The organism is Gammaproteobacteria bacterium (assembly GCA_016195665.1).
Classification (GTDB): Bacteria; Pseudomonadota; Gammaproteobacteria; order SURF-13; family SURF-13; genus JACPZD01.
Genome location: JACPZD010000001.1, coordinates 1 through 229,827 on the forward strand (window position 1 = coordinate 1; position 229,827 = coordinate 229,827).

At 58.8% G+C, this 229,827-nt stretch carries 219 protein-coding genes, 3 tRNA genes, 1 rRNA gene and 8 pseudogenes (1 of these 231 only partly in view); 85 read left to right on the forward strand and 146 right to left on the reverse strand.

All coding sequences use genetic code 11. From position 1 onward, the window contains the following. Positions 1-481, reverse strand: a 16S ribosomal RNA gene (locus tag HY028_00005); the annotation flags it as partial. A gap of 314 nt (positions 482-795) precedes the next feature. After that, positions 796-1,995, reverse strand: a complete 1,200-nt coding sequence (locus HY028_00010) for a tyrosine--tRNA ligase (GenBank protein MBI3343264.1) — start codon at positions 1,993-1,995, stop codon at positions 796-798. A 199-nt stretch (positions 1,996-2,194) separates the two neighbouring features. On the opposite strand from HY028_00010, the gene HY028_00015 reads away from it, so the two are divergent. Together HY028_00015 and HY028_00020 are read left to right on the forward strand one after the other, a co-directional pair. Beyond that, on the forward strand, positions 2,195-3,607 hold the full coding sequence (locus HY028_00015) for a peptidoglycan DD-metalloendopeptidase family protein (protein MBI3343265.1): 1,413 nt from the start codon (positions 2,195-2,197) through the stop codon (positions 3,605-3,607). Between the two features lie 55 nt (positions 3,608-3,662). Then, positions 3,663-4,784 (forward strand): anhydro-N-acetylmuramic acid kinase, encoded by a 1,122-nt coding sequence (locus HY028_00020; GenBank protein ID MBI3343266.1) that lies wholly within the window; start codon positions 3,663-3,665, stop codon positions 4,782-4,784. Positions 4,785-4,921: 137 nt separating this feature from the next. Here the strand turns inward: HY028_00020 and HY028_00025 are convergent, their stop codons facing one another. The 3 genes from HY028_00025 to HY028_00035 form a co-directional block, all read right to left on the reverse strand. Beyond that, positions 4,922-6,082 (reverse strand): citrate synthase, encoded by a 1,161-nt coding sequence (locus HY028_00025; protein ID MBI3343267.1) that lies wholly within the window; start codon positions 6,080-6,082, stop codon positions 4,922-4,924. Between the two features lie 80 nt (positions 6,083-6,162). Then, a complete protein-coding gene (gene erpA, locus HY028_00030) occupies positions 6,163-6,528 on the reverse strand; it encodes an iron-sulfur cluster insertion protein ErpA (protein MBI3343268.1) in 366 nt (121 codons plus the stop codon). A gap of 113 nt (positions 6,529-6,641) precedes the next feature. Continuing rightward, positions 6,642-7,685 (reverse strand): N-acetyl-gamma-glutamyl-phosphate reductase, encoded by a 1,044-nt coding sequence (locus HY028_00035; protein MBI3343269.1) that lies wholly within the window; start codon positions 7,683-7,685, stop codon positions 6,642-6,644. Positions 7,686-7,801: 116 nt separating this feature from the next. Here HY028_00035 and HY028_00040 point away from each other — a divergent pair, with 116 nt between their 5' ends. Then, positions 7,802-8,419, forward strand: coding sequence for a lytic transglycosylase domain-containing protein (locus HY028_00040; GenBank protein MBI3343270.1), 618 nt, complete (start codon positions 7,802-7,804; stop codon positions 8,417-8,419). 146 nt (positions 8,420-8,565) lie between these two features. Here HY028_00040 and HY028_00045 read toward each other — a convergent pair whose 3' ends face one another. Together HY028_00045 and HY028_00050 are read right to left on the reverse strand one after the other, a co-directional pair. After that, the gene (locus HY028_00045) at positions 8,566-11,046 is read right to left on the reverse strand and encodes an FtsX-like permease family protein (GenBank protein ID MBI3343271.1); all 2,481 of its coding nucleotides are present in this window, start codon (positions 11,044-11,046) and stop codon (positions 8,566-8,568) included. A 5-nt stretch (positions 11,047-11,051) separates the two neighbouring features. Continuing rightward, complete coding sequence (locus tag HY028_00050; protein MBI3343272.1) at positions 11,052-11,666, reverse strand: ATP-binding cassette domain-containing protein; 615 nt, start codon at positions 11,664-11,666, stop codon at positions 11,052-11,054. Between the two features lie 56 nt (positions 11,667-11,722). Here HY028_00050 and HY028_00055 point away from each other — a divergent pair, with 56 nt between their 5' ends. Beyond that, complete coding sequence (locus HY028_00055; GenBank protein ID MBI3343273.1) at positions 11,723-12,352, forward strand: arylesterase; 630 nt, start codon at positions 11,723-11,725, stop codon at positions 12,350-12,352. On the opposite strand, the gene HY028_00060 is transcribed toward HY028_00055, so the two are convergent. Then, positions 12,335-12,859: an MOSC domain-containing protein gene (locus HY028_00060; protein ID MBI3343274.1), complete on the reverse strand. Its 525-nt coding sequence runs from the start codon at positions 12,857-12,859 to the stop codon at positions 12,335-12,337. The two genes, HY028_00055 and HY028_00060, sit on opposite strands and share 18 nt — an antisense overlap. Positions 12,860-12,921: 62 nt before the next feature. Here HY028_00060 and HY028_00065 point away from each other — a divergent pair, with 62 nt between their 5' ends. Next, positions 12,922-13,815 carry an aldose 1-epimerase family protein gene (locus HY028_00065; protein ID MBI3343275.1) on the forward strand — a complete coding sequence of 298 codons (894 nt, stop codon included), beginning with the start codon at positions 12,922-12,924 and terminating at the stop codon, positions 13,813-13,815. Positions 13,816-14,164: 349 nt separating this feature from the next. Here the strand turns inward: HY028_00065 and thiL are convergent, their stop codons facing one another. The 18 genes from thiL to HY028_00155 form a co-directional block, all read right to left on the reverse strand. Continuing rightward, positions 14,165-15,133: a thiamine-phosphate kinase gene (thiL, locus tag HY028_00070; protein MBI3343276.1), complete on the reverse strand. Its 969-nt coding sequence runs from the start codon at positions 15,131-15,133 to the stop codon at positions 14,165-14,167. Positions 15,134-15,137: 4 nt separating this feature from the next. Continuing rightward, positions 15,138-15,563, reverse strand: a complete 426-nt coding sequence (nusB, locus tag HY028_00075) for a transcription antitermination factor NusB (GenBank protein ID MBI3343277.1) — start codon at positions 15,561-15,563, stop codon at positions 15,138-15,140. Continuing rightward, on the reverse strand, positions 15,560-16,093 hold the full coding sequence (locus HY028_00080; protein ID MBI3343278.1) for a 6,7-dimethyl-8-ribityllumazine synthase: 534 nt from the start codon (positions 16,091-16,093) through the stop codon (positions 15,560-15,562). Before HY028_00080 ends, nusB begins: the two co-directional genes overlap by 4 nt. A gap of 343 nt (positions 16,094-16,436) precedes the next feature. Beyond that, on the reverse strand, positions 16,437-17,543 hold the full coding sequence (ribB, locus tag HY028_00085) for a 3,4-dihydroxy-2-butanone-4-phosphate synthase (GenBank protein ID MBI3343279.1): 1,107 nt from the start codon (positions 17,541-17,543) through the stop codon (positions 16,437-16,439). A gap of 3 nt (positions 17,544-17,546) precedes the next feature. Then, complete coding sequence (locus HY028_00090; protein ID MBI3343280.1) at positions 17,547-18,194, reverse strand: riboflavin synthase; 648 nt, start codon at positions 18,192-18,194, stop codon at positions 17,547-17,549. A gap of 132 nt (positions 18,195-18,326) precedes the next feature. Then, positions 18,327-18,683, reverse strand: a complete 357-nt coding sequence (locus HY028_00095) for a hypothetical protein (protein MBI3343281.1) — start codon at positions 18,681-18,683, stop codon at positions 18,327-18,329. A gap of 232 nt (positions 18,684-18,915) precedes the next feature. Beyond that, positions 18,916-19,446, reverse strand: a complete 531-nt coding sequence (locus HY028_00100) for a response regulator (GenBank protein MBI3343282.1) — start codon at positions 19,444-19,446, stop codon at positions 18,916-18,918. Positions 19,447-19,457: 11 nt separating this feature from the next. Then, positions 19,458-20,798: a response regulator gene (locus HY028_00105; protein ID MBI3343283.1), complete on the reverse strand. Its 1,341-nt coding sequence runs from the start codon at positions 20,796-20,798 to the stop codon at positions 19,458-19,460. A 19-nt stretch (positions 20,799-20,817) separates the two neighbouring features. Next, on the reverse strand, positions 20,818-22,155 hold the full coding sequence (locus tag HY028_00110) for a response regulator (protein ID MBI3343284.1): 1,338 nt from the start codon (positions 22,153-22,155) through the stop codon (positions 20,818-20,820). A gap of 106 nt (positions 22,156-22,261) precedes the next feature. Beyond that, on the reverse strand, positions 22,262-22,735 hold the full coding sequence (locus HY028_00115; protein ID MBI3343285.1) for a response regulator: 474 nt from the start codon (positions 22,733-22,735) through the stop codon (positions 22,262-22,264). Positions 22,736-22,858: 123 nt separating this feature from the next. After that, positions 22,859-23,305, reverse strand: coding sequence for a response regulator (locus HY028_00120; GenBank protein ID MBI3343286.1), 447 nt, complete (start codon positions 23,303-23,305; stop codon positions 22,859-22,861). 137 nt (positions 23,306-23,442) lie between these two features. Next, complete coding sequence (locus tag HY028_00125; protein ID MBI3343287.1) at positions 23,443-25,224, reverse strand: hypothetical protein; 1,782 nt, start codon at positions 25,222-25,224, stop codon at positions 23,443-23,445. Positions 25,225-25,271: 47 nt separating this feature from the next. After that, positions 25,272-26,216 (reverse strand): cytochrome B6, encoded by a 945-nt coding sequence (locus HY028_00130; GenBank protein ID MBI3343288.1) that lies wholly within the window; start codon positions 26,214-26,216, stop codon positions 25,272-25,274. A gap of 349 nt (positions 26,217-26,565) precedes the next feature. Next, positions 26,566-26,868 carry an EAL domain-containing protein gene (locus HY028_00135; protein ID MBI3343289.1) on the reverse strand — a complete coding sequence of 101 codons (303 nt, stop codon included), beginning with the start codon at positions 26,866-26,868 and terminating at the stop codon, positions 26,566-26,568. 54 nt (positions 26,869-26,922) lie between these two features. Continuing rightward, positions 26,923-27,123, reverse strand: a complete 201-nt coding sequence (locus tag HY028_00140) for a hypothetical protein (GenBank protein ID MBI3343290.1) — start codon at positions 27,121-27,123, stop codon at positions 26,923-26,925. A gap of 294 nt (positions 27,124-27,417) precedes the next feature. Beyond that, a complete protein-coding gene (ribD, locus tag HY028_00145) occupies positions 27,418-28,509 on the reverse strand; it encodes a bifunctional diaminohydroxyphosphoribosylaminopyrimidine deaminase/5-amino-6-(5-phosphoribosylamino)uracil reductase RibD (GenBank protein ID MBI3343291.1) in 1,092 nt (363 codons plus the stop codon). Between the two features lie 20 nt (positions 28,510-28,529). Continuing rightward, positions 28,530-29,042 (reverse strand): transcriptional repressor NrdR, encoded by a 513-nt coding sequence (gene nrdR / locus HY028_00150; protein MBI3343292.1) that lies wholly within the window; start codon positions 29,040-29,042, stop codon positions 28,530-28,532. A gap of 72 nt (positions 29,043-29,114) precedes the next feature. After that, positions 29,115-30,371 carry a serine hydroxymethyltransferase gene (locus tag HY028_00155; GenBank protein ID MBI3343293.1) on the reverse strand — a complete coding sequence of 419 codons (1,257 nt, stop codon included), beginning with the start codon at positions 30,369-30,371 and terminating at the stop codon, positions 29,115-29,117. A gap of 96 nt (positions 30,372-30,467) precedes the next feature. Here HY028_00155 and HY028_00160 point away from each other — a divergent pair, with 96 nt between their 5' ends. Beyond that, positions 30,468-30,674, forward strand: a complete 207-nt coding sequence (locus tag HY028_00160; GenBank protein ID MBI3343294.1) for a hypothetical protein — start codon at positions 30,468-30,470, stop codon at positions 30,672-30,674. Between the two features lie 47 nt (positions 30,675-30,721). Here the strand turns inward: HY028_00160 and dsbD are convergent, their stop codons facing one another. From dsbD to HY028_00200, 8 genes are all read right to left on the reverse strand, one after another. Next, positions 30,722-33,043, reverse strand: coding sequence for a protein-disulfide reductase DsbD (gene dsbD, locus HY028_00165; protein MBI3343295.1), 2,322 nt, complete (start codon positions 33,041-33,043; stop codon positions 30,722-30,724). Between the two features lie 145 nt (positions 33,044-33,188). Further along, on the reverse strand, positions 33,189-33,506 hold the full coding sequence (locus HY028_00170; GenBank protein MBI3343296.1) for a divalent-cation tolerance protein CutA: 318 nt from the start codon (positions 33,504-33,506) through the stop codon (positions 33,189-33,191). Continuing rightward, complete coding sequence (locus tag HY028_00175) at positions 33,503-34,318, reverse strand: DUF3530 family protein (protein MBI3343297.1); 816 nt, start codon at positions 34,316-34,318, stop codon at positions 33,503-33,505. The genes HY028_00170 and HY028_00175 overlap by 4 nt, the downstream gene beginning before the upstream one ends. Before the next feature lie 18 nt (positions 34,319-34,336). After that, on the reverse strand, positions 34,337-35,584 hold the full coding sequence (locus tag HY028_00180) for a malate dehydrogenase (protein MBI3343298.1): 1,248 nt from the start codon (positions 35,582-35,584) through the stop codon (positions 34,337-34,339). 110 nt (positions 35,585-35,694) lie between these two features. After that, positions 35,695-37,071, reverse strand: a complete 1,377-nt coding sequence (locus HY028_00185; protein MBI3343299.1) for a M48 family metalloprotease — start codon at positions 37,069-37,071, stop codon at positions 35,695-35,697. A 165-nt stretch (positions 37,072-37,236) separates the two neighbouring features. Continuing rightward, entirely contained in the window at positions 37,237-37,998 is a 762-nt protein-coding gene (locus tag HY028_00190) for a thermonuclease family protein (protein MBI3343300.1), read from the reverse strand. Positions 37,999-38,027: 29 nt separating this feature from the next. Further along, the gene (gene rpmE, locus HY028_00195; protein MBI3343301.1) at positions 38,028-38,234 is read right to left on the reverse strand and encodes a 50S ribosomal protein L31; all 207 of its coding nucleotides are present in this window, start codon (positions 38,232-38,234) and stop codon (positions 38,028-38,030) included. A gap of 218 nt (positions 38,235-38,452) precedes the next feature. After that, a complete protein-coding gene (locus HY028_00200) occupies positions 38,453-38,809 on the reverse strand; it encodes a DUF3135 domain-containing protein (protein ID MBI3343302.1) in 357 nt (118 codons plus the stop codon). 200 nt (positions 38,810-39,009) lie between these two features. On the opposite strand from HY028_00200, the gene HY028_00205 reads away from it, so the two are divergent. Next, positions 39,010-41,445 carry a glycogen/starch/alpha-glucan phosphorylase gene (locus tag HY028_00205; GenBank protein MBI3343303.1) on the forward strand — a complete coding sequence of 812 codons (2,436 nt, stop codon included), beginning with the start codon at positions 39,010-39,012 and terminating at the stop codon, positions 41,443-41,445. Positions 41,446-41,508: 63 nt separating this feature from the next. On the opposite strand, the gene rho is transcribed toward HY028_00205, so the two are convergent. Together rho and trxA are read right to left on the reverse strand one after the other, a co-directional pair. Further along, complete coding sequence (rho, locus tag HY028_00210) at positions 41,509-42,765, reverse strand: transcription termination factor Rho (GenBank protein ID MBI3343304.1); 1,257 nt, start codon at positions 42,763-42,765, stop codon at positions 41,509-41,511. Between the two features lie 222 nt (positions 42,766-42,987). Next, positions 42,988-43,314, reverse strand: a complete 327-nt coding sequence (gene trxA / locus HY028_00215) for a thioredoxin TrxA (GenBank protein MBI3343305.1) — start codon at positions 43,312-43,314, stop codon at positions 42,988-42,990. Positions 43,315-43,458: 144 nt separating this feature from the next. Between trxA and rhlB the strand changes: the two genes are divergently transcribed. The 6 genes from rhlB (at position 43,459) to ispH (ending at position 48,810) form a co-directional block, all read left to right on the forward strand. Next, positions 43,459-44,760, forward strand: a complete 1,302-nt coding sequence (gene rhlB, locus HY028_00220) for an ATP-dependent RNA helicase RhlB (protein MBI3343306.1) — start codon at positions 43,459-43,461, stop codon at positions 44,758-44,760. A 171-nt stretch (positions 44,761-44,931) separates the two neighbouring features. Further along, entirely contained in the window at positions 44,932-45,474 is a 543-nt protein-coding gene (locus tag HY028_00225; protein ID MBI3343307.1) for a cupin domain-containing protein, read from the forward strand. Between the two features lie 38 nt (positions 45,475-45,512). Beyond that, positions 45,513-46,631 carry a 2,3-diketo-5-methylthiopentyl-1-phosphate enolase gene (locus tag HY028_00230; protein MBI3343308.1) on the forward strand — a complete coding sequence of 373 codons (1,119 nt, stop codon included), beginning with the start codon at positions 45,513-45,515 and terminating at the stop codon, positions 46,629-46,631. Next, entirely contained in the window at positions 46,624-47,247 is a 624-nt protein-coding gene (gene mtnB, locus HY028_00235; protein MBI3343309.1) for a methylthioribulose 1-phosphate dehydratase, read from the forward strand. Before HY028_00230 ends, mtnB begins: the two co-directional genes overlap by 8 nt. A 114-nt stretch (positions 47,248-47,361) precedes the next feature. Next, entirely contained in the window at positions 47,362-47,811 is a 450-nt protein-coding gene (locus tag HY028_00240) for a transposase (GenBank protein ID MBI3343310.1), read from the forward strand. A gap of 57 nt (positions 47,812-47,868) precedes the next feature. Beyond that, positions 47,869-48,810: a 4-hydroxy-3-methylbut-2-enyl diphosphate reductase gene (ispH, locus tag HY028_00245; protein MBI3343311.1), complete on the forward strand. Its 942-nt coding sequence runs from the start codon at positions 47,869-47,871 to the stop codon at positions 48,808-48,810. Here the strand turns inward: ispH and HY028_00250 are convergent. From HY028_00250 to HY028_00275, 6 genes and pseudogenes are all read right to left on the reverse strand, one after another. After that, positions 48,804-48,965, reverse strand: a complete 162-nt coding sequence (locus tag HY028_00250; GenBank protein ID MBI3343312.1) for a prepilin-type N-terminal cleavage/methylation domain-containing protein — start codon at positions 48,963-48,965, stop codon at positions 48,804-48,806. The genes ispH and HY028_00250 overlap by 7 nt on opposite strands. Before the next feature lie 5 nt (positions 48,966-48,970). Continuing rightward, positions 48,971-49,117 (reverse strand): hypothetical protein, encoded by a 147-nt coding sequence (locus tag HY028_00255; protein MBI3343313.1) that lies wholly within the window; start codon positions 49,115-49,117, stop codon positions 48,971-48,973. 269 nt (positions 49,118-49,386) lie between these two features. Then, positions 49,387-49,959, reverse strand: coding sequence for a prepilin-type N-terminal cleavage/methylation domain-containing protein (locus HY028_00260; protein MBI3343314.1), 573 nt, complete (start codon positions 49,957-49,959; stop codon positions 49,387-49,389). Positions 49,960-49,969: 10 nt separating this feature from the next. After that, positions 49,970-51,742, reverse strand: a complete 1,773-nt coding sequence (locus HY028_00265) for a hypothetical protein (GenBank protein MBI3343315.1) — start codon at positions 51,740-51,742, stop codon at positions 49,970-49,972. Between the two features lie 19 nt (positions 51,743-51,761). Next, on the reverse strand, positions 51,762-52,496 hold the full coding sequence (locus tag HY028_00270) for a prepilin-type N-terminal cleavage/methylation domain-containing protein (GenBank protein MBI3343316.1): 735 nt from the start codon (positions 52,494-52,496) through the stop codon (positions 51,762-51,764). Between the two features lie 461 nt (positions 52,497-52,957). Further along, positions 52,958-53,056 (reverse strand): annotated as a pseudogene (locus HY028_00275) (prepilin-type N-terminal cleavage/methylation domain-containing protein). A gap of 181 nt (positions 53,057-53,237) precedes the next feature. Here HY028_00275 and HY028_00280 point away from each other — a divergent pair. The 4 genes from HY028_00280 to HY028_00295 all read left to right on the forward strand — a co-directional run bounded on the left by HY028_00280 (position 53,238) and on the right by HY028_00295 (position 55,695). Then, the gene (locus tag HY028_00280) at positions 53,238-53,666 is read left to right on the forward strand and encodes a type IV pilin protein (GenBank protein ID MBI3343317.1); all 429 of its coding nucleotides are present in this window, start codon (positions 53,238-53,240) and stop codon (positions 53,664-53,666) included. Positions 53,667-53,876: 210 nt separating this feature from the next. Beyond that, the gene (thiO, locus tag HY028_00285; GenBank protein ID MBI3343318.1) at positions 53,877-54,962 is read left to right on the forward strand and encodes a glycine oxidase ThiO; all 1,086 of its coding nucleotides are present in this window, start codon (positions 53,877-53,879) and stop codon (positions 54,960-54,962) included. Positions 54,963-55,017: 55 nt separating this feature from the next. Further along, entirely contained in the window at positions 55,018-55,449 is a 432-nt protein-coding gene (locus HY028_00290) for a transcriptional repressor (GenBank protein MBI3343319.1), read from the forward strand. A 170-nt stretch (positions 55,450-55,619) separates the two neighbouring features. After that, positions 55,620-55,695: transfer RNA gene (locus tag HY028_00295), tRNA-Thr, on the forward strand. A 73-nt stretch (positions 55,696-55,768) separates the two neighbouring features. On the opposite strand, the gene HY028_00300 is transcribed toward HY028_00295, so the two are convergent. From HY028_00300 to HY028_00310, 3 genes are read right to left on the reverse strand one after another with little or no spacing between them, the layout of a single operon-like run. Beyond that, the gene (locus tag HY028_00300; GenBank protein MBI3343320.1) at positions 55,769-56,146 is read right to left on the reverse strand and encodes a transcriptional regulator; all 378 of its coding nucleotides are present in this window, start codon (positions 56,144-56,146) and stop codon (positions 55,769-55,771) included. A gap of 11 nt (positions 56,147-56,157) precedes the next feature. Beyond that, the gene (locus tag HY028_00305; protein MBI3343321.1) at positions 56,158-56,451 is read right to left on the reverse strand and encodes a type II toxin-antitoxin system HigB family toxin; all 294 of its coding nucleotides are present in this window, start codon (positions 56,449-56,451) and stop codon (positions 56,158-56,160) included. Positions 56,452-56,511: 60 nt separating this feature from the next. Then, complete coding sequence (locus HY028_00310) at positions 56,512-56,874, reverse strand: peptide chain release factor-like protein (GenBank protein MBI3343322.1); 363 nt, start codon at positions 56,872-56,874, stop codon at positions 56,512-56,514. Between the two features lie 101 nt (positions 56,875-56,975). Between HY028_00310 and HY028_00315 the strand changes: the two genes are divergently transcribed. After that, positions 56,976-58,145, forward strand: coding sequence for a spore maturation protein (locus tag HY028_00315; GenBank protein ID MBI3343323.1), 1,170 nt, complete (start codon positions 56,976-56,978; stop codon positions 58,143-58,145). Here HY028_00315 and HY028_00320 read toward each other — a convergent pair whose 3' ends face one another. The 14 genes from HY028_00320 to HY028_00385 all read right to left on the reverse strand — a co-directional run bounded on the left by HY028_00320 (position 58,146) and on the right by HY028_00385 (position 72,527). Further along, complete coding sequence (locus HY028_00320) at positions 58,146-59,285, reverse strand: ABC transporter permease (protein MBI3343324.1); 1,140 nt, start codon at positions 59,283-59,285, stop codon at positions 58,146-58,148. Positions 59,286-59,290: 5 nt separating this feature from the next. Next, complete coding sequence (locus tag HY028_00325; protein MBI3343325.1) at positions 59,291-60,220, reverse strand: ABC transporter ATP-binding protein; 930 nt, start codon at positions 60,218-60,220, stop codon at positions 59,291-59,293. A gap of 2 nt (positions 60,221-60,222) precedes the next feature. Further along, positions 60,223-61,134 carry an HlyD family efflux transporter periplasmic adaptor subunit gene (locus HY028_00330; GenBank protein MBI3343326.1) on the reverse strand — a complete coding sequence of 304 codons (912 nt, stop codon included), beginning with the start codon at positions 61,132-61,134 and terminating at the stop codon, positions 60,223-60,225. Between the two features lie 122 nt (positions 61,135-61,256). Next, positions 61,257-62,216 (reverse strand): lipoyl synthase, encoded by a 960-nt coding sequence (gene lipA / locus HY028_00335; GenBank protein MBI3343327.1) that lies wholly within the window; start codon positions 62,214-62,216, stop codon positions 61,257-61,259. Between the two features lie 9 nt (positions 62,217-62,225). Continuing rightward, positions 62,226-62,942 (reverse strand): lipoyl(octanoyl) transferase LipB, encoded by a 717-nt coding sequence (gene lipB, locus HY028_00340; protein MBI3343328.1) that lies wholly within the window; start codon positions 62,940-62,942, stop codon positions 62,226-62,228. Further along, complete coding sequence (locus HY028_00345) at positions 62,935-63,813, reverse strand: D-amino acid aminotransferase (GenBank protein MBI3343329.1); 879 nt, start codon at positions 63,811-63,813, stop codon at positions 62,935-62,937. Before HY028_00345 ends, lipB begins: the two co-directional genes overlap by 8 nt. 115 nt (positions 63,814-63,928) lie before the next feature. Beyond that, the gene (locus tag HY028_00350) at positions 63,929-65,137 is read right to left on the reverse strand and encodes a D-alanyl-D-alanine carboxypeptidase (protein MBI3343330.1); all 1,209 of its coding nucleotides are present in this window, start codon (positions 65,135-65,137) and stop codon (positions 63,929-63,931) included. A 225-nt stretch (positions 65,138-65,362) separates the two neighbouring features. Next, complete coding sequence (locus tag HY028_00355; GenBank protein MBI3343331.1) at positions 65,363-66,385, reverse strand: septal ring lytic transglycosylase RlpA family protein; 1,023 nt, start codon at positions 66,383-66,385, stop codon at positions 65,363-65,365. Between the two features lie 7 nt (positions 66,386-66,392). After that, positions 66,393-67,370 (reverse strand): lytic murein transglycosylase B, encoded by a 978-nt coding sequence (gene mltB, locus HY028_00360; GenBank protein ID MBI3343332.1) that lies wholly within the window; start codon positions 67,368-67,370, stop codon positions 66,393-66,395. 14 nt (positions 67,371-67,384) lie between these two features. Continuing rightward, positions 67,385-68,479, reverse strand: coding sequence for a rod shape-determining protein RodA (gene rodA / locus HY028_00365; protein MBI3343333.1), 1,095 nt, complete (start codon positions 68,477-68,479; stop codon positions 67,385-67,387). A gap of 205 nt (positions 68,480-68,684) precedes the next feature. Beyond that, positions 68,685-69,098: a cytochrome C gene (locus tag HY028_00370; protein ID MBI3343334.1), complete on the reverse strand. Its 414-nt coding sequence runs from the start codon at positions 69,096-69,098 to the stop codon at positions 68,685-68,687. Between the two features lie 37 nt (positions 69,099-69,135). Then, positions 69,136-70,203, reverse strand: a complete 1,068-nt coding sequence (locus HY028_00375; protein ID MBI3343335.1) for a twin-arginine translocation signal domain-containing protein — start codon at positions 70,201-70,203, stop codon at positions 69,136-69,138. A gap of 189 nt (positions 70,204-70,392) precedes the next feature. Beyond that, on the reverse strand, positions 70,393-71,721 hold the full coding sequence (rimO, locus tag HY028_00380; GenBank protein ID MBI3343336.1) for a 30S ribosomal protein S12 methylthiotransferase RimO: 1,329 nt from the start codon (positions 71,719-71,721) through the stop codon (positions 70,393-70,395). Positions 71,722-71,729: 8 nt separating this feature from the next. Next, entirely contained in the window at positions 71,730-72,527 is a 798-nt protein-coding gene (locus HY028_00385) for a methyltransferase domain-containing protein (protein ID MBI3343337.1), read from the reverse strand. 621 nt (positions 72,528-73,148) lie between these two features. Here HY028_00385 and HY028_00390 point away from each other — a divergent pair. Both HY028_00390 and HY028_00395 read left to right on the forward strand, forming a co-directional pair. Beyond that, positions 73,149-73,739 (forward strand): restriction endonuclease, encoded by a 591-nt coding sequence (locus HY028_00390; GenBank protein ID MBI3343338.1) that lies wholly within the window; start codon positions 73,149-73,151, stop codon positions 73,737-73,739. A 3-nt stretch (positions 73,740-73,742) separates the two neighbouring features. Continuing rightward, positions 73,743-74,393, forward strand: coding sequence for an S-adenosylmethionine-binding protein (locus tag HY028_00395; GenBank protein ID MBI3343339.1), 651 nt, complete (start codon positions 73,743-73,745; stop codon positions 74,391-74,393). Positions 74,394-74,529: 136 nt separating this feature from the next. On the opposite strand, the gene rpoD is transcribed toward HY028_00395, so the two are convergent. From rpoD to rpsU, 4 genes are all read right to left on the reverse strand, one after another. After that, entirely contained in the window at positions 74,530-76,374 is a 1,845-nt protein-coding gene (rpoD, locus tag HY028_00400) for an RNA polymerase sigma factor RpoD (protein ID MBI3343340.1), read from the reverse strand. A 98-nt stretch (positions 76,375-76,472) separates the two neighbouring features. After that, a complete protein-coding gene (locus HY028_00405; GenBank protein MBI3343341.1) occupies positions 76,473-78,287 on the reverse strand; it encodes a DNA primase in 1,815 nt (604 codons plus the stop codon). 72 nt (positions 78,288-78,359) lie between these two features. Continuing rightward, complete coding sequence (locus tag HY028_00410; protein MBI3343342.1) at positions 78,360-78,827, reverse strand: GatB/YqeY domain-containing protein; 468 nt, start codon at positions 78,825-78,827, stop codon at positions 78,360-78,362. Positions 78,828-78,953: 126 nt separating this feature from the next. Further along, a complete protein-coding gene (gene rpsU / locus HY028_00415; GenBank protein MBI3343343.1) occupies positions 78,954-79,169 on the reverse strand; it encodes a 30S ribosomal protein S21 in 216 nt (71 codons plus the stop codon). Between the two features lie 84 nt (positions 79,170-79,253). Between rpsU and tsaD the strand changes: the two genes are divergently transcribed. Continuing rightward, complete coding sequence (gene tsaD / locus HY028_00420) at positions 79,254-80,285, forward strand: tRNA (adenosine(37)-N6)-threonylcarbamoyltransferase complex transferase subunit TsaD (protein MBI3343344.1); 1,032 nt, start codon at positions 79,254-79,256, stop codon at positions 80,283-80,285. 110 nt (positions 80,286-80,395) lie between these two features. Here tsaD and HY028_00425 read toward each other — a convergent pair whose 3' ends face one another. From HY028_00425 to glyQ, 4 genes are read right to left on the reverse strand one after another with little or no spacing between them, the layout of a single operon-like run. Beyond that, positions 80,396-81,043, reverse strand: coding sequence for a 1-acyl-sn-glycerol-3-phosphate acyltransferase (locus HY028_00425; GenBank protein ID MBI3343345.1), 648 nt, complete (start codon positions 81,041-81,043; stop codon positions 80,396-80,398). Continuing rightward, a complete protein-coding gene (gene gmhB, locus HY028_00430; protein MBI3343346.1) occupies positions 81,043-81,585 on the reverse strand; it encodes a D-glycero-beta-D-manno-heptose 1,7-bisphosphate 7-phosphatase in 543 nt (180 codons plus the stop codon). Before gmhB ends, HY028_00425 begins: the two co-directional genes overlap by 1 nt. Before the next feature lie 5 nt (positions 81,586-81,590). Beyond that, a complete protein-coding gene (locus tag HY028_00435) occupies positions 81,591-83,765 on the reverse strand; it encodes a glycine--tRNA ligase subunit beta (protein MBI3343347.1) in 2,175 nt (724 codons plus the stop codon). 4 nt (positions 83,766-83,769) lie between these two features. Next, the gene (gene glyQ, locus HY028_00440; protein MBI3343348.1) at positions 83,770-84,687 is read right to left on the reverse strand and encodes a glycine--tRNA ligase subunit alpha; all 918 of its coding nucleotides are present in this window, start codon (positions 84,685-84,687) and stop codon (positions 83,770-83,772) included. Between the two features lie 150 nt (positions 84,688-84,837). On the opposite strand from glyQ, the gene HY028_00445 reads away from it, so the two are divergent. From HY028_00445 to HY028_00485, 9 genes are all read left to right on the forward strand, one after another. Further along, positions 84,838-85,416, forward strand: coding sequence for a hypothetical protein (locus tag HY028_00445; GenBank protein ID MBI3343349.1), 579 nt, complete (start codon positions 84,838-84,840; stop codon positions 85,414-85,416). Between the two features lie 196 nt (positions 85,417-85,612). After that, positions 85,613-87,019: a glutamate--ammonia ligase gene (gene glnA / locus HY028_00450; GenBank protein ID MBI3343350.1), complete on the forward strand. Its 1,407-nt coding sequence runs from the start codon at positions 85,613-85,615 to the stop codon at positions 87,017-87,019. Positions 87,020-87,625: 606 nt separating this feature from the next. Further along, positions 87,626-88,786: a peptidoglycan DD-metalloendopeptidase family protein gene (locus HY028_00455; GenBank protein ID MBI3343351.1), complete on the forward strand. Its 1,161-nt coding sequence runs from the start codon at positions 87,626-87,628 to the stop codon at positions 88,784-88,786. Beyond that, complete coding sequence (locus tag HY028_00460) at positions 88,770-89,216, forward strand: polymer-forming cytoskeletal protein (protein MBI3343352.1); 447 nt, start codon at positions 88,770-88,772, stop codon at positions 89,214-89,216. The genes HY028_00455 and HY028_00460 overlap by 17 nt, the downstream gene beginning before the upstream one ends. A gap of 71 nt (positions 89,217-89,287) precedes the next feature. Further along, positions 89,288-89,914: a DUF4124 domain-containing protein gene (locus HY028_00465; GenBank protein MBI3343353.1), complete on the forward strand. Its 627-nt coding sequence runs from the start codon at positions 89,288-89,290 to the stop codon at positions 89,912-89,914. A gap of 166 nt (positions 89,915-90,080) precedes the next feature. Further along, positions 90,081-91,139 carry a nitrogen regulation protein NR(II) gene (gene glnL, locus HY028_00470; GenBank protein ID MBI3343354.1) on the forward strand — a complete coding sequence of 353 codons (1,059 nt, stop codon included), beginning with the start codon at positions 90,081-90,083 and terminating at the stop codon, positions 91,137-91,139. Beyond that, positions 91,132-92,538: a nitrogen regulation protein NR(I) gene (gene ntrC / locus HY028_00475; GenBank protein ID MBI3343355.1), complete on the forward strand. Its 1,407-nt coding sequence runs from the start codon at positions 91,132-91,134 to the stop codon at positions 92,536-92,538. Before glnL ends, ntrC begins: the two co-directional genes overlap by 8 nt. A 60-nt stretch (positions 92,539-92,598) precedes the next feature. Continuing rightward, a complete protein-coding gene (locus HY028_00480; GenBank protein MBI3343356.1) occupies positions 92,599-93,105 on the forward strand; it encodes a sel1 repeat family protein in 507 nt (168 codons plus the stop codon). After that, positions 93,095-93,832, forward strand: coding sequence for an SIMPL domain-containing protein (locus tag HY028_00485; GenBank protein MBI3343357.1), 738 nt, complete (start codon positions 93,095-93,097; stop codon positions 93,830-93,832). Before HY028_00480 ends, HY028_00485 begins: the two co-directional genes overlap by 11 nt. Before the next feature lie 16 nt (positions 93,833-93,848). Here HY028_00485 and HY028_00490 read toward each other — a convergent pair whose 3' ends face one another. After that, positions 93,849-94,793, reverse strand: a complete 945-nt coding sequence (locus HY028_00490) for a dihydroorotate dehydrogenase (GenBank protein MBI3343358.1) — start codon at positions 94,791-94,793, stop codon at positions 93,849-93,851. 28 nt (positions 94,794-94,821) lie between these two features. Here HY028_00490 and trmL point away from each other — a divergent pair, with 28 nt between their 5' ends. After that, positions 94,822-95,286: a tRNA (uridine(34)/cytosine(34)/5-carboxymethylaminomethyluridine(34)-2'-O)-methyltransferase TrmL gene (gene trmL / locus HY028_00495; GenBank protein MBI3343359.1), complete on the forward strand. Its 465-nt coding sequence runs from the start codon at positions 94,822-94,824 to the stop codon at positions 95,284-95,286. Between the two features lie 132 nt (positions 95,287-95,418). Next, on the forward strand, positions 95,419-95,853 hold the full coding sequence (locus HY028_00500; GenBank protein MBI3343360.1) for a hypothetical protein: 435 nt from the start codon (positions 95,419-95,421) through the stop codon (positions 95,851-95,853). Between the two features lie 269 nt (positions 95,854-96,122). On the opposite strand, the gene HY028_00505 is transcribed toward HY028_00500, so the two are convergent. The 3 genes from HY028_00505 to HY028_00515 form a co-directional block, all read right to left on the reverse strand. Then, positions 96,123-96,617 (reverse strand): hypothetical protein, encoded by a 495-nt coding sequence (locus HY028_00505; protein ID MBI3343361.1) that lies wholly within the window; start codon positions 96,615-96,617, stop codon positions 96,123-96,125. Between the two features lie 3 nt (positions 96,618-96,620). Continuing rightward, the gene (locus HY028_00510; GenBank protein ID MBI3343362.1) at positions 96,621-97,352 is read right to left on the reverse strand and encodes a class I tRNA ligase family protein; all 732 of its coding nucleotides are present in this window, start codon (positions 97,350-97,352) and stop codon (positions 96,621-96,623) included. An 86-nt stretch (positions 97,353-97,438) separates the two neighbouring features. Then, complete coding sequence (locus tag HY028_00515) at positions 97,439-99,292, reverse strand: leucine--tRNA ligase (protein ID MBI3343363.1); 1,854 nt, start codon at positions 99,290-99,292, stop codon at positions 97,439-97,441. A gap of 124 nt (positions 99,293-99,416) precedes the next feature. Between HY028_00515 and HY028_00520 the strand changes: the two genes are divergently transcribed. Further along, positions 99,417-99,962, forward strand: coding sequence for a zinc ribbon-containing protein (locus HY028_00520; protein MBI3343364.1), 546 nt, complete (start codon positions 99,417-99,419; stop codon positions 99,960-99,962). On the opposite strand, the gene lnt is transcribed toward HY028_00520, so the two are convergent. From lnt to HY028_00550, 6 genes are all read right to left on the reverse strand, one after another. Further along, the gene (lnt, locus tag HY028_00525) at positions 99,959-101,554 is read right to left on the reverse strand and encodes an apolipoprotein N-acyltransferase (protein ID MBI3343365.1); all 1,596 of its coding nucleotides are present in this window, start codon (positions 101,552-101,554) and stop codon (positions 99,959-99,961) included. The two genes, HY028_00520 and lnt, sit on opposite strands and share 4 nt — an antisense overlap. A 150-nt stretch (positions 101,555-101,704) precedes the next feature. Next, a complete protein-coding gene (locus tag HY028_00530; GenBank protein ID MBI3343366.1) occupies positions 101,705-102,565 on the reverse strand; it encodes a CBS domain-containing protein in 861 nt (286 codons plus the stop codon). After that, on the reverse strand, positions 102,562-103,104 hold the full coding sequence (gene ybeY, locus HY028_00535) for an rRNA maturation RNase YbeY (protein ID MBI3343367.1): 543 nt from the start codon (positions 103,102-103,104) through the stop codon (positions 102,562-102,564). Before ybeY ends, HY028_00530 begins: the two co-directional genes overlap by 4 nt. Continuing rightward, complete coding sequence (locus HY028_00540) at positions 103,101-104,132, reverse strand: PhoH family protein (protein ID MBI3343368.1); 1,032 nt, start codon at positions 104,130-104,132, stop codon at positions 103,101-103,103. The genes ybeY and HY028_00540 overlap by 4 nt, the downstream gene beginning before the upstream one ends. Before the next feature lie 42 nt (positions 104,133-104,174). Continuing rightward, on the reverse strand, positions 104,175-105,548 hold the full coding sequence (gene miaB, locus HY028_00545; GenBank protein ID MBI3343369.1) for a tRNA (N6-isopentenyl adenosine(37)-C2)-methylthiotransferase MiaB: 1,374 nt from the start codon (positions 105,546-105,548) through the stop codon (positions 104,175-104,177). Between the two features lie 41 nt (positions 105,549-105,589). After that, positions 105,590-106,786: an ammonium transporter gene (locus HY028_00550; protein ID MBI3343370.1), complete on the reverse strand. Its 1,197-nt coding sequence runs from the start codon at positions 106,784-106,786 to the stop codon at positions 105,590-105,592. 193 nt (positions 106,787-106,979) lie between these two features. Here HY028_00550 and HY028_00555 point away from each other — a divergent pair, with 193 nt between their 5' ends. The 3 genes from HY028_00555 to HY028_00565 all read left to right on the forward strand — a co-directional run bounded on the left by HY028_00555 (position 106,980) and on the right by HY028_00565 (position 108,154). Next, on the forward strand, positions 106,980-107,465 hold the full coding sequence (locus HY028_00555; GenBank protein ID MBI3343371.1) for a peptidylprolyl isomerase: 486 nt from the start codon (positions 106,980-106,982) through the stop codon (positions 107,463-107,465). 187 nt (positions 107,466-107,652) lie between these two features. Beyond that, on the forward strand, positions 107,653-107,919 hold the full coding sequence (locus HY028_00560) for a BrnT family toxin (GenBank protein MBI3343372.1): 267 nt from the start codon (positions 107,653-107,655) through the stop codon (positions 107,917-107,919). Beyond that, positions 107,909-108,154, forward strand: a complete 246-nt coding sequence (locus HY028_00565) for a BrnA antitoxin family protein (GenBank protein MBI3343373.1) — start codon at positions 107,909-107,911, stop codon at positions 108,152-108,154. The genes HY028_00560 and HY028_00565 overlap by 11 nt, the downstream gene beginning before the upstream one ends. A gap of 233 nt (positions 108,155-108,387) precedes the next feature. On the opposite strand, the gene HY028_00570 is transcribed toward HY028_00565, so the two are convergent. Continuing rightward, positions 108,388-109,302, reverse strand: coding sequence for a DNA adenine methylase (locus tag HY028_00570; GenBank protein MBI3343374.1), 915 nt, complete (start codon positions 109,300-109,302; stop codon positions 108,388-108,390). A gap of 80 nt (positions 109,303-109,382) precedes the next feature. Between HY028_00570 and HY028_00575 the strand changes: the two genes are divergently transcribed. Both HY028_00575 and HY028_00580 read left to right on the forward strand, forming a co-directional pair. Beyond that, positions 109,383-109,598 (forward strand): helix-turn-helix transcriptional regulator, encoded by a 216-nt coding sequence (locus HY028_00575; protein ID MBI3343375.1) that lies wholly within the window; start codon positions 109,383-109,385, stop codon positions 109,596-109,598. Beyond that, positions 109,588-110,362: pseudogene (locus HY028_00580) on the forward strand (hypothetical protein). Before HY028_00575 ends, HY028_00580 begins: the two are co-directional and overlap by 11 nt. Before the next feature lie 124 nt (positions 110,363-110,486). On the opposite strand, the gene HY028_00585 reads toward HY028_00580, so the two are convergent. The 11 genes from HY028_00585 to HY028_00635 form a co-directional block, all read right to left on the reverse strand. Next, positions 110,487-110,563, reverse strand: a tRNA-Met gene (locus tag HY028_00585). 209 nt (positions 110,564-110,772) lie between these two features. Then, positions 110,773-111,864, reverse strand: a complete 1,092-nt coding sequence (ychF, locus tag HY028_00590) for a redox-regulated ATPase YchF (protein MBI3343376.1) — start codon at positions 111,862-111,864, stop codon at positions 110,773-110,775. Between the two features lie 2 nt (positions 111,865-111,866). After that, positions 111,867-112,211, reverse strand: a complete 345-nt coding sequence (locus tag HY028_00595) for a type II toxin-antitoxin system PemK/MazF family toxin (protein MBI3343377.1) — start codon at positions 112,209-112,211, stop codon at positions 111,867-111,869. Beyond that, the gene (locus HY028_00600) at positions 112,204-112,440 is read right to left on the reverse strand and encodes a ribbon-helix-helix protein, CopG family (protein MBI3343378.1); all 237 of its coding nucleotides are present in this window, start codon (positions 112,438-112,440) and stop codon (positions 112,204-112,206) included. Before HY028_00600 ends, HY028_00595 begins: the two co-directional genes overlap by 8 nt. Positions 112,441-112,530: 90 nt before the next feature. Next, entirely contained in the window at positions 112,531-113,097 is a 567-nt protein-coding gene (pth, locus tag HY028_00605) for an aminoacyl-tRNA hydrolase (GenBank protein MBI3343379.1), read from the reverse strand. A gap of 18 nt (positions 113,098-113,115) precedes the next feature. Then, on the reverse strand, positions 113,116-113,823 hold the full coding sequence (locus tag HY028_00610) for a 50S ribosomal protein L25/general stress protein Ctc (protein MBI3343380.1): 708 nt from the start codon (positions 113,821-113,823) through the stop codon (positions 113,116-113,118). Positions 113,824-113,909: 86 nt separating this feature from the next. Beyond that, entirely contained in the window at positions 113,910-114,863 is a 954-nt protein-coding gene (locus tag HY028_00615; protein MBI3343381.1) for a ribose-phosphate diphosphokinase, read from the reverse strand. 279 nt (positions 114,864-115,142) lie between these two features. Then, a tRNA-Gln gene (locus tag HY028_00620) sits at positions 115,143-115,217 on the reverse strand. 62 nt (positions 115,218-115,279) lie between these two features. Then, positions 115,280-116,143 carry a 4-(cytidine 5'-diphospho)-2-C-methyl-D-erythritol kinase gene (gene ispE, locus HY028_00625; GenBank protein MBI3343382.1) on the reverse strand — a complete coding sequence of 288 codons (864 nt, stop codon included), beginning with the start codon at positions 116,141-116,143 and terminating at the stop codon, positions 115,280-115,282. A gap of 145 nt (positions 116,144-116,288) precedes the next feature. Further along, positions 116,289-116,900 carry an outer membrane lipoprotein LolB gene (lolB, locus tag HY028_00630; GenBank protein MBI3343383.1) on the reverse strand — a complete coding sequence of 204 codons (612 nt, stop codon included), beginning with the start codon at positions 116,898-116,900 and terminating at the stop codon, positions 116,289-116,291. Between the two features lie 88 nt (positions 116,901-116,988). Next, entirely contained in the window at positions 116,989-118,782 is a 1,794-nt protein-coding gene (locus HY028_00635; protein MBI3343384.1) for a tetratricopeptide repeat protein, read from the reverse strand. A gap of 485 nt (positions 118,783-119,267) precedes the next feature. Between HY028_00635 and HY028_00640 the strand changes: the two genes are divergently transcribed. The 8 genes from HY028_00640 (at position 119,268) to tldD (ending at position 129,418) form a co-directional block, all read left to right on the forward strand. Beyond that, complete coding sequence (locus HY028_00640) at positions 119,268-120,530, forward strand: glutamyl-tRNA reductase (GenBank protein ID MBI3343385.1); 1,263 nt, start codon at positions 119,268-119,270, stop codon at positions 120,528-120,530. 169 nt (positions 120,531-120,699) lie between these two features. Next, positions 120,700-121,782, forward strand: coding sequence for a peptide chain release factor 1 (gene prfA / locus HY028_00645; protein MBI3343386.1), 1,083 nt, complete (start codon positions 120,700-120,702; stop codon positions 121,780-121,782). Beyond that, positions 121,783-122,724 (forward strand): peptide chain release factor N(5)-glutamine methyltransferase, encoded by a 942-nt coding sequence (gene prmC, locus HY028_00650; protein MBI3343387.1) that lies wholly within the window; start codon positions 121,783-121,785, stop codon positions 122,722-122,724. Next, complete coding sequence (gene moeB / locus HY028_00655) at positions 122,717-123,469, forward strand: molybdopterin-synthase adenylyltransferase MoeB (GenBank protein MBI3343388.1); 753 nt, start codon at positions 122,717-122,719, stop codon at positions 123,467-123,469. The genes prmC and moeB overlap by 8 nt, the downstream gene beginning before the upstream one ends. Positions 123,470-123,595: 126 nt before the next feature. Next, positions 123,596-126,604, forward strand: coding sequence for an EAL domain-containing protein (locus tag HY028_00660; protein MBI3343389.1), 3,009 nt, complete (start codon positions 123,596-123,598; stop codon positions 126,602-126,604). A 220-nt stretch (positions 126,605-126,824) separates the two neighbouring features. Further along, a complete protein-coding gene (locus tag HY028_00665; protein ID MBI3343390.1) occupies positions 126,825-127,373 on the forward strand; it encodes a Slp family lipoprotein in 549 nt (182 codons plus the stop codon). Next, positions 127,370-127,873, forward strand: a complete 504-nt coding sequence (locus tag HY028_00670; GenBank protein ID MBI3343391.1) for a Slp family lipoprotein — start codon at positions 127,370-127,372, stop codon at positions 127,871-127,873. Before HY028_00665 ends, HY028_00670 begins: the two co-directional genes overlap by 4 nt. A 105-nt stretch (positions 127,874-127,978) precedes the next feature. Next, positions 127,979-129,418, forward strand: coding sequence for a metalloprotease TldD (gene tldD / locus HY028_00675; GenBank protein MBI3343392.1), 1,440 nt, complete (start codon positions 127,979-127,981; stop codon positions 129,416-129,418). A gap of 143 nt (positions 129,419-129,561) precedes the next feature. On the opposite strand, the gene HY028_00680 is transcribed toward tldD, so the two are convergent. Then, positions 129,562-130,326, reverse strand: a complete 765-nt coding sequence (locus HY028_00680; protein MBI3343393.1) for a molybdopterin-dependent oxidoreductase — start codon at positions 130,324-130,326, stop codon at positions 129,562-129,564. Then, positions 130,323-131,132 (reverse strand): cytochrome b/b6 domain-containing protein, encoded by an 810-nt coding sequence (locus HY028_00685; protein MBI3343394.1) that lies wholly within the window; start codon positions 131,130-131,132, stop codon positions 130,323-130,325. Before HY028_00685 ends, HY028_00680 begins: the two co-directional genes overlap by 4 nt. A gap of 97 nt (positions 131,133-131,229) precedes the next feature. Here HY028_00685 and HY028_00690 point away from each other — a divergent pair, with 97 nt between their 5' ends. After that, a complete protein-coding gene (locus HY028_00690) occupies positions 131,230-132,765 on the forward strand; it encodes a hypothetical protein (protein ID MBI3343395.1) in 1,536 nt (511 codons plus the stop codon). Here the strand turns inward: HY028_00690 and HY028_00695 are convergent. The 6 genes from HY028_00695 to HY028_00720 form a co-directional block, all read right to left on the reverse strand. Then, on the reverse strand, positions 132,733-133,017 hold the full coding sequence (locus tag HY028_00695) for a hypothetical protein (protein MBI3343396.1): 285 nt from the start codon (positions 133,015-133,017) through the stop codon (positions 132,733-132,735). The two genes, HY028_00690 and HY028_00695, sit on opposite strands and share 33 nt — an antisense overlap. Then, positions 133,004-133,330, reverse strand: a complete 327-nt coding sequence (locus tag HY028_00700; protein ID MBI3343397.1) for a hypothetical protein — start codon at positions 133,328-133,330, stop codon at positions 133,004-133,006. Before HY028_00700 ends, HY028_00695 begins: the two co-directional genes overlap by 14 nt. Positions 133,331-133,490: 160 nt before the next feature. Beyond that, positions 133,491-133,640: a hypothetical protein gene (locus HY028_00705; GenBank protein MBI3343398.1), complete on the reverse strand. Its 150-nt coding sequence runs from the start codon at positions 133,638-133,640 to the stop codon at positions 133,491-133,493. Between the two features lie 29 nt (positions 133,641-133,669). Next, positions 133,670-134,575: an ornithine carbamoyltransferase gene (argF, locus tag HY028_00710; protein ID MBI3343399.1), complete on the reverse strand. Its 906-nt coding sequence runs from the start codon at positions 134,573-134,575 to the stop codon at positions 133,670-133,672. A gap of 13 nt (positions 134,576-134,588) precedes the next feature. Further along, complete coding sequence (locus HY028_00715) at positions 134,589-135,767, reverse strand: aspartate aminotransferase family protein (GenBank protein MBI3343400.1); 1,179 nt, start codon at positions 135,765-135,767, stop codon at positions 134,589-134,591. A 113-nt stretch (positions 135,768-135,880) separates the two neighbouring features. Beyond that, entirely contained in the window at positions 135,881-136,378 is a 498-nt protein-coding gene (locus HY028_00720; protein MBI3343401.1) for a urate hydroxylase PuuD, read from the reverse strand. A 258-nt stretch (positions 136,379-136,636) separates the two neighbouring features. On the opposite strand from HY028_00720, the gene HY028_00725 reads away from it, so the two are divergent. Beyond that, on the forward strand, positions 136,637-138,412 hold the full coding sequence (locus HY028_00725) for an N-acetylglutaminylglutamine amidotransferase (protein ID MBI3343402.1): 1,776 nt from the start codon (positions 136,637-136,639) through the stop codon (positions 138,410-138,412). Between the two features lie 72 nt (positions 138,413-138,484). Continuing rightward, complete coding sequence (locus HY028_00730; protein MBI3343403.1) at positions 138,485-138,784, forward strand: hypothetical protein; 300 nt, start codon at positions 138,485-138,487, stop codon at positions 138,782-138,784. A 159-nt stretch (positions 138,785-138,943) separates the two neighbouring features. Here HY028_00730 and HY028_00735 read toward each other — a convergent pair whose 3' ends face one another. After that, positions 138,944-139,234, reverse strand: a complete 291-nt coding sequence (locus HY028_00735) for a hypothetical protein (protein ID MBI3343404.1) — start codon at positions 139,232-139,234, stop codon at positions 138,944-138,946. Between the two features lie 261 nt (positions 139,235-139,495). Here HY028_00735 and HY028_00740 point away from each other — a divergent pair. The 6 genes and pseudogenes from HY028_00740 (at position 139,496) to HY028_00765 (ending at position 144,363) form a co-directional block, all read left to right on the forward strand. After that, positions 139,496-140,554, forward strand: a pseudogene (locus tag HY028_00740) (UbiD family decarboxylase). A gap of 218 nt (positions 140,555-140,772) precedes the next feature. Continuing rightward, positions 140,773-141,552, forward strand: coding sequence for a carbonic anhydrase family protein (locus HY028_00745; protein MBI3343405.1), 780 nt, complete (start codon positions 140,773-140,775; stop codon positions 141,550-141,552). A gap of 355 nt (positions 141,553-141,907) precedes the next feature. Beyond that, positions 141,908-142,953 (forward strand): annotated as a pseudogene (locus HY028_00750) (DMT family transporter). A gap of 86 nt (positions 142,954-143,039) precedes the next feature. Beyond that, positions 143,040-143,279 carry an SHOCT domain-containing protein gene (locus HY028_00755; protein ID MBI3343406.1) on the forward strand — a complete coding sequence of 80 codons (240 nt, stop codon included), beginning with the start codon at positions 143,040-143,042 and terminating at the stop codon, positions 143,277-143,279. Positions 143,280-143,514: 235 nt separating this feature from the next. After that, the gene (locus HY028_00760; GenBank protein MBI3343407.1) at positions 143,515-143,733 is read left to right on the forward strand and encodes a hypothetical protein; all 219 of its coding nucleotides are present in this window, start codon (positions 143,515-143,517) and stop codon (positions 143,731-143,733) included. A 33-nt stretch (positions 143,734-143,766) separates the two neighbouring features. Continuing rightward, a pseudogene (locus tag HY028_00765) lies at positions 143,767-144,363 on the forward strand (class I SAM-dependent methyltransferase). 95 nt (positions 144,364-144,458) lie between these two features. Here the strand turns inward: HY028_00765 and cadA are convergent. The 13 genes and pseudogenes from cadA to HY028_00830 all read right to left on the reverse strand — a co-directional run bounded on the left by cadA (position 144,459) and on the right by HY028_00830 (position 157,955). Then, positions 144,459-146,777, reverse strand: coding sequence for a cadmium-translocating P-type ATPase (gene cadA, locus HY028_00770; protein ID MBI3343408.1), 2,319 nt, complete (start codon positions 146,775-146,777; stop codon positions 144,459-144,461). Between the two features lie 99 nt (positions 146,778-146,876). Beyond that, complete coding sequence (locus tag HY028_00775) at positions 146,877-147,185, reverse strand: zinc-ribbon domain-containing protein (GenBank protein ID MBI3343409.1); 309 nt, start codon at positions 147,183-147,185, stop codon at positions 146,877-146,879. 65 nt (positions 147,186-147,250) lie between these two features. Beyond that, positions 147,251-147,690, reverse strand: a pseudogene (locus HY028_00780) (MgtC/SapB family protein). Between the two features lie 172 nt (positions 147,691-147,862). Continuing rightward, entirely contained in the window at positions 147,863-148,420 is a 558-nt protein-coding gene (locus HY028_00785; protein MBI3343410.1) for a hypothetical protein, read from the reverse strand. Between the two features lie 9 nt (positions 148,421-148,429). Further along, positions 148,430-148,681 carry a zf-TFIIB domain-containing protein gene (locus tag HY028_00790; protein MBI3343411.1) on the reverse strand — a complete coding sequence of 84 codons (252 nt, stop codon included), beginning with the start codon at positions 148,679-148,681 and terminating at the stop codon, positions 148,430-148,432. 83 nt (positions 148,682-148,764) lie between these two features. After that, positions 148,765-149,187, reverse strand: coding sequence for a hypothetical protein (locus HY028_00795; protein MBI3343412.1), 423 nt, complete (start codon positions 149,185-149,187; stop codon positions 148,765-148,767). Between the two features lie 56 nt (positions 149,188-149,243). Next, positions 149,244-149,489: an SHOCT domain-containing protein gene (locus HY028_00800; protein ID MBI3343413.1), complete on the reverse strand. Its 246-nt coding sequence runs from the start codon at positions 149,487-149,489 to the stop codon at positions 149,244-149,246. Between the two features lie 583 nt (positions 149,490-150,072). Next, positions 150,073-150,963 (reverse strand): cation transporter, encoded by an 891-nt coding sequence (locus HY028_00805; GenBank protein ID MBI3343414.1) that lies wholly within the window; start codon positions 150,961-150,963, stop codon positions 150,073-150,075. After that, a pseudogene (locus HY028_00810) lies at positions 150,956-151,332 on the reverse strand (P-II family nitrogen regulator). The gene HY028_00805 and the pseudogene HY028_00810 overlap by 8 nt, the downstream one beginning before the upstream one ends. A gap of 176 nt (positions 151,333-151,508) precedes the next feature. Next, positions 151,509-154,598, reverse strand: coding sequence for an efflux RND transporter permease subunit (locus HY028_00815; GenBank protein ID MBI3343415.1), 3,090 nt, complete (start codon positions 154,596-154,598; stop codon positions 151,509-151,511). Positions 154,599-154,609: 11 nt separating this feature from the next. Continuing rightward, positions 154,610-155,869 (reverse strand): efflux RND transporter periplasmic adaptor subunit, encoded by a 1,260-nt coding sequence (locus HY028_00820; GenBank protein ID MBI3343416.1) that lies wholly within the window; start codon positions 155,867-155,869, stop codon positions 154,610-154,612. 73 nt (positions 155,870-155,942) lie between these two features. Further along, positions 155,943-157,271: a TolC family protein gene (locus HY028_00825; GenBank protein ID MBI3343417.1), complete on the reverse strand. Its 1,329-nt coding sequence runs from the start codon at positions 157,269-157,271 to the stop codon at positions 155,943-155,945. A gap of 507 nt (positions 157,272-157,778) precedes the next feature. Continuing rightward, entirely contained in the window at positions 157,779-157,955 is a 177-nt protein-coding gene (locus tag HY028_00830) for a hypothetical protein (protein MBI3343418.1), read from the reverse strand. A 32-nt stretch (positions 157,956-157,987) separates the two neighbouring features. Between HY028_00830 and HY028_00835 the strand changes: the two genes are divergently transcribed. Both HY028_00835 and HY028_00840 read left to right on the forward strand, forming a co-directional pair. Beyond that, the gene (locus HY028_00835) at positions 157,988-159,601 is read left to right on the forward strand and encodes an alkaline phosphatase (protein MBI3343419.1); all 1,614 of its coding nucleotides are present in this window, start codon (positions 157,988-157,990) and stop codon (positions 159,599-159,601) included. Beyond that, positions 159,588-160,343, forward strand: coding sequence for a hypothetical protein (locus HY028_00840; protein MBI3343420.1), 756 nt, complete (start codon positions 159,588-159,590; stop codon positions 160,341-160,343). Before HY028_00835 ends, HY028_00840 begins: the two co-directional genes overlap by 14 nt. A gap of 82 nt (positions 160,344-160,425) precedes the next feature. Here HY028_00840 and HY028_00845 read toward each other — a convergent pair. The 7 genes and pseudogenes from HY028_00845 to HY028_00875 form a co-directional block, all read right to left on the reverse strand. Beyond that, a pseudogene (locus HY028_00845) lies at positions 160,426-161,009 on the reverse strand (TolC family protein). Positions 161,010-161,066: 57 nt separating this feature from the next. Then, positions 161,067-161,294 (reverse strand): hypothetical protein, encoded by a 228-nt coding sequence (locus HY028_00850; GenBank protein ID MBI3343421.1) that lies wholly within the window; start codon positions 161,292-161,294, stop codon positions 161,067-161,069. Positions 161,295-161,830: 536 nt separating this feature from the next. Beyond that, entirely contained in the window at positions 161,831-163,096 is a 1,266-nt protein-coding gene (locus tag HY028_00855) for a TolC family protein (GenBank protein ID MBI3343422.1), read from the reverse strand. Beyond that, complete coding sequence (locus HY028_00860) at positions 163,096-163,407, reverse strand: DUF3240 family protein (GenBank protein ID MBI3343423.1); 312 nt, start codon at positions 163,405-163,407, stop codon at positions 163,096-163,098. Before HY028_00860 ends, HY028_00855 begins: the two co-directional genes overlap by 1 nt. Positions 163,408-163,409: 2 nt before the next feature. Then, positions 163,410-166,484, reverse strand: a complete 3,075-nt coding sequence (locus tag HY028_00865) for an efflux RND transporter permease subunit (protein MBI3343424.1) — start codon at positions 166,482-166,484, stop codon at positions 163,410-163,412. Next, positions 166,484-167,587 carry an efflux RND transporter periplasmic adaptor subunit gene (locus HY028_00870; protein MBI3343425.1) on the reverse strand — a complete coding sequence of 368 codons (1,104 nt, stop codon included), beginning with the start codon at positions 167,585-167,587 and terminating at the stop codon, positions 166,484-166,486. The genes HY028_00865 and HY028_00870 overlap by 1 nt, the downstream gene beginning before the upstream one ends. Before the next feature lie 106 nt (positions 167,588-167,693). Then, complete coding sequence (locus HY028_00875; GenBank protein MBI3343426.1) at positions 167,694-168,074, reverse strand: hypothetical protein; 381 nt, start codon at positions 168,072-168,074, stop codon at positions 167,694-167,696. 712 nt (positions 168,075-168,786) lie between these two features. Here HY028_00875 and HY028_00880 point away from each other — a divergent pair. The 6 genes from HY028_00880 (at position 168,787) to HY028_00905 (ending at position 175,437) form a co-directional block, all read left to right on the forward strand. Then, positions 168,787-171,102, forward strand: a complete 2,316-nt coding sequence (locus HY028_00880; protein ID MBI3343427.1) for a cation-translocating P-type ATPase — start codon at positions 168,787-168,789, stop codon at positions 171,100-171,102. Between the two features lie 27 nt (positions 171,103-171,129). Then, entirely contained in the window at positions 171,130-171,594 is a 465-nt protein-coding gene (locus HY028_00885; GenBank protein MBI3343428.1) for a hypothetical protein, read from the forward strand. Between the two features lie 7 nt (positions 171,595-171,601). Further along, positions 171,602-172,762, forward strand: a complete 1,161-nt coding sequence (locus HY028_00890; GenBank protein ID MBI3343429.1) for an ABC transporter permease — start codon at positions 171,602-171,604, stop codon at positions 172,760-172,762. After that, complete coding sequence (locus tag HY028_00895) at positions 172,755-173,429, forward strand: ABC transporter ATP-binding protein (GenBank protein ID MBI3343430.1); 675 nt, start codon at positions 172,755-172,757, stop codon at positions 173,427-173,429. Before HY028_00890 ends, HY028_00895 begins: the two co-directional genes overlap by 8 nt. Further along, positions 173,422-173,937, forward strand: coding sequence for a TlpA family protein disulfide reductase (locus HY028_00900; protein MBI3343431.1), 516 nt, complete (start codon positions 173,422-173,424; stop codon positions 173,935-173,937). The genes HY028_00895 and HY028_00900 overlap by 8 nt, the downstream gene beginning before the upstream one ends. A gap of 450 nt (positions 173,938-174,387) precedes the next feature. Further along, complete coding sequence (locus HY028_00905) at positions 174,388-175,437, forward strand: ABC transporter ATP-binding protein (GenBank protein ID MBI3343432.1); 1,050 nt, start codon at positions 174,388-174,390, stop codon at positions 175,435-175,437. Positions 175,438-175,543: 106 nt separating this feature from the next. Here the strand turns inward: HY028_00905 and hflD are convergent, their stop codons facing one another. The 4 genes from hflD to HY028_00925 form a co-directional block, all read right to left on the reverse strand. Continuing rightward, positions 175,544-176,170 (reverse strand): high frequency lysogenization protein HflD, encoded by a 627-nt coding sequence (gene hflD / locus HY028_00910; GenBank protein ID MBI3343433.1) that lies wholly within the window; start codon positions 176,168-176,170, stop codon positions 175,544-175,546. A 174-nt stretch (positions 176,171-176,344) separates the two neighbouring features. Continuing rightward, on the reverse strand, positions 176,345-177,451 hold the full coding sequence (mnmA, locus tag HY028_00915; protein MBI3343434.1) for a tRNA 2-thiouridine(34) synthase MnmA: 1,107 nt from the start codon (positions 177,449-177,451) through the stop codon (positions 176,345-176,347). Positions 177,452-177,491: 40 nt separating this feature from the next. Further along, positions 177,492-178,160: a hypothetical protein gene (locus HY028_00920; GenBank protein ID MBI3343435.1), complete on the reverse strand. Its 669-nt coding sequence runs from the start codon at positions 178,158-178,160 to the stop codon at positions 177,492-177,494. Continuing rightward, the gene (locus HY028_00925; protein ID MBI3343436.1) at positions 178,105-178,551 is read right to left on the reverse strand and encodes an NUDIX hydrolase; all 447 of its coding nucleotides are present in this window, start codon (positions 178,549-178,551) and stop codon (positions 178,105-178,107) included. The genes HY028_00920 and HY028_00925 overlap by 56 nt, the downstream gene beginning before the upstream one ends. Before the next feature lie 284 nt (positions 178,552-178,835). On the opposite strand from HY028_00925, the gene ccsA reads away from it, so the two are divergent. The 7 genes from ccsA to HY028_00960 all read left to right on the forward strand — a co-directional run bounded on the left by ccsA (position 178,836) and on the right by HY028_00960 (position 185,163). Beyond that, positions 178,836-179,648 (forward strand): cytochrome c biogenesis protein CcsA, encoded by an 813-nt coding sequence (ccsA, locus tag HY028_00930; GenBank protein MBI3343437.1) that lies wholly within the window; start codon positions 178,836-178,838, stop codon positions 179,646-179,648. Between the two features lie 33 nt (positions 179,649-179,681). After that, positions 179,682-180,965: an HlyC/CorC family transporter gene (locus HY028_00935; GenBank protein ID MBI3343438.1), complete on the forward strand. Its 1,284-nt coding sequence runs from the start codon at positions 179,682-179,684 to the stop codon at positions 180,963-180,965. Positions 180,966-180,988: 23 nt separating this feature from the next. Continuing rightward, positions 180,989-181,348, forward strand: a complete 360-nt coding sequence (locus HY028_00940) for a hypothetical protein (GenBank protein MBI3343439.1) — start codon at positions 180,989-180,991, stop codon at positions 181,346-181,348. Positions 181,349-181,693: 345 nt separating this feature from the next. Further along, positions 181,694-182,188, forward strand: coding sequence for a polymer-forming cytoskeletal protein (locus HY028_00945; GenBank protein ID MBI3343440.1), 495 nt, complete (start codon positions 181,694-181,696; stop codon positions 182,186-182,188). A 25-nt stretch (positions 182,189-182,213) separates the two neighbouring features. Then, on the forward strand, positions 182,214-182,849 hold the full coding sequence (locus HY028_00950; GenBank protein MBI3343441.1) for a class I SAM-dependent methyltransferase: 636 nt from the start codon (positions 182,214-182,216) through the stop codon (positions 182,847-182,849). A gap of 60 nt (positions 182,850-182,909) precedes the next feature. After that, on the forward strand, positions 182,910-184,253 hold the full coding sequence (locus HY028_00955) for a nodulation protein NfeD (GenBank protein ID MBI3343442.1): 1,344 nt from the start codon (positions 182,910-182,912) through the stop codon (positions 184,251-184,253). Positions 184,254-184,404: 151 nt separating this feature from the next. Then, the gene (locus HY028_00960; GenBank protein ID MBI3343443.1) at positions 184,405-185,163 is read left to right on the forward strand and encodes a slipin family protein; all 759 of its coding nucleotides are present in this window, start codon (positions 184,405-184,407) and stop codon (positions 185,161-185,163) included. A 612-nt stretch (positions 185,164-185,775) separates the two neighbouring features. On the opposite strand, the gene HY028_00965 is transcribed toward HY028_00960, so the two are convergent. From HY028_00965 to secA, 3 genes are all read right to left on the reverse strand, one after another. Beyond that, complete coding sequence (locus tag HY028_00965; GenBank protein ID MBI3343444.1) at positions 185,776-186,924, reverse strand: ribonucleotide-diphosphate reductase subunit beta; 1,149 nt, start codon at positions 186,922-186,924, stop codon at positions 185,776-185,778. Between the two features lie 95 nt (positions 186,925-187,019). Then, positions 187,020-189,923 (reverse strand): ribonucleoside-diphosphate reductase subunit alpha, encoded by a 2,904-nt coding sequence (locus HY028_00970; GenBank protein MBI3343445.1) that lies wholly within the window; start codon positions 189,921-189,923, stop codon positions 187,020-187,022. A 580-nt stretch (positions 189,924-190,503) separates the two neighbouring features. Beyond that, positions 190,504-193,221, reverse strand: coding sequence for a preprotein translocase subunit SecA (secA, locus tag HY028_00975; GenBank protein ID MBI3343446.1), 2,718 nt, complete (start codon positions 193,219-193,221; stop codon positions 190,504-190,506). Between the two features lie 102 nt (positions 193,222-193,323). Here secA and HY028_00980 point away from each other — a divergent pair, with 102 nt between their 5' ends. Then, positions 193,324-193,761 (forward strand): DUF721 domain-containing protein, encoded by a 438-nt coding sequence (locus HY028_00980; GenBank protein MBI3343447.1) that lies wholly within the window; start codon positions 193,324-193,326, stop codon positions 193,759-193,761. Between the two features lie 8 nt (positions 193,762-193,769). On the opposite strand, the gene HY028_00985 is transcribed toward HY028_00980, so the two are convergent. Beyond that, on the reverse strand, positions 193,770-194,681 hold the full coding sequence (locus HY028_00985) for a UDP-3-O-acyl-N-acetylglucosamine deacetylase (protein MBI3343448.1): 912 nt from the start codon (positions 194,679-194,681) through the stop codon (positions 193,770-193,772). A 303-nt stretch (positions 194,682-194,984) separates the two neighbouring features. Here HY028_00985 and HY028_00990 point away from each other — a divergent pair, with 303 nt between their 5' ends. Together HY028_00990 and HY028_00995 are read left to right on the forward strand one after the other, a co-directional pair. Further along, positions 194,985-195,350 carry a DUF202 domain-containing protein gene (locus tag HY028_00990; protein MBI3343449.1) on the forward strand — a complete coding sequence of 122 codons (366 nt, stop codon included), beginning with the start codon at positions 194,985-194,987 and terminating at the stop codon, positions 195,348-195,350. Positions 195,351-195,472: 122 nt separating this feature from the next. Further along, positions 195,473-196,219: a ferredoxin--NADP reductase gene (locus tag HY028_00995; protein ID MBI3343450.1), complete on the forward strand. Its 747-nt coding sequence runs from the start codon at positions 195,473-195,475 to the stop codon at positions 196,217-196,219. A 29-nt stretch (positions 196,220-196,248) separates the two neighbouring features. On the opposite strand, the gene ftsZ is transcribed toward HY028_00995, so the two are convergent. The 20 genes from ftsZ to HY028_01095 form a co-directional block, all read right to left on the reverse strand. Then, entirely contained in the window at positions 196,249-197,391 is a 1,143-nt protein-coding gene (gene ftsZ, locus HY028_01000; protein MBI3343451.1) for a cell division protein FtsZ, read from the reverse strand. Between the two features lie 103 nt (positions 197,392-197,494). Further along, positions 197,495-198,730, reverse strand: a complete 1,236-nt coding sequence (gene ftsA, locus HY028_01005) for a cell division protein FtsA (GenBank protein ID MBI3343452.1) — start codon at positions 198,728-198,730, stop codon at positions 197,495-197,497. A 74-nt stretch (positions 198,731-198,804) separates the two neighbouring features. Further along, the gene (locus HY028_01010; protein MBI3343453.1) at positions 198,805-199,905 is read right to left on the reverse strand and encodes a cell division protein FtsQ/DivIB; all 1,101 of its coding nucleotides are present in this window, start codon (positions 199,903-199,905) and stop codon (positions 198,805-198,807) included. A 31-nt stretch (positions 199,906-199,936) separates the two neighbouring features. Next, the gene (locus tag HY028_01015; GenBank protein ID MBI3343454.1) at positions 199,937-200,905 is read right to left on the reverse strand and encodes a D-alanine--D-alanine ligase; all 969 of its coding nucleotides are present in this window, start codon (positions 200,903-200,905) and stop codon (positions 199,937-199,939) included. Positions 200,906-201,002: 97 nt separating this feature from the next. Then, positions 201,003-202,022: a UDP-N-acetylmuramate dehydrogenase gene (gene murB / locus HY028_01020; GenBank protein ID MBI3343455.1), complete on the reverse strand. Its 1,020-nt coding sequence runs from the start codon at positions 202,020-202,022 to the stop codon at positions 201,003-201,005. 23 nt (positions 202,023-202,045) lie between these two features. Next, positions 202,046-203,497 carry a UDP-N-acetylmuramate--L-alanine ligase gene (gene murC, locus HY028_01025; protein MBI3343456.1) on the reverse strand — a complete coding sequence of 484 codons (1,452 nt, stop codon included), beginning with the start codon at positions 203,495-203,497 and terminating at the stop codon, positions 202,046-202,048. Beyond that, entirely contained in the window at positions 203,490-204,569 is a 1,080-nt protein-coding gene (gene murG, locus HY028_01030; protein ID MBI3343457.1) for an undecaprenyldiphospho-muramoylpentapeptide beta-N-acetylglucosaminyltransferase, read from the reverse strand. The genes murC and murG overlap by 8 nt, the downstream gene beginning before the upstream one ends. Further along, the gene (gene ftsW / locus HY028_01035) at positions 204,566-205,807 is read right to left on the reverse strand and encodes a putative lipid II flippase FtsW (protein ID MBI3343458.1); all 1,242 of its coding nucleotides are present in this window, start codon (positions 205,805-205,807) and stop codon (positions 204,566-204,568) included. The genes murG and ftsW overlap by 4 nt, the downstream gene beginning before the upstream one ends. 1 nt (position 205,808) lies before the next feature. Further along, positions 205,809-207,227, reverse strand: coding sequence for a UDP-N-acetylmuramoyl-L-alanine--D-glutamate ligase (locus tag HY028_01040; GenBank protein ID MBI3343459.1), 1,419 nt, complete (start codon positions 207,225-207,227; stop codon positions 205,809-205,811). A 5-nt stretch (positions 207,228-207,232) separates the two neighbouring features. After that, complete coding sequence (locus tag HY028_01045; protein MBI3343460.1) at positions 207,233-208,318, reverse strand: phospho-N-acetylmuramoyl-pentapeptide-transferase; 1,086 nt, start codon at positions 208,316-208,318, stop codon at positions 207,233-207,235. After that, positions 208,318-209,673 (reverse strand): UDP-N-acetylmuramoyl-tripeptide--D-alanyl-D-alanine ligase, encoded by a 1,356-nt coding sequence (locus HY028_01050; GenBank protein MBI3343461.1) that lies wholly within the window; start codon positions 209,671-209,673, stop codon positions 208,318-208,320. The genes HY028_01045 and HY028_01050 overlap by 1 nt, the downstream gene beginning before the upstream one ends. Before the next feature lie 5 nt (positions 209,674-209,678). Continuing rightward, positions 209,679-210,800 (reverse strand): UDP-N-acetylmuramoyl-L-alanyl-D-glutamate--2,6-diaminopimelate ligase, encoded by a 1,122-nt coding sequence (locus tag HY028_01055; protein MBI3343462.1) that lies wholly within the window; start codon positions 210,798-210,800, stop codon positions 209,679-209,681. Continuing rightward, complete coding sequence (locus HY028_01060; protein ID MBI3343463.1) at positions 210,686-211,375, reverse strand: hypothetical protein; 690 nt, start codon at positions 211,373-211,375, stop codon at positions 210,686-210,688. Before HY028_01060 ends, HY028_01055 begins: the two co-directional genes overlap by 115 nt. Continuing rightward, entirely contained in the window at positions 211,372-213,168 is a 1,797-nt protein-coding gene (locus HY028_01065; GenBank protein MBI3343464.1) for a penicillin-binding protein 2, read from the reverse strand. Before HY028_01065 ends, HY028_01060 begins: the two co-directional genes overlap by 4 nt. Continuing rightward, positions 213,165-213,482, reverse strand: coding sequence for a cell division protein FtsL (gene ftsL, locus HY028_01070; GenBank protein MBI3343465.1), 318 nt, complete (start codon positions 213,480-213,482; stop codon positions 213,165-213,167). Before ftsL ends, HY028_01065 begins: the two co-directional genes overlap by 4 nt. A gap of 2 nt (positions 213,483-213,484) precedes the next feature. Continuing rightward, positions 213,485-214,414 carry a 16S rRNA (cytosine(1402)-N(4))-methyltransferase RsmH gene (gene rsmH / locus HY028_01075; protein MBI3343466.1) on the reverse strand — a complete coding sequence of 310 codons (930 nt, stop codon included), beginning with the start codon at positions 214,412-214,414 and terminating at the stop codon, positions 213,485-213,487. Positions 214,415-214,554: 140 nt separating this feature from the next. Then, positions 214,555-215,013 carry a division/cell wall cluster transcriptional repressor MraZ gene (mraZ, locus tag HY028_01080; protein ID MBI3343467.1) on the reverse strand — a complete coding sequence of 153 codons (459 nt, stop codon included), beginning with the start codon at positions 215,011-215,013 and terminating at the stop codon, positions 214,555-214,557. 300 nt (positions 215,014-215,313) lie between these two features. Continuing rightward, entirely contained in the window at positions 215,314-215,490 is a 177-nt protein-coding gene (locus HY028_01085; protein MBI3343468.1) for a hypothetical protein, read from the reverse strand. A 158-nt stretch (positions 215,491-215,648) separates the two neighbouring features. Next, complete coding sequence (locus tag HY028_01090; GenBank protein MBI3343469.1) at positions 215,649-217,055, reverse strand: sigma-54-dependent Fis family transcriptional regulator; 1,407 nt, start codon at positions 217,053-217,055, stop codon at positions 215,649-215,651. Then, on the reverse strand, positions 217,019-218,200 hold the full coding sequence (locus tag HY028_01095; GenBank protein ID MBI3343470.1) for a HAMP domain-containing histidine kinase: 1,182 nt from the start codon (positions 218,198-218,200) through the stop codon (positions 217,019-217,021). Before HY028_01095 ends, HY028_01090 begins: the two co-directional genes overlap by 37 nt. A gap of 270 nt (positions 218,201-218,470) precedes the next feature. Between HY028_01095 and speD the strand changes: the two genes are divergently transcribed. The 12 genes from speD to HY028_01155 all read left to right on the forward strand — a co-directional run. Further along, entirely contained in the window at positions 218,471-218,953 is a 483-nt protein-coding gene (gene speD, locus HY028_01100) for an adenosylmethionine decarboxylase (GenBank protein MBI3343471.1), read from the forward strand. A 3-nt stretch (positions 218,954-218,956) separates the two neighbouring features. Continuing rightward, entirely contained in the window at positions 218,957-220,018 is a 1,062-nt protein-coding gene (locus HY028_01105) for a fused MFS/spermidine synthase (protein ID MBI3343472.1), read from the forward strand. Positions 220,019-220,275: 257 nt separating this feature from the next. Next, the gene (locus tag HY028_01110; protein MBI3343473.1) at positions 220,276-220,866 is read left to right on the forward strand and encodes a GNAT family N-acetyltransferase; all 591 of its coding nucleotides are present in this window, start codon (positions 220,276-220,278) and stop codon (positions 220,864-220,866) included. Then, positions 220,859-221,416, forward strand: coding sequence for a GNAT family N-acetyltransferase (locus tag HY028_01115; protein ID MBI3343474.1), 558 nt, complete (start codon positions 220,859-220,861; stop codon positions 221,414-221,416). The genes HY028_01110 and HY028_01115 overlap by 8 nt, the downstream gene beginning before the upstream one ends. Then, positions 221,416-223,236, forward strand: coding sequence for an ABC transporter ATP-binding protein (locus tag HY028_01120; protein MBI3343475.1), 1,821 nt, complete (start codon positions 221,416-221,418; stop codon positions 223,234-223,236). The genes HY028_01115 and HY028_01120 overlap by 1 nt, the downstream gene beginning before the upstream one ends. 39 nt (positions 223,237-223,275) lie before the next feature. Further along, positions 223,276-224,145, forward strand: coding sequence for a hypothetical protein (locus HY028_01125; GenBank protein MBI3343476.1), 870 nt, complete (start codon positions 223,276-223,278; stop codon positions 224,143-224,145). Positions 224,146-224,193: 48 nt separating this feature from the next. After that, complete coding sequence (fabF, locus tag HY028_01130; protein MBI3343477.1) at positions 224,194-225,414, forward strand: beta-ketoacyl-ACP synthase II; 1,221 nt, start codon at positions 224,194-224,196, stop codon at positions 225,412-225,414. A gap of 19 nt (positions 225,415-225,433) precedes the next feature. Beyond that, positions 225,434-225,688: an acyl carrier protein gene (locus HY028_01135; GenBank protein ID MBI3343478.1), complete on the forward strand. Its 255-nt coding sequence runs from the start codon at positions 225,434-225,436 to the stop codon at positions 225,686-225,688. A gap of 292 nt (positions 225,689-225,980) precedes the next feature. Beyond that, on the forward strand, positions 225,981-227,381 hold the full coding sequence (locus HY028_01140; protein MBI3343479.1) for an efflux transporter outer membrane subunit: 1,401 nt from the start codon (positions 225,981-225,983) through the stop codon (positions 227,379-227,381). Then, the gene (locus HY028_01145) at positions 227,381-228,520 is read left to right on the forward strand and encodes an ABC transporter permease (protein ID MBI3343480.1); all 1,140 of its coding nucleotides are present in this window, start codon (positions 227,381-227,383) and stop codon (positions 228,518-228,520) included. The genes HY028_01140 and HY028_01145 overlap by 1 nt, the downstream gene beginning before the upstream one ends. A gap of 6 nt (positions 228,521-228,526) precedes the next feature. Continuing rightward, complete coding sequence (locus HY028_01150; protein MBI3343481.1) at positions 228,527-229,243, forward strand: ABC transporter ATP-binding protein; 717 nt, start codon at positions 228,527-228,529, stop codon at positions 229,241-229,243. Continuing rightward, positions 229,240-229,827: the 5' portion of an HlyD family efflux transporter periplasmic adaptor subunit gene (locus tag HY028_01155; protein ID MBI3343482.1), read on the forward strand. Its footprint extends 312 nt past the window's final position; the window shows 588 of its 900 coding nt (coding positions 1-588); its start codon is at positions 229,240-229,242; its stop codon lies off the right edge, out of view. The genes HY028_01150 and HY028_01155 overlap by 4 nt, the downstream gene beginning before the upstream one ends.

The window sequence follows — 229,827 nt, forward strand, 5'->3', positions numbered from 1 at the left end:
TCAAGACTCAAGGATATTAGCCTTGAGCTTTTCCTCCCCGCCGAAAGTGCTTTACAACCCGCAGGCCTTCTTCACACACGCGGCATTGCTGGATCAGGGTTGCCCCCATTGTCCAATATTCCCCACTGCTGCCTCCCGTAGGAGTCTGGGCCGTGTCTCAGTCCCAGTGTGGCTGGTCGTTCTCTCAAACCAGCTACCGATCGTCGCCTTGGTAGGCCGTTACCCTACCAACAAGCTAATCGGACGTAGGCTCATCCAATAGCGCAAGGTCTTGCGATCCCCTGCTTTCCACCGTAGTGCGTATGCGGTATTAGCTTAAGTTTCCCTAAGTTGTCCCCCACTACTGGGTAGATTCCTACGTATTACTCACCCGTCCGCCACTCTACTCGGGGGTTGCCCCCCTTTCGCGTTCGACTTGCATGTGTTAGGCATGCCGCCAGCGTTCAATCTGAGCCAGGATCAAACTCTTCAGTTCAAACTTCTCGGCTGCTTGAGGCAACCAATCTTTTTGCGATGAAAAGCGACCCTTTGAATCAACTCAATTGACTCTAAGGTTGCTTACATCGACAGTCTTTGGTGAAACCGACCATCAACGCAAGCACCCACACAAATTACTTGATCTATATTGTTAAAGAGCGAACCGAGGACTTAAGTCTCGGCGAGAGGGTCATTATTACAGAGTCGGCGAGCAGCGTCAACTCCTACCCTCTTGGACATCTTCTAAACCCGCCCCGGCAACTCACCCGGGCAGGCGGCGCATTATACGCGGCGTTGGGAAGGCGTCAATAGGGCTCGTCAGCGCACGGTTACCCGGACGAATTTACGTTTGCCGACCTGCACCACTACCGGCTCACCGGGTGAGAGTGTCAAAGTCTTATCACTCACCCTCTCGCCATTCAAGCGCACCCCGCCCTGCTCAATCATGCGGAGGGCCTCGGAGGTGCTGGCGGTCAGGCCGGCCTGTTTGAGCAGTTGGGCGATGGGGAGCGGGGTGACGCCTGCCTGGAGTTGTACTTCCGGCATTTCATCGGGGATGGCGTGCTGCTTAAAGCGCATCTCAAAGTCGTCGAGGGCTGCGTCGGCAGCCTGTTGGCTATGAAAGCGCGCGACGATCTCCTTGGCAAACTGCACCTTGATGTCACGCGGGTTGCGCCCTTGCGCGGCCTCTTCCTTCCAGTGCGCGATCATGGCGCCGGATTCGAACGAGAGCAGATCAATATAGCTCCACATCAGTTCGTCGGAAGCGGACATGAGCTTACCGAACATGTCGTTGGGCGGCTCGGCGATGCCGATGGCGTTGCCGAGCGACTTGGACATCTTGTTTATGCCGTCGAGACCCACTAACAGCGGCATGGTGATGACCACCTGCGGCGGCTGGCCGTAGTGCTTTTGCAGTTCGCGGCCGACCAGCAGGTTGAATTTCTGATCGGTGCCGCCGAGTTCGACATCGGCCTTGAGGGCGACCGAGTCATAGCCCTGCACCAAGGGATACAAGAATTCGTGGATGGCGATAGGCTGGCCGCCGGTGTAGCGCTTATGGAAGTCGTCACGTTCCAGCATGCGGGCGACGGTGTGTTTGGCGGCGAGGCCGATGAGATCGGCCGCGGACATCTCGCCCATCCAACTGGAATTGAACATGACCAGGGTCTTTTCCGGGTCGAGTATCTTGAAGATCTGCTGTTCATACGTGCGGGCGTTTTCGATTACTTCATCGCGCGACAAGGGCTTGCGCGTCACGTTTTTGCCGGTAGGGTCACCTATCATGCCGGTGAAGTCGCCGATCAGAAACAGAACTTCGTGACCCAAGTCCTGGAATTGACGCAGTTTGTTGATGAGCACGGTGTGGCCGAGGTGCAGGTCGGGCGCGGTGGGGTCGAAACCGGCCTTGATGCGCAGAGGCCGGCCTGACCGGAGGCGTTCGCGCAATTCACTTTCTACTAATATGTCCTGGGCCCCGCGCTTGATGATCTCCAGGGTCTCGGCGGCGGATGTCATGGTGTTTCCTTAGAAATTTGCGACAAGATTAGCATATTTTGGGGCTCTCTCCGGCCTGACAGCCGAGCAATCCGCCGGAACAATGAAGATTGTGGCACGAAATTTGAGAACGGCAGTAGATTAAGTCTGGGTAAAGAGCATTGACCGGAGCGGCCAATCCGATTATGGTAGCGGTTGTTTTTTATTAAGGGGGTTGCCCATGCACTACATGACCTTTCTGAAGCGTCTATTAGAGTTGCCCATGCTCCCGGAACCCCAGAAACCCGCATTTTCACACCTGCATTGGGCGGTGCTGCTGGCCAGCCTGGTCATCATAAGCAGCTTCTTGGTACTGATATCCGGTAAGGCCGAGGCGACCCGTGACGAGGGATCGGTACTGGCCAAGCGAGCGGCCGATCCCGGCCTCGCCAACAAAGCCACCGGAACCGTCACTCTTCCCCTCACTCTCCCTCCCTCGCCGCAAACTACTCAGATACCTCCACCGCAATCCATTGCTCCTCAACAGGCATGGCAGACCCTTACGGTAGGGCGCGGCGACAATCTTTCGGTTCTGTTCAACCGGCTGGGACTAAGCGGGCAACAGGTGCAGGACGTCATGGACCTTGGGGACGTAACCAAGCCGTTGACCCGCCTCAATCCCGGTCAACATATCAAGCTCCGGCTGGATGATAACAAGCAGCTTCAAGAGCTGGTGTACGAGGTGCAGGAGAAATCGCTGCGCGTGTTCCGCGAGCAAGGCAAGCTTCAGGCCAGCAGTATGAGCCAGGAGGTAGAGAAGCGGGTACGTTATGCCACGGGCGTGATCAAAAGCTCGCTGTTCGAGGCCGCTCAGTTGGCGGGGATGAAGGACACCTTGACCTTGCAGATGGCCAAGATCTTCGGCTGGGATATAGATTTTGCGCAAGACCTGCGTGAGGGCGACAGCTTCACGGTGGTCTACGAGGAGCACTACATGAACGGCGAGCGGCTACGCGATGGCGACGTCCTTTCCGCCGAGTTTACCAATCAGGGTAAGACCTATAGCGCGCTACGCTTCAAGGACGGCGACAGGAGCCCCGGTTATTTCACCCCCGAGGGCCTGAGCATGCGCAAGGCCTTTTTGCGCACGCCGGTGGACTTCACCCGGATCAGTTCCGGCTTTTCGGTGGCCCGCTATCACCCTATTTTGCACCGGATGCGCGCTCACATGGGGGTGGATTACGCCGCGCCCAACGGCACGCCGATCCGTGCGGCGAGTAATGGTAAGGTGGCGTTCAAGGGCGTGAAGGGCGGGTATGGCAATACCCTCATCCTGCAACACGCCGGCACGTACAGCACCCTCTATGGACACATGTCGGGGTTCGCACGCGGGATTCGTCAGGGCAGCCCGGTGCAGCAGGACCAGGTGATCGGCTATGTGGGGCACAGCGGCCTCGCCACCGGCCCGCACCTGCATTACGAGTTCCGCATTGCCGGCGCGCACCGTGATCCCTTAAAAGTCGCGCTACCCAAGGCTGAGCCGATTCAGCCCAAATACAAGGCCGAGTTTTCCAAGCAGGCGCGCAGCCTGGTTGCGCAGATGGATCTGTTCAAGAACGGTTCGAGAATCGCAGCCGCCGCCAACTCGCCGTGACGGCCTTGGCCGGATGAGGTTGGCCGAATGAATTCGGCCCTACAGTCTTCAATGCATGTCTAGCCTTTTTATCGGGCTGATGTCCGGCACCAGCATGGACGCGGCGGATGCCGCGCTGGTGGATTTCAGCGCCGGCGAACCCAAGCTCATCGCCACCCACCGCACTCCGCTCACAGCGGAGCTGCGCGCCGCCCTGCTCGCGCTGTGCATCCCCGGCCCGAACGAGATCGAGCGCATGGCGGAACTCGATGCGCGGCTGGGCGAACTCTTTGCCGAGGCCGCGCTTGCGCTGTTAAAAAAATCCGGCGTTAACGCCACTGAGGTACTGGCCATCGGCAGCCACGGCCAGACCGTCCGTCATCAACCCACCGGCCCCTATCCGTTCAGTCTGCAGATCGGCAATCCCGCATTGATCGCACAACGCACCGGCATCACCACCATCGCCGATTTCCGCCGCGCGGACATCGCGGCGGGCGGCCAAGGCGCGCCGCTGGCGCCCGCGTTTCACAACGCGGTGTTGCGCTCCTCCGGGCATGATCGCGTCATCGTCAACATCGGCGGCATGGCCAACATCACTATCCTTCCCAAGGACGCAAAGCAACCCGTCACGGGTTTTGATACCGGGCCGGGCAACGTGTTGCTCGATGCGTGGGCCGAACGCCACCTCGGAAAATGCATGGACGAAGACGGCCGTTTTGCGGCGACTGGCAAGATGCACGAGGGATTACTTGCCGGCCTTTTGAGCGACAGCTATTTTGCACTCGCCCCGCCCAAGAGCACGGGGCGCGAGCATTTCAATAACGCGTGGCTCGATGCCGCGCTGAAAAGTTACAGCAAGGTCTCAGCACAAGACGTGCAAGCGACACTGTGTGAACTGACCGCCGCCTCAATTGCTGTCGCCATTCAAAAACATGCTCCCGCAACTAAAGAAGTGTTGATCTGCGGCGGCGGCACGCATAACGTGCATTTGATGCAGCGCTTACGCGCGCGCTTAAGCCGGTGTTCAGTCGAATCTATTGAGAAATACGACATCAGCCCGGACTGGGTCGAGGCGATGGCCTTCGCCTGGCTGGCGAAGCAAACGCTGGAAGGAAAACCGGGGAATCTGCCGAGCGTCACCGGCGCGAGGCGTGCGGTAGTGTTAGGCGCGATTTACTCAAGCAAGATAGAAGTGTAGGGTGGGTTAGCGAAGCGTAGCCCACCGGAACAGGAACCAGCCCACAGAGTGGGTACGGCTTACCCCCCGCCCTGACCCTCTCCCAGAGGGAGAGGGAAGGCTCTCGTTTTTATCTTGTATCTTTTCTCTTGTATCTTTTATCTGTCTTTAAGAGACACATACTCCCGCAGCGCTTCGCCGGTATAGACCTGCGTCGGTCTAAAAATGCGGTTGTCGGCGATCTGTTCGCTCCAATGCGCGAGCCAGCCGGCGGTGCGGGCGACGGCGAAGATGGCGGTGAACTGGTCGGCGGGGATGCCGAGTTCGGTGTAGAGGATGCCGGAGTAGAAATCCACGTTGGGATATACGCCCTTGGCGGCCAGGCGGTCTTTCGCCGCTTCTTCGAGCGCGTGGGCTATGGCGTAATAATGGCTGACTTCACCGCCGCGGTGCTGTACCAGTTTTTCGATCAGGTCATGCAGCACCACGGCGCGAGGGTCTTTGACCTTGTATTCGCGGTGGCCCATGCCCCAGATGATTTCCTTCTGGCTGAGTTTTTTATCCAGCCAGCCTTCCACCTTGGCGGGCGAGCCGATCTCATCCAGCATGTGCAGCACGCGCTGGTTGGCGCCGCCGTGCAGCGGGCCTGAGAGCGCACCGATAGCCGCGGAGATCACGCTGTAGGGGTTGGCGAGCGTCGAGCCGGTGACCATGGCGGCGAAAGTCGAAGCGTTGATGGTGTGCTCGGCATGCAGGATGAGGCAGGCATCCATCAGCCGCGCTATGAACGGTTCGGGCTCCTTCCCGGTAAACATATAAAGGAAATTGGCGGCGAAGCCGAGATCGGCGCGCGGCTCGATCAGCTTTTCGTCGCGGCGCAGGCGCTCCCAATAGGCGACCAGCAGCGACATGCGCGCGGCGATCTTGACCGACATGGTGCGCACATAGTCCGGATCGGCGTAGGAACGCGCGCTGGCAGGCTGCGATATTTCGTCGGGATAGAACATGCCGAGGCTCGCCACAACGCTCTGCAGCATGTGCATAGGGTGGCCTTTACGCGGCAGGTGGCGCATCATGCCGATCACTTCGGGCTTGAGCACACGCTGGTTGCGCAGCTCGGTGTCGAACGCCTTGAGCCGTGCGGCATCCGGCAGCGCGCCGTCCAGCAACAGCAGCGCGGTTTCTTCGTAGCGGCTGTGCTCGGTGAGCACATCTATCGGGTAGCCGCGGTAGGCGAGTATCCCCTGCTCGCCGTCTATGGAGGAAATGCTGGACTGCGTGGCGGGGACGCCCGCAAGCCCGCGTGCGTGAGCACTCATCGTTTGATTCCTGACCTATCTAAAAAAGCTAAAAGGAGGCCTCGGCCTCCTTCTTAGGGTAACCTCAAAGCAGGCCGATTTCACACGGAGAAGGAGGAACCGCAGCCGCAGGTGGTGGTGGCGTTGGGGTTGCGGATCACAAACTGGGCGCCCTCTACGCCCTCGGTGTAGTCAATCTCGGCGCCGACCAGGTATTGGTAGCTCATCGGATCTATCAACAGGGCGACATCGTGATTGACGATCTTGGTGTCGTCCTCGTTGATCTTTTCGTCAAAGGTAAAGCCGTACTGGAAGCCGCTGCAGCCGCCGCCGGTGATGAACACACGCAGTTTGAGGGCGTCATTGCCTTCTTCGGCGATCAGTTCGCGCACCTTGGCCGCGGCGCTGTCGGTAAAGACCAGCGGGCTCGGCATTTCGTTGGACAATACGTTTGCGGTTGTGCTCATCATTCATCTCCACTGCCGGATACTATTCACTGGTAAAAAACCATTATCCCCTCTCCACCGGGGGCCGTCAATGAGACGGAAAGCCGCATTGCAGCCGTATTTCCAGCAGGCTGTTAAGGCATCAGCGCGGCGCCGCCAAGACCCGCACGTTCATCCAACCCGAACTGGATATTCATGTTCTGCACGGCTTGTCCCGCCGCGCCCTTCACCAGGTTGTCTATCACGGACAGCACGACCGCCGTGTCGCCGCCTTGCGGGCGGTGGACGGCGATGCGGCAGACGTTGGCGCCGCGCACGCTCTTGGTCTCCGGGTGGGCGCCTTGGGGAAGCACGTCTACAAACGGTTCGTCACGGTAGCGCCGTTCATAAAGCGCCTGTAGATCGGTCTTGGCGTCCTTGAGCTTCGCGTAGAGCGTTGCATGGATGCCGCGTATCATCGGCGCCAGATGCGGCACGAAGGTGAGCGCGACCGGCTGGCCGGCGGCCTGCGCGAGACTTTGCACGATCTCCGGCAAGTGGCGATGGCCGGGCACGGCATAGGCCTTGAAATTCTCACCCGCCTCGCCGAGCATGAGATTCATTTCCGCCTTGCGGCCGGCCCCGCTGACGCCGGATTTGGCGTCGGCGATGAGCTGTTGTATGTCCACCAAGCCTTGTTCAACGAGCGGCAATAAACCGAGCGTTACCGAGGTGGGATAGCAGCCTGGGTTGGCGACCAGCCGCGCCGTTTTAATGGCCGCGCGGTTCAATTCCGGCAGGCCGTACACGGCCTCGCTCAAGAGCTCAGGACAGGCGTGCGGCATACCGTACCAATGCTGCCAGAGCCTGGCGTCCTTGAGTCTGAAGTCGGCGGCCAAATCAATGACCCGCACGCCCGCGTGCAGCAATTCCGGCACCTGGGTCATGGCGGTGCCGTTGGGGGTGGCGAAAAATACGACGTCACACTGCGCGAGCGTCTTGGGATCGGGCGCTGAAAATTTCAGCGCGACGTGGCCGCGGAGGTTGGGAAAGATGTCCGCGACCGCAGTGCCCGCCTCGGCGCGCGAGGTGATGACCGTAAGTTCAACGTTCGGATGTTGACTGAGCAGGCGCAGCAGTTCGACGCCGGTATACCCGGTGCCGCCTACAATGCCTGCCTTGATTAAATCCTGTGCCATGCCGTTCCCTTTACGCTCTAGCATTCATTATCAACACGCTTATTATACAACTACTTATGGACGCAATCCGGCCCGAGTTTTGCACTTTTTTTGATTTTGGGCTATTTTGAAGGACTATGAAGAACAACAGTATCAAGCGATCGGTGTTGGCGGGCGTGACTTTATGTTGCGCATGGGCGACCGCCGAGGCCGATATTTACAAATTCGTGGATGAGAATAACGTGGTGCACTTCAGCAACGTGCCGGACGACCCGCGGTATACCGTGTTCATGAAGGAGCCCCGCTACAAGACACGGATTAATGGAGCACAGAGCGCGGCGGCCGCAGCCGCCAACCGCGAGCGCTTCAGCCCGCTGATCGCCGGCATGGCGAAGTATTACAAGGTGGATGAGGCGTTGCTGCATGCGCTGATCCTGGCGGAGTCCGGCTATAACCCGAACGCGGTTTCTCCCAAGGGGGCGACGGGCTTGATGCAACTGATGCCTGACACCGCTAAACGCTACGGCGTCACGAATATCGCCGACCCCACCGCCAATCTGCATGGCGGCACGCGCTATCTGCGCGATCTGCTGCTGATGTTCAAGAATAACGTCCACCTGGCGCTGGCGGCCTACAACGCCGGTGAAAATGCGGTCATCAATAACGGCAACCAGATCCCGCCCTACGCAGAGACGCAAAACTACGTCACCAAGGTCATCGGGTCATACTACAGCTCTAAAGTCAGTACGCAGTAATCACGGGTCAGTAAGTAAGATACACTTCCCACTGCGTTCCCGCCCCCTATGTAGGGGGCGGGATAGGGTGGGGGTAGGTAAAACAGGGTATTTACTCAGGAGTCACATCATAAGCAGTGTTGCCTTACTTTGTGACTCCTGAGTAATCACGCCTCACGCAAGCTGTGCAAGGGTGGATGCCGAAGGACGGACAGCAGCCCCAATGTGCCGGCGATTCCTACACCGATTCCACCAGCGGTGATCCCCATCAGCCACACCCCAGGATTGAATATGTAGGGCAGGTGTAAAACATACTGCGCCAGCACGTACCCCAGGACGCTCGCTGCCAGCGCGGCCACCAGACCGGCCAACACACCCAGAGTAATAAATTCAGCGAGTAGACCCGACACGATCTGGCGGCGGCTGGCGCCCAATGTCCGCAGCATGGCGCTATCGTGCAGGCGTTCGTCCTGAGTCGCTTGAATCGCGGCATACAAGACCGTCAGGCCCGCCAGCAGGGTAAAAGCGAAAACGTACTCCACGGCAAGCGTGACCCGCTCGATGATATTGCGCACCTGCGCCATGATCGCGGCGACATCAATCACGGTAATATTGGGGAAGGTTTTGACCAGCCTGTTCAATACCTCATAGCGCTCCGCGGACAAATAAAAGCTGGTGATATAGCTGGTCGGATACGGACTCAAAGAACCGGGCGTTGCGATAACGAAAAAGTTGACGCGAAAGCTGTCCCAATCCACCTTGCGCAGACTCGCCACCTTGCCGGCAAACTCTTCCCCGGCGATGAGGTAAGTGAGGCGATCGCCCAACTTGATGCCCAGGGTTTCGGCGATGCCCTGTTCCACCGAGTAAAGATTTTTCCCACTATCATCAGGCCGCCACCAGCGTCCGGAAGTGATTTGATTGTCATCGGGCAACGCCTCGATCGAGGATAAATTGAATTCACGCTCGACCAAACTTGCCGCGCGTTGATCCTGATAATCGTTTGGGGAGATGGCCTTGTCATTGATCTTCACGAGCCGCCCCCGCACCATCGGGTAAAGTTGGATTGCAGGCATGCCTTCGTCCGCAAAAAACCTGCGCAATGCGGAGAGCTGTTCCGGTTGAATGTTGATAATGAAACGATTGGGCGCATCGCGCGGCAAACTCCCCTGCCAGCTCGCCAGCAGATCCGCGCGCACTAGGGTAAGCAGCAGCAAGGCCATCAGGCCGATGCCGAAGGCGAGGATTTGCGTCACGCTGTTTGCAGGACGCCGGGCGATGTTGGCGAGGCCGAAGCGCCATGCCACGCCCACCCTCTCCCGCAGTTGGCCAAGCAGCCGCACCAGCAGCCAGGCCACGGCGCCCAGGAACGCGAGCGTGGCGACGGTGCCCAGCACGAGATAGAGACCCAGCTTCACGTCGCCCGCCTGCCACACCATGAGCGCCGCGAACACGACCCACCCGATGCCATATACCGACGCACCGCGGACAGGCAGGCCGATTTCACGACGCAGCACACGGAGGGTGGGGACGTTTTTTAATGCCAGCAACGGCGGCGCGGCGAAACCCAACAGTGCGACCATCCCTGTCAGCAGGCCGAATCCCACGGGACGCCAGGACGGCGGCGGCAATTCCGCGGCAACTATGCCGCCTAACAGATCGGTCAGCGCGCTGTGCGCGGCGTACCCTGCGGCACACCCTACACTGCCGGCGACCAGGCCCAGGGTGAGGAGTTGGGTCAAATAGATCCAGGTAATGAATGACTGACGCGCGCCGAGGCAGCGCAATAGTGCGCAGGCGTCCAAGTGGCGCTGACTGAAACGGCGCGCAGCGGTGGCGATGGCCGCGCCCGCCAGCAACACGCTGACCAGCGCCGCCAGGCCCAAAAAGCGCTTGGCGCGCTCCAACGCCGCGCGTACCTCGGGCCGTGCGTCACTAACCCCTTCCAATTTCTCTCCGGGAGCGAGGCTAGGACTTATTCTTTCGCGATAGCGGGTTATGCCGTCCACCTCGCCGGACAGTAACAGACGATAGCGCACCCGGCTGCCGGTTTGTATGAGCTTGGTCGCCGGGACATCGTGGAGATTCATCAGCAGGCGCGGCGCGATGCTGAACAAATCGCCGCCCCGGTCGGGTTCGTGAACCAGCAGCGCGCTGATTTTTAATTGAGATTCGCCCAGCTTGATCGTGTCGCCGGGCTTGACCGCAAGTTGCGAGAGCAGCCTGCTATCCCCCCATGCCGTACCGGGCGCCGGAATGCCGGTGACCGGCGCCTCCGGGCCGAACTGTTGTTCAGCAATCCGCAGTTGGCCGCGCAGCGGATAACCCGCGCTCACCGCCTTGACCTCGGCAAGCTGGTTTTTATCGCCAGCCAGCAACATGCTCACGAAGCTCGTGGTCTCGGCGCTGCGCAATTTATATTCATCGGCAAGCTGTCTGAATTGATGATCGACGGGATGATCCGAGACGATCAGCAAATCAGCGCCCAGCAGTTCATTGGCCTGATACTGAAGGGCCAGCTCCACGCGGTCTGTGGCGAAACCGACGGCGCTGATGCTCGCCACCGCAATGACCAGCGCAAGACCCAACACGCGCAGCTCCCCCGCCCGCCATTCCCGGCGCAGCAAGCGGAACGAAAACAAGAATATTTGCCTCACGCGACGAGTCTCCCCGCCTCGAGTTTGAGACGCCGGTGGCAGCGTTGCGCAAGCGCCTCATCGTGGGTGACCAGGATCAGTGTCGAGCCCTGCTCTCGATTGAGATCAAACAGCAGATTGATAATGCGCTCGCCGGTCGCCTGATCGAGATTTCCGGTCGGTTCGTCGGCGAATAATAACTTGGGCCTAGGCGCAAATGCGCGGGCGATGGCAACCCGCTGCTGTTCGCCGCCGGAGAGTTGTTTCGGATAGTGATGCAGGCGATGAGAGAGGTCAACGCGCGCCAGCACCTCGCTTGCCGCGATGCGCGCCTCACGGCCGCGACCGGCAAGTTCGAGGGGCAGCATGACGTTCTCCAGCGCGGTGAGGCTGGGTAATAACTGAAAGGCTTGAAAGACGAAGCCCGTCAACCGGCCTCGCAACTCGGCGCGGCCGTCTTCGTCCAGCGCGAAAAGATCGCGTCCGTTGAGCGTCACTCGTCCAGCGGTAGGCGTATCGAGCCCCGCAAGCAGGCCGAGCAGCGTGGTCTTGCCCGATCCGGAGGCGCCGAGGATGGCCACCGCTTCTCCTACCGCCACCTGGAGATTGATATCTTCCAGTATAACGAGCATGCCCTCAGGGCCGGCGACTTGCTTCCCCAGGCCTTCTGTCTGCACAATGGGCGGCGATGAAACGTCTGGCACTACACTATTTCCTTTTTGTCTTTGCTCTTGTATTGCCCGCGGCGACCAACGCCGGCAATGCAACGATTCTGGTGTTTGGCGACAGTTTAAGCGCGGCCTACGGCATCGAGCAAAACGCCGGTTGGGTGAATCTGTTACAACGCCGTTTACAGCTAACCGCGCCACGTTATCAAGTCATCAATGCCAGCATCAGCGGGGACACCACCAGCGGAGGGCTTGCCCGTCTCTCGCGCGCACTCGATAAACATCAACCGGAGATTGTGATCGTCGAGCTGGGCGCTAACGATGGTTTGCGCGGCCTCTCGCTCGAGGAGACCCAAAAAAATCTGGCTGCCATCATCGAACAAATCCTGAGCCGCAAGGCGCGGGTGCTGCTCGTCGGGCTACGCCTGCCTCCCAACTATGGCCCCGATTACACGCGAAAGTTCCACGAGATCTATTCCAGCCTCGCCAAGCGTTACCGCGTACCGCTGGCGCCCTTTTTGTTAGAAGGCGTGGCCGGCAACCCGGAATTGATGCAGCAGGATGGGCTACATCCGCGCGCCGTGGCGCAACCCAAAGTGCTGGAGAATGTCTGGCCCGTACTGAAACCGATGCTAACCGAACGGCGTTGATTCGTGGAGTTGCAGGCCGTATTGTTCCGGCGCGGCCAGCCCTACGACATCGCCCAAGCGTATCTCGCCATCGCGCAATACTCGCGCCGTGATACCCCCGTGGCCGCGCATCGCGTGATGGCCTCCCGCACCGAGAGTATCCTCCATGCGGCTGCACGGTTCGCACAAACCTGTTCCCTCCAGGAGTGCGTCGCCGATATAAAACTGCTGAGTCTTGAGCGCCAGGAGATTGATGCCCGAGATCACCAGGTTGCGGCGTAATAATTCGGGTTGCACCGTCTCGCAGCCGCACAGCGCACCAATGACGGCCAGGTGTTCAAATTGGATCAGGGTGACTTGGCGATTGCCGCCCTGTTTGGAGTAATGATCACCGGACAGGCCCGACGCTCTTTCCAGCTTCGCCGACGACACGGCGACGAGCGGCCCGCGGTGAGCGGGTCTCAGGCCTATCCACTCGACACGGCCGATTTGCGGGTAGACGTTCAGCAATTCAGAGAAATTCCGCATGCGTCTTGACAGAATGTGCAGCGATTGGCAAGGTTAGGTACTTTGAACTCAAGGGGAACACTGTGACTCATCATATCCTGCGCTCGCCCGCTTTATCTGTAAAGGTCGCCGACCAGGGCGCTGAACTGCAATCGCTCAAACTGACCGACGGCCTGGAACTGTTGTGGCAGGCCGATCCCAGGGTATGGCCACGCCATGCGCCACACCTGTTTCCCATCGTTGGACGTTTGCCCAATGATACCCTGCGCCATAAGGGCAAGGCCTACACTCTAACTCAACACGGCTTCGCCCGCGATCTGGAATTTATCTGCGAAAATAAATCGGATCGCCATTGCACGCATCTGCTCACCGACTCTGAACAAACCCGCGTCCGCTACCCGTTTGCCTTCGAGCTGCGCATTACCCATGCGCTGGAAGGCAATACCCTGACCATTAGCTATGCGCTGCGCAATCCGGCGAATACTGAACTGCTGGCCAGTGTCGGCACCCATCCGGCGTTTAGCTGGCCGCTCAAGCCCGGCATCGAGCGTACCGCGCACAGCATGACCTTCGAGCGCGACGAACCCGCGGCCATCCGCCGTGTGGCGGGCGGCTTGTTGAAAACAGAGACCTATCCCACGCCGGTGAAAAATCGCGTACTACATCTCGCGGACGATCTGTTCGTGGATGATGTAGTGATCTTCGATAAACTGAACAGCCGCGCGCTCACCTGCACAGCACCGGGCGCGCCCAAGATTCAGGTCAAATTTCCTGACTTTCCACATCTCGGCATCTGGACCAAACCCGGCGCTGGATTTGTCTGCATTGAGCCTTGGCAGGGGCATGCGACGCCGGGAGACTTCGACGGTGAGTTCCGCGACAAGCCGGGGGTGGTTGACGTCGCCCCCCAGTCTGAACGCACATGGCAATACACGATAGCGGTCATTGAAGGAGAACAGGAAGCGAGGAGGCGATAGCGGACGAGCGGTGTGCGACGCCCCCCGCGTAGCCGTAGGACCGGATGTTTTGTCGGAGTCCGCGCGGTAGCGCGGGTGGAGACAAAAAGGGTTATCTGTTCTCAAGACCGGCGCCAGCCGAGGAGTTCGAGAGGTTGCTGGACAGACAATCCAGGTGAGACCGTTATTTCCCAGTGCCTGGATTTATCCTCCGGGCGCACCAGTTCTTGAAGAAGCGCCATACTCGGCCCTCGATCTCCAGATAGATGCGCGTGTCCGAGCAGGACAGATGCGCACTCGCCACCGGGGACGGGTCGTACCACCCCGATTGCTCCCTACTTTGAGATAGCTTCTAGTAATCTCACGCCCTTTAGACGAAGTGCTGATAGCCAGTGCGTATAGGCTCGAATAGTTCGCCATTGACCAACCGGCAACGCAGGCCCAGTGTTTCCTCTATCATACCGATGCAGGTGCAACGGCACGGGAACTGTTCCATCGCCTCCAATAATTTAGCCTGATTTTCCCGTGGCACGGTAAAACAAAGCTCATAGTCATCGCCTGCGCTGAGCGGCAAATTCCAGCCGCCTGCTTTGTCTAGCACAGAGGACACCGCAGGCGAGAGCGGCAAGCTTTCTAAGTGCAGCGTGGCACCCACTCCGCTGGCATCGAGGATATGACCAAGATCGGCGGTGAGACCATCGGAGAGGTCAATTGCCGCATGGGCGATGCCGCGCAAGGCAAGGCCTTCCTTGACGCGCGGCTCAGGCCGGTTGAGTCGCGCCATGACGCGTGCGGCCTGTTCAGCGGATAAGCTGATCTTTTCCTGCAGCAGTAACAACGCAAGGCCCGCATCACCCAACTCGCCGGTGACATAGATCAAATCGCCGGAGCGCGCCGCAGAGCGGCGGAGGGCGGTACCTGCGGGCACTAAACCGTGAATCTGTACAGTGATGGCGAGCGGCCCGCGCGTGGTGTCACCGCCAATCAGTTGCACGCCGTAACGTTCGGCGAGATTAAAAAACCCTTTACTAAAGCTTTCCAGCCAGGGCTCATCTGACTCCGGCAGTGTGAGCGCCAGCGTCGTCCAACGCGGTTCTGCGCCCATCGCCGCCATGTCGCTGAGACTGACCGCAAGTGCTTTATAGCCGATATCGGCGGGATGCGTCGCGGCGGGAAAATGCACGCCCTTGACCAGTGTGTCCACCGAGACCGCCAGTTCCATGCCCTCAGGCACATGAAGTATAGCGGCATCGTCGCCAATGCCGAGAACTATCGCAGGATCTGTCTTTTGCTGGCGGGTAAAGTATTGCTCAATGATGTCGAACTCGGAGAGCGCCATCAGGCTAGGTTGCCTTCATTTCAGTTACGCGCAAATTGCGCGCAACTTTGTCGAGCACGCTGTTGACATATTTATAACCCTGCTCGCCGCCAAACACCTTGGCCAACTCCACGGCCTCGTTGATGACCACGCGATAAGGAACGTCAGGGCGGAACTGCAACTCATAGGCACCGATGCGTAAGATAGCACGCTCGACCGGGTCCACCTCGGCCAAGGGGCGATCGAGGGCGGGGGCGATCTGAGCATCGAGTTCCTCGAGGCGCTTGGGGACCTGGCGCAACAATTCCTGGAAGTAGGCGATGTCCACCTTACGCATGTCCTGCTCTTCAGAGAATTGCGCGTCAATTTCGTTCATGTCTTGCCGCGATACCTGCCACTGATAAAGCGCCTGCACGGCCTTGTGCCGCGCCAGGCTGCGCGCCCTGCTCACGTGCCCGCCTCTTGTTTTGATTGCGCTGCGCCGGATGTTGCGGCGTGCTCGTGCTCCTGCTCAAGATCGCGCAGGAGTTGCACCATCTGCAACATGGCCAACGCTGCCTCAACGCCCTTGTTTCCTGCATCGGGTCCGGAACGTTCGATGGCCTGTTGCTCGGTGTTGACGGTCAGCACGCCAAAGCCGATGGGGGTATTGTACTCGAGACCTAGCTGCGCAATGCCTTGTGCGCAGCTCCCCGCCACATAGTCGAAGTGGGGGGTTTCACCGCGGATGACAACTCCGAGCGCGATGAGTCCTGCATAGTGCCCCGTCGCGGCAAGTTGCTGGGCGGCGAGCGGAATTTCAAAAGCGCCCGGCACCTGAACGATTTTTACCTGATCGCGCATGACGCCATGGCGCTCAAGCGCATCCAGCGCACCGCGCAGCAGACCGCCTACGATGGCATTGTTATAACGCGCGGCGATGATGCCGAAGCGCAGACCCGTGAGGGTGAATTGAATGTGCGTGGAGTGATTAGGCTTCATATCTATTAGGGAAACTCTGAAAAATTCATCTCTGAATTTTTCAGAGACGGCCGCTCCTGCGCATCCCTGCGCCCGCGGTATTGGGGCTTCCTGCCCGGCAAAAAGCAAAAATGTGATTTTTTCTTTTCTTCATTTTTCAATCACTCATTGTGATTGAAAAATGGCGGCACGTCCATATGCCGCGGAACCCCTGAATAAATCAGGGATTCCTTAGAACTTATCCATAAATAATTTACCGCAGAGGGCGCAGAGGAATCAAGAAGGATTTGTTTCTCCTCCGCGTCCTCCGCGGTGAAGCTTTTTCACCGCAAGGGACACAGGGGAACTATTTATGGATATGCTCTTAGTCTTTCGTGACGTATTCCACAACCTCAAGATCAAAACCGGATAGGGCATGGATCTTCATGGGCGTGCCGAGTACGCGCATCTTGCACACGCCCAGATCTTTGAGAATTTGCGCGCCGATGCCGTAGGTGCGCAGATCGCCGGCTTCCGGCCGCACCCAGTGTAACCCTTTCTGCTGCGACTGATACTGTCCAATTTCCTGAAGCAGGGATTGATCGCTGTCGGGCCGGCGCAGGATGACCACCACACCGCTTTCTTGAGCGGCAATATAGCGCAGTGCGCGCGCGAGCGACCACCCGCCTTCTTCGCGCAGCAGGGCGAGGGAGTCCAGGCCTTGCTGTAGATGCACGCGCACCGGCGTGGCTGTATCAGGCCGCAGCGCGCCACGTACCAAGGCGAGGTGTACGTGATTGGACAGGGTGTCGCGAAATACTACCAATCGGAATTCGCCATACTCGGTTTTCACGGGCTGCTCGCTGAGTTGCTCCACTGTCTTTTCATATTGGATGCGATAGTGAATGAGATCGGCGATGGTGCCTATCTTGAGATGATGTTGTTCCGCAAACATCTCCAGATCGGGACGGCGCGCCATGCTGCCGTCTTCGTTGAGTATCTCGACGATCACCCCGGCGGGCTCCAATCCGGCGAGGCGTGCGAGATCGCAGCCGGCCTCGGTGTGTCCGGCGCGCGTGAGCACCCCGCCCTGTTGAGCCATGAGGGGAAAGACGTGTCCCGGCTGCACGAGGTCGCTAGGTTCGGCATGTGGAGCGACGGCAGTGCGTATGGTGTGGGCGCGGTCGGCGGCGGAGATGCCGGTGGTAACGCCTCGGGCAGCCTCGATGGAGATGGTGAAATTGGTACCGTGCTGAGTAAAGTTGTCGGTGACCATCAGCGGCAGACGCAATTGCTCGCAACGCTCCCGTGTAACGGTAAGACAAATCAACCCGCGCCCGTAACGCGCCATGAAATTGATGTCTTCCTGCCGCACCTCTGCCGCGGCCATGATCAGATCGCCTTCGTTCTCACGGCCTTCGTCATCCATGAGGATGACCATCCTGCCGCTGCGGATGTCGGCGATGATGTCTTCGATGCTACTGAGCGCCATGCGTTATGACCTTTCCGACGCACCAGGATGTGCTAGTGTCGCGGGAGGCAGGATGCCGGAAGCGACCGATATCAAGCGCTCGAGGTATCGGGCAATCATGTCCACCTCCAGGTTGACGGCGTCACCGGCTTGCAGCGCGCCTAGCGTGGTCTCTTGCAGGGTGTGCGGCACGAGATTGACCTCGAATCCCGGCCCATTAACGGCGTTTACGGTAAGGCTCACGCCATCCGCACAGATCGCGCCTTTGGCGGCGATATATTTGGCCAGTTCGCGTGGGGCTTCGATGTGCAAACGTACCGAGCGGCCCTCTTCAGTGCGCGCCACAACCCGGCCTACGCCGTCCACATGACCACTGACCAGATGCCCCCCCAGCCGAGTCGCAGGGGTAACCGAACGTTCCAAATTTACCGGACTGCCCGCTTTGAGCAGATCCAGCGCGGTGCAGCGCAAGGTCTCGGCGGAAACGTCCGCATAAAAATGACGGCCGTCGAGTTCCGCCACCGTGAGACAGACTCCTTGCACCGCGATGCTGTCGCCCAGGCGAATCTCCGCCAAGTCTAATTTGCCGGGATGAATGCCGAGACGCACATCAGAATCCTTGTTTTCAAAAAGCGCGATCTTGCCTATAGCCTCGATGATACCGGTAAACATGTGGGAGTATGGAACTGCTCAAAAGGGGTTTTTCAATCACTAAGGAGAGTACCAGTTGCGGAGCGCGCCCACAACCGGGGAGAGATGAAAATCTCCCAAGCCCGAAACGTATCGGACTTGGGAGCACTAGCGCTACATTTTGCTTGCGGTGACCTTTAGCTGGTCAATTGCGTCGCCCCTGACTCCAATGGACGGCGCTGGCGGTGGGATATGAAAGGCCGCTGCCCGGGATTCCACATAATCTTGGATTTGCTCGTCCGTGACATTGAGTAGCCTGTCTCTCTGGTCCAACCAGTCGCCCCGTACCTGGCCCATAATCTTATCGTAGAGATCGGGATCCCAATGCGGCTCCGTCCCCATGATGAGGACCGGGCAGATGCGCAGATCCAGTGCATGATAAATACGATTGAGGTTATCTGCAGCCAGCTGGTCTTGGCCATCCCAATTACATACAGTACTGGCGTTCACGAGATATCTATTCAGGTCCATAGTTGGCCTCCTAACGATGATGGAGCTAGGGACCCCGACGGTAAGCCCCTAGCCGGTTGGATTACCACTCTATCCGGATGAGTGACCGGGTATCTACAGTATTAGACTACGCCCCAGGAGAGTTCGTTGCAAGCGCTTGGACGGGCAGCAAGAAAAATATCTAACTATTTGAAAAATAAATAAAAAATATATTGGCTCACAGTGCCCCATGTTGCTTTCGGCCAGCCAGCCTTTATTCATCATCATCTTCCAAGATGATGACGCCGTCCGCGCTGCGCCGCACGTGGGTGATACCCGGATGCTGCACCTCCAGCTCTTGGATAAGCCGGTTTTGACGCTGGATCTTATCTTCCTGGGCGCGCACCTGATCGGCCAAACGGCGGTTCTCGGCCAGTGTGGCGCGATGCGCCAGCGCATGCGCCACCGTCGCGCGCAAATCATAGTCACTCCAGGGTTTGGCGATGAAATGGAAGATCTGTGCCTCATTGATGGCGCCTAACAAGGCATCGAGATCGGTATAGCCGCTCACAAGCAGGCGCATTGCGTGCGGCTGGATTTGCTTAAGCGCCATGAGGAAAAAGACGCCGTCCATGCCGGGCATACGGTAATCCGACATCACCAGATCGAATTCGGCGGCGCGAGCCCGCTTGAGCGCCTCCGTGGCGTTGGTGTAGCTTTCGACCTCATAGCCGTCGCTCTTGAACAGGCGCTGCAAGGCGTGCAGGATATTTTCTTCGTCGTCTACCAGCAGGATATGTGGCATAGACTATCCCTCTACGGGTGGTTTTGAACGTAGATCGTGAACCCGCGATCCGCCTCCCGTTCGAAGGCCTTGATCTTTTTGATCAGGTCGGCATTGAGTGCACGGGCCTTGGTCAATAACAGCCTTCCTTCCGGATCAATCAGGTCGCGGGACAGTATCTGTCCCTCGCACACGTCCTCCGACGACAACGGAACCTCTCTCTGCGGCAGCAAGCCATAGGATTGAGTCTCAATGGTCTTAAGAAAGGTATCCACCACGACGGAGTCGTAGCGCGTGCCGCGATTGCCGACCAGAAAGGCGCGCGCCTCGGCCGGGCTCAATTTGACGTCCAGCAGGGAGCCGATCTGCAGGGCATCGTAATCGTTAACCACGGCGAGGATGCGGGCGCCCATCGGTATGTGTGATCTCGCGAGCCCATCGGGAAAACCCTTGCCGTCGTAGCGCTCATGATGCCCGCGGATAAATACCGCCGCCTTCTGCAACTGATCCAGCCCTGTCAGGGCGGCCTGCCCGACCTCGCAATGCCGCTCGATGCGTTCACGATCCTGGCGGGAAAGGGCGATGTAGGGCTTATGAATGAGATGATCGGGCAAGCCGATCTTGCCGACATCATGCAACAGCGCGGCAAAATAGACGTCCTGGATCTCTTCGTCCATCAACTGCAACTGTTGCGCGGTCACACGTGCATGCTCCGCCACCCGCCGCGCATGGCCGGCGGTGGCGCCGTCGCGCAGTTCGACGAGATTGGCGAACACGGAGATGGTTGCGATGTAGCCCTTTTTTAATTCGTTAAAGGCCAGATCCAGCATATCGGCGGTCTGTTTTATTTCCTGGGTCCTCGCCTCCACCCTTTTTTCGAGGTTGGCGTTAAGCTCCTGCAACTCCTCATTTTGCGTGAGTACGATCTGCTCCAGACGTTTCTTCTCGCGCTCCAGGTGCTGGCCCTGCAAGGCATGTTGAACCACCAGGCGGATGTCGTTATCTTCCCAGGGTTTGCTGATGTAGCGGTAAATTTTGCCCTTGTTGATCGCGTTGATGGTGGAAGTAATATCGGCGTAGCCCGTCAATAAAATGCGTAACGTATCCGGCCATCTCTTTTCAACCTGTTCCAAAAACGCGGCGCCATCCATATTCGGCATGCGCATGTCCGAAATGATGAGGTCAACCGCCTCCTTCTCCATGATTGCCAAGCCTTCGGCGCCGCTCAATGCCGTCAGGATACGGTAACCCACCGGCCGGAACAGCCTTTGCAAGGACGACAGAATATTCGCCTCATCATCCACGAACAGCAAAGTGACAAGATCCTTGGCCTCCGCCGCCGAACCATTTTGCGTTGCTTGCGCTGTACTCATCTCATACCTCTCTTAAACTTCAAGCGCTCGCCGCAGCGAGCGGCTGCTCGACCCTAGCCACCTCTTGGCGTACCGGTAACCATATCTTGAAACAAGTACCCTTACCCACTTCGCTTGCCACCTCGATTCTGCCCTTGTGCTTATTCACTATGCCGTAGGCCAAGGACAGTCCCAGGCCCGTGCCTTTTCCCACCGGTTTGGTGGTGAAGAACGGATCGAAGATGCGTTTCAGGTTTTCCGGCGCGATGCCCTTGCCGCTATCGGCCACCTCAACGCATACCCAATCATCCTGGGTAAGGGTACGCAGTGTAATTTTGCCGCGTTCCTCGATGGCGTGCGCGGAATTGACCAGCAGATTCATAAACACCTGGTTGATCTGCGAATACAGACATTCCACCAGCGGAATGTCGCCATATTCCTTAACGACATCGGCCTTGTACTTGATCTCGTTGTTCACGATATTCAAGGTGCTGTCCAGGCCCTTGTGCAGATCGGCCCACTGCCACTCGGCCTTATCCACGTGCGAGAAGTCCTTCAGGTCCTGAACGATTTGCTTGACGCGATTGATGCCCTCCCTGGATTCGCTCATCAGGTTGGCGACATCCTTGCGCAAAAAATCCACGTCAATACGTTTCTTCAGCGCGGCGATGTCGGCGATAACCTGGGCGCCGCCAGGTTGCCGGCTGAATAAAGGCTCGGCCTGCTCGTAGCTATCCAGCACCTTCAGCAAATCGGCAAGATACGTTTGCAAGGCGCCTATATTGGAAGAAATGTAGCCGACGGGGTTGTTGATCTCATGCGCGACACCCGCCGCCAGCTGTCCCACCGAGGCCATCTTTTCCGATTGCAATAATTGATTATGCGCCTCTTCCAGCTTGTAGTTCATCTTCTGCATTTGCTCGTTCATCGCGGATAGTTCCTCGATGCGTTGTTGCTGCTCCTCGCGCAACTGCGTCTCATATTGGGCCAGCCGCTTCTTGTTATTGACCTGGCCGAGCACGCGATTCACCGCCTCGGGCAGATAGCCGATGGATTCGGTCGATTTGATGATGAAGTCATGCACGCCGGCGCGTAACGCCGCAATCACCGTGCTCTCGTCGCTCAAACCCGTGGCCATAATCACGGGCATATCGTAACCTTCGGCCTTGAGTTGTTCGAGAAATTCGAGGCCGGTCACCCCGCCCGGCAACATGTAATCCAGCACCATCAGATCCACATCGCCCTGTTTGACGACCGGGTAGGCATCCTCGGCGCCGGCGGCCACAACAACCTTGTAGCCCGCCTTTTCCAGACTGCGCCGCTCCAGCGTGGCGATGCCGAGATCGTCTTCAACGACCAGTATCTTGCCAGTTTCCATACATCTCGCTCCTGATGCTTAAAATTTATTCCCCGCGGTCTTGCAGCGGGCTCCTCGGCGATGGGGTTTCCAAAAGGGAGAGGCCCTTTGGGTCGCCTACGCGATTTCACATCACGCTGTGCGAAATGAAATTACTGTTATTGGTTTCGGGTACGCGTACAATTTGCAAGAACAGTCCGAGCCGCCGTATCACCTCGCAGAAGGCGTCATATTCAACCGGCTTGGTAATGTACAAGCTGCATCCCGCCTCATAGCAACGTTCGATCTCGCGTGGATCATCCGTGGTGGTGAGTATCACAATGGGGATAGATTGGCTATGCTTATCCGCCTTGATATGCTGCAACGCCTGTATGCCGTCCATGCGCGGCATATTGATATCGAGCAGCATAAATAATGTACTGGGGCGGGGCCGTCCCGTATAAGCGCCCTGCGACAGCACATACTCCACAGCCTCTTGCCCATCTTTGACCCTGACGATTTCGTTCATGATGCCGGCGCGGCGTAGATTGCGCTGCACCAGCGTCGCGTGGCCGTCGTCATCTTCTGCCAACAGTACGGTCGCCGCGTGTGCCTCTGTCATACTATTTTCCTTCTTGCTTTCTCAACATACTCTTATAATTAGCGGATAGCGCGCGCTGTGCGCAAGCTGTAGCTACCTGACATTTATGTCGATACCGCTGACGCCAGTGTTCATATCTTTCCTCTAGGCTAAATGCTCAGCGGGTACTTTTACGACTTGTAAAAACAATCCCAGCCGGCCCACGGCTTCGGAAAATTTTTCGCTATCAATCGGTTTGGTGATATAGATGCCGCAACCCAGCTGGTAACAATGTGCGATCTCGTTCGGGTCATCCGTAGTGGTCAACATCACCACCGGTATGGTTCGGGTCGCCTCTTTCGCCTTGATCTGGCGCAGTGCCTCGACGCCGTCCATGCGCGGCATGTTAATGTCCAACAAAATCAGCAGGCGATTCATGTGGATACGACCGGTATATGTGCCTTGCGCGTGCACAAAATCCAGGGCCTCCTGACCGTCCTTCACGCGCACGATCTCGTTAACGAAGCCTGCCCGCTTCAGGCTGCGCTGTATCAACATGGCATGCCCGTCGTCATCTTCCGCCAAGACGATGGTGATTGGTTGTATTGTCATTTCGCTTTATCCTTATCTCTAACCGTGATAAGCCATTGCTGTGGAGCACGCGGAGGAGAAACAAAAATATTTTGATCTTATTACTCTGCGCCCTCTGCGGTTTTACTGCCTATCCCCTGGGAAGCCCCTCACGCGTCTCAGGAAAACAGAACGTCTTCCGCTGCCGGGGTATCACTAAAAATAGGCGCCTGCTTTATTTCTTGTGAAGGCAGCGCCACGAAAAAGGTCGTGCCCGCACCCTCGGTGGATTCCACCGTGATCCTGCCGCCATGCCGCTCCACCATGCGCCGCACAATGGCGAGCCCAATACCCTCACCCTTCGCCGAATCGGGGTGAAAGCGCTGAAAAATCCGGAACAACTTGGTCTTCGCCTGTTCAGATATCCCCAAGCCGTTGTCCTTCACGTAATAGATATTCAATACCGCGTTGTGCGTGGTTTCCTTATCGGCGCAACAACCCACTTCTATAAGGCCTGGCTGCTTTGGATCCAAATAATTGAGCGCATTGCCAATCAGGTTGGCGAAGATTTGCTCGACCGCGCCGGAGTCTACCCACGCGGCGGGCAGCTTATGCACCGTCACCGTGGCACAGCGTTGGCTGATGATGGTTTGCATAGAGTCAATAATGCGCTTTACGATAGAATTCAGATCCACATGCTGCATTTGATACTCCACCCGCCCAACGCGCGATAGCTGTAGCAGGCCATCCATGATGTTGGACAGGCGCACCACGCCGGCCTGGATGAAGTGCAGCGAACTCGACATGTCCTCGTCAATCAATGCCATGCCGCGTTTTTGCGCCTCCGGCGTGCAGTTACCTTCGACCAATACTGCGCGCAGGTCCTGGGCCACCATCTCCAGCTCGCGACTAAAACCTTGCAGATTGACCAGCGGCGAGCGCAAATCATGCGAGACGCTGTATACGAACATGTCGTTTTCTTCATTCTTGCGTGTTAAATCAGTGAGGTAGTACTCAAGCTGTTTCTGGTTGGACTCCAGGTCGGCGGTACGATCCTGCACACGGCTTTCGAGCTCATGATTAAAGGTGGCGAGTTTTTCATAACTTTCGTCGAGCGCCCGTTTCTGCTGCTTGAGATCGGCTACCGCCCCTCTTAAGGTGATCGCATTACGCTGCAGTTTGATGAGCACATAGGCGATGTAGCCCAGAAGCAGCATGGGCAGCACATACAAGCCAATGCGATATCTGTTCGATTCCTCTATCCTTGCGGTGTAGTGGGCGTCGTACGCCCCATCAAGGGCCTGGTAATTTTGCGGGCTGGGCAGCCCCATTAGCTCGGTAACCAGGGCGTCTACGGCGGGTTTTTGTTGCAGTATGATGTTGGCGTGAACAAGAATCAGTCTGATATTATCACGCACCCCTTCAGGGACGCTATCCAGCCTCTTCGCAACCGCATCGCTGTGCTCATTGATATGCGCCTTGACCTCTTCATTTCCGGTTACCGTATAATTCAGTACATCCACGGCCAAATCGCTAAGCTCATGTTTCATCTCTTCATCCAGCTTATCCAGATCTTTCGCCTCATCGCCGACCGTGATGACGACCTGCGTTGGAAAGTAACGTAGCGAGTTTTGCAGGATGGCGTTTTTTGACTTGAACAACTCCAGCAGACGGTCTTTCCTCAAGAATAATTGCAAGGCCTGATCGGTGAATCCGTCTATGTCTTTATGGCCTTTATGGTAGAGCGTGGCAGGGTCTTTCTTGAGACTCGTCTGTAACAACCTGGATTTTTCAACGGCGCTTACAAGGGGATCGTAGTTGGCGAGCCTGCCGTAGCGCGACATCAAGACATTGCTGTTCACCGCCGCGTCCAGTTGCGCAAGATCATGAAGGGTGTCAATCATGCCGTCATGCCCCTTGCTGTCCACTGCTTGCGTCTTTACGTATAAAAATAAGAACATCGCAACGCATACCGATCCCAGCAGAACGTGTTGTAGCCAAGCTCGCTTCATAACAACGGCTTTCCTTTATATTCGCCGGGCAGGGTGTGTAAAAATTTAATAATCAGTTGCTTGTGCTCGGGGGTAATGTGCCTGCCCAACTGATACCTGGCCATATAATCAATGGCGGTGCTTAAATCCGCTACCCGGCCATCGTGAAAATAGGGCGGCGTAAGCACCACCAGCCTGAGGCTGGGTACTCGAAACTTGTGCAGATCCTCCTTGTCTTTAGTGACGTTGTAGCGCCCCAGATCGGCCTGGACCTCGTCGCCGCGGTCCTTGAAATAGTCGGCCATGATTCCCAGGGTCTGGAACATGTTTCCCCCCACATTTGTCCCCTGGTGACAGGCCACGCAGCCATAGGTCTTGAATAACACATAGCCCGCCCGCTCTTCAGCGGTTATGGCGTTTTTGTCGCCGCGCAGGTATTTATCGAAGCGCGAATTAGGCGTGCTGAGGGAACATTCAAAGGTCGCGATGGCGTCCTTGATGCTGCGTTCGTGTATGCCGAGACCCGGGTATAGCTTGGAAAAGGCCAGCACATAGTCCGGGTCCTTGTTCAGCTTGCCCAGCAACTCCGGCCAGTCGGACGCCATCTCTTTGGGGTGATGTACAGGGCCGTCTATCTGATCTTCCAGCGTAGCGGCGCGACCGTCCCAGAACTGCTTATAGTTGAGGCCGCTGTTAAATACCGTCGGCGAGTTGACGTCACCGGAGCTGCCGCCGCTACCCAGTGAATGCACCTTCCGATCGGTACCGCCCAAGCTTAAGTCGTGACAATAGGCGCACGAAATGGTGTCATCGTGTGACAGCCTGGGCTCGTTAAACAGTTTTTCGCCCAGCGCCACCTTTTCCTTATTCAGCGGCAGTGACAATGGAATGGGGCGAATAGGCTCATTGGCGTAGTCTGGCCCGCTTAAACCCGTCAGACATTGGGTCAACTCCGGCGTCATCGTCAACGCTTCGGCGGGTTTATGCAATGCCATGAATACAGCGCCGACGCCTGCTGCACCAAGTAGTATGGCTAACGGCAAAACAACCTTCGGATTCATGATGGCCTTCCCTACTATAGGGGTATCAACCCTACGAAGTGCAAGTTGTATGCCACTAATGGAGATGATGCCGGGAGGCTCATGATCTCTTGGGATGTAAAAACACCACTGCGGAGGGCGCGGGGGAGAAAGACGAACCGTTTCGATTCATCTGCGTCCTCCGCGGTAAATCGTATCTATCTTTATACGTCTCTGTGGTCAAAAAACCTTTGACCCCGATGGGCGCAGTCACGATTATTCAGTTATGAATCTACCCCTGCGAATGCAAGCGCCTGCCGTCGCGCAACAGGGCTGCGACGTCCGCCGCCGGCATGGGCGGGCTGAACAAATAGCCCTGCATTTCGTCACATTTTAGCTCTCTCAAAAATTTTAGCTGCTCCAGGGTTTCCACACCTTCGGCAATGACGTTCAGCTTCAGGCTGTGACCTAACGCGATAATGGCGGCGACTATCGCGGCGTCTTCCGGATTGATCGAGAGGTCACACACGAACGATTGATCTATCTTCAAACCGTATAACGGAAAGTGCTTGAGATAATTTAAGGGATCTCTGATTTATTCATACTGAACCGCCAAGATGCCAAGAACGCCAAGATTTTTCCTTACAATTCAAGCTCTTTTCTTGGCGGCCTTGGCGCCTTGGCGGTTGGCGATATATTTTTCAGAGCTTCCTTTATTATTCGCCAATAGCGCCAGCGCTGCAGCAGCGCTGTTCGCCGTCAGCACCCGGTAACCGTCCTGATGGAGCAGTCGCACCAACGACGCAGTGATGTTTTCCTCGTCATCGACAAGCAGAATTGTTTTATTCATAGATGTACGTGACTCACTCAACCCAACATTAAGCAGCATATGGCATGCCAATGTATGGGCAGGCTTTTCACCATGGAGGACGCAGGGGAAAACAAACTATATTTAATCTTAGAACTTATCCATAAATAATTTACCGCAGAGGGCGCAGAGGAATCAAGAAGGATTTGTTTCTCCTCCGCGTCCTCCGCGGTGAAGCTTTTTCACCGCAAGGGACACAGGGGAACTATTTATGGATATGCTCTTATTCTTCTGCGCCCTCTGCGTTGACAGTTTTATCGGGCTCTAACGCGTACATCAGGCACGCGGCGCAGCGCTCTTGGCGGTGATACGCCAATCACGGCCTACCGCGCGGATTTCTGTAATCTCGAGCTCGATACGCTCCATCAACTTCTCGATGTCAGGTTGCAAATGAACAAGCCCGCGCGCGCTGTCGCCGAGCAGCGTGGGCGCCATGTAAATGACGATCTCATCAATCAGGCCGGCTTGGAGCAGGGCGCCGCTTAGGATGGGACCGGCTTCGACCAAAACCTCATTGATCTCGCGCTGCGCCGCTAAGTAGCTCAATACCGCAGCCAAGTCCACGTGGCTGCCCGCAGCGGGCAAGGTTACGAGCTTTGCACCCGCTTGCTGCAAGGGTTCCATTAGTTCGCGTTCCCGGCTGGCGGTAAACACCAAGGTCTCTCCGGGCTCCTTAAACAAACGAGCCTTAGGCGTGATGCGCAGGCGCGAGTCCAGCACTACGCGCAAGGGGTGGGTGGGGATCTCGACACCTAGCACTTCCGGTCTTACCGTAAGACGTGGATCGTCGGCCAGCACGGTGTTAATCCCCGTCATGATCGCGCCGCTCCGTGCGCGCCAACGCTGTACGTCGGCGCGCGCGGCCTCACCCGTGATCCACCTGCTTTCGCCTGTGGCGGTGGCGGTGCGGCCATCGAGCGTCATCGCAAGTTTGCAGCGCACATAAGGACGCTGTTTCCGCATGCGCATGATAAAACCGGGGTTTAATTTTTCGGCCTCGGATTCGAGCATGCCGGTTTCTACCCGTATTCCCGCACGCTTAAGTTGCTCCAAGCCCAGGCCCGCGATCCTGGGATTGGGATCTATCATCGCCACTACCACGCGGGCGACGCCGGCCTGAACCAGGGCATCCGTGCAGGGCGGCGTACGGCCGTGATGACAGCAAGGCTCCAGTGTCACATAAGCAGTCGCGCCGCGGGCGCCTTCACCGGCTTGTTGCAGAGCGTGGATCTCGGCGTGCGGTTCCCCGGCGCGCTCGTGCCAACCTTCGCCGACGATTTTGCCGTCACGCACCAGCACGCAACCGACACGCGGGTTGGGGTGAGTAGTATAAAGGCCGCGCGCCGCGAGTTGTAAGGCACGAGCCATGTACTCGTAATCCGCGCGGCTCATGCGTCCTTCTTGGGGGGGTCTACAGGCAGGGTCAGTTGTTTCTTGGCCTCGGGCGAGGGCTCACGCTCCAAGCGTTCGATCTCCTCGCGGAAGGCGTGCACATCTTCAAAGCTGCGGTACACCGAGGCGAAGCGCACATAGGCGACGTGATCGAGGGCGCGCAGCTCCTCCATCACCCACTCCCCCAGCAAGCGCGAAGGAATCTCCCGTTCCCCGCTGGCGCGCAGTTTGTGTTCGATGTGCTGAATAGCGGCTTCGATCTTGGCCATCGGCACCGGCCGCTTTTGCAAGGCGAGCAGCATACCTGCACGCAGTTTCTCCTCATCGAACGCCACCCGTTCACCGCCGCGCTTGATGATGTGTGGCATCGTCAATTGCGCGGACTCGAAGGTAGTGAAGCGCTCCCCGCAACTCAGACACTCGCGCCGTCTGCGTACCTGCTCGCCCTCATTAGCGAGGCGGGAATCTATGACCTTGGTGTCTTCAGCCCCGCAGAATGGACAGCGCATGACTTTCTCAGGGATTAGGGGCTAGGAGTTAAGGGTAGGGGCTAGGGAAAAGAAAAGCCTGCCCCCCAGTCCCTAGTTAGCATAAACAGGCAAGCGCCGGCAGATATCCAGTGCCTTTTGCTTCACCGCGGCAATGGTGGCGGCATTGTTCAGATCATCCAACACATCGCAAATCCAGCCCGCCAGGTTACGCGCGTCGTCTTCGTTGAAGCCGCGTGTAGTCATCGCCGGCGTGCCGATGCGGATGCCGCTGGTGACAAACGGCGATTGCGGATCATTCGGCACGGCGTTTTTATTGACCGTGATGTTGGCGGAACCCAGTGCCGCCTCGGCGTCTTTGCCGGTGAGACCCTTGTTCACCAGATCCACCAGGAACAGGTGATTGTCGGTGCCGCCGGAGACGACGTTATATCCGCGCTGCATCATCACCGCCGCCATGGCACGGGCGTTGGTCAGCACCTGTTGCTGATAGGTCTTGAACTCCGGGTCTAGCGCCTCCTTGAAGGCCACCGCCTTGGCGGCGATCACGTGCATCAGCGGTCCGCCCTGGATGCCGGGGAACACGATGGAGTTGAGCTTTTTTTCGATCTCGGGGTTGGCGCGCGCGAGGATCACGCCGCCGCGCGGCCCGCGCAGGGTTTTATGCGTCGTGGAGGTCGTCACATCCGCGATATTGACCGGGCTTGGGTAAATGCCCGCGGCAATCAAGCCTGCCGGATGCGCGATGTCTACAAATAGATACGCGCCGATCTTGTCGGCGATGGCGCGAAAACGCTGCCAGTCCACCACGCGCGAGTAGGCGCTGAACCCGGCCACCACCATTTTAGGCTTGTGTTCGAGCGCGAGCCTTTCGACCTGTTCGTAATCAATTTCGCCGGTTGCCGGATCAAGGCCGTATTGCACGGCGTTATAAATCTTGCCGGAAAAATTCACCTTGGCGCCGTGGGTGAGGTGGCCGCCGTGCGCGAGGCTCATACCGAGTATCGTGTCGCCGGGCTGGAGCAGCGCCATGTAGACCGCGGCGTTGGCCTGCGAGCCCGAGTGCGGCTGCACGTTGGCGTAATCCGCGCCGAACAATTGCTTGACGCGCTCGATCGCCAGACGCTCGGCCACATCCACATACTCGCAACCGCCGTAATAACGCTTGCCGGGGTAACCTTCGGCATATTTATTAGTCAATACCGAGCCCTGCGCCTCCAGCACCCGGGGGCTGGCGTAATTCTCCGAGGCGATCAGTTCGATGTGGTCTTCCTGACGCTTACTCTCCGCCTGCATCGCCGTCCATAACTCGTCATCGAAACCGGCGATCTTCATACTTTTTGCAAACATTTTTTCTCCCTGGACTGCGTGAATGGGCGTAGTGTATAAAAGGAGTGGTATTTTACACTGTATTGTTGCGCTTGACCGTGATACCCGGAGGACGCCATGAAAAAGCATCTAACTGATTGTTTTAACAACAGGATCCCTCTTTGGATATACACTACCATCATCATCCTGATACTCACCTGGTTTACCATGAGTCCCGAGATCATGCTGATGGCGGCGGTGGTCTGGTCGGTGTTGTATTGGCTGGTCGCCTATACCTGGTGCTTCCTCACGGCCAAACCGCCGGCCGATCAGCAACCAGACTAAGATATCCATAAATAATTTACCGCAGAGGACGCAGAGAAATACTCTTCTCAAGAAGAGTTTATTTCTCCTCCCCGCCCTCCGTGGTGAAGCCTTTTTATAGCAAGGGACACAGGGGAACTATTTATGGATATGTTATAAGAGAGAGCCCGGCGTATATGGGCCAGAAATTTTTCCGCATTGAGAAAACCGATTAGCCGGTATTCCGCGCGTTCCTTGCCGTCGGCGCCAAAAAACAAAATGGAGGGCGGGCCGATCAGGCCGAGCTGTTTAAGCAGCGCCTTATCTTGCTCGTCGTTGGCGGTCACATCGGCCCGCAGCAATGCCACGCCGCTCAGGGCCTGCTGCACCGCCGGGTCGGAGAAGGTAAATTTCTCCATTTCCTTACAGGCGACGCACCAGTCCGCGTAGAAATCGAGCATCACCGAGCGGCCCTGCTCGCCCGCGAGCGTAATCTCCCGTTGCAGTTGCTCCACCCCCTTAACGGGCTTGAAGGCCAGGGAGGCGTGCGGAGCGGCCTCTCCACTGCGCGCGGCCGTGAGGCCCTCCAGGGGCTGGAAGACATCCTTGCCGCCGCTCGCCGCGCCCACAATCAGCGCCGCACCATACACCAATAGCACAAACCCTGCGCCCTTCCACAGCCTGCGCCAGCCGGTGGCGTCGGGCGACATTCTGTCGAGCGCGCCCATAAAGATCGCACTCACGGTAAGCAAGCCACCCCATAACAACAAGGTCACGGCGGCGGGCAGAATGCGCTCCAGCATCCAGATCGCGACCGCCAGCAGCAGTACGCCGAACACGGCCTTGATGGTATTCATCCAGCCGCCCGCGGCGGGCAGCCACCGGCCGAGCGAGGTGCCGATCACTAACAGCGGGACACCCATACCCAGGCTCATGCTAAACAGCGCCATGCCGCCCAGCAGGGCGTCGCCCGATTGGCCAATGACAATCAGGGCGGCGGCAAGCGGCGCGGCCACGCACGGTCCCACAATCAACGCCGACAACAGACCCATCACCGCGACACCGATAAGCGTGCCGCCCTGCTGCCGGTTGCTGTGATGGCTAAGCCAGGTCTGCCAGCTCGCGGGAATCTGTATGTGATAAAGGCCGAACATCGAGAACGCCAGCACCACGAACACCGCGCTGAAGCTGCCCAGAATCCACGGATTTTGCGAGGCGGCCTGAAGGTTTTCTCCGAACCGCCCCGCGATCACGCCGAGCACGGTGTAGGTGAACGCCATCGCCAGCACATAGACCAGCGACAACACAAAGGCCTTGCGCGGGCTCTGCTCCGCGTGCTGACCGACGATGATGCCGGAGAGGATAGGAATCATCGGAAATACGCACGGCGTGAAGGCCAGCAAAAGGCCCAGCCCAAAGAAGGTGAGTAACGCCCACCCGATATGACCGCTCGTCAGCACCCGCGCCAGCCGGTCCTGCTCGGCCACGGCGGGCGGAGCGGCGGACGATAGCGCGGCAGCCGCAGCGGCGGGCAGATCCAGGGACACGGTCTTGGTCATGGGCGGATAACAAAAACCGGTCTCGGCGCAACCTTGATATTTGGCCTCGAGATGAATCTCCGCCGATGCTCCGGTGGTGCGCTGCAACGGAATAGCCACGGCCACCTGGTCGTGATACACCCAGGTCTTGCCCATAGTCTCATCGGTCTTGGGCTCGGCGGCCGGAAACTGCGGCGCGCCCAACTGCACATCGCCCATGTCGTTCACCAAACGAAAGGCGAATTTGTCGCGGTAGAGATAATAATCCTTGGCGATCTGCCAGCGTGCGACCAGCGTGTGGCCGTCCACCGCCTCGACGGTGAGCGCATAGGCCCGGTCGGGTTCGAGGAATGTATTTGCCGGGTTATTGAACCCGAGGCCCGCGCCGAGCTTGGCGCCGAGATTGTTCAGAAATTGGGATACCGGATGAGCGTCCGCAGCACCTTGCGACTGCACCGCCGGCAAGGTCAGCGTGAGCTTTTGCGTCTGCGGCGGATAACATACGCCCACATCGGCGCAGCCCTGCGAGACCGTCGCCAGCGCAATCTCCGTGACACCCGGATCGCTGCGGGTGATGGGAATATCCACGCTCACTTGATGACGGTAGATTTCCATCTCGCCGAAGAACTCATCGGTCTTTTTCTTGCCACGCGGAAAATTCGGCGCCCCCAGCGTCACGCCGGGTGTATCGGTCGTAAATTTGAAACGTTCACGGTAGAGGTAATAGCCGTCGGCGATGTCCCACTGCACGCGCAGCATCTGCGCGTCTTTCGTCTCGGCGCTGAGCTTAAAGGCCTGCTCAACAGGCAGCAACTCATCGGGATTCACGGCCGCTGCCAGACCGCCCCAGCCTGCAAGCACCACCCACAGCATGCCTATCCATGAACCTGCGGCCGAAGGCCGCACCGACTTCCCCTCTCCCCTTGGGAGAGGGTGGCCCGAAGGGCCGGGTGAAGAAGAGATCGCCCGGTTCATGGGCTCAATTCGCGGCAGCAGCATGGCCGGGCGGTCTTTCACTTTACGACTGAGTTTCACTACCGATCCACTCCAGGTAAGCAGTCAATCCGGCGCTGATAGGCACAGCGATAATTTCCGGCAGTTCATACGGGTGCATACCGCGCAGCACGGTTTCCAGCTCCGCATAGACCGCCACCGGCGATTTAATCATCAGCAACACTTCCGTGCCGTTCTCGCGCTTTCCCTTCCAATTATAAATCGACCGCAGACCGGGGACGATGTTGATGCAGGCGGCCAGGCGCTGGTCCAGCAGCGCATTGGCGATACGCTCCGCCGTCTCTTCATCCGGGCAGGTATTGAGCACGATGTGATAGGTCATTGGGTTTTTTCAGGGCGCCCTTCAAACCTTTCCAGCCACTTCGCCACCCGTTCCACCAGCGCCTGGTCGTGATTCATGAAATAGTGATTGGCCTCCGGGATTTGTTCCTGTTCATAATCCTTGTTGCCCGCCTTCTCCGCCGCCGCCAGCCGCTCGGGCGCCGAACCGGTCACGGTCTTTGCGTCCTGGCCGCCGTAAATATCCAATATCGGCAAGGTTAATTTGGCCAGCGCATTAGGCGTATACAGGCGCGGGTCGAGGGTATTGAGGGTGCCGCTCAACACCGGCGCATTCATGGCGATGCCGACAAAACCCGCGACGCCGTGCTTAGGCTCGCTCGCCAGGAAGACCGTGCCCATCGCGGCGCCCATGTCGTGACCGATCAGCACGATGCGACGGATGCCCTTGCCGCGCAAAAACTCGATACCGGCGCGGATGCGCTGCGGCGTTTCATCCATGATGGGACCGAAGGCCGTGAGCGGCGCATTCTGCGGCAGCAGCGGCATCTGCAACGAGAGCGTCGTCCAGCCGTGTTCGGGCAACACCCGTCGCAGCGGCGAGATCACATCCGGCCAGTCGGGATTGAGGCCCGCGTCGTGCATGAGTATCACACCGCCTTTGGGTTTCGCCGCCGGATTGTAGAGCGCGAGAAACTTGTCCGCTTTCACCTTCAGCCACACCGCCTCGCCTATCATCTGGCTATCGAGAATTTGATTCGCCCAGCGTTGTTCGCGCTGTTTGAAACTTGCTGCGCTATACGCCGCATACGCGAGCAGCGTGGCCGTCAAAGCGATCTGTACGATTCTATTCACGGGGCATATTCCTGTTAATCATCCCTTCGGATAGTGACTGGGATAAGGCGCTCGGGAGGCGCCCGAAGCGATGGCGGCGCGGGCTATGGCGGGAGGAAGCTGGGCAATCAGACGCATATCCAGAGGTTTCGGAATAATGTACTCGGGCCCGAACTCGAGCTTGTCGAGACGATAAGCGGCCAGCACCTCGGCGGGCGCCGGTGCGTGCGCAAGCGCCGCAAGCGCATGCACCGCCGCGATTTCCATCTCTTGGGTGATGCGCCGCGCCCGCACATCGAGCGCACCGCGGAAGATAAAGGGAAAACCCAACACGTTATTCACCTGATTGGGATAATCCGAGCGCCCGGTCGCCATGATTAAATCCGCGCGGGTTTTATGCGCCAACGCGGGGCTGATTTCCGGGTCGGGATTGGAAAGCGCGAACACGATGGGCCTCGGCGCCATCGCGGCGAGCATTTCCGGACTCACCAGATCAGGGCCGGAGACGCCGATAAACACATCCGCGCCGCGCATCGCATCGGCGAGCGAGCGTTCCGGGCAGACGCGTGCGAACTCGCGTTTATAGGGATTGAGATCACCGCGCCCGGCATGGATCACACCCTGACGATCCACCAGCAGCATCCGCGCAGGGTCAGCGCCCAGCGCCTGCAACAGGCGCATGGAAGAAATCCCCGCCGCACCCGCGCCGAGGCACACGATACGCGACTCGCCGAGAGTCTTGCCTTGCAACTCCAGGGCGTTCAGTAAACCCGCTGCGACGATGATGGCGGTGCCGTGCTGATCGTCGTGAAATACCGGAATGGCCAGGCGTTCGATCAGCGCCCGCTCGATCTCGAAACACTGCGGCGCCGCAATGTCTTCGAGATTGATCCCGCCGAACCCCGGCGCGATGCGTGTCACGGTGTCAATAAATTCTTGCGCTGTGGCCGCGTCCACCTCGATATCGAAGACATCAATATCGGCGAACTTTTTGAACAGCACCGCCTTGCCCTCCATCACCGGCTTACCGGCCAGGGCGCCGACCTTGCCGAGACCCAACACGGCGCTGCCGTCGGTGATCACCGCGACCAGATTACCCTTGGCGGTGTAACGGTAGGCGGCCTCGGGGTCGCGCGCGATCTCGCGCACCGGCTCGGCCACACCCGGCGTGTAGGCCAGCGCCAGATCATCCTGCGTGGCGCAAGGTTTGGTGATGGCGAGCGCGATTTTGCCGGGCGTCGGCCCGGCGTGATAATCCAACGCGGCTTTTTTTAAATCCAAAGACATGCTCAATCCTTAAAAATCCTCTCCGCAGAGGGCGCAGAGAATTCAAAGAACTTGATTCTCCTCCGCGTCCTCTGCGGTGAATTGTTTTTGTTATGACCCGCTAGTTTATCCTATTCCACTATCTTAATCAGGTCGCCGGATTGAGGTTCGCCGTCGGGATAGAGATGGTTGAGAAGTTGCAATTGTTCCAGGGCATGGCTGGGAATACGGCTGCGCTCGGAAAGATTCAGCAGCGGGAGATCGCCGTGCGCGCGGATCACCTTGAGGTGCAGCGGCTCGGCCAGGCGGCGCTCCTTGTCCGTCAAGGCGCGAAAGCTTTGCGCGGTCTTGATAAATTCTCCGTCGTAACGGTAGGGATCATTGGCGTCCTTGGTCACACCCGCGAACACATAGGCCTTGTCGCGGAAATACAGCACCGTGAAGCGCGCCAATCGCGGCCCCACTTGGGTGCGCGTCGTGGCGAGCGCGGTATAGCCCTCACCCCAGGGATACTCGAAGGTCTCGCCTTGTTGCAGGCGGCCGAGCTTGAGTTTGCGGAGCATGAATTGCCGCGGCGAGAGATCCTGGATAAGTTCCTCCGTCCCCATTTGCAGCACGGCATCGCCGCCCGGCGGCTGCGCGACCAACTGATTGGGCAGATTCTCCACCCTCCAACCCTCGGGGAAGGTGAGCGCAAAACCCAGTTCGCCGTGATAAAACTCATTGCCGCGGCGCACCCCTTCGCGGGCACTGTCGCCGAAGGTCAGTCCGTCCAAGTGCCGGATAAACTCCGCGCGATTGACGGTGCGGTCGCCTGAATTCTCCAGTTCGCCGGCCTGAGCGACCACCTGTTGCAAACGGGTGTCGTTATCGGGGTGGCTGGCGAACAGGCCGTGATACACGCGCGGTTGACGCCCCTGTTCCTGCGCCAACTGTCTTTCAAAAGTCTCCTGATTCTTGAGCACCGTCAGCACATCAATCACAGCCTGCGGATCATAACCGCTGCGCGCGATAAACCGCGCGCCCAACCGATCGGCCTCCAATTCGTGTTCGCGCCCGTAGCCGCTCAACACCGCGCCGCCCACTACATTAAAGAGCTGTTGCGCACCCTGGTTGCGCAACTGCGGGACAAAGATCGAACCCAGCAGATAGCCGAGGTTGGCCGCGGCCGATGCGGTTTGCTGGCGGGAGATATGGCGCGCGGTGACGTGGCCGATCTCATGACCCAGCACACCGGCGAGCTCCGCCTCGGAGTTGAGATAGGCGAGCAGACCGCGGGTGATAAAGATGTCGCCGCTCGGCAGGGTAAAGGCATTGACATCAGCCGAATCGAGTACGGTGAAACGGTAATCACGATTCGGCTCATCGCTGTGCTGCGCCACCCGCTCACCCACCTTCTGCACATAGGCTTGCAGTTGGCTGTCGTCGTAGTAGCCGAAGTGCTTGATGACCTCATCGGTGTCGTCGGCGCGGGCTGTGCCGGCGACGACACTGGCCAAGCCTATCATCAGCCATATCAGCAACAGGCGGGGAGAATGAGAGATTCGTGTCATAGTGCGTTGGACACTGGCCTCATAGAATAGTGCGGCGAAGAGGTTAAGAGTGAGGGGTAAGGAGTGAGGGGAAACAGTTTTTCCGCCCTCCTTACACCTCACGCCTCACAGCCTCAGCCCCTAATCCCCAGGCAGTCGTTGCAGGGCTACAGGGTGACGCACATGCAGCATCCAGCCGGACGACCTAGCCACCAGCCGCCCGCGCACCAGTACCTGTCCATGAAGCAAACTGCGGGGATCGCTTGCTCCGAAGTAAACAAGGTCGCGCCGGTCCACACGCACGCTGACATTACCGGCAAGCTTGAGCCATAGCGACTTGGCGCTCTCTTCCACCTCGATCACGCGGCCCCTGACGAGACGCACCCCTTCGGCGCCGGGCACGAGTTCCGTCGTGTCAGTCACCCGGTATTCGGCCCGCGCCCACAACCCGCGGCCCGCGTCACGCGCGTGTTGCTCCGCCGCGATGTAGCAACTCATGTTCCACACATTGGGAGGCACAATAAACAGCGTCGCCAAGCCGCGTTCCAACAACCAAACCTCCACGCTGCGGCCGTCTTGCAAAAAGAGATGGGCGAGCGAGCGTTGATAATGATCCCGGGGTTCCGCGTCGAGGCGCAAACCGATGGTTGTCTGATCGGCAAGCAGTTTACGCAGAGCCGCCGCCGCCTCTTCGGCGAGCGGCTCGGCGGGCCGGCCATCGCGGCTGAGTTCAGGGGTGTCTATGCCGATCAGCCGGAGTTTACGCCCGTCACTGAGCATGACGGTGTCGCCGTCATGGACATGCGCGACGTGGACGCGCTCATTGATCCGGTCGGCGCTACAGCTTGCCGCCTGCGCGAGCAGCGGCAGGACAGCGAGCAGGGCGGCGAAAAGCCACCGCAACGTGGAAAAAAAGTGTGTGCTGTTGGAAACTATTTTTTGAGGCCGTACTTCTGGCGGAACTTGTCCACCCGGCCACCGGTATCCAGGGTTTTGTGCTTGCCGGTATAAAAAGGATGACAACTGGAGCACACGTCGAGGTGCAGGTCTTTCTCGGCCGTAGAATGAGTTTTAAAGGTATTTCCGCAGCTACACGTGACGGTGATCTCGTTATAGGCGGGGTGAATGTCCGGCTTCATGATGAACCTCTCGACTAGCAAATCATATATTTTACCGGAGTGCGGGGGTTGCCCGCAAGCAAGAAACGGCTTAGAGCATATCCCATAAATGGTTCCCCTGTGTCCCTTGCGGTGAAAAGGCTTCACCGCAGAGGGCGCGGAGGGCGCGGAGGAGAAACAAACCCTTTTTGAGGGTATTCCTCTGCGTCCTCTGCGGTAACTTATTTATGGATAAATTCTTATCTACCTACGGACGGGCCGCGAAACTGGAGCACCGTGGCCTTGCGACGCAGATCCGCCTTTGGCTTGGCGTAGCGCAAGGTTTGGAGCGCCTCATGCAGGCCGCCTTCGCCCATCACCGAGTCCCACATCATGCTGGACAAACGGATACATGCCGCCAATGGGGTGGGCGCCCGTTCCCGCACCTGGTCTATGCGCCACTGCAAGCGGCGCAGCCTAGGTTGACGCTCTTTAATAGAGCACTCGATCACCCTGTCCACCAAATCGGAGCGTTGCCTTTCAAAGGCATGCGGGTCGGTATTGGCCAACTCGGACCAGGCGTCGAAATCAATGTCCCAATCGAATGCGGATTGCATAGAGTGCACGCTTATGTAGATGTACTATAATGCATACGATACTAGAAGAAGCGGCGCGTAGCCATTGTACTTTTGTCCAATATTTGCGGAAGATACTCCCTGGCACGATTGCTGCCAGTAAACCGCTATATATTTATCCCTTGGGAATTTCTATGGCAGTAAAACCCCCTATCCGCTCATTCAAGTACGACACGCTGGACATGGACGTCGAGTCCATAAAGCGTTCGCTCGCCAACCGGCTGGAATACTCCGCCGGCAAGGACCTCTACACCGCGACCCAGCGTGACTGGTTCAACGTGCTGGCCTATGCGGTGCGCGACCGCCTCATCGAACGCTGGATGGCGACCATGCGCACCTACTATGGCAAGGACGCCAAGCGCGTGTATTACCTGTCTCTGGAATTTCTCACCGGCCGCATGCTGGTCAACAGTCTGCTCAACCTGGGGATACTCGAAGAGTGTGAGCAGGCCCTGCACGATGTCGGCCTTAACCTGCACGACATCATTGATCTCGAACCGGAGCCCGCGCTCGGCAACGGCGGCCTCGGCCGTCTCGCCGCCTGCTTTCTCGATTCCATGGCGACGCTGGGTTTGCCGGGTTACGGCTACGGCATCCGTTATGAATACGGCATGTTCACCCAGCGCATCGAGAACGGCCAGCAGGTGGAGCACCCGGACAACTGGCTGCGTTACGGCAACCCCTGGGAGTTCGCCCGGCCGGAGATTCTCTATCCGGTCAACTTTTACGGACGGGTGATCGAATACGCCGACGACCACGGCCGCCTGCACCACCACTGGGTGGACGCCGAAGAGGTGCTGGCGATGGCCTACGACATGCCGGTGCCGGGCTATGGCGTCAACACCGTGAATAACCTACGCCTGTGGGCCAGCAAGGCTTCGCGCGACTTCGACCTCAAGTATTTCAACGACGGCAACTACATCAAGGCGGTCGAGGACAAAAACGCCTCGGAGATGCTCTCCAAGGTCCTCTATCCGGACGACACCACCTCGATGGGCCGCGAGCTGCGCCTCAAACAGGAATACTTTTTTGTATCCGCCGCATTGCAGGACATCGTATCGCGCTTCCACAAGACCCACGAGTCCATTGAAGATTTACCGGACCATGTAGCCATTCAGCTCAACGACACGCACCCCGCCATCGCCATTCCCGAATTGATGCGGCTGTTGATGGACAAGCACCACCTGGAGTGGAAACCCGCCTGGGACATCACGCAGCGCGTTTTCTCTTACACCAACCACACCCTGCTGCCGGAGGCGATGGAAAGCTGGCCGGTGCGCTTGATCGGAGCGGTGCTGCCGCGCCACCTGCAGATCATCTACGAGATCAACCAGCGCTTCATGAAGGACGTCGTACACCAATATCCCGGCGACTTCGATCTCATGCGGCGCATGTCCATCATTGATGAAGACAACGGCAGGCGCGTGCGCATGGCGCATCTCGCCATCGTCGGCAGCCACAAGGTCAACGGCGTGGCGGCCTTGCACACGCATCTGCTCAAGACCACGACCTTCGCCGATTTCGAGCGCTTTTTCCCCGGGCGCATCGTGAACAAGACCAACGGCATCACCCCGCGCCTGTGGCTTAATCAGGCCAATCGCGGGCTGGCGAGCCTGATTTCATCGCGCATCGGCAGCGGCTGGATCACCCGGCTTGATGAGCTGAAAAAACTGCAGCCGCTGGCGGAGGATGAGGACTTTAAAAATCAATTTCTGGCGGTAAAACGCACCAACAAACTGCATCTCATCGAGATCGTCAAGCATTACATGGGCATTAATCTCAACGTGGACTCGCTGTTCGACGTGCAGGTCAAACGCATCCATGAATATAAACGCCAGTTGCTCAACGTCCTGCATGTGGTGACGCTTTACAACCGCATCCGCAGCGGCGCCCACCCCGACGCCGTGCCGCGTACGGTTATGTTCGGCGGCAAGGCGGCGCCCGCCTATTTGACGGCCAAGCTCATTATCAAACTTATCAACGACGTGGCCGACGTCATCAACAACGACCCCACCGTGGAAGGCCGGCTCAAGGTGGTGTTCATCCCCAACTACAATGTCTCCACCGCGATGGACATCTTTCCCGCCGCGGAACTCTCACAGCAGATCTCCACGGCGGGCACCGAGGCCTCCGGCACCGGCAACATGAAATTCGCCCTCAACGGAGCGATCATCCTCGGCACCCTGGACGGCGCCAACGTGGAGATCCGCGAAGAGGTCGGGGAAAACAACATCTTTATCTTCGGCCACACCGCCGATGAAGTGAGAACAATCCGTTCCGAGGGTTACCGTCCGCGCGATTACTACGAAGCCAATGAAGAATTACGGCAGGTGCTGGATATGATCGGCTCGGGCTTTTTCTCGCCCGACCACGCCGATCTGTATAAGCCCATTATTGATAACCTGCTGCAGTACGATCACTATTTACTGCTGGCCGATTACGCCTCTTATATCGCCTGTCAGGGACGGGTGGATGCACTCTATCGGGATCAAGCGGAGTGGACGCGGCGGGCGATTCTCAATGTCGCGGGGATGGGAAAATTTTCCAGCGACCGCACCATCCGCGAATACGCCGAGGAGATCTGGGATGTGCAGCCGGTGGAAGTGAAGATAGAATAAAAAATGCAGGGCCGAATTCATTCGGCCTGCGTGCGAATGAATTCGCACCTACAGCGGATTTTTTTAACGCTTCATCGAATCGAAAAATTCGGCATTGGTCTTGGTCGCCTTCAGCCGTTCCAGCAGAAACTCCATCGCCGCGAGCTCGTCCATCGGATGCAGCAGCTTGCGGATGATCCACATCTTCTGCAACTCATCGGGTTTGGTAAGCAACTCCTCGCGGCGCGTGCCGGAGCGGTTGATGTTGATGGCGGGGTAGATACGTTTCTCGGCGATCTTGCGGTCGAGATGAACCTCCATATTGCCGGTGCCCTTGAATTCTTCATAGATCACGTCGTCCATGCGTGAACCGGTGTCAATCAGCGCGGTGGCGATGATGGTGAGCGAGCCGCCCTCCTCGATGTTGCGCGCCGCGCCGAAGAAGCGTTTGGGCCGCTGCAGGGCGTTGGCGTCCACACCGCCGGTCAACACCTTGCCGGAGGCCGGCACCACGGTATTGTAGGCGCGCGCCAGGCGGGTGACGGAATCGAGCAGAATGACAACGTCACGCTTGTGCTCCACCAGCCGCTTGGCCTTTTCGATCACCATCTCGGCGACCTGCACGTGACGGGTGGCGGGTTCATCGAAGGTGCTGGATACGACCTCGGCACGTACCGAACGCTGCATCTCGGTTACCTCTTCCGGCCGCTCGTCTATCAGCAGTACAATCAAATAGCACTCTGGATGGCTCGCGGCGATGGACTGGGCGATGTTTTGCAGCATCATGGTCTTGCCCGCCTTGGGGGGGGACACTACCAGTCCGCGCTGGCCTTTGCCGATGGGGGCGATCAGATCGATAACGCGCGCGGTGATATCCTCGGTGCTGCCGTTACCCTGCTCCAGGGTGAGGCGTTCATTGGCGAACAACGGGGTGAGATTTTCGAACAGTACCTTGTTCTTGGCGTTTTCCGGCGCCTCGAAATTGATCTCGCTCACCTTGAGCAGGGCGAAGTAGCGCTCCCCTTCCTTCGGCGGACGTATCTTGCCGGACACGGTGTCGCCGGTGCGCAGGTTGAAGCGCCGCACCTGGCTCGGGGAGACGTAGATGTCATCGGGTCCGGCGAGATAGGAGCTGTCGGCGGAGCGCAGGAAACCAAAACCGTCTTGCAGAATTTCCAGTACCCCATCGCCGAAAATATCCTCGCCCTTTTGGGCGTGGGCCTTGAGGACGGCGAAGATGACATCTTGCTTGCGCGAGCGGGCCATGCCCTCGACGCCCATGGACAGTGCGAGGTCTATGAGGTCGGCGGCGCTTTTTTGTTTGAGTTCAGTCAGGTTCATGTATGTGCAGTTTCCGAAGGTGAAGAAGTTGCTGTGTAAGGTAGGATTGTCCAGGCGGCTGCCTGGGATGAAGCGTATGCGTATCGGGGGAGCTGCCGACAAGGGCAGGATGTCACTTACGTTTTCGTATTATTGCCGTTACTTTATCACTCGCCGATTAAGGGGTCTAGTCTTTTGCTCACCTCAAAACCTATTTTGTGCATCGGCCAAAGACATATCATCTTACAAATTGGTATCAATAAAAGCAGTCAACTGGGATTTGGATAAGGCGCCCACCTTGGTCGCCTCGACGTTGCCGTCCTTAAACAGCATGAGGGTGGGTATGCCGCGAATACCGTAGCGCGGAGGGGTAGTCGGATTCTGGTCTATGTTGAGCTTGGCGACCTTGATTTTGCCCGCATATTCATCGGCGATCTCGTCCAATATCGGAGCAATCATCTTGCACGGCGCGCACCAATCCGCCCAGTAATCCACCAGCACCGGCTGGGGGGACTTCAACACGTCCGTCTCGAAGGTGGCATCGCTCACATGCAGGATGTTTTCACTCACACTATCTGCCTCAGTAGGGGTATTTGGATCTGTACTATGGAGGTTGCCGGGCTGTAATTCAAGTTTTGGACAGCACCCAGCAGTTACATTGTGACCTGATTTGACTACGTTTTTCAAGCCTATTTCTGTTATCCTGTTTATTCGATGAGCGAAACACATCTCACAGATATCGCCTTCAGCACCTTCGATTTGCCTCATTCCATAGCGCAAGGCATTGAAGACGCAGGCTTTTTGTACTGTACGCCGATCCAGGCCCAGACCCTGCCTTTGCTGCTTGCAGGCAAGGACGTCGCGGGGCGGGCGCAGACCGGCACCGGCAAGACCGCGGCCTTTTTAGTGGCCTTGCTCAATCACCTGCTTAAACACCCCGCCCATCCGCAACGTAAACCGAATCAGCCGCGCGCCCTGATTCTGGCGCCGACCCGGGAACTCGCCATCCAGATTCACAAAGACGCGCAAGTCCTGGTCTCTCACACGGGGCTCAGTCTGGGACTGATCTACGGCGGCACCGGCTACGAGACACAGCGCGCCTCGCTGGAACAAGGCGTAGACATCCTGATCGGAACGCCCGGCCGCATCATTGATTATTTCAAGCAGGGCGTGTTTGATCTCAAGGCCATCCAGGTCATGATACTGGACGAAGCGGACCGCATGTTCGATCTCGGCTTTATCAAGGACATACGCTTTCTGCTGCGCCGCATGCCGCCGCCTTCGAGCCGCCTGAGCATGCTGTTCTCGGCCACCTTGTCGCATCGCGTGAACGAGCTGGCTTATGAGCACATGAACAACCCGCAACTGGTCGAGGTCGAGACGGACACCGTCACCGCGGACAAGGTTACCCAGACAATTTATCACGTCGGCAAGGACGAGAAGATCGCCCTGCTGATCGGCCTGCTGCGCCACATGGACCCGAAACGCACCATCCTGTTCGTCAACACCAAGGCCGTCGCCCAGCGGGTGTGGAGTTATCTGGAGGGCAACGGCTTCAGCGCTGCGGTGTTGTCCGGCGACGTGCCGCAGAGCAAACGTCAGCGGCTGCTCGCAGACTTTCAACGCGGCGACCTGGCGATTCTGGTCGCCACCGATGTGGCGGCGCGCGGCTTGCACATCCCGGCGGTCAGCCATGTATTTAACTACGATCTGCCGCAGGACGGCGAAGACTACGTGCACCGCATCGGGCGCACCGCCCGCGCCGGGGCGAGCGGCGATGCGATCAGCTTCGCCTGCGAGGAGTACGCCTTTTCCCTGCCCGACATCGAGGAATACACCGGCCACAAGATCCGCGTCGCCCGCGTGACCGACGAGATGCTCGCCAAGCCCCTGCCGCCGGTCAAAATCGAGCGCAGCGAGTTTGTCCAGAACAGAAAGCCGACTAAACCCTCACGCCCGCGGCGCGGCGCAGGCGACCAAAAAGGCCGCAGTCACGGTTCCAGCCGCGGACGGTGATAAAATACCGTAGCGCTTTGTCCCCTGGGGTGAAAAAGCTTCACCGCAGAGGAGTAACAAATCTTTTTAAGAGTACCACTCTGCGCCCTCTGCGGTAAATTATTTGCGGATAAGTCCTTAGTAACTATAATACTCGCTACTCGCAACCAGCCACTCGTTACTGGAGTCAGTATGGCCTGCATCATTTCCCCCGACGGTAAAGAAACGCGCGAGCTTCCCGCCATACAAGCACGCCTGTCTGACATCGGCATCACCCTGAGAAGCTGGCCGGCGCCCGCCGACGCACGCGCGCAGTCCCTGTTGAACAAGCCCGCGCTCGATGACGCCGAAAAGGAAGAGCTGCTCGCCGCCGTGGATCATCGCTTTCAGGAACTGAAACGGGAAGCCGGCTATACCACGCGTGACATGATTGTGCTGCACGAGGACATTCCGGGTCTCGCCGAGATGCTCGGCAAGTTCGACAAGGTGCATTATCACACCGATGATGAGGTGCGCTACATCCTGGCAGGCAAGGGTTATTTCGGATTCGTGGACAGCGACGGCGGACAATTCATGCTGGAGGTCAGCGCCGGCGACTACATCGCCGTCCCGGCCAACACCGAACACTGGTTCACCCTGGGCGATTCACCGCGCATCAAGGCAGTACGCTACTTCATAGACACCAGCGGCTGGACACCGGTGTATACGCAAAGACCCGTAGCAAGTTTCGAGTAGCAGGGCCGAATTCATTCGGCCTTGTGTACTTTTTGTAAATGATCCAGGTCACCTACCGTTTCCCTGCCTCTGTGGACGCCGCCAAGCAGGCGCAGGTCATCGCCATCGGCCAGACCGTGGGGACATGGGGTGCGTCATTCTCCCACCGTGAGCAACAACTGCACAGTCACCTCGCCGAAGTGGTCGAGGTCATCGCGCAGACCGACGGTTCATCGCTCGCGCGCATCGCCTTCCCGGCCGCCAACACCGAAGGCGACATCGGCACCCTGCTCACCATGATCTTCGGCAAATACAGTTTGAGCGGCCCCGCGCGCGTCGTGCATGTAAAATTACCCAATGACTATGGCACACGCCCGAAATTCGGCCTACAGGGTTTACGCAAGCGCACTCAAATCTTTGACCGCCCGCTGGTCATGGCCATCTTCAAACCCGCGTTAGGACTTACCGCAGGAGATCATGCCGCATTGCTGCGTGAAGTCGCATTGGCCGGTCTCGATCTCATCAAGGACGATGAAATATTGGGCAACCTTCCCGGCTGTCCTACTCTCGAACGGGTGCGCGCATGCCGCGCCGTGATAGATGAGGTAAAACAAACCACCGGCCGTGAAATTCTTTACGCCGTCAACGTCACCGGCCGCGCAGATCGGCTCAACGGGTTCGCCCGGCAACTCGTGCAGCAAGGCGCCAACGCCTTGCTGTTTAACGTCCTGAGTTACGGTTATTCCTCGCTGGAGGCGCTTGCTGCGGACCCCGAACTCAACGTGCCGATCTTCGCCCACCCCGCGCTGTCCGGCGCCCTGGGCGGACCTAGCGACGGCAGCGGCGATTACGGTATAGACTACAGCGTCACGCTGGGCACGCTGATGCGCCACGCCGGCGCCGATGCAGTATTGTATCCCGCGCATTACGGTTCTCTGCCCTTCAGCGCTGCCGCCGAATTCCGTATCCGCGATATTTTACGCAGCGAAGCTGGCCGTCCTGCCCTGATGCCCGTGCCCTCGGCGGGTGTCAACGCGAACGTCGTGCCGCGCATCCTGCAAGACTACGGCAACGACGTGGTGCTCAACGCCGGTTCGGCCATCTTCGATCATCCGCAAGGTCCGGCGGAGGGGGTGCGTGCGATGTTCGCGGCCATGCACAGCGCAGGTTATGGCTAGTACACTGGATGACCTCACCCCGCGCGCGGCGCTCATCGAGATCGCACGCGACTTTCATGCGCGCGGCTGGATGGCGGGCACCGCGGGCAACCTCAGCGCACGCGAAGACGATGGCGGCTTTTGGATCACCGCCAGCGGCAAACCCAAAGGCCGCTTGGAGGAAAACGACTTCCTGTTAGTGAGTATCGCCGACGGCAAGGTCATCGAGCACAGCGGCAACGTCAAACCGTCCGCGGAGACCGCCATACACCGCAGCCTGTATCAGTGTTTTCCGGAGGCGCGCGTCTGTCTGCATGTCCACAGCGTGGACGCCTGTCTCGCTGCAGCGCGTTCTCCCGCCAATGCCGACTCATTGCCCTTGCCGCCCCTGGAAATGCTCAAGGGTCTGGGTGTTTGGGACGAGCATCCGCAGGTGAGTCTGCCGCTGTTTGAAAATTTTCTCGATGTCGGCAGGATCGCCGATGCGATAACGGCGCGCTTCCAGCAATCGTCGCCGCAATTACCCGCCCTGATGGTGCGCGGCCACGGCATCACCGTGTGGGGCGGCAACTTGCAGGAGGCGTACAATAAGGTCGAGGTCATGGAATTCATCATGAGTTATCTGGCACGAGGTTAACCGTGCGAATGAATTCGCACCTACAACAGAATATATTCGCCCGCATTCTTGTAGGGCCGAATTCATTCGGCCGTTTTTGCGGGTGCGCCGAATTTATTCGGCGCGATCATAAATATGCCCTATGACGATTTGCGTAAAGGCCGGTTTTCCGGTGCGGGTTTGGCCTATTGCATCACCACCGTAACAATGGACCGCGCCAAGCTGTTCAGCGATATGCCATGCGGCAGACTCGTAGTAACTGAAATGCGACGCTTGCACGATGACGGTCTTCTGCAATCTCTTGCATGGGTGCTCATGCCAGACCATCTACATTGGCTATTTCAATTGGGAGATGTTGCAGACCTCTCAGCCGCCATGAAACTGTTTAAGGCACGCTCGGCCCGGTCACTAAACCACCATTTGCACAGAACGGCCTCGATTTGGCAGAAAGCGTATTATGATCATGCACTGCGCCGCGATGAAGACTTGCCTAAGCTTGCACGTTATATTATCGAGAACCCTTTACGCGCCGGTCTAGTTTCAGATATCGGTGAATATTCGCTTTGGGACACGGCTTGGCTGTAGGGCTGAATTCAGCCGGTCGTGTTTGGGAATAATGCGAATGAATTCGCACCTACTATTATGAACATCCTACTCGCCAACCCCAGAGGCTTCTGCGCCGGCGTCAGCCGCGCGATAGACATCGTCGAGCGCGCCCTTGATATATTCGGTGCGCCGATCTATGTGCGCCATGAAGTCGTGCACAACAAATTCGTGGTCGAGGGGCTGCGCGCGCGCGGCGCGGTTTTTGTGGATGAACTGCACGAGGTCCCCGACGACGGCCGAGTCATCTTCAGCGCCCACGGCATCTCGCGCGCGGTGCGTGAAGAGGCGACGCGGCGCGGCCTCAAGGTGTTCGACGCCACCTGCCCGCTGGTCACCAAGGTGCACATGGAGGTGCTGGGCCATTACCGCGAAGGGCGCGAATGTATTTTAATCGGCCACGCCGGCCATCCCGAAGTGGAAGGCACGCTCGGACAATACAACAAGCCCGAAGAATTGGGCCGGATGCACCTGGTGGAGACGGTTGAGGATGTCGAAAAACTTCAGGTCAAAAACCCCGATGCGCTCGCCTTCGTCACCCAGACCACACTCTCCATGGACGACACCGCGCGGGTAATAGACGCCCTGCGTGCACGCTTCCCCACTATCCTCGGCCCCAAGAAAGACGACATCTGCTACGCCACCCAAAACCGCCAGGACGCGGTCAAGGAACTCGCCCAACGCTGCGACGTGGTGCTGGTGGTCGGCTCGCCCAACAGCTCCAACTCCAACCGCCTCAAGGAACTCTCCGACAAACTCGGCACACCCGCCTATCTGATAGACAGCGCGGACGACATCCGCCGCGAGTGGTTAAATGGTAAAACGTCGGTAGGTGTAACGGCAGGCGCCTCGGCGCCGGAAGAACTGGTCGCCGAGGTCATCACCCGGCTTAAAGAATGGGGCGGCTCAACCGCCGAAGAGATGTCGGGCAGGCGCGAGAACGTGGTGTTTCCGTTGCCGAAGGAATTACAGAGTTACTGAGGAACGGCGACGGTGCGTTCCTTGCCCATGCCGTTGTCCTTAATCACCGTTCCCTGAAACTTGGCGAGTGACATCAAGCCCATGCCCAGCACAATGAGGGTGATAAGCACCTCGATCAGGCTGACTCCTCTTTGATAGTTTTTTGAAAGGCGCATGACGATCACTTTAGCTGGTCTATCCAGCCTCCCGACAAACGACTGAAACCGCCGGTCTGCTGACCAGCCCTTAACAGGACATCGGCGTCATAGACCGAGTTGAAAGTTCCGTTGACCTGCTCGATGTTATGGTCCGAAATCAACGATCCCAAAGACAGGGGTGGGCTTGGTCTGCCCGCCATTAGGGTTACGGGTGGTGCTAAAGTCCGTATCAGTGTATGACACGCCTTGCGGGGGAGGTGGGTTGTCATAACCAGCCTCTGAAAAACGGCATATCGCTGGTTATGTTATCGGGCTGGCAGGAGCGGCCTGAATGCCGTTCGTCGGCGATAAGCTACCGCCAGTCGGGTGGTGAAACGGCCGATGAAAGCCACTGGGAAGGGGGTAACAGGCCGCCGGGGAGGCGCCCGTGGCGTGTGTATTAGCGACTAGGGTCGGATGCGCTGATGAAGGTTGTGAGGCAGACTCGTGTGTCATATGTTGATGATGTTAAGGGTAGGGTACAGTCTGGAGGGGTAATGCCATCCCGGTCGGGCCAGGTGACGCTAACGACGACCTCCTTAAGGTCTGGAATTGGCGACGGGAAGCCCGGCGGTGTCGATGGGGCTGTTGTTGTAGGTAAGGAATTGTGGGTCAGGGGATAATACAAATTCCTGACACCCCAACTCCGAGTGTATTGCACGTTGGAATTAAGTACAGCAACCGTTCCTGTTACCGTTCGTGCTACTAGTCCGCCCTGATTGTTCCCTATCGCCGTATAGTCAACAAGTGAAAGCGGGTTCGGGCTAGGCGGCTCAAGCGCGGCGTAGTTGCGCAAATCTTCAATCTTTTGTTGAGCCAAATAAACGGCTATAGAGCGCTCTTTGGCCAGGCTGCTGTCCTTTGTAACGGCGCCTTGAAACATGGCCAGGGAAATAAGACCCATACCCAAAACGATTAAGGTGATGAGCACTTCCAGCAGGCTGAATCCCTTATTTTTGCGCAGGCCAGGCATAATCTCTTGGCTAGTCGAGACTGTCGAGCCAGCCATTGCCAAGCTTGCCGAAGCCGCCGGTTTGATGACTTACATTATTGAGTACGTTGGCGTCATAGATCGCCTGGAAGTTTCCGGTGATATTCAAAGTACCCCCATCAGCGACTAATGCCCCAAACAGGGTGTTACTACCATTCAGCGATATGCTCCCTCCTCTGACATAGATCAGGCCATAAAACTCAGCGCCGCCATTCATCTGCAAGGTATTGCCGTCCACCACGACCAGATAAGGGCTAGTGGGACTGCCAACCACCGTGTTTGAGTTGATCGTGCATCCCCCTGTTACCCAATACAGCCCGGGCGGATTCGCGGGCGTCCCAAGATCCCCACAATTGGAGACAATGTTGGCCCTGCGTCTGATTGTATTGAACTGGTTATCCGGCATGCCAAAAACATAGTCAAACATGTCATCATCTGGGTCTGTATGGGAGCTACAGAGACCTGTAGGTGAACCGGGATAGCTGGGGGGGTTCCCGGTGGACGTCGTACCGGGGAAGGGCGTGCAGACGGTTGTGGCAGTGTAGACAGTTGTGCCAGTGGGAGAGGTGTAAGTTGATACGTTGTAGCTCGACACACGCGAGCCAACCAGGACGTCACGCCACGTCATGTTACGATTATTGTAGGAATAAGAATACGGGGGCGGTCTTACTGTGTTACTTAAAGTTGTTGGAAAGTTACTTGAAGTAGACAACTCATAACCGCTACAGGCATTGTTGGGCACGTGAGGGATGTTCCGACAAGTTGCGGCGCTACCTCCCATCGGCACTTCGTCAGGTAGTCCACCAGCGGTATTTTCACGCACCCAAATAGATAATGGCGTACCGGTCGTAACTGTGGTAGTGGTGGTGTTGCCCGTAGTAAGCCGTTGTGTGACTGTGGCCGTGAAAGATGCCGTAGTGGTACCAGCAGGGTAGTTATTTCCACTATTCCGAGTGGCATTAAAAGCCGTGCCCGGTGGCGTGAGGGTGAAGCCTTCCGGTAAGCTTGGATCATAGGTGCCAATAGCCACTAAGGGATTGTTGGGGGGTGTTGGTAGTGCTGGAAGGCTTAGAACCCCAACCGGGTTTCCCCATATATTCATACTGCCAGTGTTCCCAATTGTACCCGCCGTCGTGATAGTCGCATCTGGTATATGTGCCAACACTGGATAAGATCGCACGATTTGACGTGCCACGGCCCGTCCCGCGAAGGGGTCAGCGGCGCCGCCTGGCGGGACAACGGGAGTGGCTTGCGCGACCACAATTACAGTAGGGTTCACGGCCGGCGCCGGCGTGGCGGTTGTGCACCCGCCAAAACAGGGCGTCAAATAGTGGAGCGTATAGGTATAGGCAGAGTTGGTTTGTTGAATCAGGTTAGCGGGGGGCACGGTGTATCTTAACCAACTGCCGGGGGCTGGTGCTGTTGCATTGTAGATATTAGTGCCATTTCCACAAGGCAACATCGTATCGGCGGGGGTACAAGCTGTCCATATGGCTGGGGAACCTGCATTCACCCAGCCGCCAGGGGCTGTCGAAATGATCTCGGAAATATTGGACTCCAGATAACTAATCCCATACTCCACCCCGGCTTGGGCCACCTCAAATGCGGTATTAGAGCGCATGTGGTTCGCCGAAGTCCTTTGCTCATCAACGCCTATCCGGGCGGCGCTGAAAACCGTAATGGTGATGGCCAACAATAGAATGATCGCTACAATTAAGGTAGCGGCTCCCGTTTGTTTGAACAACTTTTTATTACTAGAATACATTGCGTTCAATACAGGGCTTCTATGGGAAATAATAAGCGTCATTCTGCACCCTTACCATTTCTGTAATCGTGCGTTTAATGTTCGGATCGTTTACCAACTCACCAGTAAGGGTAATCGTCACGCCACGTATATAACGAAAGGCACCGGATATGGTTGTGTTCCGGATCCCTGGAGGGGGATAGGGCACGAAGCTAAAGTTAAGGGCAGTAATATTTACTGTGTTTCCATCTGTGATTGATTTCCAGTTACCAGTGGTGGAAGAACATACAGTAGATGGGCTACTAGCACCGTAGCGCCACTGGATAGCACCAGACAGTAGCCGGAAACCAGACCTGTCCTCAGTTTCCACGAGTGCTACTTTACCTGGGGGGGGAGGACTAGCACTAGAGTAGTTGCCATTTTTATCATAGGAGAAGGTAATGCAGCTCCCAGTAATAGACAGATTATCTTGATCCTGAGGAGACTGCTTTGAAGCATAGGGATTCTGGTCTGAGGCAGATATCAACGCCACGTTGGCGTCCCCTCTATATCCCGCCCGGCGAATATCACGCACCATGAGATCCATCGCTACGCGCAACTCCTGGTTGAGGCGAGTCATCCTTAAATTGTCGGTGTAACTTTTAATGGTGCTGGAAAATATGCTGATGACACCCGCTACAACTATCAGCCCGACCACGATCGAGATCATCAACTCGACGAGGCTAAAACCGGTGAGCTTGCCAAATCTTCCTGGTAGGCGCTTCATGGTGGGCATGCGGGATAACCTGATAAAGGAGGTGAGCTTGGGGAACACAATATGATGCGCCCTTGCGGGCTGAGCTTTACGTCAATCCCGCCACTTGTTGAACTAAAGCTGACAGTGCCTCCTGCCAACGTGCTCCCAATTGCCCTCATAGGCAGACCGCGACGTGGCTCAAAGCCTGTTTCATTCGCTGGGCCTGTTCCTCCAAAGCCGAGAGGACTAGCTAAACTAACCCCCCGAAATCCGTCACTTTTGAACGCCTTCTCAACCGTGTTGACCGTACAGTTAGTTACAGTTGCGGTGCAATTGCAAGCGCTAGTCGTATCATCATCTATCCCGTAACACCAACTAGTAGTGCCAAAACTAAAATACACCCCTACCCGTTGATCTCCATTAATCGCCTCCGAGCGAGCATACTGCAAATCGCCGTAGAGCTGTTCGGCGGCGCCGATGAGGCGGCGTTTATCAATCGTGCTTTGGAAGGAAGGAACCGCTATCGCCGCCAGGATGGCGAGCACGGCGACCGTGATGACCATTTCTGGTAGCGTGAAGCCGTGCTGGGGGGTGACTATCCGCATGGCGCCTCGGTTTGGGGCTTACAATCAGGGTAAGACCAGTTTATCTATTTACTGCCGGGTATTATAGTAAGCGTACTACCGTTCGTCGGCCGGATGCTACCGTTCGTCGGAACCGGCTCAAGATGAGCGGTTGTTGGCCGATAATGGTACGCTAACCTTATAACGAGGACATCCTATGCGTCAACGTAAAACAGGTTTCACGCTGATCGAACTGATGATCACCGTCGCCGTGGTCGGCATCCTGGCGGCGATTGCTTATCCGTCTTATATGGACTCAGTGCGCAAGAGCCGGCGTTCGGACGCTATTAACGATCTCAGCGCTATTGCCCTGGCCCAGGAAAAGTGGCGAGCGAATTATCCTACCTACGCGACTAACTTGACCGCAGCTCCGCCGACAGGTTTAGGATTTAACTCGACTACTAGCGGTGGTTATTACAATCTATCCTTTGTAGGAACTCCCAACGCGATTACTTTTACTATAAAAGCGGATGCGGTTACCACTAAAAGCCAGTACAACGATACTACTTGTAGAGATCTCCAGATCAACCAAAATGGACCTGTCATTGATGGAACCCATCCCGCCGAGTGCTGGAAGCGCAACTGATTTTTCCTTCACCCAGACTTCTTCTTCCCCTCCCTAAGGGTCATTGGCTTATAATTCCCTTTCGTGCGAATGAATTCGCACCTACACGTGTAGGGCCGAATTCATTCGGCCTTTAGCGCGTCAGACAGCTTGCGCAGCCTGACCTACTACAGCACCACCGCTCCACATGTTACAGTCCCCTAGCCCCTAATCCCTAGCCCCTGCTTCTAAATGTCCGACTGTCTCATCATCGGCGGCGGCGTCATCGGTCTGATGACCGCCCGCGAACTGGCCCAGGCTGGCCTGAAGGTCACCCTGCTGGAGCGCGGCAAGACAGGCCGGGAGGCGTCTTGGGCGGCGGGGGGGATTCTTTCCCCTTTGTATCCCTGGCACTACCCCGAGGCGGTCAACACGCTGGCCTTCTGGGGTCAACGGCGTTACGCCGCGCTCGCACGCGAACTGCTGGACGAAACCGGGATAGACCCGGAATATATCCGCAGCGGCCTGTTGATTCTGGACGAAACGGAACAATCCGCCGCTCAGGATTGGGCCGGTGAGCACAACGCCTCCCTGGAGATCCTCGACACCGGCACCCTGCGTACACTCGAGCCGGAACTGGCTCCGCGTCCAGGTTCTGCGCTGCTGTTTCCCGAGGTGGCCCAAATCCGCAATCCGCGCCTGTTGCAGGCCTTGAAACAGAGCGTGTTGCAGCAGGGTGTGGTGATTGAGGAAAACACCGAGGTCGGGCGTTTGCTGGTTCAAGCGGGGCATATAAACGGGGTCGAGACGGGACGCGGGCATTATCAGGCCAGCCGGGTCATCATTGCGGGCGGGGCATGGAGCGGGACGTTGCTCGCGGGCCTGGGGCTGGGAGTACAAGTCACCCCCATGCGCGGCCAGATGCTGCTGATGCAGGCGCCGGTGGGGCTGGTCAGGCACATCCTGTCTTCCCAACAGCGTTATGTCATCCCGCGCCGCGATGGGCGCTTGCTGATAGGAAGTACTCTGGAACAGGCGGGCTTTGATAAATCCGTCACGGAAGAGGGCCTGCTTCAGCTCAAACAATTCGCCGCTATGCTCGTGCCCAGCCTGAAGGATTACCGGGTTGAGCGGCACTGGGCAGGCCTACGCCCCGGGTCCCCTAACGGCGTGCCTTATATCGGGGAGCATCCGCGAATCAAGGGCTTATACATCTCCACCGGGCACTTCCGCAACGGCATCGTCATGGCCCCCGGTTCGGCGCACCTGCTTGCGGATATCTTATTGAACAGACAGCCTATTGTTGATCCTTCCCCCTACCGGCCGATGATGCAGTAACAAATCCGTCATGGGGGATAGACTACTGTTTAGCCCATGCTTATACTGTGACCCTATGTTGGATTACTCCGCCCCCCAAACGATAAGTCCCGACAGGGTGACCGAACTGCTGCGCAGCCACGGCGTCAGCCTTACCCAGCAGCGCGTGGAGATTGCCCAGCAGTTGTTCGCCCAGCCGCAGCACCTCTCGGCCGAGCAGATCCTGACCCTGGTGAACCGCAAGCATAAGCGGGTCTCCAAGGCGACGGTCTATAACACCCTGGCGCTATTTGTGGAGCACGGCCTGCTGCGCGAAGTCATCGTGGATCCCTCCAGGATTGTTTACGACTCGAACCTCAGCGCCCATCATCACTTTTATAATATGGATACGGGCCTGTTGCAGGACATCCCCTCCGAGCAAGTCACCGTCACAAACCTGCCGACCCTGCCTGAGGGAACGGCCGCGGCGGGCGTAGAGGTCATCATCCGCGTGCGGAACAACGCTTAACCCCCTCCAAGTCTCAAAAACTCCTTACTTTTAACCTGCACAACCTGACGTCCCGCGTTGTTTCACGTTAGAATGCACAGCCCTCACCCTCATCCCCTCACCCGAAGGGAGAGGGAAGAGCGGAGCGAAGGGTGTCGAGCCGAAGCGCTGTGCGTGTTTTATATGAATTGGCCGGTGTAGCTCAGTTGGTAGAGCAACTGATTCGTAATCAGTAGGTCAGAGGTTCGATTCCCCTCACCGGCACCATAAAACCAACGACTTACAAGCCTCACTGAAATCACGCGGTGTACGCCCGTCGGGCCGGACTTTGGCAGAAGGATTAAGCGGCTATGCGGCGCAGCGGGTACTTCTGTATCAGCACGTCGGATGGAATGCTCAACCCTTCCGACAGGCGGCGCACCATCTCCAGGGTAAGCGGGCGGGTGCGATTCAGTATTTCCGCGACCCGTCCACGGCTACCGATGTAGGGCTCCAGGTCTTTGCGGGTCAGTCCCCGCGTTTCTATCACGTAGTGCAGGAAGTCAATCGGATCGGGGTCTGAGATCGGATAGTGTTTGGCTTCGTAATCAGCAATCAGCAGCGTCAGTACTTCCAGCCGGTCGGCTTGTGAAGTGCCAGTCTTCGCCGCCCACAGCGCTTCGGCTTCTTCGAGAGCGGCCTTATAGTCACGTTTGCTTTTAATCGGTTTCAGTTCCATTTTGCACCTCGTTAAATCGTAGTGGCATCTATCCTTGCATACTGCTGGTGTGTGCCGACAAAGCGGATAAACATCAAGCCGCGGTTGTAATGCACGGCCATCACCAACCGGTAGTCGTTACCCTTAATGTTGAATACCACCCGGTTATCGGCCAGGAAACTTGCATTGCGATAGGCGGCTTTAATATCGGCCGGACTTTTCCAATGGGCACGACTCGCATCGGCATACCAGCTACGCAAGGGGATTTCCGCCTGCGGGTGCTTTTCCCAGAACTCGCGCAACCTCGACAAGGCGATAATCCGCATAGGTTAATTTACCATGTTCCCGCAATGGGAGCAATAGGCCTGATTATTGTTACACCCCGGTCAATCCAGTTCTTCTACCCTGCCCCGCATACCCTTGGTCTTGGAACGCACCTTTTTGCTTGCCACCCGGCGATTTTTTGAGGCCTGAGTCGGCTTGGTGGGCCGGCGTTTTTTCGGCACGGTGTTGAGTGCGCGCAGCCTCTTGATGAGACGCTCGAAGGCCAGGGTGCGATTGCGAAGCTGTGACGGAGAATCCTGTGCGATCACGACTACGCCGGAAGGAAGATGGGTAATCCGCACCGCGGAGCTGGTTTTTTGCACGTGCTGACCGCCGGGCCCGCTGGCGCGAAAGGTATCAATCCGCACCTCGCGTTGCAGGGTAGCGCGATCCAGCGCATAGGGAGGTTGTGTTCTGCCGGACATGCCGGTAGTTTACTGTCTCACCAGTGTGGGGGGAACACCTTTAGCTTAACGCCATTTGGGTTGGTTTCTTTCTCATCGCCTTCGGCTTCGGGATTTTCAAGATGGTGTTTCTCGGCCAGGCCGAGATCTTCGTCGGGATGATGAGGGCGGTATTTGATACCTCCAAGACGGCCTTTGAAATCGCGTTAGGGCTCACCGGGGTGATGACCTTGTGGCTTGGCGTCATGCGCATTGGAGAAAAGGGCGGATTTTTGCGGCTCTTGACCCGCCTCATGACGCCGTTGTTCCGCCGCCTGTTTCCCGAGATTCCGCCGCAGCATCCCGCGTTGGGCTCCATCCTCATGAACATGTCGGCCAACATGATGGGGCTGGACAACGCCGCGACGCCGATGGGCCTCAAGGCGATGCGCGAGCTGCAGGAGTTGAACCCTGCAAAGGATACCGCCAGCAACGCACAGATCCTGTTTCTGGTCATCAACGCCTCGTCGGTGACGATATTCCCCGTTACGATTTTCACCTATCGCGCGCAGCAAGGCGCGGCCGACCCCACCGATGTGTTCATTCCCATACTGATTGCCACTTATGCCTCGACGATGGCGGGCTTGTTCGCAACGGCGCTGGTACAGAAAATAAATCTCCTGGATCGCGTGGTGCTGGGCTATTTGGGGGCGATCACGGTATGCGTGGCGGGTCTAGTATTTTATTTCACGCAGTTGCCGGCCGAGGCGATGGTGCACCAGTCGGCGGTTGCCAGTAATTTTTTGCTGTTTACCCTCATCATCGTTTTTTTACTCGGTGCAATGCGTAACAAGGTTAACGTCTATGACGCCTTCATCGAGGGCGCGAAGGACGGCTTCCATATCGCCGTCGGCATCATTCCTTATCTCGTCGCCATGCTGGTCGCCATCGCCGTGTTCCGCGCCAGCGGCGCACTGGACCTGCTGCTCGGCGCGGTGCGCTGGCTGGTGAATGCGCTGGGTATGGATAATCGTTTTGTGGAGGGTTTGCCGACTGCGCTGATGAAGCCGCTCTCCGGCAGCGGTGCGCGTGCGGTGATGGTGGAGACGATGCAGACCTATGGCGCTGATTCCTTCGCGGGACGGCTCGCCTCGGTAATCCAGGGGAGTACGGAGACGACGTTTTATGTGCTGGCGGTGTACTTTGGTTCAGTGGGCATCCGCTATGCCCGCCACGCCGTAGCATGCGCGCTGCTCGCCGATCTCGGCGGAATTGTTACCGCGATCTTGGTCAGCTATGTGTTCTTTGGCTAATCAATCCAGTGTGGCGCGGTAGCGGCTGACGCCCACCAGCGCCACTACGAACATGAATAAGGCTACCGGCCAGAGGTGAGGAACGGTTTCAAAGAGACCATTGCCCTTCAGCAATATACCGCGCACCGCGCGTAGGAAGTGCGTAAGCGGCAAGGCGCTGCCGATGGTTTGCGCCCATCCCGGCATGCCGCGAAACGGAAACATAAACCCTGATAACAGAATCGAGGGCAGAAAAAAGAAAAACGTCATCTGCACCGCCTGCAATTGATTCTTGGCGAGTGTGGAGAAGGTGATGCCCAGCATCAGATTGGCAGCAATGAATAACAGCACCATGCCGTACAACAACCACAGACTGCCGAGCAGCGGCACCTCGAACAGAAAGCGCGCCACCCCCAGAATTAGCGTGACCTGAATCAGCCCAACCAGGATATAGGGCACAATTTTGCCTACCATGACCTCGATGGGACGCACCGGCGTGGCAAGCAGATTTTCCATGGTGCCGCGTTCGTTTTCGCGCGTCACAGCGAGCGCGGTCATCATCACCAGGGTCATGGTGAGCACCACACCCATCAGCCCCGGCACAATGTTGTATTGCGTGACGCCCTCGGGGTTGTAGCGGCGTTGCACGCGCATCTCAAACGGGCCGCTGCGCCCTTGCAGGCCTTGCAACACGCCTTGCAGCTCTCGATTCAACACCGTGGCGCCGAGGGTGGTGAGCGCGGCAAGAGCGTTGCTGGTCGCGGCGGGATCGCTCGCATCGGCCTCCAGCAGCAACACAGGGCGTTCGCCGCGTTGCAGCTTGCGTGAAAAATTTTCCGGGATGGTCAGCACAAACTGGACCTCGCCCCGGTCGAGTAACACGCCGGCCTCCTGCTCGCTTTGGATGTGCGCGACGAAGCGGAAATAGCCGCTGTTTTCCATGCCGCGTACGAAGCTGCGCGCAAACACGCTGTTGTCGGCCGACAACAGCGCGCTCGGCAGGTGCTTCGGATCGGAGTTGATCGCGTAACCGAACAGGATGAGCTGCAGCAGAGGAATACACACCATCATGCCGAAGGTGACCCGGTCGCGGCGCATCTGAATAAATTCCTTGTAGACCATCGCCCAGAAACGCGCCCAGGAAAAATAGCGGGCCGTCATGGCCGTCATGAAAATCTATCCTGGGTAGCGCCCATCAGGCCGATGAACACGTCTTCCAGACTGGGCTTAGCCAGCGTCCAGTTATACCCCGGCGACACCCGGAGCGGAGTGAGGCTGTTTTGCAACTGCTCCGCATCGGTCCCCGAAACATGCAAGGTATTGCCGAATGCCACGACCTGCTCGACACCGGGCAGGCCATGTAATTGCCGGGCAAGCTCCGCCACCCCAGCGCCACTGACCACCCAGGTGGTGAGCCGCGCGCCCTCCATGACTTCGCTGACGGTGCCGTGCGTGAGCAGTTTGCCATAGGCAATATAGGCCAGCTTGTGACAACGCTCGGCCTCATCCATGTAATGGGTGCTGACGAGGGTGGCGATGCCCTGCGCGGCGAGCTGGTGGATCTCTTCCCAAAACGCGCGGCGCGCCTTGGGATCCACGCCCGCGGTCGGCTCATCCAGCAACAGCAACCGGGGCTCATGCAGCATGCACGCGGCGAGCGCCAGGCGTTGCTTCCAGCCGCCCGACAAAGCGCCGGCAAGCTGCTTGCGCCGTTCGGTGAGCTTGAGACGCTCCAGACTTCCGGAGACAGCGGCCTTGCGGTTTTTCAGGCCGTACATGCGCGCAATGAAGTCGAGGTTTTCCTCTATGCTGAGGTCTTCGTAGAGACTGAAACGCTGGGTCATGTAACCGACGTGACGTTTGATCTCCAAGGTCTCGCGGATGATGTCATAACCGAGACAGGCGCCGCTGCCACCATCCGGCGTCAACAGGCCGCACAGCATGCGCATGGCCGTGGTCTTGCCGCTCCCGTTGGGGCCGAGGAAACCGAAGATTTCACCTGCCTGCACGCGTAGATCGAAGTCCTTAACGGCGACCTTGTCGCCGAAACGTTTCGATAAACCCCGAACGTCAATAACATTTGCGCTGGCGTCCATAATCAATGCAGGCGGACGTCGAGCGGCTGCCCGGGATGCAGCTTGGCGGCGTCTTGCGCACCAGGCCTGGCCTCCACCAGAAACACCAGCTTCGCGCGACTCTCCTTGCTGTAGATGACCGGCGGTGTGTACTCGGCCTGTGAGGAGATGAAACTTATCTGCGCGCCGAGACCCGCGCCGCAGGCGTCGCAGTTCACGTGTATCGTTTGACCGATGCGCAGCGTGGCGAGTTGAGGTTCCGGCACAAAGAAACGTATCTTGATATTCTGCGGCGGAAGCAACGATACGACCGGGCTGCCTGCCGGCACCCATTCGCCCTGAGTGTAGAGTGTGTCATCCACGCGACCGGAGAGCGGTGCGCTGACGGTCTTCTGTGCAAGTCTCCACTCCGCCTGAGCCAGCGTCGCCTGCGCTGCGGCTGCTTCCGCGCGTGCGGCGCTGATTTCGTCCTCGCGCGCGGCGAGCCGCGCCGTGGTGATCTGCGCGGTCAGTTCCTGCACCCTCGCCTTGTCGCGCTGGCGCGCGGCGCTGGTCTGGTCAAGTTGTTCCTTGCCGGCTGCGCCGGATTTGAAGAGCTGTTCAAAACGCTTGAGTTGCACCTCGGAGAGCTTGAGCGCCGCCTCGGCCTGGGCGAGTTGGGCATTCAAGGCATCAATCTCGGAGGGACGTTTGCCCTTCTTCAGGTTTTCCAATTGCGCCTCGGCGCGCCGCAAACGCTCCTCCGCCTCACGGCGCGCCGCCGCTTCGTTGGCTTGTTCGAGGCCGAACAGGAGAGTGTTAGCGTCAACCTCTGCGCCGCGCTGCACATGGAGCTTGTCCAGCGTACCCGCAAAAGGGGAGGCAACCCGCACATACTCGCCTTCGGCGTAGCCCTGTAGTGTATCTTGGGAACTTTCTACACAACCGTACAGCATGAGGGTGCACACGGCGGTTACGAACAATGACACCGAATGATGGAGAGACCTGAACATCACAGCCACCTCATGCAACGCCGCTTGAGAACACGCCGCGACTGGGGATAGCGGCGAAGGAATTGTTACAGCGCCGTTGCCCGAGCGGCTTGCTGATCGGCGTGATACGAGGAGCGCACCATCGGGCCGCTCGCGACATTGCTGAAGCCCATCGCGACGCCGATCGCGGCGAGCCGGTCGAATTCGTCGGGATGAACGAAGCGCGCCACCGGCAGGTGATGGCGGCTGGGCTGCAAATACTGGCCGAGGGTCAGCATCTCACAGTCGTGTGCGCGAAGGTCGCGCATCACCTGTTCGATCTCGCTGATCTCTTCGCCCAAACCCAGCATGAGACCCGATTTTGCTGGAATATGCGGGTGCAGCGCCTTGAAGCGTTTAATCAAGGTGAGCGACCACTGATAATCCGAACCCGGGCGCGCTTGCTTGTAGAGTCGCGGCACGGTCTCCAGATTGTGATTGAAGACATCGGGCGGGGCTTGCGTAAGGATTTCCAGAGCGACGTCCATGCGGCCGCGGAAATCGGGGGTGAGGATTTCGATCCGGGTCTGCGGTGAGTGTTGCCGCACGGCCTTTATACACTCGATAAAATGCCGCGCGCCGCCGTCGCGCAGGTCGTCACGGTCCACCGAGGTGATGACGACGTAATTCAATCGCATGTCCTTGATCACGCGCGCCAGATGCTCCGGCTCGTTGACATCGAGCGGATCGGGTTTCCCGTGGGCGACGTCGCAAAACGGGCAGCGCCGCGTGCAGATCGCCCCCATAATCATGAACGTGGCCGTGCCGTGCCCGAAACACTCGCCGAGATTGGGACAAGAGGCCTCTTCGCATACGGTGTGCAGGTTGTTTTCGCGCAAGATTCCCTTGAGGCGCATCACCTCCGGAGTGTTGGGCGATTTGGCGCGTATCCAGGCCGGTTTGCGCAGCAGCTCTGTCGTCGGTGCGATTTTGATGGGTATGCGCGCCATCTTGGCGGCGCCTTTCAGTGCGCTCAGGTCTTTGCTTTGGTTGTTTTTCATATCCATATCAAACTCTCAAGCGCAGGCGACACTCTTGACGTATAGAGATGTACTAATGTCGTGGGACGTAAGATGCCGGAAGCGACCTTCCGTCAGTAATTGTGCATCCACAATAGTGGATTCCAGTTGTTGCGCGATCAGTGCAGCCAACATCTGTTCCAACTCGGCCGTCCCGGCAACAATGCCGAGACTACGCAGGTCGGTGACCGGCATATCCGGGTAGCCGCAGGGGTTGATCCTGCTGAACGGCGCCAGGTCCATCGCCACGTTGAGACTGATCCCATGATAACTACAGCCGCGTCGCACACGCAGGCCGAGCGCTGCGATCTTGGCGCCCGCGACATAGACACCCGGCGCATCACGCCGGGTGCCGGCGTTGACGCCGTGCTCGTTCAACAACGCGATCACCGCCTGCTCCAGCGCCGTCACCAACTGCCGCACGCCCCAACCGCGCCGGCGCAAATCAAACAACACATACGCGACCATCTGGCCGGGGCCGTGATACGTCACCTGTCCGCCGCGATCGGTGTGAATCACGGGGATAGCGCCGGGCGCAATGAGATGTTGCGTCTTACCGTTATAGCCCAGCGTAAACACCGGCGGGTGTTCCACCAGCCATAGCTCATCCGGAGTAGCATCATTGCGCGCATCGGTAAAACCACGCATCGCCTCCCACAGAGGCCTGTATTCACGAAGCCCAAGCCGGCGTACCCTGAGCACGTTGTCAGGCACGGTCTACATCCCGCAAGGCGCGCTTGTAGTCCTGATAAAGCGAGATCACGCGCGCCCACAACTGCCCCGGCTTGCCGCCGCTCACGGCCTTTCCGTCCAGGCGGGTCACCGGCAGGATCTCCTTGGCCGAGCTGGTGAGCCACACCTCATCGGCTTCGCGCAGTTCGTTCTCGCGGATGGCGCCCTCACGGCAGGCGATGCCGTGCGTCTCCGCCAGTTCGAGTATCAAATCGCGGGTGATCCCCGGCAGCAAACGCGGCCCCTTGGGTGGGGTGATAAGGATATTGTCCTTTACGATAAACAGATTGCTCGCCGCGCCCTCGGTCACCTCGCCGTTGCTGATGAGTATCGCCTCGGCGGCGTTCGCATCGAGGGCCTGTTGGCGCAGCAGAATATTCGGCAGCAAGGTGATCGCCTTGATATTGCAATAACGCCAGCGGATGTCGTCCAGCGTGATGGCGGCGACGCCTTCCGACGCCAGACTTGCAGGCAACGGCGCCAACGGATTGCTCATCGCAAACACCGTGGGCGCTACCCCCTTGGGAAAGGCATGATCGCGCTTGGCGACCCCGCGTGTCACCTGCAGGTAAACAGATTGATCGCCGTATACCTCGGTGGCGTTACGCTCAACCAGCTCCTCCAGAATACTGTTCCATTGGTCATACGCAAGTGGATTGTCGAGTCGTATCCCGGCAAGGCTGTGGTCCAGGCGCTGCAGGTGCTGATTCAAGCGAAACAACTGACCCCCATAGACGGGAATCACTTCGTAGACTCCGTCGCCGAAGATAAATCCGCGATCCAGGACGGAAACCTTGGCCTGATCCAGGGGCAGAAATTCTCCATTAAGGTAAACAGTAGGCTGAGCCGTCATCGTAATCCTTACCCCGCAGCTTGCTGCGGACGCAATGCAATGGGGTTTCCAAAGGGAGAGAGATGCAATTCTCCCCTTTGGTCGCCTGCGCGGGTTCACCCCGCGGAGTGCGAAATCAAATTGGCTTAGCAAACCAAAGTTTCACGGTATCCACCCAACGGCGCCACCAACCACCCTGCGCGATATCCTGCAAAGCGACCAGCGGCCGCGTGGCGAGCACCTTGTCGCCCAGGCTCACCTTCACTGCGCCGTGTCTCTCACCCTTGCCGGCAGGGGCGATGATGCGCATGTCAGCCTCCAACGCTGCGGTGAGGTTCTTGTACTGGCCGCGCGGCGCCGTGACATACAAATCCTCGCTCAGACCCAGAGGCAGATCGCGGCTGACGCCCTTCCAGACGCGCGCCGTGCCGAGAGGTTTGCCGGCCGCATACAGTGCATGGGTTTCGTAAAAGCGGAAACCGTAATTGAGCAATTGCTCGCTCTCCTTGGCGCGGCTGTTCTCGCTCTCGGTGCCGAGCACGACGGAGATCAGCCGCATGTCATCATGCTTCGCGGAGGCGATGAGGCAGTAGCCAGCCGCGTCGGTATGGCCCGTCTTGACGCCGTCCACGCCGATGTCTCGCCACAGAAGTTTGTTGCGGTTGTATTGGGTGATGCCGTTGTAGGTGAACTCCTTGACCGAATACCACTTGTAATATTCCGGGAAATCACGGATAAGCGCGCGCGCAAGCTTGGCCATGTCAGCAGCAGTAACATACAACTCCGGATCGGGCAGGCCGGTGCTGTTGGTAAAGTGACTGTGCTCCATGCCGATCTCTTTGGCGTGTTGATTCATCAGCGCGACAAAACTCTCCTCGCTCCCCGCCGCGTGTTCGGCGAGGGCCACGGTGGCGTCGTTGCCCGACTGAACGATCATGCCCTTCAGCAGATCTTCGAGCGCCACCTTGGTATTCACCTTCACAAAGGTGCGTGACCCCTCCGTGCGCCACGCCTTCTCGCTGATGGACGCCTGATCGGTGAGCTTGATCTTGCCCGTCGCCAACTCCTTGAACACGGCATAGGCCGTCATCAGCTTGGTGAGGCTGGCGGGTTCCATGCGCTGGTCGGCATTGTTCTGCGCCAGAATGTCGCCGCTGTGAAAATCCATGAGCGCATAGGCGCGCGCCGCGACACTGGGCGGCGCGGGTATCGGTTGAGCGGCGGTTTGCGCCTCGGTCTGAGTCGTGGCGGGCGGAGTTTTAGCCGGCGTTTCGGCTGCAAACAGGGGCTGAGAGAGACACAACCACAGCAGGGTGAAAAAAAAGAGTCTTGGCTGAAGTATCATGAATGTTGAAACCAGGAAGATTGGCTGCTTAGGATAGCAGTTTTTACAGCCGCTGAGAAAGGGCACAGCCTGAACGGCTGTCTAGGGAACCTCTGATGTGTCCTGTTGAACCGCCAAGACGCCAAGAACGCCAAGATTTTTTCTTACAATTCAAACCTTTTTTCTTGGTGACCTTGGCGCCTTGGGGTTGGCTATATGTTTTTCAGAGTTTCTCTAACAAACCCGCTATTGATTCACTCTTTGAGGAGTCCCCAAGCCCAGCTTAGAAAGCGAGGTAGTCGCCTCGGCGGCCTCTGCGCTGTTCAGCATCGGCCCCAGCCGCACACGGTACCACGTGGCCGTATTGATGATCTCCACCGCCGTGCGTACCCGTGTCGCGATCCGATTCCGCAACTGCTCTGCGTTGGCGCGGCTCTTGAATGCGCCGACCTGCAAATAGATCCGGTCCGCAGGTTTCGATACAGGGACCGGCATAGGCGCAGGAGGGGAAATTTCCTTGACCTCCTCTTTGATGGGAGAAGCTTCCGCCTCGATCCCCACCGGCGGCTGGCTATCGGCGCTTGCGACCAGCGGCACGGGCGCCTGATCGGGCTCGACCGGAATTTCGTAAGGGGGCGATTCGCCCACTCTCGCAACCAGGGTGGGCAACGGCTCGCCGGGCTGAATCGCGCGCACCTCGACCAAGGCCGTGCCGGTGGGCAGAACGCCCAGCTTGCCGGCGGCGGCGTAAGAAAGATCTATGAGGCGCTCCTCGTGAAAAGGCCCGCGGTCATTGACGCGCACGACCAGATTGCGGCCGTTGTTCAGATTGGTCACCAGGACATAGCTCGGCAGCGGCAACGTCTTGTGCGCCGCCGTGACGCCATAAAGATCGTAGGGCTCGCCGCTCGAGGTGCGCCTGCCGTGGAATTTAGTGCCGTACCAGGAAGCGATCCCGCGCTCCACATAACCCGCACTGTTGCTCAAGGTATGGTAGAGGCGGCCATTAACCTCATAGTAAGGTGGATTCCCATATTTGCTGTAAGGCTCCATCTGCGGCTCAGGTTCCGGGATGGAATCAAAATCAACCTGTTGCAGCGGCGCTCCATCTGTTTCGCCCCCTGCAGGCGGCGCTGGCAGGCGTCCCGTCTGGCGCGGCGTGGTGCCGCAGCCGGACACTACAACAGTAACAAGCAGCAAGGAGCAAGCAACAACAAAAAGGTTGCACGTTGCACGTTGCACGTTGCACGTTGAAAAAATACTAATCATCCCCTTCTCACTTGTCACTTGTCACTCGCAACTGTCTCTTCGCACTAATCTGCTGACTGAGTTGATAAACCGCCATCGCGTACAGGGCGCTGTGATTGTAGCGTGTGATCACATAAAAATTTTGGAGGCCGACCCAGTATTCCATGCCGGATTCCGTTTCAAATTGCAGCAGACTGCCGAGTGCGTCCATAGGCACCGCGTCGGACGCGCGCACGCCCTGCTCCCGCAATTGCGCCATACTCAACGCAGGCTTCAGGTCGTTTTCCAGTAAGCTCGGATAACGTTCGCCGCTGACCTCGGCGCGGCTTGCCACGGCCTTGCCCGCCTGCCAGCCATGCTCGTTGAAGTAATGCGCCACGCTGCCTATGGCGTCGCTGGTATTGCTCCACAGGTCGCGCCTTCCATCACCATCAAAATCCACGGCGTAACTTCTGAAGCTGCTGGGGATGAACTGCGGCAACCCCATGGCGCCCGCATAGGAACCCGTCAACGACAGGGGGGGGATCTTTTCCTCACGGGTAAGTAACAAGTACTGCTCGAGTTCCTTGCGAAAAAAATCGCTGCGCGGCGGATAATCGAAGGCAAGTGTCGCGAGCGCATCCAGAACCCGGTAAGAACCGGTGTTCTTTCCGTAGCGGGTTTCCACGCCGATAATCGCCACGATGATCTCCGCCGGCACGCCATAGGTCTTCTCGGCACGGGCCAGATCCGCGGCGTGCTCATTCCAAAACTCCACACCGCCCTCGATACGCGCGCGGGTGAGGAAAATGTCGCGGTATTCGTACCAGGGTTTCGCCTCGGCGGGGCGCGAGATGGCCTCGATGATATCCGGCTTAAGCTCCGCCTGACTAAACAGCGCGGCCAGTTCGGTGCGTTGAAAGTTGTGGCGGCTGACCATCTCATCCAGAAAGCCGCGCAACTCCGGCTTGCTCATTACGCTGAGTGTCTCCGCGGACACGGCGCCGCAGAGAGCGAACAGCAACATTCCCAGTCTAATTTTCAATATAGCCCTCGGGCATGCAGCGATTTCCTATGAGTGTGGATAGACATCAGGATACCGAAACCCGCCATCAGTGTCACCAGCGAGGTACCCCCATAGCTTATCAGCGGCAGCGGCACGCCGACGACCGGCATCAACCCAATCACCATGCCGACGTTCACGAACACATACACAAAAAGCGTCAGCGACAGGCTCGCCGCCAGCAGCCGTGCATAGACATCCTGAGCACGCACGGCAATATATACCCCGCGTAAAATTATGAACAGATACAGCGCCAACAGCAACAGGATGCCGGTCAAGCCAAATTCTTCGCCATATACCGCGAAGATGAAGTCGGTGGTGCGCTCCGGTAAAAAGTCGAGATAAGCCTGCGTGCCGTTCAACCAGCCTTTGCCATACATCCCGCCTGAGCCTATGGCGATCGTTGATTGAATGGTGTGATAGCCCGTGCCAAGCGGATCGTTTTCAGGATGAAGAAAGGTGAGAATGCGTTGCCGCTGGTAGTCGTGCAGGAAGTACCACAAAATCGGCGCCATGACGGCCACCCCCAACCCAAATGCCCCGACCAGCCGCCAACTCATCCCCGCCCACAGCAAGACGAATACCCCGGCGCAGGCCACCAGCAGCGCCGTACCCAAATCGGGCTGCTTGGCGATCAGCGCCGCCGGCACAATCGCCATCAGACCGGCCAGGGTGATTTGCCGAACAGTAGGAGGCAATGGCCTGTCCTTGAGATACCAAGCCACCATCATGGGCGCCGCGAGCTTCATGATCTCCGCAGGCTGAAAGCGGAACAGCTTGAGATCCAGCCAGCGCTGAGCACCCTTGCTGGTATCGCCAAAAACCAACACTGCGGTCAACAGGATCAGTCCTATCCCGAATAACCAGGGCGCCAGCCGTTGCAGTTGATATGGGGGTAATTGCGCCAGCAGCAGCAGCACCGCGAAGCCGAGCATCAAACGTTGCCCATGGCGGATAAGAAGCTGGGTATCCTGCCCCCCCGCGCTATACAAAATCACAAAACCCAGCGCGGCAACCAACAACAGGCCAACCAACAGCGGGATATCCAGGTGAAGTTTGCGGGGGAGGTTCATGATGATGTGCTTTTGGACTGATTAAAGAAACCGATTTACCGCAGGGGACGCGGAGAATATGTTTTCATCCTAAAAAAGCTCTGCGGTGAATCATTATACCGTGGAGGTTGTTCCCGCTGTTAAATCAAAAAAAAACGGCATCGTGTTTCCACGATGCCGTTCCATGTACTATTTTGTTGCGTGTATGCTTATACTACGACCTGGTTTAGTGCTTGCCAGGAGCCAGCGGAACGCCACGGCGCTCCCAGACATTGTAGGCGATGAGGTCAATCATAGCCGGATCGTCAGCCTTCAACGGCTTGCCTTCCAACAGGTTCTCGATACACCAGTTCACCATCTCATAGAACTGAGAGACTTTGCCCAACTGCTTCTGGTACTTCGGGTAGGTCTCCGGGTGCATGTTGGCGCCGTTCGGGTGGCACTGGGCACAGGCTACATTGTTGCCCTTGATACCACCGTGCGAAAGGTCATCACCTCTTTTTACCGAGGCGTCAAACTCTTCTTGATACTTCTTGAGGTCGGCATCAGTGAAGACTTCGGCGTTGACCGGTACCGTGAAGGCAAGACCAAATGCCAAAGCTACGCCCGCAGCGACCAAACTATTCTTACGTATTTTCATCTTTATGCTCCTTAATATTTGGTTAGTGCTATTGGGCTTAGTAGTGTTGCGCGGCCGGGCCGGCGGTGTAGCCGACGTCCTGGAACTTGCCTTCCCAGGCGACCTTACGCTCAGGATTGTCGAAGCCCTTGAGGTCCACTTCGAACTTGTCACCACCGTTGGTGTTAACAAAGTACCAACCCGTGGCGTCGCGGAAGTTCGAGATGTCCGAGCGATTCATGGGCAGAATCAGCGTGGGCAGCGCGTTCGGGGCCTGGGTGTAGGTGGTCGGATACGGCCACGGCCATGCAGTCGAGAAGTTCGACAGGAAGGCGATATTGCCGATCTGGTTGGCTTGCGGCTGATGCACGTGGTTGTACAGAACGGTGGAACGCTTGAAGGGCTGCAACAGGGCCTGGATCTCTTCAGCATCCTCGGTCCAGAAGTTCCAGCCGGCGAAGATCTTTTGGATCGGGGAGTGCGAGAGCACGATAATAGGCGTGCCCTTGTCAACCTTATCCAGATCGCCCTTCAACCAAGCCAAGCCTTCAGCGCCGAGACGGAAGGGAGAACCCTTTGGGTTATCCAGACGCTCCATCATGACCATGCGGCCCTTCGGGTCTTTGGCCCACTCGGCTTCCCACTCCGTCGATGCGCGGATGGTGGTCAAGGCGACGAAATGCACGCCCTTGTGGTCGAAGCTGTAGTTGTCGGCGGGGATCCCGTAGGTCTTGCGAGAGGCGGCGCCCATGTCGAGGAAGTAGTCATGCTCACCGTTGATGGCCTTCATTGGAATGCCGGCCTTGGAGTACATCTCCATACCGTGATCCAACTCGGCGGCGATACCCTGCTGGGCCATGTCGCCACCGAAGTAGCAGAAGTCCGGCTTCGGCTTCATGTTGGCCAGCTCGGAGACAGCGCGCTTGAAGCCGTTATCCCAGTTGGAGACGAACTTGGTGCCTTTGATCTGCTGGATGTGAGCGTCGGTGATCCAGGCGAAGGTAAACGTCTCGGCAGCGTTAGCCTGCTCGACCGTTACCAGACTCATCGGCACGATGCCTGTAGCGCCAGCGGCGGCCAGTGCACCCGCGCCTTTGAGGAAACTGCGGCGACTAGTGTTTATCATCATTTCTCTCCTGATTAATGAAATGTGGAAGTTTTTTTAGAATGATTTTTTAGGTTAATCAATTACTTAAATCAATCCTAATGGTTTGGACTAAACCATGATCGAATCTTATAGCGGCGCCGTTTAGTTTGTCAAGCGGTTGTAAGTCAAAACAAAAAGATATTTTTTAGAAACCGTCCAAACCCTAAATTACCCCTTATAGACCACTTCGCCGTATAAATCATGGGGGCCTGCGGCCCCGATCCTAACCTGGGCAAAATCGCCTGAACGTAGTCCTGATGCGGGTTTCAGCCGTACTACCCCATCCACTTCCGGGGCATCGGAGGTGCTGCGCGCCACCGCCTCGCCGTCCCGGATTTCATCCACCAGCACGGTCCGGACGGCGCCCACCTGGCGCTGTAACTTGGCCCTGGAGATCTCCGCCTGGGTCTCCATAAAACGTTCCAGGCGCTCTTGCTTGACTTCTTCCGGCACTGCGCCGGGGAGCTGATTGGCCGCGGCGCCTGCAACCGGCGAGTAGGCAAAACATCCTACACGATCGAGTTGCGCCGCGTGCAAAAATTCGAGCAGCTCTTCAAATTCCGTTTCGGTCTCGCCGGGAAATCCGACGATGAAGGTGCTGCGCAACGTGATCTCCGGACAGACCTCGCGCCACCGCTTGATACTCGCGAGCGTGTTCTCGCTGCTGGCAGGCCGCTTCATAAGCTTGAGGATGCGCGGGCTCGCGTGTTGCAGAGGCACATCGAGATAGGGCAACAGTTTCCCCTGCGCCATCAGCGGAATCAGTTTATCCACATGCGGATAGGGGTAGACATAATGCAGCCGCACCCACACGCCCAGTTCACCCAAGGCGCCGGCCAGCTCGGTGATGTGCGTCTTCATCGGCCTGCCTTGCCAGAAACCCGTGCGGTAGCGGACATCCACACCGTAGGCGCTGGTGTCTTGCGAGATGATGAGCAGTTCCTTCACGCCCGCCTTGACGAGATTTTCCGCCTCTTGCATGACCTCTCCCAGCGGGCGGCTGACCAGATCGCCGCGCATCGAGGGGATGATGCAGAAACTGCAACGATGATTGCAGCCTTCGGAGATTTTGAGGTAGGCGTAATGTTTCGGCGTGAGTTTGATGCCTTGCGGCGGGATCAAACTGGTATACGGATCGTGCGGGGCGGGCAGGTGTTCGTGCACCGCGCTCATCACCTCTTGCAGGGCGTGCGGGCCGGTGACGGCCAACACCTGCGGGTGCGCCTGGCGCACCAAGCCCCCGCCCTCCTTCGCGCCGAGACAGCCCGTGACGATCACCTTGCCGTTTTCCGCCAGCGCCTCGCCGATCGCATCGAGGGATTCCTCCACTGCGGCGTCAATGAAGCCGCAGGTATTCACCACTACCAGGTCGGCGTCTTGATAGGTCGGCGAGACCGCGTAACCCTCGGCGCGCAACTGCGTGAGGATTTGCTCGGAATCCACCAGCGCCTTGGGGCAGCCGAGGCTCACGAATCCGACCTTTGGGATAGTGACCATGGATTCGCTCACGCCGCTAGCAGCGCCCGCCGCATGGCCTGATATTTTGCCTCGACATCTATCACAGCACGCCGCTCGGGCAGCTTACCTGCCTCGATGATGGGATAAGCGTCGGGCTCGCCCAGCGCGGAGAACAGGACAACATCGAGCGCATAAGTATAAAACCCGCTCAGGGACAACAATTCGAGATAGGCAGAGATTTTTTCCACGGTGCGAACCGGGGGTATGGTGACCAGAATCCCCTCTTCGTCGAGCAGCGTGTAAAGATGCTTCAATGTCTGCTTCTTTTTATGCACGGTATAAAGAGTCTGAGTATCCACAATGGCGTCAAATCCGGCATCGCGCAGAATCTTTCTGGCGTCCCCGCAGCGGAAATTCACGTTATCACAACCCAGTACCTCGGCCATCTTGTGCGCCTCGGCGATGCTGCGTTCCGATATATCTATCCCGGTCACCTGATTACCACCGTGTTGCGCGTACCAGGTGCTGAGATAGCCGATGTTGCAGCCGAAATCGAGTATCTTTTTTCTGCCCTTGATACGCTCCCACACCGCCGCACCGCTCGCCCGGATCGCGTCGAGCTTTAGCGAGTGCACCACCACAGCGACATCGGGGGCGGCGATAAAATCGTAAAAGCGCAGCACATCGTCGGGCCGTGCGTCGTCCTTCTCCAACGGCTTGCGCAGGCGGTCGAATATTTTCGCCTTCTTGTCGCCGAGCTGCCGCCCGCCCCAATAGCGGTACAACTCAGCGGACTCAAACTCCCTGAATCCGTAACGCGCCAGATGCTCGCTCAGGCTGTGCATAGATTTCGCGTTCGGATCGGATGGGAATCTTAGGATAAACAATGGTGGGCCCGGTAGGACTCGAACCTACGACCAAGGGATTCACTGACCCCACTATTTCTAGTGGGAGCGGACTATCTCATCACCCATGGAGTTACCATTACTTCGGGGTGCGGGACGCTCTATGCCTGTTATTAAGAGCACTCCAGCTCTCAGGTAGTCTCTGCACCTTTCGGAGGTGTACCTCCGACTTGGCTCAGGGTTGCCATCAGCCTTTAACTGGAAGGTTTCCCTGAATTCATCCCGTTCATTTCATATCTTTCAATATGAACGCACCATTTTGATGAGTCCCCTGCTCTAACCAACTGAGCTACAGGCCCGACTATCCCAGTTTATCAGCTTTTAACACAGAGGGGGGTGTCTAATTATTAAAGAAACCATTTAGGCATTGAGTCCCCGGATTGTATTGACTATGATACCGTGCATTAAGCGGGTATTCATCCGCTTAGCCAGAAACGCTGTCTCAACTGCATAGCACTGCTGGGTGGCCTCCATAAGGACTTTTTGCACCCGCAACCGTAAGAACAATATAACTAATGACTACTATCAGAGCTACCAAGCTCAGCAAAAACAGAGAGAACCATGGGAGTCGAGCTCTTACCAAAGCAAATCCTCGATAGCTACGAAGTCCATGAATGGAAACATGCCTGCGCCATTCTGGCGAATGATTTCCCAAAAGAATGGAAAGACATTATCGAACTGCCGAAAAAGTTCCAACTCTGTAAAAGCTGGGTTACTGTTGGCGGGGGTAGAAAATCAGCCGTTGCGGTGGCCATTGACGAATTCCTGTTCAAGCGAGGTTGGGTCGAGAAAGAGTTTTCAACCTCGGTGAAGGTTGACGAAAAAGTCATGAGCTCACCGACCCATAAGGTTGATTGCTACAAGAACCGAGTCGCGCTCGAAATCGAGTGGAACAATAAGGATCCATTTTTTGACCGAGATCTTAACAACTTCCGCCTTCTGTTTGATCTACGCGCAATCAGCGTTGGGGTTATCATCACACGGTGCGACGACTTACAGGATATTTTCAATGATTTGGGACGCGGGGCTTCGTATGGGGCTTCAACAACACATATGTCAAAGCTACTCCCGAGAATCCAAGGTGGTAGCGGTGCGGGCTGTCCGTTGTTGGTCTTTGGAATAACTGGCAAGTTATACGACGAGGATTGCTAACTTATGGTAAACCAATACAAAACAGCCGCCGAAGATTTCTTGGCTCAGATCAGAAACCGCCATTACGGAACAATCTTGGCCGACCCCCCGTGGCAGTTTACAAACCGCACCGGAAAGATGGCGCCGGAGCATAAGCGATTGTCGCGCTATTCCACCCTCACCCTACAAGAGATAAAAGAAATTCCAGTGTCTGTGGCGGCTGGGGAACAGAGTCATTTGTATCTGTGGGTTCCAAACGCCCTTTTAAAGGAAGGCATGGAGGTCATGGAAGCATGGGGGTTCCAATATAAGACAAACATCATCTGGCATAAGATTCGGAAAGATGGTGGCCCAGACGGGCGCGGGGTGGGTTTCTACTTCCGCAACACAACAGAAATCTTGCTCTTTGGAATCCGGGGCAGACTACGAACACTCGCTCCAGGGAGACGGCAAGTAAATATCATCAAATCCCAGAAGAGAGAACATTCTCGGAAACCAGATGAACAGTACGACATAATCGAAGCCTGTAGCCCTGGACCTTATTTAGAGTTATTTGCCCGCGGGAAACGGCCTGATTGGAATCAATGGGGCTACGAAGCAGAAGATTACAAACTTTCTTGGCCTACCTATTCAAATCACAGCCAGAAGGGTGTGCTCTTAGACGTTACGGGGTGAGATACGGATGACAACGTGTTCAACAATCTACTCATACACCCCGCTGTCATGCGCCCTCAGCGCACCCCCCACGACGTGACGTGATTTGCTCTAGCTAACCGTTAATCATACCCAGTTTAGCTTTCCGTTCGACGGCTCACCCCTCTAAATCGAGAAAGGCGCGCAGTTGCTCGGAGCGGCTCGGGTGACGCAGCTTGCGCAGGGCCTTGGCCTCGATCTGACGGATGCGTTCGCGCGTGACATCGAACTGTTTGCCGACTTCTTCGAGGGTGTGGTCGGTGTTCATGTCTATGCCGAAACGCATGCGCAGCACCTTGGCCTCGCGCTGGGTGAGCCCGTCCAGCATCTCCTGCGTCACCTCGCGCAGACCCTCGAACACCGCTGCATCGCCGGGCGAGAGGACGCTCGCATCTTCGATAAAATCGCCGAGGTGCGAATCTTCGTCGTCGCCGATCGGAGTCTCCATGGAGATCGGTTCCTTGGCGATCTTGAGCACCTTGCGCACCTTGTCTTCCGGCATCTCCATGCGGACCGCCAGCTCTTCCGGCGTGGGTTCGCGCCCGACCTCTTGCAGCATCTGCCGCGAGATGCGGTTGAGCTTGTTGATGGTCTCGATCATGTGCACCGGGATACGGATGGTGCGCGCCTGATCGGCGATCGAACGGGTGATGGCCTGGCGTATCCACCATGTGGCATAAGTGGAAAACTTGTAACCGCGCCGGTACTCGAATTTATCCACCGCCTTCATCAGGCCGATGTTGCCTTCCTGGATGAGATCCAGGAATTGCAGGCCGCGGTTGGTGTATTTCTTGGCGATCGAGATCACCAGACGCAGGTTGGCCTCGACCATCTCTTTCTTGGCGCGCCGCGCCTTGGCCTCGCCGATGGACATCTGGCGGTTGATGTCCTTGATCTCGCTGATGCCCATACCGCAGCTCTGCTCCAACTGGATCAACCTGTTCTGGGCGCGGATGATGTCGTCGCTGTATTGTTCGAGCGCAGCGGAGTAGTCGCGATTGGCCTTGATGTGCTTCCTCAGCCAGCCGAGGTCGGTCTCGTTGTCCGGAAAGGTGGTGATGAATTCCTTGCGGGGCATGCGCGCCTTGTTGACGCAGATGTCCATAATCACCCGTTCCTGGGTACGGATGCGCTCCACCATCTGCCGCAGCCCGCTGACCAGCCGTTCCACCGCCCGGGGGACGAGCTTGAATTCCATGAAATAATTGACCAACTCCGTACGCGCCTTGAGGGCCTTGGGATGCCCCTTGCCATGTTTGGTCAGGGCGGCGATGGATTTCTGATAAAGCTTACGCAACTGGGAAAACCGTGCGCGCGCCTCTTCCGGGTCGGGGCCGGTCTCCAGAATTTCTTCATCCTCGGCGGCGACCACCACCTCGTCCAGAATCTCGTCATCAAGATCCTTCTTCAGGTTCACCACCGGAGGCGGCTCCTGCTCCAGGGCGTTGGGATCGAGATAGCCGCTGATGATATCGGCGAGACGAAGCTCGCCCTTTTCGGCCCGTTCGTATTCACGCAACAGATCGGCGATGGTCTCAGGGTAAGTGGCCAGCGCGGACAGCACCTGACCCAGCCCGTCCTCGATGCGCTTGGCGATGACGATCTCGCCCTCGCGGGTAAGCAGTTCGACGGCGCCCATCTCACGCATGTACATGCGTACCGGATCGGTGGTGCGGCCGAACTCGCTGTCCACGGTCGCCAGGGTGGCGGCGGCCTCTTCGGTGACATCCTCGTCCGCCGCCGTGACCGCCGTATCGCTCAGCAGCAGACTATCGGTATCGGGCGCAATCTCATGCACCGCGATACCCATATCGTTGATCATGCTGATGATGTCTTCGATCTGCTCCGGGTCTACGATCTCATCGGGCAGATGATCGTTGACCTCGCGGTAGGTCAGGAAGCCTTGCTCCTTGCCCATGGCGATCAATAACTTAAGTTGTGATTCCTGCTGCTCCTGCTTCATACTCATGGCGGTGTGTGGTCGGTCGGCTAAAAAGCGGTCTATTATACCTGAAAAACGACTCTTTGATACGGATGATATCGGTCCACAACTCCTTAATTTCAATGCCGATTCGCAGCAAATAATGCTTGCAGCTCGCCCCTTTCCTGGGCGCTCAACTCGCCGGCGCTGGACTTATCCAGCAGGCGTTGCTTGCGCTGCTCTATGCCTTGCGCCGCAATCCGCTCAAGGGCGCCGTTAAATTCCGCTTCCCACTCCTGCTCGGGCAGGGGGTGTTGCCAGCGCGCCAGTTTGAACAGGTAAGGGGCCTGGGGACTCTCGCGCCAGCGCTCCAGCAGGGCGCCGGTGCTGAGTTCGGGATGGGCCTGTATCAGACTCAGCATTTCTTTGAGCATCTCCACGCCGGGGAGTTCAATACCGCCGAGGCGTTCGGGGTCGCCCGCTTGCAGGGCCAGCGAGGGCCGCTGTAATAAGAGGGCGATCGCCAGCCGCACCGGCGGCATCCGCGCCGGACTTTGCGGTCGCTCCCGGCTTCCTGCCTCCCGCGACATTAGCACTTCCTGGTGCGTCAGAGGGGTCGCCTTGGTCAATAGGGGTTTGATCGCCGTTTTTTGCGCCAGCTGTTCAATCAGCCGGATGAGATCGGCCGCTTGCATGCGGGCGATCTCCGCCAGCCGGGCGATCATCATCTGGCGAAACGCGCCGGAGGGAAGCTGCGACAGGTGCGGCCGGGCCAGCTCCACCAGACGCGCCCGTCCATCCATGCTGGTGACATCGGCCTGTTTGAGCAGGCTTTCGTAGAAAAAGCTGGAGCAGGGCATGGCGCCGGCCAGCCGGGACTCGAAGGCCTCACGACCCTCCTTGCGCACCAGACTGTCGGGGTCTTCGCCGTCGGGCAAAAACAGAAAGCTCGCCTGACGGCCGTCTTGCAGCACGGGCAGGGTATTTTCCAGGGCGCGCCAGGCGGCCTCGCGGCCGGCACGGTCACCGTCGAAACAGAATATCAGCGTGGGGACGACGCGAAACAGACGTTCCAGGTGTTCGCGGGTGGTGGCCGTCCCAAGGGTCGCCACGGCATAGCGGATGTCGTATTGCGCCAGCGCCACCACATCCATGTAGCCCTCGACGACCAGCAGCCGGTCGAGGTCGCGCACCGCCTTGCGGGCCTCATAGAGACCATATAGTTCGCGGCCCTTGTGAAACAGCGGCGTCTCGGGCGAGTTGAGGTACTTGGGGGTTTCTTCATTACTAATCACCCGGCCGCCGAAGCCGATAGCGCGGCCGCGCGCGTCGCGGATCGGGAACATGACGCGATCCCGGAAGCGGTCGTAGTAGCCGCCGCCTTCCTTCGTTATCAGCATCCCGGCCTTGGCGAGTTGCGCCTGCAGCGCCGCGTCACCCTTGCCCAGCGCGCGCAGCAGATTGTCCCAACCGGGCGGCGCGTAACCGATGCCGTAGTGCGCCGCGATCTCGCCGCTCAGGCCGCGCTCCTTGAGGTAGGCGACGGCGCGCGGGGCTTCGGGATGTTCGCGCAACTGGCGGGAATAAAAGTCCGCGGCCTGTCCGAGCAGCGCGTAGAGATCCTGGCCGTCTGAAGCGACGGCGCGCGGCGCCGCCTGCTCCGGCATCGGCAAACCCACCCGGCCGGCCAGCTCGCGCACCGCTTCGACGAAGTCCAGGTGCTCGTACTCCATGAGGAAGCCGAGGGCCGTGCCGTGGGCGCCGCAACCGAAGCAGTGATAAAACTGCTTCTGCTGGCTGACGGTGAACGAGGGGGTTTTTTCGTCGTGAAACGGGCAACAGGCGACGTAATCGCGCCCGGCCTTGCGCAATGGGACGTGCGCGTCTATGACCTCGACGATGTCCGTGCGGGTGAGAAGTCCGTCAATGAAATCTTGGGGGATGCGGCCGGTCATTTACCAGGAGCTAGGGACTAGGGATTAGGGGAATCATAGTCTAGCTGCCGCTCAAGTCCTAGCCCCCAGTCCCTAGCTCCCAGCCCCCAATCTAGCTTTGATCTTCGCACTCACCTTGCCCATATCCGCCCGGCCTTGTACCTGGGCTTTAAGGGCGGCTATTATCTTACCCATGTCCTTGGCGGACACGGCTCCAGTATTGGTAATGGCGGCCTCGATCAGGGTATCAACCTCGGCCTCGGAGAGTGCGGCAGGCATATAGGTCTGGAGCACTTCGATTTCATAGATCTCTTGATCCGCCAGTTCCTGACGGCCCGCCGCCTGGTACTGGCTGATGGAGTCGCGCCGCTGCTTGATCATCTTTTCAATGACGGCGATGACCTGGGCGTCATCCAATGCGATGCGGTCATCCACCTCGCGCTGTTTGATGGCCGCCATCAGCAGACGGATCGTCCCCAGGCGGCGCTTGTCGGCGGCGCGCATGGCGGACTTCATATCCTCGTTAATACGCTGCTTTAATGCGGATTCAGGCTGACTCATGGTTATCACACGAAGGCGAAGGCAATGAAAATACCCGGATTGGCGAACGCCGTGATCCGGGATTTGAAAGAGGTTAACAGGGGTTTCCCGAATTATCCCACAAGCGGTAATGCGGGCCAGGCCAGTCTAGTAAAGCCTGACCCGGCGTGTCACGTCACGCGAAGACCGCTTCAACTGGCGCTTGACCGCGGCGGCGGCTTTGCGCTTACGCACCGAGGTGGGCTTTTCATAAAACTCGCGGCGTCTTACTTCGGAAAGCACACCGGCCTTCTCGCAAGAGCGCTTGAATCGCCGCAGGGCGATCTCGAAGGGTTCGTTTTCTTTTAAGCGTACGGACGGCATCTATTCGTTAACCTCAGACAACATGAATTGTCAAACATGTAATAATACCGGTCTTCTTTCTAAATTGCAAAATATGCGGTGGCTATGCGCATCCTGGGCATTGAAACCTCCTGCGACGAGACCGGGGTGGCGATCTACGACTCTGAGCGAGGCCTGCTGGCCCACCGCCTGCACAGCCAGGTCGCCCTGCACGCCGAATATGCGGGCGTGGTGCCCGAACTGGCCTCGCGCGATCACGTACAGAGAACCCTGCCGCTGATCCGCGAGACTCTAACTGAAGCACAGTGTGAAGCCAAGGCTATCACCGCCGTGGCCTATACCGCGGGGCCGGGCCTGGTCGGGGCGTTACTGGTCGGCGCCGCCATTGGACGCAGTCTCGCCTACGCATGGGGTATCCCGGCGGTTCCCATCCATCACATGGAGGCGCACCTGCTCGCCCCCCTGCTAGAGGCCGATCCGCCCGCGTTTCCATTTGTCGCGTTACTGGTGTCGGGCGGCCATACTCTGCTGGTTGAGGTGTCAGGGATAGGCCAGTATCGAATCCTGGGCGAAACCCTGGACGACGCCGTCGGCGAGGCCTTCGACAAGATCGCCAAGCTGCTCGGCCTCGGCTATCCCGGCGGCCCTGCCTTGGAACGCTTGGCCTTGCAAGGCCGGCCGGACCGCTTTCATCTTCCCCGACCCATGACCGACCGGCCAGGGCTGGATTTCAGCTTCAGCGGCCTGAAGACCGCCGTCGTGACGCTATTTCATGGTCAGGACATGACCGCCGAGACCCGCGCCGATCTCGCCCACGCCTTCCAGGACGCAGTCACGGAAACGCTGGCCATCAAATGTCAACGGGCCTTACAGGAGACGGGGCTTACCCGCCTGGTCGTGGCCGGCGGAGTGAGCGCCAACCAGGCCTTGCGCCGCCGCCTCACCCAAATGGCAAACGAACAGGACGCGCAGGTCTATTATCCACGCCTGGAATTTTGCAGCGACAACGGTGCAATGATCGCCTTCGCCGGTTACCAGCGGCTGGCAGCAGGTCTGGACTCTGACCTCAACACGCTTGCCTTCGACGTGCGGGCGCGCTGGCCGCTGGGTGCTACTTACTCAGGAGTCAGAAAATAAGGCTACAACGTTATAATGTGACTCCTGAGTAAAAACCCTGTTTACTCTACCCCCACCCTGTCCCGCCCCCTCAATAGGGGGCGGAGACGTAGCATGAAGTGTAGTCTTAATTACTGACGCCCACCGCTTTCAATCAGCGGTCCGATCACCACACGTATCTTGCCGGGATGCTTGATAAAGCCCCGCTTCGGCCAAAACTCACCGGCATTGTGCGCGATCGGCAGCACCGGGTAACCGCTCTTTTCCGCCAGCATCGCACCACCGATACCGTAACGGCCCTTCCTGCCGGGCGCCACGCGCGTGCCCTCCGGGAAAATCACCACCGAGCGGCCGTCGTTCAGCCGCGCCGTACCTTGCTCAACCAGTTGCTCCAACGCGCGGCGGCCCGCCTTGCGATCAATGGCGATGGGCTGCATCATCGCCAAGCCCCAGCCGAAAAATGGAATCCACAATAACTCGCGCTTGCACACCCAGGACAACATCTGCGGAAAAATGCACGGCAGCGCGTAGGTCTCCCAGGCCGATTGATGTTTGCACAGGATCACGCACGGCTGCGTGGGGATGTGCTCGCGTCCCTCGACGGTATAACGCAGACCGCAGATTTTTTCCGCGCACCACAGATTGAAACAACTCCACTGCGTGATAAAGCGATAGCGAAAGCGAAACGGCAGCACCCCGCTCAGCACGCTGAGCGGGGCAAACACCAGCGTGGAGGAGACCTGGCACAGGGCGAACACTAACGAGCGCAGAAACAACATCAGGCTTGAGGCGCGGCAAGCAAAGCGTCTACAAATGCGGCGAGGTCGTCGTAGACGGGAACGTACTCAGGCACATCCTGTTGAGAGATGCGCGATCCTTTGCCGGTGCGCACTAATACGGGCAATGCGCCGACCGCGCGCGCCGCCTCGACGTCGCGCAGCGAATCGCCCGCCGCATACACGCCGCGTAGATCACAATGGAATTGTTGCGCGATTTGCCTGAATAAGCCGGGTTTGGGTTTACGGCAGTCGCAGTGGTCGTCCGGCGTGTGCGGGCAGAAAAATATCGCGGCGATGTTTCCACCCGCCTGCGCCGCTTCTTGCTGCATTTTTTCGTGGATGCGCCGCAAGGTCTGGAGATCAAACAGCCCGCGGCCCACACCGGATTGGTTGCTGGCCACGACTATTGTGTAGCCAGCACGATTCAAGCGCGCGATGGCCTCTAAACTACCGGGTATCGGAACCCACTCTTCGGGCGATTTAATATACTCGTCGGAGTCGTAGTTAATTACCCCGTCGCGGTCGAGAATGATGAGCTTCAAGTTATTCAGGATTGTTGAACGCCATACTGTAGTTTGGAAATGTCCGCCACGCGCATGAACAGGCCTTCCAGCTTGGTGAGCAGCGCGAGGCGATTATCGCGCAGGGCCGCATCCTCCGCCATCACCATTACCTTGTCGAAAAACGCATCTACTGCGGGACGCAGTGAGGCGAGGTGCTTGAGCGCCTGGGTGTATTCTCCGTGATGGATGAGCGGCATGACTTCCGCTTCGAGCAGCGCCAAATGCTGGGCGAGATGCTTCTCTTCATCTTGCTTTAGCAAGCTCGCATTGACTATCTCCATCGGTTCGCGCTGCGCCTGTTTGAGGATATTGCGGATGCGTTTGTTGGCGGCGGCGAGACTTTCCGCCTCCGGCATTTTGCGGAATTCCTGTATGGCCTTGAGACGCGGCACGATCCAATCCATGCGGGTCGGCCGCAGGCTCAGGACCGCCTCAATTTCATCGTGCCTGTATTCCTGTTCGCGCAAGTAGGGTTTGAGACGTTCCAGCATGAAATCGTACAGCTTGGACACAGTATCTTTTTCGATTAAATCCGATGGGAACTGCCCCTCGGCGATTTCCAAAAGCTGCATGAGGTTAAGCGCCAACTTATTTTCCACGAGTGTGCGTAACACACCCAGCGCAGCGCGCCTCAGCCCGAACGGGTCTTTGTCACCGGTTGGAATCAGGCCTATGCCGTAGATGCCAACCAGCGTATCTAATTTATCCGCAAGCCCGACACAAATTCCCACGGCACTGACGGACACACGCTCATAGTGTTCTCGAATCGCCTCAGCCACCTGCGGGGCTTCACCGTCATGCAAGGCATAGTAATATCCCATGACGCCTTGCAACTCCGGAAACTCCCCCACCATGTCGGTGAGCAAGTCAGCCTTGCACAAATACGCCGCACGCTCGACGTGCTTGATGTCCGCCGCGAATTTAATTTCCTTGAGCCGCTCGGCGATGGCTACCGCGAGCTTCCGGATACGCTCCACACGCTGCAACTGACTGCCGAGCTTGTTGTGATAGACCACGTTGGCGAGCTTGGGCACACGTTCTTCGAGCTTGGTTTTTTTGTCCTGCTCAAAAAAGAACTTGGCGTCCGATAAGCGCGCTCGCAGCACACGTTCATTGCCGTGAATGATATTTTCAGGTTGGTCAGTTTTTTGATTGCTGATAAATAAAAACCTGGCCTGCAATTCTGCATCTCGCCCAAAGATAGGGAAATATCTTTGATGCTGACGCATGCTTAGAATTAGACACTCAGCTGGTACAACAAGAAATTCTTCGCTGAAACCACCCACATAGGCGGTAGGATATTCAATCAGCGCAGTCACTTCCTCGCAGAGGGCATCACGAGCAGTCATTATTTCGTGAATCACCTTCATCTTATCGTCTATGACGGATTCTTTGAATTCCGCGATATTGTCGTGAGTTATAACACAAGCCTCAAGCTCGCGTTCTTTCTCTTTGATTTGCTCCGCAACCGCCTGCTTGCGCTTTTCAAACGAGGCTACAACATTGCCCTGTTCTTCCAGCATTCGCTCATAATCATCCGCCTTTGCAATAACAATATCACCACCGGAAAGAAATCGGTGACCTGATGTAGTGTTACTACTTTTCTGCCCCAGCACTTCTCCATGCACGATCTTTTTCCCGTGCAGCATCATCAGGCCGTGTACAGGCCTCACGAATTCAACCTCACTACCCCCCCAGCGCATCAGCTTGGCGACGGGAAGTTTTTTGATGACGCTGGCGACGATCCCGGCCAGATGTTTTTCCAGCATTTCACCGGGCTGTTTGGCGCGGAATACAAAGTGCTCGCCTTTTTTATCGCTCTGTTTTTGCAACGCGGAGATTTCCACACCGCAGGATTTAGCGAAGCCAATGAGCGCGGGCGTGGGTTTTTCATTTTGATCGTAGGCGCTTGCCAGCGCCGGGCCTTTGCGCTCGATGATGCGTTCCGATTGCTTGTGGGCTACGTCTTTCACCAGCACGCCAAGGCGGCGCGGCGTGGCGAACTCGCTGACGAACCCGGCGTAATCCGCATCCGCCGCGACAAAACCCTGCCCCTTCAGCCCTTCAAATATTCCTTGGCAGAAGGCCTGAGAAAGTTTAATCAGCGATTTGGGCGGCAGCTCTTCGGTGAGAAGTTCGATGAGTAGGCTGTCTTGCATGGTTTTACTTTTTATTCAGGATGGGGAAACCCAAGGCCTCCCTCGAATCGTAGTAGCTCTGCGCCACCGCGCGGCTCAGGTTACGTACACGTCCAATATAGGCGGCGCGCTCCGTGGTGGAGATTGCGCCGCGCGCGTCGAGCAGGTTAAACGTGTGTGAGCACTTCATCACCATTTCAAACGCGGGCAGGGTCAGTTTGGCTTCCATAAGCCGCTTGGCCTCGGACTCAAATTCGCCGAACAATTTGAACAGCCACTCGACGTTGCTGTACTCAAAATTGTATTTCGATTGCTCGACTTCGTTTTGGTGATACACGTCGCCATAACTCACGCTGTCCGTCCACTTCAGATCGAACACGCTTTCCACGCCTTGCAGATACATGGCGAGCCGCTCCAAACCATAGGTGATCTCGCCCAGCACCGGCGCGCATTTCAAGCCGCCGACTTCCTGAAAATAGGTGAACTGCGTGACCTCCATGCCGTCGAGCCACACCTCCCAACCCAAACCCCAGGCGCCGAGCGTAGGCGACTCCCAGTCGTCCTCGACAAAACGCACGTCGTGCTCGCTCATGTTGACGCCGAGCGCGCGCAATGAATCCAGGTACAGATCTTGTATGTCCAGGGGCGAGGGCTTCAGCACGACCTGGTACTGATAATAGTGTTGCAGCCGGTTCGGATTTTCTCCGTAACGTCCGTCCTTGGGACGGCGCGAGGGCTGCACGTAGGCTGCTTTCCACGGTTCCGGGCCTATGGCGCGCAGAAAGGTGGCGGGATGAAACGTGCCCGCGCCGACTTCCAGGTCGTACGGTTGGAGAAGCACGCAACCCTGCGCAGACCAATAACTCTGCAAATTCAGAATCAGGTCCTGAAAGGTTAAAATTTTTGCCGCCTGTGGCGCTGTTCTGGGCTGCGCGCTCACCATGAGCCCTCAAGTGTCTGAAAATATAAGTATAACGTGACCGGCGGCTCTTCTGCAGGATTCTGGAGTAATAAGCCGGCGGCGGTGTCCAACAAGACTCAAGATATGGCCGGATATGCCGATGATAAAGCTAGACAACACAAGGAATCTTTTATGAAAGATCTCGTTACCCTACCGACCGCCACCGCTCAATGGTATGAGCTGGTCAATGAAGCAGAGAATGTGGCCGCCTGCCGGTTGGTGGAGGAATTGGAAAGCTATCTGGTCTTTCTGTTGATGCGCTTCAGTCGTCAGCCGGATCTGGCCGCAAGCGTGCTGGCGCTGGATTATCTCAACGGAGTTCTGACGGCGGGCAGCCTGCAACAGGAACGCCTGCGCGACGTGGGCGATCATTGCCTGCTCTATTCCGGCCTGTTCCCGCATCAGGCGGAGCGCCGCCATGTGCGCATCAGTTATTTTGTGGACATGGGCCGCAACGCCTACCAACAGCTCTCGCATACCCTGGCCAATACCTCGGCGGACCTCTATGCGCATTTGTCGCAGGACTTCATCAGCCTGATGGATGTGTTATTGGCGGTGCGCAAGCTGGGTAGCGCCGGGCCTTGCCTTGATCCGCTGCCGGCCTATGAATTATGGGCGGACACCGGCAGCCGAGTAGCCTATAGCACCCTGCGCGAAGGCAGTTCCGGGTATCCGGTCATTCTGCAGAAAGAGCCCCAAATAAAGCATTAACCGTTTTCTTTAATGCACTATTTTAGTGCATTACTGCCCCTTCTGCGCCCCATAGTTGGGCGCCAATAACCTTTCTGGGTATGTAATTCTTTGAATACAGGGAATTTCTAAATGGCATGTTTCATGCTAAATTCCCTACTTTGAGTTTTCCAAGACCCCCACACCGCATTGTACTAATTCACTCAGGAGAGTTTTAATGTCTGCAAAAGTATTAAAGATGATTAAAGACAACGACGTCAAGTTTATTGACTTCCGTTTCTGCGACACCAAGGGGAAGGAACAGCACGTCTCGGTTCCCGCGCATACCATAGACGCCGCGCTGTTCAAGGACGGCAAGATGTTTGACGGCTCGTCTATCGCCGGCTGGAAGCATATCAACGAATCCGACATGATTCTGATGCCTGACGCAGACAGCGCCGTGATGGACCCCTTCATGGAGGAATCCACCCTGTTGTTGCGCTGCAACATCATCGAGCCTACCACCATGAAGGGCTACGAGCGCGACCCGCGGTCGCTGGCCCAGCGTTGCGAGGCCTACATGAAGTCCACCGGCATCGCCGACACCGCCTACTTCGGCCCGGAACCGGAATTTTTCATCTTCGACGACGTACGCTGGGGCTCGGACATGAGCGGCTCGTTCATCAAGATTGACTCCGAGGAAGCCGCCTGGAACTCGGAAAAAGTCTTTGAAGGCGGCAATATCGGCCATCGCCCCTCCGTGAAAGGCGGCTACTTCCCCGTCCCGCCGGTGGATTCCGCACAGGACATCCGCTCCGCCATGTCGCTCGCTCTGGAAGAGATGGGGCTGGTGGTAGAAGCCCATCATCACGAAGTCGCCACCGCCAACCAGAACGAAATCGCCACCCAATTCAACACCCTGGTGAGGAAGGCCGACGAGCTGTTGATCTTGAAGTACGTGGTGCTGAATGTCGCCCATGCCTATGGCAAGACCGCGACCTTCATGCCTAAACCCCTGGTCGGCGACAACGGTTCCGGCATGCACTGCCATCAGTCGCTCGCCAAGGCCGGCAAGAACCTGTTTACCGGCAACAAGTACGGCGGCCTGTCCGACCTCGCGCTCTACTACATCGGCGGCATCATCAAGCACGCGCGCGCGCTGAACGCGTTCTGCAATCCCGGCACCAACAGCTACAAGCGCCTGGTGCCCGGCTTCGAGGCCCCGGTCATGCTCGCTTACTCGGCGCGCAACCGCTCCGCCTCGATCCGCATCCCCTACGTCGCCAACCCCAAGGGGCGCCGCATCGAGGTGCGCTTTCCCGACCCGACCGCCAACCCCTATCTCGCCTTCAGTGCGATGGTGATGGCGGGCCTGGACGGCATCCAGAACAAGATCAATCCGGGCGAGGCCATGGACAAGGACCTCTACGACCTGCCGCCGGAAGAGGAAAAGAAGATCCCGAAGGTGTGCCACTCTCTCGATATGGCGCTCGAACATCTGGACAAGGATCGCAAGTTCCTGACCGCGGGCGGGGTGTTCACCAACGACGTGATTGACTCGTATATAGACCTCAAGATGCAGGAAGTCACGCGCCTGCGCATGACCTCGCATCCGGTCGAGTACGACATGTATTACAGCTTGTAAGGTCTCTACTCGTCCATATAAAAATAAAACACCCCCCGCAACGGGGGTGTTTGTTTTTTGGGAATTACCTTTAGATTTCTCCAATAACTCATTGAGAACCTGATGCAATCACGTGCGAAATCCGCAGTCCGCCGTCGTTTCCAGGGGGCTCGGCGGGGAAAACCGTCAAATATCCGAGGTTGCAATTGGCTGGCGAATGTACTCTAATTTTGCCTGCCCTGAGTTTTGGGGCGATTGAAAAAGGCCATGGAGGCCTTTTTCAATCGCGCGTAGCCAGACTTGGTTAAGGCTCCCAACGGTGAGGGTGTGGTCTTGTAAAGGGAGTACTCTGTAGGGGTGTGTACGCCTCTGCGGCAAGCAGCAACACACCTTGCTCGCTAAGGAATCTCTGATTTATTCAGAGATTCCTGTGGCACATGGATGTGCCACCATTTTTCAATCACGAAGCGATTGAAAAATGAAGAAAAGCAAAAATCGCATTTTTGCTTTTTGCCGGGCAGGAAGCCCCAATGCCGCGGGCGCAGGGATGCGCAGGAGCGGCCGTCTCTGAAAATTCCATGGATGGAATTTTTCAGAGTTTCCCTAATAATTAAAGAGTCTGTGCGCATGATAGTACAACTACGTAAAACCATTGCGGTCTTCGTACAGCGTTGGTACCCGGAACGACAATTTTTTTATCGCAGCCGCGGCCAGGTGCGTTTCGTCTCGCTGTCGCAGCCTGTACAAACCGTGTTGAGTCTGCTGTTAGTGGCGGGCCTTGGCGGGGGTGTATTTGCCTGGGTCACCGCCCCCAGTTACGCCGAACTGGCGGCAGGCGTCGCCGAACTGAGGGAGGAACGCAATACCCTGCAGGCACAGACAAAATCCCTGACCACTCAGGTCGCCGCATTGCAGGACAAACTTGGCGACGCCCTCAAACAAGTCGCCAGCATTCCCGCTAAAGACACTCGCATCGCCGAACTGACCTCGCAGCAAACCAGCTCACAAACCCGCCTACTAGCCCTCAACTCCCAGGTATCTACACTGCAAACCAATCTGGACGACGCCCTCAAACGGGTCGCCGAGATCAAGCGCTCGCAGGAAACCCTGGTCGCGCACATTCAGGAACGCACCGAGAGCAACGCCGAACGCCTCGAACAGGCAATCGCCATGACGCGGCTCGATCTCAATAAATTGATGGCCGACAGCAGTCGTAACAGTAACAGCAAGCTGGGACGCGGCGGTCCGTTTATTCCGCCGTCGGCGGCCGCCCCGAAAAGCCCGTTTGCCGACATGCAGGACCTGTTCGAGAGCAGCATGGTGCAGCTGGAGGCGCAATTAGACCGCTGGGCTAGCCTGGAAAGCATCTTTGAACGCTTGCCGGTGGCGCCGCCGGTGAACACGGGCCACGTCTCCAGCCGCTTCGGCAAACGCAGCGACCCATTCACCGAGCAGCAGGCCTTTCACAGCGGCATAGATTTTTCCGCGGAGCTGAATACACCCGTCTACGCCACCGCGCCGGGTTTGGTGACCTTCGCCGGCCGCGATGGCCCTTACGGCTACGTTGTGGAGGTAGACCACGGGCTAGGCATCAAGACCCGCCACGGTCATCTGAGCAAGGTGCTGGTAAAACAGGGTGAGCGTGTCGTATTGCGCCAGAAGATCGGGCTGATAGGCTCCACCGGACGCAGCACCGGCCCACATGTGCATTTTGAGGTGTTGTACCGCGGAACGCCCCGCGATCCGGCCAATTTCATGGAGGCGGGCAGACATGTTTTCAAAGAATGATAAATCGGATCGCCCCGCCGCGAAGCCGGGCGCACCCTCCATCCTGAGCGCCGGTTTGCAGGTGACCGGCAAGCTGGTCACCGCCGGCGAGCTGCAGATTGACGGTGAAGTTGAGGGCGATGTCGCGGCCGGACGGCTCACCATCGGGGAGCACGCGAAGGTTACCGGCGATATCCGTGCCGAGCAGATCATCGTGCAGGGCGAGGTCTGTGGGAGCATCCGGGCGCGCAGCGTACAACTTGCAAAAACGGCCAGGATCACCGGCGATATCACGCACGAATCGCTGTCGGTCGAGACCGGAGCCTACATCGAAGGGCACTGCAAGCATCCCGATCAGCGCGAGGTCGGGGGCAACACGAGACTCTACTTGGCCGGCGAACCGGGCAAAACACCTCCCCCGCGCGCCTTCGGCGACAAAACCCTTTCCTAGCCCCGGCATCTCAGCGGGGCCGGTATGGCCTAGCGTTGTATTCAAACAAGTTGTTGTCTATGCTAGGTGCCATGAACCGTTATCTTTTTGCATCTCTAGCGATTCTGCTCGGCCTGAGCCTGCATGGACAGGCCGTTGCGGCCATTTATAAGTGGGTGGGGCCGGACGGAAAGATCGTGTATACCGACCAGCCGAGACCGGGGGCAAAGGAGGTCGAGCTGCCCAAATTCCCCCCTCCCCCTCCGGCTAAGCCCGCCCAAGCGGACAAGGCCACACCGGATAAAAAAGCAGACACGACAGCCGAGCCGGCCTTCCCGGGTTACAAGAAGGTGGTGCTGGTCAAGCCGGAAGAAGATGCCACGGTGCGGGAAAATAGCGGTGTCGTGGAGGTGGCGCTGGAGTTGGAGCCGGCCTGGGACCCTAAGCTGGGACACAAGATCACGGTCTCGCTGGATGGTAAAAATCTTCCCGAGACTTACACTGCCCCGCAATTTCAACTGCAAAACATTGACCGCGGCAGCCACAGCCTGCAAGTCACGGTCAACGACGCAAAAGACGTACCCCTATCCACCTCAAACAGCGTGACCTTTCACATGAAGCGCCAGTCGGTGAATTTTGTACAGAAAAACCCCATGATGGCCCCTAGAGTTGACCCACCCGATACCCTGCTTCAGCCCTTCTTATCTGCACCAAAATAGTGCATTAAATCCTGTTTTGTTTTATTCTGTATCCAGGGCACTGATCCTGTCCATTCCACGGTCTCGTAGCAAGTCTCTGATTTAGCTCTGCTAATTAACGATCTTTGGGCGACTCTCCAGCGCCAGCGTACGACTGGTTTGGTTCTTGCTATAGCTCACTCAGATCATGCATTACGCCAAACTTTACCAAGCGGTTACCGAGAATCTGAATACCGCCGTATTCACCTTTGATCGCGGCTTGCGCCTCACCTATATCAATCCCGCAGGCGAAATGATGTTGGCCATCAGCGCCCGTCAGGCGCGGGGGATGCGGGCCTCCGATCTTTTTCAGCACGCAGCGGCCTTTATGGCGTCGCTGAAGCGCGCCCTGAACACCCAGCACCCCTTTAGCGAGCGCGAGTTGCAGCTGCGGTTGCTCGATGACACCCCCATCACTGTGGACTGTATGGTCACACCCTTGAGCGAGGAACGTCTGCTGGTCGAGATGCTGCGGGTGGACCGGCAGTTGCGCATCACCCGCGACGAAAATCGCCTCAGCCACTATCAGGCCAACCAAATGATGTTGCGGGGCCTGGCGCACGAGATCAACAACCCGCTGGGCGGCCTGCGCGGCGCGGCGCAACTGCTGGAGCGCAAACTGAACGATGCCAGCCTGCAGGAATACACCCGCGTCATCATCGGCGAGGCCGACCGGCTGCGCACGCTGCTGAGCCGCATGCTGGCGCCGACCGCCTTGCCGCAACGCAGGCTGGTGAATATCCATGAAGTCCTGGAGCGGGTGCGCAGCCTGGTGCTGGCGGAAACTTCCGAGGGAATAACTATCTCACGCGACTACGATCCCAGCATTCCGGAGTTTATGGCGGACAGCGATCAGCTCATCCAGGCGGTGCTCAACATTGTGCGCAATGCGGTGCAGGCGCTGGATAGTAAAGGCAAAATCACCCTGCGCACCCGTGTCCAGCGGCAATTTACCATCGGCCAGAAGTGTCACAAGCTGGTGGCCGGCGTGGAGATCAGCGATAACGGGCCGGGCATACCCGAAGACTTGATCGAGAATATCTTTTATCCGCTGGTGACGGGCCGCGCGGACGGCAGCGGCCTGGGGCTTTCTATCGCGCAGTCCCTGGTCAACCAGCACGGCGGGCTGATCGAGTGCGCCAGCCGGCCCGGAAAAACGACGTTTACCTTATGGCTACCCTTGGAAAATGGAGCGCAGCATGACTAACAAGCCGCAGGTCTGGGTGATAGACGACGACCGCTCGATCCGCTGGGTGCTGGAAAAGGCCTTGCAGCAGGCGGAGATGAAGGTCACCAGCTTCGAAAACGCGGGATCGGCCCTGAAGGTGTTGCCGAGGACGCTGCCCGACGCGGTGATCACCGATATCCGCATGCCGGGCATGGACGGCCTGAAGTTATTGGAGATGCTGAAGACGCATTATCCCGATCTGCCGGTCATCATCATGACCGCCCACTCCGATCTGGACAGCACAGTGGCGGCTTATCAGGGCGGCGCCTTCGAGTACCTGCCCAAGCCTTTCGATGTGGACGAGGTCGTTGATCTGGTGCGGCGCGCCCTGGAACGCAGCCGCCGCCAGTCTCTGCAAGTGCTGCAAGACGATCAACGGGCGGCGGAGATCATCGGCGAGGCGCCTTCGATGCAGGAGGTGTTTCGCGCCATCGGCCGTTTGTCGCGCTCGCACATCACCGTGCTCATCAACGGCGAGTCCGGTACCGGCAAGGAGCTGGTCGCCCGGGCATTGCATCGCCACAGCCCGCGCGCCGCCAAGCCTTTCATCGCGCTCAATATGGCGGCGATCCCGCGCGATCTGCTGGAGTCGGAACTGTTCGGTCACGAACGCGGGGCCTTCACCGGCGCGCAGGAACGGCGGGTGGGACGCTTCGAACAGGCCGATGGCGGGACCTTGTTTCTCGACGAGATCGGCGACATGCCTTCCGAACTCCAGACCCGGCTGTTGCGCGTGCTGGCCGACGGCGAGTTTTATCGCGTCGGCGGCCATAATCCCGTCAAGGTGGACGTGCGCATTATCGCCGCCACGCATCAAAACCTTGAACAGCGGGTGCGCGACGGCCAGTTTCGGGAAGATCTGTTCCACCGTCTCAATGTGATCCGCATCCACATCCCGCCCTTGCGTCAGCGCCGCGAGGACATTCCCCTGTTGCTGCGCCACTTCCTGGGCTCCGCCGCCAAGGAACTCGGCGTTAAACCCAAGCAGTTGCGCAACGACGCCGAGGAGTATCTGACCCGTCTGGATTGGCCCGGCAATGTGCGGCAGCTTGAAAACACTTGCCGCTGGCTCACCGTCATGACCATCGGCGACGTGATCACGGTAGCGGATCTGCCGCCTGAATTGCGGCAGCAACAATCCCCCGCCGGCGACGATGCGGATTGGGAAGCGGCATTACGGCGCTGGGCGGATCAGCGCCTCAGCCACGGCGAGACGGGCTTGCTCTCCGTCGCCACCCCCGGCTTCGAGCGCATCATGATTGAAACCGCGCTCAAACACAGCGGCGGGCGCCGTCAGGACGCGGCCAAATTGCTGGGCTGGGGGCGCAATACGCTGACCCGCAAGATCCAGGAGCTGGGCATGGAGGCCGCCGAGTGAGGCGCTGCGTTGACTTCCCCGGCTGGAAACTCAATACTTGAGATCAGCGTGGGGAATCTTATGGCGCATTACATACGGCTGTTGCTCACCTGCATCACACTGGCCGGGTGCGCCGCGGCGGCCGTGGCGCAAGATCAAATACCTCGACCCCAGCGTGATGAGCAGAACCAGATCACCGTATCACCCGCGACTGCTGCGCTGATTGAACAGGCCGAGGCGGGTGACGCCGACGCCGCCAACACGGTCGGATTCCAGTATGGCAACGGCCTGAGCGTGATGCAGAATGACGCCGAGGCCTTGAAATGGTATCGCAAGGCGGCGGAGTTAGGCAGCGAGGAAGGCATGTATCATCTCGCCGGCGTTCACGAAAACGGCTATGGCGTAAAGCAAGACTACCAAGAGGCCGCCAAGTGGTACCGCAAGGCTGCGGAACGAGGGCATGCCGGGGCGCACTACTCCTTGGCGAGGCTTTATGAACAGGGACAGGGCGTACCCAAAGACCTCAAACAATCCGCCGAGTGGCGGCGTAAGGGCGAAGCATTGGATCTTAACCCGCGTGACAAATAAACTTACATCACTCACTACTGCTGCGGCCGCAGCCCGAATTTTTGTGGCGGCCTTGGCCCTTCTGCCTGTTTTGGCGTCCGCCGAGCCGGCCTCCACACCCGCCGCCGAGACCCTTAGCGTCAGCGGACTTGCCAAGGTAAAGCTCACCCCTGATCGCGTGGTGTTCACGATCTCCGTGGAGACCAGCGCCAAGACCGTGGGTGAAGCTGTCCAGCAGAACAACGGCAAGATTGAGCAGGTGATCGCCGCGCTGAAGAAGGCGGGCGCGACAGAACAGGAAATTCAGACCACGAATTTTTCCATCTTCCCGCAACAGGAGTTTACGGAAAACCGGCGGCCGCGGGTGGTCGGCTACCAAGTGAACAACAGCCTGACCGTGACGCGAGCGACGGTGAGCGATGCGGGGAAACTCCTGCAAGCGGCGGTGGACGCAGGCGCCAACCAGGCGGGCGGTTTAAGCCTGGTGGTTTCTGATCTCAGCCGCGGGCGCGAGGAAGGGCTGCAACGCGCCTTTCAGGACGCCAAGGCCAAGGCCGAGATCCTGGCCAAGGCCGCCGGCAGAACAGTCGGCCGGGCGCTTTCCATCAGCGAGGGCATCATGTCGGCGCCGCCCTCGCCCCTACTCGGCCGCACTATGGCCGCCGAGGCCAAGTTCGCGGAGGTGCCCGTGTCCCCAGGAACCGAAGAGATCAGCTTCACGGTCTCGGTAACATTTGAATTGCGTTGAGCAGGCCGTGCTAGACTCAGCCGCCGCAGTCGGGACCTTCGCGCTCCGCGTTGAGGGTCCCCACCAGTTGCGAGACGTTGCTAAACGAGTGACGTTGCAGATAGGCCGCGATGCCTGAATTGATTTTCGCGCACACCAGCGGATCGTAAAACAGCGCGGTGCCGACGCCCGCCGCAGAGGCCCCGGCGATAATGAATTCCAGCGCATCCTGCGCGGTAGTAATGCCGCCTTGGCCGATGATGGGAATATTATGCTTGCTGGCCACCTGATAGACCTGATGCACCTTTAACAGCGCAATGGGCTTGATGGCCGGGCCCGACAGCCCACCCTGACCGTTGCCGAGCACGGGCACGCGCCGCTCGATGTCCACCGCCATGCCCATCATGGTGTTGATGACGGCAAAAGCGTCGGTCCCGGCCTCGATGCAGCGGCGGGCGTTTTCCGCGATGTCGGTCTGATTGGGTGAGAGTTTGGTGATGAGCGGTTTCCTGGTCTGCGCGCGGCAGGCCGCGACGACCCGCGCCGACATGTCGGGATCATTGCCGAACGCCACGCCGCCTTCCTTCACGTTGGGGCAGGAGATGTTGATCTCCATCGCGTCTATCGGCGAATCGTCGAACAGGCGGGTGATCTCGGCGTATTCCTCCACCGTGGAGCCGGACAAATTGGCGATGAACCGCGTCTCGCTGAAATCGAGCGCGGGCAAAATGTTTTTTATCACGTATTCCGTGCCGGGATTCTGCAAACCGATGGCGTTCAACATCCCCATCGGGGTTTCCCACACACGGTGCGGCGCATTGCCGAGACGCGGGGCGAGAGTAGTTCCTTTCAAACACACCGCGCCCGCATCGCGATTGGAAAATCCGCTCACGCGCGTGTATTCTTCACCGAACCCCACGCAACCGGAGAGCAGCACGAGCGGCGTATTGAAGCGCATGCCGCAGAACTCCATTGCCAGCATGGCCTGATCGCTTAGGTTACCGTCCTTCATGTTTCACGTCGTGCTCTATCAACCGGAGATTCCTCCCAACACCGGCAACATTATACGCCTGTGCGCGAACAGCGGCGCGCAATTGCACCTGATCAAACCGCTGGGTTTCAGCCCCACGGACAGCAAGCTCAAGCGCGCTGGGCTGGACTACCATGACTGGGCCAGCGTGCACCAGCACGAAAACTTCGATGCCTTCAAAGAAACCGTGCGACCCGCGCGCCTGTTCGCCATCTCCACGCGAGGCACGCGCAATTACGCGGAAGTTTCCTACCAACCGGATGACGCATTGCTATTCGGCCCCGAGACGCGCGGCCTGCCGCAAACGGTGCTCGACACCCTGCCCAAAGACCACATCTTGCGCATCCCCCTGCGCCCCCACAACCGCAGCCTCAACCTCTCTAATGCAGTGGCGGTTGTACTGTATGAGGCCTGGCGGCAACAGGGCTTTGCAGGGGCGGGTTAAACGATTTGTGGCTTTGCGGAAGGGATGAATTCGAGGTACATTACAGTACAGCAAGCTTGACGATAAGGGTACATGCAAGCAAGAATTTTAATGCGTTATTGCAAAACAGGGTCCTGATATTTTTAGAAGACAATGGACAAGGACATTCAAATGTTAAATGCGGAGTTCGGCGCGGCGGTTTATGATGCGCAAGTACTGGAGTTGTCGATTGAGCTTATCCTGTCCCTTCTTGATAAAACTATCCGCCCTAATGAAAGCGTACCAGGTATTGAGGGTTTCTTCTCGGTATATGCCGACAAACCTCTGGGGCAACTAGTTGGACTGTTAAAACAACGAATCTCCGTTAAGGACTCTGATGCAGAGTTACTTAAACAGGCGTTGAATGCCCGTAACCATCTCGTCCACGGCTTCTTCAAGCGGGACGATCGACTTAAGGCAGCATTCACTTTTGACGGAATCACGACACTTATCAATGGAATCAAGAATGTAAGAAAACAAAAGACAAAAGGGTCAAGTTCATGGTATGACTATATGAACTACACAATCCTGCAGCAACCAATACGATAGTCATACAATGAACTGACTCTTTTGTCTTTGCCTGGCGTCGCCGTTTCACTTGACTGCTTCGAGAATCGCAATTTCCTCTTTAAGCAGATCGTTCGCCAAGTTGGATACAAGTTGGATAATGGCACGCCCTTCTTGGACGCGATCACAGTCAAATACGCTTGCACCTCGGCATCGAGATACAAGGGTGGGCACGCCGTCTGTGCCCACATGCCAACTGCATGCGATTCCGTGTGGGCACAAACGGCGTGCCCACCCTACCAACTCCTGATTTAAGGCGCGTTCAAGGCCTGCAAACGCCGCAGGATTTGCTGGGCTGCGTCGCGCACCATATCCTGACGCAGCACGGCCTCTTCCGCATCCTTGCCCAGCAACTGCGTTTCATCGAAGCGGTAATCACGCACCAGACTGATTTCCGTCTTCGGGAGCAATTCTTTCCCGGCTTGATCGCGCACCTCAAAGTTGACGGTGTAATACAGCTCAAACTCGCGCGCCTTGCCGGTCGCGCCCACCGACAGCAAGCGGCGTTCGAAACCGTCCGTGAGGATGGTCAATAACAGCTCGGCCTGCTGCCGATCCTGGACGATGTAACTCCCGCCGCGGCGCAACTCGTCCGTTAAACCGGTCTGGGGGTTGCCGCCCTGCACATGGGTCATGGGCAGCACGCGGGGGGCAACACCCTTCTCTTCCTGCCCGCGCAGGTGAAAGCCGCAGCCTGCCAGCGAGGCAGCCAACGTGAATACTGCGATGCGTACATAGATTTTCATAGTCTAAGCCACCACAATGTTAACCAGCTTACCCGGCACAATCACAACTTTTTTGATCTCTTTGCCTTCGGTGTAGCGTTTGACGTTGCCGTCTGCAAGCGCCGCCGCCTGTACGTCGGCTTGATGGGCGCCGCTCGCCGCCGTGATGTGCCCCCGCAATTTGCCGTTGACCTGCACCACCAGCTCGACCTCGTCTTGCACCAGGGCGGACTCGTCTACCTCCGGCCATGCTGCCTGAGTGATGTCGCCGGCAAAGCCCAATTCATGCCACAGGGCATGGCTGATATGCGGGGTGATTGGCGCGAGCAGTCTCAGCAGTATACTCATCCCTTCGCGCAGCAGTTCATCGTAAGCACGGGCTCCAGTCCCAGCGGGGGTCCTCTCCAATGTATTAAGTAATTTCATCGCGGCCGAGACCACGGTATTGAACTGATGTTTGCGGAAGTCATAATTGGCCTGCTTGAGAATCTGGTGGATGTCTCTCCGCAGGGCGAGAGCTTCCGGGCCTGCCATTGATCCGTTCACACCGGCCTGTTTCTCAAACCGATCACCCTGCTCATGGGCAAACACCCATAGCCGCTTCAAAAAGCGATAGGCGCCTTCCACGCCGGCGTCGGACCACTCCAGCGATTGTTCAGGCGGCGCGGCGAACATGGTAAACAGGCGCGCGGTGTCGGCGCCGTATTTGGCGATCAGTTCCTGCGGGTCCACGCCATTATTTTTTGATTTCGACATGGTTTCGATGCCGCCCACGTTCACCGGTTGACCGTCGCTCTTGAGCGTTGCAGTGACGGTGCGGCCTTTGGCGTCGCGTTCAATGGCTACATCGTGCGGAAAAAAATAATCCTTCTTGCCGTTAGTGTGTGTCCGATAAAAGGTCTCGGCAGCACCATGCCTTGCGTAAGCAACTTCGTGAACGGTTCGTCGCCTGTAACCAATCCCTCATCGCGTATGAGTTTGTGAAAGAAGCGCGCATAGAGCAGATGTAAAATAGCATGCTCGATGCCGCCGATGTATTGATCCACCGGCAGCCAATAGCGCGCACGCTCATCCACCATGCCAGTGGTACAATCGGGCGAGCAGTAACGTACATAGTACCAGGACGACTCCACGAAGGTGTCCATCGTGTCGGTCTCACGCTTCGCTTTCTTGCCGCACTGCGGGCAGGTCGTTTCGTAAAACTTGGGCAGCTTGGCAAGCGGATTACCGCTGCCGTCCGGCACGATGTCTTCCGGCAACACTACGGGCAGTTCTTTGTCCGGCACCGGCACGTCGCCGCACGCCGCGCAATGAATAATCGGAATCGGGCAGCCCCAGTAACGCTGGCGCGAGACGCCCCAGTCGCGCAGGCGGAACTGTATCTTCGGCCCGCCGAGTTTTTTGGTCTGCAATACCACAGCCATTTTGTCGAAGGCTTGCTCGAAATCAAGGCCATCGAATCCGCCGGAGTTAAATAAAATACCGTAGTCAGTAAACGGTAAGTGAGGCGTGAGGCGTGAGGGGCCTTCGGCTGGCGTTGTACAGGGTCGAATCACCGCCTTGACGGGCAAGCCATACTTGGTTGCAAACTCAAAATCGCGTTCGTCGTGCGCCGGCACCGCCATCACCGCGCCTTCGCCGTAGCCCATCAGCACGTAGTTTGCCGCCCACACCGGCAGTTTTTCTCCGGTGAACGGATGCGTGACGAACTCGCCGGTCGCCATGCCTTTCTTCTCTTGCGTGGCAATCTCGGCCTCGGTCACGCCGCCCTTTTTGCATTCTTCAATAAAGGCATGCAGCGCGGCATTCCTCGCCGCCGCCTTCGCGGCCAGCGGATGCTCGGCAGCGACCGCCACATAGGTCACGCCCATCAACGTGTCGGGCCGCGTGGTGAAGACGGTGAGGAGTGAGGGGTGAGAGGTGAGGGGTGTTTCCTCCTTACTCCTTACTCCTAACTCCTCACTGGCTAAGTTGTGTTGTTGAGCCACAATACCGAACTGCACCTCCATTCCGCGACTCTTGCCGATCCAGTTGCGCTGCATGGCCTTCACCTGCTCCGGCCAACCCGGCAGATGATCGAGCCCGGAGAGCAGCTCTTCGGCGTAGGCGGTGATTCGGAAATAGTACATCGGTATCTCGCGCTTCTCGACCGGCGCGCCGCTGCGCCAGCCGCGCCCTTCAATCACCTGCTCGTTGGCGAGCACGGTCTGATCCACCGGATCCCAGTTCACGACCCCGCTCTTTTTGTAGATGAGACCCTTCTTGAACAAGCGCGTGAACAGCCACTGCTCCCAGCGGTAATAGTTCGGATCGCAGGTGGCAAGTTCACGCGACCAGTCGTATCCGAAACCGAGGCTCTTCAACTGGTTGCGCATATAGGCAATGTTGTCGTAGGTCCACTTGGCGGGCGAGGCCTTGTTTTGCATCGCCGCGTTCTCGGCGGGGAGACCAAACGCATCCCAACCTATCGGCTGCAACACGTTTTTGCCCTGCATGCGCTGATAACGCGCGATCACGTCGCCGATGGTGTAATTGCGCACATGCCCCATGTGCAGCCGCCCGCTGGGGTAGGGGAACATCGAGAGGCAGTAATAGGGTTCGCGCGGATCGTGGTCGTGGGCCTTAAATACCTGGTTTTGCTCCCAGTATTGTTGGGCCGCCTGCTCAATCTCCGCGGGGGTATAGCGCTCTTGCATCCGAGACCTGATGAAATCCAAAACTGGAATTATATACCAGCGCCGCTTGCAATGCCGCCTTGCAGGCGCTGGCCAATGGGTTCACACTGAATGTCACCGGAATGACTTGAAGGAGGGTGTTACGATGAGCCAAGCGCAGCCGCCTCACGGTGTCAACGAAAGGCTGGTTCAGGCCTATAACCACATGCTGGAGCGGATTAAGACCGCCACCCAGCAGGCCGGGCACGAGACCCTATCCACCCTGCAACAGCACATCGAAAACGCAAAACACAAGGCCGTGGAATTGGGCGAACTGACGCGCGAAGAGGCCGACAAGATTGCCACCTATCTGAAACGCGATCTGCACGATGCCGCCCGGCATTTGAAGGAAACGGGCAAAGAGTTCGGCGACTGGCTGCGTTTTGATCTGGAGTTGATCGAGGAAAGGGTGGCCGAGATGTTCTCTCTGCTGGTAGACCGCACCCGCGTAGAACTCGACCGGCTCGCGCTTTATGCCAAACAGCCAAGCGACCAAAAAACGGAGCAGTGGCATACCGGCGAAGTGACCGGGATCGGCACGCTGCGCTGCACCACTTGTGGCCAATTGATGCACTTTCATGCCACCGGCCACATTCCGCCTTGCCCGAAGTGCCGCGGCACTGAGTTTCGCCGCGCCCGCGCGACGGACTAATTTGCGGCTACTCTCTCGCTTCGTTTCTTGAAACGAATTCTCGTCGTGGTCAATACCAAAATCAGACCCAGCAACACAGGTAAGTTACCCCACCGTACATAGGGTGTTACACCCTGCATTGGCTGCATCGTACCGCTCAGCACATAGGTCTTAAACTGCGGCGAGGCGGCGGTGATCTTGCCTTTGTGATCTATGATCGCCGAGATGCCGTTGGTAGTGGCGCGCAGCAGCGGGCGGCCGGTTTCCAGCGCGCGCATGCGGGACATTTGCAGGTGCTGCGGCGGGGCGAAGGAGTCACCGTACCAGGCGTTGTTGGTGAGGTTTACCAACACACTCGCCTCGGGCAGTTGGCGGATCACTTCCTCGCCAAACGCATCTTCATAGCAGATGGTGCCGGCGATCTTATGACCGGCGGCCTGCAACAAGGGCTGATTAGGCGGGCCCGGGCTGTAGCCCGACATGGGCAAATCGAAAAATTTAATGAGCCCGCGCAGCCAGTCGGCGAAAGGGACGTAATCGCCGAACGGCACCAGATGTTGTTTGAAATAAAAACCTTCGCTACGCCCCAGGCTCATCATACTGTTGTAGTAACGGCCGGTGTCCGGGTCCTCGACTGAAAGTCCAAGAATCAGATCGGTGTTGTGCCGGCGCGCTGTGGCGGCCAATTGAGCAAGATAATTATCGGCGACCTCATGATAAAACATCGTGATAGCCGCCTCCGGCCAGACAATGAGATCGTCGCCCCAGCGTTGCGCGGTAAGCTGCGCATAAAGATCGAGCGTGCGCCGGCGCTGCTCCGGTTGCCATTTTATCTCTTGCGGGATATTGCCCTGGATGAGACTCACGCGCAGCGGTTTACCATGCGGCTGGGTCCACGCGATGGGTGTGAGCAACGCGGAACCGCCCCACAGCAAAACAAGCACTGCCAGCGCACGCCCAAGGCGGGGTTTCGGTGCGGTAATCATGTAGAGCAGCAGACCTGCGCTCAGCGCCACGGCCCAGGATACGCCGTATACACCCAGGATGGGTGCGAGACCCGCCAGCGGGGCGCTGATCTGGCTATAGCCCAGATTCAACCATGGGAAGCCGCTCAGCACCCAGCCACGCAACCATTCAAACAACACCCATGCAGCGGGAAAGATCAGCAACAGTTTTACAGCGAGTGTACGCTGTGCGTAGAACCGCGTCACTGTGTAACCCAACAGCGCGGGAAACAGACTCAGCAGAGCGACGAACAGGCCGGTGAGAAATCCCGCGAGGAGGATGCTGGCCTCGCCAAAGACATGGATGGCCACGTACACCCACGACACGCCGACGCCGAACATCCCCAACCCGAACAGCCAGCCGCGCCGGAAACCGCGCTTGGGAGTCGCTCCCGGCGTCCTGCCTCCCGCGACATTAGTAGAACCCTTCGCTGTCGCTCTTCCCTGTACATCAGAAGTGTCCAGCCAGGTCAGATACAGCAACGCCGGGGCAATAACGGCGAGCGGAAAGAGGTGAAACGGGGCGAAGGCGAGCGGCAACAGAGCGCCGGCGAACAGGGCCAGCAGGTCGCCTCTCCAACCCGCCGTCAGGGTGCCGAGCAGGCGCACGGAGCTAATTCCATTTTACAATCAAAAATTGAAATATTGTTCTGATAAAGCTTTACCACGGAGGGCGCGGAGGAGAAGTAAACCATTTTGATCTTATTTCTCTGCGTCCTCCGCGGTGTACATTCATTTCGTTTTTGACTTCGAAAGGCTTTAAGCCTGAGTCTCGCTTTCCTTGGAGGCGGGCAAAGTCACACGCAATAGATGCAGTCGGCGATTGTCGGCGCGCAGCACCCTGAGCCGCAGGCGCCCGAGCTCCATGCCCTCGCCGCGTTTGGGCAAGCGCCCAAAATCGTGCACCACCAACCCGCCTATGGTGTCGAACTCCTCGTCGCTGAAATCGGTGCCGAACTGTTTATTAAATTCTTCAATCGGCGTGATGGCCTTTACCGTATAGCTGATGTCGCTGTGCTTGACGATATAGTTTTCTTCCTCGACGTCGTGTTCGTCCTCGATCTCGCCGACGATCTGCTCGAGCACGTCTTCAATCGTCACCAGACCCGACACGCCGCCGTATTCGTCCACGACAATGGCCATATGATTACGGCTGGCGCGGAATTCCTTGAGCAGCACGTTCAGGCGTTTACTCTCCGGGATAAACACGGCGGGGCGTAACACGTCGCGCACCTGAAAGGCGCCCTTGCGTCCGGCGCTGAAATAGGTCAACAAATCCTTGGCGAGCAGGATGCCTATCACTTCGTCGCGGCTCTCTCCGACCACAGGGAAACGCGAGTGCGCCGACTCAATGATGACCGGCAGGAATTCCTCGGGAGGCACATCACGCTCAACCACCACCATCTGCGAGCGCGGCACCATGATGTCGCGCACCTGCATCTCGGAAACTTGCAGCACGCCCTCGATCATCGCCAGCGCGTCTATATCGAGGAGGTTGCGCCTTTGCGCATCGCGTAACAGTTCAACGAGTTGCTCGCGATCTTGCGGCTCGCCTGAAAACGCCTGGCCCAGACGTTCCAGCCAGGAACGTTGAGCAGACTCACTAGGTCGGTCGTTCATAGATTTGGCAGTTCATGTTCAAGATAGGGATCGGGGTAACTCAATTTATCCATTATTCGCGTTTCGAGCGCTTCCATCGTACGGGCCTCTGCCTCGCGCTGGTGGTCATGACCTACAAGATGCAGACAGCCGTGCACCACCATATGCGCCCAGTGCGCCTCGCCCGGTTTGTGTTGTTCCTGCGCCTCGCGCGCCACCACCGGGGCGCAAATCACTATGTCGCCCAGATAGTCCTGCACCGAAGGCGCAACTCCTTCCGGAGGCTCGAACGGAAAGGAGAGCACGTTGGTCGCCCCGCGTTTGTGACGATATGAACGATTCAGCGCTGCACCTTCCTGCTCATCCACTATTCTCACCGTGATTGAGCCACGCCGGTCCGTGAGCGCCGCCCGCGCCCAGCGGATAATCTCGGCCTCGCCGGGCAAACCTGCGGCAGGACAGGCATATTGGACAGCGACTTTAGCGGGTGAGGCGTGAGGCGTGAGGCGTGAGGTGTTGCTCCTTACCCCTAACCCCTCACTCCTTACTGTTCTTTTCACACCGCACCGGCTTGCTCAAAAGCTTCATACGCCGTGACGATGCGCTGCACCAGCGGGTGGCGCACCACGTCCTCCGCGCGGAAAAAACTGAAGCTGATACCCTCCACACCCTTCAATACCTCCACCGCGTGACGCAGACCGGACTTGCGCTCGCGCGGCAGATCAACCTGGGTCACGTCGCCGGTGATGACCACCGTGGAGCCGAAACCGATGCGCGTCAAAAACATCTTCATCTGTTCGACGGTGGTATTTTGCGCCTCGTCGAGGATGATAAAGGCTTCGTTCAGCGTCCGCCCGCGCATGTAAGCGAGCGGCGCGACCTCGATGACGTTGCGTTCGATCAGTTTCGCCACGCGCTCAAAACCGAGCATCTCATAGAGCGCGTCGTACAAGGGGCGCAGATACGGATCTATTTTTTGGGCCAGATCGCCGGGCAAAAATCCCAGCCGCTCGCCCGCCTCGACCGCCGGGCGCACCAGCAGCATGCGCCGTACCTGCTCACGCTCCAGCGCCTCCACCGCGCAGGCCACGGCGAGATAGGTCTTCCCCGTCCCGGCCGGGCCGATGGCGAAATTGATATCGTGGGTCTGAATATTTTTGAGATAGCGTTGCTGGCTGGGGCTGTGGCCCTTGATCGTGCCGCGCGGTGTGCGGATGGAGACCTCCGCTTCAGCAGCGCGCGGCGCTTCCGCTTCCGGGCGCGCCAGGTCCTCGATGTGCGCCTTATTGAGCGAGAGATGCACCTGCGCCGGGGTGAGCGATCCGCCGGCCGCCTGCGAGTAAAGATCTTTCAGCACCTCGCTCGCCGCCTGCACCGAGCCTTTCCCGCCGATGACGCGGAACACATTGCCGCGATTGGCGATCTCGACACCCAGACGGCCTTCAACCTGGCGCAGGTGTTCATCAAACTGGCCACACAGGCTTGCCAGCCGCTGATTATCGGCGGGTTCAAGGGTGAGGTCGCAGGTTTCGGGTGATTCTTCGGTAGCGCGGACAGGACGTACGCCACGCTTAAGCTGGGTTTTCACAGTACTAGTATACGAGAGCTGTAAAAAGATTCAAGGAAGGGGCTAACCGGTTGCTTTATAAGCGATGCTTTCACGATTCAGTAACATTTCCGTTTCTACCAGCCTGCCGCGCAGCGAATTGGGCATCGCCTCCGTGATTAACACCTCGGCAAATTGTCCGATCAACCCGGCTGTGGCGGGAAAATTGACCACACGGTTGTTTTCGGTGCGGCCGGCCATTTGCTTCGGATCTTTGCGCGAGGGCCGCTCCACTAAAATGCGCTGACGGGTGCCGACCATCCGGCGGCTAAGCTGGTTCGCCAGTTGGGCGATGCGCGCCTGCAAGATGTTCAAGCGCTCCTGCTTTCTCTCGTGAGATACATCGTCCGGCCGGCTCGCCGCGGGTGTGCCGGGGCGCGGGCTGTAAATAAAACTGAAGGACTGATCGAAACCCACCTCTTCAATCAAATTCATCGTGGCCTGGAAATCGGCGTCGGTCTCACCCGGAAATCCCACAATAAAATCGGAAGTGAGGCTGATCCCTGGCCGCACCTCACGCAGACGCTGAATCTTGTCTTTATATTCATGTACCGTGTAGTGACGATTCATCAAGCGCAAAATACGGTCCGAACCGCTCTGCACCGGCAGATGCAGATGATTGACCAGCTCCGGCACGTCGGCATACGTCTCAATCAAATTATCGGAAAATTCCACCGGATGCGAGGTGGTGTAGCGTATGCGCGCTATTCCCTCGATGGCGGCGACATAGCGGATGAGCAGCGCAAGATCGGCGACACCCCCGTCCTCCATCTCGCCACGATAGGCATTCACGTTCTGACCCAGCAAGGTCACCTCGCGCACGCCTTGCGCGGCAAGCTGACGAATCTCCTTCAGTACATCCGCCAGCGGCCGGCTCATCTCCTTGCCACGCGTGTAGGGCACCACGCAGAACGTGCAATATTTGCTGCACCCTTCGATGATAGAGACCAGCGCGGCCGGCCCTTCGGCTCGCGGCATGGGCAGGTGATCGAATTTTTCGATTTCAGGGAAGGAAACATCCACCACCGGCCTGCGCAGTTTAAGCGTGTTCTCCAGCATCTCCGGCAGGCGGTGCAGGGTCTGCGGGCCGAACACCATGTCTACATACGGCGCGCGTCTGAGGATGTTATCGCCCTCCTGGCTCGCCACGCAGCCGCCCACGCCGATCACCCTCTCCGGCCGTTGCTCCTTCAATTCATGCCAGCGGCCGAGATCCGAAAACAGTTTCTCGGAGGCCTTTTCGCGTATCGAACAACTGTTGAGCAGAAGCACGTCGGCCTCTTCAGGCGTGGCGGCCAACTCCAACCCGTGCGAGCGCGCGAGCAAGTCCGCCATCTTGGCGGAGTCGTACTCGTTCATCTGGCATCCAAAGGTTTTGATGTAAAGTGTGCGTAACATTTTTACCAAGCACGTAGGGCCGAATTCATTCGGCCTACAGCCTAATCCTCGAATTTCGGCGTCGAGCCGATCTTGTGGATACTCAAATCCGCGCCGGCGTATTCTTCTTCTGGACTGAGGCGAATGCCGACTATCGCTTTGATCGCGCCATAGACCACAAAGCCACCGGCCAAGGCGATCACGACACCCAATCCCGTCCCCAAAATTTGTGAGGTGAGACTCACCCCTCCCAAACCGCCCAGCGCCTGACTGCCGAAGATGCCGCAGGCGATGCCGCCCCATACCCCGCACAGGCCATGCAGCGGCCATACGCCGAGCACGTCATCAATCTTCCACTTATTTTGGGTGAGCGTAAACGTCCAGACAAACAAGGCGCTCGCCACGATGCCGGTGAACAAGGCCCCAATCGGGTGCATCACATCCGAGCCTGCGCAGATCGCCACCAGGCCCGCGAGCGGCCCGTTGTGCACGAAGCCGGGATCGTTGCGGCCCATGAACAGCGCCGCGAGAATGCCGCCCGCCATCGCCATCAGCGAGTTGAGCGCGACCAGTCCGCTCACCGCTTCCACGGTTTGCGCCGACATCACATTAAATCCAAACCAGCCCACCGACAGGACCCAAGCGCCCGCGGCCAGAAACGGGATATTGGACGGAGGATGCGCCGTTATCCCGCCATCGCTGGAGTAACGTCCACGCCGCGCGCCCAATAACAACACCGCCGCAAACGCGATCCAGCCGCCCATGGCATGCACCACTATGGAGCCGGCGAAATCGTGAAATTTGGCGCCGAACTGCGCCAACAGCCAGTCCTGGATGCCGTAGTGACCGTTCCACGCGATGCCCTCATAAAACGGATAGACCAACCCCACCAACAGAAACGAGGCCGCAAGCTGCGGGTTGAATCTGGCCCGCTCAGCGATGCCGCCGGAAACGATGGCCGGGATCGCCGCGGCGAAGGTCAGCAGAAAGAAAAACTTGACCAGCTCGTAGCCGTTCTTGGCGGCCAGGTGCTCCGCCCCCTGGAAAAAATACACCCCATACGCGACGCCATAGCCGATAAAGAAATACGCAATAGTGGATGCCGCAAAGTCAGACAAAATTTTAACCAGCGCATTGACCTGATTTTTCTTGCGTACCGTGCCGACTTCCAAAAAGGCAAACCCCGCGTGCATGGCAAGCACCATCACCGCGCCGATCAAAATGAACAATACATCGCTACCGGATTTCAAGGTCTCCACAGAACCCCCTTATGATTATCAATCAGTCCTTAATTCTAGGGTGTTCCGGCCCCAAAGTCGAACGCCTTGACCGGCTATGCAAAACCCGGAAAAGGCATAAAATCGCCGCTTGCCGCCGCCAATCGCGCCGCATAGTCGTGCTATGATGGGCGTATCCGGGGGATAGCCCCCCTGCTACCCAAAGGACAGCGTTATGAAAATCGCCGGCGACATGGCCGTCAGTATGCACTACACCCTCACCGATGACAGCGGCGCGGTACTGGACAGCAGCAAAGGGGCGGGGCCGCTGGTGTATTTACACGGTCATGGCAACATCATCCCGGGCCTGGAAAAGGCACTGGAAGGGGCAACGGTGGGATTCAAATCCAAGGTCACCGTGGCGCCCGCCGAGGCCTACGGCGAGGTCAATTCCGACGCGATCTTCGAGGCCCCGCGCAAACACTTCCCCGATGACATGAAACTCAAGCCTGGCGTAAAGGTGCAAGCCGACGGCGAGCATGGCCCCGTGACGCTCACCGTGGTCAGGCTCACCGACACCGGCGTGATTCTGGACGCCAACCACCCTCTGGCCGGCAAGACCCTGCATTTCGATGTCGAAGTAACGGAGGTCCGCCCGGCGACCAGCGAAGAGATCGAACACGGCCATGCCCACTCAGGCGACGGCCATCACCATCATTAAAAAACGCGATAGCTCCGTAGCTTGGATTGGCCGCCGCCAGATGCGGCCAGCGGCATCTCGTTTGAGGACGAGGGTCAATCAAGATATTGAATCCCGGATTTCATTCCATTCTATCCAATCCAGGCTACACTCGCTGGATTCCTTTCTCCCCGCTTGACATATATGTATATTATACATATCATAAATCATGCGCTTTCAGTTTGATCCCAGGAAGGCTGCGACCAGCCTCAAAAAACACGGTGTGTCGTTTGTTGACGTGGAGGGTGTATTTAGCGATCCCCTTGCGATACATCGTGAAGACCCAGATACCGAAGACGAAGAAAGATTCATCGCTGTTGGAATGGGAAGCGCTGGGGGAATTTTGGTGGTTATTTATACGCTTCGTGGTGATGAAATCCCGCTGATTTCGGCTCGCCGCGCAACACGTAATGAGGTAAAAGATTATGAGAGATGAATACGATTTTTCCAAGGGAAAGCGTCGCGCGCTAATCCCCACAAAGGGCAAGACGCGCATCACCATTTATTTTGATGATGCAGTGCTCGATGAGTTCCGCGCCCGCGCTGAAAAGGCAGGTACCGGCTATCAAACCATGATGAACGATGCGCTCAAAGCTTACCTGGCTGGAAGCAGGGAAGAACCGATCACCGAGTCGGTCTTGCGACGAATAATCCGGGAAGAGCTTGCGTAGTCAGCAAGGGGGAGACACATTGTGCCCACACGGGTTCAAAACAGCGTGGGCAGACAAAAGGCCTGTCTGCGCACGCTACCTGGCTTTTCCTGACAGTCATACAATGAACATGACCCCTCTTTTGACCCCTCTTCCTTGACAGTCATACAATGAACATGACCCCTCTTCCTTCATGACCCCTCTTCCTTCCCCCAGCGGACGCTAGCCGCGCCGCTGATTTGCATCGTTGGGCGTCAGAACGTCAGTAGCAAGCGGTCGTGCACTTCATGACCTTCCAAGCTGCGGCCATCCATTTGGAAGCGTTTCAGCATTGAGCGACCTACATTGACGAACTCTTCACGCTCAAACAGCCCATCAGGAATCGCAATATCACATATCTTCCGTCCCGAATATTTAGTGCCGTCGATGCTCAATGCAACATACGCGCCCCGCGCTTTGCAAACGGCGATGGAATCAAAGAGACGTTGTAACGAGAACGCCTGCGCGCCGTAGAGAATAGCTTGGCTATCGGCGTATGGGGGGTCACAGTAAACTAAATCCCCCTGTTTCGCTTGATCCATAGCCTCGGAGAAGTCCAGATGTAAAAAGCGTGCACCCTGAGTTCGTGCGTGCCAAATGTCTGCCCGCCTCCCAAAACTCTCCGGCGACACTGGATCGTGAACACCAACGGGTGTGCTCATATAACCATCGTGCTTACGGAAGCGAACGACGCCGCCATAACACGCACGACAGAGAAAGAGAAGGTCGGCTCCATTTGGCGTCATGTTGTAGCTGGCGAGCACTTTGTCATAGGCCGCCTTCTTGCCTAGCTGCGCTATCAGCGCATGCCGTTCAGCGTACTGCCGCTTTAATTCCTCTCTATCGTCGTGAAGGGTCTGCCATATCTGAACTAACGGCGCAAACGTGTCACTCGCCACTGCCTTCTTTGGAGCGAGCACACCCAATACACCGCCACTACCAAGGAACGGCTCAAAGTAGGTGCCGAACTGCTTTGGAAAAAATCCGATTATCGAGTCCGCCTGTTTCTGCTTGTTGCCGACCCACTTCAAGAGCTGGGTGCGAAACGGCTTTGTTCCGCCTGAGGTAGGTAGTGGTACCTCTTCGGGTGCAAACAATTCTGGTTGACGTTGAATGGCTGGTGCGAGCATTCGTAGATTTAGATAGTTAAGATGACCGATTGTAGCATTCTAATTTTGAATATTCCAACATTGAATTTACAGTGTCAGGCATGAAAAAAACGCGCCTCGCCGCCCTGCTGCGACAAGTCCGTCTGGATGCCAACCTCACTCAGCTTCAGCTTGCCGAGAAAATCGGGCAGACACAGTCTTATGTGTCCAAGTACGAGAATGGCGAACAAAGGCTCGACCTGATCGAACTGGAAGCCGTATGCAAAGTAATAGGCATTTCATTAACTGACTTTGTGGGACGGTATCTTGAAAGCTAACCCTCGATTTCTCACCCAACCCAAGGAATTTTGGGCAAACGTCCGCACGATTAGCCAAGAAGTAGGCTATACCGATCGCGGGACAAAATCCATAAAGATTCCTTCGCTGAAAACTATCCGCCAGAAATACGCTGTGCTCAACCTTAGCATGGCGCACACTGCGCGCGAGGACAATACGTTAACCAAGTTCGGACAACTTTTGTTCGACTATTTTACATACCGTGCCACTGTGCTGAATAACACGGTGCAGGGTCATTTCATGAAAAAGGTTGCGGCTAAATCTGAGTTCAACCGGCTAAAAAAGCAATTGAAACCAAAATGCCCATTGCCAATGAACAAGCAAAAAGCCGAGAAGAAGAACTATGCCTTCTTAACAGGCATGGTCAACATGCAGGTAGAGGCGAACATTGGCAGCGCGCCGTGCGACTATGATCCACGCAGGTTGACTACAATGACTCACGACGCGATGCCACTACGCACGCTCTCGCGGCGCGTGGACGGTGCGTTCCCTTCAGTTGTGAACCCCATCGCAATTTGGGAGATCAAAAAATATTATTACACCACGACATTCGGTAGCCGCGTCCCAACATGTCTTATTCATCGACGACTACTTTACATGGTGGGAGTGCGGGCGCTCGTACCTATGCCGCATGATCGACATGCTTCACATGGGCTATGTCGATGAGGTTGTGTTCGGTCGCGAAGTGCTCACGCGCCTCCCTGAGTTGGCTCGGGGATGGAAGGCGAGCTACGACGCCACTTGAAAAGCGCGGCCCGTGCAGCGGGTGATGGCCATCATAACCCCGACCTCAGCATTTCAAATGGCGAGGTGGCTGGTTGCCAAATACACAACAAACCCTTGGAGAAGAAATTGAAACGTATGAAGACTGGTGGCTATGGGTGGACTCGAACCACCGACCTCAGCATTATGAGTGCCGCGCTCTAACCAGCTGAGCTACATAGCCTCTACAAACAGTTTCTTTGCCTTCCCTGGCGGGACTTCAGTAAAACCTTTCAACACCAGCCCAGCCATCCATGGCTGGGCGTTCGCTGCTACGCAGCTCACCCAGCTGAGCTACATAGCCCTAACGACAGAGAAAAGATACAAGAGCAGAGAATAAGGAAGTATTTTAGTATAGTTTTTCTCTTGTATCTTTGCTCTTTTCTCTATTTTTCAAACATTAAACCTGAAGTGCATCACGTCACCATCTTTCACGACGTAGTCCTTACCCTCTAAGCGCCACTTGCCGGCTTCTTTTGCGCCGGGCTCGCCCCGGTACTTGATATAGTCCTCGTAGGCGATCACCTCGGCGCGGATGAAACCGTGTTCGAAATCGGTGTGGATCACGCCGGCGGCCTGCGGGGCGGTGGCGCCGACCTGGACCGTCCAGGCCCGCACTTCTTTGGGGCCTACCGTAAAATAGGTTTGCAGCCCTAGCAGCGCATAACCGGCGCGAATGACACGGTTTAGGCCGGGCTCTTCCAGGCCTAACTCGTTCAAAAACTCGGCCTTGTCTTCATCGGGCAACTCGGCGATCTCGGCCTCAATCGCGGCGCACACCGGCACGACGGCGGCACCCTCGGCGGCGGCGTGAGCGCGCACCTGGTCGAGGTAGGGGTTGTCGCTGAAGCCATCTTCGGCGACATTGGCGATGTAGAGCGTGGGTTTGATGGTCAGCAGATGCAGCTCGCGCAGCGCTGTACGTTCCTCCGCAGTAAGGGCCATGGAGCGCACCGGTTTGCCTTCGTTCAGGTGCGCGTGGACACGTTCCAGCAGGGCCTTCTGCGCGAGCAGCGCCTTGTCGCCGGTCTTGCTCGCCTTGGTGGCGCGCTGCAAGGCTTTATCTATGCTCTCAAGATCGGCCAGTGCAAGTTCGGTGTTGATAACTTCGATATCGGAGAGTGGCGAAATTTTTCCCGCGACATGCACCACGTTGGGGTCTTCAAAACAGCGCACCACGTGGGCGATGGCGTCGGTCTCGCGGATGTGGGCGAGAAATTTATTACCCAACCCTTCGCCCTGCGCCGCGCCGGCGACCAGGCCGGCGATGTCCACGAATTCCATGGTGGTCGGAAGAATCTTTTGCGGCTTGGCGATAGCGGCCAAGGCGTCGAGCCGCGGGTCAGGCATGGGCACGATGCCCACGTTGGGCTCAATGGTGCAGAACGGATAGTTTTCCGCCGCAATGCCCGCCTTGGTGAGCGCATTGAATAAGGTGGACTTGCCCACGTTGGGCAGGCCGACGATGCCGCATTTGAATCCCATGATTAGCCGATATCCAATACAATCCGCAATGCGCCACGCACCTTGTCAAGCAACTCGGGTGAACAGGTCATTAACGGGCCTTCCGTGAAGCGCCGATTGTCAATCGCGCGCAGTTGGTCAATGAGTAAATCGGAGGTTTCGCGCAGGCGGTCGCCTGCCGCTACGCGCACCCGTAACGGCTCGGCGTCGTCTATCAGGCGAGTCGTGAGTGGAATGACCAGCGTGGAGGGATGCCCCGCCTCCAATAACGCGGCGGTTTGTACGATCAACACGGGACGCAACTTACCCGGTTCTGTGCCGTGAGACGGGCTTAAATCCGCCAGCCAGATTTGGCCGTATTCAGGCATCCGGTGCAGTTTCAATGCGCGCGAACTCGGCATTGACGCGCATACTTTCTTCACGCACGCGCTTGGACACTTCCTTTAATCGCGCATTGCGCTCTCTGCGCAGCACCTCGGTGTTCATCGCTTCTAGCGCCTTGCGGATGTAATCGGTTCGGGAAACGTGCAGTTCCTCCGCCCGCCGGTCCGTTTCCTTAAGCAGATGATCCGGCAGCCTTACGGAAATAGTGCTCATAGTTCACCAAAATCTGTACTCCAATATGGGATGCTTAGTGTAACACAAATTGTAAACGTAACAAATATATTACATTCATTAACTTACACCTTAAGTGTGGAGCTGCTGCATTGCCTTTTCGATCTCGCCGCTCAGGATCAACGGTAGGGCGGCATGCGCCTCAACCATCGCGGCATCTATCAACTCTTGTTCAGCCGCAGGCGCGCGCTTGAGCACATAGCCCACTACGTCGCCACCCTTGCCCGGGTGGCCGATGCCGATGCGCAGCCGCAAAAAATCATCGCCGAGGTGGGCGATGATGTCGCGCAGGCCGTTGTGTCCGCCATGTCCACCGCCCTGCTTGAGGCGCACTGTGCCGGGCGGCAGATCGAGATCGTCATGCACCACCAGGATATTTTCGACAGGGATTTTATAAAACCCGGCGAAGCCGGCGATGGGTTGGCCGCTCTTGTTCATGAAGGTGTGCGGCTTGAGCAGCCAGCAGTCGCGTCCCGGTGCAGGGTACTTGACGACCGCACCCTGAAATTTAGTCTCGAACTTAAAGTTCAGATTGGCCCGGCGCGCGAGTTCGTCCACAAACCAGAAGCCGGCATTGTGGCGCATGAACTCATAGTCGGGGCCTGGATTGCCCAGGCCCACAATGAGATCAGTGGACATCTAAGACTTTGCGGCAGATTAACCCTTCTCGCCCTTACCGCCCTTGGTCTCCGCCTTGGCTTCAGGCTTGGCTTCGGGCTTACCTTCCGCAGGGACTGCCGCGCCTTCCACTGCCGCGGCCTCTTCAACGGGCTTAACCTCTTCAACCACAGCGCGCGGCAGATGAATGCTCGCCACCGGCTGGTCATGAGCATGAGTCAACGCGACCAGTTCCACGCCCTTGGGTAGTTTGAGGTCGGACAAATGAACGGTTTCGTTCAATTTGACCTGGCTCATATCTACCTCAATGTACTCGGGCAGATCGGCGGCGAGACACAACACCTCGACGTCGTTCAACAGGTGCGAGATGATGCCACCGCTCTGTTTAACGCCCGGCGCGATATCGGAGCCGGTAAAGTGCAAGGGGATGCGCATACGCATTTTTTTGGTGGCGCTGATGCGTTGCAAATCCAGGTGCATGATGCGCGGCTTGCTGGGGTGGCGTTGCACGTCGCGCAGCACTACTTTTTCATCGCGGCCGTTGACCTTCAAGGTCAAAATATGCGAATAAAAGGCCTCGTGCGCCAGGTGCAACGACACGGCGTTGTGGTCCAGGGTAAGCGATAGCGGTGCTTGCTCCGCGCCATACACGATGGCCGGGATCTTGTTGCTGTGACGCAGGCGGCGGCTCGCACCCTTACCCTTGTCACTGCGTTCTTCTGCGATCAATTCAAAGGTTTCTCTCATGATATTTCTCCAATAACAACAACACACAAAAACCCGCACCGCGACCAGTGCGGGTTACACATTACGTGCGAATGAATTCGCACCTACTAATCCATATACAGAGAACTGATAGACTCTTCTTTACTGATGCGCCGCATGGTCTCGGCCAACATCTCGGCGATACTGATCTGACGGATGCGCGGACAGCCCTTTGCCTCGGCGCGCAGCGGGATGGTGTCGGTCACCACCAGTTCGTCCAGCTCCGAGGCATTGATATTTTCCACCGCCGGGCCCGACAGCACCGGGTGTGTGCAATAGGCGACCACTCGTACCGCGCCGTGCTCCTTGAGAGCGCGCGCCGCCTCGCACAAGGTGCCGGCGGTATCCACCAGATCGTCCACCAGCACGCAGGTGCGGCCTTCCACGTCGCCGATCACGTTCATCACCTTCGCCTCATTCGGCTGCGGCCGGCGTTTGTCTATGATGGCGAGTTCGGCGTCGTCCAGATTTTTGGCGATCGCGCGGGCCCGCACCACGCCGCCGACATCCGGCGAGACCACGATCAGGTTGTCGTACTTGTGCTTCCAAATGTTGCCCAGCAGGATCGGCGAGGCATACACGTTATCCACCGGCACATCGAAAAATCCCTGGATCTGGTCGGCGTGCAGATCCACCGTCAACACCCGGTTGGCGCCCACGCTCTCGATCATGTTCGCCACCACCTTGGCGGTGATGGGCACGCGCGCCGAGCGGGGGCGGCGATCCTGGCGCGAATAACCGAAATACGGAATCACCGCCGTGATCCGGTACGCCGAGGCGCGCCGCATCGCGTCCACCATCACCAGCAACTCCATCAGGTTGTCGTTGGTTGGCGCGCAGGTCGGCTGCACGATGAAAACGTCCTTGCCGCGGACGTTTTCCATGATCTCGACCATTACCTCGCCGTCGCTGAAGCGGCCCACCGTGGCCTTGCCCAGCGACATATTGAGGTAACTGACCACATTCTCGGCCAACGGCCGGTTGGCGTTGCCCGAGAAGACGACCATTCTGCTATCTAACATAACCAACCCCTAATCCCCAACCCCTTGGTGAGGCGTGAGGCGCGAAGCCCTTCATTCATCACTTTTCATTTTTAGCTTTTCACTCTTCACGCCTCACCCCTCACCCCTTACTTTTCACGGCATTAAGTGGCTGGGGCGCCAGTCCTGCTCCGGGCTTCCTGCCCTCGCCCCTGCGGGGCCAGCGTCGCTATGCTCCGCTGTTCAAATTCGCTCCCGGCGAATTTGTCGAACCCAAGGGTTCTCATCCTGGCACTCCTAAACCGCTTATGTAATACCATTTGGCTGGGGTGCCAGGATTCGAACCTGGGAATGCTGGAATCAAAATCCAGTGCCTTACCACTTGGCGACACCCCAATAATCTAAATAAGTGAGGCGTGAAGAGTGAGGCGCGCCTAACCCCTAGTCTCTAGCCCCTATTATTTGCGTATTTTACTATGGATAAGGCGATGCAGGGGGGATAGATTCAAACCCTGGGCCACGAACGCTTGCCCGCCGTCCGGCCGTTCGGCGATAAATTGCCCCGCCACCCGGCGGGCGGACATCTCATCGGGAAACGCGGCGAACACGCAGCTCCCCGTCCCGGTCATCCTGGCGGAGGCGTGGCCGCCCAGCCAGCGCAAGGCTTGCGCCACTTCGGGATAACGCTGGCACACCAGCACCTCGCAGTCGTTGCCCCCCTTCCCCGCGAGAAAGCCGCGTATTGTGATGGGCTTAGCGTCGCGTGTCAAATCGGGCGAGGCGAAAATCTCCCCGGTCGAGACCCGGCAGGGCGGCGCGATGACCACGTACCACGGCTCCTCCAACTGCATCGGGGTGAGGCGCTCACCCACCCCCTCGGCCCATGCCGCCCGGCCGTGTATGAACACCGGCACGTCAGCGCCGAGTCTTAAGCCCAGCTTGGCCAGCTCGTCCACGGACAGCCCGAGCTTCCATAAATGATTCAGGGCAACCAGGGTGGTGGCGGCGTCGGAGCTGCCGCCGCCCAAACCGCCACCGATAGGCAGGCGCTTGGCGAGTTCGATATCGGCGCCGAGCGAAGTGCCCGTGTTCTCCTTCAGCAGCCGCGCGGCACGTACTGTGAGGTCTTGCTCGGATGCGACACCCGGCAGGTTGTGCAGCGCACGGATCACGCCATCATCGCGCACCGTAAACCGCAGCTCATCGCCGTAGTCGAGGAATTGAAATACGGTTTGCAACTCATGGTAGCCGTCGGCGCGGCGGCCGGTGATGTGCAGAAACAGATTGAGCTTGGCCGGCGCGGGCCAGGCTAGACTAGGCATAGGATTTTAGAGCATATCCACAAATAGTTCCCCTGTGTCCCTTGCAGGGGAAAAGGCTTCACGGCGGAGGGCGCGGAGGAGAAGCAAACCCTTCTTGAGGGTATTTCTCTGCGTCCTCTGCGGTAAATTATTTATGGATAAGTTCTTAATGGTTGAGTTCCCAGTGTTCCACCGCGAGGCGTACCTCCAGATGCGGCTCTGCGCTTGAATTGTTCAAGAACAGTTTGTCGGGCAAATCCACACTACCGGCGGATACGTAACGCCGGAACTCGATATCCCAGCCGGATTGCCGGATACGGGCAAGCCGGCCCAGGCCGTCGAGATCTTTGTGTTCCAAGGGCATGTTGGGATCGGGCAGGCCCAAGACCCAATAACGCAGGCCCGAGACCGGCAGTCGCCAGCCCAGTTGTCTTTCCAGCAGGGCCTCGGGGTCCTGCGCACTATCCTCACCTTCGGAGGTCCGCAGGATGACGTGAGAAGGATCGCCGTTCAATTGCAATGCGCCCTGGCCGAGGGGTGAGCTTAACTGAATAGCGTAGGCTTCACCTTGCTGCTCCCAGGTCAAGGAGGCGTGCCAGCCCTCGGTCGGGGTCTGGATGGCGATGCGTCCACTTAAGCCCCAGGCGCTGAGCGCAGACAAGGCCTGTTGCCGCGCGCGCCATGATTGTTCGGTGTCAATGGTTTGAGGCGGTTGAGTGGGAATAACCTCACAGGCGCAGAGCACCAGCGCCAGACTCACCAACAGTAGATTTTTCACGTTAGGGCGCTTCACCGCAGAGGACGCAGAGGAGTATATACAATTGATTTTTCCTCTGCGTCCTCTGCGGTGAATTTCAAGCCCTTCTTTACGGGGTGAAACGTTTGAGCGTGTCCAACAAAACCTCATCGTTGGGAGAGGTCTTCATCGCGTCTTGCCAGATCTTGCGTGCCTGATCCTGTTCGCCCGTCACCCATAACACCTCGCCCAGGTGGGCGGCGATCTCCGCTTCCGGCGTCAGCTCCAGGGCTTGCTTCAGGTAGCGCAGGGCCTCCTCTTTGTTGCCAAGCCGGAACTGTACCCAGCCCATGCTGTCGAGGACGGCGCCATCCTGCGGGCTGAGTTCCAGGGCGCGCTTGATGTAATCCAGGGCCTCCTGGTAACGGGTGGTCCTGTCGGCCAGCGTGTAGCCGAGGGCGTTCAGGGCGCGGGCGTTTTTTGGTTCGCGCGCGAGGATATTGCCCAGGTCTTGTTCCAGGATGTCGAGCCGGTCCATCTTTTCGGCCAGCATGGCGCGGCCGTAGAGCAGATCGTTGTCGGCGGGGGCTTGCAGGAGGGCGATGTTGTAGATCTCGATGGCCTGAGTGTATTGCCTTTCCTCGCGGAGCAGATCAGCCTCCGCCATGGTGATGAGCTTGGCCTGTTCCGGGGACTGGAGCTTGATCCTGCGCAGGTAAGTGCGGGCGCCCGCCGTGTCGCCCTGCTTGGCCATGAGCCCGACCACGCGCAACTGAGCGTCCAGATAGGCCTCGCCCCGATCCACCGTCTTGTAGAAACCGATGGCGGCGCCATAGTCCTTGCGCGTCTCGGCAATCTGGCCCAGATAGTAACTGGTCTCCCGTTCATACTTGCCGAGTTGCCGCGCCAGTTTCAAATAGCGTTCCGCATCGTCCGGTTGTTTGATCTGTAAGGATAAAATACCGAGGCTGAGCGCGACGTCGGGGTTGTCGGGCATTTGCTGCGCGATCGTTGCAAATTGCTCGCGCGCCTGCTCGAGGCGTTTGGCGTCCACCAGCAGGCGGGCATAGCTGAGGCGCAGGGACAGATCCTTGGGGTGGTCTTTGACCACTTCTTGCAGGTAACTCAATGCGCCGTCGCTGTCACCCTGCATTTGCAGCATGCGCGCCCGTAGCGCGGCGGCGTTGCCCCAGCCCGGTTTGAGTTGCAGGGCCTGATCGAGCGCCGCGCGCGCCGCTTGAAAGTCGGCCAGGCCGAGGGCCAGCGTGGCGTGAGCAAGCTGTGCATCCGGGTTATCCCGATGGCCTTCGGTGAACTTCTTCATCAACCGCAGCGCGGCCTGTTTGTCCTGTTCCCGGCTGAGCAGAGAGGCGACGAACATAAAGGCATAGCCCTGGCCGGTGATAAACTCGGGACCGTTGGGCACGGCCGATGCCTGCGCAGAGGGAGGCAGGGGCAGCAGGGTAATCAGCTTCTCCAGGTGGGGGAGCGCCGCATCGGCCTGGCCGTCGCGCACCAAAAAGGCCACCAGTCCCTGGCGCGCCTCGATATTGTTCGGGGTGATGTCCACCCACAGCCTTAACGCCGCCAGCGCCATTTTTTGATCTTTCAGGAAAAAGGCGATTTGCGCGGCGCGCTGGGCGATTCTCGGATCGCGGGTGGCCTGGGCGAGTTCCAGATAACGCTCTCCGGCCAGTTTGCTCTCGCCGCGTTGTCCGGCGATCTCGGCGACCAGGAGCTTATAGAGCAGATCTTCGGTGAGGGGGACATTCGGCAGCGGCGGCGGGACGCCGTGCGCCTTGGCCGGTTCTTCCGCATGCGATGCGCCCAGCAGCCCCCCCTGCTGACCGGCGACACACCCGACAAGTAATGGTACTGAAAATAGCCGGGCCCATGCGCCGGCCCGCAGCAGCGGTTTGGTCATCTGATACCTGATGATATTACTCATAAGTCAGTAAATAAAACTACACTTCCCGCTACGTCCCCGCCCCCTGTTTAGGGGGCGGGACAGGGTGGGGGTAAATAACAGGGTATTTACTCAGGAGTCGCATCATAAGCCTTGCAACCTTACTTTGTGACTCCTGAGTAAGAAAGGGTGGCACTGCGAATCCAGCCCAGTAACGGCTAAACCGCTACTATACCGGAGTTCGCGGCGACTTGGAGCATATCCATAAATTGTTACCCTGTGTCCCTTGCGGTGAAAAAGCTTCACCGCGGAGGACGCGGAGGAGAACAAACCCTTCTTGAGGATATTCCTCTGCGTCCTCCGCGGTAAATTATTTATGATACGTTCTTAATACGGTGAACTGGGCAGACCACGTTGCTTGTTTTCCGGCCCTATATCGGTCAAAATTCAAGGTTGTATAGAGGTCACAACCTTAACCTGTACTACGAACGTCGAATCGCCCTATGCCCTTTTTCGCCATTGGCATCAACCACAAAACGGCGCCTGTCGAGGTGCGCGAGCGGCTGGCCTTTACCCCCGAGCGTATCCCGGAGGCGCTGCGCGACCTGGGTGCATTGCCGGAACTGCATGAGGCGGCGCTGCTTTCGACGTGCAACCGCACCGAACTCTATTGCAACTTGGATAACGAAGACCACACCGCGGTCGCCGCCTGGTTGTGCCGCTATCACGGACTGAACCCCGCCGAGGTCGAGCCTTATCTTTATAGTTATTCCGAGCAAGCGGCCGTGGACCACGTGCTGAGGGTTGCTTGCGGTTTGGATTCGATGATCCTGGGCGAACCGCAAATACTGGGTCAGATCAAGGCCGCCTACAAGACCGCCTGCGAGGCGGGCACCGTGGGAATGCTGCTTGGGCGTTTGTTTCAACACACCTTTCTGGTGGCGAAGCAGGTGCGCACCGATACCGCCATCGGCGCAAGCCCGGTGTCGGTGGCGTTCGCCGCGGTGAGTCTGGCCAAGCAGATCTTCGGCGATCTCTCCGAGCAGACTGCTCTCTTAATCGGCGCAGGCGAAACCATTGAGCTTACCGCCCGCCACCTGCACGAAAGCAAGATCGGCCGCATCATCGTCGCCAACCGCACCGTGGAGCGCGCCCACACCCTGGCCTCCGAATTCAACGGCTACGCCATCGCGCTGGCCGAGATGCCGGCGCACCTCTATGAAGCCGACATTATCATCTCGTCCACCGCGAGCCAATTGCCCATCCTCGGCAAGGGCAGCGTGGAGAGCGCGCTCAAGGTGCGCAAGCACCGGCCCATGTTCATGGTGGACATCGCGGTGCCGCGCGATATCGAACCCGAGGTCGGCGAACTGCCCGACGTGTATCTCTACACCGTGGATGATCTGCAAGAGGTCATCCAGGAAAATCTGAAATCGCGCCAGGAGGCCGCCAAACAGGCGCGGGAGATTGTAGACACGCAAGTCGCCAACTTCATGGGCTGGCTGCAATCGCTCAACGCGGTCTCAGCCATACGCGCCTACCGCGGCAAGGCCGAACAGACCCGCGACCAGGAATTGGAAAACGCCCGCCGCCTGCTCGCCCAAGGCCGCGACCCCGAACAAGTCATGCATCTCCTCGCTCGCGCCCTCACCAATAAACTCATCCACACCCCCAGCATCCAGATGAAACAGGCCGGTTTCGAAGGCCGTCTGGAACTCTTGCAAGCGGCACGCGAGCTGTTTGATCTGAAAGATACCGATAGTTAAAATTATTACCGCCAAGTCGCCAAGTACGCCAAGGTCATTGATTATTTTATTGATCAGTAAGCCCACCCGGCAATGTAAAAAGTGGCACTATAGTGTGGTATTCTTTGCGTCCTTGGCGTCTTGGCGGTTAATCGCGTCTGGCGTTAAGTCGTAAGGATTATTAGCCACCGTGAAGCCCTCCATCCGCAGCAAACTCGAAAACCTCTCCGAGCGCCTGCAGGAAATCAGCGCGCTGCTCTCCGATCCCGCCATTCACCGCGATCAGGGCCGCTTCAGGGATTATTCCAAGGAATACGCGCAACTCAGTCCCGTGGTCGAATGCTTCCGTCGCTATCAGGCGACACTCGACCAGGTTGCCGAGGCCGAGGCCATGCTGCGCGACGAGGACCCCGATCTGCGCGCCTTGGCGGAGGAAGAGATCAAATCGGCGCGCCGGCAACAGGAAAGTCTCGAACTGGAATTGCAAACGTTGCTGTTGCCCACCGATCCGCACGACGACAGCAATATCTTTCTGGAAATCCGCGCCGGCACCGGCGGCGACGAAGCGGCCCTGTTTGCGGGCGACTTGTCGCGCATGTACACGCGCTACGCCGAGACGCGCGGCTGGCAGGTTGAAATCATGAGCGTCAGTCACGGCGAACACGGCGGCTACAAGGAGATCATCCTGCGCGTCATCGGCCGCGGCGCTTATTCGCGTCTCAAATTCGAATCCGGCGGACATCGCGTGCAGCGTGTGCCGCAGACCGAGGCGCAAGGCCGCATCCACACCTCGAGTTGCACCGTGGCGGTGATGCCCGAAGTGGAAGAGATAGACGAGATCGCCATCAACCCGGCGGACTTGAAGGTGGATACCTTCCGTGCCTCGGGCGCCGGCGGCCAGCACGTCAACAAGACCGACTCGGCGATCCGCATCACGCATCTGCCCACCGGCACCGTGGTGGAGTGTCAGGACGAACGCTCGCAGCACAAGAATCGCGCACGCGCCATGTCGCTGTTACGGGCCAGAATGCTCGCCGCCGAGCGCGGCAAGCAACAAAGCGAGCAAGCCCAGTTGCGGCAAGGCCTGGTGGGCAGCGGCGACCGCTCCGACCGCATCCGCACCTATAATTTTCCGCAGGGCCGCGTCACCGATCACCGCATCAACTTGACGGTGTACCAGCTTGACGCCGTGCTGCAGGGCAATCTTGATCTGCTGATAAACCCGCTCGTCAGCGAACATCAGGCCGAGCAGTTGGCCGCGATTGCGCAATAAATGGAAGTGCTGTCATCAAAAAACGCGACAGCGGTGTTGAAAAAGGCCATACGGCAACTGGCCGGTCTCGAACAACCCACGCTGGAGGCCGAAGTGCTGCTGGCTTACGTGCTGGGCTCGACGCGCAGCCGGTTGCTGAACCTGGCGGAACGAAAGTTGAGTGAAGATCAACTAATGCAGTTCAACCAGCTCCTCGAACGCCGCTTGCAGGGCGAGCCGGCCGCGTATCTCACCGGCTATCGGGAATTTTGGTCTCTCGATTTACAGGTTACGCCTGACGTATTGATTCCGCGTCCTGAAACAGAACGTTTGGTCGAGCTTGCACTGGAACGCATTCCTGAAAACGAATGTTGGCGCATCGCCGATCTCGGCACCGGATCGGGCGCGATTGCTCTCGCCATCGCGCGTGAACGGCCCTGTTGCCGGATCATTGCGACTGATATTTCTGAAGCCGCTTTAGAAGTCGCGAACGCCAACGCCGAGCGGTTGGCTATTCGCAATATCGAGTTTCGTTTAGGGGGCGGCGATTGGTTCGGTGTTTTGCAAGACGAGCAGTTTGACATGGTTGTCTCCAATCCGCCTTATGTCAGGAGTGATGATCCGCACCTGGAAGCATTGCGCTTTGAGCCACAGATCGCCTTAGTAGCCGGAGCGGATGGTTTGCAATCGCTGCGTGATGTTGCGACACAGGCGCGGCGACACTTTACTTTCCTCTCCCTCACCCCGCCGGCTTCGCCCCCCTCGCTCCGCTCTCCCCGGAGGGAGAGGGTGGCGAAGCCGGGTGAGGGGGGCGGCTGGTTATTGTTGGAACACGGCTACGATCAAGGCTCCGAATTGCTGCAAATGCTTGCCGGTCTGGGCTATGAATCCGCACTGGATTATACGGACCTAGCCGGCCTTCCGCGTATTGCCGTCGCGCAGTGGAAAATCTCTAATGAATGACGAGCAACTGCAACGCTACAGCCGCCAGATTCTCCTGCCGCAGATTGGCCTTGAAGGTCAGCAAAAATTACTTGATTCGCGTGTGCTGATTGTCGGTCTTGGCGGTCTCGGCTCGCCGCTCGCCATGTATTTGGCGGCGGCCGGTGTTGGCCATTTAGTCATTGCCGATTATGACAAAGTGGATTTGTCCAACTTGCAGCGCCAGATTATTCATCGCACTTCTGATGTAGGCCGTAACAAGACCGATTCGGCGCGGGACGCGCTGCTCGCGCTTAATCCTGGAACTCAAGTCACCGCTATCAACGAGAGGTTGACGCCTGGGCGGCTTGCCGCAGAAATCGTTCAGGCCGGTGTCGTTGCCGATGCGAGCGATAATTTCGCCACACGCTTTGCGCTGAACGCCGCCTGTGTGCAGACCAAAAAGCCATTGGTATCCGGCGCGGCGATACGCATGGAAGGACAAGCCGCGGTGTTTGACCTGCGCCGCGACGACAGCCCGTGTTACCGCTGTTTGTATCGAGACGAGCCCGGCGAAGAGGAAGGTTGCGCACAGCTCGGTGTGCTCGCACCACTGGTGGGCGTCATCGGCGCCCTGCAGGCCGTTGAGGTCATCAAGCTATTATTGAATATCGGCGAGACACTCACAGGACGGTTATTGTTACTCGATGCGTCCACAATGGAGTGGCGCGGCGTAAAATTGTCTAAAGACCCCGACTGTCCCGTATGCGGTGCGAAGCCAAGGTAGGGGTGGCCACGTTTTATATGCCCACGCGCCGGTGACTTTACGGCGGATGCCCGGGTAGGCTAATCTTGTAGCTTGGATTTACGCTTTAAGTAACACGGCAGACTACAAAACGAGGGCTTAGGCGCCATGAATTGGTTCTACAACCTCTCCATCAAAATGAAGCTGCTGGCGGCCTTTTCCGTCATGCTGCTGATCGTGGCGGGCCTGAGTGTGTTTTCTGTAGTCAAAATGCAGACCATTAACGCCGCCTCCACCGAAATTGTAACCACTTGGCTACCCAGCGGGCGATTCATCGCCAATATACGCAGTGATCTGCTCAACTTCCGCAGTGCGGAATTACACCGCCTGCGTGCCGCTGCCCCAGTGGAACGGCAACGTCTTGAACAGGAGATGGCGGAGTCCCAGGCCTCAATGCTGAAAAACCAGCACCGTTATGAACCGCTCATTTCATCGGACGAGGAAAGACGTCTTTACCGGGAATTTACCCGATGGTGGGAGGTGTATCTGCGTACGCGGCCTACGGCTGCCTCCGGGCAAAACAATCCTCAGGGGGGCGGGGATGGCGACGTCTCATCACAGGCCTACGAAAAGGCGGAAACCGCACTCAATACACTTATTCAACTCAATGTAGAAGCAGCCAACGCGGCCAGCGCCAAGGCCGATAGGGTCTATACCCAGTCGTTAATCTGGCTATTAGCCGCCGTGTCGGTAAGCATCCTGGTGATGGTCCTGCTCAGCGTGGTGATGAACGACCGTATCGGCCGGCCTATCCGGCGGCTCGCCAGGGTAGCGGGTAAAATCAGCATGGGCGATCTTGGGGCGCGCACCCGGCTCAACTACGAGAGGGACGAGTTGGGCGAGCTTGCCCAGGCCTTTGATGAAATGGCCAAGACCTTGCAGCGCCGCAAGCAAGAGGCCGAGCAGGCGGCGCGTGAGTTGCGTAATAGTGAAGAGCGCCTGCAGTTGGTCGCCAAGGCCAGTAACGACGCGATTTGGGATCTCGACTTGATCACCGAGGATCTCATTTGGAATGAGCACTTTGCGACCATGTTCGGTTATCGTCAGGAAGACATCGAGCCCGGCATGGCGTCCTGGAATAACCGCGTGCACCCGGAAGACAGAGAGCGCGTGCTGAAGAGCATCCACGATTTGCTTAATAGCGGCGGGAGTTATTGGTCTGAAGAATACCGCTTCCGCCGCAGCGACGGCAGCTACGCCTATCTGCTTGATCGGGGTTATGTCGTGCATGACGATACCGGCAAACCGGTGCGTATGATCGGTTCCATGGTGGATCTTACCGAGCGTAAGCAGATCGAGCTGACGCTGAGCAAGAAATACGATCAGTTGCAGGCGATTTATCGTCTGACCGACGCGGTCAATCAGGCCGGCTCGGTTGAAAGTGTGTACCAAGAGGCGCTCAATGCCTTGCAAGACACATTACATGCAGATCGCGCCTCCATCCTGCTGTTTGATGAACAGGGGGTCATGCGCTTCGTCGCCTGGCGCGGGCTTTCCGAACACTACCGGAGAGTAGCGGAGGGCCATAGTCCGTGGTCCGTCCATGACACCGCTGCCCAGCCGATTCTGGTCGCGGACGCCAAGCAAGAACCCAGCCTGGAAACATTCCGTGAGACGCTCAAGGAGGAAGGCATCCGCGCCCTGGCATTTATCCCCATACTTTATCAAAAACGGCTGTTGGGTAAGTTCATGGTGTATTACAATCTGCCGCACGCCTTTTCCCACGAAGAAACCCAACTGGCTCAGACCGTCGCCAGCCATATCGCCTTCGCCATTGAGCGCGTGCAGCAAACGGCCAAGCTGGAACATCAGGCCCTCTACGACAGCCTCACCGATATCCCCAACCGCACTTTATTACATGATCGCCTGAGGCAGGCCGTCATCGCCGGTCAGCGCGCAGGCGCCTCGCTGGCCCTGCTGTTGATAGACCTGGACCGCTTCAAGGAGATCAACGATACCCTGGGTCACGACCGGGGTGATCAGGTCTTGAAACAGATCGGCCCGCGCATTCAGGGTGTGCTGCGGCTATCCGACAGCGTCGCGCGCCTGGGGGGCGACGAGTTCGCCGTGCTGTTGCCGACGGTGAGCAACGCCGACCATGCCGTGCTCACCGCAGGCAAGATCCTGCAGGCGTTGCAGACGCCGTTTCCGGTGGAGGGTCTGGAACTTGAGATCGGTGCGAGCATCGGTATCGTGCTCTGCCCCGAACATGGCGCCGACGCCGAGTTGCTTATGCAGCGCGCTGATGTGGCGATGTATATCGCCAAGCAGCAAGGCAGCGGCTACGCGATCTATGCCCCGGAGCTCGATCAGCACAGTCCACAAAAGCTCACCCTGATGAGCGAATTGCGCCACGCCATCGAACACGATGAACTGGTGCTCTACTATCAACCCAAGCTCAGTCTCAAGACGCAAAGCATCATCGGGGTCGAGGCGCTGGTGCGCTGGCGCCATCCGCAGCGCGGTCTGATTTATCCCGACCAGTTCATCCCCTTGGCGGAACAAACGGGTTTAGTCAAACCGCTTTCGCTGTGGGTGATAGACCATGCCTTACGGCAGCACATCGCTTGGCAGCGCCTGGGTCTGGCCATCAGCGTGGCGGTGAATCTTTCCGCACGTAATCTGCATGACCAGGAGTTGCCCAGACAGATTGCTGAATTGCTTCGGCTACATCAGATCAAGCCGCATATGCTGGATATCGAGATCACGGAGAGCGCGATCATGGCCGATCCCGCGCGCGCCCTGGAGGTGCTCACCCGGCTCAGCGATATGGGCGTCAAACTCTCGATAGATGACTTCGGCACCGGTTATTCCTCGCTCGCCTATCTCAAAAAATTACCGGTGGACGCGGTCAAGATAGACAAATCTTTTGTCATGGATATGGCCAAGGACGCAGACAACGCCATGATCGTGCGCTCCACCATAGATCTCGCCCACAACCTGGGGGTACAGGTCATCGCCGAAGGGGTGGAGGTGCATGAAGCGTGGATCGAATTATCCATTCTTGGCTGCGACGCCGCGCAGGGTTATTACATCAATCGTCCCATCCCCGCTGCTGAATTTATCCCCTGGCTCAACGGCTCACCTTGGGAATTGGCAAGAACGGTACCGGCGTGAACTACTGATGAACTCATAAATCTAAACCGCCAAGACGCCGAGGTCACAAAGAAATTTAAAACGTTGAAAATCAAACTCGTCAACCCGCAGGGTGACCACTCAAGCTTGCTCAACTTCTTGTCTAATTTAGCGTTCTTGGCGCCTTGGCGGTTTCAACCGCTTTTTCCAGGATAAACTCAGGCTGCAACTCCCGGCCGCTACCGGAGTCGAAACCGGTATCATGGTGAAAATAGCTCATAGATCGAATCTTCGTTACGCCGGACCGGCACTCGTCGCGTTGTTAACTGCGTGCGCCACCACACCGCCGTCCGCCTTACAGGGCACATTCTCCACCCTCACCCCGCAGCAGTCCCTTACACAGGCCGCGACGGGCCAGTCGGTACGCTGGGGTGGCGAGATCATCCAAACCCTGCCGGGCAAAGACGAGACCTGCTTCGAGATCATCGCCCGTCCGCTCGACGGCACGGCTCGCCCCATCCTCGGCGACAATGCGCAGCAGGGCCGCTTTATCGCCTGCAGCCAGGGTTTTTACGACCCCGAGGTATACGCCAAGGGGCGTGAGCTGACGGTAGCCGGCCGGCTCCGCTCGCCCACTCAGGGCAAAATCGGCGAGTACGAGTACCATTATCCGCGCGTTGAGATAGACAGGCTGCAGCTGTGGCCGCTGCGTGTCAGGGTTTATGACTACCCGCCGTATTACTACGACCCCTTCTATGATCCCTTTTATGATCCGTTCTGGCCGTTTGGGCATCCCCGGCGCTGGCGATGACTGTGACGAAGCACGCCTTGGGTCTATTCGCGATGATGCTGACGGCCTGCGCCGCTACATCCCCGTTTGGCAGCGCAAAGCTGTCCGGGACGGACAAGACCCTCTCGTATCAACAGGCCGTAACGGATTCCGGGCCGCTGCGCGGCCGGCGCATCGTGTGGGGCGGCAGCATCATCGCCACGCGCAATCTGGCGCAGCACACCGAGGTGGTGGTGCTCGCCTATCCCTTGGATGCGCAGGCGCAGCCGCTCATCTCGAAATCCGCACTCGGCCGCTTCGTCCTGATCTGGCCCGGCTATCTGGAGTCAGCGGACTATGCGCCCGGCCGCCGGCTGAGCGTCATCGGTGATCTGGACGGTCTTCGTGACGAGCTGCTGGGGGGATCCCGCCACACCTACCCGGTGATACAGGCTCAATATCTCTATCTATGGCCGCTCGAAACCGGACCGGCAGTTTCGCCCCGCTTCCATATTGGCGTGGGAGTAGGTGTCAGATTGTGACGTAACTATTTGACTTATATAATAAAGATTATAAACACCCTTTTTATCGTATACTAGTAACTCAATATCTTCTTTCCTGACAATACCACTTTGCAGTAAAAGGTCATGAATACCTCCATCGAAATCGCCCGCAATCTGATCCTGGCGCCCTCCGGCATGGACGAGGCCGCGCTTTATAACGTGCTCGACCAGATCATGCATCACCGCATTGACAGCGCCGACATGTATTTTCAATCCAGCCGCCAGGAGTCGTGGCATCTGGAAGACGGCATCGTCAAGGAAGGCAGCCACAATATCGAACAGGGCGTGGGCGTGCGCGCGGTCAGCGGCGAAAAAACCGGCTTCGCCTATTCCGACGAAATCCTGTTGCCGGCGCTGACCCAGGCCGCCAAGACCGCACGCGCCATTGCGCGCAACGGTCAGCACGGCAGCGTCAAAAGCTGGCAGGGCAAGGCGGGTCATGCGCTGTATGTGCCCCTCGACCCGGTAGCCACGCTCACCGAAACCGGCAAGGTGCAGCTTTTGCACCTGCTGGACAGCGAGGCGCGCCGGCTCGACCCGCGCATCAAGCAGGTGATGGTGAGCCTGGCCGCTGAACAGGACGTGATCTTAGTGGTAGGCAGCGACGGCGCATTTGCCGCCGACGTGCGGCCGCTGGTGCGGCTCAACGTGAGCGTGATCGCGGAGCAAGGCGGCCGGCGTGAACAGGGCAGTGCGGGCGGTGGCGGGCGGGTGAGTTACCAGTACTTTCTCGACAGCGAGCGCGGTCTCGGCTACGCACGCGAAGCCGTGCGGCAGGCCTTGGTGAATTTGGAAGCGGTGGCGGCGCCCGCCGGCACCATGCAGGTGGTGCTGGGCCCCGGCTGGCCGGGCGTGCTGCTGCACGAGGCCATCGGCCACGGCCTGGAGGGCGACTTCAATCGCAAGGGCAGCTCCGCCTTCGCGGGACGCATCGGCGAACGGGTGGCCTCGGAACAGTGCACGGTGGTGGACGACGGCACGCTCGAAAACCGGCGCGGCTCGCTAAACCTCGACGACGAAGGCACACCGACACAGTGCACCACGCTCATCGAAAACGGCATCCTCAAGGGCTATATCCACGACAAGCTGAATGCACGTCTGATGGGCGTCAAGCCGACCGGCAACGGGCGGCGTGAATCCTACGCGCATCTACCCATGCCGCGCATGACCAACACCTACATGCTGGCGGGCGGCTATTCGCCGGATGAAATCATCCGCTCGGTGGACAAGGGCCTGTACGCCGTCAACTTCGGCGGCGGCCAGGTGGACATCACCTCCGGCAAGTTCGTATTCTCGGCGAGCGAGGCCTATCTGATTGAGAACGGCAGAATTACAAGACCCGTGAAGGGTGCGACCCTGATTGGCAACGGCCCGGATGTGCTCATGCGCGTGTCCATGGTCGGCAACGATCTGGAGCTCGACACCGGCGTCGGCACCTGCGGCAAGGAAGGTCAAAGCGTGCCGGTGGGCGTCGGCCAGCCGACGCTGCGGATTGATGGGTTGACGGTGGGCGGGACGGCGTAGTACTAAGAGCTTATCCACAAATAATTTACCGCAGAGGACGCAGAGGAATACCTTACAAGAAGGGTTTGTTTCTCCTCCGCGCCCTCCGTGGTGAAGCCTTTTCATCGCAAGGGAGACACAGGGGAGCTATTTATGGATATGCTCTAAATCCCCGCATACCACTCGTAGCCTTCATCTTCCCAGTAGCCGCCATTGCCGTCGGCGATCTTCTCAAAGCTCTCCACCAGCTCGATCTTCATCAGATATTTAGCGTGTTTGTAACCGAGCTGGCGCTCCACGCGCAGCCGCAGCGGCGCGCCGTTGGCGATGGGCAGCGGCTTATCGTTGAGCTCGTAGGCCAAGATCGTCTGCGGATGATAGGCATCTTCCATGTCTACGCTTTCGTAATATTTCTTACCGTCCTCATCCATCGGATCGGCGCAATAAAACATCACATAGCGGGCATTGGGCAGCGGCTTGACCCGCTCCAGCACGGTGCCGAGCCGCACGCCCTTCCACTTGCCGATGGCGCTCCAGCCCTCCACGCAATCGTGGCGGGTGATCTGCGTGCGTGCAGGCAGTGAGTGCAATTCGGCCAAGGAAAGGCTGCCTGGGTGTTCGACCAGCCCTGTGACCTCCAGACGCCAGTTGATAAACTCATTGGCGGCGAGCGCCCGATACTCGGGACTGTCTGGATTGTCGGTGCCGTTGCTGCGAAATACCGGGGAGAGATCCGCTGCGCTGAATTCCTTCGCCATCGCGTTGCGCGCCGTGACCAGGCGTTGAACGCGATAGGTAAGTTGCTCGGCGCTTTCCAGCATCCGTACGAATCCGTCGTTGCGGGACAGCTTGTCGCAGCCTGCCAAAAACAGCGCTGAGATCCCTCCGAGGGCCCTGAAAATAAAATTGCGGCGATTTATTTTGTTCATGAGCGCACCGTATACCAGCCGGTAATCATGGAGCGCAGATTATTCCAGACACCGCTGATCAGCACCATGAAGACGTGAATCAGCACAAAGGCGATGAAGGCGAAGGCGGTGATAAAATGAATCGTGCGGGCCGATTGCCGGCCGTCGAATAGCGTCAACAATTCGGGAAAGGAGGCGTTCAGCATCGGCGACATGGACAAGCCGGTGAGTACGATCAGCGGCCCCAGGCCGAAGATCACCAGGATATAGGTGATCTTCTGCAGCACGTTGTAGCGGCGCGCGGCCTCACCCTTGGGATGGCGGAACAGAAGATGATCGAGCACGGAGCGGCCGATGCCGCGAAGATCCTTCCACCAGGGGATGAGGTCATTGGCAAGGTGCCGGCTGATGATAGCGTAGAGTACGAACAGCAGGCCGTTTACGACAAACAGCCAGGCGAAAAACAGGTGCCAGCGCCGCCCCATCGCGAGCCACTGCGAGCCGGGTAGGGTAGCCCAGTCGGGAAATCCGCGGGCGCGTGTTTGTCCCGCGCCGTTCGTCGAGACGCCGAGGACGCCCGTGGTGTCATACGCGTAATCGAGGACGCGGGTCATGCCAATCAACTGGCCGCTCTCATCGCGCATGGCCTTCAGGCTGAGCAGGGCCTTGCCCGGATCGGAGCGTTCGCCCCAGTAGAGAGAGGGATGGGCGTTGAAGATTTGTAGGCCGCTCATCACCAAAATTATGAGGCACAACACATTGACCCAGTGCATCAGACGGACCGGCAGGCTGTGACGATAGATCCAGATTGCGGTTTTATTATTCATTCTGCATACCTGTAGCATGGGCAAACGTTTTTGTTTGCCCGCGCGTAATCACTGTTATTAGCCTACTCCGATTAAAATCGTACTACAATCCTCGTTTATGTACAGGGCTATTGTCTTTTTATTAGCGCTGTTCAGCGCGGCTGTTGTATTGAACGGCTGCGCCGGATTGCCCCACGTCAGTGCGCCGGAGGAAGGGCGCGGTGGCCCGGCACGGCCTTGCGAGGAATTTTTTTCAAGTGTTGACCAGGCGGTGATGAATGCGGGCGCGGCCGATGCGCAGGCTGCCCGTATCCCAGGCTTCCCCTATCTGCGCGCCGATCGTTTTCTTTCCAGTTTCCGCACCGAAGCGGCCTCAAATGCGGTCTTTACCGCTTGGGTGGAGAGGATGCAAACCTTGGCGGAAACCGGCTATCGCGTTGAACTCAACAACCTTGGCGAAGCCGAGCGTGTCCGTCTGCTGCGTTTCATTCCGGCAGGCATAAACAGCAATGATCTCAACGCGGCGATACGCGAGTGCGGTGGTATGTTGCGCGGCTCCGACATGAACGACCCGCAGCGGCGTGAAGCGCTTAGAACGATCGTGCGCGCGCCACCCGAATACCGTAGCTGGCAACGTGTGGCGGGCTTGTACCCGCTGACTGCGATGGCCTTCGCCTGGGGCATTGATCGCTGGCATGAAGATGTGCGCCAGGTGTTTGCGCGCGACGTCGCCGCACTACCCGTAGATGGACAGCTCATTCGTTATGCACCGGCTGTTGCATCCCCGCCGCTCAGCGCGCACGAGGTTGCGGCAATATTGGAACGCGCCCGCCGCAATCCGCTGCGTATCCCCGAGCCGAGCGCTGCGGAGTTACAGCACCTCTTCGAGAATTTTGCGCCCATTTTTGAAGTGGATACCCTATCGGAGGACGATCGCCTTGGCGCGCCGATGTGGGCAAACGGCGAAAACCCTGTCGTTGATACCGCTCGGCCTACCCTCTACACGCTTAGTTCATACACCCGTTACGCAGATGAAATCCTGCTCCAGTTGAATTACGTCGTGTGGTTCCCCGCGCGCCCGCAGAGCGGCGCATTCGATCTCTTGGGCGGCCATATGGATGGGATCACCTGGCGCGTGACCTTAACGCCCGACGGCCGTCCATGGATGTACGACATCATCCACAATTGCGGCTGTTACCATCTGTTTATTCCTGCTCTCCGCGCCGTGCCCCGCGGCCAGCCGGAGACCCTGGAAGAAACCGCCTTCGTTCCTCAGCTTGCGCCGGAATTGCAGCCGGGAGCACATCTGACACTACGTATTGCGCACACTACGCACTATTTGCAACGGGTGTTAGGGTCTCCCACAGTAACAAGGCACACCCTCGGTTATCGGTGGGCCGGCTATGATGACCTGCGCTCGTTGCCCACTTTATACGGTGGAAGGCGCAGCCTGTTTCTAAGCGATGGCATCGTGCCGGGCAGCGAGCGCGGCGAAAGATATTTTTTCTGGCCGATGGGTATCCCTCAACCCGGCGCGATGCGCCAATGGGGACATCACGCCACCGCCTTTGTGGGGCGCAGGCATTTCGATGATCCGGATATTTTAGAAAGGTATTTTGAACTAGTGCCGCAGCCGGCTATGGAAGCTCATTGATTCCGCGCCAAGGCGCTCCAGATCTTTAAGCTTGCCTTCCATTTCCTTGCCCACGTAGATTTGCGCTGTTTTTTCGTTATTGATTAGCGAGACGGAGCGGCCGCGCGTGTCAAACCGTTCATCGAACTGGCGCTGGATGTAACGCACCTCCTTCATGAAGACGTCTTGCAGAGCATAACTGCCCATGCCGACGAAATACAGGTCACTGATTCCCGGCCGTTCTGGCAATAGCTTGGCCTTATGCCTCGGCAATCAATTCCGGCTGACGGTAAAATACCTGCTCCGCGTTTACCCACTTGCGCGGGGCTGAAGATGAAACCTCGTCCCTATCGGCCAGCCAAAAATCGGTGTGTGGCAGATAATATAATGGCAAGACGGAGATCACCCAAAACACAGCAAACACCGGTAGCAGCCGCGGCAGGCGGCGCGCGCTCAACAGTTTGAGACTGAGAAAGAAAATCGACGCTTGCCAGACAACGAGGGCGTAATAGCTGTAATAGATCAGTCGTTGTGGCAGGCCTGGCGGAACTTGCGAATAGCTGCCCCAGTAACAGGGTTGCGACATAGATGATGGGCATGGCGCTCCCGGTAATCACCAGTACCTCCAGCACCAGATAGGGCATGCGGTACAGCCAGGCGATGACTACACAGGCGAGCAGCAGGAGGGTTAAACTCAGGCTGTAGGAAGATAATCCCCACAGGTTGAACTGCGCCGGGGCGCCGATTCAAAAATAATCGGCGCCGATCGAGAGCAACAGGTCGAGCGCGAACAGCGCAACGACCTGCTCCAGACTGATATGAAAATCAGCGGGACGAACTTTTTTGAATAGAGCGAGGTTTAGCCCACTGAGTAAATCTCGGTAAAAATTTCTCATGAGGCGCTCTTGAGTTTATGTGGCAAAAATCAGCTTCCCATCAATAGTTCCAGCAGCGCCTTCTGCGCGTGCAGGCGGTTTTCCGCCTCATCCCACACCACACTCTGCGGGCCGTCTATGACTTCGGCGCTCACCTCTTCGCCGCGATGTGCAGGCAGGCAGTGCATGAACAGTGCGTCCGGTCTGGCGAGCGCCATGAGCTTGGAGTTCACCTGATAATCCGCAAAATCGCGGGCGCGTGTATCCTGCTCCTGTTCCTGGCCCATGCTCGCCCAGACATCGGTGACGACCAGGTCGGCGTCTTTCACGGCCTCACGCGGATCGCGGACCAGTTTGGCGTTCTTCGCGCCTGCCTTGAGCAGGGCACGGGCCGGATCGTAGCCCGGCGGTGAGGCGATGCGCAGGTTAAACTCAAACAGCCGCGCCGCCTCGATATAGGAGTGACACATATTGTTGCCGTCACCCACCCAGGCCACGGTCTTGCCCTTGATGTCGCCGCGCTGCTCGACGTAAGTCTGAATGTCGGCGAGCAACTGACAGGGATGGTAGGTATCGGTGAGTGCATTGATGACCGGCACCTGCGAGTGCGCCGCGAAGCGCTCCAGCTTTTCGTGGGCGAAGGTGCGCACTACGATGGCGTCCACCATCCGCGACAGTACGCGCGCGGTATCCTCCACCGGCTCGCCGCGTCCGAGCTGGGTATCCTGCGGTGACAAAAAGATCGCGCCGCCGCCAAACTGGATCATGCCGCTCTCGAAAGACACCCGGGTGCGCGTCGAGGATTTCTCGAAGATCAGCGCCAGCACTTTATTTTTCAACGGTTCGTAACGCTCGCCGGCGCGCAGCATGTTCTTGAGCTCTATCGCGCGCCGAATCAATGTATGCAGTTCGGCGGCGGTGAGGTCCGCCAGGGTCAAAAAGTGACGCACGGCCATAGGTCAGACGACGCTAGGCGGCTTTGGCAAAGGCGTGTATCAATGTACTCACACCCTCGATGATCTGGTCGGCCTCACCGTCAGTGAGGATAAGCGGCGGCAACAGCCGCACCACTCTCTCGGCGGTGACGTTGATGAGCAGACCCTGTGAAAGCGCCTGGCCGACCAGCTCGGCGCAGGGACGATACAATTCGATACCGATCATCAGGCCCTTGCCGCGGATGGCCCGTACCTGCTGATGACCGGCCAGTGCGCGCGCAAAGCCGTTGAGCATGTGCTCGCCCAAGACAGCGGCGCGCTCCGCGAGATGCCCCTGCTCCAAGCAGTGAATCACGGCTAGCGCCGCACTGCACGCCAGGGGATTTCCGCCAAAGGTGGTCGCATGACTGCCGGGCTTAAAGGTCTGCGCGGCCTCGCCTAGCGCAAGGCAGGCGCCGATCGGTACGCCGTTGCCGAGTCCCTTGGCCAGCGTCATGACATCGGGTTTTATATCGCTGTGCTGGAAGGCGAACCACTTGCCGGTGCGGCACATGCCGGTTTGAATCTCGTCAAGCATCATGAGCCAACCGTATTCATCGCACAAGGCGCGCACGCCGCTGAGATAATGTTCATCGGGGACGTTGACGCCGCCCTCGCCCTGTATGGGCTCAATCAGCACCGCGACGATGTTGTGATTGTTTCTGGCGACGGTACGCAGCGCATCGAGATCGTTAAAGGCGACCCGCACAAAGCCTTGCACCAGCGGCTCGAAGCCGGCCTGGATGCGGCGGTTGCCGGTGGCGGTGAGGGTGGCCAGGGTGCGGCCATGGAAGCTGTCCTCCGCAACCACGATGGTAGGCAACTGGATGCCTTTTTGATGGCCGTAGAGGCGCGCGAGTTTGATGGCGGCCTCGTTGGCCTCCGCGCCGGAGTTGCAGAAAAACACCTTATCCATACCGGACAGGCGGATCAGTTCGGCCGCCAATTCTTCTTGTCTCGCAACGCCGTAGTGATTAGAGGTGTGCACCAGGCGTCCGGCCTGTGTACAAATCGCCTCGGTCACCGCCGGATGGGCATGACCTAAACCGCACACCGCCACCCCGCTGAGGGCATCGAGATATTTACGGCCGTGGTTGTCCCACAACCAGGCGCCGGCGCCGTGATCGAAGGTGACCGGCAGCCGGTTATAGGTGGACATTAATGAATCCGTCATGTTCCAGAATCCCAAAAACAAAAAGGCAGCCCCATGACAGGGCCGCCAGTTGTAAAATGCGATTTTAACCTAAAAACGCCTAACGGCAAATGTAAGCGGTGTGTAGTACGACATCAGGTAAACAGTGTCACGCCGTGGCCCGAGGCGCCCATAAAGAACAGCATGGGGATAGAAAGCGCGGTGTTGGTGCGTGAAGCAAGAAAGGCCGCGCGGCGCGCCTTGGCCTTCTCGGCGTCCGTAGCGGGTTTGAGCCCCAACACCTTTTTCTGGTTCGGCCAAATTATTCCCCATACATTCAACAGCATAATCGTGCCCAGCCAGGCGCCTAAGCCGATGATGGCATCGTTGCCCTGAAGCGTGAAGGCAGGCACAAAGCGTGGCCCTAACAACGCAGCGCCCGCGAGCCAGGTGACGAGCGCCGACCAGCGGAACCAGAGCAGTGCACGCGGCAGCACATATTTGGTAATGCCCGCACCTCCCGGCCCGCCTTGATCGGCAGCGGCCGCCGCCATCGCAGGTGCTTGCACAAAGTTAAAGTAATATAGCAGGCCGATCCAGACGATGCCTGCGAGAAAATGGACCCAGCGTTCGAGTAGCGGTAACCATTCCATAATCATTCCTCTGTGTAATGTAGAAGCTCAGTAAACGGTTTATACAATCGCGTTGGCGATCAACGCCAATACAATCGTCAATACCAGCCCTGATATAATGGTTCCTAGAATAGAGTCGAGCGGATTCTTCATCGTTTTTTATCCTCCGTGGTTGGGATAAGGCTAGGGAATCTCTGATTGAGCCGGAGATCTCATAAGATAGCCGCTTAAAGAGTAAAGCAGCCCGCCTGACAATGCAACAGACAAAGTCCCCAAAACATGTGCGGAATTAGCGGCGAACTGAGATTTGACGGCCTGGCGCCGGATAGGCGCGCGGTGGAACGCATGACCGCGGCGCTTGCCCGGCGCGGTCCGGACGACAGCGGCTATTATCAAGACGGCCCGCTTGCCTTCGGCCATCGCAGGCTCGCGATCATTGATTTATCGCAACGCTCGCACCAGCCGATGGGGGATAACGAACTGGGCCTCAACATCGTCTTCAACGGCACTATTTACAATTACAAACTGCTGCGCGCCGAATTACAAACCCATGGCTTCCAATTCCTTTCCGACGGCGACACCGAGGTAATACTCAAGGCCTACGCCGCGTGGGGCGAACGCTGCGTAGAACGCCTGCATGGCATGTTCGCCTTCGCCATCTGGGACGGCGGCAAGCAAACACTCTTTCTGGCGCGCGACCGCCTGGGCATCAAACCGCTGTATTACACACACAGCCAAAATTATTTGCGTTTCGCCTCCACCACCCAGGCCCTGCTCGACGCGGGCGAAGTGGATATGCGCCTAGACCCCATTGCGCTCCATCATCAACTCACGCTGCATGCCGTAGTGCCCGCGCCGCGCACGATATTGCAAGGCATACGCAAGCTCGCACCCGCCACGACCATGACCGTGGATACGCAAGCCCGCATCACCACACGCCCGTATTGGCGGCTCGACGCGCAGCGTCCGCCACAGCCGAAATCCGAACAAGAGTGGATCGAAGCCATCCATCAAAAACTGCGTGAGGCGGTGGAAAAACGCCGCGTGATTGCCGACGTGCCGGTCGGCGTGTTGCTCTCCGGCGGGCTCGATTCCAGCTTGATCGTGGCGCTGCTCGCCGAGGCCGGGCAAAAAAATCTGCTTACATTTTCTATCGGCTTTGAAGATGTGGGCGCAGAAAAGGGCAGCGAGTTTGAGTTTTCGGATCAGGTCGCAGAGCGGTACGCGACACAGCACCATCGTTTTTTAATCCCCAACCGCGAAGTGCTTGCACGCCTGCCGGAGTGCGTGCGCAACATGTCCGAGCCCATGGTGGGGCAAGACGCGGTGGCGTTTTATCTGCTGGCCGAGCGCGTGGCGAAGGAAGTGAAGGTGGTGCAGAGCGGACAAGGCGCGGATGAAGTATTCGGCGGCTATTTCTGGTATCCGCTTATGGAGGCGGAGCGCGGCAGCGATCTGGAACGTTTTCGCAAACATTACTTTGACCGCACACACCAGGAATTTTTAGAAACTGTTGCGCCTGATTATCACGGCGCGGATCACAGCGCGCGGCTGGTCGAACAACTGCTTGCCGAGCCCGGAGCGGATACGTTTATGGATCGCGTGCTACGCATGGATGTCGCCACGCTGATCGTGGACGATCCGGTCAAGCGCGTGGACAACATGACCATGGCTTGGGGGCTGGAGGCGCGAGTGCCGTTTCTCGATCACGAATTGGTTGAACTCGCCGCCGGCATGCCGCCGGAATTAAAACTCAAGAGCGGCGGCAAACACCCGTTGAAGGTGATCGCACGCGGCCTGCTGCCGGACGCCGTGATTGACCGCCCCAAGGGCTATTTCCCCATGCCTGCTCTCAAATACGTGCGTGGGGAATTTCTAAATTTCATGCGCGAGGTGTTGCATTCGGAGGCCTGCCGCCAGCGCGGCCTGTTTCAACGCCCCTATGTGGAAAAACTGCTCGCCGCGCCCGAGCAACACATGACGCCGCTCAACGGCAGCAAGCTGTGGCAACTGGCGCTGCTGGAATATTGGCTGCAAGTGAATGTAGACGGTTGATCGTCCAGGTCCCAGCAGCCCCCTCGATGCAGTTTGTCACCGCAACAAAAACCTTGTAAGGTGTGCGCCACCATGCACGCGCGACTATTCGGCAACTGTACCTGTCACGGCAGACTGCTGAGCCTGCTGCTGGCCTTTGCGCTGGTGTTCGCCGCGCTGCATGTCAGCCAGCACGACCTGGTAGAGGGCGGCGGCCCTGCCGGACACAGCGAATGCCAGCTCAGTCATGTGCCGGGCGCGCTGTGGTGCGCGCCCGCCCCGCCCGCTCTGCTGCTTATTCTGGTCTTTGTTTTAGCCTTAAACGCCGCTTCACTCTACAGTCAAACCTCCTTGCGCCTGCGGCCTATCCGCGGCCCTCCCTTACCCTCCTGATCTGTTTCAGTTTTCTTCTACGGCTCGCCAAGGCATGGCGCGTCGTGGGCCTGGTTTTTTTGACCGGATAGACCGGATAGATATTATTGGGAGTCGTGTATGTTGAATATATTCACCCGCTACTCGCGGGCGGCGGCGGCCGCCTGCATGTTTGCCTATTCAGGCGCTCCGTTGGCCGATGATGCCGAAGCAGTGCAGCAACGCCTGCGGCAACTCGAGCAATAGATGCTGAACACGCAACAGGCCTACGAGCAGGAAATAAAATCTTTGAAGGCGCGCATCAGTGCCATGGAGGGCGCGGCTCAACAGGCCCAGTCGGCGCCCGCCCCCATCCATACTGCCGCGGCGCCCGGCCATATTCCCGTCCAGGTAGGGCTGAGCGGCCTGTTCACCGCCGGCGGATCGAGCGTGGACAACGCGGCCCTGGAGGGGCTGCAGGCCGGCGCGCACGATCCCAGTCGGCTTCTCCCCGCTGCTGCTGTCGTCACTGACCCCCTATGTCACGGTGGGGACGTTCTTTGCGACGCTGATGATCGTCGTCGCGGCGGTGACCTTGATCCTGTTGCCCGCCGCAACGCGGCTGCTCGGGCATCGCTATTTGAAGCTCGCTAAAATGTAGGGTGGGTTAGGCGCGTTTTTTTGCGCCATAACCCACCAATTCGTCGCGAAGCGACTCGTTGCAACACACAAGGTGCGCCTAACGGCGCGGCTGTCGATCTTTCCAAGTTGCCGATTCAAACCTGTTGGCCGGGCGATGCCGGGCCGTTGATTACCTGGGCATCGGTGATTACCAAAGGGCCGCACAAGGAACGGCAAAATCTCGGGATTTATCGCCAGCAAGTGATCGGTCGCAATAAAGTGATCATGCGTTGGCTGGCGCATCGCGGCGGCGCATTGGATTTTCGGGATTGGCAAAAAGCGCATCCGGGCAAGCCATTTCCAGTGGCGGTGGCGCTGGGCGCTGATCCAGCGACGATCCTCGGTGCAGTGACGCCGGTGCCGGATACGTTGTCGGAATATGCATTTGCCAGTTTGCTGCGCGGTGGTAAAACCGAAGTGGTGAAGGCGCTGGGCAGTGATTTGCAGGTGCCGGCGTCAGCGGAATTTGTGCTGGAAGGGCATATTCATCCGGGCGAGATGGCCGACGAAGGGCCGTTTGGCGATCACACCGGTTATTACAATGAAGTCGATAAATTTCCGGTGTTCACCATCGATCGCATCACCCATCGCGATAATCCGATTTATCACAGCACCTACACCGGCCGGCCGCCGGATGAACCGGCGGTGCTCGGTGTGGCGCTTAACGAAGTGTTCGTGCCGATTCTGCAAAAGCAGTTTCCGGAGATCGTCGATTTTTATTTGCCGCCGGAAGGGTGTTCCTATCGTGTTGCCTGCGTCAGTATTAAGAAACAATACGCCGGTCATGCCAAGCGGGCGATGCTCGGCGTCTGGAGTTTTCTGCGTCAGTTCATGTACACCAAGTTTGTGATTGTCACCGATGACGATGTGAATGTGCGCGACTGGAAGGATGTGATCTGGGCGATGACCACGCGCATGGACCCGCGCCGCGACATGGTGTTCATCGACAACACGCCGATCGATTATCTCGATTTCGCCTCGCCAGTTTCAGGCTTGGGTTCGAAGGTGGGGTTCGACGCGACCAACAAGTGGCCGGGGGAAACCACGCGCGAGTGGGGGCAGCCGATTGTGATGGATGCGGCGGTGAAACAACGGGTGAACGAGATGTGGGCGGCGCTGGGGATTGATTAACAATCCGCTGGCGCCTGGTTCATGTAGGGGCGATTCATGAATCGCCCCTACCATACCCGTTTGCCAAGCAGGGTCATGACAGAGATGGCCGCTGCTTGTTGTCAGCGTTGGAAAGACGTACAATATTATCGCCTCTGCGCTGGCCCGGCGGGGATCATTCTGGCCGGTCAGTCTGTTCAACTCGATTCGATCATCGTACACATTGGAGAATAATAGTTATGTTGAAACATCGTTTGATTGTGGCGGCGCTGGCCGTGGCGCTGGCACCGGCTGCTTACGCGGGCGCTGACAGCAAGGAGCAAGGCAAGGGACATGAAGTGCATTGGGGGTATCAAGGTCATGAAGGTCCTGAGCATTGGGGCGAGTTGAAGTCAGAGTTTGGCGCCTGCAAACTGGGTCAGACTCAGTCACCTATCGACATTGTCTCCGGCGAAGCCAAGAAGGGCGACCTGAAGCCCATCGAATTCCACTACGCCAAGATGAGCAACCCTGAAGTGCTCAACAACGGCCACACGATCCAGGTTAATTATGCTCCAGGCAGCTACGCGGTCATGAATGGCGTCAAGTACGACCTGTTGCAGTTCCACTTCCATGCGCCCAGCGAAGAGACCATCAATGGCAAGCATGGCGACCTGAACGTCCACCTGGTGCACAAGTCGGCCGAAGGCAAGCTGGCCGTTGTCGGTGTGCTGTTGAATAAGAGTGACAAGGGCAATGCCGTGCTGAACACGATCGCTGACGCCATGCCCAAGAAGGAAGGCAAGCAGGCGGCCAAGGGCGACATCAACGCCGCCGATCTGCTGCCAGCCGATCAGGCCTACTTCAACTTCCAGGGTTCTCTGACCACCCCACCCTGCTCCGAAGGGGTGAACTGGCATGTGATGATGAGTCCGGTCTCCATCACCGAGGCGCAGCTGAAGGCCTACACCAATATCTATCCAAAGACCAATCGTCCGATCCAGCCGAAGAACAACCGCCCCATCGCTGCTTCCAAGTAAGCATCCTGGTCAGCGGGCTGGAGTAGACGCCTGAACAAAAAGGGCCGCGAATGCGGCCCTTTTTCATGTTGATCCAGCCTCTGTATCGCCGCTCTTCCACTCGTTGGTGGTGCTTCCGCTGGCGCTGGCCTTGCCGGATGCCTGGATTCTGGCATCTGCCGTCATCGTGGCCCAAACACTGGTGGAGCTGGCCGGCGAATTGTTTTACATACGCCTGGTGCCATCGGTTATTTTCCGGGACGCAGGCTGCGGTGGCCCCGCTTCGGCAGGCCCCTGAGCGACGCGCTCATCACAGCCGTGCGGAAACGGTGCTTTGCTCCCGCTTGGCAGACGAAAGAAACCGAGGGGATTTTCGATGCAGACAGGCATCCACCAGGCGCTGCTCGCCGCCGTGCTGTTCGGAGCGAGCACGCCACTGGCAAAGTCGCTGACCGGCACAACCTCACCCCTGATTCTGGCGGGCCTGCTCTATCTCGGCAGCGGCCTGGGCTTGTCCGGCTGGCGGGCATGGCGGCGCCTGACCGCCGCGCCTTTGACAGAGGCGCCGCTGACACGCCCGGACCTGCCCTGGCTGGCGGGGGCGGTCGCCGCGGGCGGGATGGCCGCGCCTGTCCTGCTCATGTGGGCCTGAGTTCCGTGCCCGGCGCCACCGCCTCGCTGCTGCTGAATCTCGAAGGGGTGTTCACGGCGCTGCTCGCCTGGTTCGTGTTCCGCGAGAACTTCGATGCGCGGATCGCGCTCGGCATGGGCTTCATCGTGGCCGCGGGCGCGCTGCTCTCATGGGACCCGTCGGCCGGCTTCACGCTGCCCTTGGGCGCCCTGGCGGTGATCGGCGCGTGCCTGTGCTGGGCAATAGACAACAACCTGACCCGCAAGGTATCGGCGAGCGACGCGGCACAGATCGCCTCGATCAAGGGACTGGCCGCCGGCGGCAGCAATCTGGCGCTCGGCATCCTCATGGGGGGAACGCTGCCTTCGCCGCTCCATGCCGCAGGGGCGGCCGCAGTCGGGTTCATCGGCTATGGTGTCAGTCTGGTGCTCTTCGTGTTGGCGCTGCGCAATCTGGGCACGGCGCGGACCGGCGCCTACTTTTCCGCCGCGCCGTTCACCGGCGCGCTGATCGCCATGCTCTTCTTCGGGGAACGCCCCGGACCGTGGTTCTGGACGGCGGCGGGGCTGATGGCTGCCGGGGTCTGGCTTCATCTCACCGAACGCCATCGACACGAGCACACCCAGGAGCCGATCCGTCACGCCCACCGGCATGTCCATGACGAACACCACCGGCACGAGCATGACTTCGAGTGGGACGGGAACGAGCCGCATGCACACGAGCACGTCCATGCGCCGATCACGCATTGGCATCCCCATTACCCCGATCTGCATCACCGGCATCGGCACTGAGTCCTGGATGAAGGCCGCTGATACAATGAGGATCGGTGTCTATCCTGAGGTTGCTTCGTTGAATATAAACACAGAGGAGAGATGAGATGATGAGCGACTGGGACCACTTCGGCGGATGGGGAATGGGGTTTGGCATCGTGTTCATGGTGCTGTTCTGGGGGCTGGTCATTCTCGGAATCGCGGCGTTGATCCGCTGGCTGCTGACGCAGTCATCGTCAGACCGTGGCGCGCGCGGCAAGACGCCATTGGAGATCGTGCAAGAACGCTACGCCCGCGGCGAGATCGACCGGGAGGAATACGAGCAGAAAAAGCGGGATCTCGAATAACCAGAAGCAGAGGAGGAGACATGCCGCGCGCTGCTCGTGGTGGTGAAGGAGAACAACGAGCCGCTTATGGCCCGGACGAAAGCGGTCACCGGCCATCACTGGATTACGCACGGGCTTGCAACGCTCGGAGTGTTCGTGATCCAGGCGTTCATGCTCACGCAGGCCGGCCCGGCCCGCGACGGCCGACCGGCCCCCGCGCCCCTCGCCACGATCATTGCCGCATGCGTGCCGGATATTGCTCCAAGCGGCGAGTGCCGACGTGGCCGCCTCGCTGGGCTCTGCCTGCCATTCGGAACACGACACAGTGAACGGCGTACTGGCCAGCCATGGGAGTCGTTCCGTCCGCGCAGCGGGCGCGGTACGGCTCTCGGCGGGGGCAATGACTTCAGAGGAGGGCATCATCCACGTCGCCGCCGTGCTGATCAAGGCTTGGCAGCAGTTGGCCCATCAATGAAACCAGGGCGACTACGACGCTCGGTACGACACGGTGCGCAGCCGCTGGATAGGCGAAACTGAGTTCCGGCTGCTGTGCCAGCTACTCGATCTCCAGCCGGATGTCAGCCTGCTTGATGTGGGCTGCGGCACCGGCTGGTTCACCCGCCGCTTCGCGGCCCTGCCGGAACTGCGCGTGGCCGGGATCGACACGACCCCGAATGGCTCGCCTACGCGACCCGGAGGGCGATGCCCGTGCCCTGCCATTCGCCGACGCGAGCTTCGACCGCGTGGTGTCCGTGACCACACAGTGTTTCATAAGGGACTGGCCGCGCGCCTTGCAGGAAATCGTACGCGTCACCCCACCCGTTTCGCTATCGGCGTTCTCAATCGCACGAGCCTGCTATGGCGCGACAAGGGCCGAGGCGGCGGCACTGGCGTATACCACGGTGCGCACTGGCATACGTACACGGAACTGCGCCCTACCCTCGCCGTCTTGCCCATGGGCAACATCCGGTTTCGAACCGCGATCTTCTTGCCATCCGGCTCGTGCATCGCACGTGCCACTGAATATGTGCTTCCGAACGCGCTGCCCTGGGGTGGCTTCCTTGTCGTCTCGGGAGAGGTCACGCGCGCCAACATCACACCGTGACGGCATCAGCGTGATCAACCTACAAAACAGCGTTTCACCCTACCCACCCCCTGGACAAACCCAGGCCGCTGCCGAGTTTGAAATTTCGTACTTCATCAACGATAGGCCAGCAATCTCAGCGCGTTCAGCACCACGACGAGCGTCGAGCCCTCGTGGATCAGCACCGCCACGCCGATCCCCGCCCAGCCGAACAGCGTCGCGGGAATCAGCAAGGCCACCACGCCCAGCGACACATACAAATTCTGCCGGATGATGCGCCGCGATGCGCGGCTCAGGGCCACGGCAAAGGGCAGCCTGGAGAGATCATCGGCCATCAACGCCACGTCCGCGGTTTCCAGCGCCACGTCGGTGCCGGCGCCACCCATGGCGATGCCGACCGTGGCGCGCGCCATGGCCGGGGCGTCGTTGACGCCGTCGCCGACCATGGCCACCTGGCCGTAGCGCTGCCCGAGTTCTTCCATGGCCTTGACCTTGTCTTCCGGCAACAGCCCCGCTTTCACTTCGTCCAGGCCCACCGCGTCGGCGATGGCGCGGCCCACGCGTTCGTTGTCGCCGGTGAGCATGATGGTTTTGCGGATGCCGGTCCGGTGCAGGCGTTCCAGTACCTGCTTCACCCCGGCGCGCGGGGTATCGGCCAGGCCCACGACGCCGAGGAACTGCCCGTCGGCCTGGATGAGCATGATGCTTTTGCCTTTGGTCTGGAGGCGCAATGCGTGCTGCTGAACCACTTTGGGGATGGGTTCGCCGTCAAACAGCCTGGCGTTGCCGATGGCGATTTTTTGCCCGTCGAATTCGGCGCGCACGCCTCTTCCGGTCACGGCTTCGATCTCCCCGGCCTCGCCCCAGCTTAAACCGCGCTCCTTCGCCGCCGTCACCACCGCCTGCGCCAGCGGATGCGCGCTGCGGCTTTCCACGGCGGCGGCAACGGTCAGCAGACCTGCCTCGTCTCCGATGACGGCGACGACGTCAGTCACCTTAGGTCTGCCGACGGTCAAGGTGCCGGTCTTGTCGAAGGCGATGGCCGTGAGCACGCCGAGATTTTCCAGATGCACGCCGCCCTTGATCAGCACGCCGCCGCGCGCGGCGCGCGCGATGCCGGACAGCACCGCCGACGGCGTGGCGATGGCGAGCGCGCACGGCGACGCCGCCACCAGCACCGCCATGGCGCGGTAAAAAGATTCGGCGAACGGAAAGCCGAGCAGCGGCGGCAGCGCGATGAGCAACGCGGCGCCCACCAGCACGGCCGGCACGAAGATCCGCTCGAAGCGGTCGGTGAAGCGCTGGGTGGGGGATTTCTGCGTCTGCGCCTCGGCCACCATCGTTACCATGCGCGCCAGCGTGCTCTCCTGCGCCAGCTTGGTCACTTCGATCATCAACACGCCTTCGCCGTTGACCGTGCCGGCGAATACCTTGTCGCCAGGCTGTTTGTCCACCGGCATGGATTCGCCGGTGACCGGCGACTGGTCCACCGCCGAGTTGCCAGTCGCCACCTGGCCATCGGCGGGGATGCGCTGACCGGGCTTGACGATCGCCCGGTCGCCACGCAGCAACTCTTCGACACGTACCTCGATCTCCGCGCCATCGCGCTGCACGACGGCGGTCTTGGGCGCCAGTTCCGCCAGCGCCTCGATGGCCTTGCGCGCGCGGTCCATGGCCATGTGCTCCAGCACATGGCCCAGGCTGAACAGGAACAGCAGCAGCGCGCCTTCTTCCCAGGCGCCGAGCGCCGCCGCCCCGGCCGCCGCGACGATCATCAGGGTGTCGATGTCGAAGCGGCGGCTGCGCACACTCTGCCAGGCGTCGCGCAGCGTGTAGAAACCGCCGGCCGCGTACGCGCCCAGCAATAGCCCAAGCGAGAGGATGCGCGGTGCCTCGGCGCGACCCGCCAGCCAGCCGGCCAGCAACAGCAAGCCGGCTACTCCGCTAAAAATAAGCTCGCGATGCTCGGCGAACCATCCCGCCTCGCGGCCTTCCTCCAGCACGGCATAGCCGAGCGCCCGGATGCGGCCGACAATCGCCGGGCGCTCAATTTTCTCGTTGTCGAATTCCAAGCGCAGCCGTTCCGCGGTGTAGCTCACCGACGCTTCCAGCACGCCATCCGTGCGTTGCAGCGCGTGTTCGATCACCGTGGCGCAGGTGGGGCAATCCATGCCGTCGATGCGCAGGCTCGCATGACGATAGCGGTTGCCGAGCTTGGCTCCGGCCGCTTGCGCCAGCTCGCGCACCCGGCTCACGCTGAACCGTTCCGGGTCGTAGTGCAAGCACAGGCGGGCGCTGCCGTCTTCGCGGGCCAAGTGCACCTTTTCCAGTCCTTCGGCTTGCAGCAGTTCCGTCAGCCGCCCCACGCAGGCGTCGCGCTCGTCGGGAACATCCGGCAAGACCAGGGACAAATCCAGTTTAAGTTTTTCGGCCATGGCGCTACTCCTCGGAATCGAACGGTCACAGCGGTGGTATGCGCTGCGTTACTGCTTAAAGGCATCGATCTCTTTCACGGGTGATGTTCCGGGTGCGCGTTACTGCTGGGGTTTGCCGCACTGGCTGCAAAACTTGGTGCCTGCTGGCAGTTCCGCGCCGCAGCCGGAACATTTACCGGGCGACAGGGAAGCGCCGCATTGCTGGCAGAAGCGCGCTTCGTTCGCATTGGCGCTGCCGCACTTGGGGCAAGGATTGCCGGGATTGCCCCCACCTGGGCCAGTGTCCTGCGGATATCCTTGATAGCCGCCATGTTTGGAACCGCCACGATGACCGCCCTGATAGCCGCCGTGGTGGCCTCCATATCTGCCGCCCATCAAATTGCCCAACATTCGTTCGAAGAATCCCATGGTTTACTCCTTTGCAGTTGATTTAACGATGACAAAAGTTGTCCCTGCTAATTGACGACACCTGCTTATTCGGGATGATTTTGGTTGCCGGGCTTTTGGCTAAGCCGTTTCCAGCCGGGCAGGTGATGAAGCGCGAGGGTTGCAAAAATCAGCCCTCCCGTGAGGATCGCCAACACATACATCCCGAAAGCGCTGGCCATGCCCACCGCCGCTGTCGCCCAAAGCGTTGCGGCGGTCGTGAGTCCTGCAATACCCCCTTACCCTGAAAAATGACGCCCGCTCCGATAAAGCCTATGCCGGTGACGACTTGCGCCGCGATACGGGTCGGATCATTGGCCACATGGGCGGATATCAAACTGAATGCGCAAGCCCCTATAGAGATCGCCATGTAAGTTCGAATGCCCGCGTCGCTCGCATGGTGCTCTCTTTCCCAGCCGATCAATCCTCCTATCAGCGCAGCGAGAATCATGCGCGAGGCATAAAGAAGTTCAGTTTCGATATCCATTTTCTTCGTTCATCTCCGCATGCCTATACAACGGCTACAATCGCCAGCGCTGTGCCGTACCGTACCAAAAAGCCTTGCAGCCAAGGCACGCGGTTCACCGCCCTTGCCATGGACCGTGCGGCGTCTCTTCTGCCTTATGCTTTTCCAGCACCTGCCGTCATGGGCGGGCGGTTTACAATTCCCGGATTTCCACCTCGGTCATCTCCGCGCCGAGCCGTGACGTTTTCACGAACTTCAGCGCGAAGCGACGGTTTCCCTTGGCGTAGGCATGGGTCTCTTCAGCGGGGGAGGCGGCGGTCACTTCTTTGGTGAATCCCAGCGTCGCCATCTCGCGGGCATAGAACGCGATGACCTCGGCGAAACCGGCCGCGCCCTTATAGGCCACGCTCTTTTTCCGCTCATGGACACCGAAGGCGACTCGCACCATGCCGGGAAAGCGCGGGAGGCCCGCGATGTCCTCGCCGCCCACGTCCTGCCTGGGCAGGGCCGCGCCCGGCGCCCACTCTTCGATCGTGCGCGCCAGTCCGGGGTTCGATTCCGCGACTCGCTCCTTGAGTCCAGGCAACGCCTCCTCGGCCTTTTGCACGGACTGCGCGGCGATTTGCTTGCCGCCGGCGAGCCACTGGGGCAGCCTGTCCGTGACGAGGCCAATGCCGGCGATAACCCCCCAGACGAGGAGCGCCAGTAAAATCACCAAGCCCAGACCGCCGATCCAGAGCCATCTGCTCATGCCTGCCCCTCAGTCGAACAAATCGCGCAGGAAGGACTTGCGCGGCTTGCTCCGGTACTCGTCATCACGGGAGTGGCGCTCGTGCCGCTCGGGGGCATCGCCGCGCGGCCGGTCGCCGGCCAGGCGCTCCGCGTGCTCGATGAACTTGTCCAGCTCGCCGCGATCCAGCCACACGCCGCGGCATTCGGGGCAGTAGTCGATCTCGATTCCCTGGCGCTCGGTCATCACCAGATTCGCTTCTTTGCATACCGGGCATTTCATGGTCTTGCTCCTTCTGTTGAACGCATTTTACTTCCTCGATTATTCCGTGAAGTCCGCGCCCGTGCTGGACGCGGACGGGATGCTTATTTCGGCATTGGCATGGATTCCTGCTGATTCTGGTGTTCCGTCATTTGGTCCATCATCATCTGCATCATCTCCATGTGTTTTTCCATCATGCCGCCGCCCTCCTCCATGTCGTCACACATACCGCGCATCGTCTTCATGCCTTCGCGCATGCTTGCCATGTGCTGCTGCATGAGTTTCTGGCGTTCCTTGGGGTCCGTGGTTTTGCGGATCTCTTCCATCTGTGCTTGCATTTTTTTCATCTGCTCCTGCATCTGGCCCATTTGCATATCGGTTTGTTTGTCTGCGGTACCCGCGGTCTTGCCTGATTTGGCTGGCGCGGCTTTTTTATCCTGCTCCGGGTGGTGCGCCTCATCGGCAAATGCAAGAGGTGCGGATAGCGCAACTGTGGTGAGTGCGGCAAATAAAATTGATTTTTTCATGATGTATCTCCTTAAGTTAATGTGAAAAAGTGACTACTGTTTTTAGCGATTACTCTTTACTTCTTTTGCAAGTCGTCGCGTTTCTGCAAGTACTCTTCGCGTTCAATTTCTCCCCGAGCATATCGTTCCTCCAGGACGGCTAGCGCCTCGGGCTTTCTTTCACCGTCCGGGGTATTCGAGCGGCGACCACCCATCAGGTACTTCACCGCCGCCAGCACCAGCAGTATCGGAATCAGCCAGAAAAACGCCATGCCTAGCCACCCCAACCAATGCCAGCCCATGCCGTAGCCTTCATAATTCATCCACATTTCACTCTCCTTCAGTTTGGACGTTGAGCAAATACGCGCCTGCCTCGATGAGGCCGCCAGCGTGCAGCGTCTCTCCTGTGTGGCGGCATGCACCTGCATATAACCCAGAATTGCAACTTTATACATTGATGATGGCCTAACTACTAGCAAGTTGGCTGGAAGAGGAGTAAAGGTCATGCGCATTCGGCTTGGAGTACTTATCGTTGTCGTCTTTCTTGGCGGCTGTGCCACTGGTTATGATAGGCAGCATAACTATGCGGGAGGCCGGGACTACTACAATAATTCTTTCTATGATCCCGTCTGGAGTGGAAGCTATGGGTACAGGGGCTATCCCTATCCGGCATACGGGGGCTTTCTTGGTTTTGGAAACTCCCATCATCGTGAACATCTGAGCCCTTATCACGATGGGCATGGAGAAGGGTCTCATCATGGGTCTACGGGATCTCATCATGGGTTCGGAGGCTCTCATGGGGCACACGGGGGTAGTCACAGGTGATTATTAGCTCTTATCTCTATTGCTAGGCTCTGTCCGCCGGCACGCCTCCAATTTTGGCTGCATGGCCAGAGTGGAGACGAATTAATGCTTGGGCGTTGCGCATCGCTCACTATCAATCTCTTTCTCAACTTGCAGCGTGGCGTGCGCAATGCCAAAGCGATTGTTTAGAAGCCGATTGACACCGCTGATGACCCGATCCGAGTCGCCGGTAGGCACTATCTGAATATGCCCGCTTAAGGCGATTTTTCCTGAGGTGATGGTCCAAACGTGGAGATCATGAACGCTCTGAACATCTTCCTGTTCGCGAATCGCCTGTTCTATATCTTCCGAATTAAGGTGGCGCGGCATACTTTGCATTAAGATATCCACCGCCTCACGTATGAGTGACCACGTGCGAGGTAAGATAAAAACCCCAATGAGCATACTGAAGGCCGGGTCCACCCATTTCCAGCCGGTCAACCATATCAGGCCGGCGGCCACCATCACCCCGAGCGAACTCAGCATGTCGCTTACTACTTCCAAATAAGCACCTTTGACGTTGAGGCTTTCAGCGGCTCCGGCCTTCAGCAGAAACAGGCCTGTTAAATTGACCGCTAATCCCACGGAAGCCACGACTAGCATGGGCAGACCGTTAACCTCAACCGGCGCATTGAAACGCTGGTAGGCCTCATAAAGAATATAAAACGCTACGCCAAATAACATCATGCCGTTCATCAGTGCGGCCAGGATTTCGGCGCGGTAGTAGCCATAAGTTTTACTTGGGTTGGCCGGCTTGCCGGCCAGCCAGATAGCAAACAGGGCCAAGGCTAAACCGCCCACATCGGTGCCCATATGCGCGGCGTCTGCGAGCAAGGCTAGGCTGCCTGTCAATAACCCGCCGATGATCTCCGCCACCATGTAAGTGGCCGTAAGCAACAGCGCAAACGATAAGCGGCTGCGCGAGTTACTTGCGGCTGATCGGGTTTCAGTCATGTGTGTCTTGCAAACTTTTCCGTTCTTCCCTGCCGCCAATAGGTACCGCATTAAGAATATCGGTTACATAAATCCAACCCGCCTCCGGCTGCCCGTGCGTCCCGTAGACCTAATAATCTCAACCAGGTCGTCTGCCTGCTGATCTTCACACAACAATTCCAATTTGAATTCGTTAATCATCTCCTGTCCAAGTTCTATTGAATAATGCTGCTCCTGGGCATCAACAGTTTTAAGCACCCCCTTTACAGCAAAAACGCTGAGGTTGCGGCAACCTGATTTCTCATCAAGATTGCAGTGGCCAATCTCCTTCAAGGCCGCGATGACGTCAGCGATGCGGTGACTGCGAATAAAGGCTTTAATCTCCTTCATGATGTGCTCCGGTTTGGTTAAAAGTTGGTATTTTATTCTGACTACAATTGCAGGAGGGGGCAAGCGCCAGCAGCGTATGCCCCTCCTGCGCGCGGTTAATGGTCAGCGTGGACGGTCGGAGGAAAACCAAAACTTCTTGAACTCCCAATCGGACACCAACCCATCCTTATTCCGATCTATTTTGTCAAATGCTTACCCTCCTTGCGCCTTTCCACCCATTCGTACATCAAGGGCAGTAACAATAAGGTCAGCGCCGTGGAGGTGAACAGCCCGCCCACGACCACGGTCGCCAGCGGCCGCTGCGTCTCCGCGCCGACGCCGCTGGAGAGCAGCATCGGCAGCAGCCCTAAAATCGCCACCGAGGCGGTCATCAGCACCGGCCGCAAGCGTAAGACAGTGCCTTCCCGCACAGCGTCTCGCACGCTCAGCCCCTGCCTACGCTGGTCATTTAAAAATGAGATCAGCACGATACCGTTCAGCATCGCCACGCCGAACACGGCGATAAAGCCGATGGCGGAGGGCACCGAGACATACTGTCCGGTTATGAACAGGCCGAAGATGCCGCCGATGATCGCGAACGGTACGTTGGCGATGATCAACGTGGCGTAGGTCAGCGAGTTAAAGGCGGTGTAAAGCAGAATGAAGATCAGCCCGATAGTCAATGGCACGATCACGGCAAGGCGCGCCATGGCGCGTTGCTGGTTCTCGAACGCGCCGCCCCACTCGATCCAGTAACCGGTGGGAAGCTTCACCTGCTGTTTGAGCTTGGCGTCGGCTTCCTGCACAAAGCTGTCTACGTCGCGCCCCTGCACGTCCATCTGGATCACCGCATAGCGTTGCAGTTGCTCGCGCCGCACAAAGGAATAACCCTCATTGAGTTCCACGGTGGCCACCTTCGACAAGGGCACCAGCGCCCCCCCTGGGGTGCGGATGGGAAGATCATTGATAGAGGAAACGCTGTCCCGGAATTCGGGGGCCAGCCACACTTGAATATCAAAACGCTTGACGCCGTCGATCAGTGTGCTCACCGCCGTGCCGCCGATGCCAGCCTGCACTACCTCCAGAATGTCGTCGGCGTTAATGGCGTAGCGCGCGGCCGCATCGCGGTTCACCTTGATCACCATCTGCGGCTTACCCTTATTGGCCTCCAGCGACAAATCGGCCACGCCCGGTATATCTCCCAGCACCGGCTTGATCTGCCCGGCCAAGCGATCCAGGGTGTCTAAATCCTCGCCGTAGAGCTTCAAGGCGAGCGTCGCGCGCACCCCGGAGATCAACTCCTCCACGCGCATCTGGATCGGCTGCGTCGCAACCAGCACCGAGTTGTTCGCCACTTGCTCCAGGCGTTCCTGCATCTGCGTCGATAATTCGCGAAATGATATATGTTCGGGCCACTCGCTTTGCGGCTTCAGATTGAGTAGAATCTCCATGTAACTCACATCAGCCGTTTCGCCTTTTTCGGCACGCCCGATCATCGCCGTCGAAGACAGTGTTTGCGGAAACTTGAGCAGCGCCTTTCCGATATTTTCCGAAACTCGAATGGATTCATCGAGCGACGTGGACGGAATCCCGGTGACGCGAAACATGATGCTGCCCTCTTCCAGGGTGGGCATAAATTCCTTGCCCAAAAATGGAAATAGCGCAAGTGACGCGACAAGTAGTACCAACGCCCCGCTGACCACCTTCTTCTTGTTCTCCAGCGCCCAATCCAGCAAGGGCAGGTAGGCCCGCTTAACCCAGCGCACCAAAAAGGTGTCTTTTTCCTCCTTGGGTTTCATGAGCAGTGACGCTACGACCGGGATCAGTGTCATGGTCAGTATCAGGGAACCGACCATAGCAAAGGTGATGGTCAGCGCCATGGGCTTGAACAGCTTGCCCTCCAGGCCGGTGAGCGAGAACAATGGCAGAAACACCACGATGATGATCATGATGGCGAAGGCGATGGGATTGATCACCTCGCGCGCCGCTTCCAGAATGACGTGGGTTTTGTTCACCGTTTTGCCCACCTGATGGCTGAGCAGGCGGAAGCTGTTCTCCACCATGACGACCGCGCCGTCCACCATCATCCCGATACCGATGGCGAGCCCCGCGAGCGACATTAGATTGGCCGATAAACCCGCCTGCTGCATCATGATAAAGGCCATCAGCATGGCGAGCGGCAGGGCCAAGATGACCACCACCGCCGAGCGTAGCTCGCCCAGGAACAGAAACAACACCACGGCGACGAGTATCGAGCCCTCAATCAATGCGTCCTCGGCGGTCTTGACCGCCTTATCCACGAGTTCGGTGCGGTCGTAAATAGGGTTGATGGTCACACCCTTGGGCAGTGCTTGCCGCGCAATTGCGAGCTTTTCCTTCACCGCCTCCACCACACCCTTGGCGTTTTCTCCCAAGCGCGCCAAGGCCATACCCAATACCACCTCTTTGCCGTCCTTGGTGACGGCGCCGGAGCGCAGCGCCGGGCCTTCCTTCACCTCGGCCACATCGCGCACATAGACCGGCGTGTCTTCACGCTGGGTGATGACAATCGCGCCGATCTCCTTGGCATTCGACACCAGCCCCAGCCCGCGCACCAGATATTGTTCCTGACCAAGGTCAACGTACTGTCCGCCGACTTGGCGATTGTTGGCCTCCAGGGCCTGCATCACCTCCTTGAAAGTCAGTCCATACTTGATAAGCTGCTGCGGATTGATGAGCACTTGGTACTGTTTCTCATAGCCACCCCACGACGTGACATCGTCCACCCCGGGCGCGGTGCGCAGCAATAAGCGCACGCTCCAGTCTTGCAGCGTGCGCAAATCCATTTCGGACAGCTTTTTATCGGCGGATTCTATGGTGTACCAGAACACCTGGCCCAGCCCGGAACTGTTGGGGCCGAGCGCCGGCTCGCCGTAGCCTTGCGGGATGCGCTCCTTGGCCTCGATCAGCTTTTCCCCCACCAGACGGCGCGCGAAATAGATGTCAATGTCGTCCTTGAAATAAACGCTGACATAGGACAATCCAAACAGCGAGACGGAGCGGATTTCCTCCACCCCGGCCAGTCCTGCCATGGCGGTCTCGATGGGGAAGGTCAGCAGCTTTTCCACGTCCTCGGCGGCGAGCCCCGGCGATTCGGTGTAGACGTTCACCTGTACCGGCGTAATATCGGGAAAGGCATCCACCGGCACTTGTTGGAACGCGCGCACCCCGAAAAAAACCAGCAGGCCGAACGTCACCAATACAAGTACCTTATAACGTAAGGAAATATCGACGATAGCATTAAGCATGGTGGGTTCCTTTAATGGCCTTCGCCAATTTGCGATTTGAGTATCCGGGCTTTTAGGGCGTAGGCGCCGCTCGTCACCACCGTTTCACCATCGGCCACACCGGATTGGAGTATCACCCGCCCCCCCATCCTCTCACCTGTCTGCACGGGGCGCGGTTCAAAACCGCCATGCTCTGCGATGAACACCGTGGGTTGGCCTTGCATGAGCACCACCGCATCATCCGGCACTGACAAAGCAGGTTGGCCCACACCGGTCTCGATCGCCACGTTGGCAAACATGCCCGGTTTCAGCCTGCCGTCGGCGTTGGCCACCTCCACGCGCGCATTCACGGTACGGGTTTCCTGATTCACCATGCTACCGATGTAGGTGACACGGCCCTGGAAGGTCTCCTTGGGATAAGCCGCCACACTGACGGCTGCGGGCAAGCCCTCTTGCACTTTGCTCAAATCCTTCTCAAACACATTAGTCTCGATCCACACTGTGGATAAATCGGCGATGGTGAACAGAGACTTACCCGGCTCGGCGATATCCCCCAACACGGCGTTTTTTTCAATAACCGTGCCGGCAAAGGGCGATTGCACGGGAAAGGTTAAGGCCGCGCTATTGCTCCCTATCTTCGCTGGGTTTACGCCGAATAAAGTGAGCTTGCTTACCGCGGCGCGCTGTGCGGCGCGCGCCTTTTCCAGCTCCGTGCGTGCGCTGAGAAAGTCTTTTTGCGGAATGATTTTGTCTTTAAACAACTTCTGCGCGCGGTTGAAATTGGCTTTCGCCAAGGTCAAAGTGCTTTGGCTCTGCAGATAGGCGGCGCCGGCCTCATTCAGTTCTACGCTGTCCAGCATGGCGAGCGTTTGTTCTTTAACAACCTGGTTACCCAAGTTGGCCTCCACACTGACGATTCGTCCGGTCATACGCGGCTGGATATGCGCAAGGCGATCCTGGTCCGGTAGGATGTTGGCGGTTACGGTGATCTGCTCCGCCTGATTCCGCAGTTCGATTTTCTCGACCCGAACGCCCGCCGTCTTCGCCTCTTCCTCGGTAATCTTCAAAACGCCCTCTTCATCGTGGCCTTCCGCGGTCTTGCCCTCACTGGCTTCTTTGCCGGCCTGATCCTTCTCATGTCCCGCTTCTTCACTGTCCGGTTTCTGGGCAACGGCTTGCTCGTTCTCGGCCATCTGGGCCGCATCGCCGTTTCTGGCGCATGCCGTCACACTCAAAGCAATGGTCGCCGCGAGTAAGATCGCCGTACATCCCTTCATTACCTTCCAACTCATTTGGTTTCTCCGATATCTAACGTCATTTGACGCACGAACTTATCGTGCTTTAAGCGTAGGGAATCATTTAATTTCAACCGGGCCATCCCGCTGCCGTTTCCAATTGGGTTTTAGTCAGCCGCAGCGCAGTACGGGCATCCAACAGATCACGCCGGACATCGAGCACTTGGCGATTGACCAGCAGCAATTGTGTCAGGCCGATTTCGCCTTCCTCGTACGATTTCGTGGACAAGCTTAGATTTTCTTCCAGGCTGGGCAGCACCGATTGCTGAAGCCGCGCCAGACGCGCGCGCAGGTTCTCTAGCTGCTGCCACAAAGCCATGACCTGGGCGCGGGCGCCGCGGTTGGCGGTCTGCCGCTCGATCTGGGTTTGCGTAAGCTCGGTGACGGCGCGGCCGATGCCGGTCGCGTTGCGGCGGAATAGCGGAAGCGGAACGTTGACGCTTAAGCCGATAATGTCAGCGGTACTATCGAGCTCTCTCTCCCTGTCGCGCTTTAGGCTCAGCGTCACGTCCGGATAGACCGCACCCCTCTCCAATTGCAAGCGGCTGCGTGCGGCATTTTCCCGAAACTCCAGGGCGCGCAGTATTGGGCGATTGGCTGCGCGCTCCAATAAGTTCTCCAGCGTGTACGTGGCTGGAGTAGGTTCAAGCGACCCGGCAACCTCCGGCAGGTTCTCGGCCGGCAGTTGTAGCAGCGCGGCGAGTTCCGCGCGCGCCTGGGTCAGCCGCTCACTCAAGAGGGCTACCTGATTTTGCGCTCGCTCGGCCTCCACCTTGGCAAGATTGCCCTCCAAGCGGCTATCCTCGCCGGCAGCAACGCGCTTTTTAACGACTTGCGAGGCCTGCTCTATGAGGCGCAGCGTCTCTTGCTCAGACTGGATACGCTGCTGCAAGCTGAGCACATCGACAAACCGCGCTTCAACCTTGGCGCGGATTTGACGGCGGGTTTCCTGGATGTCTTGTTCCGTGGCGGCCAGATTTTGCTGCGCCGCCGCACGCCGCGCGCGCTGCTGCCCGCCGGTTTCGAAGGTCTGCGACACACCCAAACCACCTTCCAGATTATTGGCTCCCGCCCCGCCCGCTCCCGAACTGTCGCGCTCCCTCACCTCTCCGAAAATCTCCGGGTTATTCCACAGCGGTGCGCGGGCATCCTTAAACTCACCCTGGGCGGCATCCAACCGCGCCTGTGTGGACAGTAGGGTCGGATTCGCCTGCTCGGCCAGTTGCCAAGCTTGCTCCAAGGTCAGCGGCTCGGCTGTCGCAGAGGCGGCATAGAAGACTGTGCCGATCAATAACAGACCAACACGACGTACGAATTCAATTAGGAAAACAAAAACGTAACTCAGCGGTATCGGCCGCCTGTAGCGTCCGCTCGCACATAACGTGCTGAGATAAACCATGGGATACTCCTTTTCTTCGGAGAGAACGGGCTCGCTTGCGACGAACGCGTACTCCGGGATTAATCAAAAATTACTGATTAAATCCAAGAAAGGAGTTGAGGGGGGCGAAACTGAGACTCGGGGGAGGAAGATAAAAGGAAAGATGCTGTTAGGGGAAAAGGCAAGCTTGTCCCGTCTATGGACAGATTGCAGACTTTCATTACCTGTCCTACAACATGGCTAAAAAAATGGCAGCCATGGTTACACGTATCATTTGCATGACCAGTGTCTGAATCAACGCTTCCTGATACCAGAGACGAAATATTTGTCTGCGGATGCTTGGAGCCAAGGTCTGCCCAGACTTCCGGATTAAACGCCCACGCGCCCGTGTTGATCAATAAGGCAATCACCAATGAGGAAGCGATTTGAGGTATCAATCTACGCATACAGGTCATGATAGGTGAGGCTGCAGCGATTGTCCAGTCATCCCTAGAACCCAAAATTCACAAAAAGTTGCCTAAGGCCCTATTAAAAACACCCGGCACCCTCGCCATGAACAACAATAACGCCACCTGTATACTGCGCCGATCGAGAAGAGCGTTGGCTATATCCGTCAAAATAGCTCGCAATACGTCGTTCCGGCGCCAGTGCTGAAATATTTTCATAAACCGCTTGTAATAATCCTGCCACATCGCTATGCAACACTTCATGCTCCATTATCAATTAGGAGGCTAATCATGAAGCCGAACTCGCGTCACAGGCACTCGCTCAAAAAAGCTACTCTGTATGTATCCTTGGCGCTTGCCAGTACAAGCGCACTCGCCGCCGAAAATGCGGCGCAATGGTTTTCGGATGGACAGCAAGCGCTGGCGGATGCCAAGCACCTGCAACCTAATAAAAAACGCGCCAAGAATGTCATCCTGTTTATTGGCGACGGCATGGGGGTCTCAACCGTTACGGCGGCGCGGATTCTCGAAGGCCAGTTACGCGGCCAACCCGGAGAAGAAAATTCACTGAGCTTCGAAAAACTGCCTTATCTTGCACTGTCCAAAACCTACAGCGTTAACCAGCAAACGCCCGATTCGGCGCCGACCATGACCGCCATGGTGACAGGCGTAAAGACCGAGGACGGCATCCTGTCAGTGAATCAGAACGTGGTGCGCGGGGATTATAAAACCGTCGCCGGCAACGAACTCAAAACCATTCTCGAACAGGCCGAGAAAAAAGGGCTGTCTACGGGGGTCGTGACGACGACACGCGTCACCCACGCCACCCCGGCCGCGACCTATGCCCATAGCCCCGAGCGCAACTGGGAAAGCGATGCCGACTTGCCTGCCGACGCGGCTGCAGCCGGCTTCCCGGACATCGCGCGCCAGCTGGTCGAGTTTTCCTACGGCGATGGCCTCGAAGTCGCACTCGGCGGCGGACGCCGTAATTTCCTGCCGAATACCACGCCGGACCCCGAACTCGTTGGCAAAAAAGGCAGCCGCAAGGACGGCCGCGATCTGACCGCAGAGTGGATGAGCAAGTATCCCAACGCTGCTTACGTCTGGAATAAAGCGCAATTCGACGCGATCGATCCAACCAGAACCAAGCACTTGCTCGGGCTGTTCAATGCTTCGCACATGGAGTACGAACACGATCGCCCGGCGGATGTCGGCGGCGAGCCTTCGCTTGCCGAAATGACCTCCAAGGCCATTGATATTCTGTCGCAGAACGACAAAGGATATTTCCTGATGGTCGAAGGCGGACGCATAGACCACGGCCATCACGCCAGCAACGCGTTCCGTGCGTTGACGGACACCATCGCCTTCTCGGAAGCGGTTAAGAGCGCGCTGAGCAAAGTAGAAGACTTGAGCGATACCCTGATCGTCGTCAGCGCAGATCACAGCCACGTCATGACCATCGCCGGGTATCCAACTCGCGGCAATCCGATCCTCGGCAAGGTCAAAGGTAACGACAAGCAAGGCAATCCGTCTGCTGTCTTCAGCAAGGACATGCTGGGCCTGCCGTACACCACGATCAGCTACGCCAATGGGCCGGGCTACACGGGCGTATCGGACAAACAGGCGGAAGGTGCAAAATCCTATCCCCACTTTCCGTCCAAATACAGCGGCATCACCCAGGGTCGTCCCGATCTGACAGCGGTCGAGACGACTGAACCGGGTTATCTGCAGGAGGCTACGGTTCCGCTTAGCAGTGAAACGCACGCGGGCGAGGATGTCGCGATTTATGCGGGCGGCCCCGGAGCTCAGTGGTTCCACGGCGTGCAGGAACAGAACTATATTTACCACGTCATGGCGGGAGCGCTTAAGCTGGACAACGGCAAGCATGATCGTGACGACGACTGAAGTCGAGTCCGTTAACCGGCGCGGGCACTGCCCGCGCCGGTTCTCTTTCAGGAACAAGCCGGTGAAAATCAAAGCATTGCTGGCGGTGCTGGTTTATGTTTTTTGCGGACAAGCCAGTGCACGCACGCTTGAGGAAAACGCACCGGTTGCCCGCGACGTGAACGCGGTATTCGAGTCCAAAATCATGGTCGCCGGCCGGCCACAGGTCACTGAGTGGACGCTGCGGCGCACGGCGCACCGCGTCGAGATGCAAGAGGGCAGAAACGGCACAGGAGAGATATGGAGCCGGGATGAAAAAGGCAATATCTCTTTTGAGCGTGTGTTTCACAAACAGCGTCGAGTACTCGACTACTCGGCTGCCGACCTTCGCTCACTGGGTAGCTACCCGGAATGGGATAAAATCGCGGATGTGATCGATCCGCAATTGCTCGGCGGCGCCCTTAAACACGTGGGGACGACGCGCGTTATGGGCAAAACGGCGGAGCGCTATCGCGGCCGCTTGGGAAGCACGAGCATGGAAGTGACATGGCTGCCGCAAGATCGGCTTCCGTACCAAGTGAAGCAATCAGGCCCGAATCAGCGGACGGAACTCAAACTAAAACAGCTATCTGCGGTCACGCCTACCTCCTCCGACCAAGACTCAACCGCCTCGTATACGCGACTGGACTATGCCGATCTCGGCGATGATCCATCCGACCCGTTTTTCAAGCGCTTATTCGAGACTGCCGAACACCAGCATTGAACGGTACACAGGAATTGTTTAACTCAATAAGGTAAGCCCCGGCTCTGCCGGGGGACTTACCCAGGTTTGACCTGTACGATGGTCAAACGTGAATCTCAAATCCCCGCCAAGCAAGGTCAGGATCAGTCTGATCCCGCTTTTTGCTAATAATGCGCGTGGTCGGCGTCGGCTTCGTCCTCGTCTTTGTCCAGCGGCCAGAGTAAAGGGCGTCCAGCATCAGGCGATAGCGCGTCTCGCGGGCGTTGAGTTGAGCGAGGGCGGCGGCGAGGGAGGTTCCAGGGCCAAGCGGCGGGCGTTGAGCGTCTCGCTCAAACTTGCTTCGCCCAGGCTGTAGGCGCGGGCCATGAGTTCGGCGTTGTGCTGCATGGCGTCCGCCGCCGTGCGTGCGCTTTGCCAAGACTCATAGGCGCTGGCGGCATTGGCGTAAGTGTTGATGATCTCGGCGTTGAGGCGGCGCAATGTCAGCGCCTCGTTTTGCGCGGCGATGGAGGATTGCGCGAGCGCGGCGGATTGCGCAGCGGCGCGCGCGTGTAAAAGGGGTCGTAAAAGGGGTCGCGTCTTGTATTTTGATATTATGTTTTCCAATAATATGGGGTGGGCACATGGCGCGTACGTCCTCAAGCGCTCAGACCTCAGGATCAGAGCCCTTTCAAAGAGGGAACTCACCGGCGTCTCACTCTAACCCCTTAATCACGGCTTTGCGCGGCCCGCTTGACTGCGATTTTAGGCCGCTTGAAGTACCGCCCGCCGGATGTGCGGAGGCAGTTCGACAACTGAAAAGAAGCTGGATGGGTAAAGATAGTCTTCGCCGGATTCATCAACGATGCGGACTAGTTTGTGCTTTGCCGCCTCGCCGTCGGCAAGTGCGACGTAGAGCTTTCGCTTTTCCAACGACGCTTCATAACCCTCGTTATTTAAGCAGACCATCATTTGTTGGCTTGGTTTAGGCATTTTCAGAACCCTTCAATGAACCGTTTGATCTTGAACTCTTTCCTTCCGATACCCGATGCTTCGTACCAGTGAACCTCAGCGAGATGAGCGTGCCCGTCTCTAAGGAAGCTCTGAATAAGTCCATCCTGGACTTCTCAGAGCACGAAAAGCAAAAACGTGGTTTTTGCTTTTCTTCATTTTTCAAACACTTCCGTGTTTGAAAAATGGCGGTGCGTCCCTGCACCGCTGGAACCTCTGACTTAATCAGAGGTTCCCTAAGCCGAACGCGGGCGATGCCCTTGCGTTTACGCCAACGCCCTTTACCATATAGCTTTCTAAGACGTGCCACTTCACGGATAGAAGATCCGACGGCGAATGTTTCTGCGTGCGAAATTTCGCCGAGGATCTCAAAGTGCATGGGTTCATGGTGACAAACCCGACCGCCGTCGTCAATACCATAGCCATCAGAGGTCTAAGCAGTGCGTAGTCTGGGGAATGAAACGAAACCCGGGACAGCACTTCCCGACAACACTCAGGCTGGCGCTTCTTCGATAGTTTTAATAATGCGCGTGCGTCTCGTCTTCATCCCTATCGAGCGGCCATAGTTGGTGAGAGTCTAATAGCAAGCGATAGCGGGACTCGCGTGCATTGAGTTGCGCCAGTGCGGCGGCAAGGCCGGTCTCCAAGGCCTGGCGGCGGGCAAGCAGGACTTCCGATAATCCCATCTCACCGAGGCTATAGGCCCGCGTCATCAGCTCTGCATTGCGTTGCATGCCGTCGGCGGCGGCCTTCGCCTTTTGCCAACCGTCATAAGCGGCCACGGCGTTGTTGTAAGCATTGGGAATGTCGGCTCCAAGCCTGCGCAAGGTCTTGGCCTCGTTATAAGCCGCTATCTCGGCCTGGGCCAGAGCGCCCGATTCACTAGCGCGACGCGCCTCACCCGGCAGCGGTATGGATAAGAACAGGCCGGTGATGTGATCCCCACCGTCACGCTCGGAGGAATAGTTAATGCCGACGGTCGGATCGGGTGTTTTGTCGGCGCTGCTGCGATTCAGGTGTAGTTGCGCGCGCTGTACTTCGCCGTGCACCAGGGCGAGCTCGTGGTTGTGCTCCAGTATCTTCTCGCGCCAATAATCAAGCCCTTCCTGTAAGGGTTCCGGCTCAACCAGGGCGGGATCGCCGGGAAGCGTTATCCCCACGTAACGCTGGGTGACATCCGTCGCCGCCGTCTGTTCGCGCAATTTGGCCTGACGCAGCGCGTATTCCGCCTGCGCGAGCGCGGCCCCGCTGAGCGAGACCTCCAACTGGGGCGCGTCCCCTGCCGCCACACGCTTGCGTACGATAGCAAGTTGCTCGCCGAGCGCGTCCACCTGATTTTGCCACTGTTTGGCCTGCACGCGCTCTTGCTGCCACGCGAACCAGAGCCGCAGCAAGTCACGCCCACTCTCATGCAAGGCGTCGCCATAGGAGAGCTTGGCCAGGTTTATGCCTTGCGCTCCGAGCTGTTGGTCAATCGCTGCCTTACCAGGCAGCCGCAAGCCCCGCTCGAGGGCGGCATCCCATTCGTTGAAGTTACCGCTGTCGCGCACCCGGCGTTGCTTTTCTGTAAGTTTCGCCGTGAACTCATAAGGCCCGGCATTGAGCTTGCGGGCATTGGCCTCCCCCAGCTTGATGCCGGCCTGCGCCGCCTGCACCATGGGGCTGTTGTCCATCGCCTCTTTTACGGTTTGCAGCGGCGGCAAATCGGGATAATCGGTAAAGTTCTCTTGTGCAGCAGAAACGGCGGCAGTGCCCGCCGCGAAGATGAAAAACCAGATGCGCATCACAGGAAACTCCCAAACTCCGTAACTGGAGTCATGTAATAAACGATGTTGGTGCGCGGCAGCGCCTGCTTGATATCCCGCAGCAAGGTTTGCGCATCGGCATGATGCATAATGATTTGTATCTCTACCCGGTGTGCACGGCCGCGCACTTTTTCGGCCATGCTCTGATAGGTAACATTGCGCCCGTGACCCTCCACCTCGGAGGTAATGAAGCCACCGGCAAGCGTTTCATGCTCCAGCAACAAGTCCAGAATATTTTCTTCCAACGCCTTGGGGACAATCAGCGTCAAACAACGATCGGGCGAGTTCATTTTTAGGCCTCCTTCGGGCTTATGCCAAAGCGGCGATAAAGAATAGGCAGCAAGATCAGCGTCAGCAGGGTGGCGCTCACCAGACCGCCGATCACCACGATCGCCAAAGGTTTCTGAATCTCCGATCCGGGGCCGCTGGCAAACAGCAACGGCACCAGGCCGAAGGCGGCGATGCTGGCGGTCATCAACACCGGGCGCAAACGCCGCTTCGCTCCTTCGATCACCACAGCAGCGAGCGCCATGCCTTGCGCGCGCAACTGGTTGAAGTAACTGACCATCACCACGCCGTTCAATACCGCGATGCCAAGCAGGGCGATAAAGCCGACTGAGGCGGGAACGGATAGATATTCCCCCGACAGCCATAGGGCGAACACGCCGCCGACCATGGCGAATGGGATGTTGGAAAGCACCAGCACCGCCTGGCGTACCGAGCCGAAGGTGGCGAACAGCAACAGAAAGATCAGCCCCAATGCCACCGGCACCACGATAGCAAGACGCGCGGCGGCGCGCTGCTGATTTTCAAATTGTCCGCCCCAACTCAACCGGTAGCCATCAGGTAATTTCACGCGCTCGCTCACCGCCCGTCTGGCCTCTTCCACAAAGCCGACCAGGTCGCGGTTCTGCACATTGGAGAGCGTCACTGACATGCGCGCGGCGTTTTCACGGTCTATCTTGACCGGCCCGTCCACGCGCTGCAACTTGGCCACGGTGGAAATCGGGACATTCCCGCCATTGGGCAAAGCCAGGGTCAGTTGGGAAAACAGGGTCGGCGAGGTACGCACGTTATCTTCACCGCGCAGCAACACCGGCGTGCGCCGCGCCCCTTCCAGCACTACGCCCAAGGTCTTGCCTTCCAGTTGTGAGCGCAACGCCTCGCCGATGTCATCCACGTTCAAGCCCATGCGCCCGGCGGCGAGCCGGTCGATCCCGACCGTAAGATATTGCACGCCCTCATTCTGCACCGTATATACATCCTGGCTGCCGGGGACGGTCTTCAGCACCGCCTCGATCTCCGCGGCCAAGCGGTTGAGGGTGGCGAGATCCGGCCCGAACACCTTCACCGCGATATCGCCGCGCACGCCGATAATCATCTCCTGCACGCGCATGTCTATCGGCTGGGTGAAGCTGTAGGAAATGCCCGGCAATTGATCGAGCACCTTGCGCAGTTCATCTTTCAGCCATTCCTTGTCGGGTACGCGCCACTCGCTGCGCGGCTTGGTCTTTAGATAGGTGTCGGTCTGATTCAGTCCCATCGGATCGAGACCCAACTCATCCGCCCCGGCGCGCGCCACGATGCCGGTTACTTCCGGCACCTGGCTCATTATCGCCTGATGGATTTTCAAATCCAGCGCGGCGGTTTGCTCCAGGCTGATGGAAGGCAGTTTCACGATGCCGACAATGAGATCACCCTCGTCCATTTCCGGCATGAAGGTCTTGCCGGTTTGCATGTAAACAAAAACGGTCAACAGCAATGCCACTCCGGCTGCCGTCACAACGGTTTTTACGTGATTCAAGGACCAGCGCAACAGCGGTTCATACAGCGCGTTTGCCTTACGCACCAGCCAGGGCTCATTATGCGCAACCCGTTTCAGCAGAAAGGAAGCGAGCACCGGAATAATCGTTAGAGAAAGCGCTAGCGAGCCGGACAGGGCGAACACGATGGTCAATGCCACCGGGATGAACAGTTTGCCCTCCAGGCCTTGCAGTGTGAGCAGCGGCAGGAACACGATGATGATAATCAGAATACCGGCGGTCACGGGTGTCGCCACCTCGCGCACCGCGCGGTAAATCACATGCAGGTGCGGCACAGACGCGGCGCTCTTGTCGTGCGCGAGATGCGAGACGGTGTTTTCCACTACCACCACCGCCGCGTCCACCAGCATGCCGATGGCAATCGCCAGCCCGCCCAGGCTCATCAGATTGGCCGACATGCCGAATAGCCGCATCATGATAAAGGTGACCAGCGCCGCCAACGGCAAGGTCAGCGCCACCACCAGCGCGGCGCGCAGATTGCCCAGAAACAGAATGAGCAGAATCACCACCAGCACGATGGCTTCCAATAAAGCCTCAGAGACAGTGCCGACCGCGCGCTCCACCAGGCTGCCGCGATCATAAAACACTTTTGTTTTCACCCCCTTTGGGAGCGTGGGGGTCAGTTCCGCCAGCTTGTTGCGCACGCCCTCCACCACTTGCTGTGCGTTCGCGCCGCGCAGGCCCAGCACCAGGCCCTGCACCGCCTCGCCCTTGCCGTCCTTGGTCACCACGCCGTAGCGGGTGAGACTGCCGATGCGCACCTCGGCCACATCGCCCACGCGCACCGGCATGCCATCGCGGCTGGTCACGACGATGGCGCGCAAGTCGTCCAGCGTCTTGATCGTGCCCTCGGAACGCACCAGCAACACCTCTTCACCGTCGGTGAGACGTCCCGCGCCGTCGTTGCGATTATTGGTCTCCAGCGCCGCCTGCAATTCATCCAGGCCAATGCCGCGCGCGCGCAAGGCCATGTTGTCCGGCGCCACCTCGAAACTGCGCACCAGCCCGCCCAGCGCGTTGACATCGGCTACGCCCGGCAAGGTACGCAGCGCCGGGCGGATCACCCAATCCAACAGGCTCCTGCGCTCCATGAGCGAGAGATCGCCGCCCTCGATGGTGAACATGAACATCTCGCCCAGCGGCGTGGTGATCGGCGCGAGGCCGCCGGAAATACCGGAAGGAAGATCGCCGGCGATATTGTTGTAGCGCTCCGCGACCTGCTGCCGCGCCCAGTAAATGTCGGTGCCGTCCGTAAAATCGAGGGTGATGTCGGTCAGCCCGTATTTGGTCACCGAGCGCAGGATTTTCTGGTTCGGGATGCCGAGCATCTCCACCTCGATGGGCGCGGTGATGCGCGCCTCGATCTCTTCCGGCGTCATGCCGGGGGCCTTGATGATGACCTTGACCTGCGTGGACGAGACATCGGGAAAGGCGTCTATGGGCAAGCCTTTGAAGGCATAGCTGCCGCCCGCGATGAGCAGCAACATGAACAGCAACATCAGCAGACGCTGGGTCAGGGCGAATTCAACCAGGCGCGCCAGCATCATTCGCCTCCACCCAGTCCCTGCCAAGCGCCTTTCAAGGCCACCACGCCACGCACCGCGATACGTTCATCGCCGCGCAATGGAGCTTGAACAGTGCTGGTCTCCGCCTCCGCGCTCACCACCGTCACCGCTTGCGCCCGAAAACCGCTGGGAGTTTGTACAAACACATACACCTGTCCTTGCTGGCGCACCAAGGCCTGGTTCGGCACGGCCCACTGTTGGGTCACGGTGTCGGGTGCGGCAATCATCACCTCAATCTGTTGCCCGGGGCGCAGGCGTTGTGCGCCTTCGGTCACCTCTGCGCGCACCATCACGGTCTGATTGGCGCTATCCACGCTGCGCCCCACCGACAGCACCTTGCCGACGGCTTGATAAGCGGGCACAGTGATCTTGCTGCCCTCGTTTATCTGCGCCAGCCGCGACAGCGGCACGGCGACCTCCAGCCACAGAGGCGAGAGGCTGGCCAATTTGTAGAGCGGGGCCGACGCCTCGGTGCGCTGTCCGGCCACGGCCAGTTGTTCCAGCACCACACCGTCCATAGGGGAGACAATCTCCACGGCGCTGGTCAGGATGCGCTGGTCCCGCAACTGCTGAATGGCCGCTTTACTCATGCCATAAAGAGACAGTAACTGCTGGCGCTCGGCCAATTCGGCGGAGGCTTCGGTAAACTCGTTTTTCGTCATTAAATAGCGGCTCCCCGCAATGATGCCATCCTTGAACAGTTTCTCATCGCGCCCGAGATTCTCGCGCCGTAACGCCGCCCGCGTCACCGCTTGTAAGAATGTCCGTTGCGCTTCGATGAGCGTGGGGCTTTCCAGGCGTGCCAGAATCTGATCCTGTTTTACCTGCTCATTGACGGCCACCCGCATGCTCTCCACGAAACCGGCCACGGGCGCACTCACAATGTGCATCTGGCTGTTGGGGATCACCACCTGTGCAGGCAACCCGGCCGCAACCTCTGCCTCTTGCTTCCGGAGGGACGCAGTCGCAATGTCCAGGGATTGCGCCTGTTCAACAGACATCGGAATGTCCTCGGCGGCGTACAGCACCGGGAAGGTAAAAACATTACTCAATAGCAGACAAATAGTGCGCAGCTTGCGCATGCCCTTTACTCCTGTAGCTTGGCGCCAAGCGGCCAAGCCTGCTTAGTAGGTTTACTAATCCGGCGGCCGAATGAATTCGGCCCTACAATCCATGAACTACTGGAGATTAAAGGATGTAAGGAGGGGCGTGCGCGGGGGGTAAGGCAAAGTGCCAGCGTGGAACGGCGATGCTGGGCGGTGAAATAGCAGCAAGGCAGGCCTGCGTCTGTCCTGACGAGAACCTGAAAGGAGGCAGGCCGGGATCGGCTGAGCCGGAAAGTTTTTTAGAGAGGGTCAGGGCTGCCGTGACGGCCTGCGTATCCAGCGCCTCAACCTTGGCTTCAGGGCAGGGCGAAGTATCGAGGCAGTACAACTCCACCACGTCATGCTGATGGACACCGGACAAATCGTGCGTCTTGGCATCAAAATGGGCATGCAGCAGCGGCGCAAAGCATTGCAGCAGCGCAAATAAAAAGACCGCAAACAGCCTGCTGTAGTAACTCGCCATGACTTTATGGTAACTGCAACCTAAAAAGGTTGCCAGAGAATTTTATTAAAAGATTTTTAAGGAAACTCTGAAAAATATATCGCCAACCGCCAAGGCGCCAAGGTCACCAAGAAAAAAGGCTTGAATTTGTAAAGAAAAGTCTTGGCGTTCTTGGCGTCTTGGCGGTTCAACATGATCAGAGCTTCCTTAAGTTTGACACAGGATGCTGGCCGGGCATGGCTTCCGGGCGATGGTGTGCGCCATCCTTGATGCAGTGCCGCATGACCGATCTGACTACATCGAACACCAGTTAGCGCATGACGGAGCCGCCGGGAGCATTGCGCAGGTGGCGGAGGCTGCCTTGTGGCCGGAGACGCCGCGTGATGAGAGGTCGAATCGCGTTGGTCGCCATATCTCACAGACCAATTTGTAACAGCCGCTCCTTTCCACCCAAGTAATCTTGACCGGCAAAGATTATATATGTACACTGGCGCATATATGAAAAGCGCTACGGATTTTTTCAGGCTGCTCGGTGAAACCACTCGCTACCGCCTCCTGCAAGCCTTGTCCCATGGTGAGTTCTGCGTCTGTGAGTTGGTGGATGCCTTGGACGTTCCTCAATACACCGTGTCACGACATCTCGCTGAATTACGTAAGGGAGGATGGGTCACGGAACGCCGCGACGGTACCTGGATTTATTACCGTCTTGCACCGGCGCGCGCGAAGCTCATCCATGACGTGCTGGAGAGCGTCACACGGAACGGGCTCGCCGACAAGCAACTCGACAAGGACAAGGCGCGCCTCAAGAAGCGTCTCTCGCTACGCGAGAAGGGGCGCTGCGTGCTGGGCTACGACGAGCTTTGAATTTTTTTACCCCTTTGCATGCATGATTGCGCATATTGACATAGATAAGCCAAGGACCTCGATCTCCCAGACCCTCGAATTGCACGTCGAGGGTCTGTGCTGCACCGGGTGTGCCGTAGCGGTGGAGAAGGCGCTCAAGCATCGCGCCGGGGTCGAGGACATCAATATCCTGTCGGCCGCCGAGAAGGTGCAGATCCGCTACGACGCCGAACGGGTGAGGCCGGAGATGCTCGCCGACGCCATCACCGCGCTCGGCTACAAGACCACCTACTCGCAAGAAGGCGTAACTACGCCTGCGCTCGAAACCAAGCGCCTGCCGCTTGGCAACGCGATTTCATTCGGCTTCGTCGCCCTGGTCGCAGTCATCATCCTCGCGGAAATCGGCGCCGAGTCCCTGGGGCTGTTCGAGCGCGCGCAGGCGCGCGTGCCGCTGCCGGTGCTGCTCGCCGCGATTCTGATCGGCGGCTATCCGATCTTCCGCCGCGCCTTTCTCGGGCTGCGCAGCCGCCAGATCAACGTGGACACGATGATGAGCGTGGGCATCCTGGGCGCGGCGGCCATCGGGCAATTTACTGCCGCAGCGCTCATCGTCTTTTTCATGAACCTCGCTCATTGGCTGGAAGCGTTCACCATCGGCAAAGCCCGGAAGGCCATCCAAGAGCTGATCCGGCTTGCGCCCAAGACCGCGCACATAAAATTCGATGGACGCGAACTCGAAGTGCCGGTGGAAAGGCTCGCGCCCGGCGATGTCGTCGCGGTCCGCCCGGGCGAGCAAATCCCGGCCGACGGCGTGGTGATTGCTGGAGCGAGTGCCGTCAACCAAGCCTCAATCACCGGGGAGAGCCTGCCGGTGGAGAAACGGCCCGGGGATACGGTCTTCGCCGCGACGCTGAACGAACGCGGCCATCTCGAAGTGCGCGTAACCCGCGTCGGCGCGGACACGACTTTCGGCAAGATCGTCAAGCTCGTGGAGGAGGCCGAGGCGGTCAAAGCGCCGGTGCAGAAGTTCGCCGACCGCTTCATGACTTATTTCCTGCCTACCGCGATTGCTGTCGCGGGGCTGACCTATTTTATTTCGGGCGAGGCGACCTACGCGATCGCCGTGCTGGTCGCCGCTTGTCCGTGCGCCGTCGGGCTCGCCACCCCGCTCTCGGTCGTCGCCGGTGTGGGGCGCGGCGCGCGGCATGGGCTGCTCATCAAGGGCGGGCTTTATCTCGAACGCCTCGCGCGCGTTGACTGCGTGGTGATGGACAAGACCGGGACGATCACCTTCGGCAGACCGCAGGTGACCGGCATCGTCGCTCTGAACGAAAGGCCCGCCACCGAACTGCTCGCACTCGCCGCCGCCGTGGAGCAGCGCTCCGAGCACCCGCTCGCCTCGGCCATCCTCTCGCGTGCACAGGCCGAGGGGATCACAGCGTCCGAAGCGCAGGACTTCGAGTATGCCGTGGGCAAGGGCATCGGCGCGCGCGTCGCGGGCCGTGCGGTACTGCTCGGCAACGCGCGCTTCCTTGATGAGCGCGGTGTCTCGGTGCCGACTGAAGCGGGAAACCGGATCGAGGCGTTCGAGCGTGAGGGCAAGACCGCTCTGCTGCTCGCCGTGGACGGCCGACTCGAAGGTCTGATCGCGGTTGCGGACGTGATCCGCGCCGAGATCCCGGAGGCGGTCGCCGCATTGAAGCGGCTCGGTATCAAGCGCCTGATACTGCTCACCGGCGACAACGAACGCGTCGCCGCCGCGGTCGCCGCCCAGATCGGCGTCAGCGAGCACCGTGCGAGCCTCCTGCCCGAGGACAAGATCGCCATTATGCGCGAGTTGCAACGCGCCGGTTACACGGTGGCGATGGTCGGCGATGGCGTGAACGACGCGCCCGCGCTGGCCCAGGCCGACGTCGGCATCGCCATGGGCGTGGCGGGCAGCGACGTGGCCTTGGAGGCCGCGCACGTCGCGCTCATGCGCGATGACTGGCGCGAGATCCCCGAGGCCATTCGAACCGGCCGTCGCACCTACCGCACCATCCGCCAGAACATCGCGCTCGGCATCACTTGGGATGTGATCACTATGGGGCTTGCCTCGGCGGGCATCCTGAGCCCGGTGATGGCTGCGGCGACCGAGGTGGTGCCGGACGTGCTGGTGTCGCTCAACTCGGCGCGGCTGCTGAAAACGCCGCGTCGCGGGAACTGAAAATCATACTGCTAAGGAGGATGAATCATGAGTGATATCGAGAACAAGCGCAGGCCGTGGCGGCGGCGGGGCGTCGTGATCGCCGCGTTGGCGGCACTCGCAGGCTTTGGATACGTCGCTGTGCAGCAGTTCCCCGCTAACGCGCTGCCCGACCTGCTCGGTGCCGCACAGCGTCCGCTGCAGCCCGGCGAGATCCACGTGCAGGACATCGCGGCCGACCCCAAGGGTTATCAGGGCAGCATCCTGGTGCGCGGGGTGGTAGCACGCTATGCATCGAACGATGCCAATTTATTTGCGCTGGTAGACACGCGCGAGGCGCGGGCTTGCAAGTCCACCGGCTGCGCCAAGTTCTACCTGCCCGTCAGGATCGACGCCGCTGTTCCGAAGCCCAAGGAGTGGGATGAGCTGGATGTGCGCGGGCAGATTGTCGCCGACGCGCGCATAACCTTCCTCAAAGCCGAGAGCGTCCAGAGCCTCGGCCCGATCCGGTGAGGCGCGCATGAATCTCTGGAAGCTTACTTGGCGTAATCTCACGCGCCGCAAGGGCCGCTTCGTTTTCACCCTCGCCGGTGTGGCCGTCGGCATGGCCGCCTTCGTCGCGCTCATGACGCTCGGCGAGGCGCTGACCCACGAGGTCAAGAAACAGGCGCAGGGGCTCGGCGGACAACTGGTGGTGACGCCGAAGGGCTGGTGCGCCTACGAGCAGATTTCAGTGCTCACCGGCGAGCAACTGCCGGAGGCGATCCCGATGTCCGAGCTCGCCAAGATCCAGGCCTTGCCGGGCCTCAAGGCGGTGCCCCACCTCAACCAGCGCACGGCGTTCCGCAATCGCCCGGTGCCGGCGATCGGTATCTGGCCGGCGGAGATGCACGCGCTTCAGAAATGGCGGCTCACCGCCGGGCGCTACTTTAATGATGCGCAGGAACGCGGGGTCGTGATCGGCTCGGCCATCGCCCGGCAGTTCGAGTTGAAGCCCGGCGACAACTTCACCGTCCGCGGCCAGGCCATGCCGGTGCTCGGCGTGCTCGCCGAAACCGGTACCAAGGACGACATCGCCGCTTTCCTCCCGCTCGCGGTCGCGCAGGCGATCTACGGCGTGCCGGACAAGGTGTCGTTCATCACGGTGCAGGTGCAGGACATCAGCCAGCTCGACGCCGTGAGCCTGAAGATACAGGAGGTCGCCAATGTCGCGGTGGTCAGCGACAAGCAGCTCACCGCCTCCATCCTGTCGATCATCGGCACCGTGGGCGCGGCGATGCAGGCGATCGCGGCGGTCGGCGTGCTGATCGCGGCCTTCGGCATCGTCAACACACTGCTCACGGCGGTATACGAGCGCCGGCGCGAGATCGGCATCTTGCAGGCGATCGGCGGCAATCGTTCGACGCTCTTTGGCGCCTTCTTACTAGAGTCCGGTCTCTACGGGCTGCTGGGCGGTCTGCTCGGAATCGCCCTGGGCGCGCTCGCCGCGCACACGCTTGGGCCGCGCTTGACGCAAAACGCCTTCACCGCTGCGTTGCCGCCGTCGCCCCTGCCGACCGTGGACGGTGCCACCGTGATGCTCACTCTCGCTTTCTCCGTCACGCTCGCGCTGATCGCCGGGCTCTATCCCGCGTGGCGCGCGGCGCGCCTGTCACCCATGGAGGCGATCCGCCATGTCTGAAGCATTGATCCAGATGGAGTGCGTCACCAAGGTCTACGGCCGGGGCGCGGCGCAGACCGCGGCGCTGCGGGACATCTCGCTCGCGATCGCGCGCAACGAGTGGCTCGCGATCATGGGCCCGTCCGGGCACGGCAAGAGCACGCTCTTACAACTCATGGGCGGGCTCGACCGCCCGACCACGGGCGCGATCCGGCTCGATGGCGCGGAGCTCAGCGCACTCTCGCCGGGACGGCTCGCCGCGATCCGCGCCCGTCGCATCGGCTTTGTGTTCCAGTTCTTCAACCTGCTGCCGCATCTCACGGCGCTCGAGAACGTGCAGACCGCATTGTGGTTCGGCGGCACGAGTCGGCAGAATGGCCGCGCCTTGGAACTGCTGGGCCAAGTGGGGCTCGCAGACAAGGCGCGCTCCCTGCCGGGCGAGCTTTCCGGCGGACAGCAGCAGCGTGTGGCGATCGCCCGCGCCTTGGCGAACGAGCCGGACGTGCTGCTCCTGGACGAGCCGACCGGCAACCTGGACTCGGCTGCCGAGGCGGAGCTGCTCGCGTTGCTCGATGTGTTGCATGGCTCGGGCCGGACCATCGTGATGGTCACGCACAACCCTGTCGTGGCGAGCCGCGCGAAACGCCTGGTGTCGGTGCGCGACGGCCGGATCGAGCGGGATGGCTGAGATGTTACGCATGAACAAAAGGCTCGCCCTGTTCCTGGGGACCGTGTTGACCCTGACCGCAGCGGGCGCCGCGGCATACATACTGTCTGCGAAGTCCTCGATGGGTAATGTTGCCTTTACCACCCTCAAGGGCGAGCGCATCCAGCTCCGCGATTTGCGCGGGAAAGTAGTGCTGGTGAACTTCTGGGCTACCACCTGTCCGACGTGCGTGAAGGAGATGCCCGAACTCGTCAAAACGTATCATCGCTACCATCCGAAGGGTCTCGAGATCATCGCGGTGGCCATGTCCTTCGATCCGCCGGTGTTCGTCAAAGAATTCGCCGAGCAGCACGCGCTGCCGTTTCCGGTCGCGTTGGACACTCAAGAGGAAGCTGCTAGGGCTTTTGGCGGTGTAAAGGCCGTGCCCGCCACGTTGATCCTGGACAAGGAAGGACGGCTGGTGTCGCGCACCCTCGGCTTGATCGAGTTCGACAAGCTACACGCGTATCTGGATCAAGCACTCCACTGAATCGGACCGGCAGTGACATGAAAGAGATATTGAACGCCCAACGCCGGTATTGACAAAAAACATTTGCCCAACGGCCCGAAATGTTCGGGACGTAGCCTGGCGCTAAGCGGCCAAGCCTGCTTAACAGGTCTAAGGCGCCTCTGACTTAGCCAGAGGCGCCTGCGATACAGAGAAGAGCGAAGCGAAGGGTTCGTCTCTGAAAAATTCATGGGTGAATTTTTCAGAGATTCCTTCTTAGAACTTATCCATAAATAATTTACCGCAGAGGACGCAGAGGAATACCCTCAAGAAGGGTTTGTTTCTCCTCCGCGTCCTCCGTGGTGAAGCCTTTTCATCGCAAGGGAGACACAGGGGAGCTATTTATGGATATGCTCTTAGTTTGGCGCAGTATGCCGTCCCGGCGCGGCGCGCATGCAGGCTGGCTCGCGCAAATTTGCTATCATAGGGCGCATGACCACTCTACTTGAACTCAAAAATATCGAGTGCCGCTATGGCGATCTCGTGGCCGTGCGTAATCTTTCCATGCAGGTCGGAGAGGGGGATCTGGTGTGCCTGCTGGGGCCGAGCGGTTGCGGCAAAAGTACCGCGTTGCGCGCGATTGCCGGTTTTGAGCCCGTGGTCAGCGGCGAGATTACGCTGGGCGGCGTGACGCTGTCGCGCCCGGGCTTCATGCTTCCGCCCGAGAAACGCCACATGGGGATGGTGTTTCAAGACTACGCCCTTTTCCCCCACCTCAATGTCAGCGATAACATTTGCTTTGGCCTGCGCGGGCTCACCAAGCAGGCTCACCAGGAAATTGCCACCCGGCTGCTCGGTGTGGTCGGTCTGGCGGGGCTTGAGGAACGCTATCCCCACGAACTCTCCGGAGGACAGCAACAGCGTGTCGCCCTGGCCCGCGCCCTGGCGCCGAAGCCCGCGCTGATCCTGATGGATGAACCGTTCTCCAATCTTGACGTAGACATGCGCGAACGGCTCAGCATGGAAGTGCGCGCCATTCTCAAAAGCCAGGGCAGCACCGCAATTCTGGTCACGCATGACCAGCACGAGGCCTTTGCGCTCGGCGACCGGATCGGTGTGATGTCGGAAGGCGCCATTCTGCAGTGGGACACGCCGTACAACCTTTATCATGAGCCGGCCAATCGCTTTGTCGCCGACTTTATCGGACAGGGCGTTTTTCTACGCGGCCGGCTGCTCAGCGAGAACACCATCCTCACCGAGCTCGGCGTCATACAAGGCAAGCATACCTATGATTGGCCGCGCGGCGCCACGGTGGAACTGTTGGTCAGGCCGGACGATATCATCCACGACGACGCGGCCGAGATGCGCGCCGAGGTCATCCACAAGGCCTTCAAGGGCGCGGAGATCATGTATACGCTGCGTCTGCCCACCGGGAGCCAGGTGCTGTCCCTGTTCCCCAGCCATCACAATCATACCCTCGGTGAGAAGGTAGGTATCAAGCTCGACGTGGATCACGTCGTGGCGTTTAAGGGTGAGGGGTGAGGGGATCTTTGTTCAATCTATATTGAACCGCCAAGACTTATCTCTATAATTCAAGGATTTTTCTTGGCGATCTTGGCGGTTGGCGATAGTTTTTTTCGGAGCTTCCTTAGACGTTCAAAGAACGCAAGAGCATTTCAGCTTCCCGCAGGATAGCGCTGCGCGCAAAGATCAACTGCCAGCGCCGTCCGCCGACCTGCCGCCACAGCACCGCCGAACGGACGGCGGCCAGCAGCAGGGCCCGCACCTTGTTGGTGTTGTCGGGGCTGGAAAGATAGCCCTGCTCGCCTTGCACCATGATGCGCGGCGTGAGTGTGCTCAGCGTGTCGCTGTAAATCCCCGCCAGACCGGCAATGACATTGGTATGAGTGATTTGGAAATGTGCGGTCTGCGCCTGAGTCCTCTCGACGCCTATGCGAATTTTGTCAAGCATGTCCGGGCGTTTCGCCAGTTGACGCTCCAGATGCATGACGCCGATGACATACTTGGTCATCTCCAGATCTCTGTGCGCAGTTTCTTTACCCAATTGCTCGCGCACCCGTTCGAGACCCAGCGCAACGCCTGCCGCGCCTCCATAGATAGACGCGGTGGTTTCCGCGTCTATCTTCAGCACGCTGCCGAGGCTCGCCTCCAGCGCCGCGCTGCCGGAGGTGTTTTTGCGCGCCACCTGCTGCACCAGATGACAGGCCTGCAAGATACCGGCGAGGGCGAGGGTTCGATCGGTGTAAGAGGTCATGTCGTTATCCTAAAAACGCCGTTTCACCGCAGAGGACGCAGAGAACACAAAGGGATTTAAGTGGTTAGCTTCACAAGCCCGTTCACCCAGCGGGTGATGTGGAGAAACGAGATACACAATTGTTTTTACTACAGACTCTCTGCGTCCTCTGCGGTTCAAGAGCTTTTTATAGAGTTATTCGTTTAGCCGGGATTTCTCGTGGATCACTCCGCCGCCCAGACATTCCGCGTCGCGATAAAATACCACGGATTGACCGGGTGTGACGGCCCACTGGGGGTTATCAAACGCCACTTCACAGATGCCGTCCTTGATGGCGGTAATGACACAGGATTGATCGGCCTGCCGATAGCGGGTCTTGGCCGTGCACGACGCGGGGAACTGCGGTGCGGCGCCGGCCACCCAGTGCAGATCGCCCGCCTGTAGTCGGTTGCTGAACAGCAACGGGTGGTCATGGCCCTGCGCGACGATCAACGCATTGTGCGCCATGTCTTTATCCACCACATACCAAGGGTCGCCGCTGCCGTTGCGCCGCCCTCCTATGCCTAAGCCCTGACGCTGGCCGAGCGTGTAATACATCAGCCCGTCGTGCCTGCCGATCAGCGCGCCGTCAACCGTACGGATCTCGCCCGGTTGCGCGGGCAGATAGCGGCCGAGAAACTTTTTGAAGTTGCGCTCGCCGATGAAACAAATGCCGGTACTGTCCTTCTTGGCATGATTCACAAACCCCTGGCGGGCGGCGATCTCACGGACTTCGTGTTTGGTAAGCTCTCCAACAGGAAACAATACTTTCGCCAACTGCGCCTGACCGAGGGTGTAGAGAAAATAGGTCTGATCCTTGTTCCCGTCGCGCGCCTTGAGCAGATGAAATATCCCGTCTCGCTCTTGCACACGCGCATAATGGCCGGTGGCGATCCTGTCCGCGCCGAGTTCCAGCGCGTGATCCAGAAAGCTTTTGAACTTGATTTCCTTGTTGCAGAGCACGTCCGGATTCGGCGTGCGTCCGGCGCGGTATTCCTCCAGAAAATAACTGAACACCCGCTGCCAGTATTCGGAAGAAAAATTCGCTGCGTGCAGGGCGATACCGATCTGCGCGCAGACCTGTTTGGCGTCCGCAAAATCCTGCTCGGCGTTGCACGCGTCGTCGGCGTCGTCGCCCTCCCAGTTTTTCATGAACATCCCGCGCGCATCGAAGCCCTGCCGCAGCAACAGCCAGGCCGCGACGGAAGAATCCACGCCGCCGGACAGGCCGACGACGATGCGCAGGTTTTGGTTATCAGTCATTTGGTGTTGAAGACGCGAAGCCGCCGAAGACGGGCCAAAGCTACTCATCAAAATCCTTCTTGTCCCGCCAGTCTTCAAGTTTCTGAATATAAGGCGGCTGGCCGTTGTCCAGAAACCACGAGTCCACGGCAAACAACGCGTCGCTGCCGGCCTCGCGTATCACCGCCGTGGTATGCGGCCAGCCGAAGATAAAAAAACCGCGGGTGGCCCGGTCTTCGACACTGTGCCACTTCAACAGCCCGTCCTTGAGCAGCATCGTTAAATAGGTCGTCGTGTTGGTGGACTCGTCAATGCAGTCCATCTGGCCTTCAATCCCAACGCCCTGAAAATTTCTGCCCTTATCTTGTTCCGTGCCGGTGAGCGGTCCGACCATGGCCTCCATAAGAGCTATGGCCTGGGCGATACGCTCCCGCTCCTGTACCGCATCGAGAGGGGGCGGCAGAAACAGCCGGCGTTCCCGTTGCCACTGTTCGGGTTGCAGGCCCACCACGGTTACACGCTTGCAGGTATGCTCGGAACATACTGAGAAGCGCGCAGGAGTAGGGTCGGTGATGATATCCGGCCTTACGAAGGTGTCGGCCAGTACCGGCTGCGCCAAGCTGGCGAGGTTGACCAACACGATTCGAGTCACGCCCCGCATGTCGGCGTGAGCATCATGGCATGTCCACCAGCAGGTCGAGCGGGTAACGCCGTCCCGCCAGATAATCATCCACGCAGCGCAGCACCAGAGGACTGCGCAACCGGCTGCCCAGCGCCGTCAGCTCGTCACGGCTCAGCCACACCGCCTGCACGATACCCTCATCCAAGGGCCGACCCGTCTCCTCATCATGACAGGCGCCGGTAAAACAGACGCGCAGATAGGTGGTCCCGGTGTGGGTGTTTTTCCAGCGATACACGCCGACCAGTGCCGTAGGCTCGAAATGCCAGGCCGTCTCTTCCAGGGTTTCGCGCGTGACCGCCTTAATCAGGCTCTCGTCCTCATCGAGGTGACCGGCGGGCTGGTTGTAGACACGCTTGCCGTCGGCGTCCTCCTCCACGATAAGGAATCGTCCCTGACGTTCCACCACTGCCGCGACGGTGACATTCGGCTTCCAAATCATATTTGCAAATATATCATAAAAAACGCAGACTTAGAGGTTGGGGACGAAATGTGCCGCGCGCGAAAACTTGACTCCCTTGGCAACTCTTATCAGAATCTCTGGAAACCGCCTTGAGGAATCTCTGATTATTCATGTTAGACCGCCAAGACGCCAAGAACCGTCAGGGGATTTTCGAAAACTTTTCTTGGTGAACCTGGCGCCTTGGCGGTTGGCGATGTATTTTTCAGAGATTCCCTAACTCACGCCCGCACAACCGCCGTGGTCCCTGCACGTTTCTATAAAATATGAATCTAGCCATTATCAGTTTCCTCGCCGTTACGGCGTATTTGACGGCAGGCGTGGGTCTGGGGATGCGTCTTTCCCGCGGCCAGGCGGCGCCCTTTGGCAAAACACGGCTGCTGCTCCTGGGGATGGGCGCTGTGATTCTGCACGCCCTGGTGCTGTATCAGGCGATCATCACTCCGCAGGGGGCCAATCTCGGGTTTTTTAACGCCACCTCACTGCTTACCTGGATGATGGCGCTGTTGCTGCTGCTCGCCGCGCTGGTGAAGCCGATAGAAAATCTGGGCATAGCCCTGTTGCCGCTGGCCGCGCTTGCGCTGATACTGGCGGCCGTGTTTCCCAGCGACCACGTCATGTCGCTGCACACCGGCTTCAGCGGACTGGATGTCCACATTATTATTTCGGTGCTGGCCTACAGCCTCCTAAGCATCGCGGCGGTGCAGGCCGGACTGCTCGCCATCCAGGACATCCACCTGCACGACAAACATCCGGGCGGCTTCATCCGCGCCCTGCCGCCGCTGCAAACCGCTGAGAAACTGCTCTTTCAAGTGCTGACGGTGGGCTTTATCCTGCTCACCCTGTCACTGCTGACGGGCGCGATCTTTCTGGAGAATATCTTTGCCCAGCACCTGGTGCACAAGACCAGTCTTTCCATCCTGGCCTGGATCGTGTTCGGTATCCTGCTGTGGGGCCGCTGGCGTTCCGGCTGGCGCGGGCGCAGGGCGATACGCTGGACCTTGGGCGGTTTCTTCGTGCTGGTGCTTGCCTATATCGGCAGTAAACTGGTGTTGGAACTGGTGTTGGGAATCAAATGAAAACACTGGCAGGAAGAATGCTGTTGAGAATCTATGAATGATATCCCTCTAGGTGTGCTGATCGGCGCACTGGTCTTTCTGATTTTTCTGGCCGCATTCTTCGCCGGCTCCGAAACCGGATTGCTGACCCTCAACCGTTACCGCCTGCGGCACCTCGTCAAGATCAAACATCGCGGGGCGATACACGCGCAGGCGTTGTTGCAGCGCACCGATCGCCTGATCGGCCTGCTGATTTTGGGCAATAACTTCGCCAACAATCTGGCCACCGCCGTCGCCACCGTTATCGGTTTGCAACTGTTGGGGGAGGCCGGTGCAGCCATTGCGGTGGGCCTGCTTACCATCGTCGGGACCATCTTCACCGACGTGGCGCCCAAGACGCTCGGCGCGCTCTACTCGGAGCGCGTCGCCTTCCCTGCCGCCTATGTGCTGCGCCCCTTGCTTAAGCTGCTTTATCCGGTGGTGTGGCTGGTGAGCGCCCTCTCGAACGGCGTGCTGAAATTGCTGGGAGTGTCTATCGGGGCGAGTGAAAAAAACCATCTAAGTCATGAAGAACTGCGCACCGTGGTGAACGAGGCCGGCGCCCTGATTCCGCAACGTCACCAGAGAATGCTGCTCAGCATTCTGGATCTGGAAAAGATAACGGTGGAAGACATCATGGTGCCGCGCAACGAGATTGTGGGCCTGGATCTCAATGATGACTGGGAACAGATCCTCGCGCAGTTGACATCCAGCCAGCACACCCGCCTGCTGGTTTACCGCGACGGCATAGACAATGTGGTAGGGATACTGCATCTGCGTGAGGCGCTGCGCCTGATGTCGCGCGAGGATTTCAACAAGGAGGCGCTCAAGGAGGTCATGAAGGACCCGTATTTCGTCCCCGAGGGCACGCCGCTCAATACCCAGTTACTGAACTTTCAGCGCCAGAAACGCCGCATCGGCCTGGTAGTGAACGAGTACGGCGACATCCAGGGCCTGGTGACATTGGAGGATATACTGGAGGAGATCGTCGGAGAATTCACCTCCGACCCCTACGCCACCGTCAGCGATGTGTATCCGCAGACAGACGGCACCTATCTGGTGGACGGCAGTACCAATATTCGTGATCTTAATAGAATGATGCACTGGGATCTTCCCACCGATGGACCCAAAACGCTCAACGGTCTGATACTCGAATATCTGGAGACCATTCCCGCGCCCGGCACCAGTCTGCGTCTGGCCGGGTATCCCATAGACATCATCCAGACCACGGAAAACGCCGTGAAGATGGTGAAGATCAATCCGGCATTACGTATAAAAGAAGAGCATGAAGAACAGTAGATACGATGCAAACGAAGACCGCCATGACAGATGCTCACACACAAACCGATTTGCAGCCCCTCATCAATGTCACCATCCTGGTCTATGCCTTACAGGCGGCGAGTTTTTTTCTGGGCGTCACCTTCATCGCCGCCGTCATCATTAATTATGTGAAAAGAGAGGACGTGCAGGGCACCTGGCTGGAGTCGCACTTCCGCTGGCAGATCAGAACCTTCTGGTACGGCCTGCTCTGGTCAGTGATCGGGGTTATCACCTTTCCTATATTTATAGGAATATTTATCTTCGCTGCGGACTTCATCTGGATTCTGTATCGCATTATAAAAGGCTGGTTGAGGCTTAATGATAAAAAAGAGATGTACAGCTACTCAGGAGTCACAAAGTAAGGTTACAATTCTTTATGATGTGACTCCTGAGTAAATACCCTGTTTTACCTGCCCCCACCCTGTCTTTTGCGCTGTGCTTCCTGCGCCGCGCAAAAGTCCAGGGTGCACATCCCTGTGCACCCGTTCGGCAGCCTCGCTGCCTCACCCCCCTACATAGGGGGCGGGGACGCGATGGAAAGTGTAGTCTTACCTACTGACTTATATGAGTAACCCCCCCAGTGCGTCGGTCGCTCCCGGCATCCTGCCTCCCTCGACACTAGCACATCCCTGTGCGTCGGAATCTTGACTTTTCGGTTGTACGCTCCTAGAGTTAGGTTAGTTTTGCCACCTTAGGAGGGTACGACGATGTGGAAGAAGGCGGAACCGGATCACCCCGAAAGGGCCGACGCTGCACTCCCGGCCCACACCCCCGTGATGACGCGCGAACAGTGCGCGACCATAGGCTCCTCGATCACCATCCGCGGCGATCTCAGCGGCGAAGAAGACCTGCTCATTCAGGGCCGCGTCGAGGGTAAGATTGATCTCAAGCAACACAAGGTCACCATTGGGAAGGACGGCCATATCAAGGCCGACATCTACGCCAAGGCTATCGTGATTGAAGGCGAAGTCAACGGTAATCTTTTTAGCGATGAGCAGCTCATCATCCGCAAGTCGGGCCAGGTGCGCGGCAATATCGTTTCCCCGCGCGTCACGCTGGAAGACGGCGCCAAGTTCAAGGGCAGCATAGATATGGATCAGAAACCCGCCGAGCATCAACGCAGCTTGAGTGAAATGCCGGCTCAAGCAAAACCCGCGGCGTCTTCGATAGATCAGGTCAAGGGTCTCGGCGTAAGAAGCTGACGGTCTGGCGCGGATAGGGGGCTCGATGAATTCGCTTTCAGTGAGGGCGGAGGAGAGCGAGGCGCATGAGGCCTCAACGGAGGAGATTTGTATCACGCACAGGTCCCTCGCCTTGGCCGCGCTTTGTCAACGCCTGCGTCACGACCGTAAATATCACATCCTCGACCTCGGTCCCGCGCTGGGCGCCAACGTCGAATTCTTTTCGCAGTTTCGCTGCAAACTCTACATCGAGGCTTTTTATCAAAGCGTCGCCGAAGAACTTGCTGCCACCGAGGCGGAAACTCCATCGCCCGAGCAGCTCTATCAAAAGCTGTTACCCTACGCTGCAGACATCCGCTTCGATGTGATTCTGTGTTGGGATCTGTTCAATTATTTTCCGCGTCACGAGTTGCAGGCCTTACTCAAACATCTCACGCGATTTTGCCAGCGTGGTACCCTGCTGTTCAGTCTTGTTGCGACGCACCATCAAATACCCGCGCGGCCCATCCTGTTCAGGATTTTGGACAAGGAAAACCTGGTCTACGAGACGGATTCTTCGGATTTGCGGCCGAGCATAGAGTATAAGCCGCGCGACCTGAAGCTGTTGATGCAGGGATTTCAAATCGCCAACAACTTTCAACTCCGCAGCGGCATGCAGGAATTTTTGTTTATACACGGTTAGGTCTGTCCTGAGTAGCCAAGGGCTTAGTGGGATAGATCTGCGAGTCTGGTGCGTCAATCTATGTCGCGCATATATCTCATGTGGGTTCTGCTGCTTATCACCCATCCGCTGTGGGGTGACGGTGCTGCAACGGGCCAAGCGGTGGTGCTGGAAATAGACGGCCCGATAGGTCCGGCGACCAGCGATTACGTACACCGCGGTTTGCAAAAGGCCGCGGACATGAATGCAGCGCTGGTGATCTTGCGCATGAACACGCCGGGCGGGCTGGACACCGCCATGCGCAAGATTATTGCCGATATCGTAGCGGCGAAGATGCCGGTAGTGTCCTATGTCGCGCCCGGCGGGGCGCGCGCCGCGAGCGCCGGCACCTATATCCTCTATGCCAGTCACATTGCCGCCATGGCGCCCGCCACCAACCTGGGTGCGGCCACGCCGGTACAGATCGGCGGCGTGCCCAATCCCGACGATTTCGGTCAGCCGGACAAGAAGGATAAAAAAGACGAGTCCGGCGAGAAGACCGACGACGCCCTCAAGCAAAAACAGGTGAATGACGCCATCGCCTACATCCGCAGCCTGGCGCAACTGCGCGGCCGCAATGTCGAATGGGCCGAAAGGGCGGTGCGCGAAGCCGCGAGCTTGTCCGCCGAGGAAGCCGTGCGGCAAAACGTCGCCGACCTGCTGGCGAAGGATATGAACGATCTCTTCGCCCAACTCGACGGACGCAAGGTGGATGTCCTCGGGGCGGAGATCACCTTGCGCACCGTCGGACTTGCCGTCATCACCCTAGAACCCGACTGGCGCAGCCGCTTGCTGGCCGTCATCACCGACCCGAACGTGGCCTACATCCTCATGCTGCTCGGCATCTACGGCCTGTTCTTTGAATTATGGAACCCGGGTTATGTCCTGCCCGGCGTGGTCGGCGGCATCTGTTTATTATTGGCCCTGTACGCCTTTCAGGTTCTGCCGGTGAATTATGCGGGACTGGGGCTGATCATTTTAGGCATTGCCTTCATGGTGGCCGAGGCGTTTGTCGGAGGCTTTGGGATATTGGGCATCAGCGGCGCGATCGCCTTTGTGATAGGCTCGATCATGCTCTGGGATACCGACACGCCGGGATTTCAAATAGACCCCTGGTTGATAGGCGCCGTCGCCTTGTTGAGCGCGGGGTTTATCATGCTGGTCGTACAGCTTGCGCTCAAGGCGCGTCAGCGGCCGGTGGTGAGCGGCGCGGAAGAATTGATCGGCAGCCGGGGCGAGGTGATCGAGGCGTTTGACAGCGTGGTGCGCGTCAGGGTGCACAGCGAGGATTGGCAGGCGCGCAGCGATGTTCCCTTGCGCACCGGTCAAAAGGTGCGTGTCACCGCTAGAGAGGGCCTTACGCTTATAGTTCGTGCCGAATCCTAAGCAATTTCTGATTTATTCATGCTGAACCGCCAAGACGCCAAGAACGCTAAGATTTTTCCTTACAACTCAAGCTTCTTTTTTCTTGGGAACCTTGGCGTCTTGGCGGTTGACGATATATTTTTCAGGGTTTCCCTAAATTTGGAGACATGACATGGCCATTCCGACAGGATTTTTAATACTCGTCATCATTGCCCTGCTGGTAAGTTCCTTCCGCATCCTGCGCGAATACCAGCGCGGCGTGGTGTTTCAACTGGGGCGGTTCTGGAAGGTCAAGGGACCGGGGCTCGTCATCATCATCCCCGGCATCCAGCAGATGGTCAAGGTGGACCTGCGCACCATCGTCATGGATGTCCCCGCGCAGGATGTCATCTCGCGCGACAACGTCTCGGTCAAGGTCAACGCGGTGGTCTACTTTCGCGTGATTGACGCGGCGCGCGCCATCATCCAGGTGGAGGATTATTACATGGCGACCAGCCAGCTCGCGCAGACCACCTTACGCTCGGTATTGGGCAAACACGAACTCGACGAGATGCTGGCCGAACGCGACAAACTCAACGCCGATATTCAAAAAATCCTCGACGCCGCCACCGACGCCTGGGGCATCAAGGTCGCCACCGTGGAGATCAAACACGTGGACATTGATCCCACCATGGTGCGCGCCATCGCCCGCCAGGCCGAGGCGGAACGGGAACGGCGCGCAAAGGTGATCCACGCCGAGGGTGAATTGCAGGCCGCGGAGAAACTGGTCCAGGCGGGCCAACTCATCAGTCAGAGCCCGCAGTCTCTGCAACTGCGTTATCTGCAGACGCTCACCGAGATCGCCGGCGAAAGGAGCTCGACTATCATTTTCCCCTTACCCATGGATCTCATCTCGTCGTTTTTGGATGCGGTAAGAAGGCCTCAGACATAATAGAGAACAGCTTTACAGTCCGAGCGCCTAGTTCAGCTAGGCGTGCGATGCGGGGGATACCGAACCGGGTGGATGTTTACCCGCCCGGTTCGGGTATTGCCTTACTTCTTCTTGGCTTTCGCCTTTTTCACAGCGGGTTTCTTCTTCATTGCGGTCTTCATTTTACGTACAGGCATTGTCATCTCCTTTTATCTGGTTTAACAAACACATCAGGATGCCTTACAAAACATCCATGTTGGTTAATAGCGGCCTGCTTTGGAAAAACTTGAGCGTTCTCAAGGAACTGCTGAGATATCAGGAGATGGATCTGTAAAGTACAACGTCGCAGTAAAACGACGCCTCGCGTCTATACCGCACTAGCAGGGTGCTTATGACACCCTGCCAGCCGGCAACTACTTTACTTCTTCTTAGCCTTTGCTGACTTTTTAGCAGCGGTTTTTTTCGCAGCAGGCTTTTTTGCTTTCTTCACTGGCATAATAATCACCTCCTTCCTTTTAGTTGATGTTAATGACTACTGCTACAGCGACTACAACAGCTCAAGACGACGAGCTGCCAAAAGGTGCGGACATATCCGTGCAATAGATGCGCCAACATGCACGTTTTCCGCGCACCTTAATCCCAATTCAACGCCCCGCCTGTTTGGTACTCGATCACGCGCGTCTCGAAGAAGTTTTTCTCTTTATTAAGATCCAGCATTTCGCTCATCCACGGAAACGGATTGGCGGCGCCGGGGTATTGCGCAAGCAAGCCGATCTGCGCGCAGCGGCGATTGGCGATAAAGTGCAGATAGTCGCTGAACATCGCGGCGTTCAAGCCCAGCACCCCGCGCGGCATGGTGTCCACGGCGTAACGGTACTCGAGGTCCACGGCGGTGCGGATCAGCGCCGCGATTTCTTCGCGGAATTCGGGCGTCCACAAATGAGGATTTTCGAGTTTGATCTGGTTGATGACGTCAATGCCGAAATTCATGTGCATGCTTTCATCGCGCAGGATGTACTGGAACTGCTCGGAGGCGCCGACCATCTTGTTGCGCCGCCCGAAGGAGAGCATCTGCACGAAGCCGACGTAGAAGAAGATGCCCTCGATGATGACGTAAAAGCCGATCAGGTTGCGCAACAGCCGCTGGTCGGCCTCGGCGGCGCCGGTCTTGAAATTCTGGTCGGCGAGTTCCTGCGTGAAGGGCAGGCTGAAGGCGGCCTTATCATGCACGCTGGGGATCTCGCGGTACATGTTGAAGACCTCGGCCTCGTCCAGCCCCAGACTCTCCACGATGTACTGGTAGGCGTGGGTGTGCAGCGCCTCCTCGAAGGCCTGGCGCAGCAGATACTGACGGCACTCCGGGTTGGTGATGTGGCGGTACACCGCCAGCACCAGGTTATTGGCGACCAGCGAATCGGCGGTGGAGAAAAAACCCATGTTGCGCTTGATGATGCGCCGCTCATCCTCGGTGAGGCCGTTGGGCGTTTTCCACAGCGCAATGTCGGCCGACATGTTGATCTCTTGCGGCATCCAATGGTTGTTGCAGGCGGCCAGATATTTATCCCACGCCCAGGTGTATTTGAAGGGCACCAGTTGATTGAGGTCGGCGTGGCAGTTGATGATCATTTTATCGTCCACGCGGATGCGCGAGGCGCCCATCTCCAGGGCTGCCTCCGGCGCTGCGCCCGGAGACATGGCAACAGGCGCGGACTCAGCCATGACGGCATCCATACCGCGCAGCGCAGGTTGCAGGTTTGTGTTCGGTTCATCCCATCTCAACATGATTGTTTCTCCTGAATTTTTGTTGGGTCCGGCACTTGCGTACCCTGACCCAACCTACATTACTTTTCTCTTGTACCTTGTCACTTGTATCTGTTTTATTGACATGCCTCGCACGTCGGGTCGGTTATCGCACATACGCCGGGAAGCGGCGTGCTCACCGCATTAAGCGCGCCGTCGCTGATGGTGGACTTCTCGGCGTGGGTGGCGCCCATGGTGCGCAGGTAATAGGTGGTCTTGAGGCCGCGCAACCAGGCGAGCTTGTACGCCTCATCGAGCTTGCGGCCGGAGGGCTCGGCCATATATAAGTTCAGCGACTGCGCTTGGTCCAGCCACTTCTGGCGGCGGCTAGCGGCCTCAATCAGCCACTGCGGTTCGATCTCGAAGGCGGTGGCGTAGAGCACCTTCAGGTCATCGGGAATGCGGCCGATGCGCTGCACGACGCCGTTGAAGTATTTGAGGTCGTGCACCATCACCTCGTCCCACAGGCCGCGCTCCTTGAGGTCGCGCACCAGATAGGGGTTGGTCACGGTGAACTCGCCCGACAGGTTCGATTTCACGAACAGGTTCTGATAAGTGGGCTCGATGCTTTGGGTCACGCCGCAGATATTGGAGATCGTGGCGGTCGGCGCGATCGCCAGGCAATTGGAGTTGCGCATGCCGACGGTCGTCACCCGTTTGCGCAGGGCTTCCCAATCGAGGCCCAGTTCGGCGCTCTGGCTGCGATCCACCTCCAGATAACCGTCGCGCTGTTCCTCGAGCAGGCGGATGCTGTCTATCGGCAGGATGCCGCGGCTCCACAAGGAACCCTTGTAACTCTCGTAGCTGCCGCGTTCGGCGGCGAGCTCGGTGGAGGCGTGGATGGCGTAGTAGCTCACCGCCTCCATGGAGCGGTCGGCGAACTCGACGGCCTGTTGCGAGGCGTAAGGGGTTCGCAGCTTATAGAGGGCGTCGTGGAAACCCATGATGCCGAGCCCCACCGGCCGGTGGCGCAGGTTGGAGCGGCGCGCCTGCGGTACGCTGTAATAATTGATGTCTATCACGTTATCCAACATGCGCATCGCAGTGTGCACGGTGCGGGCGAGTTTGTCGGTATCGAGCCCAACCTGTTCGCTCGCTCCTCCATCCCTGGAGTCGCGCGGGGTGACGTGGGCAACCAGATTGACCGAGCCCAGATTGCATACCGCGATCTCGGCGTCGGAGGTGTTGAGGGTGATCTCGGTGCAGAGGTTGGAGCTGTGCACCACGCCGGCGTGCTGCTGCGGGCTGCGCAGGTTGCAGGGGTCTTTGAAGGTCATCCAGGGGTGGCCGGTCTCGAACACCATGCCGAGCATCTTGCGCCACAGCGCCACAGCGCCGATGCGCTTAAAGACCTTGAGCTTGCCCTGTGCCGCCAATTCCTCGTAGCGCACATAGGCCTGCTCGAAGGCCTTGCCATAGAGGTCATGCAGGTCGGGCGCCTCGTCGGGCGAGAACAGCGTCCACTCGCCGTTTTCGTGCACGCGCTTCATGAATAAATCCGGCACCCAGTTGGCGGTGTTCATGTCGTGGGTGCGGCGGCGCTCATCGCCGGTGTTCTTGCGCAGTTCCAGGAATTCCTCGATGTCGAGGTGCCAGGTCTCGAGATAGGCGCACACCGCGCCCTTGCGCTTGCCGCCCTGGTTCACCGCCACGGCGGTGTCGTTGGCGACCTTCAGGAACGGCACCACGCCCTGCGATTTGCCGTTGGTGCCCTTGATGTGGGCGCCGAGCGCGCGCACCCGCGACCAGTCGTTACCCAGGCCGCCCGCGTACTTGGACAGCAGGGCGTTATCCTTGATCGCACTGTAGATGCCGTCCAGGTGATCGGGCACCGAGGTCAGGTAACAACTGGAGAGCTGCGGGCGCAGCGTACCGGCGTTGAACAGGGTCGGCGTCGAGGCCATAAAGTCGAAGCTGGACAGCAGATTGTAAAACTCTATGGCGCGCGCCTCGCGGTCCAGCTCATTGATGGCGAGGCCCATCGCCACGCGCATAAAAAAGGCCTGCGGCAACTCGAAGCGCACGCCCTCGGAGTGCAGGAAATAGCGGTCATACAGGGTCTGCAGGCCGAGATAGCCGAACTGCATGTCGCGCTCGGCGACCAGCGCCTGGCCCAGGCAGTCCAGATCGAACTGCTGCAGGCGCGGGTCGAGCAGTTCCAGCTCCACGCCGCGGCGGATGTAGTCCTGGAAATAACCGGCGTAGCGCTCGCCCATCTCGGCGTGAGTGGCGGCGCTGCTGCTCTGCGCCACAAAACTCAAGGCCTCGCGGCGCAGGTCGTCGAGCAACAGCCGCGCGGCGACATAGGTGTAGTTCGGCTCCTTTTCGATCAGGACGCGCGCGCTCATGACCAGGGCGCGCCCGACATCCGCTTCGGAGACGCCGTCGAACAGATTGCGCAGGGTATCGTCAATAATGGCCTGGGCCGAGACCTCCTGGAGCCCCTGGCAGGCCTCGCCGACCACCTGGCGCAGGCGCACCCGATCCAATGGCCGGGCGCCGCCGTCGGCCAGCGTGACGTGGAGGGTAGAGGGCGCCGCCGGCGCTTCCATCGCCTGCTTGCGTTCGCGCTCCTGGGCGCGCTGTTCACGGTACAGTACATAGGAACGCGCCACCTTGTGTTCGCCGGCGCGCATCAGGGCCAGTTCCACCTGATCCTGGATGTCCTCGATGTGCAGGGTCCCCCCGCCGGGCAGGCGGCGGGTGAGCGATTCGCTTACCAGCGCGGCCAGATGCTGCACGGTTTGGTGGATGCGCGCCGAGGCGGCCCCGCTACCCCCTTCGACGGCCAAAAAGGCCTTGGTCAGGGCAATAGCGATCTTGTTCGGGTCGAACGTGGTGGCCTTGCCGTTGCGGCGGATCACGCGAAACTGGCCGGGGGCGGTGGCGCTGAGTTCGGAGCCGGGAGGGTGGCCGTTATTAATGCCGGATTCAACAATCTCAGTGCGGGCCGAGGGCAACGAATGGATGTGGGTTTGCATAATTCCTCCGATGTTAGGCCAAATATTCAAGTTCAAGTACCGCTGACTGCGGTGGCCTGCTGAGGTAGCTGCGTCAGTCTGTACTAACACTACAAAATGTGGTTGGCGACGTCAAGCATCACAATATGATGTATGTAAGCTCAGGTTATTCCTATCGGGAGGAGTGTGTCAAGGGGGGTGTGGAAGATCCGGAAAGGGGGGCTTTGGGACCGCCTACGGCGACGAGCATTAGAGCATATCCATAAATAGCTCCCCTGTGTCCCTTGCGATGAAAAGGCTTCACCACGGAGGACGCGGAGGAGAAACAAACCCTTCTTGAGGGTATTCCTCTGCGTCCTCTGCGGTAAATTATTTATGGATAAGTTCTTAGAGCATATCCATAGATAGCTCCCCTGTGTCCCTTGCGATGAAAAGGCTTCACCACGGAGGACGCGGAGGAGAAACAAACCCTTCTTGAGGGTATTCCTCTGCGTCCTCTGCGGTAAATTATTTATGGATTTGGAAAAGAAGGTAGTCCCGGAGGCTTGGCCACTTACGTGGCTACCCCGCGCCGCGCGTTTCGCCGCAGGCGACTCAACCCCTACGCCAACTTCCCATGACACTGTTTATATTTCTTCCCCGAACCGCATGGACACGGCTCATTGCGGCCGACCTTGGGGTGTTCACGCACAAACGGGGCCGCCGGATGCTCGGGCGGCGCCGTAGCCTCGCCCCCTTCCGGCTGTTCGCTGAGTGTCGCCGCAGGGGCATGCGTGAATTGCAGCGCGGCGGTACGGCGGCGCTGTTCCTCGACGGCCTGCACGTCTTCCTCGGCGCGCACTTGCACCTTACAGACGATGCGCGCGACTTCCTGTTTGAAGCGGCTTAACATCTGCCCGAACAACTCAAAGGCCTCGCGCTTGAATTCCTGTTTGGGATTTTTCTGGGCATAGCCGCGCAAATGGATACCCTGGCGCAGATAGTCCATCGCGGCGAGGTGATCCTTCCAAAAGGCATCCAGTACTTGCAGCATCACGGCCTTCTCGAAGTGGCGCACCACCGCGGGTCCGGCCACCGCCTCTTTGGCCTTATAGGATTTCTTCAGTTCGTCGTGGATGCGTTTGCGCAGGGTCTCTTCGTGCAGTGATTCGTCGTCGTGCAGCCACTGCCGGAGCGGGAGCCTGAGACCCAGATCGCGCTCCAGCGCTTCCTCCAACCCCTGCACATCCCACTGCTCCTCGATGCTCTGCGGCGCGATGTGGCTGTCTATGATCCCGTTCAAGACATCGTCGCGGTTGGCCGCGACGATGTCGGAGACATCGTCCTTCGCCATCAGATCGTTACGCAATTCGTAAATGACCTTGCGCTGGTCGTTGGCCACGTCGTCGTATTCGAGAAGCTGCTTGCGCATGTCGAAGTTGCGCCCTTCCACCTTGCGCTGCGCATTTTCGATGGCCTTGTTGACCCACGGGTGTTCGATGGCCTCGCCCTCGTTCATGCCGAGCTTCTGCATCAGCCCGGCGACGCGCTCCGAGGCGAAGATGCGCATCAGGTTGTCTTCCAGCGACAGGTAAAAACGGCTCGAGCCGGGATCGCCCTGGCGGCCGGAGCGGCCGCGCAACTGGTTGTCCACACGCCGCGATTCGTGCCGCTCGGTGCCGATGATGTGTAAGCCGCCGGCGGCGATCACTTCATCGTGACGCGCCTGCCACTCCGTGCGCAGCTCCGTCTTTTCCTTCTCACCGGTCTCCGGCGCAAGCGCGCCCAGCTCCGCCTGCAGGCTGCCGCCCAGCACGATGTCGGTGCCGCGGCCGGCCATGTTGGTAGCGATGGTCACCGTGCCGGGCCGACCCGCCTGCGCCACGATTTCGGCCTCTTTCTCGTGGAACTTGGCGTTCAGCACCTGGTGCCTGATCTTTTCCTTGTCGAGCAGATTGGACAAATATTCCGAGGTCTCGATGGAGACCGTGCCCACCAGCACCGGCTGTCGGCGCGCCAGGCAATCCTTGACGTCCTGGATGATGGCGTTGAATTTTTCTCTGGCGGTGAGATAAACGAGATCGCTGTAGTCCTTGCGGATCATGGGCCGGTGGGTGGGAATCACCACCACTTCCAGATTGTAGATCTGCTGGAACTCGTAGGCCTCGGTGTCGGCGGTGCCGGTCATGCCGGAGAGCTTCCGATACAAACGGAAGTAATTCTGGAAGGTGATCGAGGCGAGCGTCTGATTCTCGTTTTGGATCGCCACGCCCTCCTTGGCCTCGACGGCCTGGTGCAGGCCCTCCGACCAGCGCCGGCCCGGCATGGTGCGCCCGGTGAACTCGTCCACGATGATGATCTGATTATCCTTGACGATGTAATCCACATCGCGCTGGAACAGTGCATGGGCGCGCAGCGCCGCGTCGAGGTGATGCATCAGCCGGATGTTGGCGGGGTCGTAGAGGCTCTCGTGTTCGGTGAGGATGCCAGCCTCTACCAGCAATTGCTCCACGCGGCTGAGACCCTCTTCGGTCAGCAAGGCCTGCCGCGCCTTTTCGTCTACCGAGTAATCGCCGGGGCCGTCTTCGGCTTGCTGCTTGGTGAGACGCGGAATCAGGACGTTGATCTTGGTGTACAGCTCGGAGCTTTCGTCGGTGGGGCCCGAGATGATGAGCGGCGTGCGCGCCTCGTCTATCAGGATGGAGTCCACCTCATCCACGACGGCGAAGTTCAGTTTGCGCTGCATGCGCTGGACGGCCGTGAAGGCCATGTTGTCGCGCAGATAGTCGAAACCGAATTCGTTGTTGGTGCCGTAGGTAATGTCGGCCGCGTAGGCCGCGCGCTTCTCATCGGTCTCCATGCCAGGCACCACCACGCCGGTGGTCATGCCCAGAAATTCATAAATCTGCCCCATCCACTTGGCGTCGCGTTTGGCGAGATAGTCATTCACCGTGACTACGTGCACCCCCGCGCCTGACAGGGCGTTGAGATAGGCCGCCAGGGTGGCGACCAGGGTCTTGCCCTCGCCGGTGCGCATCTCGGAGATCTTGCCCTGGTGCAACACCATGCCGCCTATCAACTGCACGTCGAAATGGCGCATGTCGAGCACCCGCTTCCCGGCCTCGCGCACCGCGGCAAAGGCCTCGGGCAGCAGATCGTCCAGGGTTTTCCCCTGCGCCAGGCGGTCGCGGAATTCGGAGGTCTTGGACCGCAGCTCCTGATCGGTGAGTGCGGCGAACTGCGGCTCCAGCGCGTTGATCTGCGCCACCGTCTTGACCATACGCTTCAACAGTCGCTCGTTGCGGTTGCCGAAGATCTTGGTTAAAAGTTTGCTCGCCATAGCTCTGATTTAAGATTTAACGGAGGGAGATTAAGGGTAGTATGAGGACTTTGACAGGCTTTATAATCGGGGCATTATAGCACTTTGCCAAGGCCTGGACTGATGAGCGCGGCTAAATCACTGGAACAACTGCTGCATAGCGGCGAACTGGATAAATTACTCGCCCATGGCGCGCGGGTAGCCAAGGCGAATGAGGCGCTGTGCAACCGGCTCGAGGCCTCTTTGCGCGAGCACTGCCGGGTCGCCAATCTCAAGGGGGATACCGTCATCGTGATCGCCGATTCGCCGGTGTGGGCCGCCAAGCTGCGCTTTCAGACCGGCGCTATGCTGGAGATCTTGCGTGACCGGGGGTTCCCGGAGTTGCGTACACTGCGTATTAAGGTGAACCCGGTCAATGTGACCCGCGAGGCGGCTCCTCGTCACGGACCGCAACTGTCACAAAGCGCCGCCACAACCTTGCGGAGGGCGGCGGAAAGCACGGAGGATGTTGAATTGCGGGCCGTGTTGGAGCGTTTGGCTGGGAGAAACAAGGCCGAATAAATTCGGCCCTACGAACTGACGACCGGGTGCAGGTAGGAAATCGGCGCGCGGCTCTCGTCTTCGAAGGTCACCACTTCCCATGCTTTCGCGTCGGCGGTGAGCGCTCGCAACAGGCGATTGTTCAAGGCGTGGCCGGACTTGTGGCCGCTGAAGGCGCCGATCAGGCTGTGGCCCAATAGGTAAAGGTCGCCGATCGCGTCAAGCACCTTGTGCTTGACGAATTCGTCCTCGTAACGCAGGCCATCCTCGTTGAGGATGCGGTAATCGTCCATGACGACGGCGTTGTCCATACTGCCGCCGAGGGCCAGGCGCTTTTCGCGCAGCATCTCCAGGTCGCGCATAAAGCCGAAGGTGCGCGCGCGGCTCACCTCTTTGACAAACGAGGTGGTGGAGAAGTCCACGGTGGCCTCCTGGCTGTGGCCGCGGAACACCGGATGGTCGAAGTCTATGCTGAATGAGACCTTGAAACCCTCGAACGGCTCGAAGCGGGCCCACTTGTCGCCCTCTTCAACCTTGACGGAACGCTTGATACGGATAAAGCGCTTCGGCGCGTTTTGCTCTTCGATGCCCGCCGATTGGATCAGAAACACAAACGGTCCGGCGCTGCCGTCCATGATCGGCACCTCGGCGGCGCTGAGATCCACGTAGGCGTTATCAATACCGAGACCTGCCAAGGCGGAGAGCAGGTGCTCCACCGTGGAGATGCGCACCTCGCCCTTCATGAGGGTGGTGGACATCGAGGTATCGCCCACGTTTTCGGGGCGGGCTGGAATTTCGACCGGGGGGGACAAGTCCGTGCGGCGGAAGACGATGCCTGTATTGGGCGCCGCCGGACGCAAAGTCAGATAGACCTTTTCACCGGTGTGGATGCCGACGCCTGCCGCCCGGATAACGTTTTTGAGTGTGCGTTGTTTTATCATTAGCCGCCTTATGATAGTCGCCCACAGCGATGCAGGGCAATAACCGAGCAGCATGATAACACATAAATAAGCCTTTTGCCTAGCCAAGTAGTTGATATGACTGTAGATAGCTTCAACCGGGGCTCACCCCTATAGCTTGCCTTTGAGGACTAACCTTCTGCACCTACCCGAACAGCTTAGGTTTGACCAGGGATGTACAGCGGTGTATCTTTCCTGAAGTTGCGCTTGCGTAATCAACATAAGATATTGGTTTTTAAATTTAATTTGAAAGAATCGCTCGCTAACGTCGCAAAACAATACCCTATGTCGGACCCTCGCGTATTCTTTGCCTCTGAGCGCACACTTCTCGCGTGGATTCGGTCCGGGCTTACGATCATTGCTCTAGGCTTCATAGTTGCGCGGTTCGGCCTTCTTCTTACTCTCGCGCCGGCGGCGCATGTTCCGGCTGATGGGACCCAAGCGCATTGGGTATCTAGCGCGATCGGCATCGTCTTGGTAATTCTCGGCTCAATCTCGATCGCCACCGCCCTGCATAATCACAGAATCTATGTGCGGTCCCTGCCGCCTGGCGACATCCCTCGGTTGCCATTGCCGTGGCTCACCTCTTTTCTTGCTGCGGCCCTTGCCATCAGTGGGTTCCTATTAGCCGCTTACTTGGCTTTTGCATGACCTGTTGCCCAAATGATACTGGATAAGGCAAGGGAATGACCTTAATCAGATGAAGGAACCTATTAAATCGTTTAAAATGTAAGTTCAGTGCAGTGAACCGAACCTATACGAGGAATCCAGCAGTGCCGTACTCCGAACAACGCGTCACCTCCGTCCGTAAATGGTCGGATAAAACCTTCAGCCTGACCACGACCCGGCCGAGCGACTTCCAGTTTGAGAATGGGGAGTTCGTTACGATCGGCCTGCGGCCCGAGGGCAAGCTCATTTCACGCGCCTATTCGATTGTGTCAACCAACGACGCCGATTATCTGGAGTTCTTGAGCATTCACGTGCCGGAGGGTCCGCTGACCAGCCGCCTGGCGCAGGTGCGCGAAGGCGATACGGTCTGGGTCAACAGCAAGGCCACCGGCTCTCTCACGCTGAAGTACATACGGCCTGGACGCAACCTCTATCTGATGGCGAGCGGCACCGGGCTGGCCCCGTTCATGTGCCTGATCCGCGACCCGGCGGTTTACGAGGCCTTCGAGCGGGTCATTCTGGTCCACACGGTGCGCACCGTTCCCGAGTTGGCCTACAGGGCCGAAATTGAGGCGCTGACCAATGAGCGCCTGCTTTATGTCCCGACCGTGACACGGGAACCCTTTCCGACACCGCAGCGCGGCGCCGATCTGTTCCGCACCGGAGAACTGTTCACTAAACTCGGCCTGCCGCAGGCCGATCCGGAACATGACCGGGTGATGATTTGCGGTAATCCCGACATGAACAAGGAAATGAGCACCTACCTTGAGCATCACGGCTGGACTCTAACCACACACCGCGGCGTTGGCAATTTCACCACGGAAAAGGCCTTTGTGGTTCGCAGCGAGTAAATACACGGTTTTTTTACTCAGGATGGACCTCAATCCGCCTGACGCCGCAAAAAGGCCGGTACGTCGAGATAGTCGAGATTGGCATCCTGACCTACTGCATGGCGCTCGCCCGCGGCCTGGTTACGGATGACGGTGGGACGGTCTAACTGGCCGTAGTCCACCATGCCGCTGGTGTTGCGCTGCACTAACTTGATCGGGCGCTCGTCGAATTTCTCGCCGGCGCCGAGGCCGGTGGCGACCACGGTGACACGCAGTTCATCGTTCATCTCCGGGTCGAGCACGGTGCCGACCACGATGGTGGCGTTTTCCGAGGCGAGGTCTTTGACGGTGTTGCCCACCTCGTCGAATTCGCCGATGGACATGTCCATGCCGGCGGTGATGTTGACGAGGATGCCGCGCGCCCCGGCGAGGCTGATGTTCTCAAGGAGCGGGCTGGCGATGGCGGCCTCGGCGGCCTTGCGCGCCCGGTCTTCACCGCGCGCCGCGCCGGAACCCATCATGGCCATGCCCATCTCGGACATCACGGTGCGCACGTCGGCGAAGTCCACGTTGATGAGCCCGGGCCGCGTGATGAGTTCGGCGATGCCCTGCACCGCGCCCAAAAGGACATTGTTGGCGGCCTTGAAGGCCTCGATCATGCTGATGTTTTTGCCGAGCACGGAGAGCAGCTTTTCGTTGGGGATGGTGATGAGCGAGTCCACGTATTGACTCAGCTCCTTGATGCCGTTCTCGGCCGTCTGCAAGCGCCGGTTACCCTCGAAGGGGAACGGTTTGGTGACCACCGCGACCACCAGGATGCCCAACTCGCGGGCGATCTGCGCGACGACCGGCGCGCCGCCGGTGCCGGTGCCGCCGCCCATGCCGGCTGTGATGAAGATCATGTCGGCGCCCTCGATCACTTCGATGATGCGTTCACGATCCTCCATCGCCGCCTGACGGCCGACCTCGGGATTGGCCCCGGCGCCCAGGCCCTTGGTGATGGTGGCGCCCAACTGCAAGGCGGTGCGCGCCGAGGAGTTGCGCAATGCCTGCGCATCGGTGTTGGCGCAGATGAAATCCACGCCCTCGATGTTCGCCGTAACCATGTGCTGTACGGCGTTGCCGCCACCGCCGCCGACGCCGATAACCTTGATGACGGCATTGGGTGTGTAGGTGTCTACTAGTTCAAACATGGCATTTCTCCTATGTGATTCGTCGTTAAATAATCTGCTGTCGGGATCTAGGGGGTGAGGGCTGAAGTGTTTTTCCCTGACCCCTAATCACTAAATCCTGTCTCTAAAAATTCCCCTGAAACCAACTCCGCATCCGCGCCCACATTCCTTTCATTCCCAGCCCGCTCTTGGTCTCGCTCTTGCCGCTGTGTTTCTGCTGCTGACCGAATAACAGCAAACCGACGCCGGTGGCGTGGATGGGGTTGCGCACCACGTCCACCAGGCCGACGACATATTGGGGAATACCGAGACGCACCGGCATATGAAAGATTTCTTCGGCCAGCTCCACCGCGCCCTCGATCTTGGAACTGCCGCCGGTGAGCACGACGCCCGCGGCCATAAGATCTTCGAAGCCGCTGCGCCGCAATTCGGCCTGGATCAGGGTGAACAGTTCTTCCAAGCGGGGCTCGACGACCTCAGCCAGGGTCTGGCGCGCGAGCCTGCGCGAGGGACGATCCCCGACGCCCGGCACTTCGATGGTCTCGTCGGCGAGCGCGAGTTGCGTCAGTGCGCAGGCGTATTTGATCTTGATCTCTTCGGCGAACTGGGTGGGCGTGCGCAGCGCGACGGCGATGTCATTGGTGACCTGGTCGCCGGCGATGGGGATGACGGCGGTGTGGCGGATGGCGCCCTCGCAGAATACGGCGATGTCGGTGGTGCCGCCGCCGATATCCACCAGGCATACGCCCAGCTCTTTTTCGTCGTCGGTAAGCACGGCGTAGCTGGATGCGAGCTGTTCGAGGATGACCTCGTCCACCTCCAGGCCGCAGCGGCGCACGCACTTGATGATGTTCTGCGCCGCGCTCACCGCGCCGGTGACGATGTGCACCTTGGCCTCCAGGCGCACGCCCGACATGCCGATCGGCTCGCGGATGCCTTCCTGGTTGTCTATGATGAATTCCTGCGGCAGCACGTGCAGGATCTTCTGATCGGCCGGGATGGCCACTGCGCGCGCCGCCTCCACCACGCGCTCCACGTCGGTCGCGCTGACTTCCCTGTCGCTGATCGCCACGATGCCGTGCGAATTGAGGCTGCGTATGTGGCTGCCGGCGATGCCCGCATAGACCGAATGGATGCGGCAGCCGGCCATCAGCTCCGCCTCTTCCACTGCGCGCTGGATGGACTGCACGGTGGATTCGATGTTGACCACCACCCCCTTCTTGAGGCCGCGCGACGGGTGCGAGCCGATGCCGATGATCTCGATCTGGTTGCCGGGTGTGATTTCGCCGACGATGGCGACTACCTTGGAGGTGCCGATATCCAGGCCGACAATCAGGTCTTTTTCAGTCTTCTTCGACATCCCTCTTTCTCCGTTACGTTGGCCGAATGAATTCGGTCTTACCCTTTCATTTGGTCGAATAAATTCGACCCTACTTAATTCGTCACTACCTTTCGTTGCAGTGCAAAGCCGTTGCTGTAACGCATGTCCACCCGCGCGATCCCCGGCGGCTCGGCGGCCTGCAGCGCCGGGTAAATATTGATGAAGCGTTGCAGGCGCTCCTCGGCCTGCTCGCGGCCGAGCACGAGCTCCATGCCGCCGTCCATAGAAAGACGCCATGCGCGTCGCTCATCCAGCTCCATGCGCGTGATGCGCAGCTTCAAGGGGGCGAGGATCTCATTCATGGCGCGGTACCGGCTGAGCACGGCGTCCTCCGTCCCCGCCGGCCCGCGCAGTTCCGGTAAACCGGGCGGGAAGCTGGAGGGGTCGGGTGTAAAGACATCGCCATTGGAATTAATTAGGCTCTGCTCGCCCCAGCGCGCGACGGCGGTCTGTTCGGTGACGGTGAGGCGCAGCGTATCCGGCCACACGCGCCGCACACCGACGCTGTGCACCCACGGAAGGCTCAGGGCGGCGCGCCGGATAGCGTCCACATCCACACTAAGGAAGCCGCCCGTCGCCGCGTCCGCGACGGCCTGCTGCAGGGCCTGGGCGGTTACATGGGTAAAGCGACCCTCGACCTTGACTGCTCTAATCGGTAGCGTCGCGGGATCGCGCAGTGTGACGATCCCCCATGTCGCCCCGGCGAGCAGCGCCGCGGCCAACAGCCCCGTAAGTACCCGTCGTAGCACCGGGCTGGACTCAGCCTGTGCCGGGATGCGCTGCGTGAGTAACGGAGAGTGCTCCGCCTCCCGTGACGTATTGGTACGTACTAATGTCGCGGGAGGCAGGACGCCGGGAGCGACCGCCGCCTCTGAAGGACGATCCGGACGCCTGTTCGGCCATGGGTAATCCGGCGCGAGATGTTCGATCCCGTCGGCGGCGGTCGCTCCTGGACGTCCTTTCCCCGCGACACTTGGGCGTCCCTGCCCATCGTCGGCCTTATGAGGTACACCCCTGAACTCACGCACCGAACGCTGGATGGGTTCTTCGACGTCGCTCAGGACAGGTTCCACGTCGTTATTCGCAGAGCCTGCATCCAAACGAATGGGGGCATGTTCAATGTGACGGTGATCTCTGACGGCATTACGAGACATAACGGTTCTTCCTCTGACGTATAGGGACATACTAATGTCGCGGGCGCAGGACGCGCAGGAGCGACCTGCTCGATGTGCTGAGCGTAGCTTCCAAAATGCGCCATGCCAGCGCCTCGAAACTGATCCCCGCGGCGCGCGCCGCCATCGGCACCAGGCTGTGGTCGGTCATGCCGGGCACGGTGTTGGCCTCTATCAGCCACGGCTTGCCGGCCGCGTCGCATAAAAAATCCACCCGCCCCCAGCCGCTGCACCCCAACACCTCGAACGCGCGCAGGGCGAGTTGCCGGAATGCCTGTTCCTGTTCAGCCGGTAAGCCGCAGGGACAAAAGTAACGAGTAGTGTCGGCATGGTATTTGGCGTCGTAATCGTAAATAGCGTGCGGCGTCTCCAGGCGGATCAGCGGCAGCGCCTCGGCGCCGAGCAGGCTCGCCGTGTACTCGGGGCCTTCTATGCAACGCTCGGCGATCACGGTGTGGTCGTAACGGGCGGCGGCGCTCCGGGCGTCCGCCAATTGGGCGACTGCGGTGACCTTGGTGATGCCGATGCTGGAGCCCTCATTCGCCGGTTTCACGATAAGCGGCAGGCCCAGGGTCTTGACGGCGGCGTTGAGATCGCTGCGCGCATCGAGCACGACGAACCCCGGCGTCGGCAATCCCGCGCCGAGCCAGGCATATTTACAGCGCAGCTTGTCCATGGCCAACGCCGAGCCCAGCACGCCACTCCCGGTGTAGGGAATTCCCAGCATCTCCAGGGCGCCTTGCAGCGTGCCGTCTTCACCGCCACGCCCATGCAAAGCGATAAACGCCCGATCAAAATGTCCGTTTTGCAAAACATGCAGCACATCCTCACCGGCATCTATGGCGTGCGCATCCATACCCTGCGTGCGTAGTGCTTCATGCACGCGGGCGCCGCTCTTGAGCGAAACCTCACGCTCGGCGGACAATCCGCCCATGAGCACCGCGACCTTGCCGAAATCGCGTGCATGTATCGCGTTGCTCATGCGCTACCCACGGGCGGCCGAAGGCCGCTCTGTCTTCCTTCTCCCACTTGCGGGAGAAGGTGGCCCGTAGGGCCGGATGAGGGAGAGACCGCCTGGTTCACGGGCCCACTCCGCGACCAGGAGATTCGGGCGGTCTCTCCCCCACGATGCGCACCTCTGGGATAAGGCGCACGCCTCGCTGTTGCTCAACGGTGCCGGCAATCTTTGCGATCAGCGCCTCAATGTCCGCTGCGCTGGCGTTGCCGGTGTTGATGATGAAGTTGGCGTGTTTCTCGGAGACGCACGCCCCACCGATGCAAAAACCCTTGAGCCCGCAGGCCTCAATCAGGCGCGCCGCATGATCACCGGGCGGATTGCGGAACACCGATCCGGCGCTGGGTTGATGGGTGGGCTGGGTGAGGTTGCGCTTCTCCAGCAATTCCTTGATGCGCGCTTCCGCCGTTTCGCGCTCGCCGGTTTGCAACTGCAACTCGGCGGCGACGAACCACTCTTCTGCGTGAGGCGTGAGGCGTGAGGCGCCTTCGGCAAGTGAGGCGTGAGGCGTGAGGCGTGAGGTGTTACCCCTCACTCCTAACTCCTCACCCGTCACTGTCCTTAAGACCACATGCCGGTAGCCGATCTCGAAATCCTGGGGGGTGCGCTTTCGGATCGCACCCTGCCGGTCCATGGTCTCGACCGCCTTTACGATCTGCCAAGTCTCGCCGCCGAAGGCGCCCGCGTTCATGGCGAGCGCCCCGCCCATCGTGCCGGGAACGCCGGCCAAAAATTCCGCGCCGCTTAAAGCCAGACGCGCGCTGTAGCGCGCGACCTTGGCGCAGGTGACACCCGCCTCGGCGCGCACCGTGTGCGGGCCGGTCTGTTCCAGGCGATTGAGCAGGCCGCTCACCGCGATCACCGCGCCGCGCAGGCCGCCGTCGCGCACCAATAGATTGCTGCCCAGCCCCAGCCACGACACCAGCTCGGTCTCCGGCAGTTGCCTTAAAAACACGGCGAGATCGTCCATATCGGCAGGCTGAAAAAAGTGTTGCGCAGGACCGCCCACACGCCAACTGGTGTGGCGTGCCATGGGCTCGTTCTCGCGTAAGGTCCCGCGCAACACAAGCGTCGCCGTCTTCATTTCCGGATGTTCACGCAATGCATTCATGAGTTGTTGGTTTTTCTTCCCCCGCGTTTGCCGAAGGGAGTGATCGCCGCCAGTTGTTGCGGCAGCGCGGCCGCCACCGCGCCGATGTCGCCTGCGCCCAGGGTGAGCACTATGTCCCCGGCATGCAGCAGGCCGGGGATAACTTCTGGCAGGTCGGCCGCGCGTTCCACCAGCACCGGTTCGTTCTTGCCGCGCGCGCGGATGGCGCGGGCCAGGGCGCGGCCGTCGGCCCCTGCGATGGGCGTCTCGCCGGCGGGATAGACCTCGCACAGCACCAGCACATCCACCTCGGAGAGGATGCGGGCGAAGTCATCGAGCAGGTCGCGGGTGCGGGTGTAGCGGTGCGGCTGGAAGGCCACCACCAGGCGGCGTTCCGGCCAGCCGGCGCGGATCGCCTGCAGGGTCGCGGCGATCTCGCGCGGGTGATGGCCATAGTCGTCAATCAGCATGACCTCGCCCGCCGCCGTGGCGATCTCGCCGTACACCTGAAAGCGCCGGCCGATGCCCTGAAAGTTAGCGAGACCTTTTTGAATCGCGGCGTCGGACACGCCGAGTTCCTGCGCGACGCTGATGGCGGCCAGGGCGTTCAATACATTGTGCTCACCCGGCATGTTCAGCGTGACGTGCAGATCATTCGCCGAAAGACGTCTCACCGAGAAGTGTGTGCAGGCGCGGTCTTGCCGAATCTCGCTCGCGCGCACGTCGGCATCGTCACTGAAGCCGTAGGTCAACACCGGCCGCGACACCTGCGGCAATATCTCGCGGACCACCGGGTCGTCCAGGCACAGCACCGCGAGGCCGTAAAAGGGCAGGTGATGGAGAAATTCAACAAAGGTCTGGCGCAGTTTGTTGAAATCACCGCCATAGGTCTCCATGTGATCGGCGTCTATATTGGTGACCACCGCGACCATCGGCTGGAGGTACAGGAACGAGGCGTCGCTCTCGTCGGCCTCGGCCACCAGATACTGCCCCGCGCCCAAGCGCGCGTGTGTCCCCGCGCTGTTCAAGCGTCCGCCGATCACGAAGGTGGGGTCGAGCCCGCCCTCGGCGAGCAGGCTGGCAATGAGGCTCGTGGTGGTCGTCTTGCCGTGGGTGCCGGCGACCGCGATGCCGTAACGGAAGCGCATCAGCTCGGCCAGCATCTCGGCGCGCGGAATCACCGGGATACGACGGCTGCGCGCGGCACTCACCTCCGGATTGTCATCGCCGACGGCCGTGGAGACGACCACCACGTCCGCGTCGGCGACGTGACGCGCGTCATGACCGATGGCGACGCGCGCGCCCTTTGCTGCGAGACGGCGGGTCACGGCGTTTTCATGGATGTCGGAGCCGGACACGGTGTAATCCAAATTGATCAGCACCTCGGCGATGCCGCCCATGCCCGCGCCGCCGATGCCGACGAAGTGTATGTGTTGGGTGTGACCCATGCGCAAACGCCGCTCAGGCATGATGTGCCTCCAGACACAGTTCCGCGACCCGCGCCGCGGCCTCGGGCCGGGCCAGACGTCGTGCGGCCTGAGCCATTTCCAGCAGGCGTTGCCGCGCGTTACACAAGGTCTTGAGCAACTCGGCGAGTGAGGCGGGCGTGAGTTTATCCTGCGGGAGCAGACACGCCGCGCCGTGCTGTTCCAGATAACGCGCATTGGCGGTTTGATGATCGTCGGCGGCGAACGGATACGGCACTAATATAGATGCGAGCCCCGCGCAGGTGAGTTCGGCAATGGTCAGGGCGCCCGCCCGGCACACGACGAGATCCGCCCACGCGTAGGCCTCGGCCATGTCTTCGATGAAAGGGACGATGCGTGCCGTGATACCCGCTGCGGCATAGCGGCTTTGCGCATCCTCAATGTGCCCGGCACCCGCTTGATGCCAGATCTCGATGGCGCAGTGTTCGCGCAACTGTTGCAAGGCCAAGGGGAGTGTTTCATTCAGCACCCGCGCACCCAAGCTGCCGCCCAGCACCAGCAGCCGCAGCGCACCGCTACGTCCGCCAAGGCGCTGCTCGGGGTTAAGCACCTGCGTGATGGCGGCGCGCACCGGATTGCCGGTATGAACAGGGTGGTATTTTTTCGCCAGGCTGCCGGGGAAGGCCTCCAGCACCTTGTCGGCCAGCGGGGCCAGCCAGCGGTTGGTGAGGCCCGCGACGGCGTTTTGTTCGTGGATGACGAGCGCCTTGTCCAGCAGCCAGGCGCTGAACCCGCCCGGCCCGGCGACGAAGCCGCCCATACCCAACACCACGCTGGGCTTGAGTTTTATCAACACGAAGAGATTTTGCAAAAAGGCGATGCCCAGTTTATAAGGAGCCAGCAACCAGCTCCACCAGCCCTTTCCGCGCAGCCCGCTGATGGAGATAAAGGCGAGCGGAATGCCGGTGGGCGGAATCACCTTGGCCTCCAGCCCCGCGTGCGTACCAAGCCACAATACTTCGTGACCTTGTTTTTTTAATTCTTCCGCCACGGCCAGGGCGGGGAAGACGTGTCCGCCGGTGCCGCCCGCCATGATGAGTACGCGCATAGTCATAATGCGCGCGCCTCCTGCCGGAAAGTTTCCGATGGGCAAGGACGCCCAAGTGTCGCGGGGACAGGACGTCCAGGAGCGACCGGCGCCCGTCTCGCGCGCAGCCGCGGCGGTTCGCGCAGTTCATAGTCTATGCGCCACAACAATGCCAGCGCTATGCAGCTCACTACCAGACTGCTGCCGCCGTAACTCAACAGCGGCAGGGTGAGCCCCTTGGTGGGGAGCAGCCCCATGTTGACGCCGATGTTGATGAACGACTGCAGCGCAATCCACAAGCCCAAGCCATAGGCGAGATAGGCGGCGAAGCGATGCCCGGTGAGTTCGGCACGGCGCCCCAACGCAAAGGCGCGCCACACCAGCAGAGTAAACAGCAGTATCACGGCCATCGCCCCCGCCAGTCCCAGTTCCTCGGCCAGCACCGCGAACAGAAAATCGGTGTGCGCCTCGGGGAGATAAAACAATTTCTGGATGCTGGCGCCGAGACCGACACCCCACCATTCGCCGCGCCCGAAGGCGATCAGGGCCTGAGTGAGTTGAAAGCCGCTGTTGAACGGGTCGGCCCAGGGATTCAAAAAGGCGGTCAGGCGTTCCATACGATAGGGCGCGGCGAACGCCAGCACGCCGAGCGCGGCGCCGGCCATGGCGACAAGCACCCCAAACAGCCACAACCGCACACCGCCAAGAAACATGAGGCCGAGTGCGGTTGCGGTAATCACCACGGCGGCGCCGAAGTCGGGCTCCATCAACAGCACCACGGCGATAAACGCGATCAGCCCCATCGGGGCGAGGAAGCCGGTAATGGTGGTGCGCACCAGATTGCCGTGCCGCACCAAATAACCGGCGAGATACACCACCACGATGAGCTTGACCAGCTCCGAAGGCTGGAATTTGACCGGCCCGAGCGCGAGCCAACGGTGGCTGCCGTTTACTTCTTTCCCGATGCCCGGGATGAGCACCAGGAACAGCAATACAAGTCCCGCCAGCAACAACACCGGTCCCAGCCTTTCCCAATACACCAGGCGAATGGAGGAAACGCCGAGAGCGATCATCAATCCCACGCCGAGATAGGCGGCCTGACGCAACAGATAATAAAAGGGCTGGCCCAACTGCCGGTCGGCCGCCGTGATGGTGGTGGACATCACCATCACCAGCCCCAACCCCAGCAATAGGACGGCCACACTGAGTAGCGTGTAGTCGGGCCTGGGGAGCTGGTCGTTGGAAATGGCCGCGCGGGCACGCATACTAATCACGTCTCCCGGATTTCAGATAACCCGCTACTTCGTCCATGAATATTTGCCCGCGTCCGGCGTAGCCGCTGTACATATCAAAACTGGCGCAGGCCGGTGACAGCAGTACGGCGTCACCCGGCTGGGCGAGGCGCGCGGCCTGCCTCACCGCGTCTTTCATGCCGGTGGCGCGACTGATGAACGCGCAGTCCTTGAGCGCAGATTCGATGAGAGATGCATCGCGGCCGATCAGCACCACGGCGCGGGCGTGCGCATACACCGGCGCGCGCAGTACGGTAAAGTCTGCGTCCTTGCCCTCGCCGCCGGCGATCAGCACGATGCGGCCATCGCCGAGTGTTGCGGCCAAACCTTGCAGGGCCGCGGTGGTCGCACCCACATTAGTGCCCTTGGAGTCGTTCACCCAACGCACGCCGTTTTGTTCCGCTACCCACTGACTGCGATGCGGCAGACCGGGAAATTCGCGCAGCGTATCGAGCATCGCGGCGAGCGGTATATCCATAGCGTGGCCCAGGGCGAGGGCGGCCAGGGCGTTAGCAATATTGTAGCTGCCCTGGATACGCACCTCGCGCACTGCGATGAGATGACGCGCGCCGTGACTGAGCCAGGCTTCGCCACCACGCTCAGTGAGTCCGAAGTCCTCTCCGTGCGGCGCACCCAGCGTAAAACCCAGTTGCCGCCGTCCCGGCTCAACCATCGCGCTCACCTGCGGGTCGTCGCGGTTGATGACCATCACACCGTGTCCGCGGTAGACGCGCTGCTTGGCGCGCGCGTATTCCGAAAGATCGCCGTAGCGATCCATGTGGTCGGGGCTGATGTTGAGCACCACGCCGGCCGCGGCATCGAGACTGCGGGTGGTTTCGAGCTGGAAGCTGGAGAGCTCCAGCACATAGAGATCGGGCTCTATGTCGTTGAGCAAATCCAGCGCGGGCGTACCGAGGTTGCCGCCCACCCGCACATCGAGACCGGCGCGCGCCGCCATCGCGCCGACCAGCGTGGTGACGGTGCTCTTGCCGTTGGCGCCGGTGATGGCGATGACCGGCGCGCGCGCGTAGCGCGCGAACAGCTCGATGTCACCGATCACCGGCGTGCCGCGCGCCACGGCGGCGGCGACCGCCGGTTCGCGCAGCCACACGCCGGGGCTGATCAGGATCTGTTCGGCGCGCTGCAGGGCCTCGCTGTTGAAACCGCCCAGTGAGACCGGCACCTCGGGCAATTCCTGCTGCAACTCGTGCAGACCCGGCGGTTGCAAACGGCTGTCGGTGACCAGCACCGGCACCCCGCGCCGCGCCAGGAAGCGTGCGCTGGAGAGCCCGGTCTTGCCGAGGCCCACAATCACTGTGCGGCCTTCACCCGGAGTGGCGCGACTCCCTGCCTCCAGCGGGAGAGTGCTTGCAGGCGTAGTTTTGTGCGCCATTCCTATCATCTCAGCTTCAATGTCGCCAAACCCGTCAACACCAACACCACGGTGATGATCCAAAAGCGCACGATCACGCGCGGCTCGGGCCAGCCCTTGAGTTCGAAGTGATGATGCAGCGGCGCCATGCGGAAGATGCGTTTACCGGTGAGCTTGAACGAGGCGACTTGCAGAATGACCGACAAGGTCTCAATCACAAACACCCCGCCCATGATGAACAGCACCAGTTCCTGGCGCACGATGACGGCGAGCAGACCCAGCGCCGCGCCCAGGCCAAGCGCCCCGATGTCGCCCATGAAGACCTGCGCGGGATAGGTGTTGAACCACAGAAAGCCCAATCCAGCCCCGACCATCGCACCGCAAAACACCACCAGTTCGCCCGCACCAGGGATGTAAGGAATGCCGAGATACTTGGAGAAGATTACATGGCCGCTCGAATAGGCGAAGATCCCGAGCGCCGCCGCTACCATCACCGTGGGGAGGATGGCGAGCCCGTCCAGGCCGTCGGTGAGATTTACCGCGTTGCTCGTCCCCACAATCACGAAATAGCTGAACAGCACAAAACCCACCGCCCCCAGCGGCAGCGCGACGTGCTTGAAGAACGGCACGATCAGTTCGGTCTCTGCGGGTAGTTGCGCGGTGGCATAAAGAAAGATCGCCGCGGCGAGACCCGCAACCGACTGCCAAAGATACTTGGAGCGCGCGGACAAACCCTTGGAGCGCTTGTGCACCAGCTTGAGATAGTCATCCACGCCGCCGATCAGACCGAACACCACCGTGATGACCAGCACCAGCCAGACGTGACGGTTATCGAGATTGGCCCACAATAACGTGCTGATGACGATGGAGATCAGAATCAGCGCGCCGCCCATGGTCGGGGTACCGCTCTTGCTGAGATGACTCTGCGGGCCGTCGTCGCGTACCTGCTGCCCGATCTGGTGCAGACTCAAACGCCGGATCACGGCCGGTCCCAGCAAGAGCGAGATCGCCAGCGCGGTGAGTGTGCCGAGGATGGCGCGCAGCGTGATGTAACTGAAGACATTGAAGAATGAGTGGCTCTTCGCCAGATATTGAAAGAGGTAGACGAGCATCAGGCAGTGGCTCCCGCGAAGCGGCCGAGAGCGGCAACGACTTCTTCCATGTGCGCACTGCGCGAACCCTTGACCAATATCGTCACTCCGCCGTTCTCGCGCTCAAGCCTCCCGGTCAATGCGGCAATCAATGCGGCGTGGTTCGCAAAATGTTCGGACCCGGCCCCGAATGTTCGCGCCGCGTGACGGCTCAACTCGCCGGTCGCGTACAGCGCCTCCACGCCCGCGGCGCGCGCCCACTCTCCGGCCTGTTCATGCAGCGCGGCGGCGTCTTCGCCGAGTTCGCCCATATCGCCCAGCACCAGCCACTTGCGTGTAGCGCACGCAGCCAGCACGTCCAGCGCCGCCTGCAAAGACGCCGGGTTGGCGTTATAGGTGTCGTCTATCAGTTCCGCGCCTTTGATCCCCGTCGTCCGTTCGAGACGCCCGTGCACCGGCCGCATCGCCTCCAGTCCCTTTTTGATGTCGGACAACGCGGCCCCTGCCGCCAAGGCCGCGGCAGCGGCGGCCAGCGCGTTCATCACGTTGTGCCGGCCGGGCAGCGACAGCCTCACTTCCGTCGCACCTTCAGGCATCGAGAGTTGCAGCGCACTGCCGCTGCTCTCCTGTCGCCACTCGGCGCGGACATCGGCCGACGCCTGCAAACCGAAGGTAATCATCCGATGTGCGTCCGCCAACTCGCGCCACAGCGGCGCATAAACATCATCGCTGTTGATGACCGCAATACCGTCCATGCTCAAACCTTGATAGATCTCGCCCTTGGCGCGCGCTACGCCCTCGATGCTGCCGAAACCCTCCAGGTGCGCGGGCCCCGCGTTGGTGATGAGCGCCACGGTAGGGCGGGCGATGCGGGTGAGATAGCTGATCTCGCCGGGGTGATTGGCGCCCATCTCAATCACCGCGTGGCGGTGTGTGCGCTCCAGGCGCAGCAGGGTCAGCGGCATGCCGATGTCGTTGTTGAGATTGCCTTGCGTCACCAGCAGCGGACCGCGCTGGCCCAGTATCGCCGCGATCATTTCCTTGACCGTGGTCTTGCCGTTGCTGCCCGTGACCGCCACCAGCGGCATCGTGTGACGCGCCCGCCAAGCGGCCGCCAACTGGCCCAAACCGGTGCGGGTATCCTGCACGCGCAAGCTCGGCAGCGCCGTCTCGACGGCGCGATCCACCAGCGCCGCCGCCGCGCCGCGCTGCATGGCCTGATCTAAAAAGGCGTGGCCGTCGAAGTGCGGGCCGTGCAGCGCGACGAATAAATTATCCCGCTCCAAGGCGCGGCTGTCGGTGCTCACCCCGGCGAACCCCGCATCCCGGCCCACGTGTTTGGCTTCCAATACCCTTGCGGCCTCGGAGAGATGCATGCGGATCATCTCTCCCTCGCGGGTCGCTCTTGGGCGTCCTGCCCCCGCGACACTTGGGCGTCCCTGCCCATCGCGAGTAGTTTGGCCGCCTGCTCGCGGTCGCTGAACGGTATCTTCTCGGCGCCGATCAGTTGATAATCTTCATGACCCTTTCCTGCGACCAGGATGATGTCGGCGGGTCCGGCGTGACGGATGGCGAAGGCCAGTGCTTCGGCCCGGTCGCGGCGCACATACACCGCATAGGGATTAACCATGCCCGCCAGGATCTCGGCCACGATGCCGACCGGATCTTCATGACGCGGATTGTCATCGGTAACCACCACAAAATCGGCATAGCGTTCCGCGATCGCGCCCATCAAGGGGCGTTTGCCGCGGTCACGCCCGCCGCCGCAGCCGAACACGCACCACACGCGCCTGCCCGTGCTATGCTCGCGCACCGCCGCGAGGGCCTGTTGCAACGCGTCAGGGCTGTGGGCATAGTCCACTATCACCGTTGGCTGACCGGGCCGGCCCGCGATGAGCTCCATCCGCCCCGGCACCGGGCTTACACGGGAGAGGCGTTGCAGCGCGTCAGCGAGCGGCACACCCATCGTCAACAAGACCGACAGCGCCGCGAGCAGGTTGCTCGCATTGAAGCGGCCCCGCAGCGCACTCTCGAGGCGGCCGGCGCCCCACGGACTTTCGACATCCAGCGACAGTCCCTGACTGTGCAGGCGGAGATTCAGCCCGCGCACCTGCGCGATACCCGCAACGTCATACGCCGATAGACCAAACGCCAACGGCTCGACTCCCTTGGGAAGAGTGCTTAGCAACTCGCGGCCGAAGTCATCGTCACAGTTGATCACGGCGTGACGCAGACCCGGCATCTGAAACAGCCGGCGCTTCGCCGCGCCATAGGCCGTCATATCGGGGTGATAGTCCAGATGGTCGCGGCTCAAATTAGTGAACACGGCGATATCGAATTCCACACCGTTCACCCGCCCCTGCTCGAGCCCGTGCGAGGAGACCTCCATCACCACATTCGGCGCGCCGCGTTCGTGCAATTGCGCAAGCAGGGCCTGCAACGTAACCGCATCAGGAGTGGTATGGCTACCACTCTCCAAGCGACCATACAGCCCGCTCCCCAAGGTGCCGATGAGGCCGCACAGGCCTTCGGCCGGTGAGGGGTGAGGGGTGAGGGGTGAGGGGCCTTCGGCCGGTGAGGGGTGAGGGGTTCACGCCTCACTGTCACTCCTGACTCCTCACGCCTCACTGTCACTCCTGACTCCTCACGCCTCACAGTATCTGAAAGCGCCTGCGCCAGAAAATGCGTGACCGAGGTCTTGCCGTTGGTGCCGGTGACGCCGATGACGGTGAGGTTATGACTGGGGTGGCCGTAAAAGCGCGCGGCGATGTGCCCGATTTTTTGACCGAGGGCGACGATGTCATACACCGGCACTGCGTGGTGCGCGGTTGGAGTCGCTGCATTCGATTCCACCGCCACCGCCACTGCGCCTGCGCGCGCGGCATCCTCGATAAATTCCGCGCCGTGCCGGGCGCCGCCCTGCTGGGCGAGGAACAGATCACCCGGCCGGGTGCGGCGGCTGTCGAGCGACAAGCCGAGTATCTCGCGCTCGTCGGTGGGGCTCACTGGGGCATAGCCTTCGAGCAGCGTGCTCAGCCGGAGGCCTGTGCCGTACTCGGTGCGTGAGGCGGCCATCATTCGTGCTTACCCATATCCGGGCCTTCGGCTGGTGAGGGGTGAGGAGTGAGGGGTGAGGAGCTGTTACGCCTCACGCCTAACTCCTCACGCCTCACCGTATTTGATTGAGCGATCTGTAAAGAAGGGAGATCGTCCGGGCTGACATCGAGCAGCCGCAGGGCGCCGGTCATGACCTTGGCGAACACCGGCGCCGCCACCAGGCCGCCGTAATACTCATCGCCCTGGGGTTCGTTGATGATCACCGCCATGACCAGCCGCGGCCGCGTGGCCGGGGCCATGCCCGCGAACAGCGACAGGTAACGATTGGCGTCGTAGCCTTCCGCTCCGATCTTGTGCACCGTGCCGGTCTTGCCTGCCACCCGGTAGCCGGGGATGCGCGCCTGGGTGCCGGTGCCGCCGTCGGCGACTACCCGCTCCATCATCGCGCGCACCGCGGTTGCGGTCCCGGGTTGCATCACCCGCTTGCCGGGCAGAGGGTTGTCCACACGCAGCAGCGATACCGGCCGCAGCTCGCCGTCGTTGGCCAATGCGGTATAGGCCTGCGCCAGTTGCAAGGCGGTCACCGACAGGCCGTAGCCGAACGAAAGCGTGGCGCGCTCGATCTCCCCCCATTTCCGCGGCGAGCTGAGCCGGCCGCTCGCCTCGCCGGGGAAACCGCTGCCGCTGAGCGTCCCCAGACCCACACTCGAGAACATCCGCCACAGCCGCTCCGGGGGGATCGTGAGAGCGATCTTGCTCGCACCGACGTTGCTGGACTTTTGGATCACGGTGCTGACATCAATCCGGCCGTAGTCGTGCATGTCGCGGATCAGTTTGTGGCCGACCCTGAAGGCGCCTGGCGCGGTGTCTATCGGGGTATCGGGCCGGTACTGCCCTGTCTCCAGCGCCGCGGCGATGGTGAACGGCTTGATGGTCGAGCCGGGCTCGAACACATCGGTCAGCGCACGGTTGCGTAGCCGCGCGCCCTGCGTCTCGCCGGGACTGTTGGGGTTGTAGGCGGGCACGTTGACCATGGCGAGCACCTCGCCGGTCTGCACATCGAGAATCACCGCCGAACCCGATAGCGCGTGATGCTCCAGCACGGCGGATTTGAGTTCCCGGTAAGCGAGATACTGGATGCGCCGGTCCAGACTCAGTTGTATGTCGCGGCCGGGCTGGGGCGCGCTCAGTTGTTCAACGTCCTGCACGATGCGCCCGAGGCGATCCCGCATGACGCGCTTGCTGCCGGGCGTACCGCGCAGCCAGGCGTCATAGGCGAGTTCCAGGCCCTCCTGGCCGTTATCCTCGACGCCGGTAAAGCCCACCACGTGAGCCGTCACTTCGCCGGACGGATAATAGCGCCGGTACTCGCGCTGCAAGGCCACACCCGGCAGCTTCAAGGCCATGACCTGCCCGGCGAGGCCGGGCGTGACGCGGCGTTTGAGATAGACAAACTCGCGTTCCATGCGGGCATCCAGAAATTGCGCCAACTCTTTTACAGAGAAATCCAGCAGCTTGGCGAGCCGCGGCCACTCGGCGCGCGCACCGGCCAACTCCTGCGGGTTGACCCACACCGAATCCACCGGGGTGCTGATGGCGAGCGGTTCGCCGTTGCGGTCGCTGATCACCCCGCGGTGTACCGGCAGGCTGACCACACGCAGGTGCCGCGCCTCGCCCTGCACCTGTAGAAATGCCTTATTGAAGACTTGTATATCCACGACGCGCCACATCAACAGCAGCGCAGCGCCGCCGAGCAGGCAAAGCACCCAAACGCGGCGGCCGGTGTAGACGTGTGTGGGCTTGGGGCGGCTCATGGCTCGCGGCTTCCGTGTGGAATAGCCCCTTCGGACGGGCTTGAGACAGGCCTGATGATGACGACCGCCTTGGGGTCAGGCGGCCGCATCCCCAGCCGGCCACGGGCCTCGGCATCCACCCGCGCATGCGTCGCCTGCGTGCTCTGCTCGAGTTGCAACTGGCCCCACTCCACATTCATCGCGTCGCGTTCGGCCTGCAAGGCCTGTAATTCGATAAACAATTTACGATTCTCATGTTTGGCATACACCACGCCGAGCGCCGAGGCCAGCGTCGCCAGCACCACCAGCGCCAAGCCTGTGTGAGCGGCGCGCAGCTTCACGGCAGCCTCTCGGCGATACGCAGCACGGCGCTGCGCGCGCGCGGATTGGCCTGCACTTCGGCCGACGAGGCGTGGATCGCCTTGCCGATGACGCGCAGCTTCGGGTGGAAGCGCGCCTGAGTAACGGGAAGGCCGGGAGGAAATTCACCTCCGCGCGCCTCTTTACGCATGAAGCGTTTGACGATCCTGTCCTCCAGCGAGTGAAAGCTGATCACCGCGAGCCGCCCGCCGGGGGCTAACGCCTCCACACACTGCGGTAGACAGGCCTCCAGGTCGTCGAGTTCCTGATTGATAAAGATGCGAATCGCCTGGAAGCTGCGGGTAGCGGGATCTTTGTCCTTCTCCCACGCGGGATGGGCGGCGTGCACGATCTCGGCAAGCTGCTTCGTGGTGCGGATCGGACTTGCCGCGCGCGCCTGGACAATAGCGCGGGCGATACGTTTTGCATAACGCTCTTCGCCGTAGCCGCGCAACACCTGTACGATCTCTCGTTCCGGGGCCACGCCCAGCCAGTCGGCGGCGCTCCGTCCCGACTCCGGATCCATGCGCATGTCGAGCGGGCCGTCGTGACTGAAACTAAAACCGCGCTCAGGGTCATCCAGTTGCGGCGACGACACGCCCAAATCCAGCAGCACGCCGCTCACCTTCCTCAACCAACCTCGCCTTTCCACCTGCTGTTTGAGCATAGCGAAGCTACCCCGCTCAATCATGAATCGTTTATCCGATAAAAACTGCTCCTGTGCCGCCGCAATCGCCTGCGGGTCCTTATCCAGAGCCAGCAGACACCCCTCACTTCCCAGCTTCGCCAAGATAGCCAGCGCGTGGCCGCCGCGCCCGAAGGTGCCGTCCACATACAGGCCGCCGGGCTGGATGGCGAGTCCGGCCACCACCTCTTCAACCAGTACCGGACGGTGTTGCGTTGTCATCGCTGTAAGCGTGAGAAGTAAGGAGTGAGGCGTAAGGCGTAAAGCAGATTTCTCCTCACCCCTCACCCCTCACGCCTCACGCCTCACTTTTCACCCTTACCCCTCACCCCTTACTCCTCACGCTTCGCTAGTCCCTGCATCTACAGCGACAACTTCTTCATCGCCTCGGACAACCCTTGGTACTCGCCGACATCCTCCGCAAGCCAACCATCGCGGCGCGCGTTCCACGTCTCTTCGTCCCAGACCTCGAATTTCTTGCCCTGGCCGATCAACACGACCTGCTTGTCAATGCGGGCAAATTCACGCAAGGGTGGCGGCGGCAGCAGGCGGCCCTGGCCGTCCAGATCGCATTCGGTGGCGTGACCGATGAGCAGGCGTTGGATGCGGCGCGAGGCCTTATCGAGACCGGGCAGGGCGTCCAATACACGCTCGATCTCTTCCCATACCGGCAGGGGATAGAGCCACAGGCAGCGTTCCTCCGGATCTATGGTGAGGATCAACTGACCGTTACACTGGGTTTGCAGACGCTCGCGATAACGGGTCGGCATGGTCATCCGTCCCTTCGCGTCCAGATTGAGTGTGTTGACCCCTCGAAACACAGCGCATTCCCCAGCCCGTTATCCCACTGATTCCCACTACACACCACATTTTCCCACTATAGGGACGAAAAGTCCTGCTTGTCAAGGAAAAAGCTGGAGCTAGGCGCTAGGGATGAGTGGCTGGGAGCTTGGGTGAAGGGTTGGGCACCAAGGTCAAACGATTTCGCCCCCCGTTGCCGATGCCTGGGCCGCCGAAAATGCGACGGTGACAATAAACACTAAGAACAATTACTCTGACGGCACCGCGGCGTACCATGTCAGCGAATAACAGATTGCTTGACGTTCATGCCGGGCATTTCCTCACGGGTATAACCCAGCATGCGGCAAAATAATATCGTTGGCCTCGACCACTTTGCCGTCCGTATCGAGGATGTGGATGCCGTCGCTGGCGGTGAGGAGCAACAGCTGACGGCTGGCGCGTTTAAGGGATTCTTTGCCGCGCTCCGAAGCCGTGTGGCCTCCACCAGCCGCTTCCACGCTTGATGTTGAATGTCCTCAAGATGTATGTAGCGGCTTGTTTCGCAATCCGGTTTAGGAGTGGATTGGTCAATTAAATCGTGCTCTTGGCCGAGGCAGCAAGGTTTAAAACAGTGGCGGGGATTTCGTTTCCTTGGAGGGCATAGGCGTGGTTAAAGTCAAAGCCCATATTTTTTAAGCTTATAGTGCAAGGTACGCACCGAGATGCCGAGGGCGCCGGCGGCCTCTGTCTTATTTCCGCCCGTCGCTTCCATGGCGGCCTTGATGCGCTGGATTTCCAGGGTCGCAATCTCATTGCGGAAGCTGAGGGCGGCTTTATCCGAACTTGGCGCTGAACCGGTCGGCATCGCGGCGCGAGAACGGAATATCTCCGGGCTGGTGCCCAGGCCTTTGACGGTCAGCAACGGCCCCGCCGCTACCGCCACGGCCCGGTGTATCACCCATTTGAGCTCGCGGATATTGCCCGGCCAATTGTAACGTTGCAATGCGGACAGCGCCTCCGCTTCGATCTCCGTAATTTGCTTTAGATAGGCTCGATTCGCTTCGTCAATAAATAGCCGTACCAATAAAGGCAGGTCCTGTATTCGCTCCCGCAACGGCGGCAGTTCAAACGATATGCCGTTGATGCGGAAAAAAAGATCGGCGCGGAAGCCGTTGGCGGGATTGCTCAGGTCTTTGTGCGTTGCCCCAATGAGGCGGAAACTGATGCGCCGCTCCCTTGCGTCTCCCACGCGAAAGTAGGCGCCGGATTCCAATAGGCGCAATAGCTTGGCTTGGACATTGTCCGATAATTCGGCGATTTCATCGAGGAACAGGGTGCCGCCCGCCGCCTTTTCGATCAAACCCTCCTTGTTCGCGACGGCGCCCGAGAAGGATCCTTTGACGTGGCCGAACAGCTCGCTCTCAACCAAGTCCTGCGGCAAGGCAGCGCAATTAATGGCCACCAGTTCGCCGTTTTGTTCGGACATGGTGTGTATCCATTGCGCCAAGCGTTCTTTCCCCGTTCCCGTTTCTCCCGTGATGAGAACGGGGATGTTCAAGGGGGCGATCAAAGGCACGTGCTCCATAATATACTTCATGGCGCCCAGCGGCGAGGCATTAAAAACGGCCGCGGCCTGCGAGCCGATTTGGCGTTGCAATGACCTTACCTGCTGATGCAATTGACGGTTTTCCAGCAAAACGTTCAGCTCTTGCTTTAGCTTGGGGATATTGACCGGTTTGGTGAAGTAATCGGCCGCGCCCTGCTTGAGCGCGGCAATCGCGTTTTCCACCGTTGCGTGCGCGGTTAGCATCACGATGATCGTATTAGGCTGGAGAACCTTGAACTCGTGCACATAGTCAACCCCGTTGCCTTCCGGCAGACGCACATCCAGCAAAAGCACCGCGACGGTCTGTTCGGCCAGTATCTGTCGCGCGGCAACCAAGGAATTGGCAATGGTAACGTCGAACATGTCGTCCAACGCTATCGCCAGCGATTCGGCGAAGTTGTCTTCATCGTCGACGATGAGTGCGCGGAAGTTGGGTTGAATCATCGGTTGATCTTTACGGAATGGGCCGGCAGCCATATACGGAAATTCGCGCCTTTGTCCGGACGGTGCAATTCCAACTCGCCGCCGTGCGCGCGTACTATCTTATCAGCAAGATATAAGCCCAGTCCCGCCCCTTTTGATCGTGTGGTGACGAACGGCGACAACAATGACTTCAAATCGAGGTCGGTAGGGAATCCTTTTCCGTCATCCCGATACTCGATTAAGGCTCGTTCCTCTCCCTCGGAGTTATGCAAAGTCACATGCACTTCACTGGCCCCCGCCTCGGCGCTGTTACTGAGTAGGTTGGCGAATAATAGATCAAAATAAAATTTATCGCCGTAGCATTTTATGTCATCGGCGATGACGGTGAGTGCGTGGCGTTGCGTATTTTCATTGATTAAAGCCCTTAAATCCACCCATGACGAATAATCAATCTTTAGGTCTTTGCCGTATATTAACAAGTTATCCATGAGGCGCTGCATGCGCTCAAGTTCTTGATAAGAGATTTGGATAAAGCGCTCAACGAAATGACGGTCGCCTATCCGCGTCGGCAGGCTCTGCACCAGATTGGATATGGTGGCCACCGGCGTACGCAGTTCATGTGACAATGTCGCCGTCATGTGGCCGAGCAGGGCGAAGGCCTCTTGTTCGTGCAGCGCCGTGGTAAGGCGCCGACGTTCCTCATCATGGAGTAGGCGCTCCAGCCGGGTCTGCTCGCTTTTTGTCACATACGCCAACAGGGCAAGAAATATCAGGAACGAAGCCAGCACTCCGTCCACGATTTCACGCATATCCACGACCGTGGTTTCCTTGTTCACGTAGTTGGGATTGATGAAGAGTTGCAATTTGCCGCTTTCCATTTTAATTGACCAAAGCGGTGCGTCTTGGAGTTCCGTCAGCTTGGCGGAAGCCGGGGGCACGGCGATCACTTCCTCCGGCAGGACTTGCTCGACATAGCGGCTGACGAATTGCGCGACTTTCTCAGGGGCGGCGTCTCTATGGGTGGCGCGATACACGTCTGCGGTTCGTTGGATCTGGGTGCGGATGGTTTCGCGAATTTCATTTTTTTCCTGCATGTTATCGATGCCGCTCTCAATCAGCACTACGATGATCCCAAGCACCAGGGAGATAACAAAGGAGATGGTGATTTTTGTGATATGTGAGAATAATTTCCGAGGCATTTGAATTTCGCAGCTTATACGTTGCGCTTAACCCTACCCAAGAGACCTTGGTGCTCAGAAATCGTTCCTTGCCGGCCTCGAATGGGAAGCGCCCCGTCTAACACCGCGCAATTACGTATACAAGTTTTGCGCGCCTTGGACCATGCATTTCGACTAAAAACAATAAAGTAATAAACAACAATAACATACATTTTGGCCCGCTTCCTGCAAACTGTAAGCAATCGCTGGCAAAGTTGCCGGCTATACGCATCTTATTGGAGGAGCCAGGGCATGTATCAAATTGCACAGGCGAACATTAAGGCGCCGGTCCTAGGCAATCAACTCATTGTCGATTTTTACGATTGTGATTGCGCTTATTTCGACGATTTGGACTGGATAGAGAACGTCATGATTGAGGCCGCGCATTACGCGCGCGCCTCCATCGTTGACGTCGTGTTCCATAAATTCAATCCCATCGGGATATCCGGGGTGGTGGTTATCGCCGAGTCGCATCTTGCCATCCACACCTGGCCGGAACATCGCTATGCGGCAATCGATGTCTTTACTTGCGGCGATACGTTGGACAGTGAAGCGGCGGTTGCCTATCTCGCCACGCAATTCCGCTGTCGTAAGCGCAGTGTGACAAAGGTGGGTCGCGGAGAATCCGGCGAATTGGCGGGGGGTTTTCCGGGTGACAAAGCCAGCATCTCTACACATGAGCGATTGGTTGCCGTTGAAACAATCGCCTCCGAGAGAACATCAAGCGAGGATTGACGCATGTCATTATCTTTATCTATGCCGCGTAATCTTGTTGGGGACACGAGTCGGAACGAGTCGAGCATCAAGCGCATAACGCTGTTTTCGGGAAAGGAAAAAGTGAATCTTTATGAGGTTCCTGATGCGCTGGATCTCCATGTCTATAAAGTAAAGCGGCTGGTGTACCAGCGCCAGACAGCTTATCAGCACATCACTATTGCGGATACTTATAACTACGGAAGAGTTCTGATGCTGGATGGCGCCGTGCAAAGCGCTCAAAGCGACGAGGCCCTGTACCATGAGTTGCTGGTGCAACCGGCGATGCTGCGCCATCCCGATCCCAAGGACGTGCTTATCATCGGCGGAGGCGAGGGGGCATCATTGCGCGAAGTGCTTGCCCATCGCAGCGTCCGCACCGCTACCATGGTGGATATCGACGGCGAGGTGGTGGAGTCGTGCCGTAAATACCTGCCTACATGGCATTGCGGGGCGTTCGACGACGCGCGGGCGCGTGTTTTTTACGCGGACGGACGCAAATTTATAGAGGAACATGATGGTAAATACGACGTTGTCATCATCGATGTTGTAGATATGCTGGATAATGGTCCGGCACAAGCTTTGTATACGCAACAATTCTACAAATTCTTGCGCCGTCGTTTGCACCCGGGTTTCATCGTGGCGATCCAAGGGCTGGAATTCACTTTCAGCGACTCGCGGGAACATGCCGCGTTGGTGCGCACCTTGCGCACGGTATTTCCTTATGTGCACAGTTACAGTGCGACGATTCCGTCGTTTTTATCCAGTTGGGGGTTCGTCGTCGCCTGTGACGACTATCCGCCGAATAGCTGGCGGGCCAATGAGATCGACTCGGCTATTTCCCGGAAATTAGCTCCGGACCGGCTTGTTCACCTGGACGGCGCCTATCTGGAGAAGACTTTTACCCATTGCCGGTTGACGCGCCAACTGTTGGCGATGCCCGGTCCTATTTTAGAGGATGAGATAAAACTCGAGTTTAATGTTAAGCAAGATATTACGGATGAAATGGCTGGCGCCACTAAGGCTCAGTTTAAACCTTTGCGCTGACGGGGTCGGCGGCGGGATTTTCTGCGGTAATTGAAATTCAACGCAAGTCGTAACGCGAGAGATGTGCCGCCGGCCGTTTGGGTGGAGGCGGGTATAGATATGATGAAGAGCATGTTGTTTTTTCTTTTTTCAGCAGCTTCCAGCGATAGTGACAACATGAGTTGTCTCCGGGAGGAAATAAACGGTTTGTGCCGACGCCGCGGACCCGCAGACGTCAAGTCTTCGCGCGAGCCATTCGGGAAAGAAGGTTATCGTCCGTGAAAAGATCCACGAGCAAAAAAGGTGGCATGGCGCTTTCCGGGGCTGAGAAGCTTATGGTCAGAGGCGCTCCAAAGACGGGTAAATCTTTGGACTTTACGCCTTTGCAGAAGAAGGATTTCCCGGTCTTTTATCGGCAGTTCTTGCAGTTGCGCCCGGAGCCGATTTTTATCGACATCTACGAGCCGACGCCGTTTCCGAGCTTGGCCAAGTTCAAGACCTATTTTGCAGTCGACAAGAGACCCCTGTGGGTGTTGGGTCCGCCGGAGTCCCCGGTCGCTTATTTCGCCCTGCATGATTTTCAAGCCGAGCACGATTTGGCGAATGTGGAGTTCGTTTTCTTTGCGGGATATCCCGCCCCTGGTTCCAAGGAAGCACGCGCCTTCTGGAAATTCTTTCGCAAATGCCTCGCGGATTACGGCCTGACCCGTATCCAGAGTTTCGTCCTTCCCTCCAGCGCGGACAAGATCCGTTTGATCGAATCCTTAGGATTTCGTAAGGAAGGCGTACTGCGCGAGCATTTTTTCCATGACGGCAAGTTGCACGATATCGTTGCCTACGCCTGGATGGCGGAGGAACGTCATGCCTAAGCTTGGCCTGGAAAAGATCATCGTGCGGCGTATCGTTCCTGCCGATCGCCCTATCCTGCGCCGCTGGCTGAAGGATCCCGGCGTGCGGGCGGCCATCGAGGATGAGACCATCGTGCTGTCGAAGATGGAGGAAACCCTGGCGTTATTCGAGTCCAGTGATCCCTTTAGCGACAGCAACCTGGGCCTCATCGTCGAGGTGGCGGGGCGGCCGATCGCCCTGATCCACTTCGTGTGGATCAACTGGGTCAGCCGCAACGCGGAGGTGATCGTGTTCGTGGGGCCAGAGGATTTGCGGCGCTCGCTTGCCGCCGCCGTGGTCGTGGAAAAGATTGGCCATGCCGCCTTCCGGGTGCTGAATCTGCACAAGGTCTACGCCTTCGTTTATGGGGCCAACGAAGCGGCGCTTTCGGTATTCCGCAAGTTGACGGAAGAGGAGGCGTGCCTGCGTTCATACGTCAAATCCTCCGAAGGCTATACGGATTTTCATTTTTTCGGCTTGTTGGCATCGGAATATTTTGCAGCCATGAAAAAGCTGAAAGGACGGGATTGATGCGCGGCGACGGCCGTCCGCGGTTGCGTCCGCTTTTACACATCGCCAAGGAATTCTACCTGACTCCGCGGGTCATGGCGTTTTCAATGGCGCTCATCCTGCTGATGGTCGCGGCCGACGTCGCCCTGCCGTGGATGGCGAAGATCGCGATCGATTTGATTACCGAGGGCCGCAACTCCGCGGCAGTGAATGCCGTTTTCCGGGAAGTGGTATGGATGGGCGGCATGATTCTCGGCGTGGCGATCGCTCAGTATCTGACCAGCGCCCTGCTGACCCGCTTCTACACTCGCGTCGTCTATCGCGGCACGGCGCGACTGCGGGAACAACTCTACACCCGCATGCAGGCCCAGTCGCTGAACTTCCTGGCCGAGCGGCAAATCGGCGAGATGTTGACGCATCTGATCACCGATATCCAAAACCTTCAGGATTCGACTCTCGACTTAATATCGGAAGTGCCCTTCGACGTATGCATCTTGCTTGGACTCACGATAGCGATGTTCATTCTCAATCCGACCTTAGCGCTGATTGTACTGCTGTTCCTGGTGGCATCGGTGCTGTTCGTTTATCGGATCGGGCGCCGCGGTTGGAAGGCACAGTCCGGCGCGATGCAGGGTACGGCGGATATGACGGCGCGAATGCAGGAAGGATTCGCCGCCGCCCGGACCATTGCCACTTTCGACGCCGCTCGGGGAGAGCAGCAACGCGTCCAAGAGGCCTCGCAGCGCTATGCCTTTCATATGGAAAATACCGGCAAGGTGCGCGCGGTGATTACGCCCTTTCTGAGTTTCGCGGAATACGCGGGCGTTATTACGGTCTTGGTTGTCGGCGGTTGGGAGATGCTGCACGGTTCCCTGACGGTGGGCGGCCTCGTGGCGTTTATGGCGTATATGCAGTTGTCGGCAGATCCGGTATCGCGCTTTTCCCGCGTGATTCTGCGCCTGCAGAATGCCAGCGTTTCGGCCGCGCGTCTTCATGATCTTCTCGCGGAGACGCACGATGCGCAAGACAAGCCCGATGCGCTGGTGCCCACCGATCTCACGGGGGCGGTGGCGGTCGCGAATGTCCACTTTCGCTATCCCACCTCCGCCCAGCCGGCATTGAGCGGGCTCGACTTCACAGTGGCGGCCGGGGAAAAGATCGCCGTCGTCGGCCGAAACGCCTCCGGCAAGAGTACCTTTCTCGATTTGCTCTTGCGGATTCAAGAGCCGGAGCAAGGCCGCATCTCGGTTGACGGCATCGATGTCCGCGACATCCGCTTGGCCACGTGGCGCTCTTTCATCGGCGTCGTGCCGCAAGACATCCTGCTCTTGAATCGCAGTGTGGCCGAGAACATCGCGTTGGGCTCTGCCTTTCCCCCGGAACGTATCCGCGAGGCGGCCGCCGCGGCGGGCCTCAGGGAGTTCATCAACGGTCTGCCGCGGGGATACGAGACGGTGGTGGGGGAGAGGGGCGTGTTTCTGTCCGGCGGTGAACGGCAGCGCATCGCCGTCGCGAGACTGTTCCTGCGTGCAGCCCGAGTTATCCTTTTGGACGAGCCAACCTCTGCCCTGGACGTCGCTTATGAAAGCGATCTTTTGCCCGCGCTGCGGCGTTTGTGCGCGGGTCGAACCACGTTCATCGTATCGCATCGCCTCACCGTGCTGACCGAGGTGGACAAGGTCTTGCTGCTGGATGCCGGCCGGCAATTGGCTTTCGACAGTCCGGCCCATGTGTGGCGCGATTTCCCGGCCTACCGCGATTTATTTCCCGCGTCGTGGGGGACGCCGCACCATGAGCCTCATGGAGGGAACAATGTTTTATCTTTATCATCGCCCCTCTAGGAGCGTTATTTCTTTGAACGATACTGCGGAGGGATAATTATGACGAAGAAGGCGAAGGTTGCGACCAGCAAGGGCAGGAAAGCTCTTTCCCCAAAGGGGCTTTGGAATAAGAAGAGCCGTTTTCAGACTATTGAGCTCGTTGAGGAACGCGGAGGCCTCCTGCTGAAGTTGAACGGTTGGCCCCAGGTTCACTCCAAAGAGGAAGCAAAGTACCACGAGAACGTGGCCACCATGCCGATGATGTTGGCCCAGAAGGTGGATCGCTGCGTCATACTCGGGGGTGGCGACGGGCTTGCGGCGCGGAACATCCTGCGCTTTCGCGACGTCAAGAAACTCACCCAGGTGGAACTCGATCCAGGGGTGATCAAGCTTTGTTCCGAGCAACCGGACTTTGTCCGCATGAACGAGGATGTTTTCCATAATCCGCGTTTGGAGTTGATCGTCGGCGACGCCATCGAATGGTTTCTGAAAGCCGAGGGCCCCTTCGATGTCATCATCAACGACATCGAAGTGATGTTTACCAAGCAGCCGCAAAAGATGACATTGGAACGCCACTTCCAATTGTTCGAGGCCATGGCGGACAAGCTCGCACCCGGCGGGGTGGCGGTGGTCACCGTCCCCGATGACTTCGATGACAGCATCCTGCAAGGATTTTTCGAGATCTATGGGGATTACCTGCCCTACGAGACACGGCAGGCGTTCATGAAATCCAAAAATGTGTTCGCGCGCGCGCGGGTTTTGCTGGCGACCTTATTTCCCTACGTAATGCAATGGACGATACGCTTCCCCGTTTTGGGCCCGCACACTACTTTCTATCTGAGCCATCGTCCGATGACCCGCCTGCGCCGGTCGCCCAATCCGCCGGCGAAGTACATCAAGGACGACATGATTACACGGGTTCTGAAATGAGAGATTTTAATCGCCGTCCGGCGGAACGGTTAACACGGTGAGCCGACTATGCGCGTAGTCGTCACTGGAATGGGGATCGTATCGCCGATCGGCATCGGGACGGACAATTTCTGGAAAGCCGCTATTGCCGGCGTCAGCGGGATTCGCCGTATCGAGAGTTTCGATGCCTCGCAACAGCGTTCGCAGATTGCTGGTCAAGTCGCCGGCTTCGATCCCGCCGCGCATCTCTCGGCGAAATGTATCGAACAAACCGATCGCTTCGCCCAATTGGCGTTGGTGGCCGCGAATCAGGCGGTCAACGATGCGGGCGGACTCGGCGTTTATGCGCCGCATCGTTTGGCCGTGAGCCTCGGCTCGGGAATGGGCGGCTATGGCACCTTTGAATCCTCTGCCGCGCGTTATTTTCAGAATAAATCCCATCCGCCGCTTACCGTACCCAAGGCCATGTCGAATGCCGCAAGCGCTTGGATTGCGATCGAGCATCAATGTAAGGGACCCAATCTGACATTCAGCACGGCTTGTTCGTCCGGCGGGCATGGGATCGGCACGGGTCTACAGCTCTTGCGGACGGGACAGGCGGACGCGGTTATTGCGGGCGGCGCTGAAGCATGCGTACTGCCGCTGACCATGGCGGGGTTTAACGCCTTGCATGCTTTATCGATCGCTTATAATGATGATCCGGCGCGAGCGTCACGGCCTTTTTCCAAAGGACGCGACGGTTTTGTCATGGCGGAAGGCGCCGGCATATTGGTATTGGAAAGGGAAGAGGAGGCGAAGCGTAGGGGCGCGCCCATCTATGCAGTGCTCGCTGGCTACGGTAGCTCATGCGATGCTACCCATGTTGTAGCTCCCGACCTGGAAGGGCAAACGGCGGCGATGCGGGCGGCTGTCGCCGACGCCGCGCTAGAGAGAGACGCTATCGACTATATAAATGCTCACGCAACATCCACGCCGCTGGGGGATGTTATCGAAACACGCGCCATTAAGCATTTTTTCGGATCGCACGCGCAGGACATCGCCATCAGCGCCACTAAATCTCTGATTGGGCACACCATCGGCGCCGCGGCGGCCATAGGCAGCATCGCCACGATCATGACCCTGCGTAGCGGTATGATTCACCCGACCATCAATTTTGAGGAAGCTGATGCCGAATGCGATCTCGATTACACGCCTAATAAGGCGCGTGAATGCAAGGTACGGGTTGGCCTAAGTAATGCCTTCGGTTTCGGCGGCAATAACGTAAGCCTGCTTTTTACGACCATAGAGTAAACATGAGAAGGTATAAACGATGGAGACAGCGGATATCGAATCGAAAGTTATAGCTTTTATCACCGAGAAAGTTCATCTGGAGAAGCCTGTCGAAATTAAAGCGACAACGACCTTTAAAGATCTCAGCCTGGATTCGTTGGATGTGGTCCAGCTTTTATTCGAAGCAGAAGATGCCTTCGGAATTTCTTTCGATATGGAGAAAGCCACCGACATCACCTGCATAGGCGACATCGCAGCCTATATCGCCAAGCACCAGGCGCGTGCCGCGACGTAAGGTATTGTGTTTATATGGGTGGATGCCGACGTTTCGCCCGCCGCATGAAAGAAGATTTCCTACCGATGGGTGTCGTAAAATAATGTGATCATTCGTAGACTCTCCTCAGCTGGCTGGTTTGGTCGCAGTCGCCCATTTAACCGAAGCGCCGATGACCGCACCCTTTGCGGGACGGTACCGTCGGGTAACTATAAGTATACGCATTGCTACAAAGGTCCAAGGCGTGATGTGTTTTCATCACGCCGATCGATTCCATCGCTTGAGAGTGATGGTCGACGGCATGATATTTTCAATGCGTAAATTAATACTACATTGCAGGCGTGCTCCGCTGATTTGTATATCCGCCATCCTTCTATTGGCAGGTTGCGCGGGTGTTTCTCCGCCGCCGCTGCCGGTGGGCGGCGCGCCCGCAGCTTGGCGTAACGCAGGGTCTATGGCTGCACCAGGGCCGGCCCCTGACTTTAAGCATTGGTGGAGGGTGTTCGGTGATGCGAAAATCGACCTCCTGGTCAAGCGCGCGATTGAGAATAATCTAGACTTGCGTCAAGCCATAGCGCGGTTCAGGGCCGCCCGTGCCCTGACGGGGCGATCGCAAGCGGAATTACTCCCAAGTCTCAGCGTACGTACTTATTCCCTGCCGGACCCCAGCGGCACAACCAGCTATTTTCAATCCGGTTTCGACGCCGAGTGGGAACTCGGCCTGTTTGGGCGCAGAGACGGCACGCTTCGAATGGCCGATGCGGACGTCGGTATTGCCGCGGCCTCTGTTCAGGCGGCGCAGGTGTCGGTGGTGGCGGAGGTAGTGCGCAGTTATATGGAGTTACGCGCGGCGCAGGAGCGTGAAACGCTGCTCGCGAGGCTTGTTGAAGTAGAAACACGACATTTGGCGTTAATACGTTCGCGGTTTCGCCTTAATCTCGCTTCGGAGGCCGAGGTTGGCCAGGCCGAAGCAAGGCTTGCTCAGGCCGAAGCGGCACTTGCGGAGCCGCATGCGGCGGCAGCCCGCAGCGCCCAACAGATAGCACTGCTGTTAGGGGAGAACCATCCGGATGCCGGGTTGCTCGCGGTTGTGCCGCGGCCTACTTTAGGTACCTTGCGTATCGGCGTCGTGCCGGCTGAGATGTTGCGTACCCGGCCCGATATTCGGAAAATCGAACAGGAGGTGCTCAAGGCCGCCGCTGAATTGGGGGTGGCGCGCGCCGATCTCTATCCGCGTTTAGTCTTGGCCGGCGGATTGACGTTCTCCACACGTCTCGGCGGCAATTCTCTGGGCACGACCCATGGAGTTATTTCCGCTGGACCGATCATCGACATTCCTCTGTTCGATTGGGGTATGCGCCGGGCCGTGGTCAATGCGCGTGATGCCGCGCTTTCGGCGACGCTGCTGGCCTACCGTCAGGCCGTGCTGGAAGGAGTGGCCGAGGTGGAAACGGTTTTGGCGGCGCTGGAACATTTGCGTGAGCAGGTGGAAAGCATGGACAAGGCGGTCGCCTCCCTGGAGCGCAGCGCCCGGGCCACTCAGGTGCTTGCCCGCAACGGACTGGCCGATGGCTTTCCCTGCGTTGCAGCGGACAAGGCGCTGTTGGATGCGCGCCTTGAACGCGCCCAGGCCGAAGAAGCGCGATCATTGGCATTCATCGCTCTTTACAAGGCATTGGGTGGAGCGCCGCCGCTGGGGGTTCAGGACGACTGATGGTGGCCTTGGCCCGCAAGACGCTGGTGTATGAGTGGCGGCGATTTCTGCCGGCCATGTTGGCGGTGGCATTCTCCGGCTTGCTGCTGTTGATGCAATTCGCACTGGTCTTGGGTATCTTCGGTAGCGCCAGTGTCTATATTCGCAAATCTGCCGGCGACCTGTGGGTCGGCTATCCGGGAACCCAAACTATCGATCTTGGGCGTCCGATTCCATCCGACACAGAGATGAAGCTCTTGATGGATCCCGCTGCGGAACGGGTCGAGCCGTTTCAATGGCTGAGCGGAGACTGGCGCGGACCTAAGGACCGGGGCGGAATTTCGGTGCTTATCTCCGGCATCAATCCGCATTCTGACGGATTGATGTTCGCCGACGTGATGACGCCGGAATCGCGGCAACGCTTGCTTGAACCGGACAGTGTGATTGTCGATATCACCGATCTGCCCAAGCTCAATTTGGGTGTAGGGGGAAGGGCGACAATCAACGGCCATCGCGTGCGCATTGTCGGTGTTGCCTCCGGCCTGCGCGCGCTAGGCGGAATCAATGTGGTGACTTCACTTACCACAGCCCGACATCTCAACAGCGATGCGCAGGAGCCCGATTGGGTTGCTTATTACCTTGTCAAGTTACGCGATCCCGCTGCGGCAGAGATGGTAAAATCGCGGCTGATGCCGCGTGATACGGGCACGCCCCGGCAGTATGCCGTATGGACCGGCGGGGAGTTCGCTCGCCGCACGGTATTCTACTGGATGTTCGAAACCGGCGCCGGCCTGGGTGTAGTGTTTCTGGCCGTGATAGTATTTTTGGCGGGAGTAGTCATTACCAGTCAGACGCTCATGGCGGCGGTCGCCGGGACGCTGCGCGAGTATGCCACCTTGCAAGCGCTAGGGGTTAGTTTCCACGCCTTGCGTAAGGTGGTGTTGGAGCAGGCCGCATGGATAGGGGCGTGCGGGTTATCGATCAGCGTAGTGGTGGGCGGTCTGGTGTTGTTGCTGGCGCATCGCCTGGACGTGCCGATGCAACTCGGTCCTGTGACCGCCGCCGCATGTGGCGCCTTGCTCATGAGCATTGCCATGTTTTCAGGCGTCATGGCGATGCGCACGCTGCGCCGCGCCGATCCGTCAATCTTGCTGAGATAATACACCGTGCCCGCCGCACTACTTCAGGCCAGAGATTTAAATAAATCCTTCCTTTCCGGCCGTATTCGCACCCCCGTGTTGCGCGACTTGTCGCTCGCCATCGAGCCCGGTGAGCTTACCTTGGTCTCGGGGCCTTCAGGTTGCGGGAAAAGCACCTTGCTAGCCATTCTAAGCGGTTTATTGCGGCCGGATTCGGGCCGCGTCGAGGCGTTGGGCGAGGACCTGTGGCAGTTAAGAAACAATGGTCTCGAGCTTTTTCGTTTACAGCATACCGGCTTCGTATTTCAGGGGTTTAATTTATTTCCGGCGCTGACTGCGCTAGAGCAGGTGGCTTTGCCGCTGAGTTATCTCGGTATGTCCCCGGCGCGCGCCGGCGCGCGCGCCCTCGTGGCGTTGGAAGAGGTCGGACTTGCCGGCCGTGTGAACTTTCGACCGGCGGAACTCTCCGGGGGTGAGAAGCAACGGGTAGCGATTGCACGTGCGCTTGCCAAGGAACCGAGCCTTCTGTTTGCAGATGAACCGACCAGTGCCCTGGATGCGGCTAACGGCGCCATGGTCATCGATATTTTGCACCGTATTGCACACACTCACGCGGCCACCGTGTTGTGCGTCAGTCACGACCCAAGGTTGATCTCTCATGCTGATCGCGTGTTAACGATGGAGGACGGCAAAATTTTAACCGACTTACGACCAAGCACGGCTTTTCAGGAAGCGTTGCCATGAGCATGGGTATTGTGCGCTGCATTCTGTTTTGCATTCCATTGGGGATAGGCCTCACGGGATGTTCTTCCGATAACCAAGAGCAGACCGGGGCTAATGTGCCGCCTGTTCCGTATGCCGCCATGGCGAATGGGTGGGTGGACGTGGAAGGTGGATTGGTGCACATCGGGGCATTGCGCGACGGCGTGGTTCAGGAGGTGCGTGTGCAAGAGGGTGACGCGGTGAGCCGTGATCAAGTGCTGGCCATGCTGGACCCGCGTCAGGCTCGGATCAACGTGGCTCTGGTCGAGGCGGAATTGAAGCGACTAGCAGCGCAGGCACGTTTGCTCGAAGCCAAGTTATCCAAGGCGGAGCGCCATGCTGCGCGCATTGCGGCCGCCGTGGCGGAAAATGCCGCCAGCGTTGAATCAGAAGACGAAGCGCGGAGCGGGGTGGCAGAACTCAAAGCCGAGATTGCCGCAGCCGATGCCGCAACCGAAGCGGCCCGTCAACGCTTGCTGCAGGCGCGCTATGAGCTCGAATTGAACACTATTCGCGCGCCTTTCTCCGGGCTCATCGTCCGGCGTACGGTACAGGTCGGGCAGAGC

Excerpts from the sequence above, each read along its gene's own strand:
- thiL (MBI3343276.1), bottom strand. The coding sequence starts at position 15,133 with ATGGCGCTCTCCGAGTTCGACATCATTGAGCAATACTTTACCCGCCAG.
- HY028_00315 (MBI3343323.1), top strand. The coding sequence starts at position 56,976 with ATGGTGTTTCTCGGCCAGGCCGAGATCTTCGTCGGGATGATGAGGGCG.
- pth (MBI3343379.1), bottom strand. The coding sequence starts at position 113,097 with ATGTCCACTGATCTCATTGTGGGCCTGGGCAATCCAGGCCCCGACTAT.
- HY028_00755 (MBI3343406.1), top strand. The coding sequence starts at position 143,040 with ATGATGAGCGACTGGGACCACTTCGGCGGATGGGGAATGGGGTTTGGC.
- HY028_00805 (MBI3343414.1), bottom strand. The coding sequence starts at position 150,963 with ATGACTGAAACCCGATCAGCCGCAAGTAACTCGCGCAGCCGCTTATCG.
- HY028_01065 (MBI3343464.1), bottom strand. The coding sequence starts at position 213,168 with ATGAGCCGCCCCAAGCCCACACACGTCTACACCGGCCGCCGCGTTTGG.
- HY028_00920 (MBI3343435.1), bottom strand. The coding sequence starts at position 178,160 with ATGATTATCTGGCGGGACGGCGTTACCCGCTCGACCTGCTGGTGGACA.
- HY028_00385 (MBI3343337.1), bottom strand. The coding sequence starts at position 72,527 with ATGCACAGCCTGAGCGAGCATCTGGCGCGTTACGGATTCAGGGAGTTT.
- HY028_00565 (MBI3343373.1), top strand. The coding sequence starts at position 107,909 with ATGAGAGATGAATACGATTTTTCCAAGGGAAAGCGTCGCGCGCTAATC.
- HY028_00010 (MBI3343264.1), bottom strand. The coding sequence starts at position 1,995 with ATGACATCCGCCGCCGAGACCCTGGAGATCATCAAGCGCGGGGCCCAG.
- HY028_00460 (MBI3343352.1), top strand. The coding sequence starts at position 88,770 with ATGTTTTCAAAGAATGATAAATCGGATCGCCCCGCCGCGAAGCCGGGC.
- HY028_00140 (MBI3343290.1), bottom strand. The coding sequence starts at position 27,123 with ATGAATAAAACAATTCTGCTTGTCGATGACGAGGAAAACATCACTGCG.
- HY028_00280 (MBI3343317.1), top strand. The coding sequence starts at position 53,238 with ATGCGTCAACGTAAAACAGGTTTCACGCTGATCGAACTGATGATCACC.
- HY028_00265 (MBI3343315.1), bottom strand. The coding sequence starts at position 51,742 with ATGTATTCTAGTAATAAAAAGTTGTTCAAACAAACGGGAGCCGCTACC.
- HY028_00390 (MBI3343338.1), top strand. The coding sequence starts at position 73,149 with ATGGGAGTCGAGCTCTTACCAAAGCAAATCCTCGATAGCTACGAAGTC.
- HY028_00130 (MBI3343288.1), bottom strand. The coding sequence starts at position 26,216 with ATGACGCCGGAGTTGACCCAATGTCTGACGGGTTTAAGCGGGCCAGAC.
- HY028_00875 (MBI3343426.1), bottom strand. The coding sequence starts at position 168,074 with ATGGCGAGTTACTACAGCAGGCTGTTTGCGGTCTTTTTATTTGCGCTG.
- HY028_00775 (MBI3343409.1), bottom strand. The coding sequence starts at position 147,185 with ATGGGATTCTTCGAACGAATGTTGGGCAATTTGATGGGCGGCAGATAT.
- secA (MBI3343446.1), bottom strand. The coding sequence starts at position 193,221 with ATGGCGAGCAAACTTTTAACCAAGATCTTCGGCAACCGCAACGAGCGA.
- HY028_01090 (MBI3343469.1), bottom strand. The coding sequence starts at position 217,055 with ATGGCTGCCGGCCCATTCCGTAAAGATCAACCGATGATTCAACCCAAC.
- HY028_00115 (MBI3343285.1), bottom strand. The coding sequence starts at position 22,735 with ATGACAGAGGCACACGCGGCGACCGTACTGTTGGCAGAAGATGACGAC.
- HY028_01105 (MBI3343472.1), top strand. The coding sequence starts at position 218,957 with ATGTCATTATCTTTATCTATGCCGCGTAATCTTGTTGGGGACACGAGT.
- HY028_00040 (MBI3343270.1), top strand. The coding sequence starts at position 7,802 with ATGAAGAACAACAGTATCAAGCGATCGGTGTTGGCGGGCGTGACTTTA.
- glnL (MBI3343354.1), top strand. The coding sequence starts at position 90,081 with ATGCATTACGCCAAACTTTACCAAGCGGTTACCGAGAATCTGAATACC.
- HY028_00160 (MBI3343294.1), top strand. The coding sequence starts at position 30,468 with ATGAAAAAGCATCTAACTGATTGTTTTAACAACAGGATCCCTCTTTGG.
- HY028_00330 (MBI3343326.1), bottom strand. The coding sequence starts at position 61,134 with ATGCTGTACGGTTGTGTAGAAAGTTCCCAAGATACACTACAGGGCTAC.
- HY028_00940 (MBI3343439.1), top strand. The coding sequence starts at position 180,989 with ATGACAGATGCTCACACACAAACCGATTTGCAGCCCCTCATCAATGTC.
- rpoD (MBI3343340.1), bottom strand. The coding sequence starts at position 76,374 with ATGAAGCAGGAGCAGCAGGAATCACAACTTAAGTTATTGATCGCCATG.
- glyQ (MBI3343348.1), bottom strand. The coding sequence starts at position 84,687 with ATGGTGAGCGCGCAGCCCAGAACAGCGCCACAGGCGGCAAAAATTTTA.
- HY028_00720 (MBI3343401.1), bottom strand. The coding sequence starts at position 136,378 with ATGGAATGGTTACCGCTACTCGAACGCTGGGTCCATTTTCTCGCAGGC.
- HY028_00370 (MBI3343334.1), bottom strand. The coding sequence starts at position 69,098 with ATGAAAATACGTAAGAATAGTTTGGTCGCTGCGGGCGTAGCTTTGGCA.
- HY028_00510 (MBI3343362.1), bottom strand. The coding sequence starts at position 97,352 with ATGTCGAAATCAAAAAATAATGGCGTGGACCCGCAGGAACTGATCGCC.
- ribB (MBI3343279.1), bottom strand. The coding sequence starts at position 17,543 with ATGGCGCTCAGTAGCATCGAAGACATCATCGCCGACATCCGCAGCGGC.
- glnA (MBI3343350.1), top strand. The coding sequence starts at position 85,613 with ATGTCTGCAAAAGTATTAAAGATGATTAAAGACAACGACGTCAAGTTT.
- HY028_00985 (MBI3343448.1), bottom strand. The coding sequence starts at position 194,681 with ATGATAAAACAACGCACACTCAAAAACGTTATCCGGGCGGCAGGCGTC.
- HY028_00180 (MBI3343298.1), bottom strand. The coding sequence starts at position 35,584 with ATGTCTTTGGATTTAAAAAAAGCCGCGTTGGATTATCACGCCGGGCCG.
- HY028_00435 (MBI3343347.1), bottom strand. The coding sequence starts at position 83,765 with ATGCAAGACAGCCTACTCATCGAACTTCTCACCGAAGAGCTGCCGCCC.
- HY028_00800 (MBI3343413.1), bottom strand. The coding sequence starts at position 149,489 with ATGAATTATGAAGGCTACGGCATGGGCTGGCATTGGTTGGGGTGGCTA.
- fabF (MBI3343477.1), top strand. The coding sequence starts at position 224,194 with ATGCGCGTAGTCGTCACTGGAATGGGGATCGTATCGCCGATCGGCATC.
- HY028_01040 (MBI3343459.1), bottom strand. The coding sequence starts at position 207,227 with ATGGCGCACAAAACTACGCCTGCAAGCACTCTCCCGCTGGAGGCAGGG.
- HY028_00815 (MBI3343415.1), bottom strand. The coding sequence starts at position 154,598 with ATGCTTAATGCTATCGTCGATATTTCCTTACGTTATAAGGTACTTGTA.
- HY028_00745 (MBI3343405.1), top strand. The coding sequence starts at position 140,773 with ATGTTGAAACATCGTTTGATTGTGGCGGCGCTGGCCGTGGCGCTGGCA.
- HY028_00100 (MBI3343282.1), bottom strand. The coding sequence starts at position 19,446 with ATGCCACATATCCTGCTGGTAGACGACGAAGAAAATATCCTGCACGCC.
- HY028_00690 (MBI3343395.1), top strand. The coding sequence starts at position 131,230 with ATGTACAGGGCTATTGTCTTTTTATTAGCGCTGTTCAGCGCGGCTGTT.
- ftsZ (MBI3343451.1), bottom strand. The coding sequence starts at position 197,391 with ATGTTTGAACTAGTAGACACCTACACACCCAATGCCGTCATCAAGGTT.
- HY028_00615 (MBI3343381.1), bottom strand. The coding sequence starts at position 114,863 with ATGTTAGATAGCAGAATGGTCGTCTTCTCGGGCAACGCCAACCGGCCG.
- trmL (MBI3343359.1), top strand. The coding sequence starts at position 94,822 with ATGTTTCACGTCGTGCTCTATCAACCGGAGATTCCTCCCAACACCGGC.
- ntrC (MBI3343355.1), top strand. The coding sequence starts at position 91,132 with ATGACTAACAAGCCGCAGGTCTGGGTGATAGACGACGACCGCTCGATC.
- HY028_01050 (MBI3343461.1), bottom strand. The coding sequence starts at position 209,673 with ATGCATCTCTCCGAGGCCGCAAGGGTATTGGAAGCCAAACACGTGGGC.
- HY028_00855 (MBI3343422.1), bottom strand. The coding sequence starts at position 163,096 with ATGCGCATCTGGTTTTTCATCTTCGCGGCGGGCACTGCCGCCGTTTCT.
- cadA (MBI3343408.1), bottom strand. The coding sequence starts at position 146,777 with ATGGCCGAAAAACTTAAACTGGATTTGTCCCTGGTCTTGCCGGATGTT.
- HY028_00125 (MBI3343287.1), bottom strand. The coding sequence starts at position 25,224 with ATGTTCTTATTTTTATACGTAAAGACGCAAGCAGTGGACAGCAAGGGG.
- HY028_00225 (MBI3343307.1), top strand. The coding sequence starts at position 44,932 with ATGGCCTGCATCATTTCCCCCGACGGTAAAGAAACGCGCGAGCTTCCC.
- HY028_01140 (MBI3343479.1), top strand. The coding sequence starts at position 225,981 with ATGCGTAAATTAATACTACATTGCAGGCGTGCTCCGCTGATTTGTATA.
- mltB (MBI3343332.1), bottom strand. The coding sequence starts at position 67,370 with ATGTTGCTGTTCGCTCTCTGCGGCGCCGTGTCCGCGGAGACACTCAGC.
- HY028_01045 (MBI3343460.1), bottom strand. The coding sequence starts at position 208,318 with ATGCTCGTCTACCTCTTTCAATATCTGGCGAAGAGCCACTCATTCTTC.
- HY028_00965 (MBI3343444.1), bottom strand. The coding sequence starts at position 186,924 with ATGTTGAGATGGGATGAACCGAACACAAACCTGCAACCTGCGCTGCGC.
- HY028_01115 (MBI3343474.1), top strand. The coding sequence starts at position 220,859 with ATGCCTAAGCTTGGCCTGGAAAAGATCATCGTGCGGCGTATCGTTCCT.
- HY028_00660 (MBI3343389.1), top strand. The coding sequence starts at position 123,596 with ATGAATTGGTTCTACAACCTCTCCATCAAAATGAAGCTGCTGGCGGCC.
- HY028_00820 (MBI3343416.1), bottom strand. The coding sequence starts at position 155,869 with ATGAGTTGGAAGGTAATGAAGGGATGTACGGCGATCTTACTCGCGGCG.
- tsaD (MBI3343344.1), top strand. The coding sequence starts at position 79,254 with ATGCGCATCCTGGGCATTGAAACCTCCTGCGACGAGACCGGGGTGGCG.
- HY028_01060 (MBI3343463.1), bottom strand. The coding sequence starts at position 211,375 with ATGATGGCCGCCTCACGCACCGAGTACGGCACAGGCCTCCGGCTGAGC.
- HY028_00120 (MBI3343286.1), bottom strand. The coding sequence starts at position 23,305 with ATGACAATACAACCAATCACCATCGTCTTGGCGGAAGATGACGACGGG.
- HY028_00515 (MBI3343363.1), bottom strand. The coding sequence starts at position 99,292 with ATGCAAGAGCGCTATACCCCCGCGGAGATTGAGCAGGCGGCCCAACAA.
- HY028_00790 (MBI3343411.1), bottom strand. The coding sequence starts at position 148,681 with ATGAAATGCCCGGTATGCAAAGAAGCGAATCTGGTGATGACCGAGCGC.
- rodA (MBI3343333.1), bottom strand. The coding sequence starts at position 68,479 with ATGAACCTCCCCCGCAAACTTCACCTGGATATCCCGCTGTTGGTTGGC.
- ftsW (MBI3343458.1), bottom strand. The coding sequence starts at position 205,807 with ATGCGTGCCCGCGCGGCCATTTCCAACGACCAGCTCCCCAGGCCCGAC.
- HY028_00870 (MBI3343425.1), bottom strand. The coding sequence starts at position 167,587 with ATGCGCAAGCTGCGCACTATTTGTCTGCTATTGAGTAATGTTTTTACC.
- nrdR (MBI3343292.1), bottom strand. The coding sequence starts at position 29,042 with ATGCGCTGTCCATTCTGCGGGGCTGAAGACACCAAGGTCATAGATTCC.
- HY028_00155 (MBI3343293.1), bottom strand. The coding sequence starts at position 30,371 with ATGTTTGCAAAAAGTATGAAGATCGCCGGTTTCGATGACGAGTTATGG.
- HY028_00320 (MBI3343324.1), bottom strand. The coding sequence starts at position 59,285 with ATGACGGCCCGCTATTTTTCCTGGGCGCGTTTCTGGGCGATGGTCTAC.
- HY028_00185 (MBI3343299.1), bottom strand. The coding sequence starts at position 37,071 with ATGATAGGCTTGGCCAGTGTCGTCGCCGGCACAGCCCGCGCCGACGAC.
- HY028_00890 (MBI3343429.1), top strand. The coding sequence starts at position 171,602 with ATGAATCTCTGGAAGCTTACTTGGCGTAATCTCACGCGCCGCAAGGGC.
- HY028_00705 (MBI3343398.1), bottom strand. The coding sequence starts at position 133,640 with ATGAGAAATTTTTACCGAGATTTACTCAGTGGGCTAAACCTCGCTCTA.
- HY028_00680 (MBI3343393.1), bottom strand. The coding sequence starts at position 130,326 with ATGAACAAAATAAATCGCCGCAATTTTATTTTCAGGGCCCTCGGAGGG.
- murG (MBI3343457.1), bottom strand. The coding sequence starts at position 204,569 with ATGACTATGCGCGTACTCATCATGGCGGGCGGCACCGGCGGACACGTC.
- HY028_00105 (MBI3343283.1), bottom strand. The coding sequence starts at position 20,798 with ATGAGTACAGCGCAAGCAACGCAAAATGGTTCGGCGGCGGAGGCCAAG.
- HY028_00635 (MBI3343384.1), bottom strand. The coding sequence starts at position 118,782 with ATGACCAAACCGCTGCTGCGGGCCGGCGCATGGGCCCGGCTATTTTCA.
- HY028_00305 (MBI3343321.1), bottom strand. The coding sequence starts at position 56,451 with ATGCGGATTATCGCCTTGTCGAGGTTGCGCGAGTTCTGGGAAAAGCAC.
- HY028_00480 (MBI3343356.1), top strand. The coding sequence starts at position 92,599 with ATGGCGCATTACATACGGCTGTTGCTCACCTGCATCACACTGGCCGGG.
- HY028_00610 (MBI3343380.1), bottom strand. The coding sequence starts at position 113,823 with ATGAGAGAAACCTTTGAATTGATCGCAGAAGAACGCAGTGACAAGGGT.
- HY028_00560 (MBI3343372.1), top strand. The coding sequence starts at position 107,653 with ATGCGCTTTCAGTTTGATCCCAGGAAGGCTGCGACCAGCCTCAAAAAA.
- HY028_00640 (MBI3343385.1), top strand. The coding sequence starts at position 119,268 with ATGCCCTTTTTCGCCATTGGCATCAACCACAAAACGGCGCCTGTCGAG.
- HY028_00825 (MBI3343417.1), bottom strand. The coding sequence starts at position 157,271 with ATGGTTTATCTCAGCACGTTATGTGCGAGCGGACGCTACAGGCGGCCG.
- mnmA (MBI3343434.1), bottom strand. The coding sequence starts at position 177,451 with ATGACTGATAACCAAAACCTGCGCATCGTCGTCGGCCTGTCCGGCGGC.
- HY028_00795 (MBI3343412.1), bottom strand. The coding sequence starts at position 149,187 with ATGAAAAAATCAATTTTATTTGCCGCACTCACCACAGTTGCGCTATCC.
- HY028_01015 (MBI3343454.1), bottom strand. The coding sequence starts at position 200,905 with ATGAGCAACGCGATACATGCACGCGATTTCGGCAAGGTCGCGGTGCTC.
- HY028_00445 (MBI3343349.1), top strand. The coding sequence starts at position 84,838 with ATGAAAGATCTCGTTACCCTACCGACCGCCACCGCTCAATGGTATGAG.
- HY028_00050 (MBI3343272.1), bottom strand. The coding sequence starts at position 11,666 with ATGCTCGTTATACTGGAAGATATCAATCTCCAGGTGGCGGTAGGAGAA.
- HY028_01095 (MBI3343470.1), bottom strand. The coding sequence starts at position 218,200 with ATGCCTCGGAAATTATTCTCACATATCACAAAAATCACCATCTCCTTT.
- hflD (MBI3343433.1), bottom strand. The coding sequence starts at position 176,170 with ATGACCTCTTACACCGATCGAACCCTCGCCCTCGCCGGTATCTTGCAG.
- dsbD (MBI3343295.1), bottom strand. The coding sequence starts at position 33,043 with ATGCTGTGGGTGGTGCTTGCAGGCTGGGGCGGTCTGGCAGCGGCCGTG.
- ftsA (MBI3343452.1), bottom strand. The coding sequence starts at position 198,730 with ATGTCGAAGAAGACTGAAAAAGACCTGATTGTCGGCCTGGATATCGGC.
- HY028_00490 (MBI3343358.1), bottom strand. The coding sequence starts at position 94,793 with ATGCTGGCAATGGAGTTCTGCGGCATGCGCTTCAATACGCCGCTCGTG.
- HY028_00555 (MBI3343371.1), top strand. The coding sequence starts at position 106,980 with ATGAAAATCGCCGGCGACATGGCCGTCAGTATGCACTACACCCTCACC.
- HY028_00425 (MBI3343345.1), bottom strand. The coding sequence starts at position 81,043 with ATGTTGTTTCTGCGCTCGTTAGTGTTCGCCCTGTGCCAGGTCTCCTCC.
- HY028_00095 (MBI3343281.1), bottom strand. The coding sequence starts at position 18,683 with ATGGACCTGAATAGATATCTCGTGAACGCCAGTACTGTATGTAATTGG.
- HY028_00505 (MBI3343361.1), bottom strand. The coding sequence starts at position 96,617 with ATGAAAATCTATGTACGCATCGCAGTATTCACGTTGGCTGCCTCGCTG.
- rhlB (MBI3343306.1), top strand. The coding sequence starts at position 43,459 with ATGAGCGAAACACATCTCACAGATATCGCCTTCAGCACCTTCGATTTG.
- tldD (MBI3343392.1), top strand. The coding sequence starts at position 127,979 with ATGAATACCTCCATCGAAATCGCCCGCAATCTGATCCTGGCGCCCTCC.
- HY028_00520 (MBI3343364.1), top strand. The coding sequence starts at position 99,417 with ATGAGCCAAGCGCAGCCGCCTCACGGTGTCAACGAAAGGCTGGTTCAG.
- HY028_00715 (MBI3343400.1), bottom strand. The coding sequence starts at position 135,767 with ATGACGGATTCATTAATGTCCACCTATAACCGGCTGCCGGTCACCTTC.
- HY028_00895 (MBI3343430.1), top strand. The coding sequence starts at position 172,755 with ATGTCTGAAGCATTGATCCAGATGGAGTGCGTCACCAAGGTCTACGGC.
- ispE (MBI3343382.1), bottom strand. The coding sequence starts at position 116,143 with ATGCCTAGTCTAGCCTGGCCCGCGCCGGCCAAGCTCAATCTGTTTCTG.
- HY028_00685 (MBI3343394.1), bottom strand. The coding sequence starts at position 131,132 with ATGAATAATAAAACCGCAATCTGGATCTATCGTCACAGCCTGCCGGTC.
- HY028_00355 (MBI3343331.1), bottom strand. The coding sequence starts at position 66,385 with ATGATTAGTATTTTTTCAACGTGCAACGTGCAACGTGCAACGTGCAAC.
- HY028_00955 (MBI3343442.1), top strand. The coding sequence starts at position 182,910 with ATGTCGCGCATATATCTCATGTGGGTTCTGCTGCTTATCACCCATCCG.
- rimO (MBI3343336.1), bottom strand. The coding sequence starts at position 71,721 with ATGGTCACTATCCCAAAGGTCGGATTCGTGAGCCTCGGCTGCCCCAAG.
- HY028_00015 (MBI3343265.1), top strand. The coding sequence starts at position 2,195 with ATGCACTACATGACCTTTCTGAAGCGTCTATTAGAGTTGCCCATGCTC.
- HY028_00260 (MBI3343314.1), bottom strand. The coding sequence starts at position 49,959 with ATGCCTGGCCTGCGCAAAAATAAGGGATTCAGCCTGCTGGAAGTGCTC.
- miaB (MBI3343369.1), bottom strand. The coding sequence starts at position 105,548 with ATGTTACGCACACTTTACATCAAAACCTTTGGATGCCAGATGAACGAG.
- murC (MBI3343456.1), bottom strand. The coding sequence starts at position 203,497 with ATGCCTGAGCGGCGTTTGCGCATGGGTCACACCCAACACATACACTTC.
- ccsA (MBI3343437.1), top strand. The coding sequence starts at position 178,836 with ATGAATCTAGCCATTATCAGTTTCCTCGCCGTTACGGCGTATTTGACG.
- HY028_00455 (MBI3343351.1), top strand. The coding sequence starts at position 87,626 with ATGATAGTACAACTACGTAAAACCATTGCGGTCTTCGTACAGCGTTGG.
- HY028_00200 (MBI3343302.1), bottom strand. The coding sequence starts at position 38,809 with ATGCAATCCGCATTCGATTGGGACATTGATTTCGACGCCTGGTCCGAG.
- HY028_00860 (MBI3343423.1), bottom strand. The coding sequence starts at position 163,407 with ATGAACTCGCCCGATCGTTGTTTGACGCTGATTGTCCCCAAGGCGTTG.
- HY028_00730 (MBI3343403.1), top strand. The coding sequence starts at position 138,485 with ATGCACGCGCGACTATTCGGCAACTGTACCTGTCACGGCAGACTGCTG.
- HY028_00395 (MBI3343339.1), top strand. The coding sequence starts at position 73,743 with ATGGTAAACCAATACAAAACAGCCGCCGAAGATTTCTTGGCTCAGATC.
- HY028_01120 (MBI3343475.1), top strand. The coding sequence starts at position 221,416 with ATGCGCGGCGACGGCCGTCCGCGGTTGCGTCCGCTTTTACACATCGCC.
- lipA (MBI3343327.1), bottom strand. The coding sequence starts at position 62,216 with ATGGATATGAAAAACAACCAAAGCAAAGACCTGAGCGCACTGAAAGGC.
- HY028_00595 (MBI3343377.1), bottom strand. The coding sequence starts at position 112,211 with ATGCCTGAATACGGCCAAATCTGGCTGGCGGATTTAAGCCCGTCTCAC.
- HY028_00035 (MBI3343269.1), bottom strand. The coding sequence starts at position 7,685 with ATGGCACAGGATTTAATCAAGGCAGGCATTGTAGGCGGCACCGGGTAT.
- HY028_00945 (MBI3343440.1), top strand. The coding sequence starts at position 181,694 with ATGTGGAAGAAGGCGGAACCGGATCACCCCGAAAGGGCCGACGCTGCA.
- HY028_00935 (MBI3343438.1), top strand. The coding sequence starts at position 179,682 with ATGAATGATATCCCTCTAGGTGTGCTGATCGGCGCACTGGTCTTTCTG.
- rsmH (MBI3343466.1), bottom strand. The coding sequence starts at position 214,414 with ATGACAACGCAACACCGTCCGGTACTGGTTGAAGAGGTGGTGGCCGGA.
- HY028_00575 (MBI3343375.1), top strand. The coding sequence starts at position 109,383 with ATGAAAAAAACGCGCCTCGCCGCCCTGCTGCGACAAGTCCGTCTGGAT.
- HY028_00885 (MBI3343428.1), top strand. The coding sequence starts at position 171,130 with ATGAGTGATATCGAGAACAAGCGCAGGCCGTGGCGGCGGCGGGGCGTC.
- HY028_00950 (MBI3343441.1), top strand. The coding sequence starts at position 182,214 with ATGAATTCGCTTTCAGTGAGGGCGGAGGAGAGCGAGGCGCATGAGGCC.
- HY028_00700 (MBI3343397.1), bottom strand. The coding sequence starts at position 133,330 with ATGTCGCAACCCTGTTACTGGGGCAGCTATTCGCAAGTTCCGCCAGGC.
- speD (MBI3343471.1), top strand. The coding sequence starts at position 218,471 with ATGTATCAAATTGCACAGGCGAACATTAAGGCGCCGGTCCTAGGCAAT.
- HY028_00240 (MBI3343310.1), top strand. The coding sequence starts at position 47,362 with ATGCCCTATGACGATTTGCGTAAAGGCCGGTTTTCCGGTGCGGGTTTG.
- mtnB (MBI3343309.1), top strand. The coding sequence starts at position 46,624 with ATGGCTAGTACACTGGATGACCTCACCCCGCGCGCGGCGCTCATCGAG.
- HY028_00835 (MBI3343419.1), top strand. The coding sequence starts at position 157,988 with ATGAAGCCGAACTCGCGTCACAGGCACTCGCTCAAAAAAGCTACTCTG.
- argF (MBI3343399.1), bottom strand. The coding sequence starts at position 134,575 with ATGGCCGTGCGTCACTTTTTGACCCTGGCGGACCTCACCGCCGCCGAA.
- HY028_00405 (MBI3343341.1), bottom strand. The coding sequence starts at position 78,287 with ATGACCGGCCGCATCCCCCAAGATTTCATTGACGGACTTCTCACCCGC.
- ribD (MBI3343291.1), bottom strand. The coding sequence starts at position 28,509 with ATGGCTCGTGCCTTACAACTCGCGGCGCGCGGCCTTTATACTACTCAC.
- HY028_00465 (MBI3343353.1), top strand. The coding sequence starts at position 89,288 with ATGAACCGTTATCTTTTTGCATCTCTAGCGATTCTGCTCGGCCTGAGC.
- HY028_00410 (MBI3343342.1), bottom strand. The coding sequence starts at position 78,827 with ATGAGTCAGCCTGAATCCGCATTAAAGCAGCGTATTAACGAGGATATG.
- ispH (MBI3343311.1), top strand. The coding sequence starts at position 47,869 with ATGAACATCCTACTCGCCAACCCCAGAGGCTTCTGCGCCGGCGTCAGC.
- HY028_00250 (MBI3343312.1), bottom strand. The coding sequence starts at position 48,965 with ATGCGCCTTTCAAAAAACTATCAAAGAGGAGTCAGCCTGATCGAGGTG.
- HY028_00960 (MBI3343443.1), top strand. The coding sequence starts at position 184,405 with ATGGCCATTCCGACAGGATTTTTAATACTCGTCATCATTGCCCTGCTG.
- HY028_00375 (MBI3343335.1), bottom strand. The coding sequence starts at position 70,203 with ATGATAAACACTAGTCGCCGCAGTTTCCTCAAAGGCGCGGGTGCACTG.
- HY028_00310 (MBI3343322.1), bottom strand. The coding sequence starts at position 56,874 with ATGTCCGGCAGAACACAACCTCCCTATGCGCTGGATCGCGCTACCCTG.
- rpsU (MBI3343343.1), bottom strand. The coding sequence starts at position 79,169 with ATGCCGTCCGTACGCTTAAAAGAAAACGAACCCTTCGAGATCGCCCTG.
- HY028_00325 (MBI3343325.1), bottom strand. The coding sequence starts at position 60,220 with ATGGACGCCAGCGCAAATGTTATTGACGTTCGGGGTTTATCGAAACGT.
- HY028_00025 (MBI3343267.1), bottom strand. The coding sequence starts at position 6,082 with ATGAGTGCTCACGCACGCGGGCTTGCGGGCGTCCCCGCCACGCAGTCC.
- HY028_00865 (MBI3343424.1), bottom strand. The coding sequence starts at position 166,484 with ATGCTGGCGCGCCTGGTTGAATTCGCCCTGACCCAGCGTCTGCTGATG.
- HY028_00055 (MBI3343273.1), top strand. The coding sequence starts at position 11,723 with ATGAAACGTCTGGCACTACACTATTTCCTTTTTGTCTTTGCTCTTGTA.
- ychF (MBI3343376.1), bottom strand. The coding sequence starts at position 111,864 with ATGGGATTCAAATGCGGCATCGTCGGCCTGCCCAACGTGGGCAAGTCC.
- HY028_00530 (MBI3343366.1), bottom strand. The coding sequence starts at position 102,565 with ATGAACGACCGACCTAGTGAGTCTGCTCAACGTTCCTGGCTGGAACGT.
- HY028_00300 (MBI3343320.1), bottom strand. The coding sequence starts at position 56,146 with ATGGAACTGAAACCGATTAAAAGCAAACGTGACTATAAGGCCGCTCTC.
- rho (MBI3343304.1), bottom strand. The coding sequence starts at position 42,765 with ATGAACCTGACTGAACTCAAACAAAAAAGCGCCGCCGACCTCATAGAC.
- thiO (MBI3343318.1), top strand. The coding sequence starts at position 53,877 with ATGTCCGACTGTCTCATCATCGGCGGCGGCGTCATCGGTCTGATGACC.
- prmC (MBI3343387.1), top strand. The coding sequence starts at position 121,783 with ATGGAAGTGCTGTCATCAAAAAACGCGACAGCGGTGTTGAAAAAGGCC.
- HY028_00850 (MBI3343421.1), bottom strand. The coding sequence starts at position 161,294 with ATGCCTAAACCAAGCCAACAAATGATGGTCTGCTTAAATAACGAGGGT.
- HY028_00600 (MBI3343378.1), bottom strand. The coding sequence starts at position 112,440 with ATGAGCACTATTTCCGTAAGGCTGCCGGATCATCTGCTTAAGGAAACG.
- HY028_00205 (MBI3343303.1), top strand. The coding sequence starts at position 39,010 with ATGGACGTCGAGTCCATAAAGCGTTCGCTCGCCAACCGGCTGGAATAC.
- murB (MBI3343455.1), bottom strand. The coding sequence starts at position 202,022 with ATGAAGACGGCGACGCTTGTGTTGCGCGGGACCTTACGCGAGAACGAG.
- HY028_00980 (MBI3343447.1), top strand. The coding sequence starts at position 193,324 with ATGAGCGCGGCTAAATCACTGGAACAACTGCTGCATAGCGGCGAACTG.
- HY028_00345 (MBI3343329.1), bottom strand. The coding sequence starts at position 63,813 with ATGACGGCTCAGCCTACTGTTTACCTTAATGGAGAATTTCTGCCCCTG.
- HY028_00785 (MBI3343410.1), bottom strand. The coding sequence starts at position 148,420 with ATGAGCAGATGGCTCTGGATCGGCGGTCTGGGCTTGGTGATTTTACTG.
- HY028_01135 (MBI3343478.1), top strand. The coding sequence starts at position 225,434 with ATGGAGACAGCGGATATCGAATCGAAAGTTATAGCTTTTATCACCGAG.
- HY028_00670 (MBI3343391.1), top strand. The coding sequence starts at position 127,370 with ATGACTGTGACGAAGCACGCCTTGGGTCTATTCGCGATGATGCTGACG.
- HY028_00080 (MBI3343278.1), bottom strand. The coding sequence starts at position 16,093 with ATGAAGCCTAATCACTCCACGCACATTCAATTCACCCTCACGGGTCTG.
- HY028_00020 (MBI3343266.1), top strand. The coding sequence starts at position 3,663 with ATGTCTAGCCTTTTTATCGGGCTGATGTCCGGCACCAGCATGGACGCG.
- HY028_01010 (MBI3343453.1), bottom strand. The coding sequence starts at position 199,905 with ATGTCTCGTAATGCCGTCAGAGATCACCGTCACATTGAACATGCCCCC.
- erpA (MBI3343268.1), bottom strand. The coding sequence starts at position 6,528 with ATGAGCACAACCGCAAACGTATTGTCCAACGAAATGCCGAGCCCGCTG.
- HY028_00110 (MBI3343284.1), bottom strand. The coding sequence starts at position 22,155 with ATGGAAACTGGCAAGATACTGGTCGTTGAAGACGATCTCGGCATCGCC.
- HY028_00900 (MBI3343431.1), top strand. The coding sequence starts at position 173,422 with ATGGCTGAGATGTTACGCATGAACAAAAGGCTCGCCCTGTTCCTGGGG.
- HY028_00905 (MBI3343432.1), top strand. The coding sequence starts at position 174,388 with ATGACCACTCTACTTGAACTCAAAAATATCGAGTGCCGCTATGGCGAT.
- HY028_00925 (MBI3343436.1), bottom strand. The coding sequence starts at position 178,551 with ATGATTTGGAAGCCGAATGTCACCGTCGCGGCAGTGGTGGAACGTCAG.
- HY028_00230 (MBI3343308.1), top strand. The coding sequence starts at position 45,513 with ATGATCCAGGTCACCTACCGTTTCCCTGCCTCTGTGGACGCCGCCAAG.
- HY028_00350 (MBI3343330.1), bottom strand. The coding sequence starts at position 65,137 with ATGATACTTCAGCCAAGACTCTTTTTTTTCACCCTGCTGTGGTTGTGT.
- HY028_00880 (MBI3343427.1), top strand. The coding sequence starts at position 168,787 with ATGACGTGCTGGAGAGCGTCACACGGAACGGGCTCGCCGACAAGCAAC.
- HY028_00290 (MBI3343319.1), top strand. The coding sequence starts at position 55,018 with ATGTTGGATTACTCCGCCCCCCAAACGATAAGTCCCGACAGGGTGACC.
- HY028_01125 (MBI3343476.1), top strand. The coding sequence starts at position 223,276 with ATGACGAAGAAGGCGAAGGTTGCGACCAGCAAGGGCAGGAAAGCTCTT.
- HY028_00060 (MBI3343274.1), bottom strand. The coding sequence starts at position 12,859 with ATGCGGAATTTCTCTGAATTGCTGAACGTCTACCCGCAAATCGGCCGT.
- rpmE (MBI3343301.1), bottom strand. The coding sequence starts at position 38,234 with ATGAAGCCGGACATTCACCCCGCCTATAACGAGATCACCGTCACGTGT.
- HY028_00500 (MBI3343360.1), top strand. The coding sequence starts at position 95,419 with ATGGACAAGGACATTCAAATGTTAAATGCGGAGTTCGGCGCGGCGGTT.
- HY028_00570 (MBI3343374.1), bottom strand. The coding sequence starts at position 109,302 with ATGCTCGCACCAGCCATTCAACGTCAACCAGAATTGTTTGCACCCGAA.
- HY028_01145 (MBI3343480.1), top strand. The coding sequence starts at position 227,381 with ATGGTGGCCTTGGCCCGCAAGACGCTGGTGTATGAGTGGCGGCGATTT.
- HY028_00725 (MBI3343402.1), top strand. The coding sequence starts at position 136,637 with ATGTGCGGAATTAGCGGCGAACTGAGATTTGACGGCCTGGCGCCGGAT.
- HY028_00270 (MBI3343316.1), bottom strand. The coding sequence starts at position 52,496 with ATGCCCACCATGAAGCGCCTACCAGGAAGATTTGGCAAGCTCACCGGT.
- moeB (MBI3343388.1), top strand. The coding sequence starts at position 122,717 with ATGAATGACGAGCAACTGCAACGCTACAGCCGCCAGATTCTCCTGCCG.
- HY028_00970 (MBI3343445.1), bottom strand. The coding sequence starts at position 189,923 with ATGCAAACCCACATCCATTCGTTGCCCTCGGCCCGCACTGAGATTGTT.
- HY028_00665 (MBI3343390.1), top strand. The coding sequence starts at position 126,825 with ATGGTGAAAATAGCTCATAGATCGAATCTTCGTTACGCCGGACCGGCA.
- HY028_00170 (MBI3343296.1), bottom strand. The coding sequence starts at position 33,506 with ATGACCTATCACATCGTGCTCAATACCTGCCCGGATGAAGAGACGGCG.
- HY028_00090 (MBI3343280.1), bottom strand. The coding sequence starts at position 18,194 with ATGTTTACCGGTATCATCGAGGCTATAGGCAAGATCGCGCTTTTTGAA.
- HY028_00990 (MBI3343449.1), top strand. The coding sequence starts at position 194,985 with ATGTCGGACCCTCGCGTATTCTTTGCCTCTGAGCGCACACTTCTCGCG.